This window comes from Sphingomonas canaveralia (assembly GCF_047238125.1).
GTDB lineage: Bacteria > Pseudomonadota > Alphaproteobacteria > Sphingomonadales > Sphingomonadaceae > JBDFMH01.
In genome coordinates, this window is record NZ_JBDFMH010000001.1 from 1,754,038 (window position 1) to 1,976,290 (window position 222,253).

At 66.9% G+C, this 222,253-nt stretch carries 231 protein-coding genes, 3 tRNA genes and 3 pseudogenes (2 of these 237 running past the window's edge); 88 read left to right on the top strand and 149 right to left on the bottom strand.

From position 1 onward, the window contains the following. From rsmI to ABC347_RS08640, 8 genes are all read left to right on the top strand, one after another. A protein-coding gene (gene rsmI, locus ABC347_RS08605; protein WP_413245324.1) for a 16S rRNA (cytidine(1402)-2'-O)-methyltransferase crosses the window boundary here: on the top strand, positions 1–597 show its 3' portion. It extends 255 nt beyond the left edge of the window; only the last 597 of its 852 coding nucleotides appear in the window; its start codon lies off the left edge, out of view; its stop codon occupies positions 595–597. Continuing rightward, positions 597–917, top strand: a complete 321-nt coding sequence (locus tag ABC347_RS08610; protein ID WP_413245325.1) for a hypothetical protein — start codon at positions 597–599, stop codon at positions 915–917. The genes rsmI and ABC347_RS08610 overlap by 1 nt, the downstream gene beginning before the upstream one ends. Continuing rightward, entirely contained in the window at positions 914–1,270 is a 357-nt protein-coding gene (locus tag ABC347_RS08615; protein WP_413247021.1) for a YraN family protein, read from the top strand. The genes ABC347_RS08610 and ABC347_RS08615 overlap by 4 nt, the downstream gene beginning before the upstream one ends. Before the next feature lie 130 nt (positions 1,271–1,400). Continuing rightward, complete coding sequence (gshB, locus tag ABC347_RS08620) at positions 1,401–2,351, top strand: glutathione synthase (RefSeq protein WP_413245326.1); 951 nt, start codon at positions 1,401–1,403, stop codon at positions 2,349–2,351. Beyond that, positions 2,348–2,953 carry a DedA family protein gene (locus ABC347_RS08625; RefSeq protein ID WP_413245327.1) on the top strand — a complete coding sequence of 202 codons (606 nt, stop codon included), beginning with the start codon at positions 2,348–2,350 and terminating at the stop codon, positions 2,951–2,953. The genes gshB and ABC347_RS08625 overlap by 4 nt, the downstream gene beginning before the upstream one ends. A 186-nt stretch (positions 2,954–3,139) precedes the next feature. Beyond that, positions 3,140–3,565 carry a hypothetical protein gene (locus tag ABC347_RS08630; protein WP_413245328.1) on the top strand — a complete coding sequence of 142 codons (426 nt, stop codon included), beginning with the start codon at positions 3,140–3,142 and terminating at the stop codon, positions 3,563–3,565. Then, positions 3,562–3,954 (top strand): hypothetical protein, encoded by a 393-nt coding sequence (locus ABC347_RS08635; RefSeq protein ID WP_413245329.1) that lies wholly within the window; start codon positions 3,562–3,564, stop codon positions 3,952–3,954. Before ABC347_RS08630 ends, ABC347_RS08635 begins: the two co-directional genes overlap by 4 nt. Then, a complete protein-coding gene (locus ABC347_RS08640) occupies positions 3,911–4,318 on the top strand; it encodes a hypothetical protein (RefSeq protein ID WP_413245330.1) in 408 nt (135 codons plus the stop codon). The genes ABC347_RS08635 and ABC347_RS08640 overlap by 44 nt, the downstream gene beginning before the upstream one ends. Before the next feature lie 6 nt (positions 4,319–4,324). Here the strand turns inward: ABC347_RS08640 and ABC347_RS08645 are convergent, their stop codons facing one another. The 4 genes from ABC347_RS08645 to fsa form a co-directional block, all read right to left on the bottom strand. After that, positions 4,325–5,239 carry a tyrosine recombinase XerC gene (locus ABC347_RS08645; RefSeq protein WP_413245331.1) on the bottom strand — a complete coding sequence of 305 codons (915 nt, stop codon included), beginning with the start codon at positions 5,237–5,239 and terminating at the stop codon, positions 4,325–4,327. Further along, entirely contained in the window at positions 5,236–5,796 is a 561-nt protein-coding gene (locus ABC347_RS08650; RefSeq protein ID WP_413245332.1) for a DUF484 family protein, read from the bottom strand. Before ABC347_RS08650 ends, ABC347_RS08645 begins: the two co-directional genes overlap by 4 nt. A gap of 66 nt (positions 5,797–5,862) precedes the next feature. Continuing rightward, positions 5,863–6,228, bottom strand: coding sequence for a hypothetical protein (locus ABC347_RS08655; RefSeq protein WP_413245333.1), 366 nt, complete (start codon positions 6,226–6,228; stop codon positions 5,863–5,865). Continuing rightward, a complete protein-coding gene (fsa, locus tag ABC347_RS08660) occupies positions 6,225–6,878 on the bottom strand; it encodes a fructose-6-phosphate aldolase (RefSeq protein ID WP_413245334.1) in 654 nt (217 codons plus the stop codon). Before fsa ends, ABC347_RS08655 begins: the two co-directional genes overlap by 4 nt. A gap of 248 nt (positions 6,879–7,126) precedes the next feature. On the opposite strand from fsa, the gene ABC347_RS08665 reads away from it, so the two are divergent. Both ABC347_RS08665 and ABC347_RS18260 read left to right on the top strand, forming a co-directional pair. Next, a complete protein-coding gene (locus ABC347_RS08665) occupies positions 7,127–7,561 on the top strand; it encodes a globin family protein (RefSeq protein WP_413245335.1) in 435 nt (144 codons plus the stop codon). 216 nt (positions 7,562–7,777) lie between these two features. After that, positions 7,778–8,061 (top strand): annotated as a pseudogene (locus ABC347_RS18260) (ATP-binding protein). A 43-nt stretch (positions 8,062–8,104) separates the two neighbouring features. On the opposite strand, the gene ABC347_RS08680 reads toward ABC347_RS18260, so the two are convergent. From ABC347_RS08680 to ABC347_RS08695, 4 genes are all read right to left on the bottom strand, one after another. Continuing rightward, positions 8,105–8,181 (bottom strand) — tRNA-Arg (locus ABC347_RS08680). Between the two features lie 130 nt (positions 8,182–8,311). Further along, positions 8,312–9,748, bottom strand: coding sequence for a S41 family peptidase (locus ABC347_RS08685; protein WP_413245336.1), 1,437 nt, complete (start codon positions 9,746–9,748; stop codon positions 8,312–8,314). Positions 9,749–9,856: 108 nt separating this feature from the next. Further along, on the bottom strand, positions 9,857–11,176 hold the full coding sequence (locus ABC347_RS08690; RefSeq protein ID WP_413245337.1) for a sensor histidine kinase: 1,320 nt from the start codon (positions 11,174–11,176) through the stop codon (positions 9,857–9,859). Then, entirely contained in the window at positions 11,166–12,548 is a 1,383-nt protein-coding gene (locus tag ABC347_RS08695) for a sigma-54-dependent transcriptional regulator (RefSeq protein ID WP_413245338.1), read from the bottom strand. Before ABC347_RS08695 ends, ABC347_RS08690 begins: the two co-directional genes overlap by 11 nt. 307 nt (positions 12,549–12,855) lie before the next feature. Between ABC347_RS08695 and ABC347_RS08700 the strand changes: the two genes are divergently transcribed. From ABC347_RS08700 to ABC347_RS08710, 3 genes are read left to right on the top strand one after another with little or no spacing between them, the layout of a single operon-like run. Beyond that, complete coding sequence (locus tag ABC347_RS08700) at positions 12,856–14,172, top strand: efflux RND transporter periplasmic adaptor subunit (protein WP_413245339.1); 1,317 nt, start codon at positions 12,856–12,858, stop codon at positions 14,170–14,172. Between the two features lie 2 nt (positions 14,173–14,174). Continuing rightward, positions 14,175–14,855 (top strand): ABC transporter ATP-binding protein, encoded by a 681-nt coding sequence (locus ABC347_RS08705; protein WP_413247022.1) that lies wholly within the window; start codon positions 14,175–14,177, stop codon positions 14,853–14,855. Between the two features lie 30 nt (positions 14,856–14,885). Beyond that, a complete protein-coding gene (locus tag ABC347_RS08710; protein ID WP_413245340.1) occupies positions 14,886–17,393 on the top strand; it encodes an FtsX-like permease family protein in 2,508 nt (835 codons plus the stop codon). A 90-nt stretch (positions 17,394–17,483) separates the two neighbouring features. Here ABC347_RS08710 and ABC347_RS08715 read toward each other — a convergent pair whose 3' ends face one another. The 5 genes from ABC347_RS08715 to ABC347_RS08735 form a co-directional block, all read right to left on the bottom strand. Further along, positions 17,484–18,200: an IS6 family transposase gene (locus tag ABC347_RS08715; RefSeq protein WP_413245341.1), complete on the bottom strand. Its 717-nt coding sequence runs from the start codon at positions 18,198–18,200 to the stop codon at positions 17,484–17,486. Between the two features lie 251 nt (positions 18,201–18,451). Then, positions 18,452–18,700, bottom strand: a complete 249-nt coding sequence (locus tag ABC347_RS08720) for an energy transducer TonB (RefSeq protein ID WP_413245342.1) — start codon at positions 18,698–18,700, stop codon at positions 18,452–18,454. Positions 18,701–18,766: 66 nt separating this feature from the next. Then, positions 18,767–21,160, bottom strand: coding sequence for a PAS domain S-box protein (locus tag ABC347_RS08725; RefSeq protein WP_413247023.1), 2,394 nt, complete (start codon positions 21,158–21,160; stop codon positions 18,767–18,769). A gap of 292 nt (positions 21,161–21,452) precedes the next feature. Beyond that, positions 21,453–21,842: a response regulator gene (locus ABC347_RS08730; RefSeq protein WP_413245343.1), complete on the bottom strand. Its 390-nt coding sequence runs from the start codon at positions 21,840–21,842 to the stop codon at positions 21,453–21,455. Positions 21,843–21,848: 6 nt separating this feature from the next. Next, positions 21,849–22,145 (bottom strand): hypothetical protein, encoded by a 297-nt coding sequence (locus ABC347_RS08735; RefSeq protein ID WP_413245344.1) that lies wholly within the window; start codon positions 22,143–22,145, stop codon positions 21,849–21,851. 232 nt (positions 22,146–22,377) lie between these two features. Here ABC347_RS08735 and ABC347_RS08740 point away from each other — a divergent pair, with 232 nt between their 5' ends. The 3 genes from ABC347_RS08740 to ABC347_RS08750 are packed head-to-tail and all read left to right on the top strand — an operon-like array spanning position 22,378 to position 25,238. Further along, positions 22,378–23,394: a zinc-dependent alcohol dehydrogenase family protein gene (locus ABC347_RS08740; RefSeq protein WP_413245345.1), complete on the top strand. Its 1,017-nt coding sequence runs from the start codon at positions 22,378–22,380 to the stop codon at positions 23,392–23,394. Between the two features lie 22 nt (positions 23,395–23,416). Further along, the gene (locus ABC347_RS08745; RefSeq protein ID WP_413245346.1) at positions 23,417–24,238 is read left to right on the top strand and encodes an SDR family oxidoreductase; all 822 of its coding nucleotides are present in this window, start codon (positions 23,417–23,419) and stop codon (positions 24,236–24,238) included. Positions 24,239–24,251: 13 nt separating this feature from the next. Further along, positions 24,252–25,238, top strand: a complete 987-nt coding sequence (locus ABC347_RS08750; protein WP_413245347.1) for an aldo/keto reductase — start codon at positions 24,252–24,254, stop codon at positions 25,236–25,238. An 86-nt stretch (positions 25,239–25,324) separates the two neighbouring features. Here the strand turns inward: ABC347_RS08750 and ABC347_RS08755 are convergent, their stop codons facing one another. After that, positions 25,325–26,242 (bottom strand): LysR family transcriptional regulator, encoded by a 918-nt coding sequence (locus ABC347_RS08755; protein ID WP_413245348.1) that lies wholly within the window; start codon positions 26,240–26,242, stop codon positions 25,325–25,327. A 126-nt stretch (positions 26,243–26,368) separates the two neighbouring features. Here ABC347_RS08755 and ABC347_RS08760 point away from each other — a divergent pair, with 126 nt between their 5' ends. The 5 genes and pseudogenes from ABC347_RS08760 to paoC form a co-directional block, all read left to right on the top strand. Continuing rightward, the gene (locus ABC347_RS08760) at positions 26,369–26,767 is read left to right on the top strand and encodes a (R)-mandelonitrile lyase (RefSeq protein WP_413245349.1); all 399 of its coding nucleotides are present in this window, start codon (positions 26,369–26,371) and stop codon (positions 26,765–26,767) included. 172 nt (positions 26,768–26,939) lie between these two features. Further along, positions 26,940–28,100, top strand: coding sequence for a (R)-mandelonitrile lyase (locus ABC347_RS08765; RefSeq protein ID WP_413245350.1), 1,161 nt, complete (start codon positions 26,940–26,942; stop codon positions 28,098–28,100). Between the two features lie 118 nt (positions 28,101–28,218). Then, on the top strand, positions 28,219–28,851 hold the full coding sequence (gene paoA / locus ABC347_RS08770) for an aldehyde dehydrogenase iron-sulfur subunit PaoA (RefSeq protein WP_413245351.1): 633 nt from the start codon (positions 28,219–28,221) through the stop codon (positions 28,849–28,851). Beyond that, positions 28,848–29,798 (top strand): FAD binding domain-containing protein, encoded by a 951-nt coding sequence (locus ABC347_RS08775; protein WP_413245352.1) that lies wholly within the window; start codon positions 28,848–28,850, stop codon positions 29,796–29,798. The genes paoA and ABC347_RS08775 overlap by 4 nt, the downstream gene beginning before the upstream one ends. 4 nt (positions 29,799–29,802) lie before the next feature. After that, positions 29,803–31,995 (top strand): annotated as a pseudogene (paoC, locus tag ABC347_RS08780) (aldehyde oxidoreductase molybdenum-binding subunit PaoC); the annotation flags it as partial. A 72-nt stretch (positions 31,996–32,067) separates the two neighbouring features. Here paoC and ABC347_RS08785 read toward each other — a convergent pair. Together ABC347_RS08785 and ABC347_RS08790 are read right to left on the bottom strand one after the other, a co-directional pair. Beyond that, a complete protein-coding gene (locus ABC347_RS08785) occupies positions 32,068–32,784 on the bottom strand; it encodes an IS6 family transposase (RefSeq protein ID WP_413247024.1) in 717 nt (238 codons plus the stop codon). Positions 32,785–32,794: 10 nt separating this feature from the next. Continuing rightward, positions 32,795–33,376, bottom strand: coding sequence for a flavin reductase family protein (locus tag ABC347_RS08790; protein ID WP_413245353.1), 582 nt, complete (start codon positions 33,374–33,376; stop codon positions 32,795–32,797). 1 nt (position 33,377) lies between these two features. On the opposite strand from ABC347_RS08790, the gene ABC347_RS08795 reads away from it, so the two are divergent. Continuing rightward, positions 33,378–34,376 carry an alpha/beta hydrolase gene (locus tag ABC347_RS08795; protein ID WP_413245354.1) on the top strand — a complete coding sequence of 333 codons (999 nt, stop codon included), beginning with the start codon at positions 33,378–33,380 and terminating at the stop codon, positions 34,374–34,376. A 3-nt stretch (positions 34,377–34,379) separates the two neighbouring features. On the opposite strand, the gene ABC347_RS08800 is transcribed toward ABC347_RS08795, so the two are convergent. Genes ABC347_RS08800 through ABC347_RS08845 form a run of 10 tightly spaced genes read right to left on the bottom strand, consistent with a single transcriptional unit; the run spans position 34,380 to position 45,482 of the window. Continuing rightward, a complete protein-coding gene (locus ABC347_RS08800) occupies positions 34,380–35,156 on the bottom strand; it encodes a cyclase family protein (protein ID WP_413245355.1) in 777 nt (258 codons plus the stop codon). 3 nt (positions 35,157–35,159) lie between these two features. Next, a complete protein-coding gene (gene kce, locus ABC347_RS08805) occupies positions 35,160–36,086 on the bottom strand; it encodes a 3,5-dioxohexanoate:acetyl-CoA acetone transferase (RefSeq protein ID WP_413245356.1) in 927 nt (308 codons plus the stop codon). Then, complete coding sequence (locus ABC347_RS08810) at positions 36,083–36,859, bottom strand: ester cyclase (protein WP_413245357.1); 777 nt, start codon at positions 36,857–36,859, stop codon at positions 36,083–36,085. Before ABC347_RS08810 ends, kce begins: the two co-directional genes overlap by 4 nt. After that, positions 36,856–38,373 carry an AMP-binding protein gene (locus ABC347_RS08815; RefSeq protein WP_413245358.1) on the bottom strand — a complete coding sequence of 506 codons (1,518 nt, stop codon included), beginning with the start codon at positions 38,371–38,373 and terminating at the stop codon, positions 36,856–36,858. Before ABC347_RS08815 ends, ABC347_RS08810 begins: the two co-directional genes overlap by 4 nt. Then, positions 38,373–39,545, bottom strand: a complete 1,173-nt coding sequence (locus ABC347_RS08820) for an acyl-CoA dehydrogenase family protein (protein ID WP_413245359.1) — start codon at positions 39,543–39,545, stop codon at positions 38,373–38,375. The genes ABC347_RS08815 and ABC347_RS08820 overlap by 1 nt, the downstream gene beginning before the upstream one ends. Positions 39,546–39,558: 13 nt before the next feature. After that, a complete protein-coding gene (locus tag ABC347_RS08825) occupies positions 39,559–40,401 on the bottom strand; it encodes a 3-hydroxyacyl-CoA dehydrogenase family protein (protein ID WP_413245360.1) in 843 nt (280 codons plus the stop codon). Further along, on the bottom strand, positions 40,398–41,171 hold the full coding sequence (locus ABC347_RS08830) for a crotonase/enoyl-CoA hydratase family protein (RefSeq protein WP_413245361.1): 774 nt from the start codon (positions 41,169–41,171) through the stop codon (positions 40,398–40,400). The genes ABC347_RS08825 and ABC347_RS08830 overlap by 4 nt, the downstream gene beginning before the upstream one ends. After that, positions 41,168–42,379 (bottom strand): LLM class flavin-dependent oxidoreductase, encoded by a 1,212-nt coding sequence (locus tag ABC347_RS08835; protein WP_413245362.1) that lies wholly within the window; start codon positions 42,377–42,379, stop codon positions 41,168–41,170. Before ABC347_RS08835 ends, ABC347_RS08830 begins: the two co-directional genes overlap by 4 nt. Positions 42,380–42,427: 48 nt before the next feature. Beyond that, positions 42,428–43,084 carry a glutathione S-transferase N-terminal domain-containing protein gene (locus ABC347_RS08840; protein ID WP_413245363.1) on the bottom strand — a complete coding sequence of 219 codons (657 nt, stop codon included), beginning with the start codon at positions 43,082–43,084 and terminating at the stop codon, positions 42,428–42,430. A 25-nt stretch (positions 43,085–43,109) separates the two neighbouring features. Further along, complete coding sequence (locus tag ABC347_RS08845; RefSeq protein ID WP_413245364.1) at positions 43,110–45,482, bottom strand: TonB-dependent receptor; 2,373 nt, start codon at positions 45,480–45,482, stop codon at positions 43,110–43,112. A 229-nt stretch (positions 45,483–45,711) separates the two neighbouring features. Between ABC347_RS08845 and ABC347_RS08850 the strand changes: the two genes are divergently transcribed. Next, positions 45,712–46,368, top strand: a complete 657-nt coding sequence (locus ABC347_RS08850) for a TetR/AcrR family transcriptional regulator (RefSeq protein WP_413245365.1) — start codon at positions 45,712–45,714, stop codon at positions 46,366–46,368. Position 46,369: 1 nt separating this feature from the next. On the opposite strand, the gene ABC347_RS08855 is transcribed toward ABC347_RS08850, so the two are convergent. From ABC347_RS08855 to ABC347_RS08870, 4 genes are read right to left on the bottom strand one after another with little or no spacing between them, the layout of a single operon-like run. Beyond that, complete coding sequence (locus tag ABC347_RS08855) at positions 46,370–47,116, bottom strand: glucose 1-dehydrogenase (protein ID WP_413245366.1); 747 nt, start codon at positions 47,114–47,116, stop codon at positions 46,370–46,372. Positions 47,117–47,142: 26 nt separating this feature from the next. Next, complete coding sequence (locus ABC347_RS08860; RefSeq protein ID WP_413245367.1) at positions 47,143–47,826, bottom strand: TetR/AcrR family transcriptional regulator; 684 nt, start codon at positions 47,824–47,826, stop codon at positions 47,143–47,145. Between the two features lie 37 nt (positions 47,827–47,863). Further along, positions 47,864–48,616: an SDR family oxidoreductase gene (locus tag ABC347_RS08865; RefSeq protein ID WP_413245368.1), complete on the bottom strand. Its 753-nt coding sequence runs from the start codon at positions 48,614–48,616 to the stop codon at positions 47,864–47,866. A gap of 11 nt (positions 48,617–48,627) precedes the next feature. Further along, a complete protein-coding gene (locus ABC347_RS08870; protein WP_413245369.1) occupies positions 48,628–50,313 on the bottom strand; it encodes an AMP-binding protein in 1,686 nt (561 codons plus the stop codon). Between the two features lie 287 nt (positions 50,314–50,600). Between ABC347_RS08870 and ABC347_RS08875 the strand changes: the two genes are divergently transcribed. Beyond that, complete coding sequence (locus ABC347_RS08875) at positions 50,601–52,139, top strand: flavin-containing monooxygenase (RefSeq protein WP_413247025.1); 1,539 nt, start codon at positions 50,601–50,603, stop codon at positions 52,137–52,139. A 27-nt stretch (positions 52,140–52,166) separates the two neighbouring features. Here ABC347_RS08875 and ABC347_RS08880 read toward each other — a convergent pair whose 3' ends face one another. The 8 genes from ABC347_RS08880 to ABC347_RS08915 form a co-directional block, all read right to left on the bottom strand. Then, positions 52,167–53,357, bottom strand: a complete 1,191-nt coding sequence (locus ABC347_RS08880; RefSeq protein WP_413245370.1) for a lipid-transfer protein — start codon at positions 53,355–53,357, stop codon at positions 52,167–52,169. Beyond that, positions 53,354–53,785, bottom strand: coding sequence for a Zn-ribbon domain-containing OB-fold protein (locus ABC347_RS08885; protein ID WP_413245371.1), 432 nt, complete (start codon positions 53,783–53,785; stop codon positions 53,354–53,356). Before ABC347_RS08885 ends, ABC347_RS08880 begins: the two co-directional genes overlap by 4 nt. Continuing rightward, on the bottom strand, positions 53,782–54,315 hold the full coding sequence (locus tag ABC347_RS08890; protein ID WP_413245372.1) for a MaoC family dehydratase: 534 nt from the start codon (positions 54,313–54,315) through the stop codon (positions 53,782–53,784). Before ABC347_RS08890 ends, ABC347_RS08885 begins: the two co-directional genes overlap by 4 nt. A 13-nt stretch (positions 54,316–54,328) precedes the next feature. Beyond that, a complete protein-coding gene (locus ABC347_RS08895; RefSeq protein ID WP_413245373.1) occupies positions 54,329–54,760 on the bottom strand; it encodes a MaoC family dehydratase in 432 nt (143 codons plus the stop codon). Beyond that, complete coding sequence (locus tag ABC347_RS08900) at positions 54,760–55,500, bottom strand: SDR family NAD(P)-dependent oxidoreductase (RefSeq protein WP_413245374.1); 741 nt, start codon at positions 55,498–55,500, stop codon at positions 54,760–54,762. The genes ABC347_RS08895 and ABC347_RS08900 overlap by 1 nt, the downstream gene beginning before the upstream one ends. Positions 55,501–55,515: 15 nt before the next feature. Then, positions 55,516–55,893, bottom strand: a complete 378-nt coding sequence (locus ABC347_RS08905; RefSeq protein WP_413245375.1) for a metal-sulfur cluster assembly factor — start codon at positions 55,891–55,893, stop codon at positions 55,516–55,518. After that, positions 55,886–57,016, bottom strand: coding sequence for an amidohydrolase family protein (locus ABC347_RS08910; RefSeq protein WP_413245376.1), 1,131 nt, complete (start codon positions 57,014–57,016; stop codon positions 55,886–55,888). Before ABC347_RS08910 ends, ABC347_RS08905 begins: the two co-directional genes overlap by 8 nt. Before the next feature lie 511 nt (positions 57,017–57,527). Further along, positions 57,528–57,617 (bottom strand) — tRNA-Ser (locus ABC347_RS08915). A 171-nt stretch (positions 57,618–57,788) separates the two neighbouring features. On the opposite strand from ABC347_RS08915, the gene ABC347_RS08920 reads away from it, so the two are divergent. Next, entirely contained in the window at positions 57,789–58,577 is a 789-nt protein-coding gene (locus tag ABC347_RS08920; RefSeq protein WP_413245377.1) for a DUF1134 domain-containing protein, read from the top strand. Positions 58,578–58,615: 38 nt separating this feature from the next. Further along, complete coding sequence (locus ABC347_RS08925) at positions 58,616–58,858, top strand: hypothetical protein (protein WP_413245378.1); 243 nt, start codon at positions 58,616–58,618, stop codon at positions 58,856–58,858. 42 nt (positions 58,859–58,900) lie between these two features. Here the strand turns inward: ABC347_RS08925 and ABC347_RS08930 are convergent, their stop codons facing one another. Next, complete coding sequence (locus ABC347_RS08930; RefSeq protein ID WP_413245379.1) at positions 58,901–60,220, bottom strand: dihydroorotase; 1,320 nt, start codon at positions 60,218–60,220, stop codon at positions 58,901–58,903. Between the two features lie 52 nt (positions 60,221–60,272). Between ABC347_RS08930 and ygfZ the strand changes: the two genes are divergently transcribed. Then, complete coding sequence (ygfZ, locus tag ABC347_RS08935; RefSeq protein ID WP_413245380.1) at positions 60,273–61,013, top strand: CAF17-like 4Fe-4S cluster assembly/insertion protein YgfZ; 741 nt, start codon at positions 60,273–60,275, stop codon at positions 61,011–61,013. A gap of 3 nt (positions 61,014–61,016) precedes the next feature. Here ygfZ and ABC347_RS08940 read toward each other — a convergent pair whose 3' ends face one another. Both ABC347_RS08940 and uvrB read right to left on the bottom strand, forming a co-directional pair. Further along, positions 61,017–61,541, bottom strand: coding sequence for a GNAT family N-acetyltransferase (locus ABC347_RS08940; protein ID WP_413245381.1), 525 nt, complete (start codon positions 61,539–61,541; stop codon positions 61,017–61,019). Positions 61,542–61,603: 62 nt separating this feature from the next. Next, positions 61,604–63,799 carry an excinuclease ABC subunit UvrB gene (gene uvrB, locus ABC347_RS08945; RefSeq protein WP_413245382.1) on the bottom strand — a complete coding sequence of 732 codons (2,196 nt, stop codon included), beginning with the start codon at positions 63,797–63,799 and terminating at the stop codon, positions 61,604–61,606. A gap of 141 nt (positions 63,800–63,940) precedes the next feature. Between uvrB and ABC347_RS08950 the strand changes: the two genes are divergently transcribed. The 3 genes from ABC347_RS08950 to ABC347_RS08960 all read left to right on the top strand — a co-directional run bounded on the left by ABC347_RS08950 (position 63,941) and on the right by ABC347_RS08960 (position 66,524). Continuing rightward, a complete protein-coding gene (locus ABC347_RS08950) occupies positions 63,941–64,492 on the top strand; it encodes a DUF3617 domain-containing protein (RefSeq protein ID WP_413245383.1) in 552 nt (183 codons plus the stop codon). 130 nt (positions 64,493–64,622) lie between these two features. Beyond that, entirely contained in the window at positions 64,623–65,084 is a 462-nt protein-coding gene (locus tag ABC347_RS08955; RefSeq protein ID WP_413245384.1) for a DUF3617 domain-containing protein, read from the top strand. A 102-nt stretch (positions 65,085–65,186) separates the two neighbouring features. Next, positions 65,187–66,524: an amidohydrolase gene (locus ABC347_RS08960; RefSeq protein WP_413245385.1), complete on the top strand. Its 1,338-nt coding sequence runs from the start codon at positions 65,187–65,189 to the stop codon at positions 66,522–66,524. On the opposite strand, the gene ABC347_RS08965 is transcribed toward ABC347_RS08960, so the two are convergent. Then, a complete protein-coding gene (locus tag ABC347_RS08965) occupies positions 66,493–66,975 on the bottom strand; it encodes a low molecular weight protein-tyrosine-phosphatase (protein WP_413245386.1) in 483 nt (160 codons plus the stop codon). The two genes, ABC347_RS08960 and ABC347_RS08965, sit on opposite strands and share 32 nt — an antisense overlap. A 70-nt stretch (positions 66,976–67,045) precedes the next feature. Here ABC347_RS08965 and ABC347_RS08970 point away from each other — a divergent pair, with 70 nt between their 5' ends. Further along, a complete protein-coding gene (locus tag ABC347_RS08970) occupies positions 67,046–68,620 on the top strand; it encodes an MFS transporter (RefSeq protein ID WP_413245387.1) in 1,575 nt (524 codons plus the stop codon). A 1-nt stretch (position 68,621) separates the two neighbouring features. Here the strand turns inward: ABC347_RS08970 and ABC347_RS08975 are convergent, their stop codons facing one another. The 24 genes from ABC347_RS08975 to ABC347_RS09090 form a co-directional block, all read right to left on the bottom strand. Next, the gene (locus ABC347_RS08975) at positions 68,622–69,158 is read right to left on the bottom strand and encodes a superoxide dismutase family protein (RefSeq protein WP_413245388.1); all 537 of its coding nucleotides are present in this window, start codon (positions 69,156–69,158) and stop codon (positions 68,622–68,624) included. Positions 69,159–69,214: 56 nt separating this feature from the next. Then, positions 69,215–70,519 (bottom strand): UDP-glucose dehydrogenase family protein, encoded by a 1,305-nt coding sequence (locus tag ABC347_RS08980; RefSeq protein WP_413245389.1) that lies wholly within the window; start codon positions 70,517–70,519, stop codon positions 69,215–69,217. A 171-nt stretch (positions 70,520–70,690) separates the two neighbouring features. Next, positions 70,691–71,788 carry an OmpA family protein gene (locus tag ABC347_RS08985; RefSeq protein WP_413247026.1) on the bottom strand — a complete coding sequence of 366 codons (1,098 nt, stop codon included), beginning with the start codon at positions 71,786–71,788 and terminating at the stop codon, positions 70,691–70,693. A 204-nt stretch (positions 71,789–71,992) separates the two neighbouring features. Then, positions 71,993–72,493, bottom strand: a complete 501-nt coding sequence (locus ABC347_RS08990; RefSeq protein WP_413245390.1) for a DUF2793 domain-containing protein — start codon at positions 72,491–72,493, stop codon at positions 71,993–71,995. A 1-nt stretch (position 72,494) separates the two neighbouring features. Further along, positions 72,495–74,675, bottom strand: a complete 2,181-nt coding sequence (locus tag ABC347_RS08995) for a GTA baseplate fiber-binding domain-containing protein (protein ID WP_413245391.1) — start codon at positions 74,673–74,675, stop codon at positions 72,495–72,497. Positions 74,676–74,678: 3 nt separating this feature from the next. Next, complete coding sequence (locus tag ABC347_RS09000; RefSeq protein ID WP_413245392.1) at positions 74,679–75,056, bottom strand: peptidoglycan endopeptidase; 378 nt, start codon at positions 75,054–75,056, stop codon at positions 74,679–74,681. Continuing rightward, positions 75,053–75,862, bottom strand: a complete 810-nt coding sequence (locus ABC347_RS09005; RefSeq protein WP_413245393.1) for a DUF2163 domain-containing protein — start codon at positions 75,860–75,862, stop codon at positions 75,053–75,055. The genes ABC347_RS09000 and ABC347_RS09005 overlap by 4 nt, the downstream gene beginning before the upstream one ends. Beyond that, complete coding sequence (locus ABC347_RS09010; protein WP_413245394.1) at positions 75,859–78,180, bottom strand: DUF2460 domain-containing protein; 2,322 nt, start codon at positions 78,178–78,180, stop codon at positions 75,859–75,861. Before ABC347_RS09010 ends, ABC347_RS09005 begins: the two co-directional genes overlap by 4 nt. 101 nt (positions 78,181–78,281) lie before the next feature. Next, entirely contained in the window at positions 78,282–78,848 is a 567-nt protein-coding gene (locus ABC347_RS09015; protein WP_413245395.1) for a tail tape measure protein, read from the bottom strand. Beyond that, complete coding sequence (locus tag ABC347_RS09020) at positions 78,841–78,984, bottom strand: phage tail assembly chaperone (protein WP_413245396.1); 144 nt, start codon at positions 78,982–78,984, stop codon at positions 78,841–78,843. Before ABC347_RS09020 ends, ABC347_RS09015 begins: the two co-directional genes overlap by 8 nt. Before the next feature lie 182 nt (positions 78,985–79,166). Continuing rightward, positions 79,167–79,481, bottom strand: coding sequence for a gene transfer agent family protein (locus tag ABC347_RS09025; protein ID WP_413245397.1), 315 nt, complete (start codon positions 79,479–79,481; stop codon positions 79,167–79,169). Further along, complete coding sequence (locus ABC347_RS09030; protein WP_413245398.1) at positions 79,474–79,881, bottom strand: phage tail tube protein; 408 nt, start codon at positions 79,879–79,881, stop codon at positions 79,474–79,476. Before ABC347_RS09030 ends, ABC347_RS09025 begins: the two co-directional genes overlap by 8 nt. 39 nt (positions 79,882–79,920) lie before the next feature. Beyond that, complete coding sequence (locus ABC347_RS09035) at positions 79,921–80,310, bottom strand: DUF3168 domain-containing protein (protein WP_413245399.1); 390 nt, start codon at positions 80,308–80,310, stop codon at positions 79,921–79,923. Beyond that, positions 80,307–80,501, bottom strand: a complete 195-nt coding sequence (locus ABC347_RS09040; protein WP_413245400.1) for a hypothetical protein — start codon at positions 80,499–80,501, stop codon at positions 80,307–80,309. Before ABC347_RS09040 ends, ABC347_RS09035 begins: the two co-directional genes overlap by 4 nt. Further along, on the bottom strand, positions 80,498–80,815 hold the full coding sequence (locus ABC347_RS09045; RefSeq protein ID WP_413245401.1) for a phage head completion protein: 318 nt from the start codon (positions 80,813–80,815) through the stop codon (positions 80,498–80,500). The genes ABC347_RS09040 and ABC347_RS09045 overlap by 4 nt, the downstream gene beginning before the upstream one ends. After that, entirely contained in the window at positions 80,812–81,366 is a 555-nt protein-coding gene (locus ABC347_RS09050) for a head-tail connector protein (RefSeq protein WP_413245402.1), read from the bottom strand. The genes ABC347_RS09045 and ABC347_RS09050 overlap by 4 nt, the downstream gene beginning before the upstream one ends. Further along, positions 81,363–81,485: a hypothetical protein gene (locus ABC347_RS09055; protein ID WP_413245403.1), complete on the bottom strand. Its 123-nt coding sequence runs from the start codon at positions 81,483–81,485 to the stop codon at positions 81,363–81,365. Before ABC347_RS09055 ends, ABC347_RS09050 begins: the two co-directional genes overlap by 4 nt. After that, positions 81,482–81,643, bottom strand: a complete 162-nt coding sequence (locus ABC347_RS09060) for a hypothetical protein (RefSeq protein ID WP_413245404.1) — start codon at positions 81,641–81,643, stop codon at positions 81,482–81,484. The genes ABC347_RS09055 and ABC347_RS09060 overlap by 4 nt, the downstream gene beginning before the upstream one ends. A gap of 200 nt (positions 81,644–81,843) precedes the next feature. Next, on the bottom strand, positions 81,844–82,974 hold the full coding sequence (locus ABC347_RS09065) for a phage major capsid protein (RefSeq protein ID WP_413245405.1): 1,131 nt from the start codon (positions 82,972–82,974) through the stop codon (positions 81,844–81,846). 29 nt (positions 82,975–83,003) lie between these two features. Continuing rightward, a complete protein-coding gene (locus ABC347_RS09070) occupies positions 83,004–83,474 on the bottom strand; it encodes an HK97 family phage prohead protease (RefSeq protein ID WP_413245406.1) in 471 nt (156 codons plus the stop codon). Beyond that, positions 83,393–83,710 carry a DUF6127 family protein gene (locus ABC347_RS09075; RefSeq protein ID WP_413245407.1) on the bottom strand — a complete coding sequence of 106 codons (318 nt, stop codon included), beginning with the start codon at positions 83,708–83,710 and terminating at the stop codon, positions 83,393–83,395. The genes ABC347_RS09070 and ABC347_RS09075 overlap by 82 nt, the downstream gene beginning before the upstream one ends. 15 nt (positions 83,711–83,725) lie before the next feature. Next, a complete protein-coding gene (locus ABC347_RS09080; protein WP_413245408.1) occupies positions 83,726–84,844 on the bottom strand; it encodes a phage portal protein in 1,119 nt (372 codons plus the stop codon). 50 nt (positions 84,845–84,894) lie between these two features. Continuing rightward, positions 84,895–86,238 carry a DNA-packaging protein gene (locus tag ABC347_RS09085; protein WP_413245409.1) on the bottom strand — a complete coding sequence of 448 codons (1,344 nt, stop codon included), beginning with the start codon at positions 86,236–86,238 and terminating at the stop codon, positions 84,895–84,897. Continuing rightward, the gene (locus tag ABC347_RS09090; RefSeq protein WP_413245410.1) at positions 86,210–86,749 is read right to left on the bottom strand and encodes a hypothetical protein; all 540 of its coding nucleotides are present in this window, start codon (positions 86,747–86,749) and stop codon (positions 86,210–86,212) included. Before ABC347_RS09090 ends, ABC347_RS09085 begins: the two co-directional genes overlap by 29 nt. Positions 86,750–87,009: 260 nt before the next feature. On the opposite strand from ABC347_RS09090, the gene ABC347_RS09095 reads away from it, so the two are divergent. Together ABC347_RS09095 and ABC347_RS09100 are read left to right on the top strand one after the other, a co-directional pair. Further along, positions 87,010–88,110: a DUF3089 domain-containing protein gene (locus tag ABC347_RS09095; protein ID WP_413245411.1), complete on the top strand. Its 1,101-nt coding sequence runs from the start codon at positions 87,010–87,012 to the stop codon at positions 88,108–88,110. Positions 88,111–88,127: 17 nt separating this feature from the next. Then, on the top strand, positions 88,128–89,333 hold the full coding sequence (locus ABC347_RS09100; protein WP_413245412.1) for a cytochrome P450: 1,206 nt from the start codon (positions 88,128–88,130) through the stop codon (positions 89,331–89,333). On the opposite strand, the gene ABC347_RS09105 is transcribed toward ABC347_RS09100, so the two are convergent. The 6 genes from ABC347_RS09105 to ABC347_RS09130 form a co-directional block, all read right to left on the bottom strand. Continuing rightward, a complete protein-coding gene (locus ABC347_RS09105; RefSeq protein WP_413245413.1) occupies positions 89,326–89,919 on the bottom strand; it encodes an SOUL family heme-binding protein in 594 nt (197 codons plus the stop codon). The two genes, ABC347_RS09100 and ABC347_RS09105, sit on opposite strands and share 8 nt — an antisense overlap. A 140-nt stretch (positions 89,920–90,059) precedes the next feature. Beyond that, the gene (locus ABC347_RS09110; protein ID WP_413245414.1) at positions 90,060–91,931 is read right to left on the bottom strand and encodes an ABC-F family ATP-binding cassette domain-containing protein; all 1,872 of its coding nucleotides are present in this window, start codon (positions 91,929–91,931) and stop codon (positions 90,060–90,062) included. A 42-nt stretch (positions 91,932–91,973) separates the two neighbouring features. After that, a complete protein-coding gene (locus ABC347_RS09115) occupies positions 91,974–92,651 on the bottom strand; it encodes a PEPxxWA-CTERM sorting domain-containing protein (RefSeq protein WP_413245415.1) in 678 nt (225 codons plus the stop codon). A gap of 125 nt (positions 92,652–92,776) precedes the next feature. After that, entirely contained in the window at positions 92,777–93,427 is a 651-nt protein-coding gene (locus ABC347_RS09120; RefSeq protein ID WP_413245416.1) for a glutathione S-transferase family protein, read from the bottom strand. A gap of 36 nt (positions 93,428–93,463) precedes the next feature. Continuing rightward, positions 93,464–94,306 carry a methyltransferase domain-containing protein gene (locus ABC347_RS09125; RefSeq protein WP_413245417.1) on the bottom strand — a complete coding sequence of 281 codons (843 nt, stop codon included), beginning with the start codon at positions 94,304–94,306 and terminating at the stop codon, positions 93,464–93,466. Between the two features lie 143 nt (positions 94,307–94,449). Further along, positions 94,450–95,232 (bottom strand): SDR family NAD(P)-dependent oxidoreductase, encoded by a 783-nt coding sequence (locus tag ABC347_RS09130; protein ID WP_413245418.1) that lies wholly within the window; start codon positions 95,230–95,232, stop codon positions 94,450–94,452. Positions 95,233–95,420: 188 nt separating this feature from the next. Between ABC347_RS09130 and ABC347_RS09135 the strand changes: the two genes are divergently transcribed. Then, the gene (locus ABC347_RS09135; protein ID WP_413245419.1) at positions 95,421–95,600 is read left to right on the top strand and encodes a DUF4169 family protein; all 180 of its coding nucleotides are present in this window, start codon (positions 95,421–95,423) and stop codon (positions 95,598–95,600) included. A gap of 10 nt (positions 95,601–95,610) precedes the next feature. Here ABC347_RS09135 and ABC347_RS09140 read toward each other — a convergent pair whose 3' ends face one another. Continuing rightward, entirely contained in the window at positions 95,611–96,075 is a 465-nt protein-coding gene (locus ABC347_RS09140; RefSeq protein WP_413245420.1) for a DUF6456 domain-containing protein, read from the bottom strand. A 100-nt stretch (positions 96,076–96,175) separates the two neighbouring features. On the opposite strand from ABC347_RS09140, the gene ABC347_RS09145 reads away from it, so the two are divergent. The 5 genes from ABC347_RS09145 to ABC347_RS09165 all read left to right on the top strand — a co-directional run bounded on the left by ABC347_RS09145 (position 96,176) and on the right by ABC347_RS09165 (position 99,402). Further along, entirely contained in the window at positions 96,176–96,739 is a 564-nt protein-coding gene (locus ABC347_RS09145) for a helix-turn-helix domain-containing protein (protein ID WP_413245421.1), read from the top strand. 19 nt (positions 96,740–96,758) lie between these two features. Then, positions 96,759–97,163 (top strand): hypothetical protein, encoded by a 405-nt coding sequence (locus tag ABC347_RS09150; RefSeq protein ID WP_413245422.1) that lies wholly within the window; start codon positions 96,759–96,761, stop codon positions 97,161–97,163. An 80-nt stretch (positions 97,164–97,243) separates the two neighbouring features. Continuing rightward, positions 97,244–98,149: a Tle-like phospholipase domain-containing protein gene (locus tag ABC347_RS09155; RefSeq protein ID WP_413245423.1), complete on the top strand. Its 906-nt coding sequence runs from the start codon at positions 97,244–97,246 to the stop codon at positions 98,147–98,149. A gap of 49 nt (positions 98,150–98,198) precedes the next feature. Then, positions 98,199–99,083 carry an ankyrin repeat domain-containing protein gene (locus ABC347_RS09160; RefSeq protein ID WP_413245424.1) on the top strand — a complete coding sequence of 295 codons (885 nt, stop codon included), beginning with the start codon at positions 98,199–98,201 and terminating at the stop codon, positions 99,081–99,083. Between the two features lie 124 nt (positions 99,084–99,207). Continuing rightward, positions 99,208–99,402: a hypothetical protein gene (locus ABC347_RS09165; protein ID WP_413245425.1), complete on the top strand. Its 195-nt coding sequence runs from the start codon at positions 99,208–99,210 to the stop codon at positions 99,400–99,402. Positions 99,403–99,966: 564 nt separating this feature from the next. Here ABC347_RS09165 and ABC347_RS09170 read toward each other — a convergent pair. From ABC347_RS09170 to ABC347_RS09225, 12 genes are read right to left on the bottom strand one after another with little or no spacing between them, the layout of a single operon-like run. Beyond that, complete coding sequence (locus ABC347_RS09170; RefSeq protein WP_413245426.1) at positions 99,967–100,605, bottom strand: hypothetical protein; 639 nt, start codon at positions 100,603–100,605, stop codon at positions 99,967–99,969. Continuing rightward, positions 100,602–101,051, bottom strand: a complete 450-nt coding sequence (locus tag ABC347_RS09175; protein WP_413245427.1) for a hypothetical protein — start codon at positions 101,049–101,051, stop codon at positions 100,602–100,604. The genes ABC347_RS09170 and ABC347_RS09175 overlap by 4 nt, the downstream gene beginning before the upstream one ends. Beyond that, on the bottom strand, positions 101,048–102,376 hold the full coding sequence (locus tag ABC347_RS09180; RefSeq protein ID WP_413245428.1) for a FliI/YscN family ATPase: 1,329 nt from the start codon (positions 102,374–102,376) through the stop codon (positions 101,048–101,050). The genes ABC347_RS09175 and ABC347_RS09180 overlap by 4 nt, the downstream gene beginning before the upstream one ends. Further along, the gene (locus tag ABC347_RS09185) at positions 102,373–102,996 is read right to left on the bottom strand and encodes a FliH/SctL family protein (protein WP_413245429.1); all 624 of its coding nucleotides are present in this window, start codon (positions 102,994–102,996) and stop codon (positions 102,373–102,375) included. The genes ABC347_RS09180 and ABC347_RS09185 overlap by 4 nt, the downstream gene beginning before the upstream one ends. Next, entirely contained in the window at positions 102,993–103,499 is a 507-nt protein-coding gene (locus ABC347_RS09190) for a hypothetical protein (RefSeq protein ID WP_413245430.1), read from the bottom strand. Before ABC347_RS09190 ends, ABC347_RS09185 begins: the two co-directional genes overlap by 4 nt. Beyond that, positions 103,496–104,257: a type III secretion system inner membrane ring lipoprotein SctJ gene (sctJ, locus tag ABC347_RS09195; RefSeq protein WP_413245431.1), complete on the bottom strand. Its 762-nt coding sequence runs from the start codon at positions 104,255–104,257 to the stop codon at positions 103,496–103,498. The genes ABC347_RS09190 and sctJ overlap by 4 nt, the downstream gene beginning before the upstream one ends. Before the next feature lie 27 nt (positions 104,258–104,284). Next, complete coding sequence (locus ABC347_RS09200; RefSeq protein WP_413245432.1) at positions 104,285–104,680, bottom strand: EscF/YscF/HrpA family type III secretion system needle major subunit; 396 nt, start codon at positions 104,678–104,680, stop codon at positions 104,285–104,287. Positions 104,681–104,694: 14 nt separating this feature from the next. Further along, entirely contained in the window at positions 104,695–105,012 is a 318-nt protein-coding gene (locus tag ABC347_RS09205) for a hypothetical protein (RefSeq protein ID WP_413245433.1), read from the bottom strand. Positions 105,013–105,052: 40 nt separating this feature from the next. Beyond that, the gene (locus tag ABC347_RS09210) at positions 105,053–106,186 is read right to left on the bottom strand and encodes a SctD/MshK family protein (RefSeq protein ID WP_413245434.1); all 1,134 of its coding nucleotides are present in this window, start codon (positions 106,184–106,186) and stop codon (positions 105,053–105,055) included. After that, complete coding sequence (gene sctC, locus ABC347_RS09215; protein WP_413245435.1) at positions 106,183–108,090, bottom strand: type III secretion system outer membrane ring subunit SctC; 1,908 nt, start codon at positions 108,088–108,090, stop codon at positions 106,183–106,185. The genes ABC347_RS09210 and sctC overlap by 4 nt, the downstream gene beginning before the upstream one ends. A gap of 26 nt (positions 108,091–108,116) precedes the next feature. Next, the gene (locus ABC347_RS09220; protein WP_413245436.1) at positions 108,117–110,102 is read right to left on the bottom strand and encodes an FHIPEP family type III secretion protein; all 1,986 of its coding nucleotides are present in this window, start codon (positions 110,100–110,102) and stop codon (positions 108,117–108,119) included. A gap of 11 nt (positions 110,103–110,113) precedes the next feature. Beyond that, complete coding sequence (locus ABC347_RS09225) at positions 110,114–110,851, bottom strand: lytic transglycosylase domain-containing protein (RefSeq protein ID WP_413245437.1); 738 nt, start codon at positions 110,849–110,851, stop codon at positions 110,114–110,116. 472 nt (positions 110,852–111,323) lie between these two features. Between ABC347_RS09225 and ABC347_RS09230 the strand changes: the two genes are divergently transcribed. From ABC347_RS09230 to ABC347_RS09300, 15 genes are all read left to right on the top strand, one after another. After that, the gene (locus ABC347_RS09230) at positions 111,324–112,466 is read left to right on the top strand and encodes an EscU/YscU/HrcU family type III secretion system export apparatus switch protein (RefSeq protein ID WP_413245438.1); all 1,143 of its coding nucleotides are present in this window, start codon (positions 111,324–111,326) and stop codon (positions 112,464–112,466) included. Next, complete coding sequence (locus ABC347_RS09235) at positions 112,467–112,796, top strand: FliO/MopB family protein (protein ID WP_413245439.1); 330 nt, start codon at positions 112,467–112,469, stop codon at positions 112,794–112,796. It begins immediately after the preceding gene. Beyond that, positions 112,793–113,803: a hypothetical protein gene (locus ABC347_RS09240; protein WP_413245440.1), complete on the top strand. Its 1,011-nt coding sequence runs from the start codon at positions 112,793–112,795 to the stop codon at positions 113,801–113,803. Before ABC347_RS09235 ends, ABC347_RS09240 begins: the two co-directional genes overlap by 4 nt. Before the next feature lie 6 nt (positions 113,804–113,809). Then, positions 113,810–114,466 carry a type III secretion system export apparatus subunit SctR gene (sctR, locus tag ABC347_RS09245; protein WP_413245441.1) on the top strand — a complete coding sequence of 219 codons (657 nt, stop codon included), beginning with the start codon at positions 113,810–113,812 and terminating at the stop codon, positions 114,464–114,466. A gap of 18 nt (positions 114,467–114,484) precedes the next feature. Next, a complete protein-coding gene (gene sctS, locus ABC347_RS09250) occupies positions 114,485–114,754 on the top strand; it encodes a type III secretion system export apparatus subunit SctS (protein ID WP_413245442.1) in 270 nt (89 codons plus the stop codon). After that, positions 114,751–115,524 (top strand): type III secretion system export apparatus subunit SctT, encoded by a 774-nt coding sequence (gene sctT, locus ABC347_RS09255; protein ID WP_413245443.1) that lies wholly within the window; start codon positions 114,751–114,753, stop codon positions 115,522–115,524. Before sctS ends, sctT begins: the two co-directional genes overlap by 4 nt. Next, a complete protein-coding gene (locus ABC347_RS09260) occupies positions 115,524–115,874 on the top strand; it encodes a LuxR C-terminal-related transcriptional regulator (protein WP_413245444.1) in 351 nt (116 codons plus the stop codon). Before sctT ends, ABC347_RS09260 begins: the two co-directional genes overlap by 1 nt. Positions 115,875–115,957: 83 nt before the next feature. Further along, complete coding sequence (locus ABC347_RS09265) at positions 115,958–116,752, top strand: hypothetical protein (RefSeq protein WP_413245445.1); 795 nt, start codon at positions 115,958–115,960, stop codon at positions 116,750–116,752. Beyond that, positions 116,752–117,279, top strand: a complete 528-nt coding sequence (locus ABC347_RS09270) for a GNAT family N-acetyltransferase (protein WP_413245446.1) — start codon at positions 116,752–116,754, stop codon at positions 117,277–117,279. Before ABC347_RS09265 ends, ABC347_RS09270 begins: the two co-directional genes overlap by 1 nt. A 109-nt stretch (positions 117,280–117,388) precedes the next feature. Further along, a complete protein-coding gene (locus tag ABC347_RS09275; RefSeq protein WP_413245447.1) occupies positions 117,389–118,039 on the top strand; it encodes an EscF/YscF/HrpA family type III secretion system needle major subunit in 651 nt (216 codons plus the stop codon). Positions 118,040–118,114: 75 nt separating this feature from the next. Next, complete coding sequence (locus ABC347_RS09280; RefSeq protein ID WP_413245448.1) at positions 118,115–118,363, top strand: hypothetical protein; 249 nt, start codon at positions 118,115–118,117, stop codon at positions 118,361–118,363. 95 nt (positions 118,364–118,458) lie between these two features. Then, a complete protein-coding gene (locus ABC347_RS09285; protein WP_413245449.1) occupies positions 118,459–118,932 on the top strand; it encodes a hypothetical protein in 474 nt (157 codons plus the stop codon). A 3-nt stretch (positions 118,933–118,935) separates the two neighbouring features. Continuing rightward, positions 118,936–119,814, top strand: a complete 879-nt coding sequence (locus ABC347_RS09290) for a hypothetical protein (protein WP_413245450.1) — start codon at positions 118,936–118,938, stop codon at positions 119,812–119,814. Between the two features lie 50 nt (positions 119,815–119,864). Next, positions 119,865–120,710 carry a hypothetical protein gene (locus ABC347_RS09295; RefSeq protein ID WP_413245451.1) on the top strand — a complete coding sequence of 282 codons (846 nt, stop codon included), beginning with the start codon at positions 119,865–119,867 and terminating at the stop codon, positions 120,708–120,710. A gap of 4 nt (positions 120,711–120,714) precedes the next feature. Further along, entirely contained in the window at positions 120,715–121,131 is a 417-nt protein-coding gene (locus ABC347_RS09300; RefSeq protein ID WP_413245452.1) for a hypothetical protein, read from the top strand. Positions 121,132–121,177: 46 nt separating this feature from the next. Here the strand turns inward: ABC347_RS09300 and ABC347_RS09305 are convergent, their stop codons facing one another. Both ABC347_RS09305 and ABC347_RS09310 read right to left on the bottom strand, forming a co-directional pair. Next, on the bottom strand, positions 121,178–121,498 hold the full coding sequence (locus ABC347_RS09305) for a hypothetical protein (protein WP_413245453.1): 321 nt from the start codon (positions 121,496–121,498) through the stop codon (positions 121,178–121,180). A gap of 75 nt (positions 121,499–121,573) precedes the next feature. Further along, positions 121,574–122,749, bottom strand: coding sequence for a phage tail tip lysozyme (locus tag ABC347_RS09310; protein WP_413245454.1), 1,176 nt, complete (start codon positions 122,747–122,749; stop codon positions 121,574–121,576). A 196-nt stretch (positions 122,750–122,945) separates the two neighbouring features. Between ABC347_RS09310 and ABC347_RS09315 the strand changes: the two genes are divergently transcribed. Both ABC347_RS09315 and ABC347_RS09320 read left to right on the top strand, forming a co-directional pair. Beyond that, on the top strand, positions 122,946–124,076 hold the full coding sequence (locus ABC347_RS09315) for a hypothetical protein (protein ID WP_413245455.1): 1,131 nt from the start codon (positions 122,946–122,948) through the stop codon (positions 124,074–124,076). Positions 124,077–124,090: 14 nt separating this feature from the next. Then, entirely contained in the window at positions 124,091–124,546 is a 456-nt protein-coding gene (locus ABC347_RS09320; RefSeq protein WP_413245456.1) for a YrhA family protein, read from the top strand. Between the two features lie 117 nt (positions 124,547–124,663). Here ABC347_RS09320 and clpP read toward each other — a convergent pair whose 3' ends face one another. The 3 genes from clpP to ABC347_RS09335 form a co-directional block, all read right to left on the bottom strand. Further along, positions 124,664–125,305 (bottom strand): ATP-dependent Clp endopeptidase proteolytic subunit ClpP, encoded by a 642-nt coding sequence (clpP, locus tag ABC347_RS09325; protein ID WP_413245457.1) that lies wholly within the window; start codon positions 125,303–125,305, stop codon positions 124,664–124,666. Positions 125,306–125,482: 177 nt separating this feature from the next. Then, the gene (gene tig / locus ABC347_RS09330; RefSeq protein ID WP_413245458.1) at positions 125,483–127,183 is read right to left on the bottom strand and encodes a trigger factor; all 1,701 of its coding nucleotides are present in this window, start codon (positions 127,181–127,183) and stop codon (positions 125,483–125,485) included. Between the two features lie 65 nt (positions 127,184–127,248). After that, positions 127,249–127,333 (bottom strand) — tRNA-Leu (locus ABC347_RS09335). Positions 127,334–127,458: 125 nt separating this feature from the next. Here ABC347_RS09335 and ABC347_RS09340 point away from each other — a divergent pair. Both ABC347_RS09340 and ABC347_RS09345 read left to right on the top strand, forming a co-directional pair. Next, positions 127,459–127,647: a hypothetical protein gene (locus ABC347_RS09340; RefSeq protein WP_413245459.1), complete on the top strand. Its 189-nt coding sequence runs from the start codon at positions 127,459–127,461 to the stop codon at positions 127,645–127,647. A gap of 25 nt (positions 127,648–127,672) precedes the next feature. Further along, the gene (locus ABC347_RS09345; RefSeq protein ID WP_413245460.1) at positions 127,673–128,578 is read left to right on the top strand and encodes an aldose 1-epimerase family protein; all 906 of its coding nucleotides are present in this window, start codon (positions 127,673–127,675) and stop codon (positions 128,576–128,578) included. Here the strand turns inward: ABC347_RS09345 and ABC347_RS09350 are convergent, their stop codons facing one another. Further along, positions 128,579–129,517, bottom strand: a complete 939-nt coding sequence (locus ABC347_RS09350) for a right-handed parallel beta-helix repeat-containing protein (RefSeq protein ID WP_413245461.1) — start codon at positions 129,515–129,517, stop codon at positions 128,579–128,581. 190 nt (positions 129,518–129,707) lie between these two features. Here ABC347_RS09350 and ABC347_RS09355 point away from each other — a divergent pair, with 190 nt between their 5' ends. Next, positions 129,708–130,463, top strand: coding sequence for a PEPxxWA-CTERM sorting domain-containing protein (locus ABC347_RS09355; RefSeq protein ID WP_413245462.1), 756 nt, complete (start codon positions 129,708–129,710; stop codon positions 130,461–130,463). Between the two features lie 55 nt (positions 130,464–130,518). On the opposite strand, the gene metH is transcribed toward ABC347_RS09355, so the two are convergent. The 4 genes from metH to ABC347_RS09375 all read right to left on the bottom strand — a co-directional run bounded on the left by metH (position 130,519) and on the right by ABC347_RS09375 (position 136,215). After that, the gene (gene metH / locus ABC347_RS09360) at positions 130,519–133,137 is read right to left on the bottom strand and encodes a methionine synthase (RefSeq protein ID WP_413245463.1); all 2,619 of its coding nucleotides are present in this window, start codon (positions 133,135–133,137) and stop codon (positions 130,519–130,521) included. A 128-nt stretch (positions 133,138–133,265) separates the two neighbouring features. Beyond that, positions 133,266–134,324, bottom strand: a complete 1,059-nt coding sequence (locus tag ABC347_RS09365; protein WP_413245464.1) for a homocysteine S-methyltransferase family protein — start codon at positions 134,322–134,324, stop codon at positions 133,266–133,268. Then, complete coding sequence (gene metF / locus ABC347_RS09370) at positions 134,324–135,271, bottom strand: methylenetetrahydrofolate reductase (RefSeq protein WP_413245465.1); 948 nt, start codon at positions 135,269–135,271, stop codon at positions 134,324–134,326. The genes ABC347_RS09365 and metF overlap by 1 nt, the downstream gene beginning before the upstream one ends. Further along, positions 135,268–136,215, bottom strand: a complete 948-nt coding sequence (locus tag ABC347_RS09375; protein WP_413245466.1) for an ArsR/SmtB family transcription factor — start codon at positions 136,213–136,215, stop codon at positions 135,268–135,270. The genes metF and ABC347_RS09375 overlap by 4 nt, the downstream gene beginning before the upstream one ends. 112 nt (positions 136,216–136,327) lie before the next feature. On the opposite strand from ABC347_RS09375, the gene ABC347_RS09380 reads away from it, so the two are divergent. From ABC347_RS09380 to ABC347_RS09390, 3 genes are all read left to right on the top strand, one after another. Further along, positions 136,328–137,305: an MlaA family lipoprotein gene (locus ABC347_RS09380; RefSeq protein ID WP_413245467.1), complete on the top strand. Its 978-nt coding sequence runs from the start codon at positions 136,328–136,330 to the stop codon at positions 137,303–137,305. 5 nt (positions 137,306–137,310) lie between these two features. After that, entirely contained in the window at positions 137,311–137,589 is a 279-nt protein-coding gene (locus ABC347_RS09385; RefSeq protein WP_413245468.1) for a hypothetical protein, read from the top strand. Between the two features lie 114 nt (positions 137,590–137,703). After that, complete coding sequence (locus tag ABC347_RS09390) at positions 137,704–137,886, top strand: hypothetical protein (protein WP_413245469.1); 183 nt, start codon at positions 137,704–137,706, stop codon at positions 137,884–137,886. Positions 137,887–138,192: 306 nt separating this feature from the next. Here the strand turns inward: ABC347_RS09390 and groL are convergent, their stop codons facing one another. Both groL and groES read right to left on the bottom strand, forming a co-directional pair. Further along, on the bottom strand, positions 138,193–139,848 hold the full coding sequence (gene groL, locus ABC347_RS09395; protein WP_413245470.1) for a chaperonin GroEL: 1,656 nt from the start codon (positions 139,846–139,848) through the stop codon (positions 138,193–138,195). Between the two features lie 67 nt (positions 139,849–139,915). Beyond that, positions 139,916–140,203 carry a co-chaperone GroES gene (gene groES / locus ABC347_RS09400; protein WP_413245471.1) on the bottom strand — a complete coding sequence of 96 codons (288 nt, stop codon included), beginning with the start codon at positions 140,201–140,203 and terminating at the stop codon, positions 139,916–139,918. 253 nt (positions 140,204–140,456) lie between these two features. Between groES and sppA the strand changes: the two genes are divergently transcribed. Then, on the top strand, positions 140,457–142,358 hold the full coding sequence (gene sppA / locus ABC347_RS09405; RefSeq protein ID WP_413247027.1) for a signal peptide peptidase SppA: 1,902 nt from the start codon (positions 140,457–140,459) through the stop codon (positions 142,356–142,358). A 91-nt stretch (positions 142,359–142,449) separates the two neighbouring features. After that, positions 142,450–143,514, top strand: a complete 1,065-nt coding sequence (locus ABC347_RS09410) for a Rieske 2Fe-2S domain-containing protein (RefSeq protein ID WP_413245472.1) — start codon at positions 142,450–142,452, stop codon at positions 143,512–143,514. Here ABC347_RS09410 and ABC347_RS09415 read toward each other — a convergent pair. From ABC347_RS09415 to ABC347_RS09480, 14 genes are all read right to left on the bottom strand, one after another. Further along, positions 143,499–144,140, bottom strand: a complete 642-nt coding sequence (locus ABC347_RS09415; RefSeq protein ID WP_413245473.1) for a trimeric intracellular cation channel family protein — start codon at positions 144,138–144,140, stop codon at positions 143,499–143,501. The two genes, ABC347_RS09410 and ABC347_RS09415, sit on opposite strands and share 16 nt — an antisense overlap. 14 nt (positions 144,141–144,154) lie before the next feature. Next, positions 144,155–144,793, bottom strand: coding sequence for a hypothetical protein (locus ABC347_RS09420; protein ID WP_413247028.1), 639 nt, complete (start codon positions 144,791–144,793; stop codon positions 144,155–144,157). Between the two features lie 28 nt (positions 144,794–144,821). After that, complete coding sequence (locus ABC347_RS09425; protein ID WP_413245474.1) at positions 144,822–145,532, bottom strand: hypothetical protein; 711 nt, start codon at positions 145,530–145,532, stop codon at positions 144,822–144,824. A 12-nt stretch (positions 145,533–145,544) separates the two neighbouring features. Beyond that, positions 145,545–146,939 carry a dihydrolipoyl dehydrogenase gene (lpdA, locus tag ABC347_RS09430; protein WP_413245475.1) on the bottom strand — a complete coding sequence of 465 codons (1,395 nt, stop codon included), beginning with the start codon at positions 146,937–146,939 and terminating at the stop codon, positions 145,545–145,547. Positions 146,940–147,047: 108 nt separating this feature from the next. Continuing rightward, complete coding sequence (gene odhB / locus ABC347_RS09435) at positions 147,048–148,316, bottom strand: 2-oxoglutarate dehydrogenase complex dihydrolipoyllysine-residue succinyltransferase (protein WP_413245476.1); 1,269 nt, start codon at positions 148,314–148,316, stop codon at positions 147,048–147,050. A 2-nt stretch (positions 148,317–148,318) separates the two neighbouring features. Beyond that, positions 148,319–151,228 carry a 2-oxoglutarate dehydrogenase E1 component gene (locus ABC347_RS09440; protein ID WP_413247029.1) on the bottom strand — a complete coding sequence of 970 codons (2,910 nt, stop codon included), beginning with the start codon at positions 151,226–151,228 and terminating at the stop codon, positions 148,319–148,321. Between the two features lie 87 nt (positions 151,229–151,315). Then, positions 151,316–152,206, bottom strand: a complete 891-nt coding sequence (sucD, locus tag ABC347_RS09445) for a succinate--CoA ligase subunit alpha (protein WP_413245477.1) — start codon at positions 152,204–152,206, stop codon at positions 151,316–151,318. Positions 152,207–152,233: 27 nt separating this feature from the next. After that, the gene (locus ABC347_RS09450; protein ID WP_413245478.1) at positions 152,234–152,803 is read right to left on the bottom strand and encodes a hypothetical protein; all 570 of its coding nucleotides are present in this window, start codon (positions 152,801–152,803) and stop codon (positions 152,234–152,236) included. Then, a complete protein-coding gene (mdh, locus tag ABC347_RS09455) occupies positions 152,800–153,762 on the bottom strand; it encodes a malate dehydrogenase (RefSeq protein ID WP_413245479.1) in 963 nt (320 codons plus the stop codon). The genes ABC347_RS09450 and mdh overlap by 4 nt, the downstream gene beginning before the upstream one ends. Before the next feature lie 236 nt (positions 153,763–153,998). Continuing rightward, a complete protein-coding gene (locus tag ABC347_RS09460) occupies positions 153,999–154,631 on the bottom strand; it encodes a PEPxxWA-CTERM sorting domain-containing protein (protein ID WP_413245480.1) in 633 nt (210 codons plus the stop codon). 188 nt (positions 154,632–154,819) lie between these two features. Further along, positions 154,820–155,557, bottom strand: a complete 738-nt coding sequence (locus tag ABC347_RS09465) for a PEPxxWA-CTERM sorting domain-containing protein (RefSeq protein WP_413245481.1) — start codon at positions 155,555–155,557, stop codon at positions 154,820–154,822. Between the two features lie 135 nt (positions 155,558–155,692). Then, entirely contained in the window at positions 155,693–156,805 is a 1,113-nt protein-coding gene (zapE, locus tag ABC347_RS09470) for a cell division protein ZapE (protein WP_413245482.1), read from the bottom strand. After that, entirely contained in the window at positions 156,802–157,254 is a 453-nt protein-coding gene (locus ABC347_RS09475) for a PaaI family thioesterase (RefSeq protein WP_413245483.1), read from the bottom strand. Before ABC347_RS09475 ends, zapE begins: the two co-directional genes overlap by 4 nt. Positions 157,255–157,263: 9 nt before the next feature. Beyond that, positions 157,264–158,049: a succinate dehydrogenase iron-sulfur subunit gene (locus ABC347_RS09480; protein WP_413245484.1), complete on the bottom strand. Its 786-nt coding sequence runs from the start codon at positions 158,047–158,049 to the stop codon at positions 157,264–157,266. Between the two features lie 159 nt (positions 158,050–158,208). Here ABC347_RS09480 and ABC347_RS09485 point away from each other — a divergent pair, with 159 nt between their 5' ends. Continuing rightward, positions 158,209–159,357, top strand: a complete 1,149-nt coding sequence (locus tag ABC347_RS09485) for an alpha-hydroxy acid oxidase (RefSeq protein WP_413245485.1) — start codon at positions 158,209–158,211, stop codon at positions 159,355–159,357. Here ABC347_RS09485 and ABC347_RS09490 read toward each other — a convergent pair. After that, positions 159,328–160,374, bottom strand: coding sequence for a D-alanine--D-alanine ligase family protein (locus tag ABC347_RS09490; protein ID WP_413245486.1), 1,047 nt, complete (start codon positions 160,372–160,374; stop codon positions 159,328–159,330). The two genes, ABC347_RS09485 and ABC347_RS09490, sit on opposite strands and share 30 nt — an antisense overlap. A 72-nt stretch (positions 160,375–160,446) precedes the next feature. Between ABC347_RS09490 and ABC347_RS09495 the strand changes: the two genes are divergently transcribed. Further along, positions 160,447–161,502, top strand: coding sequence for a hypothetical protein (locus tag ABC347_RS09495; protein ID WP_413245487.1), 1,056 nt, complete (start codon positions 160,447–160,449; stop codon positions 161,500–161,502). After that, entirely contained in the window at positions 161,499–161,894 is a 396-nt protein-coding gene (locus tag ABC347_RS09500; protein WP_413245488.1) for a hypothetical protein, read from the top strand. The genes ABC347_RS09495 and ABC347_RS09500 overlap by 4 nt, the downstream gene beginning before the upstream one ends. Here the strand turns inward: ABC347_RS09500 and ABC347_RS09505 are convergent. After that, positions 161,888–162,568: a carbonic anhydrase gene (locus ABC347_RS09505; RefSeq protein WP_413245489.1), complete on the bottom strand. Its 681-nt coding sequence runs from the start codon at positions 162,566–162,568 to the stop codon at positions 161,888–161,890. The genes ABC347_RS09500 and ABC347_RS09505 overlap by 7 nt on opposite strands. Further along, positions 162,565–164,139 (bottom strand): SulP family inorganic anion transporter, encoded by a 1,575-nt coding sequence (locus ABC347_RS09510; protein WP_413245490.1) that lies wholly within the window; start codon positions 164,137–164,139, stop codon positions 162,565–162,567. Before ABC347_RS09510 ends, ABC347_RS09505 begins: the two co-directional genes overlap by 4 nt. A 246-nt stretch (positions 164,140–164,385) precedes the next feature. Between ABC347_RS09510 and ABC347_RS09515 the strand changes: the two genes are divergently transcribed. Both ABC347_RS09515 and ABC347_RS09520 read left to right on the top strand, forming a co-directional pair. After that, positions 164,386–165,633, top strand: a complete 1,248-nt coding sequence (locus ABC347_RS09515; protein ID WP_413245491.1) for a putative DNA modification/repair radical SAM protein — start codon at positions 164,386–164,388, stop codon at positions 165,631–165,633. 43 nt (positions 165,634–165,676) lie between these two features. After that, positions 165,677–167,068, top strand: coding sequence for a UdgX family uracil-DNA binding protein (locus ABC347_RS09520; RefSeq protein WP_413245492.1), 1,392 nt, complete (start codon positions 165,677–165,679; stop codon positions 167,066–167,068). A gap of 3 nt (positions 167,069–167,071) precedes the next feature. Here the strand turns inward: ABC347_RS09520 and ABC347_RS09525 are convergent, their stop codons facing one another. From ABC347_RS09525 to ABC347_RS09540, 4 genes are read right to left on the bottom strand one after another with little or no spacing between them, the layout of a single operon-like run. Beyond that, complete coding sequence (locus ABC347_RS09525; RefSeq protein WP_413245493.1) at positions 167,072–170,479, bottom strand: chromosome segregation SMC family protein; 3,408 nt, start codon at positions 170,477–170,479, stop codon at positions 167,072–167,074. A gap of 28 nt (positions 170,480–170,507) precedes the next feature. Next, positions 170,508–171,242 carry a DsbA family protein gene (locus ABC347_RS09530; RefSeq protein WP_413245494.1) on the bottom strand — a complete coding sequence of 245 codons (735 nt, stop codon included), beginning with the start codon at positions 171,240–171,242 and terminating at the stop codon, positions 170,508–170,510. Between the two features lie 33 nt (positions 171,243–171,275). Then, on the bottom strand, positions 171,276–171,977 hold the full coding sequence (locus ABC347_RS09535) for a DsbA family protein (RefSeq protein WP_413245495.1): 702 nt from the start codon (positions 171,975–171,977) through the stop codon (positions 171,276–171,278). Next, positions 171,974–172,525 carry a DUF721 domain-containing protein gene (locus ABC347_RS09540; protein ID WP_413245496.1) on the bottom strand — a complete coding sequence of 184 codons (552 nt, stop codon included), beginning with the start codon at positions 172,523–172,525 and terminating at the stop codon, positions 171,974–171,976. The genes ABC347_RS09535 and ABC347_RS09540 overlap by 4 nt, the downstream gene beginning before the upstream one ends. Before the next feature lie 27 nt (positions 172,526–172,552). Here ABC347_RS09540 and mutY point away from each other — a divergent pair, with 27 nt between their 5' ends. Together mutY and nudC are read left to right on the top strand one after the other, a co-directional pair. Next, entirely contained in the window at positions 172,553–173,641 is a 1,089-nt protein-coding gene (mutY, locus tag ABC347_RS09545) for an A/G-specific adenine glycosylase (RefSeq protein WP_413245497.1), read from the top strand. Next, positions 173,616–174,509 (top strand): NAD(+) diphosphatase, encoded by an 894-nt coding sequence (gene nudC, locus ABC347_RS09550; protein WP_413245498.1) that lies wholly within the window; start codon positions 173,616–173,618, stop codon positions 174,507–174,509. Before mutY ends, nudC begins: the two co-directional genes overlap by 26 nt. Here the strand turns inward: nudC and ABC347_RS09555 are convergent. Beyond that, positions 174,501–175,400 carry a prephenate dehydratase gene (locus tag ABC347_RS09555; RefSeq protein WP_413245499.1) on the bottom strand — a complete coding sequence of 300 codons (900 nt, stop codon included), beginning with the start codon at positions 175,398–175,400 and terminating at the stop codon, positions 174,501–174,503. The two genes, nudC and ABC347_RS09555, sit on opposite strands and share 9 nt — an antisense overlap. 126 nt (positions 175,401–175,526) lie before the next feature. Between ABC347_RS09555 and ABC347_RS09560 the strand changes: the two genes are divergently transcribed. After that, complete coding sequence (locus ABC347_RS09560) at positions 175,527–176,240, top strand: c-type cytochrome (RefSeq protein ID WP_413245500.1); 714 nt, start codon at positions 175,527–175,529, stop codon at positions 176,238–176,240. 40 nt (positions 176,241–176,280) lie between these two features. Here the strand turns inward: ABC347_RS09560 and ABC347_RS09565 are convergent, their stop codons facing one another. Further along, complete coding sequence (locus ABC347_RS09565; protein ID WP_413245501.1) at positions 176,281–177,180, bottom strand: LOG family protein; 900 nt, start codon at positions 177,178–177,180, stop codon at positions 176,281–176,283. A 61-nt stretch (positions 177,181–177,241) separates the two neighbouring features. Further along, the gene (locus ABC347_RS09570; protein ID WP_413245502.1) at positions 177,242–177,886 is read right to left on the bottom strand and encodes an extensin family protein; all 645 of its coding nucleotides are present in this window, start codon (positions 177,884–177,886) and stop codon (positions 177,242–177,244) included. A gap of 122 nt (positions 177,887–178,008) precedes the next feature. Between ABC347_RS09570 and ABC347_RS09575 the strand changes: the two genes are divergently transcribed. The 8 genes and pseudogenes from ABC347_RS09575 (at position 178,009) to ABC347_RS09610 (ending at position 187,214) form a co-directional block, all read left to right on the top strand. Continuing rightward, positions 178,009–179,148 carry a phosphoserine transaminase gene (locus ABC347_RS09575; protein ID WP_413245503.1) on the top strand — a complete coding sequence of 380 codons (1,140 nt, stop codon included), beginning with the start codon at positions 178,009–178,011 and terminating at the stop codon, positions 179,146–179,148. A gap of 128 nt (positions 179,149–179,276) precedes the next feature. Then, positions 179,277–180,854 carry a phosphoglycerate dehydrogenase gene (serA, locus tag ABC347_RS09580; protein ID WP_413245504.1) on the top strand — a complete coding sequence of 526 codons (1,578 nt, stop codon included), beginning with the start codon at positions 179,277–179,279 and terminating at the stop codon, positions 180,852–180,854. A 69-nt stretch (positions 180,855–180,923) separates the two neighbouring features. After that, positions 180,924–181,310: pseudogene (locus ABC347_RS09585) on the top strand (endonuclease domain-containing protein). Then, positions 181,307–182,419 carry an ATP phosphoribosyltransferase regulatory subunit gene (locus tag ABC347_RS09590; protein WP_413245505.1) on the top strand — a complete coding sequence of 371 codons (1,113 nt, stop codon included), beginning with the start codon at positions 181,307–181,309 and terminating at the stop codon, positions 182,417–182,419. The pseudogene ABC347_RS09585 and the gene ABC347_RS09590 overlap by 4 nt, the downstream one beginning before the upstream one ends. A gap of 54 nt (positions 182,420–182,473) precedes the next feature. Further along, a complete protein-coding gene (locus tag ABC347_RS09595) occupies positions 182,474–184,462 on the top strand; it encodes an amidohydrolase family protein (protein ID WP_413245506.1) in 1,989 nt (662 codons plus the stop codon). Between the two features lie 70 nt (positions 184,463–184,532). After that, positions 184,533–185,822 carry an adenylosuccinate synthase gene (locus ABC347_RS09600; RefSeq protein ID WP_413245507.1) on the top strand — a complete coding sequence of 430 codons (1,290 nt, stop codon included), beginning with the start codon at positions 184,533–184,535 and terminating at the stop codon, positions 185,820–185,822. Positions 185,823–185,847: 25 nt separating this feature from the next. Then, on the top strand, positions 185,848–186,432 hold the full coding sequence (locus ABC347_RS09605; protein WP_413245508.1) for a hypothetical protein: 585 nt from the start codon (positions 185,848–185,850) through the stop codon (positions 186,430–186,432). Between the two features lie 44 nt (positions 186,433–186,476). Continuing rightward, a complete protein-coding gene (locus ABC347_RS09610) occupies positions 186,477–187,214 on the top strand; it encodes a class I SAM-dependent methyltransferase (RefSeq protein ID WP_413245509.1) in 738 nt (245 codons plus the stop codon). Positions 187,215–187,258: 44 nt separating this feature from the next. On the opposite strand, the gene ABC347_RS09615 is transcribed toward ABC347_RS09610, so the two are convergent. From ABC347_RS09615 to ABC347_RS09640, 6 genes are all read right to left on the bottom strand, one after another. Continuing rightward, positions 187,259–187,516, bottom strand: a complete 258-nt coding sequence (locus ABC347_RS09615) for a hypothetical protein (RefSeq protein ID WP_413245510.1) — start codon at positions 187,514–187,516, stop codon at positions 187,259–187,261. 92 nt (positions 187,517–187,608) lie between these two features. Further along, positions 187,609–188,682: a chorismate synthase gene (aroC, locus tag ABC347_RS09620; RefSeq protein WP_413245511.1), complete on the bottom strand. Its 1,074-nt coding sequence runs from the start codon at positions 188,680–188,682 to the stop codon at positions 187,609–187,611. Between the two features lies 1 nt (position 188,683). Further along, positions 188,684–189,193 (bottom strand): GNAT family N-acetyltransferase, encoded by a 510-nt coding sequence (locus ABC347_RS09625; RefSeq protein ID WP_413245512.1) that lies wholly within the window; start codon positions 189,191–189,193, stop codon positions 188,684–188,686. A 3-nt stretch (positions 189,194–189,196) separates the two neighbouring features. After that, the gene (gene fabI, locus ABC347_RS09630; RefSeq protein ID WP_413245513.1) at positions 189,197–190,000 is read right to left on the bottom strand and encodes an enoyl-ACP reductase FabI; all 804 of its coding nucleotides are present in this window, start codon (positions 189,998–190,000) and stop codon (positions 189,197–189,199) included. Between the two features lie 8 nt (positions 190,001–190,008). Continuing rightward, entirely contained in the window at positions 190,009–190,998 is a 990-nt protein-coding gene (locus ABC347_RS09635; protein ID WP_413245514.1) for a YihY/virulence factor BrkB family protein, read from the bottom strand. Between the two features lie 5 nt (positions 190,999–191,003). Beyond that, positions 191,004–191,945 carry a DnaJ C-terminal domain-containing protein gene (locus tag ABC347_RS09640; protein WP_413245515.1) on the bottom strand — a complete coding sequence of 314 codons (942 nt, stop codon included), beginning with the start codon at positions 191,943–191,945 and terminating at the stop codon, positions 191,004–191,006. Positions 191,946–192,109: 164 nt separating this feature from the next. On the opposite strand from ABC347_RS09640, the gene ABC347_RS09645 reads away from it, so the two are divergent. Together ABC347_RS09645 and ABC347_RS09650 are read left to right on the top strand one after the other, a co-directional pair. After that, positions 192,110–193,177, top strand: a complete 1,068-nt coding sequence (locus ABC347_RS09645) for a zinc-binding metallopeptidase family protein (protein WP_413245516.1) — start codon at positions 192,110–192,112, stop codon at positions 193,175–193,177. Positions 193,178–193,239: 62 nt separating this feature from the next. Beyond that, positions 193,240–193,911 carry a glutathione S-transferase family protein gene (locus ABC347_RS09650; RefSeq protein WP_413245517.1) on the top strand — a complete coding sequence of 224 codons (672 nt, stop codon included), beginning with the start codon at positions 193,240–193,242 and terminating at the stop codon, positions 193,909–193,911. 63 nt (positions 193,912–193,974) lie between these two features. Here the strand turns inward: ABC347_RS09650 and ABC347_RS09655 are convergent, their stop codons facing one another. From ABC347_RS09655 to ubiG, 3 genes are all read right to left on the bottom strand, one after another. Then, the gene (locus ABC347_RS09655; protein WP_413245518.1) at positions 193,975–194,595 is read right to left on the bottom strand and encodes a PEPxxWA-CTERM sorting domain-containing protein; all 621 of its coding nucleotides are present in this window, start codon (positions 194,593–194,595) and stop codon (positions 193,975–193,977) included. A gap of 179 nt (positions 194,596–194,774) precedes the next feature. Continuing rightward, positions 194,775–195,104, bottom strand: a complete 330-nt coding sequence (locus tag ABC347_RS09660) for a hypothetical protein (RefSeq protein ID WP_413245519.1) — start codon at positions 195,102–195,104, stop codon at positions 194,775–194,777. Next, a complete protein-coding gene (gene ubiG, locus ABC347_RS09665; RefSeq protein WP_413245520.1) occupies positions 195,101–195,847 on the bottom strand; it encodes a bifunctional 2-polyprenyl-6-hydroxyphenol methylase/3-demethylubiquinol 3-O-methyltransferase UbiG in 747 nt (248 codons plus the stop codon). Before ubiG ends, ABC347_RS09660 begins: the two co-directional genes overlap by 4 nt. A 90-nt stretch (positions 195,848–195,937) precedes the next feature. Between ubiG and ABC347_RS09670 the strand changes: the two genes are divergently transcribed. Continuing rightward, positions 195,938–197,206, top strand: a complete 1,269-nt coding sequence (locus ABC347_RS09670) for an aspartate kinase (protein ID WP_413245521.1) — start codon at positions 195,938–195,940, stop codon at positions 197,204–197,206. Between the two features lie 15 nt (positions 197,207–197,221). Here the strand turns inward: ABC347_RS09670 and ABC347_RS09675 are convergent, their stop codons facing one another. Both ABC347_RS09675 and ABC347_RS09680 read right to left on the bottom strand, forming a co-directional pair. After that, the gene (locus ABC347_RS09675) at positions 197,222–199,312 is read right to left on the bottom strand and encodes a RelA/SpoT family protein (RefSeq protein WP_413245522.1); all 2,091 of its coding nucleotides are present in this window, start codon (positions 199,310–199,312) and stop codon (positions 197,222–197,224) included. 72 nt (positions 199,313–199,384) lie between these two features. Beyond that, complete coding sequence (locus ABC347_RS09680; protein ID WP_413245523.1) at positions 199,385–199,675, bottom strand: CC_3452 family protein; 291 nt, start codon at positions 199,673–199,675, stop codon at positions 199,385–199,387. 117 nt (positions 199,676–199,792) lie between these two features. On the opposite strand from ABC347_RS09680, the gene ABC347_RS09685 reads away from it, so the two are divergent. After that, positions 199,793–200,302, top strand: a complete 510-nt coding sequence (locus ABC347_RS09685) for a winged helix-turn-helix transcriptional regulator (RefSeq protein ID WP_413245524.1) — start codon at positions 199,793–199,795, stop codon at positions 200,300–200,302. Here the strand turns inward: ABC347_RS09685 and ABC347_RS09690 are convergent. Further along, positions 200,299–201,624 carry a hemolysin family protein gene (locus ABC347_RS09690; protein ID WP_413245525.1) on the bottom strand — a complete coding sequence of 442 codons (1,326 nt, stop codon included), beginning with the start codon at positions 201,622–201,624 and terminating at the stop codon, positions 200,299–200,301. The two genes, ABC347_RS09685 and ABC347_RS09690, sit on opposite strands and share 4 nt — an antisense overlap. 141 nt (positions 201,625–201,765) lie before the next feature. On the opposite strand from ABC347_RS09690, the gene ABC347_RS09695 reads away from it, so the two are divergent. After that, entirely contained in the window at positions 201,766–202,431 is a 666-nt protein-coding gene (locus tag ABC347_RS09695) for a YiaD family glycine zipper/OmpA-like lipoprotein (RefSeq protein ID WP_413245526.1), read from the top strand. A gap of 100 nt (positions 202,432–202,531) precedes the next feature. Here the strand turns inward: ABC347_RS09695 and ABC347_RS09700 are convergent, their stop codons facing one another. Both ABC347_RS09700 and ubiA read right to left on the bottom strand, forming a co-directional pair. Beyond that, positions 202,532–202,987, bottom strand: a complete 456-nt coding sequence (locus ABC347_RS09700) for a nucleoside deaminase (RefSeq protein ID WP_413245527.1) — start codon at positions 202,985–202,987, stop codon at positions 202,532–202,534. After that, positions 202,987–203,931 (bottom strand): 4-hydroxybenzoate octaprenyltransferase, encoded by a 945-nt coding sequence (gene ubiA, locus ABC347_RS09705; protein ID WP_413245528.1) that lies wholly within the window; start codon positions 203,929–203,931, stop codon positions 202,987–202,989. Before ubiA ends, ABC347_RS09700 begins: the two co-directional genes overlap by 1 nt. A 105-nt stretch (positions 203,932–204,036) precedes the next feature. Here ubiA and ABC347_RS09710 point away from each other — a divergent pair, with 105 nt between their 5' ends. Genes ABC347_RS09710 through ABC347_RS09720 form a run of 3 tightly spaced genes read left to right on the top strand, consistent with a single transcriptional unit; the run spans position 204,037 to position 206,554 of the window. Then, on the top strand, positions 204,037–204,342 hold the full coding sequence (locus ABC347_RS09710; protein ID WP_413245529.1) for a hypothetical protein: 306 nt from the start codon (positions 204,037–204,039) through the stop codon (positions 204,340–204,342). 40 nt (positions 204,343–204,382) lie between these two features. Continuing rightward, complete coding sequence (locus ABC347_RS09715; RefSeq protein ID WP_413245530.1) at positions 204,383–205,123, top strand: 16S rRNA (uracil(1498)-N(3))-methyltransferase; 741 nt, start codon at positions 204,383–204,385, stop codon at positions 205,121–205,123. Positions 205,124–205,180: 57 nt separating this feature from the next. Next, entirely contained in the window at positions 205,181–206,554 is a 1,374-nt protein-coding gene (locus ABC347_RS09720; RefSeq protein WP_413245531.1) for a glutamate--cysteine ligase, read from the top strand. A gap of 3 nt (positions 206,555–206,557) precedes the next feature. On the opposite strand, the gene ABC347_RS09725 is transcribed toward ABC347_RS09720, so the two are convergent. The 14 genes from ABC347_RS09725 to ABC347_RS09790 all read right to left on the bottom strand — a co-directional run. After that, positions 206,558–207,721, bottom strand: coding sequence for a deoxyguanosinetriphosphate triphosphohydrolase (locus tag ABC347_RS09725; protein ID WP_413245532.1), 1,164 nt, complete (start codon positions 207,719–207,721; stop codon positions 206,558–206,560). 31 nt (positions 207,722–207,752) lie between these two features. Further along, positions 207,753–209,939 carry an SPOR domain-containing protein gene (locus tag ABC347_RS09730; protein WP_413245533.1) on the bottom strand — a complete coding sequence of 729 codons (2,187 nt, stop codon included), beginning with the start codon at positions 209,937–209,939 and terminating at the stop codon, positions 207,753–207,755. A gap of 90 nt (positions 209,940–210,029) precedes the next feature. Next, positions 210,030–211,547 carry a cell division protein FtsZ gene (gene ftsZ, locus ABC347_RS09735; RefSeq protein ID WP_413245534.1) on the bottom strand — a complete coding sequence of 506 codons (1,518 nt, stop codon included), beginning with the start codon at positions 211,545–211,547 and terminating at the stop codon, positions 210,030–210,032. 106 nt (positions 211,548–211,653) lie between these two features. Beyond that, a complete protein-coding gene (gene ftsA / locus ABC347_RS09740; RefSeq protein ID WP_413245535.1) occupies positions 211,654–212,922 on the bottom strand; it encodes a cell division protein FtsA in 1,269 nt (422 codons plus the stop codon). A gap of 26 nt (positions 212,923–212,948) precedes the next feature. Then, complete coding sequence (locus tag ABC347_RS09745) at positions 212,949–213,911, bottom strand: cell division protein FtsQ/DivIB (RefSeq protein ID WP_413245536.1); 963 nt, start codon at positions 213,909–213,911, stop codon at positions 212,949–212,951. Further along, positions 213,908–214,855, bottom strand: a complete 948-nt coding sequence (locus ABC347_RS09750) for a D-alanine--D-alanine ligase (protein WP_413245537.1) — start codon at positions 214,853–214,855, stop codon at positions 213,908–213,910. The genes ABC347_RS09745 and ABC347_RS09750 overlap by 4 nt, the downstream gene beginning before the upstream one ends. Beyond that, positions 214,852–215,757, bottom strand: coding sequence for a UDP-N-acetylmuramate dehydrogenase (murB, locus tag ABC347_RS09755; protein ID WP_413245538.1), 906 nt, complete (start codon positions 215,755–215,757; stop codon positions 214,852–214,854). The genes ABC347_RS09750 and murB overlap by 4 nt, the downstream gene beginning before the upstream one ends. After that, positions 215,754–215,954, bottom strand: a complete 201-nt coding sequence (locus ABC347_RS09760) for a hypothetical protein (protein WP_413245539.1) — start codon at positions 215,952–215,954, stop codon at positions 215,754–215,756. The genes murB and ABC347_RS09760 overlap by 4 nt, the downstream gene beginning before the upstream one ends. Further along, positions 215,951–217,369, bottom strand: a complete 1,419-nt coding sequence (murC, locus tag ABC347_RS09765) for a UDP-N-acetylmuramate--L-alanine ligase (protein ID WP_413245540.1) — start codon at positions 217,367–217,369, stop codon at positions 215,951–215,953. Before murC ends, ABC347_RS09760 begins: the two co-directional genes overlap by 4 nt. A gap of 30 nt (positions 217,370–217,399) precedes the next feature. Continuing rightward, the gene (gene murG, locus ABC347_RS09770) at positions 217,400–218,548 is read right to left on the bottom strand and encodes an undecaprenyldiphospho-muramoylpentapeptide beta-N-acetylglucosaminyltransferase (RefSeq protein ID WP_413245541.1); all 1,149 of its coding nucleotides are present in this window, start codon (positions 218,546–218,548) and stop codon (positions 217,400–217,402) included. After that, positions 218,545–219,741 (bottom strand): FtsW/RodA/SpoVE family cell cycle protein, encoded by a 1,197-nt coding sequence (locus tag ABC347_RS09775; protein ID WP_413245542.1) that lies wholly within the window; start codon positions 219,739–219,741, stop codon positions 218,545–218,547. Before ABC347_RS09775 ends, murG begins: the two co-directional genes overlap by 4 nt. Positions 219,742–219,761: 20 nt before the next feature. Continuing rightward, positions 219,762–221,042, bottom strand: coding sequence for a UDP-N-acetylmuramoyl-L-alanine--D-glutamate ligase (murD, locus tag ABC347_RS09780; RefSeq protein WP_413245543.1), 1,281 nt, complete (start codon positions 221,040–221,042; stop codon positions 219,762–219,764). Then, complete coding sequence (gene mraY, locus ABC347_RS09785) at positions 221,039–222,109, bottom strand: phospho-N-acetylmuramoyl-pentapeptide-transferase (protein WP_413245544.1); 1,071 nt, start codon at positions 222,107–222,109, stop codon at positions 221,039–221,041. Before mraY ends, murD begins: the two co-directional genes overlap by 4 nt. Next, positions 222,109–222,253, bottom strand: partial view of a UDP-N-acetylmuramoyl-tripeptide--D-alanyl-D-alanine ligase gene (locus tag ABC347_RS09790; RefSeq protein ID WP_413245545.1) — the 3' portion only. The gene runs 1,229 nt beyond the window's last position; the window shows 145 of its 1,374 coding nt (coding positions 1,230–1,374); its start codon lies beyond the right edge, outside the window — the gene reads right to left on this strand; the stop codon is at positions 222,109–222,111. The genes mraY and ABC347_RS09790 overlap by 1 nt, the downstream gene beginning before the upstream one ends.

Here is a 222,253-nt window from a genome sequence, read left to right on the forward strand (position 1 = left end):
GCTTTGGTTTCGGACGCCGGCACGCCGCTGATCTCCGATCCGGGCTACAAGCTGGTCCGCGACGCGCGCGCGGCCGGCGTGCCGATCGTGACCATCCCCGGCCCCTGCGCCACCATCGCCGCGCTCACCCTGTCGGGCCTGCCGACCGACCGCTTCCTGTTCATGGGCTTCCTGCCGCCCAAGGAAAAGGCGCGCGCCGATGCGATCGCCGAAGCGGCCGGCATCCGGGCCACGCTGGTCTTCTACGTGTCCGGCCCGCAGCTCGCGCGCACGCTGGCCGCCCTGCGGGAAGGTCTGGGGGATCGCGAGGCCGCCGTCTGCCGCGAGATCAGCAAGCGGTTCGAGGAAACGGTCACGGGATCGCTGGGCGAACTGGCCGTGCGCTATGCCGATCAGCCGCCGAAGGGCGAAATCGTGCTGGTCGTCGCCCCGCCCGGTGAAGCGCCGCCGCCGGCCGCTGACGATGTCGACGGGTTGCTGCGCACAGCACTCGCCGATCTGCCGATCGCGAAAGCCGCTGCCCGAGTGCAGCAGATCACCGGCCTGCCCCGCCGCACGCTCTATGCCCGTGCGATGGAATTGAGGGAGGACATGTGATGATCGCGCTCGGCCTGCTGCTCGCTGCATCCCAGCCATTGCCCACGCCGGCCTGGCTGGCCGGGGTCTGGGCACCCATCACCGACGAATTGATCGAGGATGCCCGCGCCTGCGAGGCCGCCGATTCGCGCTATTATGGCCGCGACGGATCGTTCGAGCGCGACGACATGGGCGGGGATTGGCGGCTGGCCGGCAATCGGCTGACCGAGATCGCCGGTGAGGACGGCGCGATCGCCAGCCGCGTGGTGCGCCTGTCGCCCAATCGGATGCGCGTGATCGACGCCGATGGCGAACAGCTGGTGTTCACCCGCTGCCGCTGAGCCGGAATCGCGCCGCCGCCGAGCGCCGCGGCCGGATCGGCGAGACGATCGCGGCCTGGTGGCTGCGACTGCATGGCTGGCGGATCGTGGCGGCGCGCGTGCGCACCCCGGTCGGCGAGATCGATCTGATCGCTCGGCGCGGCGGTGTGCTTGCCTGTATCGAAGTGAAGACCAGAGCCACTGCCGCCGAACTCGACCTGGCGATCGATCGCCGCCGGCTGGAACGCGTGGCGGCGGCGGCTGGCTACGCCGCGGCCAAGCGGCTGCGTCCGGGCGAATCGGTCCGCATCGACGTCGTGCTGCTCCGCCCTAACGCACTGCCACGGCACATCGCCAATGCCTGGAGCGGGTGACGCGGTGCACAACGCTTGCACCGTCGCCCCCGCAAAGGCAGGGGTCCATGGCTCTATCCACGCACGGCGACGTTCGGTGCGATAGGCAATGGCTCCTGCCTTCGCAGGGGCGAAGGGTTTGAGGCGTGGCATGTCCCTGAAGGTCGCGGTCCAGATGGATCCGCTCGAAACGATCAACATCGCAGGCGATTCGACGTTCGCGATCATGCTTTCCGCCCAGGCGCGTGGGCACGAACTGTGGCATTATGCCGCGGGCGATCTCAGCTATTGCGATGGCCGAGTGACGGCGCCTGCCCGCAGGGTCACGGTGCAGCGCGTGCCCGGCGCGCATTTCGATGCGCACGACGCCCGCACCCTCGATCTGGGTGACGATATCGATGTCGTGCTGATGCGGCAGGATCCGCCGTTCGATCTCGCCTACATCACCGCCACGCATCTGCTGGAGCGGATCCGCGATCGCACGCTGGTGGTGAACGATCCCGAATCTGTGCGCAACGCGCCCGAAAAGCTGTTCGTGCTCGACTATGCGGAATTCATGCCGCCCACCCTGATCACGCGCCGGCTGGAGGATGCCCGCGCCTTCCACGCCGAACATGGCGAGGTCGTGATCAAGCCGCTCTACGGCAATGCCGGCTCGGCCGTGTTCCATGTCGGCCGCGCCGATGCCAATCTTGCCGCGCTGACCGAATTGTTCGGCCAGGTGTGGCGTGAGCCATTCATGGTTCAGGCTTTCCTCCCGGACGTGGCGCTCGGTGACAAGCGGATCGTACTTGTCGATGGCAAGCCGACCGGCGCGATCAACCGGCTACCCAAGGCGGGCGAGATCCGATCCAACCTGGCTGCGGGCGGCAAGGCCGACGCGACCGACCTCACCGCGCGCGAAGAGGAGATCTGCGCGAAGCTGGGGCCGGAACTGGCGCGCCGCGGGCTGCTGTTCGTCGGCATCGATGTGATTGCCGGGCACCTGACCGAAATCAACGTGACCTCGCCCACCGGCATCGTCGCCATCGACAGGTTCAACGGCACGGATACGCCCGCGCTGATCTGGGATGCGATCGAGGCGAAGGTGACGGCACGATGACCGATTGGGTTCGCCAGCTGATCGAGCAATCGGGCTATCTCGGCGTCGCCTTCCTGATGTTCGCGGAAACCGTGTTCCCGCCTATCCCATCCGAAGTGATCATGTCGCTGGCGGGGCTGGAAGCGGCCAAGGGCAGCATGACCTTGTGGGGCGTGATCCTGGCCGGCACCGCTGGTGCGATGCTTGGCAACACCTTCTGGTATCTGCTCGCCCGCGCACTGGGCATCGATCGTTTCAAGCCGCTGATCGACCGGTTCGGCCGCTGGATCACCATGGACTGGCACGAGGTGCAGCGCGCCGAACGCTGGTTCATCGGCCACGGTGCCGCCTTCGTGTTCTTCGGCCGACTGCTGCCCACCGTCCGCTCGCTGGTGTCGATCCCCGCCGGCCTGCTCGACATGCGCCTCAAGACCTTCCTGATCTGGTCGACGCTCGGCACTGCGGGCTGGACAGCGTTGCTCGCGGTCGCCGGCTATCAGCTCGGCCTGCGCTATGCCGAAGTCGAAACTTACATCGGGCCGGTGTCGACCGGGATCGTGGTTCTACTAGTGGCCTGGTACATCTTTCGCGTCATCACATGGCGCCCCCGGAACAAGAATTAACCATTCCACGGCGCGATCTTAAGATATTCCCGCTAGGCGTCGATTGCTGTTGCGCAAAAATTCAATCAATCGCTGAAACCTAGACTTAGCCGGCCATTAACCAATTCCAGTTAGTACATGGCTTCCTCCGAAGAAGGGAAGCCCATGTCTGGTCGTTATCATCTTTTGCCGTGCCTCATAGCCTGCATGGCGCTTCCCGCCACGCCCGCTCCGGCAACCACCGTCAGCTTCAGCGGCGTCGTCGCGAACCTGTGCGTGCTCACCCTGACCACGCCGGGCCTGATGGGCGTCTCGAACGATGGCACCCTGCTGTCGTCGCGGGAAAGCGGCGGCCTGAAGGCGGTCCTGGCGGTCGTCGCAACCGGCACCAACCCGCAGCTGTCCTTTTCGGCGCCGCAGCTGACCGGCCCCAGCGCGTCCACATCCAGCGCGACGACATTGCTCGGCTACACGTCGCTGGGCGGCGGCAACCGCGCGCTCAGCGGGGGTGCGTCCAGCTTCACCGCCAACCGCCTGCTCGATACCGTCACCATAGACGGCGCGGCGCTGAACAGCACCGGCTTCGTGACCGGTACCTACACGCTCAGCTCTACAGTGACCTGTCAGCAATGACCCGTCGGCTCCTGACCGGGCTGATCGCCGCCTTGCTCGCTGCTCCAGTCGGGGCGGTGGGCTTGGGGCCGCTCAGCAAGACCGGTGTAATCGACGGTCCCTCGCAGGCTTTCTACCTCACCCTGCTGAACCCCTACGAGACCGCGACCGAGTTCCGGCTCTATCCCGTCGGGCAGGAAGATGAGGAAAGCCAGGCGCGGGTCGACGTGTTTCCCTATGCGCCGGTGCTGGCGAGCCGGGCGACACGCCAGATCCTCGTGATCGCCAACGGCCTGGCCGTCGGCGAGACCTATCAATTCCGCGTCTGCGCCGAGCGCGCGACGCCGCCACAGGGGATCGCGATCAATGCGCGCGTCTGTTCGAAACTGTCTGCTCGCCGCATCGCTTAGTCTGGCGCACGGCGCCGCACTTGCCGGCACCAGCGGGCTCTATCTGCCCGCCCCGCCCACCGGCCCCGGCGGCGAGGACTCGATCGAGACGAGCTCCGGCACACGCTGCCGCCAGAGCATCAACTCGAACGGCTCCTATCTCGATGTGGGTGTGACCGGCAGCGCCGGCACACCGGTCGATCGCACGCTGGGCGGCCTCGGCTTCTTTGGCAACGATACACGTGATCAGGAAGCGACTGCCTATGCGCGTGTCACGATCCCGCTCGGCGCCAAGCCGAAGCGGATCGACTGCTCGCACATCTACGAGCTGGAGCTGACCAAGTTGCGCCGCGAGGTCGAACTGTTGCGGCTCGGCGCGCGCTGAGCCGGGTCAGGCGCGCGGATGGGCGTTGCGATAAACGTCCATCAGATGTGCCGCATCGACGGCGGTGTAGATTTGCGTCGATGACAGGCTGGCATGGCCCAGCAGTTCCTGCAGCGCGCGCAGATCTGCGCCGCGGCCCAGTAGATGGGTCGCGAAGCTGTGGCGTAGCGCGTGGGGTGTCGTACGTTCGGGCAGCGACAGCCGCTTGCGGGCCGCCCGCACCGCCCGTCGTACCAGATCGGCGGACAGCGGCCCGCCCTTCGCCCCCCGGAACAGCGGCTGATCGCGCGCCATGCCCCAGGGCTGCAACGCAAGATACTCTTCGACCGCCGAGCGTACCGGCGGGATCAGCGGCACGATCCGCGTCTTGGCGCGCTTGCCGGTGACGGCGACGGTTTCGCCCAGCGGCAGCACAGCGCCGGTCAGCGATACCGCCTCGCCCACGCGCAGCCCCGCGCCATACAGCAGCAGCAGCACGGCCCGGTCGCGCGCGGCGATCCATGGCTGGGCGGCGTCATCGGAGACGTCATCGGTCAGTGCGGTCACCTCGTGCGGCGCAATCGGCCGCGGCACGCCTGGCTTCACCCGCGGGCCGCGCAGGCGCGGCACCGCCCCCCCCTCGCCCGCTACATAGTTCAGGAACCCGCGCACCGCCGAAAGATCGCGCGCGGCCGACGCATTGGCCAGTCCCGCGCCGCGCCGTTGCGCCAGGAAAGCGCGCAGGTCGGCGGCCTCCAGGCCGGCGAGCATCGCCTGATCCACATGCGTGCCCCGATACTCGCCGAGAAAGCTGATCAGCCGGTGCGCCGTCGCGACATAGGCTCGCACGGTATGCGCCGATCGCCGCCGATCGCGTGCCAGATGCACGCCCCATTCTGCCGCCAGCTGCGCGGCCGGGTGATCGCCCGAAAGCCCGTTCACCCCTGCAGCCAGCGCGCGACGGCGCGCGCCAGGATGTCGCCGAGGAACATCAGCAGTTCGGAGCCATGCCGCGTTTCGAACCCCTGCGCGCGGCGCTGACCGAGAGCGAGCACGCCTGCCGGCAACGGCGGTGTACCGCTCAGCTGCACCAGCGCTTCGGCGCGGATCAGATCGGAAGCTGGCCCGAACAGGGGATGGCCACGGCCGACATCGCGCAACAGCACCCCATCGACCCCCGCCAGGGAATGTTCGAGGATCCGGGCATCGACCAGTTGCAGGCCGCCCATATCGGCGCGCATCCCGCGATCCCCGGCCCACAGCGCCAGCGCGACCGCATCGACGCCCAGCAGGTCGGGCCATTGGTGGGTTACCACATGGATCAGGTGGTCCAGCCCTTCGGCATCGACGGCGGCCAGCACCGCGCGGTGGATCGCGGCGACCGCGCCGGAATGGCCGCGCGCAAACGCAATGAGGTCCTGGTTGGCCTCCTCCACCTCGGCGACGCGGCGTCGTAGCGACGCCACCGCACCATTTTCGAATTCGATCACCTTGCCCATCGACCGCGATGGTAACCGAGCCCGGTTAAAAGAAAACGCTCGATTTCCCGCTTCTGCGACGGATCGTCACTGCCCGGCGCGCTGCTGTTGCTGCCGCCGCCATTGGCGCACGGTGCACCCCGTCATCCCGCCCGGCCCCGACGTCGAACAGGATCCGATGCCCGATGCACCCTCGTCCAGCAGGGCGTTGCGCTCGCGGCTGACGCTGTCGACATCGCCGGCCGGATCGAAACCGCGGCTCTCGGGCAGGCGATAGGCGCCCTGATCGCCCGGGCGACCGCATACAACGATCTCGTCGCCCCGCGCACCGGCGCACTCATCGTCCAATATGTCGATCCGGCCCGGCATCGCGGGGATCGGATCGATCGGGATCGGTACGCGCACGCCTGTCGGCTCGGCCATGGCCAGCAGCAGGGCGAGCGCGGCGATCACCCGATGCTCTGCCCGGTCTTGGCCCAATCGGCCAAGAAGCCCTCGATACCCTTGTCGGTCAGCACATGATTGAACAGTGCGCGGATCACCGCCGGCGGCGCCGTCATCACGTCAGCGCCGATCTTGGCGGATTCCAGCACATGGATCGGATGGCGCACGCTGGCGACCAGGATCTCCGTGCCGAAATCATAATTGTCATAGATGGTGCGGATATCGGAGATCAGCTGCATCCCGTCGAACCCGTTGTCGTCATGCCGGCCGACGAACGGCGAGACGAAGCTGGCCCCCGCCTTGGCCGCCAGCAGCGCCTGGTTGGCCGAGAAGCAGAGCGTGACGTTCACCATCGTGCCGTCGTCAGTGAGCTTCTTGCACGTCTTGAGCCCGTCGATCGTCAGCGGCACCTTCACCGCGACATTGTCAGCGATCCGGCGCACGATCTCCGCCTCGCGCATCATGCCTTCATGGTCGAGCGCCACCACCTCGGCGGAAACCGGTCCGGGCACGATCTTGCAGATCTCGGCCACGACCTCGAGGAAATCGCGACCGGCCTTGTGGATCAGCGAGGGGTTGGTGGTCACCCCGTCGAGCAGGCCGGTCTCGGCCAGGTCCGCAATCTCGCGCGTGTCGGCGGTGTCGACGAAGAATTTCATTGAAGCGGCCTTTCGGGCTTTGCGATTCGAACCGCGCTATAGCCGGGCCGGAGGGCGAACCGAACCACCCACCGCCGATAAGCCGGGCCTTCGATTGCTTGCGCCGGCCAAACTACCGCGATGCCGCGATTATTCAGCCTCGACGCCGCACCCCTCAACGACCCGTTAACCATTAGCGGCTAACCTGGGATCGACGGGTCGGCGCTTGGAACGACGACCGCCAAGTCCATGCCGGAGTTCGACCGCCCATGTCCCCCGCCCAGATCGATCTCGTCCATAACAGCTTCAAGGCAGCCGCCGCGAAGGGAGACGAGATTGCGCGGCGCTTCTACGATCAGCTGTTTACGATCGCCCCCGACACTCGGCCGCTGTTCGGCGAAGACATGACCGAGCAGCGCTGGAAGCTACTGCTCACCCTGGGCAATATCGTGTTCAGCCTCGACGACCTGGAACTGCTGGTGCCCAGCGCACGGGCGCTGGCGGTACGCCACGTCCGCTACGGCGTGACGACCGAGCATTATGACGCAGTGGGCGCCGCGCTGATTGCAGCGCTGGGCGAGACGCTCGGCACGCTCTTCACGCCCCCGGTGCGCGCCGCGTGGGAAGCTGCCTATGGCTTGCTTGCGACGACGATGATCGAGGCTGCCGAACAGCGCCTGCGCGAAGTGCCGCGCGCCGCCTGAGCGGACAGCATCGGGCAATCGGTTTCAATTCGTCAGCCCAATGTCGCGTATCCGCGCTGCGCTGCCGCCCTTTCAATCTGCATCAGCTGACCGCACACAAAGAGCTGGTCTATCGATGCGCATTCTTCGAGATGCGCTGTCGCTCGCCATTCCTGCCCATCGCCTCGGCCAAGTCGATAGAGTCTCGTCAATCTGATCCGGAACGCGGTGGAGGCCATGGAAGATCGGCCTGCCAGGCGACTGGACATCTGGTCGGAGACGGTTGGCGGCGATCGTCGGATCTACGTGCGCGACACGGGATCGGGCATCGCACCCAATATCGCCGAGCGGCTCTTCACCCCTTCACCACCAGCAAGACCGATGGCCTGGGCGTGGGGCTGATGATCAGCTGCACGATCCTGGAAGCCCATGGCGGCACGATCGGCGTCCTCGAGACGGGAACCCAGGGAACGACGATGTACGTCCAACTGCCGGGCCCGACATCGTTAAGCCCCAGCTAGCAGAGCTTCGTCGGGATAGGGCTGCTGCCCTCGTCGGTTGCGGTGGTGACCCCGGAGAGACTCGAACTCCCGACCTTGAAATTAGGAATTTCCTGCTCTGTCCTGCTGAGCTACGGGGCCATTCGCATCCCCTACCCCGGCCCTCATCGGTGGGCAAGAATGACGGTCTGTCGTCCCTATCAAGATCCAAATTAGCAGCGGTTGTCGATTGAGTTGCCTGACACGGTCGGCATCGTCAGCGCTGTCGGATTCAGCGCACGCCCCGCCGCAGCGCTTCGGCCTTTGCGACTGCTTCGGGGAAATGCCCGGCGGTCAGTCGCCCAGCATAGCTTGGGCCATCGTTCCAGCGAACGCCCGTTGATATGTCCGGAATGATGCCGCTCACTTCGTTGCTGCCATCTTTGCGAAGACGCGCGCAATTCGGCATCTCAAGTTTTGCGCCGCTGTGCGTGAGCGTGACGGGATCATTGCCATAGAGATGGCCACACCCTGCCCCTCCGGTTCGCGTCCCCATCACGATGGCCGCCCCGTTATCCTGCAGAAGCGCGGTGAACTGCTCGGCGGCGGACCAGGTCTCGCTATCGACCAGGACGATGACAGGCCCTGCCCAGACATGATCGCGATACGGAAATTGCGACGCGCTGAAGACATCGACGCCCCAAGGCCGACCATCAAGCCGGCCCGCTGGCAGTTCGCGCAACAGCCCACTGGCATAGCCGGCCTGGGCCGTACGAGCGCAAGGGCTCCGGGTGCACGGCTTCAGCCCGTCGGCTACCGCATCCGCCTGGCGGGCGAGGTCGAGCAGCATCGATCGATCGGTCGCCGGCGCTGTGCCTGCTTCGCGGCGCAGTTTGGCCGAGAGCGCGCGCCACCGCGCCACCCAGGCATCTCCGCGGATCACGTGGACCGGCGCCGACCGAAGTGCCACGGGCGCGATGATCCGTGCCGCCGCCTCAGACCACTCGGTACCACCGCCGTTCCGGGTCAGATCGACCAGAAGCACTTCCGCCCCCGCCGCCCGCAACCGTTCGACCGTGTTGATCAATGCGCGCGTCAGCAGGGCGAAGGCTTCGGTCAGGACCCGGTCCTCGCAGGCCTCGTCACAAGGTCTGTCGATGGCAGTCCGGGTGAGCGCTACGGCCTGTTCGCAGAGCACGGGATAACCTTGCGGGGAGAACACCGCCAGGCGGACCACGCCGACCGCCTTCTCATCGACATCTACCCGTCCTGCCGGGAACGGACCTCCGGTCTCGACCGCGCGATAACCGGGGATCGATACGGCCGTCCCAGGCGTCACCTGCCCGGCATCATATCCCCGGGCGGCACAGAAGGTCGCGATGGTAGCGGGCACGGAAGCGGTGGGCGTCGCACGTCCTCTTGAAAGCGGGCGCGGCCAGCGCAGGGCCAGGTGGCCGTCGTTGAAGCGCTCGACCAGCCTATCCATGGCACGTCGCGCGCCCGCATCGTCGCCGCTCTCGCGGATTTCGTCCGCCGCGCGAGAGAACCACCGGTCGAGCGACACCTCGCGTTCGGATACGAGCCATTCGAGGTTCGGATAGTCGCGCTCGATGGCGGATCGAAACTGTCCGAGATCGTCCAGCCAGGGCGCCGGGTCCCACGCGGGGGCGGCGGCGATCAAGAAGAAGGCCGCCAAGCACAAATTGCCCAAGCCGAGTTTGCGCTTCATGGCTCCCCTTTCGACAGGCAGGATGCATAAACGGCGTTAGCGGCCGACGAAAGGTGCTCGGCGCTCGCTTAGCGCTCCAGACCGCCGGGGGGATTCATGATCGAATGGTCAGAACGCCATCTTGACGCTGGCTCCCCCCAATCTCGACCGATCGGCTGCGATCGAGCCGCCATGAGCGAGCGCCACCTGACGGGCAAAGCTAAGGCCGACGCCGGACCCGTCCTTACGCGTCGTGTAGAACGGCAGGAACACGTCTTCACGGTGTTTTTCAGGGATGCCGGGGCCGTCGTCAGAGACTTCTAGGACGCTATGTCCGTGCCGTAGCGCATGCACGCCGACCTCACACCGTTTTGCCCCGGCGAGAGCGGCGTTTCGGATGAGGTTGAGCATCACCTGCGCGAGCAGGTCCGGGTCGCCATCGATCTTGGTCCAGTCAGGCTCGACGACGGCTTCGATCGCCATCGCGCCGATCCGCGGATCGGCCCGAGCCAACTGCAGCACCTCGTCGACCCAGCCCCGAGCAAGGAAAGCGCGGCGGCGGACGTCCGGCGACGCCGCAAAGTCCCTGTAGCTCGCCACGAAGCGCAGGATGCTCCCGGCGCGCGCCGCCACTGCATCGGCCGCCGCACTTGCATCCGTCAGCGCGCCCGGATCGCCGTCCCGTGCGGCGTGGACGAGATCGGCGCTCGATTGGGCCAGCGACGTCACCGGGGTCAGCGAGTTCATGATCTCATGGGTGAGAACGCGGACCAGATCCGCTTGCGCCGTCAGTTCCAGCTGCCCAAGCTCGGTCTGTACCTTCAGGACGGAGACGACGGTCGTGTCGCGACCCAGCCGCTCCAACCGAGCGGTGCCGACCAGCACATGCTGCGGCATGCCATCCAGCACGATCCGGGTCAGCCGGCGCCCGCCCGGCGGCAACGCCAAGGTGGCAGCGAGTTCGGCACCATAGACTGCCAGATCCTCGACATGGGTGACGACCGGATGATCGAACAATCGCCGCGCCGCCTTTCCGAGCAGGGTCACCCGGCCATCGGCATCGATCGCGAGCAGCGCGACCGGCGCATCGTCCAGCGCCGCCGCCAGGAAACTGATTTCGTCGGCCAGCCCGACCTGCCGGTCGCGCATCGCCTTCAGCGCCGTATCGAGCGAGTCCCCGATCACGTCGAAACCGGCGCCGGACAGGCCGCCGAAGCGCTGGGCATGATCGCCGAAACGCAATGCTTCCACGAAGCGGGCGAGCTCGCGATTGGTATGACCGATGTAGCGCCACAACTCCCACAGAAGCGCGAGTGCGCCGACGCTGGCGACGATCCGCACTGCCCCGAGATCCGGGACGGAGAACGCAGCGACCATCGCGGCGATCGCGGCCGCCAGCGCAGCCGTTCGCCAGGCCAGACCGATCTCGAACCGCCGCCTAAAGGCCATGCTTCTCCATGCGCCGATACAGCGCGCCGCGGCTGAGACCGAGTTCGGTTGCCGCCAGTGAGATGTTGAAGTTATGCCGCTTGAGTGCCGCTTCCACAGCCTGCCGTTCCTGGCGATCGAGGTTCAGATCGGGCGCCGTCGACCGTGCGACCTGCACGCGAGCGACGGTGTTGGGCATCGGAAAATCCTCGGCCTCCAGAACATCGCCCTCAGCGAGGATGATCGCGCGTTCGGCGGCATGGCGCAGCGCGCGCACGTTCCCCGGCCAATCATGTTCGGTCAGCCGATCGAGCGCCGCATCCCGAACCGGGCGCGATGGCTTGCCGTACTTGCGGGCGTAAAGATCGAGATAATGGGTGAGGAGCAGCGGGATGTCCTCGCGCCGCTCGCGCAACGGCGGCAGCTCGATCTCCACCGTGTTCAGGCGAAACAGCAGATCCTGACGGAACCGCGCTTCGTCGGCCAGCACATCGCGATTGCAGTTGGTGGCCGCCACGATCCTGACATCGATCGGCATCGCGCGATTGGAGCCGACTGGCGTGACCTGGCGCTGTTCGAGCGCGGTGAGCAGCTTGGGTTGTAGGTGCAGCGGCAAGTTGCCGATCTCGTCGAGGAACAGCGTGCTGCCATCGGCAGCCTTCATCCGACCGATCCGATCACTGCGCGCATCCGTGAAGGCGCCCTTCACATGGCCGAACAGCTCGGAATCGAATAGAGTTTCGCTGACGACGCCGAGGTCGACGGTGACGAGCGGCTTTTCGGCGCGCCTGGAATAGGCATGCAGCGCCCGGGCGACCAGTTCCTTGCCGGTTCCATTCTCGCCGAGGATCAGGACGTTCGCATCGGTGGGTCCAGCGCGTGCGATCAGCGAATGGACGCGCGCCATTGCCGGCGAGTTGCCCAGTAACGGCGAGGCCAAGGTCGATGGCGATATTTCCCGGTTGCGGCCATGTTCCAGCCGGGCCTCCCGCCGGCTACGCGTCAGGGCGGCGGCGCTGCGCACGGTGGCTGCCAGCCGGTCGTTGGCCCACGGCTTCATGATGAAATCGGTGGCGCCGCGCTTGATCGCTTCGACCGCGATCGAAACGCCGCCATGCGCGGTGATGATCACGACTGCGAGGTCGGGATCGGTCGAGACTACCCGATCGAGCCATTCGAAACCCTCGCGCCCATCGGTTGCGCCCCGCGCGAAGTTGAGGTCGAGCAGCAGGACGTCGGGCGCACGCTCGGCGATCAGCGCCGGCAACCGGTCCGGTCGGTCGAGCGCCAGCACCTCGTCGAACAGATCGCGGAGCGCCAGGCGGGCCGCCAAGCCGATGTCGTCATCGTCATCGACGACGACGGCGAGAGCGAAACGAGTGGATTGGGTCATGCTGTTCGCATCCGGTCACGAAATGTCCGGATCCGCACAGCAAGCATCGCGCCAACTCTATCCCGCAGATGCCCCGTCGAGTGCGGAGCCCGATTGGCACGGTCGATGCACAGTGTTCCAGCAACAGCAACCGAAGTCGAAAGGACCTGAGACATGAGCAAGGATCTGTTCCGCGGCGCTCTCTTCATCTGGGGATCGATACTCTGCAGCGTGGTCCTGGTCGAGGCATCGGCCGGCCAGCAGTTCACGGCCCTGGCCGCGATCGCCTGATGTCCGGAAACGGACAGTCACTGTCCGGGGGCGGACAATGAGCGTTCACGCGATGGACCGGGCCGATACCGCCACGACCGCGGTTGCCGGCGGTGCGATGGATCGGGTGATCGAGACCAAGCGGATGGACCGACGCATCATCTATGTCGGTGCAGCGGCCGCGGTGATCGCGATCATGATCCTCGTCTGGCTGTTTGCGCCACGGGCTGGCGATCAATCTGTGCCAGCGGAACGGCTGACGATCAGCGCCGTGCAAAAGGGCGTGTTCGACGATTTCCTTCCGCTGCGTGCACGCTCGACCCCGTTGGTCACCGTGTTCCTGGACGCGGTCGAAGGCGGCCGGGTCGAGCAGGTATTGGTAGAGGACGGCGCAACCGTCACGAAGGGTCAGTTGCTCGCCGTCTTGTCCAATTCGGATCTGCAACTGAACCTGCTTGCCCGACAGGCGGATGTCAGCCGCGAAATCAATTCGATGCGCAGCCAGGAATTGGCGCTCACGCAGGCCGCGCTTTCCAACGAGCGCGCCGTGCTCGAGGCGGACCTTGCGACGCGCAAGGCGCAGCGGCAATATGAGATGCAACGCCCCCTGGCCGAGCGCGGCTTCGTCGCCGGTCGAACCTTCCGTGATTCTCAGGATGACTATCTCTCGAACCGCGATCGCCTGGGCGTCTTGCAGCGCACCCGCCGTGCCGATGATCGCCTGCGTTCGAGCCAGCTTGCCCAGCTGAAGGCATCAGCCAATTCTCTGAACGCAAGCCTTGGGATCGCCCGCGCCACGCTGGACGCGCTCAACCTCCGCGCGCCGGTCACCGGCTCGCTCAGCGGCTTTTCGATCCAGCTTGGCCAGTCGCTGGAACGCGGCGAACGGCTCGGCCAGATCGACAGCCCGGGCCGCAACAAGCTGGTTGCCGGCATCGACGAATTCTACCTTGGTCGCGTTCAGGTCGGGCAGCGCGCGAGCGTCGATTGGAACGGCAAGACCTATCGCGCGAAGGTCACCAAGATCTATCCGCAGGTCCAGAACGGCCAGTTCAACGCCGACCTGCAATTTATGGACGCCGAGCCCGCCGACCTGCAACGCGGCCAGACGCTGCAAGCGCGCCTCACGCTGGGCGATCCCGCCCCTGCGCTGCTGGTCGCCAACGGCGCCTTCTACAACGATAGCGGCGGAACCTATGTCTTCGTGGTGGACCCGGATGGGGGGACCGCGATCAAGCGCAGCGTTCGGCTGGGCCGCCGCAACATCAACTCCATCGAAGTGCTGGACGGGCTCTCCCCCGGCGACCGCGTGATTACCTCCTCCTACTCCGGTTTCGCCGACAAGGATCGGCTGACCATCACCGAAGGAAAATGATGATGCTCACCATGCGCCAGCTCTCGCGGGTCTACCGCACGGAAACCGTCGAGACCGCAGCGCTGGACGGGATTGATCTCGATATCGCCGATGGCGAGTTCGTCGCGATCATGGGCCCTTCAGGCTGCGGAAAGTCGACCTTGCTCAACCTCATCGGCATGCTCGACAGTCCGACGAGCGGCTCTTACGTCTTCGCCGGCCAGGAGGTGGCGACGCTGTCCGAGGCGCAGCTGGCCGAGGTCCGCAAGCAGAGCATCGGCTTCATCTTCCAGAGCTTCAACCTGATCGACGAACTGACGGTTCGCGAGAATGTCGAGCTCGCCTTGCTATATCATCAGGTTCCCGCGGCCGAGCGTCGCGCCCGGGCCGAGCGCGTGATGGATCGGGTGGGCATTGCCCACCGCGCCAAGCATCGCCCGAGCCAGCTTTCGGGGGGCCAGCAGCAGCGCGTTGCGGTCGCACGGGCCCTGGTCGCCGAACCGAAGCTGATCCTGGCCGACGAGCCTACCGGCAACCTCGATACCGCGCATGGCGAGGATGTAATGCGCATGCTCCAGTCGCTGAACGCCGCCGGCTCGACCATCGTGATGGTGACGCATTCGCCGGCCCATGCCGATTATGCGAGCCGCGTCGTCAACATGCTGGACGGTCACATCCTCCAGGAACGCCGGCGCGCCGCCTGAACCCATAATCTCTCGTCCGGAGCCTACGCTATGTGGCGCAACTATCTTTCCGTCGCCTTCCGCGCTCTCGCCAAGAGCCGTGCCTATGCGGCGATCAACATCGTCGGACTGGCGATCGGCATGGCCGCGTGCCTGATGATCCTGCTCTTCGTGCGCTACGAGACGAGCTTCAACGCATCGGTGCCGGGCGCGGAGAACGCCTATCAGATGCAGACCTATTTCACCGATCGCGAGACCGGTGAGACCGACCAGCTGCAGATGGCGGCCTACGTCACCAAGGGCGCGCTGCAGAAGGATTTTCCGCAGATCGAGGATGCGGTCTATTCGCTTGCGACCGGGCCGATCGCGTTGAAGGACGGGCAGGCCTACGAAGTCGACGACGCCCAGTTCGTCGACGGCAATCTGTTCGACATCATCCGCTTTCCGTTCGCGGCCGGCGATGCTGCGACAGCCCTGTCACGCCCGGGCCAGGCCGTGCTGGGTGAAGCGGAAGCGATCCGGTTCTTCGGCGGCACTCAGGCAGCGATGGGCAAGACGCTGACTCTGGTCTCGCGCGGTAAATCCATGGATTTCACGATCACCGGCGTCGTGGCCGGGCCGAGCCGGCAATCGCACATGAAGGTGACCGTCGTCGCCCGGATCGACATCGCGGCCTACAGTGCCGAACAGCCGCAGTTCCTGACCAACTGGGGCTGGCAGTCCGGCTGGGTCTATGTCCGGCTGAAGCCGGGCACCGACGTCGCTACCATCAACGGGCAGATGGCGGCCTTCAAGAAGCGCAACATTCCCGACGACGTCTCCGGCACCCAGCGCACCAATCAGGGTGACGGCACCGATTTCGCGCTGGTCAACATCCGCGACATTCACCTCGGCAAAGCGCAGTCGGGCGCGATGACCCCTGGCAACGACAAGGGATCGATCACGACATTCGCGGTCGTCGCGATCCTGATCCTGGGCATGGCTTGCGTGAACTTCACCAATCTCGCGACTGCTCGGGCGAGCCAACGGGCACGGGAAGTTGCAATGCGCAAGGTGCTCGGTGCGACCCGGCGCCAGCTGGTTATCCAATTCCTGAGTGAATCGGTGGTGGTCGCCGCGGTGGCGATGATCCTGGCGCTGGCCGCCGTCGAGCTCGCGCTGCCCTTCATAGCCAATTTTCTCCAGGCCGACCTCACGCTGCGTTATTTCGGCGCGGGCGGCGTGCTGCTGCCGGTGCTGGCGCTGGTCCTGACCGTCGGGATCGCCGCCGGCGCCTATCCCGCCTTCGTCCTCTCCGGCTTCCAGCCCGCGCGCGTGCTCAAGGCGAATAAATCATCGGCCGAAGCGCAGGGCTCCGGCCGGCTGCGCAACATCCTGGTCGTCGGCCAGTTCGCGGTGTCGATCGGCCTGATCATCTGCACGGCGGTCGTCTACGCCCAGACCGTGTACGCGCGCACCACCGACCCGGGGTACCAGCGCGACGGCCTTATCCAGATCGAATCCGTTGCCCGCCGCCAGACCTGGGCGGGGATCGACGCCTTCATCAACGAGGTGAACCGGATAGACGGCGTCGTCTCCATCGGCCGCAGCACGATCGGCATCAACACCCGCAACAACACCAACAACGGCATCCAGGTACCCGGCCGTACGGAGCCTGTCTCGATCGGCTCCTATTCGGTCGATACCGGGTTCCTCCCGACGATGGGCGTCAAGCTGCTGGCCGGTCGGCTGTTCGACGAGGCGCGCCCGAAGGACGATGCCTCGACCCCGTTCCCGCCCGACGAGGCAGCCGACAGGGCGCTGGCGGTGCGCGGAATCAACGTCGTCGCCAACGCGCTCGCCGTGAAGCGGCTCGGCTTCAAGAGCCCGCAGGATGCCGTGGGCCAGACCGTCCTGACCAGCATCGACCAGGATCTCGGCGGTGTCATGCCGACCACCATCATCGGCGTCGTTTCCGACGCGCGGCTCCGGTCGATCCGCGACCCGCTCGATCCGATCCTGTTCCGCTTCGAACGGAGCGGCCATGGCGCGTTGCTGATCCGCTATAAGAGCGCGGACCCGGCCGCCGTGAACGCGCGCATCGAGGGCATCTGGCGTCGCCACTTCCCGGAAGTCCCCTATGACGGCAGCTTCAGCGAGGAGATCGTCGGCAAGCTCTATGCCGCCGATGCGGCGCGAGCGCAGATGTTCGCCGGGTTCGCGGTCCTTGCCGTGATCATCGGCTGCCTCGGTCTGTTCGGCCTCGCCGCCTTCACCGCGGAGCGCCGCACCAAGGAAATCGGTATCCGCAAGGTGCTCGGCGCCCGCACGCGCGACATCATCCGTCTCCTGGTCTGGCAGTTCAGCCAGCCGGTGCTGATCGCGAACCTGGTCGCGTGGCCGGTCGCCTGGTGGGTGATGCGCGGCTGGCTGAACGGATTCGACGTCCGGATCTCGCTCAACCCACTGCTGTTTCTCGCAGCGGGCGCGCTGGCGCTGTTGATCGCCGTGCTGACCGTCGCCGGCCATTCCTACCGCATCGGGCGGGCCAAGCCGATCCATGCGCTGCGCTATGAATGAGGCGACGGTGCCGATAGCTCGCCGGACGCTGCTGTCAGTCTAACGCGAACTTGTCTCGGTGGGACACACGTCGCTCTTGAAGGTGGCAGCCTAGCTCGCAAGGCCTTGCCACTCCGCCAAGGCGGCGGAGCGTCGTTCCCGGTAGGCTTTGCGATCGATGAGATGGCGCTCGAGGTTGAAGTGATTGTGGACGTTGGCGTGGACCGAGGCGAACTTCTGCAAGCTCTTCATCTGGCAGAACCGCAGCATCGCCCGCTCCCTTCGTCGGAACGGAAGATGGCTGTTCTCGACCCGGCTGTTCGCCCAGCGACCGACCTCCTGACGATCGCGGCAGCCTAGCTCGTCCATCGCCGCCCCGTAGCTGCGCAAGCCGTCGGTGGTGATCGCTTTGGGTGAGCCGTGGCGCCTGAGTGCCTTCTTCATGAAGGATAGCGCCGCCGTCTTGTCGCGGCTCTTCGTCACGTAGCTCTCGAGCACTTCCCCTTCATGGTCGACGGCCCGCCACAGGTAGACCATCTCGCCGTTCAGCTTCACGTACATCTCGTCCAGGTGCCACCGCCAGTGTCGGAAGCCACGCATCCGGCTCACCCGCGCCCGGCGGCTGTCACCGGCAAACAGCGGACCGAACCTGTTCCACCAGAGCCGCACCGTCTCATGGCAGATGTCGATCCCGCGCTCGAACAGCCGGTCCTCGACGTTGCGCAGCGACAGCGGGAAGCGGACATACATCAGCACCACCAGGCGGATCACCTCGGGCGACGAGTTGAAGTAGCGGAACGGCGATGCGGGTTTGCAGGCACGGGGCATGGTTCTGCCCTTACCCTGCTCGCACAGCAGGCGCATTTGGTTTGACAGAGCCGCTTGAGACCCACATCCGGACATTCAGCTGACCAATAGCGGTGCCTAGAAGCAGACATCCGTTCATCTCGACCGCGGCTGGTTTCAGACAGCATGTAGCCAAGCAGGAGCATCGGAGCAGTGGCGGCGCGCGGCTTTAATCAGTCGTCCGGCCCGGGATAACCCACGAACGGCATCGAAAAGTCACCGTGAAAAGGCACTTACCACCGGACATTCTGGACCATCCCGCGGCAGGGCGCAGCTGTGTTGTTCCGCTGCGCCGGTAGCAACGAGACGCTGGCCAGCTTGGCCGCCGCGACGGCATCGAACAAGCCGGAAGGCTGGGAAGCGATGATGCGCGTTCCCTTAATCTTTCCAGTCGCAGACACCGTCAGTTCGATCGAGGTCAGGCCGCTGACGTCACGGCGGAGGAGATCCTTCGGGTAATCGTCAGAGGTGAGTGTGTCCACAGACGGCGGGATGGAAGGAGGCTTCAGCTGCGTCAGTGACCAGATAGAATTGTTGCACAGGATTTTTTAACTCTGCGGCAGGAGTTCCGCGATGCTGGCCGCTAAATCCGCGTTCCTGAACGGCTTGGTCAAGCGCGGCAGGTCGGGGTCGATCCCGTCGACCTCCGCATAGCCGGAGACGATCAGCACTGCCAATCCAGGATCCATTGCGCGTGCTTCATGCGCCAGATCCGCACCCGTCATGCCGGGCATGAGGTGATCGGTGATCAGAAGATCGGGCATCTCGCCGTTCTGAAGAAGACGCAGCGCTTCCTGAGCGTTACTTACCTCCACGACCTCGAACCCGAGATCATGCAGCATTTCCGCGGTGCTCATGCGCACCAGTTCCTCATCATCGACCAGGAGGGCGGTCCCGCGGCCGAACGACTTGCTGGCGCGGTCTGCTGGACCGCTTTCAACCATGATCGGCTCTGCGCTCACTGGAAGCCAGAGCGCCACCGTCGTGCCTTCGCCTAACTGGCTTTCTATAGTCACTCCGCCACCAAGCTGCGCCGCGAGGCCATGCACCATTGACAGGCCGAGGCCCGTGCCCTTCCCGATGCCCTTGGTCGAGAAGAACGGCTCAACGGCGCGAATAAGCGTCGCCTCATCCATACCTACGCCGGTGTCCCGCACGCTGAGCCGAATATAATGGCCGAGCTTCAACCCGCCCGCCTGAGGCGCCCTGACGCTCTCCCGGCACGCAGTGATGGTAAGCTGCCCACCGTGCGGCATCGCATCGCGCGCGTTCACGGCAAGGTTCAAAAGCGCCATCTCGAGCTGATTAGCGTCTGCTTGGGCCGGAGCCAGATCGGCCGCGAGATCGACCTGAACGTCGATAGCCGGTCCGACGGTGGAGCCGATCAGACCTGCCATCTCATTCACGAGAACAGGGATGTCCACGGCGGTCGAGCGGAGCGGCTGGCGCCGCGCGAAGGCGAGGAGCCGCTGCACCAGCGTCTTCGCTCGCTCGGCAGATTGCAGGGCACCGTTGATCAGCCTTCGTTCGCGCTCGTCGCCCAATTCCTTGCGCACAAGCATGTCCAAGGAGCCGATGATAGGAGTTAGAAGGTTGTTGAAGTCGTGTGCCACCCCGCCTGTCAGGCTGCCCATCGCTTCCATCTTCTGGCTTTGACGCAGCGCGTCCCGTGCCAGCTCGAGTTCGGCTTCTCGCGCCTTTGTCTCACTAAGGTCGCGGCCGACAGCCACGAAGTTGAGGCCGTCTGGCTCCGGAGCGACCGTCCATTCGATGTGCTTCCAAGACCCGTCTTTTGTCGCGATGCGGTTTTCGAAGCGGGTAGGCAGTCCCGTCTCTCCCATCTTCTCGATCGCAGCCAAGGTCGGCGGCATGTCCTCCGGATGCATGAAGGTCGCATAGCCGCGGGTCAGCAGCTCGGTTTCGTTCCAGCCCAAGATCGTCTGCCAGGCGGGGCTTACCGCCGACATCATCCCGGTAAAATCGGCCCGAGCAAACATGTCCTGCGAAAGTGTCCACAGCCGGTCGCGTTCAGCGCGTGCCCGCTCGACGGCAACCTTCACACGTTCAGCGGCTTCCTCGATCAGGCTTTGCTCGGAGGCAGTCCAGTCGCGCGGCGTCGCGCTCTGCACAGCGAGCAGTCCTACCTGACGTTCATCCCGGAACAGCACCACATCAATGAACGCCCCGACCTCGCGCGTGCGAAGGCCAGCGCGCGCCTCTTCGTTCAGTCGCTCATCGCCTGGCACATCTCGCATCACGATCGGAGTGCCCTCACGATAGGCGTTCAAGAGATCGGGACCGAACGCCTCGAGAGAATGCTCCCCGACTATCGACGACACGCCATCAACGAAGTCGCGCGATACGGTCATCGTCCCATCGGCTATCTCCGCGTAGAACACTCGATTTGCGCTGAGGTGCACGCCGAGACGGTCGGCCGCTACGCTGGTGATCTCCGCGGCGGTGCTCAGCGGGCGAAGAGAGTCGGCGAGCGACAGCAGGAAGTCGGACCGGCGCTCCGCAGCCACGCGCTCCGTGGTTTCAGCGAGAAAGCATATGACGCCTGCGGGATCACCGAACGCATCGATCACCGGTGAATAGTCCAGGTCCATCCAAACCTGTTCCGGCCGTCCATTTCGGTGCAGCGTGAGTTCCTGATCGCGGTAGCGCAGGGTTCCGCCGGCCAGCCCCACTTTCATGACGTTGTCGTTAAAGTCGGCAACTTCTGGCCAGCCCTCGCGCACGTTGGAGCCGAGCAGCTGAGGATGACGCCCGCCTGCGAACCCGGAATAGGCGTCGTTGTAGAGCATGACGCCCTCCGAGCCCCACAGCATGACGATGGGTACGGGTGATCGAAGCAGTATTGCCGTTGCTGTCCTGAGACACTCGGCCCACTGCCCAATCGGTCCAAGTGGCGTTTGGGACCAGTCCCTCGTCGCGATCAACTCGGCGCAATTGCCTCCGCCTTGCAGGAAGGCCAGCTTGGCAGCGGATGAGCGGGTGCAAGCTGTGGCTTCAGCCGTGGTAGGAAAGGATGCCAAGTAACATCACCAATCGAGCGGGCAGGACGGGGCACGCTAGCATACCTTCATGCACCGTCGATAACGCCCGGCACAATCGAGGCCACAGCTCAGATCCCGTCAGCCAACTCCTCCTGCACTCGCGCAAGGCCGACGCTGAGAGCGGAAATGCGCACAAGCTCTGAAAGCATCCAAGCGCGCTTTGACCCAATATCGGTCATTCGGGTGCCTCCGCGGGCAAACCGAAACCGGTCATCCGTTCATCGTGTCGAAGCTTGCCAACCGACATTGTCCGATGACCTGAGGCGCAGAAGCGGACAATCTCCGTTTCTAGATCAGCACCCGATATTCCGCCGACGCGATTGATCGGTTGAGTTGACGTCAATGCCGCCAGCGTTGCTGCCGATTCGTCGCGTCGGAATGGTTCGGTCAGCCGAGGAAGCGTCGGATCGATTTCTTCGGCCTTGGCATAGCCTGAAACGATCAAGGCCTTCAGCGACGGCCGGTACATCCGCACCGCCTCTACCAATTGAACGCCGGTCATGCCCGGCATGAGGTGATCAAATACCAGAAGGTGCAGATCGAGGCCGGGGGCAACCATCGACAATGCGCCCTACCCCGACGACGCCTCTAACTCATCGAAGCCCGGGCCGGAGAGCATGTTCGACAAACTCATCCGGACGCGATCCTCGTTTTTGACGAGCAGCGCAGTACCGTGTGGCTCGCCGAAGATCGCGCTCGCGCGCCGGCGATGCTCCACCGCCGGCAGATCATGGCTAACCGGCAACCACAGCGACGCGGTCGTACCCCAATCGCTGCAAGCAAGGGCCCTTCGTCGTCGGGATGCATGAAGCTGGCATAACCGCGCAACAGCAATTCCCCGGTCGACCAGCCGAGCACTCAGCGCCATGCCGGGCTGACCGCCGACATCATGTCGCCGAAGTCGGCGCGCGCAAGCATGTCCCGCGACAGGTTCCGCAGTCGCGCTGACGGGCGCCACTACTGCATGGCAGGTGGCATCCTCGGCATTCATGAACCAGCCTCATGAAGGCTAGCGTTCAAGTCATTCTTATCGGCTTGCGCCAACCGACCTAGATCGCCTCCATCGGCCGACGCGTCGCAGCCGGCTCAGGAGAACCCAGATGCTCGGAACGATGATGTACGGCCCCGGCGATGTCCGCTTCGAGGAACGTCCCGAACCCGAGATATTGAAGCCCACCGACGCCATTATCCGGCTCGCCGCTAGCTGCGTTTGCGGCTCTGACCTATGGCCTTATCGAGGCTTCGGCGACCAGGACGGCCCGAAGGCCATGGGCCACGAATATTGCGGGACCGTCGAGGCGGTGGGCGCCGCGGTGACCTCGGTAAAGCCCGGCGACTTCGTGGTCGGGTCGTTCTGCCTGTCGGACAACACCTGTCCTCACTGCCGTTTCGGCTTCCAGTCGTCGTGCGAGCAGATCGAGTTCATGACCGGCGCCCAGTCGCCGCTCGCGCGGGTACCGCTTGCCGACGGCACGCTGGTGGCGCTGGATGGCCCGCCCGATGAGGACCTCATCCCGCACTTGCTGGCGGTCTCCGATGTGCTCGGCACCGGCTGGTATGCGGCCGACGCGGCGCGCGTGCAGCCGGGCTCGACCGTGGCGGTGGTCGGCGATGGCGCCGTCGGCCTGATGAGCGTGCTCGCCGCCAAGCAGATGGGCGCGCACCGTATCATCAGCATGAGCCGCCATAAGCAGCGGCAGGATCTCGCGCTGGCGTTCGGCGCCACCGACATCATTGCCGAGCGCGGCGAAGCGGGCGTGGCCCAGGTCAAGGCGCTGACCGCCAACGTCGGTGCGGACGCCGTGCTGGAATGCGTCGGCATGGAAGAGTCGATGTGGCAAGCAATCAATTGCGCGCGCCCCGGCGCCACGATCGGCTATGTCGGCGTGCCGCACGGCGTCGAACTCGACGGCTTGAAGCTGTTCTTCGCGCAGCGCGGGCTCATGGGTGGCCCGGCGCCGGTGCGCCGCTTCCTGCCCGACCTGATCGGGCGCGTGATGCGGCGTGAGATTGAGCCCGGCAAGGTCTTCGACCTGCAGCTTCCGCTGGCCGATGTCGCCGAGGGCTATCGCGCCATGGACGAGCGCCGCGCGATCAAGACGCTGCTTCGCGTGTGAACAGCCACCAAGGAGAACTGCGATGAAGGATGTCATCGTCGTCGTCGGCGCCGGCCCGCTGGGCCAGGCGATCGCCCGCCGGGTCGGGTCAGGCAAGCGCGTGCTGCTGGCGGACGTCAGGGAGGAGACCGCAAAAGCCGCCGCCGAGGCCTTCCTCGACGCGGGCTTCGACGCGAGTGCCACCGTGGTCGACATCGCATCCCGCGAGTCGATCGAGGCCCTTGTCCGGTCAGCCACGGGCCTCGGTCCGGTGACCGGCCTGATCCACGCCGCCGGCGTCTCGCCATCGATGGCCAGCGCAGACGTGATCCTGAAGGTTGATCTGCACGGCACCGCCATGCTGCTGGAACTGTTCGGCGACGTCATCGCCGAGGGCGGCTCTGCGGTCGTCATCAGTTCGCAGTCCGGCCACCGGCTCGGCGCGCTCACCGCCGAAGAGGATGCGCTGCTCGCGACGACGCCGTCCGACGATCTGCTCGCGTTGCCGATACTACAGGACATCACGGACACGCTGCACGCCTATCAGATCTCGAAACGCGCCAACGTGCTGAGGGTCGCGGCCGAGGCGGTACGGTGGGGAAAGCGCGGCGCGCGCGTGAACGCGATCAGCCCGGGCATCGTCATCACGCCGCTGGCGCGCACGGAACTGACCGGGCCGCGAGCGGCATATTACACCCGCATGATCGAGGGGTCTCCCGTCGGCCGCGCCGGAACGCCCGACGAGGTGGGTGCCGTCGGCGCGCTGCTGATGGGGCCCGACGGAGCCTTCATCACCGGCAGCGACTTCCTGATGGACGGCGGCGTCACCGCATCCTGGTTCTTCGGCGACCTGAAGCCCGAATAAGGAGCAACACGACATGGAAAACCGTATCCTAGGCAAGGGCCTGACTGTCTCGGCACTCGGCTTCGGCTGCATGGGCATCAGCTTCGGCTATGCCGGGACACTGGATCACGAAGCCGGCGTGCGGCTCATCCGCGACGCGGTGAATCGCGGCGTCACCTTCTTCGACACCGCCGAGATCTACGGCCCATATGTCAACGAGGAACTCGTCGGCGAGGCGCTGGCGCCCGTCCGGGCTCAGGTGAAGATCGCAACGAAATTCGGCTTCAACATCGTCGACGGCAAGCAGTCGGGTATGAACAGCCGTCCCGAACAGATCCGCCGCGTCGCCGAGGAGTCGCTGAAGCGGCTCCGGACGGACGTCATCGATCTGTTCTACCAGCACCGCGTCGACACCGACGTGCCGATCGAGGACGTGGCCGGCACGGTCCGCGACCTGATCGCCGAGGGCAAGGTAAAGCATTTCGGCCTTTCCGAGCCCGGCTCCGAGACCGTCCGCCGCGCCCATGCTGTGCAGCCGGTGACCGCGCTCCAGAACGAGTATTCGCTCTGGTCACGCCAGGTCGAGACGAACGGCATCCTCGACGTCTGCGACGAACTCGGCATCGGACTCGTCCCCTACAGTCCGCTGGGCAAGGGCTTCCTGACGGGCGCGATGGGCAAGGACCACCCGATCGGCGAGTGCGACTTCCGCCGCCTGTTGCCACGTTTCACGCCCGAGGCGATGGAGAAGAACCAGGCACTCATCGACCTGATCCGCCGCGTCGCGGACGGCAAGGGTGCGACGCCCGCGCAGATCGCGCTCGCATGGCTATTGGCACAGCGTCCCTTTGTCGTGCCGATTCCAGGGACGACAAAGCTGCACCGCCTTGAAGAGAATCTCGGCGCGGTGGACGTCACCCTCGATGATGCCGATCTCGCCGGCTTCCGCAAGGCGCTTGCAGCAATCGACGTCGAGGGCGAGCGCTACCCGCCGCAATTGATGGCGACGACGGGCAACTGACGCGAAGCTGTACCGGAGCGACGCGTGTCTCCTGAGATTGGCGCTGATGTCGGCGCATGCGCAGCGCGCGAGCACGCGTTTCCGCTTCAATCCGCCGCTCGTTCCCAACCGCGGAGCTGCTCGCGAAGCGCCTCGACGAACAGCGAGAAGGTCGCCGACGGCTGACGCCGGCTCGGATAGTAGAGGTGATAGCCGGCAAAGGGTGGGCACCAGTCCTCCAGCACCCGCACCAACCTGCCGTCCGCCACCTCGGCCACCACCTCGTCCTCCATCACGAAGGCCAGGCCCAGTCCGGCCAGCGCCGCACGATGGTTCATGTCAGAGGTGTTCGCGGCGAACGGGCCTTCAACTCGCACCCGAACCTCGCGACCGTCCTTCTCCAGCTCCCAGGCGTAGAGACCACCCGATCCCAGCATGCGCCGGTTGATGCACCGGTGCTGCGAGAGGTCCTGCGGCGTTCGAGGAATGCCCGCCCGAGCGAGATAACCCGGAGTCCCGACGACCACCATGCGCAGCTCCGTACCGATGCGGACCGCGATCATGTCCTTCGCGAGCGCCTCGCCGAGCCGCACGCCTGCGTCGAAGCGGTCGGCGACGATGTCGGCGAAGGCGGAATCGATGCTGAGCTCGATATGGACGTCCGGGTACTCGGCGAGCAGCCGCTCGACCACCGGCCAGAGCACCGTGCGTGCCGCGTGATCGCCGGTCGTGATCCTGATCGTTCCAGAGGGACGGTCCCGCAGGTCGCCGAGCAGGGCCAGCTGTTCGCCGATGCTGTCGAGCGCGGGTCGTAGCGTCGCCAGTAGGCGCTCGCCCGCCTCGGTCAGCGCGACGCTTCGGGTCGTGCGCGTGAGAAGACGAACGCCGAGCCGGCTTTCCAGGCGCCGAACCGTGTGGCTGAGCGACGACTGCGACGTGCCCAGCTTCGCCGCCGCACGCGTGAAGCTCTGCTCCTCGGCAACGGCCGTGAAGGCGTTCAGGTCGACCAGTTCCTCTCGGCGCATGTCACCGAATACCGCAGCAAGCTTCCTGCGTCGATGCGATCCATGAAATCGGCGCATAGGTGCATGCCGTCCTGCAACTGGAGCGGCGGGATCGCGCCGACGTTCCACCCACGAAGGAGACTTGTCGTGAAGATCACCAGGAGCGGTTCGCAGCCGTCCGGCAAAGGGCCGGCCGAGTATTTCACCGGCAAGGTGCGGACTGACGCGCCGTTCAAAGGCAGTGGCAACCTGTCTGGTGCGACCGTGACGTTCGAACCCGGTGCCCGGACGGCATGGCACACGCATCCGCTGGGCCAGACCCTGCTGGTCGTCTCGGGTCTGGGCCGTGTCCAGCGCGAAGGCGGCGGCATCGAAGAGATCCGGCCCGGCGACATCGTCTGGTTCGAGCCGAACGAGAAGCACTGGCACGGTGCCGCCCCCGACTGCGCGATGAGCCACATCGCCGTGGCAGAGATGAAGGACGGATCGGCCGTCACCTGGATGGAGAAGGTTGCCGACGAAGACTATCTGGGGCGCGCGGCGTGATGGCCGGGTCGACACAGCGGAAGGAAAGCTACGGCGACGCGGGCCCCGCGCATGCGGACTACGCGGATCGCCTCCTGTTCGAGTTGGCATTCTCGCGGCACGACCATAGCGTTATCACTGCCAGCGCCGATGGAGGCTACCGCTTTTCGCCATCTGGCGACGGAGCCGAACGATGAGATACGCCGCATCGGCGATGGCGCTAGGGCTCGCGCCGGCCCTCGCGGTGGCACAGACCTCGGTCGCGCCACCCGCGATGCAGCGCTGGGCGCCTTCGCTGGCGAACGACACCGATCGTATATTGTTTGGCGACATATGGCGGCGCCCCGAACTGAAGCCGCGAGACCGCAGCCTGGTTACCGTCGCCGTCCTTGTCACGATGGGCAGGACCGCCCAGCTTGAAGGCCATCTTGGCCGCGCGCTCGATAACGGAGTCAGGCCTGCCGAACTGTCCGGGCTGGTGACTCATCTGGCTTGGTACAGCGGCTGGCCCAACGCCGTGTCCGCGCTGGAAGTGGTCGACCGCGTGATGCGAGTGCGCGTCATCGCCCCCGATGCAGCGATAAAGGCGGGAGCGCCGTTGCCGCTGCCAACTTCGGACGCCGATCGCGCGAAACGGGTCGAGCGACAGATCGGGAAGATCGCGCCCAAGCTCGCCGCGTTGACCAACGAGACGCTCTTCGCGGACCTCTGGCGTCGCCCTGACTTGACCCCGCGCGACCGCAGCCTCGTCACGATTGCATCCCTGGCGGCAGGCGGGGACGCGGATCAGCTGGCCTTTCACGTCACGAGGGGGATCGAGAATGGTCTGACCCGTGAACAGATCGCCGAGGCCCTCACTCATCTGGCATTCTACGCGGGCTGGCCGAAGGCGATGGCCGGGGTGGCCGTGCTCGGGAGCACCGGGGGCAGCGCCGCCGCCGGCGGCGAGCCTCTGATCATCACGCCGGCCGGCCGCGCGCCCGAACCCGGCCCGGCGTCACGCTTCACGGGAACCGTCACCGTCGCCTCGCCCTTCAAGGGAAGCGGCGATGCGCGTCTGGGCGGCGCGACCGTCTCTTTCCAACCCGGTGCGCGAAGCAACTGGCACAGCCACCCACTCGGCCAGCTACTGATCGTCACGGAGGGCGAGGGACGGGTCCAGGTCGAAGGCGGCGACGTGCGCGCCATCCGCGCAGGCGACTCGGTCTGGACCGCGCCCGGCGTCCGGCATTGGCACGGTGCGGCTCCCACGAAGGCCATGACCCACGTCGCCGTGGCGGAGAGCGTCGAGGGCCGGGACGTCGAGTGGATGGAGCCGGTTACGGAGCGGGCGTACAGGGCGGCTCCGGGCTGAAGGCAGGTCATCCCGCGCACTGATGAACGGCGCGCATAACGCCTAGTCGCCAACGCCATGTAATCACGGGCGACGCGACGCGTTATCCTTCAGGATTGGAATAAGCGAGGTCATCGACATGAGCGCCACGAACGGGCTGGAGATATCACGACGCGGCGTCCTCGCCGGCAGCGCCGCGACCGCGGCGCTCGCCGCGGCCCCGCAGGCGGAAGCGCAGCCCGTGCCGGCGAACGCGCCGGCAACGATGCCCGTATCGCTGACGGTGAACGGCAAGCGACGCGACCTGACGCTCGACACCCGCACCACGCTGCTCGACGCGCTGCGCGAGCATCTCCACCTCACCGGCACAAAGAAGGGCTGCGATCACGGACAGTGCGGTGCCTGCACCGTCATCGTCAACGGCGAGCGAATCAATTCCTGCCTCAGCCTCGCCGTCCAGCATCAGGGCGACAAGGTCGTGACGGTGGAAGGTCTAGGCACGCCAGAGGAGCTTCACCCGATGCAGGCGGCGTTCGTGAAGCATGACGGCTATCAATGCGGCTACTGCACCCCCGGCCAGATCTGCTCGGCATTGTCGGTGCTCGACGAGATCAAGCGGGGCGTTCCCAGCCACGTCCAGGCCGACCTCACCAGCCGGCCCGCGTTCACCAATGTGGAGATGCGGGAGCGGATGAGCGGCAACATCTGCCGCTGCGGCGCCTATTCGAACATCCTCGATGCGATGACCGAAGTCGCCGGAGAGCGCGCATGAAGTCCTTCACTTACGAGCGCGCGAAGTCGCCAGGCGAGGCCGCTGCGGCCGTCGCGCGCCAGCCGGGCGCCAAGTTCCTGGCGGGCGGCACGAATCTGCTCGACCTGATGAAGCTGGAGATCGAGACGCCGACCCACCTCGTCGACGTCCAGGACCTCGGCCTCGACAAGATCGAGAAGACTGGCGACGGCGGAATCCGTATCGGCGCGCTGGTCAGCAACACGCATCTTGCGGCCGACGAGCGCGTGCGGCGCGACTATGGCATACTGACCCGCGCGATCGTTGCCGGGGCGTCGGGTCAGCTCAGGAACAAGGCCACCACCGCCGGGAACCTCCTCCAGCGCACCCGCTGCCCCTATTTCTACGATCCCAACATGTCGTGCAACAAGCGCAAGCCCGGTTCGGGCTGCGCGGCGATCGGCGGCTATTCGCGCCAGCTCGCGGTCGTGGGCACGTCGGACCAGTGCATCGCCACCTATCCCGGCGACATGGCGCAGGCGCTGCGCGTCCTCGACGCCAACGTCGAGACGGTGAAGGCTGACGGATCGACCCGCGCGATCCCGATGGCCGACTTTCACCGTCTGCCCGGGGATCGTCCCGATCTCGACAACGTCCTGGAGCGCGGCGAGCTGATCACCGCGGTGACGTTGCCGAAGCCCATCGGCGGCACGCACATCTACCAGAAGGTTCGCGATCGTGCGTCCTATGCATTCGCGCTCCTGTCGGTGGCGGCGGTCCTTCAGAAGGACGGCAGCGGACGGGTCTCATTCGGCGGCGTCGCGCACAAGCCGTGGCGTGTCGAAGCCGCGGAAGCGGCGATGCCGCGCGGCGCGCGCGCGGTCGCCGCTCAGGTCTTCGCGAACGCAAGGCCCACCGAGGACAACCGCTTCAAGATCAGTCTCGCCGAGCGCACCCTCGCCTCGGTCATGGCGCAGGCGAAGGGATAAGGTCATGGAGTTCAACGCACCGGCCGGCCGGAACCTGTTCGACGACGCGAAGATCGTCGGCAAGTCCACGCCCCGCATCGATGGCCCGCTGAAGACCACGGGCACGGCCCCCTACGCCTATGAACGCCACGACGTGGCACCGGGCGCGGCATACGGCTACATCGTCGGCAGTGCGATCGCAAAGGGACGGATCAACGACATCGACACCCGCGAGGCGCTTGCCGCGCCCGGCGTCGTTGCCGTCCTCACCGCGCTCGATCATGCCGAGCCCCTCCCGCTGGGCATGTCCAACAACACGCCGCTGTTCGGCGGTCGCGCGGTGAATCACTACCATCAGGCAGTCGCGTGCGTCGTCGCGGAAACCTTCGAGCAGGCCCGCGCCGCCGCCGGGCTGGTGCGCGTGGATTACGCCCGGTCGAAGGGCGTCTTCGACTTCCCGGCTGTCGCGCCGGGCGCACCGCTTGCGAAGGGGCGCGACGACAAGCCGGACCGCAGCACGCTCGGTGATTTCGAAAAGGCATTCGCCGCGTCCGCGGTGAAGCTGGATCAGCGCTACACCACGCCGGACGAAACCCATGCGATGATGGAGCCCTTCGCGACCATCGCGGCATGGCAGGGCGACAAGCTGACCATCTGGACCTCGAACCAGATGATCAACTGGGCGAAGCAGAGCATGGGGACCATCCTCGGCATTCCGCAGGAGAATGTCCGGGTCGACTCGCCCTATATCGGCGGCGGATTTGGCGGGAAGCTGTTCATCCGCGCCGACGCGGTCCTGGCGGCGCTCGCGGCCCGAAAGATTTCACGCCCCGTGAAGATCGCCATGCAGCGGCCCCTGATGGTCAACAACGCCACGCACCGTCACGCCACGATCCAGCGCATTCGCATCGGCGCGAATCGCGACGGGCGCATCACGGCGCTGGCACACGAGAACTGGTCGGGCAACATCACCGGCGACGACCCCGAACGCGGTTCCGCCCAGACCAAGTCGATGTACGCCGGCGCCAACCGGCTGACCGCGGAGTATGTCGCCAAGCTCGACCTGCCCGAAGGAAACGCGATGCGCGCGCCGGGCGAGGCGCCCGGGCATCTGGCGCTCGAAGTAGCGATCGACGAGCTCGCGGAGCGGCTCGGGATGGACCCCGTCGAGCTGCGTATCCTGAACGAACCGAAGAGCGCGCCGGGCACTCCGGAGAAGAAGTTCTCCGACCGCAACTTGGTGCGATGCCTGCGCGAGGGTGCGGCGCGCTTCGGCTGGGACAAGCGCAATCCGACGCCAGCACAGGTGCGCGACGGCAAGTGGCTTATCGGCTTGGGCGTGGCGGCGGGCTATCGCGGTGGCCCCACCGCCAAGTCGGCCGCTCGCATTCGTCTGGAACGTGGCCGGGTGATCGTCGAAACCGACATGACCGACATCGGCACAGGAACCTATACGATCGTCGCGCAGGTCGCGGCCGAGACGATGGGCGTTCCGCTCGACAGGGTTGCGGTCAAGCTGGGCGACTCGGTCAATCCGGTGTCGGCGGGTTCGGGTGGACAGTGGGGCGCAGCCAGTTCGACCGCAGGCGTCTACGCCGCCTGTCTCGAACTACGTCGGGCGATCGGTCAGAAGCTCGGCTTCGACGCGGATGGCGCCACGTTCGGCGACGGGCGGATTGTTGCCGGCAACCGCAGCTGGCGGCTTTCCGACGCCGGTGACCTCTCGGCGACGGGAGAGATGACCTACGGCAAGTTCAAGAGCGACTACGATGTCGGCACCTATGCCGGGCATTTCTGCGAGGTCGGTGTCGACATCTATACCGGAGAGACGCGGATTCGCCGGATGCTCGCGGTCTGCGATGCCGGGCGCATCCTGAATCCGCTGTCGGCGCGCAGCCAGGTCATCGGTGCGATGGTGATGTCTGCCGGCGCCGCGCTGATGGAGGAGCTCGCCGTCGACAAGCGCTTCGGTTTCTTCGTCAATCACGACCTCGCCAGCTACGAGGTGCCCGTCCACGCCGACATCCCGCATCAAGAATGCATTTTTCTCGATACGCTCGACCCGGTCGCGTCACCGCTGAAGGCGAAGGGTGTCGGGGAACTGGGGATCTGCGGGCCCGGGGCGGCGGTTGCCAATGCGGTCTACAACGCAACCGGCGTGCGCGTGCGCGACTATCCGATCACGCTCGACAAGCATTTGGACAGGCTACCTCAGATCGTTTTACGAGGTGCTGTCAGTCTAACGCGAACTTGTCTCGGTGGGACACACGTCGCTCTTGAAGGTGGCAGCCTAGCTCGCAAGGCCTTGCCACTCCGCCAAGGCGGCGGAGCGTCGTTCCCGGTAGGCTTTGCGATCGATGAGATGGCGCTCGAGGTTGAAGTGATTGTGGACGTTGGCGTGGACCGAGGCGAACTTCTGCAAGCTCTTCATCTGGCAGAACCGCAGCATCGCCCGCTCCCTTCGTCGGAACGGAAGATGGCTGTTCTCGACCCGGCTGTTCGCCCAGCGACCGACCTCCTGACGATCGCGGCAGCCTAGCTCGTCCATCGCCGCCCCGTAGCTGCGCAAGCCGTCGGTGGTGATCGCTTTGGGTGAGCCGTGGCGCCTGAGTGCCTTCTTCATGAAGGATAGCGCCGCCGTCTTGTCGCGGCTCTTCGTCACGTAGCTCTCGAGCACTTCCCCTTCATGGTCGACGGCCCGCCACAGGTAGACCATCTCGCCGTTCAGCTTCACGTACATCTCGTCCAGGTGCCACCGCCAGTGTCGGAAGCCACGCATCCGGCTCACCCGCGCCCGGCGGCTGTCACCGGCAAACAGCGGACCGAACCTGTTCCACCAGAGCCGCACCGTCTCGTGGCAGATGTCGATCCCGCGCTCGAACAGCCGGTCCTCGACATTGCGCAGCGACAGCGGGAAGCGGACATACATCAGCACCACCAGGCGGATCACCTCGGGCAACGAGTTGAAGTAGCGGAACGGCGATGCGGGTTTGCAGGCACGGGGCATAGCTCTGCCCTTACCCTGCTCGCACAGCAGGTGCATTTGCTTTGACGAAGCCCACTGCGGCGTATCCGCCATCGACATAGACCAATGGATCGACTTCCCCGTGTTGATAGACCTCGGCAACGACCCCAATAAAAATGGCATGGGTACCATAATCGATCTGGCGATCGTTGCGACAAGCGAAAGCCGCCTGGGCATCGGCTAGGTGGGGAATCCCGAGTTGCGCGCTCACCGACCAATTGCCCTGCTCGAAACGCGCCTCGCCCTTCAGCTTGCCGCTGCACACCGCCGAGATCGTCTCTTGCGAGCTGTGAAGGATGTTGACGCAGAAATCGGCTCCGGCTGACAGTGGCGCAAATAGCGAAGCCGTGCGGTTGACGCAGATCAGAAGCGATGGCGGCTCCATGCTGAGTTCGCTGACGGCGGTAGCGGCCATCGCGAAACGCTGCCCCTGATGACGGCAGGTGATGACGACGACGGCCTTGGCCAGGCGTCGCAGCGCCAGCCGCATCTGGGTGGGAATATCAGCGCCATCATCCATCACTTTTTCTTCCTTCTGTGGGCGCCGAAAGGTCCACGCGAACGCCAGCTTCACGTTGCACCCCATACGGAGGCTGGGGCATCGTGTTGCGGACGCCATGGTTCTGGGAGCTTTTCGCATGACGCTGCATCCCTGGTTGCAGAAGCAGGTCGATCGCCTCGCTCTCGCACCAAAGATGGAAGATGTCGGCCACGTATATGTCCGCGCCAACGAGCTTGCCTTTTATGCGCGTATCCAGCCTCGCGAGGTGGCGGCTGTAGAAGAGCGCGTGATACCGGGCCCCCGTCGCCCGATACGGCTGCGCATCTACCGGGCCGACACGGCTCCCCATCAGCCCATGATCGTCTTCTTTCACGGCAGCGGATTCGTAATCTGCAGTCTGGATACGCATGACGGGCTGTGTCGCGCGCTCTGTCTCGCTGGGCGCGCGACCGTGATTTCCGTCGACTACGCGCTGGCCCCGGAGCAACCGTTTCCGGCTGCTCCCGACGAATGCGAAGCTGCGACCCGCTGGGTCTTCGACAATGCGGCGGAGCTTGGCGGACAGCCGGACCGCATCGCCCTTTGTGGTGACAGTGCCGGCGGCGCGCTCGCTGTGGTGACGGCACGGCGCCTGCGCGATACAGGGGGCCCGCAGCCCGTTGCGCTGCTGCTGTTCTATCCCGTCGCAGCCTACCCGGATGCGATGTTCGCATCGTGGATCGAGCGCGGCGAGGGTTATGGGCTCGACGCTTCGACGATGCGCTGGTTCTGGGGCCATTATCTTACCGATCCCGAGAAGCAGGCCACATCTCCGGATGCCGCGCCGCTGCGCACAGCGAGTTTCGCTGGCTTCCCGCCTGCCTATGTTACGACCGCGGAATTCGATATTCTGCGTGATGAGGGCGAGGCGCTGGCCGCGCGGCTCGAGGCCGAGGGCGGCGGCGCGGTGCTGGTGCGCTATCCTGACATGAATCACGGCTTTCAGGCGTGGGTGGGTCTGCTTGATCGCGCCGACGAGGCGATGGCCGCTGCGGGCAGCTGGCTGAAGGCGCGCATGGCGGATGCGGGCTGACACCTAATCGTCGAAGATCGCCACCGCCCGCGTCCACCCGGCCGAAGCTGCGCGAATCTTGACGGGGAAGCAGGCGATCGTGAAGCCGGTCGGCGGCAAGGCTTCCAGGTTGTGCAGCTTTTCGAGATGGCAGTAGCCGATATGGCGGCCAGCCTTGTGCCCCTCCCAGATCAACCCGGCATCACCTGTTACGGCATATTGGGCACGCGTGTGGCTGAACGGCGCATCCCAGCTCCAGCCATCGGTGCCCGTCAGCCGCACGCCGCGCTCGAGCAGATACATGGTCGCGTCGAACCCCATACCGCAGCCTGATTCGACGTAATCGTCGTGCCCGTAACGGCGGCCGGCGGCGGTGTTGACGACGACGATCTCAAGCGGGCTCAACACATGCCCGATACGAGCGAGCTCGGCCTCAACGTCGCTCGCCGTCACGACATAGCCGGCCGCGAAATGCGAGAAGTCGAGCTTCACGCCCGGCTGGAAGCACCAATCGAGCGGCACTTCGTCGATCGTGATGGCACGCTCGCCACGATCCATCGTCGATGCGAAATGGTAAGGCGCATCGAGGTGGGTGCCGTTGTGTGTGATCAGTTCAACCCGTTCGATCGCCCAGGCCTCGCCATCGGGCAGATCGCTTTCAGCCAGCCCCGGGAAGAAGCCCGTGATTTCAGGCACCGACATCTTGTGATCGATATAGTCGATGCGCGGGCGATAGGCGGGCGGATCGGAGATCACGTCATTTTCGAGATAGATCGACAGATCGACGATGCGCCGCGCCATTGGTCAGAACTCCACCCTGTCACCGCCCTTTAGGTCCAGCATCGCACGGGCTTCCTCCGGCGAAGCAGGCTCATGACCCATTTCCGCGAGTATCCGGACGATCTTTGCGACCTGCTCTGCATTCGACGCGGCCATCACCCCACGCTCGATGAACAAGCTGTCTTCCAATCCGACCCGGACATGGCCGCCAAGCAATGCCGCCTGGGTCAGGAACGGCATCTGGTGCCGGCCCGCCGCCAGCACGGACCATCGGAAGGCATCGCTGCCGAAGAGCCGGTCGGCGGTCGTCTTCATGAACACCAGATTTTCCAGATCGGGTCCGATTCCGCCCAGCACGCCGAAGATCATCTGTATGAAGAAGGGAGGACGAACCAGACCGCGATCGACGAAGTGCGCCAGATTGTAGAGGTGGCCGACGTCATAGCATTCATGCTCGAACCGCGTGCCCGCCCCGCTGAGCGATTCCAGAATAAAGGCAATGTCGCGGAACGTATTGCGGAAGATATAGTCGTCCGAATTGACGATATAGTCGCGTTCCCAATCATGCTTCCAATCGGTGATCCGCCGCGCCGCATCGAAGAAGGCAAAATTCATCGATCCCATGTTGAGCGAACACATTTCGGGCTTGAAAGCGAGTGCCGCCCGCAGGCGTTCGGCCACCGGCATTGTGGCCGATCCGCCGGTCGTGAGGTTCATCACCGCGCCGGTCCGCTGCTTCAGCACCGGCAGGAACTGCTCGAACACGTCCGGATCGCCGGTGGGGCGGCCATCTTCGGGCACACGCGCGTGCAGGTGGAGGATGGACGCGCCGGCCTCGACGGCGGCAACCCCCTGATCGATGATCTCCGAGGGCGTGATCGGGAGCGCCGCGGACATGGTCGGCGTATGCGCGCCGCCGGTCAGCGCACAGGTGATGATGACCTTGCTCATCGGGTGCCGAGCAAGCGCTGAAGGCCAAGACGATCGGCGCAGATCTGAATGCGTTCGACACGGCCATGCGCCACATCGGCAATAGCCGCGATGCTGAGGGCGATCGGAGCGCCGCTCGCAGCGCCATCGTCGAGCCCGCCGCGATAGTCGCCCGTTACCACGGCGTGAAAGGCGGCGCGGGGGCCGGCCGAGAACAAGGTGGACAGCGTCACTGCCCGCGGCACGATGAGGTCGACGATCCTCGGCCCCTCGGCCGCGACATCCTCGACGCAGCCAAAATCGAGTGCCTCCAGCCAGCTGTGTACGGCCTGCTCGGTTGCCTCGTCGGCATCCCGCACCGGCTCGTCCCAAGGAGCCGGATGCGGGGGCGCGACCGGATCGACTTGGCCCGATTTCTGCTGGCGCTTTCGGGCGAGATAATCTTCTTCGGCCCAACCATGCACAATCCGGCCATTGCCGATGCGGAAGAGGGTGATGCCGCCCCATGCGGCGGCACGGCCATCGCGTGCCGAAACGCCATGCTCGGTAAAGCGCAGCGCCATCGCGTCCGAAGAGAAGACCGTATCGTGGGCGGTCACCACAAGACCCGGGAACAAATCGAGCTGCGCGGCGGTCGCAGGCAGATAGACGTCGTCGCGGCCGGCCAGCCGGTGGCCGCTGATCGAGAGGCAATAGGCCGGATCCATGATCCGCTCGACGACATGGTTGTCGTGCCCCGTCAGAAAATCATTGGCGAACCCGCGGAGTAGGCGCGCCGGCAGCGGCACTGTCATGTGAGGCCATCCCTCAATTCGCGTTTCAGGATCTTGCCGGACGCGCTGCGCGGGAGCGCGGACACGAAACGGATCGAGGTCGGGCATTTGTAGCGCGCCAGCCGCTCGCGCAGCCATTCGATCAGTGCCGCTTCGGTCGGCACGCGACCCGCGCGGGCGACAACATAGGCGCGCGGCGTTTCACCCCAGGCCGGGTGGGGCACGCCAACGACCGCCACTTCCGCAACGTCGGGATGATGCGCCAGGATATTGTCGATCTCAGACGGGTAGATATTCTCACCGCCGGAGACGATCATGTCCTTGTAGCGATCCTGGATGAACACATAGCCGTCAGCGTCGCGAAATGCGGCATCGCCTGTGCACAGCCAGCCGTCGCTGGTGATCGCCGCTGCGGTCTCGGCGGGTTTGCGCCAATAATCGCGCATGATCGCTGGAGATCGCAGCCGGATCTCGCCGATCTGACCAGCTGGCTGGCGTTGGCCCGTCGCTGGATCGACAATTTCGAGCTCGACCCAGGGCATCGGCCGGCCGCAGGATCGCAGGCGCCGCGCGCCTGCGCCGTCCGGATCATGATCCTGCGGATCGAGCGTAACGACGGTACCCGCGGTTTCCGTCATGCCGTAGACGTGATGAAAGCCCGCCGCGAACATGGTGATTGCGCGGCGCAGCAGCGCTTCGCCGATCGGCGCCGCCCCGTAGAGAAGATGGGGCACGTGCGGCGGAACGATGCCCTGCGCCTCGGCATGGTCAACCAGCCGCTGGATGACGGTGGGAACGAAGAAGGCGTGCGTCACATGATGGCGGGCGAGCAACGCTAGCAGGGCGCCGGGATCGGTCGCACGAGTCAGCACCGTCTCGCCACCCTGGGAAAGCGCGAGCAGCCCGTACCCGATCCCGCCGATATGGAAGAGCGGCATGGCGACGAGGTTCACGCTATCAGGCGTGAACGACCACAATTCGCCCGCCATTCGCCCGAGATAGGAAAGGTTGCGGTGGCTGAGTGTCGCGCCCTTGGCCCGGCCTGTCGTGCCGGATGTGTAGAGCAGCAGGACGGGAGCATCGGGCGCGGCAGGGTCAACCGGTCCGGCTGCGGCGGTGTCGCGCCATGCAGGATAGTCGGCCTCGACATCATAGCTGCGCCAGCCGCGGGGAGGCGGGAGCGCGGTGGCCAGATCGTTGGAGACAAACAGCAAGTGCGGCTCGGCATCGGCCAGGATCTCGTCGATCTCGCGCGGCGACAGGCGGATGTTGATCGGCACGAGGATCGCGCCGGCCTTCGCGCATCCGAACAGCAGCTCGAAGAAGGCCGGCGACGCGGGGGCCAGAATGCTGACACGATCCCCGGCCACGATGCCGGCCGCCTTTAACGCCGCGGCCACCCGATCGCTGGCGTCATCAAGATCGGCGAAGCTTGCCGTCCTGTCTTCGAACGACAGACAGGCGGCTTCGGGCCGCGCCGCCGCCTGCCGCGTCAGCATGGACACCAGATCCTCGGGCGGGGCCGGCTGCGCCATCAATAGCTCTTCGGCAGGCTCAGGCTGTGTTGGGCGACATGATTGAGGATCATCTCGCGGCTCACCGGCGCGGTCTTGTGCAGCCGCGCGACGAACCAAAGGTCCGCCAAACCATATTCGTACGAAAGGCCATTGCCGCCATGCGTCTGGATTGCTTGGTCGAGCGCCTTCAGCGAGGTTTCCGCCGCCAGGAATTTCGCCATGTTGGCAGCTTCGGCAGCATCCTCGCCGGCGTCGAACAGCTGAGCGGCGCGCGCCGCCATCAATCGCGCGGATTGCACGCCGACATAGCTCTCGGCCAGGGGATGGGCGACACCCTGGTGGGCGCCGATCGGCGTCTTCCAGACTTGGCGATCACGCGCATAGCTGGCTGCCTGATCGAGAGCGAACCGCGCGATCCCGTTGTTGATCGCCGCGGCCGCCACGCGCTCGGGATTGAGGCCCACGAACACCTGTTTCAAACCTGCCCCGGCTGTGCCGATCAAAGCTGAAGCCGGCAGCTTCACATCGTCGTAGAACACGGTGAATTGCTGTTCGGGCACGCGCAGCGCCGAATCGATCCGGTGCCAGCTTATGCCTGGCGCATCAGTGGGCGCGATGAACAGCGAAAGCGCGGATCGCTCGGGCGTCGAACGCGCCTCGTCGCGTGCAACGATGAGCACGGCGTCGGATTCGTCGATGGCGGACGTCCAGTATTTCGATCCGCTGATCGTCCACCCGTCCGCCGTCTCGCGCGCGACGGTCGACACGTTGTGCGTGTTGGAACCGGCATTGGGCTCAGTGATGCTGAACGCCATCCGCTTGGTGCCGGCGGCCAGGCCAGGCAGCCAGGTCCGCTTCAGCTCGTCCGATCCATGCGCGGCGATGATCGGCGCGCAAATCGAGTTGATCACCATCGCCAGCAGCGGACAGCCGTGCGCAGCGACTTCCTCGATCACGACATAATAGTCGGCGAGACCGCCGCCACCGCCACCATGTTCTTCAGGGATGTGAACGCCGAGAAAGCCTGAGTCGCCAAGCGCTTGCCACAGCGCATCCGGGGTTTCCCCGCGGGCATACACATCCTGGAAATATTTGCGCCCGAACCCAGCCATCAGCTTGGCGACGCTGGCGCGCAGAGCGGCATGATGTTCGGATAGGTCGACGAGCGGCGTCTGGAACAACATCGTCATCAATAAGCTCCGGTCATCGCGGCCACGCGAAGAAGCCCCGGCCCGACTTTTCGCCGAGCCGCCCTTCCGCAACCATGTCTTCTAGGATCTTGGGCGGCGCGAACCGCGAACCGTGCGCCGCCTCAAGCGTGCGTGCGATATCCAGCCGCACATCGAGGCCGACGATGTCGCTTAGCCGCAGCGGGCCGACCGGGTGGCGATAGGCAAGCACGGCGGCCCGATCGATATCCTCCGCACTGGCGACCCCGCTTTCTAGCATCCGCATCGCTTCGAGCGACGCGATCAGATCGAGGCGGCTGGTCGCGAAACCTGGCACGTCGCGCACGACGAGCGCTTCCTTGCTCAGCCAGCTAACGAAGGCACGCGCCTCTTGCACTGCAGCGCCCGAGGTATCCGCCCCGCGCACCAGTTCAACGAGCTTCAGCGACCAGACGGGATTGAAGAAATGCATCCCTAGGAAGTTTGCAGGCTGTGCAACCGCGGCGGCCAACCGGTCGATCGACAATGCGCTCGTATTGCTGGCAAGCAGGGCGGGCGTGCGCGCCGAGGCCTCTGCGAGCACCGACAGTTTCAGTTCCAACCGCTCGGGCACCGACTCCACGATCAGGTCGAGCCCGTCCGGGAGGCCGCTCGTCCTGTCGATGACGACAATTCGTGCGATCAGGCCTGCGGCCTCTTTGTCGGTCAGCTTGCCGCGCTTCACCGCCCCACTGGCGGCATCGGCTATGGTCACGCGCAGTGCGTCGACCCGCGCCGCATCCGGCTCGACGACAAGAACATCGCCGCCCGCCTGCGCCGCGACATAGGCGATGCCCACGCCCATGGTGCCGCCGCCGATGACCGCGACCCGCCTCATCGCCCCTGCCAGTCCGGCAGCCGTTTCTCGGCAAAGGCGCGCGCGCCTTCCTGCGCGTCCTGTGAGCCAATGACCGCTTCGGCAAGCGGACGTTGCAGGTGCCACTGCTCGTTTTCGGCCCAGTCACGCGCCTCGCGCATGATCCGCTTGCTCATCATCACCGAAAGCGGCGCATTGCCGGCAATCTCCTCGGCGAGCGCCAAGGCGGCGGCAAGCGCGCCGCCCGTGGGTACCACGCGGTTGACCAGCCCCCAGCGGTGCGCGGTTGCGGCGTCCATACGCGCGCCGGTCAGCGCATATTCGAGAGCGATCGCCTGCGGTATGCGCTGGCCAAGCCGGATCAGGCCGCCGGACCCTGCGACCAGCCCGCGCGCTACCTCGGGCAAGCCAAATATGGCCCCTTCGCCCGCCACGATCAGGTCGCACGCCAGCGCCAGTTCGCAGCCGCCGGCCAGTGCGAAGCCTTCGACCGCAGCAATCAGCGGCTTGCGTGGCGGTGCCTCGCATACGCCGGCGAAGCCACGGCCGGGCAATTCCGGCCGCTCCCCGCCGACGAAGGCCTTGAGATCCATTCCCGAGCAAAAATTCCCGCCAGCTCCGGTCACGATCCCGACACGAAGATCATCGCGTGAATCCAGATCGTCGAGCGCAGCTGCGATCGCCGCCGAGACCGCCTGATCGACGGCATTTCGGCGCTCGGGGCGATCGAGCGTTATCGAGAGGACACGTCCGTAGACCGCGACCCGCACCGGATCCCGCACAATGCTCATTCGGCCGGGGCCCCTGCCTTGTGCGACGGCAGTTCGGCGATCAGCTCGGGGGCGATATTGCGTTCGCCCTTCTCGTCGATGTGGCGCTGGATGCGATCCTGGATCGCCGCTCCGATCTTGCCGGCAAGCTCGGGCCGCGATGCGCGGCATTCCGCTTCGGAGATGACGCGGTTGTCCGGCATCGCGTCGACCCGCGGCATCACGTAGCGCGCGAACATTTCGTAAGACTTCTTGGTCCGGTCCCAGTCCGCCCAGTTGGTGCCGAACAACACAAGCGTGCCGAACCCTCCCGACTGCTTCTTCAGTCGTTCGATCTGCGCGACCGCCTCGTCGGGTGTGCCGATCACCGCCATGTGCGAATCGAGCATGGCATCGACCACATCTCCCCCGCCCGGCACGATCGGCAGCGCCGCGACGTTGCGCAGATAATCCGCCCAGCCCTCGATGCCGAACTGCACGTCCTTGCGGGCCTGCTCGGCCGTCTCGGCGATATGCATCGGCGCGACGAGTCGCCAGTTTCTGCGATCGACCACCTTGCCGTTGTCGCGCGCGATCTCCTCGCAGATCGCCCAGTTCGAGGCGAGTGCGTCGAACGCCGCGCTGGCGGTCGCGCCGAACGACAGCATCCCGATCCCGTTCCGCCCCGCCGCACGCGATCCCGTTGGAGAGATCGTGCTGGCCGCAATCATGTCGATCGACGGACGCGTGTAGGGCGTCATGTGAATGCGGGCATTCTTGAGCGTAAACCAATCGGTCTGGTGCGTCACCGTCTCACCGCGCATCAGGCGGGCGATCACGTCGATCGCCTCATCCATCATGTCGCGCTGCTTGGCGACCGAGATCCCCATCATCTCGGCATCCGACGCCAGCGACCCTGGCCCCATGCCCAGCATCACGCGCCCGCGCGTCATGTGGTCGAGCTGGCTGTAGCGTTCGGCCAGCATTAGCGGATGATGATAGGGGACCGAACTGACCGCAGATCCTAGCATGATCCGCGAGGTGCGCTCGGCCGCGGCCGCGATCATTACCTCCGGACTCGCGATCGTCTCCCAGCCGGCAGAATGATGCTCACCGTACCAGATCTCGTCGAAACCCAGATATTCGAGATGCTGGGCAAGTTCGAGGTCGCGCTGAAGGCACAGTGTCGGATTCTCGTTCAGTGGATGATGCGGTCCGCAAAACACGCCATACCGAAGCTTATTGGTCATTTCGGTTCTCCCGTATCGCTGCAATCTGTTGAGCTGCGCCTGACGGGGTCAGGCCACGGCAGCCTGCAGATCGACATCCATTTCCGCCGGAGCGGTTGCCGCGAAAGAAGGCCGCCGCTCGATGATCTCGCCGAACCGCGTCAGTGCCGGGTAGCGACGGCGCCAGCGGATAGCGTCGATATCCGGACTGAGGCCGGCAGGCACCACGAATTCTAGGATCAGCAGTGTTGTCCCGACTGCGATATCGCCGAGATCGATGATATCGGGTGCGCCCCGACTTTCGTAGAGCCGATCAAGCTCGGCCAGCGCGCCGAACACCTTGCGGGTCTGTCGATCGACCCATGGCTCACTCGGATCGGGACGGTGCAGCTCGAAAATCAGGCTTTGCGCGAACTCCATCAGACGCTCGCCCAGCATCTGCCGCTTGCGAGCCGCAAGGCGGGCGTCGGGATCGCCCGGCAGCAACGGCGGCTCGGGATAGCGCGTCTCCAGCCATTCGAGGATGAAGGGGGAGTCGTAGATGCGCTCGCCATCGTCTGCGACCAGGATCGGCAGCTGCTCCACAGGACTATAGTCCGGTGTGCAGGTATTCCCTCCCCACGGCACGTCGTAGCGGACGACATAGTCCAGACCCTTTTCGAGCAGCGCGATCGCAACCTTCCGACCGAAGGGGCTGGGTCGGGCGTTGATCAGGGTGAATGGCATCCAGAATCTCCTGCCACCGCGCCCGTCAGAACCGGAACCGCGCTTCGACGAGGAAGGTGCGCGGGTCACCGGGGACGGCGGTATTGACTGCAAAAAGGCTGCTGAAACCCACGCCGCCGACAAAATAGGTTTCCTTGAAGGCGTTCTTCATGATTGCCGCCAGCGACCAACCCGCCTCGACATCGTCCACACCGATCCGGAAGTTCGCGACCGTGTATTTCGGCAGCTGCGTGCCGGGATTGAGGGTGGTGCCTGTCGAGCTGAAGAAGGTCGAAGATTGCGAGTAGACGTCACCCCGCAAATTGAGCCGCAAGCGATCGTTCAGCGGGATATTGGCATCCGCGTAAGCAACACCGGACCATTTCGGCGTATCCGGATAGGTTTCGAATGCCACTGCCGGGTTGCCGAGGACCGAGACGATGTTATCAGTGAAGCGGGCATCGGTGTAGTTTAGGTTGCCACCGACTGTTAGCCAAGGCGTGGGATTGATTGATCCGTCAAGCTCGAAGCCCGTGATTTCTGCCTTTGGCACGTTCACGGTAATGCCGGCAAGGCTTCCGAAAATCTGGACATAGTTCGAACGCTGGATGTTTTTCACCCACATGTTGTACACAGCCAGGTTGACGCGGATCGGTACACCGATATTGCCGCGATATTTGATACCACCTTCGATGTCGGTCGCGATCTCCGGTCGATATTCGCCGCCGGCCTCATTGCCGAAGCCAGGCACCGGTGGGGCGAAATAGTTGAAGCCGCCCGACCGATTGCTGCGCCGCGTGACGGCGTACAGCAGCAGGTTCGAATTCAGCTGTTCCTGAACACCAAGCTGCCAGCTCGCCTTTTTGAAAGTATCTTTCTGCGGGTTCACGAAGGCAGGGTTCGGGTTTGTGATGAAGAAGTCGTCAGACTTGCGCGCGAACTTGACCTTCTCGAACGAGTAACGGACGCCAGCTGTCACTCCTAGCCCCTCAACACCCGTCATTTCGCTCAGATCGAGTGTGCCTTGGCCGTATCCGGCAATTGTCTTGTTCGTCGTCACGCCATTGTTGATCTGGATCGACGCGGGAATGAATGGCTCGAACTCAAAAATTCGGCTCAGGGAGCGGGTATTGTCGCGCTCATTGGAATAATAGACGCCGATCACATAATCGAGCTTGCGATCAAAGGCTTTACCGATCAGCTGCAGCTCTTCCGAGAATTGCCGCAGGGTACCACCGCGACCGACCTCGCCATTGTCGTCCGCCGTGAATACCGTGCCGTCGAATTCACCGGCATCCTGCTGCCGACGATGGACATAACCAATGATATTCTTGATTTGCGTGTCTTCCGCAATATCGAGCGTACTCACATTCGACACGATCAGAATGTTGGATCGGTGAAAGTTCGGCGCGTTGAGATTGACGCGGAACGGCCCGCGCTGCTGCTGAGCGGCAATCTCAGCGTCGAAGCCGGCCGGATTGACGCCTGGATGGCGGGCTAGATAGGCGTCCCAGGTGCCCGGCCCCAAGACGGAGTCGACGGCAGGCGAATAGAATAGATTGGTCGGCACAAACGCGGGACCGGCGCTTGCAGGCCGACCCGAATAAGCAACGCCAGAGATGCTGTTTCCGCGCGCCCGCGCATAATCGACGACCAGAGTATTGTTGAATGACTCGGAAGGTTTCAGGGTCAGGCTGCCACGCGCATTCCAGCGGCGTACATTGCCCAGCCGGCTGTCGTTGAAGATGTTATACTGGAATCCATCGCGGCGCTGCCAGAACCCTGCAACGCGAAGCAGGACGCGATCATCGACGATCGGCAGGTTGAGCGCGCCTTCGGCCTGATAATGATCGTAATTGCCGACCCGCGCCGCTGCGTAGCCTTCGAACTCATTGGTCGGGCGTGCGCTCGTGAAGAGCACGGCGCCCCCCGTCGAGTTGCGACCGAAGAGCGTGCCTTGCGGCCCCTTGAGGATCTGGATCGACTGCAGATCATAGAATGCTGTCGAGCCGGACCCACCCACCTGGACTTCATTGAAATAGGGCAGCACGCTCGGCCGCGAGCTGCTGAATGCGTCTACCGTCTGCCCGCGCAGAGAATAGTTGAGCTGATTCGACGTTTGCCCCGCTTTGACTGTGAGGCCGGGAACTGCCGTCTGGAGATCGCTTTCGGAGATGATCGCCTGCTTCTGCAGACTTTCTCCGCTTACGGCGGCGATCGCCACGGGGGTGCGCTCCAGCGCTTCCGATCGGCGCTGCGCTGTAACGATGATATCGGCGTCGTTCGATATCGCTGCCGGCGCAACCGATGGTGCTGCTGGCGGCTGTGGTCCGCCGATGGCGTCCTGCGCCTCCGCCGCCCCCGCTAAAGCGGTGACCAGCGCGAAAACCGAGACACAGCTGACATGCTTGAAGATCATTCGACATCCCCTCGCTCGACCGTCTTACGCGATCACCGGCTATCAATTACAACACAGGTGTTGAACCGTCAACGCTATCGTTGCATATTCTGGGAAGGGAGTTCGATCCAGCCGTCGCTCCGCCCATCCCGGGGCGGTGGCCCATCTCGCGTCACGGCGTCGTCAACTATTCCGTGGAATTAGGGGTGTAGCGATTGCTCGACGGACAAGATCATGCTTTGGAGGGGCTATGGGCCGGACCGTAGCAAGTGGAAGGCGCCAGGCCGCTGCAGAGGCGGATCGCAAGACATACGAAGCCAAACGCAAAGAAATCGCAGAAGCCGCCGTGCGGGTGTTCGATCGCCTCGGATATGACCGTGCAAGCATGGGCGCTGTCGCGGAGAGTCTCGGAGTGGATCGCTCCTCCCTTTATTACTATTTCGCGTCTAAGGCCGACTTGTTCGACGAAGTCGTGCGCTCGGTCGTTGAAAAAAACCTAGAGACCGTGCGGGCCATCTCAGCGACCGCCGCCCCTCCGCCGAAGATTCTACGGCAAATGATCATCGCATTGATGACATCTTACGGCGACCATTATCCGCTCGTCTACATATACATCCGCGAAAATCTAAGCCAGGTCAGCAACGACCGCAGCGAATGGTCGCGTGACATGCGCGAAAAGAACCGCCTGACGGCGCAGACGATGATCGCAGTCATCGAAAGAGGTTTTGCAGATGGCAGCTTGCGACGCGTTGGTCCGGCAGAAGTCGTCGCTAACGGCCTGTTCGGAGTCATCGGCTGGACGCATCGCTGGTTCAGGCCCGATCGCAGCGATCTTTCTGCTGAGCAGATTGGCGCCATATATGCCGATCTCATGATGGCCGGGCTCGAAACAGTCTCCGACGCCTGACTTATTGCTGCATCATGCCCGCATCGATGACATGCTCGGCACCCGTGATATAGGATGCCTCATCCGAAGCGAGGAACAGGACCAACGCCGTCACCTCGTGGGCTTCGCCGATCCGTCGCATCGGGATCAGAGACGTGGCATCCCCGCCCCCCTCGTCGGTGCCTTCCACCATCATCGGCGTGTAAATGAAGCCGGGGTGGACCGAATTTACGCGGATACCATCTGCGGCATATTCGATCGCGGTCGCCTTTGTCATGCCCCGCACGGCAAATTTGCTCGAAACATAGGCCGCATTAGGGAATCCGTAATTCGCACCCAGGCCCGAAACAGAAGAGATGTTGACGATCGAGCCGGCGCCAGCCCGCAGCATGGATGGGATGACCGCCTTCATCCCTAAAAAGACGGCGGTTTGGTTGACCGCGCAAACCCGCGCATACGCATCCTCATCCAAGTCGGCCGTGCGCACGCCGGGGCCGAGTATGCCTGCATTGTTCACCAGCACCGTAACAGGGCCGAACGCCGCCTCCGCTTCCGCAACGACCGCCCCCCAGCGTCCGCCGTCAGCAACGTCGTGCACCATGAAGCGGGCGCTATCGCCCAACTCTTGGGCCAAGGCTGTGCCCTGATCGATCCGCATGTCGGTTAGCATCACCTTGGCTCCTTCGGCAACGAAACCGCGTGCGTGGGCCTCTCCCATGCCGCGGGCTGCACCGGTGATGATTGCGACCTTGCCCTCCAGCCTCCCCATAATGTTCTCCTAACCCAACAATGCACTCAATATGGCGATTCAAGACCCGAGAGGATCATCTCGGCGAAGACTTTTCCGATTTCCTCAGGGCTTTCGGACCGGTCCGGTCGAAACCATCGATGGGTCCAGTTCAGCATTCCAAGGATACCGTAGGCGACCGTCCGGGCCGATCCGACCCGGCGGAAACTGCCATCTGCAAAGCCCTGCTCGATGATGCCGATTACCGACTGTTCAATGCTTCTGTTCAGCCGGCGCATCTCGCGCGACCATTCGGACCGCTTGTCACTCACATGCGCCAGATCCTCGCGGATGTAGATGAACAGCAGCGGATAATTGGCCGCGTAAGATGTCATGAGCGCCGTCACCAGTTCGCGCAGCTTGCGATTGGGGTTCATCTGGCTCTCGGTAATGCGGCGTGCCAGCGCATCATTCTCCTCGATGACGCTTCGCGTGATTTCGTCGAACAGTTGGTCCTTGGAGGAAAAATAATAATAGAGTGTGGCACGGTCCACGCCCATATCTGCCGCGACGGCCGACAGGCTGGCACCCTTGTAACCCCGGCTGTTGAAAACACGTACCGCCGCCTCGGCGATCTCTTTGCGACGCTGCTGATAGGCCGCGCTTGAATCGCTGTTGGCGGCAGCACGGCGCTGTCCGATCAGGGATGGCTTGGTCACGCTCATGCTCTCCATGTCGGCCGGTTCAGTCATCGATGGCCCCTGCATGAAGCGTGCATGGATAGGTCGGTCAACCCCGCGGTGCCCCTGCCACATAAAGCACCTGGCCGGTCACGAAGCCGGCCCGCGCATCGGCAAAAAAGGATACCGCGTTCGCAATGTCATCCGGCGTGCCGCATCGGCCGACCTGGATAGACCGAAGCGCCTGATCGACCATCGCCTCGATCGTGATGCCGTTCAGTCGAGCCACCTCACGGGTCATGTCGGTCACCACGAAGCCTGGTGCGACGGCATTGGCGGTGATCCCGTGCGGACCCAGCTCGATCGCAAGGGTTCTGGTCAAACCCTGGATACCCGCCTTGGCAGCAGCGTAGTTTGCCTCGCCGAGCGCGCCAAGCGCAGCGATGCTCGAAAGGTTCACGATCCTGCCCCATCCTGCAGCGCGCATGTACGGCTGCACTTCGCGACACATGAGGAAGGCCGATCGCAGGTTTACCGCGATCACCGTTTCCCACTCGTCCAGCGTCATCTTCGCCAGCGTGCGATCGCGCAATATGCCTGCATTGTTGATGAGAATCGTCGGCTGGCCGAGGAGGGACACGACCGTGCCGACGGCCCGGCGCACGGCAGCCTCGTCCGATACATCGCAGGCGACGGCGAGGCATCGCTGCCCACATTCTTTGACAGCAGCCGCTGTGCCTGCACATGCGGCCTCTTCGAGATCGAGGACGGCGATATGACAGCCGTCTTCGGCAAGCCGCCGAGCGATCGCGGCGCCGATCCCCCGCGCGCCGCCCGTCACGATTGCGATACGCGTCTGCATGCCCGGTTCCGTCATGCTGGCGCCAGCATTTCTGCGGCGCGCTGGCTCAGCAAGAACTTGCGCGCCCGGCCCGAAGCGGTGGTCGGTATCGCCGACGCATCGACAATCAGCACATGGCGCGGCACCTTGAATCGCGCCAGTCGCTCCGCGACCAATGATACGAGTTCGTCCGGCGCGACCTGAGCCGCGTCACGCAAGACCACGAATGCGACGCCGACTTCGCCCATTCGGTCATCGGGCAATGGCACGACATGCGCCGCGATGACCGCGGGGTGCGTCGTCAGCAGATCCTCGACCTCGGTCGGCAACACCAGTTCGCCACCGCAGCGGTAAGATTCCTTCGATCGGCCGACCAGCGAGATATAGTCGTCCGCATCGATCCGGCCGAGATCACCGGTCCGCAGCCAGCCATCGGCGTCGAAGGCAGCGGCGGTCGCTTCGGCGTTGCGGAAATAGCCCGATGTCACGCCCGGCCCGCGCGCGCGCAGTTCGCCGACTTGGCCGCACGCCAGCGTGCGATCGGTCTCCGGATCGACGACACGATACTGCACGAGCCGTCCCTTCAGCGCATCGTCGCCCGCGGGGCCGACGTCACGCAGCCTGCCGTTGGTCGTGAGCAGGCGCTCTTCGGGATCATGGGGTCGTGTGACCGTAGTCGAGGCGGTGGTTTCCGTCATCCCGTAGCCGGTGGTGATCTCGGCGACGCCCAGAATGTCGCGCAGGCCTGCCCACACCCGCTCCGGTGCGCGTGCACCGGAAGACAGCGCACTGCTCAGCGTCGTCAAATCGTACGCCCCGGCTTTCGCGCCCTCAATCAGGGCCAGCGTCATCATGGGAATCAGAAGAGCGTCGGTCACACGATGGCGCGCGATCGCTTTGAGCATCGAGTCCGCGTCGAACTTCAGCTGCGGTACGATCGCGCCGCCAACCCACAGGACCGCGAGCATCCCCTCACAATAGCCGAACACGTGATACATCGGCAGTGCGAAGACGATGCGGCGGCCGTCCTCGAAGGCACGGGCATAAGCCGATCCGAAGCTCGTCCTGGTAAGCATGTCATGCGTCAGCATGACCCCCTTGGGCGGGCCGGTCGTGCCGGACGTATAGATGATGTCACAGAGATCGTCCGGTGCAACTTGAACCGCGGGACACGCCATATCGCCGGCCAGATCGGCGAACTGCATCGTGCCGGGGCGCGGCGGCGCTTCCCCCATTGGCAATACGACGACCTGTCGCAAACCGCTCGTTCGATCATCCGAGCCGCTACCCCAGTCGGGATTGATTTCGTCGAGCATCGCCAGATAATCGAGGTCGCGAAAGCGATCCATGGTCACCAGCATTACGGCGTCCGACTGTTCGAGCACGTAGCGTAACTCGTCCCGTCGATTAAGGATGTTAACCGGCACCGCCACTGCGCCCGTGCGCGAGATCGCGAACTTCAGCGCCACGAATTCGACCGAATTGCCGAGGACGATCGCGACCCTGTCCCCTGGCTGGACCCTGTTTGCAGCAAGGCCGGCGGCAAGGCGTGACGACCACTCGGCTATCTCGGAATAGGTCCAAACCCGTCTATCGTCGAGGACAAAGGGCCGATGCGGAAAGCGTGCGGCGGCCAGGTCCAGCGCGCCATGCAGCGTGAGGGGTCGCCACGGAGCGAATTGCGCTGCCAGCGCGCCCTGGCGCGCCGAGATCCTCATCATACGTCCTCTCTCGCCGATCGATTCTTCGCCGTTTCGAGCGTTTCGATTGCAATCAGACCTAGCCCAGTGTGAAGCCTAGTCAATGGCCACGTTGACGGTTAGAGATTTCGCCCGCACCTTTGCCTTCCATCAACCGCCGAAACGAATCAACGATACCGTTGACGATCCGGATACCAAGTGGCATACCGAGCGGTGTGGAGAGGATGCGTATGGTGGAGACAGTCGATCTGGTGATCGTTGGCGCGGGGTTCGCCGGGCTGCGCGCGTTGCACACGTTTCGCAGCATGGGCCTCTCGTGCATCGTGCTGGAAGCTGCGGATGCGATTGGCGGTGTCTGGCAGTATAACGGCTATCCTGGCGCACGCTGCGATGTCGAAAGCTATGACTATAGCTATCGTTTTTCGCCGGAACTGGAACAGGAATGGCGTTGGAGCGAGCGTTACGCCACTCAGCCCGAGATCCTGCGATACATCAATCACGTGGCCGACCGCTTCGACCTGCGTCGCGACATCGCGCTGAAGACGCGCGTGGTGCGCGCTGCTTATGATGCCGGTTCGATGCGCTGGAAAATCGCGGCCGAAGATGGCCGACACTGGACGACGACCTATTTCCTTCTCGCAGTGGGCCAGCTGTCGACACCTAAGGACACCGTGTATCCAGGACAGGACAGTTTCACGGGGCAGATCATCTACAGCGCGCGCTGGCCGAAGGAGCCGGTTGACTTTAGCGGCAAGCGCGTCGGGATCATCGGCACCGGTTCGTCCGGCGTACAGATGACGCCAGTAATTGCGCGCCAAGCCGATCATCTTACCGTTTTTCAACGAACGCCAAATTTCTCGATCCCCGCCGCCAACTCTCCGGTTACCGAGGAAGAGGATCGAGCCGTAAAGGCGGATTATCGCGCCCGGCGGGAAGCCGCGCGCAATTCGCCAAGCGGACTTGGTTTCGTGCCCGACAGCCGCGCTGCGACCGACGTCCCGGCTGAGGAACGCGAGGCGGCTTTCGAAGCGGCCTGGGATCGACTGGGCTTCGGCTTCGCACTCACCTTCCGCGACATCATCACCGACGAGGCTTCGAATGCAATTGCTTCGGATTTCATCCGCAGCAAGATCGCCGAGCAGGTCGATGATCCTGAAGTGCGGGACAAGCTGACGCCGCGGGGCTTTCCCTTCGCCACGCGCCGGCCTTCAGTCGACAGCGGCTATTTCGCGACCTTCAACCGACCGAACGTCGCGTTGGTTGATATCGCTGCACAACCGATCTCGGAGATCACGGAGAAGGGCATCCGCACGACCGATGCCGATTATCCGCTGGATATGATCATCTATGCAACCGGCTTCGACGCCTTCACCGGTTCGCTGCTGAAGCCGGAGATCGTGGGCAAGGGTGGTGTGACATTACGCGAGGCATGGGCGGCAGGCCCGCAGAGCTTCCTCGGCCTGTGCGTTCATGACTTCCCGAACATGTTTATCATCGTCGGTCCCGGCAGCCCTTCCTTGCTGAGCAACGTCCTGCTTTCCTCGGAGGAGCAGATCGACTGGCTGGCACTGCTGATCCAGCATTGCCGCGACCGCGGGATTGCGGAAGTCGAGGCAACCAAGGATGCGCAGGATGCCTGGGCGTCGACGCTCAACGATCAGGCGCGAAAGACACTCTACCCGCTGGCGGCTTCCTTCTACATGGGCGCCGAAATGCCGGGCAAGCCGCGCGTATTCATGCCCTATGCAGGTGGCGTGCAGCGGTATCGCAGCATCCTCGAATCCGTCTCGGAAAATGGCTATGCCGGGCTGATGCTGCGCGAGAAAGACGTGGTGGACGCCTGAACGCAGGTCGCGCCTTCGGCGCCGGGCTCACGCGCTGAGCACGACCGATCCGCCGTTGCCACCCAGGCCAAGTACCGCAGTCTGCCCGATGGTGGCGCCGACCACCTGATGACCTTCCGCCTCGCCGCGGAGCTGCCACGTCAGTTCACAAATCTGCAGCAGCGCCTGCGCTGTGGTCGCTTCGCCGAAAGAGAGAAAGCCGCCGCTCGGATTTAGCGCCAGTTCGCCAGCACGCGAGAATGCTCCTTCGGCAAGCAGGCGATCGGCATCGCCCGGCGCGCAAAAGCCAAGCATTTCGGGCCAGGCAAGCAAGTGCCAGGCGGTATTGTCGGCAATTTCCAGAACATCGATCTGTGCGGGGGTGATCCCCGCCATGGCCCTTGCGCGCTCGACAGCGGTCACCACTTCTGCCGTATGCGGGACCCCGGGTCGCACCGTAGATGCGATGTTGGGAATGCGCCGGGCGGGGTCGCCGAATGCACCCGTTGCGATGGCGCAGCCCGCCACCCGGATCGGAGCGGACGCTCGCCGTGCGACAGCCTCGCTTGCCAGCACGACAGCGGCGCCTCCATCGCTGACCGCACAGATTTCGAGCAGCCGCAAAGGATCGGCGACCATCGGCGACGCCGCGATTTCGTCGATCGTGATAGGCTTGCGAAAGCGCGCCCGCATATTGCCGGCTGCATTTTCCCGCATCAGCAATGCGGCGCGGGCAAAGCTATCCTCAGTCGTTGCGTGGTCGTGCATGCGCCGACGCGCCTCCAGCGACCAGTAGGCGGGATTCGTTGCACCCATCGCCGCCCAGCGCAGATAATCCTGATCGCTGAGATCGTCGGCTCCGCCTGGCGGGCGGGTGATGAAACCCTTCGGCATGCGCTCCGCCCCAACGGCGACCACGATGTCCTGCGCACCAGATGCCACCATCGACCACGCGGTCTGAAACGCGATCGCACCGGCGGCGCATGCGCCGCCGACGTTGACGCAGGGTATGGGCCGCTCGCCGACCGCTTGCAGCAGTTCATTTGCATGAAGGCCCCAGCCAAGCCCACCACCGAAGCGGGAGCTTGCCGCGACCAGCCCCTCCGCATCGCCCCATTCGAGACCGGCATCCGTCAGCGCCGCAGTGACAGCAGAAATACCAAGCGTCAGCCCGGTCTCGTCCGGCCACTTGCCCCAGGCGTGCGCACCCGCGCCGACGACAAAGACTTGCCGCGTCATATCGTCTCGATCGGAGCAAACATGTAGGTCGTTACCTCATCTCCTGCATCCGCGTAGAGCGCGGCCTCGATCACGCGTACCGGCATGCCGATCGCCAGGTTTTCGAAATTGCCTTCGCGCATCATGCCCATGACCTGCAGCCCCTCGCCCAGATCGACCAGAAGGATCGCATAGGGTGCCCAGTCATCGATGCGGAACGCCGGCGGCGGCGGATATCGCTGGATGGTGAAGCTATGGACGATGCCCGTCGCTGGCAGCAGCACGGGCTCGATGCTCTTGTCGACGCAATCCGGATTGCGGCAACTAATCGCCTGCGGAAAATAGAGCGTGTCGCACGCCGTGCAGCGCGTGCCGACGAGCCGCGTCTGTGCGACGTCGTCGGTCTGGAACAACCCTTTGACGACCGGGCGGCGGGTGGCACCCGTCATAGCGAGAGGATATCCCGCGTTTCGCGGAAGTAGAGCGTACCATCGGACACATCCGTCACGGTCACGTCATGGCGAACATAGCGCCGACCACGCTTCTCGAACTTATCAGCACAGCGCGTGGCGATCCGCACTGTCGCTCCCACCGGGATTGGGGCGATCAGCTCGCTGTCATGGTAGGTGTGGATCGAGCCGATCGAGAATGGCTTGCGATGATCGAACTGTACCGAAAGTACGAAGTGAGAAACCAGCAACGGTGGCACCACTGCCTGGCCGAACGGGGAAGTCCCAGGCTCGGTCCAGCGGTTCATCGTCCAACCTTCGTACCATGGATTGAAGTCTTCGACCGCGTCGGCATACAGAATCACCAGCTCGGGGGTTATATGGAGATCACGGGATTTCTCCTCGCCGATCCTTGTTGCGTCCCAATAGGTTTCTGATCCCTGTTGAAGTCCCGCAATGAAGGCACGCGTCTGCGCTGTCTGCACGGGCGATCGTGGATTCGGATCGTGCAAAGGATTGCCGGACGACATCATACTGCTCCCGTCAGACACCGACATCAACTTCCACCCAACCGACCGTTTTCTTTTCCCCTGCTTCATTGTCGCACCAGATGTCGACGATGAAGCGGAAGCCGTCGCCCTTGGAAACCTTGTCGCGGACGATGCCGTGGGTGGTGATGATTTCGCCGGCAAGGACCGACGCGATATATTTGCAGACCACCCGCGCACCGGTGAACATCGCCGCCCCGAAATGATTGACGCACATTTCCATCAGGTAGGCGGATGACATCTCGCCGGTCTGGATCGGCGCGCGCAGCCCCGTTTCGGCGGCATAGACCGGATCCCAGTGATTGGGATTGAACCGTCCCCACAGCCGCGATCCCATTAACTGAATTACAGCCTGCTTGCGGATGGGCGCGAGCTCATAGCCGACCGGCGTATCGCGCGTAATCGCGAGTTGATCGAGAATGCCCATCAGACCAGCGTGTATCCGCCATCGACGGGCACCAATGTTCCGGTGATGAACGTCGACTCGTCGCTGGCGAAGAACAGCGCTAGATTGGCGATCTCGCGCGGCGTTCCGATCCGACCGATCAGCGTGCCCGCGACTGCACCGCCGATATAGTCCGCAGGCATCGCCTGCGTCATGCCGGTATCGATCGCGCCGGGCAGGATCGCATTCACGCGGATCCCGTCGGCCGCATATTCTGCAGCGACCTGCTTGGTCAGCATGGATACGCCGCCCTTCGACGCGGCATAACCGGGCAGCATCGTGAACGCGACGAGAGCCGCCATCGACGAAGTATTGACGATCGAACCACCACCGGACCGCAGCATTGCAGGGATGGCATATTTCGTACCCAGGAAGACGCCCTTCAGATTGACATCTAGAACGCGGTCCCAGTCGGCTTCCTCATAATCGGCGGTCTTTGCCATTGGGCCTTGAATGCCGGCGTTGTTGCACAGGATATCGAGCCGTCCGAAACGTTCGACCGCGAAATCGATCATCGCCCGCACGTCCGCCGAGTTGGCGACATCGACATGGAATGGCAGGCAGGCATTGCCGAGCCCAGCCGCGGTTTGCTCCTCGTGCCCGCTATTGTCGGCCGCTATCACCTTGGCGCCCTGTTCAACGAACAGTTCGACCATCGCGCGGCCCATGCCGGAGCCTGCGCCGGTCACGATAGCGACCTTATCCTTCAGCCTGCCTGTCATCGACGGTCCTTCCGTTCAGGCTGCCGCGGCCGATCGTGCCGCCATCATCCGAGCCAGATGCGCCGCGCGCTTGGCCTGGGCGGCCTCACTCATCCGCTCGGGCGCCCAGTCTAGCCCGTTGTCTGCAATGAGCGCGACTGCGGTAACCCCGGGCAGCGCCATCACGCGCTGGGTGGCCTCTGTCTTGAAATAGCCGATCATGTGGCAGAACGGCGCAGTCAGCCGGAGGCGGATCTCGATCGCACCGTCATCGGAGATGTCAATGCGATCGATCAGCCCCATCTCGTCTAAGCCCAGCGGCACCCCGCCAGCGAGGCTGCATGGGTCGTGTATCTCGTCCAGCACACGCCGGATTGCTGCCGCAGATGGGGCCCGCAGGGTCGGCTCAGGCATAGATCGTGTCCCCCTGCATCGGGCCGGCCGCACGGTTCTGCATGTGCGACAGCGTCGAATAGGGGGTCGGCAGCCCGGACTGCTTTGCGGTTTCGAACTCGTCGCCCGCAATGCCTTGCCGAAGCGTGTCTAGGTTTAGACCGTGCAACCGCGCGAAGGTGCCGGCGAGCATGTCTGCCTTGTTCTGCCGCGTGATCTGCTGAAGCGGTTTGAAAAGTCCGCCGGCATTGAGCATGTCTTCAGGGAACTCGAAGGCCGCAAATGCTTCCAGCCCGGGCTGAGGATGGTGCAGCGTGCCGCCCGAGCCCCAGAAAAGGCGGTTGAGCATTTCGTTGCCGCCGATCCTGCAGAGCCCGAGCAGAATATCAGCAAATGCGCGTGGCCTGCGCTCGACGATGATGTTTTGAATTTCCATGTTTACAAAGATGTTCGAGAAGCGAGCGAGCAGCCAGGCAGTCTCCTCCATGAAGGCCAGTCCGCCATGGACGATCTCGAAATTGAGATGCGGGAAATCGGTCGCCGCCGTCTCGATATCGTTCGGGTTATAGGCATTGCCGACTGCAAAGGGACCGATCGGCACGGCCTTGTGGACGGCCACATGGCGCAGGCCAAGTTCCGATGCCTTCTCGTAGAGTGGATAGATCAGCTTCGGATCATCCATGCGCCAGGAGACCGGGGCTGTGCCGTCCCAGCTTGTTGGGTATAACTTGAGCCCCAACGGTTTGAGCATATCGACCTGCGCTTCCATGGAAGTGAGCGCATCGGCACCCTTGAGCGGGTCGACACAGGCATAAGCACCAACGAACCTGTTCGGATAGCGCTCCAGTGCTTCGGCCGCCTTGGCGAGCGAGGAATAGCCATCCTTGAAGGACGCGATTGCCAGCGGGTGGAACACCGCCACATCGGTCTGGCTTTCGCGAAACAGCAAATTGGCCAGGTCAGGAATCTGCCAGTCGATCAGATATTCCTCGCGGGACATTGCATATTGGCGGTCCGGCGGACTCTCGGCCAAGTTGTAGGCCAGCTCGACCATCGCATGGCCAAGAGACGGGTCTTCCCAGTTCTCCGGCAAGTGATTGTACGCGTGGGTAACTGCGTCGAGCACGAACAACCCGTCGATCATCGACTCTCTCCTGATCTGCCCGCTTTTGCCGGGTTAGACCATCATCGTAAGACGCTCCATCTAATCAGTCAACGCATCCATTGACGGATTAGCTCGAAAATGTGAGTTTTCGGGTTATCATTTTCGACATAAGCCACACACCTCAACGGTGCCGTGGAATGTTTTGACCCACAGCCCACTCCATGGCCCACACGCGCCATCCACCGGGGGAAATAAGAACTGGTGCCGCTAGAGCGCTGTAAATGTGCGAGAATTGCTTCTCGATCAGTGCTGGATAGCCTTTGGCAGGCCTGTTTTCGATCAGAACTTCAAGTTTTTCCCTGTTTCGCCCGTCGAACAGGGAAACTCATCCCCGCATCAGGATGGCGGAGACCGCACGCCTGAAAGCTGACGAGCTCGTGCCAATTTGCGAGGTTTGAAGGCCGCTCAGTTCGGGATTGCCCTGAAATAAGACCGCTGTTCGGGCATTTGCAAGCGAGCGCCCTGAGCCGAGACCATTCTCATGGGTGGCTGGCGGAGACGGAGGGATTCGAACCCTCGGTACAGTTTCCCGTACGACGCTTTAGCAAAGCGTTGGTTTCAGCCACTCACCCACGTCTCCGGTGCGGCAGGGGCCGGGCTATAGCGTCGCGCGCGGCGGGTTTCAACGGGCCAAATCGGCGTGCCGCCTGACTCGGCCTGGCGCGTGATCGACTCGGGTCGTCGTCCGTTCATTGCGGGGCAAGCCGGCGCGGCGTTAACCTCGCGCTTCCGCGACCGGGGGGATTTTGTGATGTCGTGCCTGAACCTGCGCTATTGCGTGATCGCATTCGCTGCGGCGGTCGGGCTGGCGAGCGTGCCCGCGGCCGCCCAGATGCAGACGGTCGATCCCAACGCCGCGATCGGCGGCAACGGCTATGCCACTACCGTGCCTGCCGCCCCGCCGGGCACCGCGGCCGCGCCCGCGCCGGCTTCCGCACCGCGCGGCTCGATCGCCTATCCGGCCGAGGCGCCGGTCGCGCCCGCTGCTGCCGATGCAGACGCTCCCGCGACCACCACTGCCGTCCCCGCCACGCCTGCCGGCGTCGCGCCGATCGCCAGCACCTATCAGCAGGATGACGTGCTGGCCGCTGCGGAAGGCGTGTTCGGCCGCGGTGCCGAAGGCCTAGCCAAGATCGTCGAGAATATCCTGAAGGATCAGGGCGAGCCCAACGCCTATATCGGCGGGCGGGAGGCCGGTGGCGCGTTCGCGATCGGCGTCCGCTATGGTTCGGGCACGATGACCCACAAGGTCGAAGGCACCCGGCCCGTTTTCTGGACGGGGCCGTCAGTCGGCTTCGATGTCGGCGCGAACGGCTCCAAGACGTTCGTGCTGGTCTATAATCTCTACGACAGTCAAGAGCTTTTCCGCCGCTTTCCCGCGGCCGAGGGGGCGGCCTATTTCGTCGGCGGCTTCACCGCGTCCTATCTGCGGCGCGGCGATGTCGTGCTGATCCCGATCCGGCTCGGCGTCGGCTGGCGGCTCGGCGCGAATGTCGGCTACATGCGGTTCAGCGAGAAATCGAAGATCCTGCCTTTCTAGGGCCGTCGTGCGTTGCATCTTCCAGCGAGGAGATTGCAATGACCGATACCCACAAGATGCAGGCCGATGGTGGCGGCACGGACAAGGCCAGGGATCGCAAGCCGGCGAGCGGGCATGATGCCGCCGGCGAGTCCGGCGGCGGCGCCTATCCGAACCCGCACGATGAAGGCAGATCATTCGAGGAGCATGGCCAGGCGGGCGGCGGCTATCACGGCCCCGGCCAGCTTGGCGGAGAGAAGGCCGATGCGGACGAGGAAGGACGCGTCGGCCAGGGCGGCTGATCCAAGGGGCGGGCGTCGAGCCGGGCGGCCGACGCCCCCTGATCAGTTCGTGGACTCGAACCTGAGCGGCCGGCCACTCGCGCTTTCGGCAAGCGTGCCGTCCCACATCACCCGGCGCCCGCGCAGGATCGTGCCGATCGGCCGCCCGGTCAACGTCATGCCTTCGAACGGGCTCCAGCCGCAGCGCGACGCCAGCCATTCCGGCTCCACGGTCCAGCGGGCCTTCAAGTCGACGACGGTGAAATCGGCGTCATATCCGGCGGCGATCCGCCCCTTGCCGATCAGCCCGAAGATGCGTTGCGGGCCCGATGCCATGAGGTCGACGAGGCGTGCTAGCGTCAGCCGGCCTTCGGCGACATGGTTCAGCATCAGCGGCACGATCGTCTGCACACCCGGCATGCCGGACGGCGACGCCGGATAGGCCTGAGCCTTTTCCGCCAGCGTGTGCGGCGCATGGTCGGAACCGATCACATCCGGCACACCCTGCGCCAGCCAGTGCCACAACCCGTCGCGATGGGCGGCCGATCGGATGGGCGGGTTCATCTGGGCATGAGTGCCGAGCCGCGGGTAGGCGTCCTCCCCGGCCAGCGTCAGATGCTGCGGGGTCACCTCGCACGTCGCGATATCCTTGTGCTGGGCGATCAGTTCCAGCTCGGCCGGCGTGGTGATGTGCAGGATATGGATCCTGCGACGGGCAGCGCGCGCCAGCTTCAGGATGCGGCGTGTCGCCAGGATCGCACTCTCGTCGTCTCGCCAGATGGGGTGCGAGGCCGGATCGCCTGGCACGCGCTCGCCCAGCCGGTCCTGCATGCGCGCTTCATCCTCGGCATGGATCGCGACCCGTCGCCTGCCGGATGCCAGCACCCGCGCCAGTTCCGCATCTTCGGAGACCAGCAGGTCGCCGGTCGAGGCGCCCATGAAGATCTTGACCCCGGCGGTACCCGGGATCCGTTCCAGCTCACCCAGCCGATCGGCATTGGCTGCGGTGGCACCGACATAGAAGGCGTGATCGCACCACATCCGATCACGCGCACGTGCCAGCTTGTCGGCCACCGCCTCGGCGCTGTCGGTGTTGGGCTTGGTATTCGGCATCTCGAACACCGCGGTCACCCCGCCCAGCACCGCTGCGCGACTGCCGCTTTCCAGATCCTCCTTGGCCTCCAGCCCGGGTTCGCGGAAATGGACCTGGCTGTCGATCAGCCCCGGCAGCACCATCAGACCGGTGCAGTCGATCGTCTCGCCGGCATCGCCCGTGACGCCGAGCCCCGCGATCCGGCCGTCGCGCACGCCGACATCGGTGTCGACCGGCCCGCCCGGGGTCCAGATCGTGCCGCCCTTCAGGACAAGATCATAGCTTGGCATGCGATGCTCCCGGCGGCTTTGCTTTCGTCGCGCCAGTCCCTACCTCAGCAGCATGTCCGCCACCACCCTGCGCGATCGCGCGCTGATCCGGCTTGCCGGCGCCGATGTCCGCCCGTTCCTCGACGGTCTCGTCACCAATGCGCTGCCGGAGTCGCATGCCCCCGCCCCGGTGTGGGCAGGCCTGCTGACGCCGCAGGGCAAGGCGCTGTTCGATTTCATGATCTGGTCGGTCGACGACGATCTCCTGATCGATTGCGAGGCCGCGCAGGCCGAGGCGCTCGCCCGTCGGCTGGCAATGTACCGCCTGCGCCGCGTCATCGAGATCGCGCCCGAACCGGGGCTTGCGGTGCACTGGGCGCCGCTTGGTGACGCGCTCCACGATCCTCGCGGCGCGATGCTCGGCACGCGCTGGCTGGCGCCGGTGGCCGATGGCGATGCGTCATCGGCCTGGCGCGCGCACCGGCTCGGCTATGGCGTGGCGGAGGGTGTGTCAGAGCTGGGAAGTGACAAGACGCTGTGGCTGGAGGCCAATGCCCGTGAACTGAACGGCGTCAGCTTCACCAAGGGCTGCTATGTCGGCCAGGAGAATACGGCACGGATGCATCACCGCGCCAAGGTCAATCGCCGGCTGGTGGTGGCCCGTACCGATGTCGACCCCGGCGACGCCGCGCGCATCTGGTATCCCGATCTGGCGCTGGGCGTAGGGCTGGTGCGGGTGGAGGCGCTGCCTGCCATCGGCTGGGGCGATGTGCTGATGCCGGGCTGGCTGGAAGAAGCGACCGCCGCCGGCTGACGGTCAATTGCGGTCCAGCATGACCACGCGGCCGTCGCGATAGACCGTCTCACCGAAGGGCGCATAGCCCAGTTTCGCCGCGGTGCGCAGCGAGGCTTGGTTTTCCGGATTGATGATGCATACGGTGCGCCCGCGCGCCGCCCCTGCGTCGTGCCAGCGATGGGCAGCGGCGGCGGCTTCGGTGGCATAGCCGCGGCCATGCGCTGAAACCGCAAACATCCAGGCGGCCTCGGGAAAGGGATCGAAGCGGTCACCCAAGCCGCGGTGGAAATCGGCGAACCCGGTCTCGCCAATCAGCGCGCCGCTCGCCTTCTCGATCACGGCGAACAGACCATAGCCCAGCAGCTGCCAGTGGCCGGCATAGCGCAGCAGCCGGTGCCAGGCTTCCTCCCGGGTCGGCGGCGCGACGCCGATATAGCGCAGCACATCCGGATCGGCGGTCAGCGCAAAGCTCTGCTCGAAATCGGCCAGCCCGTGCGGGCGCAGGATCAGGCGCTCGGTCTCGATCTGCATTACGCCATGTTCCATGCCCCGGCACCATCGGGCAAGCGCTACGGCCACCGGCGCGAACCTGCCGGCACGGTAGGCGCTCAGCGGCGCCCGCCGCCCATCCGCTTCGCCTTGATCTTGCCGAACCGGGTGGTGCGCGTCCCCGCCTTGCCGGCCACTGCGTTCGGCTTCACCGGCGCGCGATGCTGATCGACCGGCAGACCGAGCTCTTCCTGCTCCAGCGCGCGGATCTCGTCGCGCAGCCGGCCCGCGGTCTCGAACTCCAGGTCCGCCGCGGCCTTGCGCATCTGCTTCTCCAGATCCTCGATATAGGCGCGCAGATTGTGGCCCACCATGTGCGACCGGTCCTCGATCCCGGTCTCCACTGTCACCTGATCGCGACTGGCGAGATGGCCGACGATGTCGGTGATGTCGCGCTTGATCGTGGCGGGCGTGATGCCGTGCTCGGCATTATAGGCCGCCTGCTTCTCACGCCGGCGCGCGGTCTCGGCCATCGCGCGCTCCATCGATCCGGTAATGTGGTCGGCATAAAGGATCACCCTGCCCTCCACGTTGCGTGCGGCGCGGCCGATGGTCTGGATCAGCGATGTCTCGGATCGCAGGAAGCCTTCCTTGTCCGCATCCAGGATCGCGACCAGCCCGCATTCGGGAATGTCGAGCCCCTCGCGCAGAAGGTTGATACCCACCAGCACATCATACACGCCCAGCCGCAGGTCGCGGATCAGCTCGATCCGCTCCAGCGTCTCCACATCCGAATGCATGTAGCGGACCTTGAGTCCCGCTTCGTGCAGATACTCGGTCAGGTCCTCCGCCATCCGCTTGGTCAGCGTGGTGACGAGCGCGCGATAGCCCTTGCCCGCCACCGCGCGGCATTCGCCGACCAGATCGTCGACCTGGCTTTCGACCGGTCGCACCTCGACCGGCGGATCAATCAGCCCGGTCGGCCGGATCACCTGCTCGGCGAATACGCCGCCGGTCTGCTCCAGCTCCCACGGGCCCGGCGTCGCCGACACGCACACTGTCTGCGGGCGCATCGCGTCCCACTCATTGAAGCGAAGCGGGCGGTTGTCGATCGCAGACGGCAGCCGGAAGCCGTATTCGGCCAGCGTGATCTTGCGCCGATGGTCGCCGCGCGACATGCCGTTGATCTGGCCGATCGTCTGGTGGCTCTCGTCGACGAACAGCAGCGCATTCTCAGGCAGATATTCGAACAGCGTGGGCGGCGGCTCGCCGGGCAGCCGACCGGTCAGGAAGCGAGAATAATTCTCGATCCCCGCACAGCTGCCCGTCGCCGCGATCATCTCCAGGTCGAAATTGGTACGCTGTTCCAGCCGCTGCGCCTCCAGCAGCTTGCCCTCGATCACCAATTCCTTCAGCCGTTCGGCCAACTCGTGGCGGATCGCCTCGCCCGCCTGCTTCAGCGTCGGGCCCGGCGTCACATAATGCGAATTCGCATAGATACGCACACTGTCCAGATTGGCGCTGGTCTTGCCGGTCAGCGGATCGAATTCGGCGATCGCCTCGATCTCGTCGCCGAAGAAGGTCACGCGCCAGGCGCTGTCCTCATAATGCGACGGGAAGATTTCCAGCGTGTCGCCACGCACGCGGAAATTGCCGCGCTGGAAACTCTGGTCGTTACGCTTGTATTGCAGTGCCACCAGCTTGCGCACGATCTCGCGCTGGTCGACGGTCTGGCCCTTCTTCAGGTCGAAGATCATCGCCGAATAGGTCTCGACCGATCCGATGCCGTACAGGCACGAAACCGATGCTACGATCAGTACATCGTCACGCTCGAGGAGCGACCTGGTGGCCGAATGGCGCATCCGGTCGATCGCCTCGTTGATCGAGCTTTCCTTCTCGATATAGGTATCGGTCCGCGGCACATAGGCCTCGGGCTGGTAGTAATCATAATAGCTCACGAAGAATTCGACGGCATTGTCGGGAAAGAATTGCTTGAATTCCCCGTAGAGCTGCGCCGCCAGGATCTTGTTCGGCGCCAGCACAAGTGCCGGCCGCTGCAGCCTTTCCACGACCTTGGCCATGGTGAACGTCTTGCCGGAACCGGTCACGCCCAGCAGCACCTGGTCGCGCTCGCCGGCCTCGGCCTGGCCGACGAGCTCCGCGATCGCGGTCGGCTGGTCGCCCGAAGGTTCATAGTCGCTGACGATGCGGAACGGCTTGCCGCCCTCTGCCTTCTCGGGCCGCGCCGGACGGTGGGGCACGAAGCTCTGGCCGGTTTCCGGCTCGGCAAGGTCGGTACGGATCTGGATCGCCATCACGCCAATATGGGGGCCGCGGCACTGCTCTGCCAGCCGGCATCGGGCGAATGTTGCAGCCGATTTCGGGGGGCGCTATCCGTGCGCCACCGCGCCGCAAGATGCGTGGACGGGCGCCCATGACAAGCCGGAGATCCCATGATGCGTGCGCCCCTTGCCTGCCTGCTGCTCCTCGCTCCGCTATCCGCGTGCGGCAGTGGCGATGCCGAAGGCAACCAGGCCGCCGCCAAGGATGCCCCGCCGCTGGAGGCGATCGCCACCACCGATGGCAGGATGCGGATCGCACCGGGCTTGTGGCGCAGCGAAACGCGCATCACGAAGATGGAGATGCCCGGCATGCCGGCCGGCGCCCGGGATCAGGCCATGGCCGCGATGCAGGGTCGATCGAACAGCTTCCAGCATTGCGTGACGCCAGCCGAAGCCGCGCGACCCGCCGCCGACCTGTTCACCGGCCGGCAGGACAGTGGCTGCGCCTATGAGAATTTCGCGATGACCGGCGGACGGATCGACGCCACGCTGGTGTGCCGCGGACAGGACGGTGGCGAGATGCGGATGAAGCTGGCCGGCAGCTTCACCGCAGATGGCTATGCGATCGATTACGACATGGCGATGCCGGGCGGCCCCGGGCTGACGATGGCGGGCCATACCGAAGGTCGGCGCATCGGCGCCTGCACGGCGAATACTGCGAAATGACGTTCCCGAGGTGAAATAACCGCGCGAAAGTGACTTGCGGTTAACCTTGTTTGTGCGAGGATTCGATTTGCCGCAAATGTCCGGGGGGATGTGCGCGGCGCGAAGCGACTGTCTTTCGGGGGCTCATTCTATGCGCGCCATCATTCTGTTGCCGATCATCGCCATGGCCACGCCGCTCGCCGCAGCGGACGAAGCCGGGCTCAGGCCGGGTCTTTGGGTGGAAAGCACCGCGATCACCGGCGCCACGCTGGCCGGCGCGCCTGCCACGACACCGCTCCCCGCCCCGGTCACGCGCCAGGTCTGCATCGCTCCGGTGCTGGCGGCCGATCCCGGCCGCTGGTTCGCCGAAGGCAACGGCAACGATGCCTGCACCGTCTCACGCACGCGGGTCGGCTCCGGTCGCGTCGAACTCAGCGGCAGCTGCGGCGCGCAGGGCATTGCCGATGCCGCCCGCATGCAAAGCGTCGGCCGCTACGACGGTGATGACTATGCGCTCGACGTCGCGACCACGATGGGCGATCCCGACCATGCGGTGATCGTCCGCAGCCGCGTCGTCGCCTCCCGCATCGGGGAGTGCGCAACCGCTGGCTGATCGAGGCCCGAAGGTCTCGAACACCGCAAAACTGCGCGATTCCGCTTGACGCTGCGCCGCGTCATCGCGCCAGATGCACCCTCGTCATCCGGGGGTAATGCCATGTTCGTGAAGCCGTCGCTGTTCCTGCTGCTTGCCGGCATCGCCGCCCCCGCCATCGCCGCGCCCGATTATGCGCCGGCGATCAAGGCCGATTATGATCGCGATCTCGGCAAGCTGTTCGACTGGTTCCACCGCAATCCCGAACTCAGCTTCAAGGAAACCGCGACCGCCGCGCGCATGGCGAAGGAATTGCGCGCCGCCGGCGCCACCGTCACCGAAAAGGTCGGTGGTACCGGAGTGGTCGCGATCATGAAGAACGGTGCGGGGCCGACGGTGCTGGTCCGCGCCGACATGGATGGCCTGCCGGTCAAGGAAGCCTCGGGCCTGCCCAACATGTCGGTCGCCCGCCAGGTCGGCATCGACGGTGTCGAGAATCCGGTGATGCATGCGTGCGGCCACGATACCCACATCACCGCCCTGGTCGCCACCGCGCGCCGCCTAAATGCGCTCAAGGATCGCTGGCGCGGCACCGTGGTGATGATCGTCCAGCCGGCCGAGGAACGGACCGGCGGCGCGATCGCGATGCTGAAGGACGGGCTCTACACCCGCTTTCCAAAGCCTGACTATGCACTCGCCTTCCACGTCAATTCGATGCAGCCGACCGGCACCGTCTCCGCTTCCGAAGGCATCCAGTACTCGTCCGCGGATTCGGTCGACATCACCGTGCCCGGCATCGGCGCGCATGGCGCCGCGCCGCAGAACGGCAAGGATCCGGTCTATATCGCCAGCCAGATCGTGATCGCGCTGCAGGGTATTATCAGCCGCGAGAAATCACCGCTCAAGCCGGGCGTCATCACGGTCGGCGCCTTCCATGCCGGATCGAAGCACAACATCATCTCCGATCATGCGGATCTTCAGGTCACTGTCCGAGCCAATGATGAGGAAACGCGCGCGATGCTGCTCGCCACCATCAAGCGGGTGGCGGAAAATGTCGGCCGCGTGAACGGCATGCCGGAAGACAAGCTGCCGATCGTCAAGGTGTCGGAAGGCACGCCGACCACGATCAACGATGCCGCTCTCGCGCGCCGCCTTAACGCGGTGATGGTCAAGGAGCTTGGAGCCGATGCCGTCCTGCCGTTCGAGCAGCAGAGCATGGGGGCGGAGGATTTTGCCTATCTCGTACAGCCCGATCTGGGTGTGCCGGGCTATTATTTCGCGGTCGGCGGCACGCCCAAGGCCGCGCTCGATGCGGCCGACAAGGGCGGACCCGCGGTCCCTTCGCATCATTCGCCACTGTTCAAGATCGATCCCGAGCCCTCGGTCCGGATCGGAGCCGAAGCAATGACGGCCGCGGTGCTCGATCTTCTCAAGCCGGGTTCGTCCGCTCCCGCGCAGTAAGCGCATCGATCAACCCGGCCGCGCCCGCGCTGACATCGGCCCAGCTCGTCTCGAAGCCGGCGTCGTCTCCGTAATAGGGGTCGGCCACGGCTTCGCCCGCGCGGCCCGGCACATGATCGAGCAGCAGGCTCAGCTGCGCCCGCGCATCGGACGGGCGCAGCGCCTGCAGGTCGGTCAGGTTCTGCGGGTCGAGCGCGACGATCCGGTCGAACCGCCGGAAATCGTCCGTGGTGATCTGCCGCGCGCGATAATGCGCGATATCGGCACCGTGCCGTTTCGCTACCGTCTGCGCGCGCGGATCCGGTGCATGGCCGATATGCCAATCCCCGGTGCCCGCGCTGTCCACCTCCAGCGCGATGCCCCGCCGCGCGGCTTCGTCGCGCAACGCCGCTTCGGCCAGCGGCGATCGGCAGATATTGCCAAGGCACACGAACAGGACCGATATCGTCATCGCAATCGCCTTTTGGCTTGCCGCACGGGTCTGCTAGCTCTGGTGCAACGACAGAACAAGCGAGGGAGGGATGCCGGTGCGCATCGACGATGATGGCGCACCCGCGTCCGCTGCCGGATCGAGCCCGGCCTATGCCAATTATGTGCTCGGCGTCCTCGTGCTCGTCTATGTGTTGAATTTCGTCGATCGCCAGATCCTCTCGATCCTGGCCGAGGATGTGAAGCGCGACCTCGGGCTCAGCGACGCCGATCTCGGCTTTCTGTACGGTACCGCGTTCGGCGTGTTCTACGCGCTGTTCGGCATCCCCCTCGGCCGGCTTGCCGACAGCTGGCGCCGTGTTACGCTGATGAGCGGGGGGCTCGCGCTCTGGTCGGCGATGACCGCGCTGTCGGGCTTCGCGCGCGGCGGTGCGGAGCTTGCCGCCGCCCGCATCGGCGTCGGCATCGGCGAGGCGACCGCCAGCCCCTGCGCCTATTCGCTGCTGTCGGATTATTTCCCGCGTGAGAAGCGCGCGACCGCGCTCGCCATCTATTCCTCCGGCCTGTATCTCGGCGGCGGCCTTTCGCTGTTCGTGGGCGGTGCCGTCGTCGAGCGCTGGAACGCTGCCTACCCGGGGGGCGGCCCGCTCGGCCTCGCAGGCTGGCAAGCGGCATTCCTGGCGGTCGGTATTCCCGGCCTGCTGCTGGCGCTGCTCGTCGCCACCTTGCGCGAACCGCTGCGCGGTCAGTCCGATGGCCTGCTTTCGCCACCGGTCGCACGTCCCTTTGCCAGCTTCCTGCAGGAACTTGTCACGGTGCTGCCGCCGCTGACCCTGATCGGCGCGGCGCGCCGCGGCGCCGGTGCCCTGGCGATCAACATCGCCCTCGCGCTGATGACCGCCACGCTTGCGGTCGCGATGATCCGCCTGACCGGTGACGTGCCGCAATGGAGCGCGATCGGCATCGGCGTCTACGCAGTGTTCAGCTGGGCCAGCGCATTGCGTCGTCGCGACCCGCCGACCTTCGCGCTGATCTGGGGCACCCCGACCTTTCTCTGCGTGGCGATCGGCTATGGGCTGATCGCCTTCGTGGCCTATTCGGTCAGCTTCTGGTCTGCGCCGTTCGCGCTGCGTGAACTTGGCGGGTCGCCCGCCACCGCGGGCCTGCTGATCGGGGGAGCCGGCGCGGCCGGCGGGTTCATCGGGGTGGTTCTAGGTGGGCGCTTCGCCGATCGGCTGCGGCGGACGGACCCTGCGGGCCGCATCAAGGTCGCGCTGTTCGGCGCGGTCGCGCCGGTCGTACCGATGCTGGTCGCCTTCAACGCCACCGACATCGGCTTGTTCTACGCGCTGCAGCTGCCAATGGTGGCGCTGTCAAGCTCGGCGCTCGGTGCGTCGGCCGCGACCACGCAAGACCTTGTCCTGCCCCGGATGCGCGGCACCGCGACCGCGACCTTCTTCCTGGCGACGACCCTCGTCGGGCTCGCGCTTGGCCCCTATCTCGCCGGACGCGTTTCGGCCTGGTCCGGAGATCTGGGCACTGGCGTACTATCGCTTCTGGCCGTCATCCCCATCTCAATCGGGTGCCTGCTGTACGCCCACCGCACGCTGCCGGCCGCCGAAGCCAGCGTCGCCGACCGCGCCCGCGCGGCCGGCGAGCCAGTCTAGCTCAACTCGCGGTCACGACCCCGCAGGCGATCCGGCCGCCGCTATTGCCGCTCGGATCGGTGCGATAGTCGTCGGCTGCGGCATGGATCACCAACGCTGCGCCATCGGCATCCAGCAGCGCGTTCTCGCCCCCGGTCAGCGTGGCGTTCGGGATCGTGAAGCTCAGCTTGCCGCTCCCACCGCTGCCGATCTCCAGGTTCGGCAGGTCGCCGGAATGCGGCCCTTGCGGCGCATCCTTGCCGTGCTTCATCGCGGTGGGGTTCCAGTGTGCGCCTGCCGTGGTGAAGTCCGGCGCGTCGCAGCGGCCTACCTGATGCAGGTGCAGCCCGTGCGGCCCCGCCGGCATCCCGCTCGCATCGATCGTCACACGCAACGCGCTGCCTTCCTGCACGATCGTGGCGCTGCCCTTGGCGGCGCCGGTCGCATCGGCCAGCGCTGCCGTGGCGCGCGGCGCGGTGGCGGAACTGACGCTGCCCCCTTCCCCGGTCGCGCAGGCGGCAAGCGGCAGTGTTGCGATCAGGATCAGGGTCGCGCGCATGTCAGTCTCCTCGAAGGTACCGGGCCTGAACGCCCCGCCGCGCGCGCGGTTGCCTGTCAGCCCCGGCCGATCCCGGTATAGCGCAGCCCCGCCCGCTCCGCCTCATGCGGGCGATAGATGTTGCGCAGGTCGACCAGCACCGGCTCGTTCAGCAGCCCGGCGATCCGCCGCAGGTCGAGCGCGCGGAACGCATCCCACTCGGTAACGATCACCAGCGCGTCGGCGCCATCGGCCACCGCATAGGGATCCCCCAGGAAATCGACGTCCGACAAGAGCGGCCGGGCCTGCTCGATCCCTTCGGGGTCGAACGCGCGCACGGTCGCGCCCGCATCCTGCAACGTCTGGATCAGCGCGATCGACGGCGCGTCGCGCATGTCGTCTGTGTTGGGCTTGAACGTCAGGCCGAGCACGCCGATCGTCTTGCCGCGCGCCTCGCCGCCCATCGCCTTGATGACCTTGCGGCCCATCGCGCGCTTGCGGCTGTCGTTGACCTGCACCACCGCTTCCACGATCCGCAGCGGCGCGTCATTGTCGTCGGCAGTCTTCATCAGCGCCAGAGTGTCCTTGGGGAAGCAGGATCCGCCATAGCCCGGCCCTGCGTTCAGGAATTTTCGCCCGATCCTGTTGTCGAGCCCGATCCCGCGCGACACGTCCTGCACATTGGCGCCGACCACTTCGCAAAGGTCGGCAATCTCGTTGATGAAGGTGATCTTGGTCGCCAGGAATGCATTGGCCGCATATTTGATGAGCTCGGCGGTGCGGCGGCCGGTGAACAGCAGCGGCGCCTGGTTCAGCGACAGCGGCCGATAGACTTCGCGCATCAGCTCGCGCGCGGCTTCGTCGTCGGTGCCGATCACGATCCGGTCGGGTCGCTTGAAATCCTCGATCGCGGCGCCTTCACGCAGGAACTCCGGGTTCGACACGACCCACGCCTCGGCGTCTGGCGCGACTTCGCGGATGATCCGCTCGACCTCGTCCCCGGTGCCGACCGGCACGGTCGATTTGGTGACCACCACCGCCGGCTTGCGCAGCGCCGCCGCGATCTCCCGGGTCGCGGCGAACACATGGCTCAGGTCGGCATGGCCGTCGCCACGGCGCGATGGCGTGCCGACCGCGATGAACACTGCATCGGCGTCGGCCACGCCGGCTGCCAGGTCGGTCGTGAACGACAGGCGACCGGAGCGTACATTACCGGCCACGAGCGCATCCAATCCGGGTTCGTAGATCGGCATCCGCCCCGCTTCGAGCGCGGCGATCTTGTCTGCATCCTTGTCGACGCAGGTAACGCGGTGTCCGAAATCGGAGAAGCAGGCCCCGGAGACGAGACCCACATAGCCCGTCCCGATCATCGTTATCCGCATGGGTTCATCCGCAATTGCTGGTCGCGCGCAGCCCTAGCTTGCCGCACGCGCGAACGCCAGCCGTCCCCGTCCCCTGTCGCCGGCTCAAGGAAAAGGGGCCGACCTTGCGGTCGACCCCCATCCATTTCCAGTCGCTTGGAATGCCACTGCCCGAAGGCAGCGGCAAGCGCCTTACATGCCCGAACCCGGACCGAAGGTGATCTCCACGCGGCGGTTCTGCGGCTCGCGCACACCGTCGGCAGTCTCGACCAGCGGGCGGCTTTCGCCGAACGCTTCGGTCGTGACGGACGTGTCAGGCACGCCCTTGCCGGCCAGGTAGCTCTTCACCGCGTCGGCACGACGCTGCGAGAGACCGACATTGTACTGGTCCGAACCCGACTTGTCGGCGTGGCCAGCCAGCATCACGGTCGCCTGACCGGTCGTCTGGTAAGCCTGCGCAGCGTTGTCGAGAATGGTCGCAGCCTCAGGCGTGATGTCCGACTTATCCCAGTCGAAGAACACGATGAACGGCCCCGGGACAGCAGCCGGCGGCGGCGGCGGCGGCGGCGGGGGAGGCGGCGGCGGCGGCGGCGGCGGCGGCGGCGGCGGCGGAGCAGCCGGCTCACCGAAGTTGAAGATCAGGCTACCCAGCAGCGAGTGCGAGCGGAACCGGCTGTCGGTCGCCGCGCCGTTCGCCGCGACCATCTTCAGATTGTCCGCGTTGAAGAAGCGATACTTCAGGCCGACGTCGATATTCTCGGTCAGCGGAGCGCGGATGCCGGCGATCGCCTGCCACGCGAAGCGCGTGTCGCTGTCGTTCAGCAGGATCGTGTTGCCGGCGTTAACCGAATAGCCGTCCGCCTTGATGCGGGCGATACCGGCACCGCCGCCGACGAAGCCCGACAGGCCTTCATCGTCACCGAAGTCGAGCAGGCCGTTCAGCATGAAGCTGAGCGCGGTCGTCTTGCCGGAAGAGCTGTCGGAATAGGTGCCAGCCGGGAAACCTGCCAGCGCGAGAGCAATCTGATGCTCATCGACGAAGGCCTGCTTGTAGCCGACCTCGGCCTCGGCGCGGAACCCGCCGAAGTCGTAGCCGATGATGCCGTCGACATCGAGGCCGTACTTGGAGTCGACCGACAGCTGGTTCGGATTGCCGCCGATGTCGTAGTCGATGTCCTCGACGATCATCGCGCCACCTTCGACGCCGACGTACCAGGCGCCGTCGCGCGCGAACGCCGGACCAGCCAGAGCGGTCGTGGCGAGCGCAGCCATAATGGCCAGCTTACGCATATTAATCCCCTTTCGTTCAGGTTCCGAGTAGGAACCGTGAGAATACCTAACCAAAGCGGAGTATCCGCGCAAGCGCACATATACTGCCACTGTTGCCGAAATGCCTCACCGAAATGGTGAAGATGATGCAGATGGGGCCCCTCGACAGACAGCCGCTAAACCCGCCTTGGGCCTTCCGGTTGCGCAGTGCCGCAAAAAAATTTCTTACCTCTCGATAAGCCCATGATTTCGCAAGGTTTCCAAGATAGCGGTGAGGCTGGCGCGCGCCTCGGCATCGACCATCACCCCACCAGCGGGAGCCAGGATCCCCGGTTGGCGCTCTCTTACGACCGATTGGCCCGCCACCTGGATCGACCGCGCGGCCACGATCCCGATTTCCCAGGCATAGCCGTCGAAGCGGGCCCAGCATCCTTCCGCTTCGACCCAGAGCGCCATGCCTGAAACCGGCGTGACGAACCGCCATCCGCCTGCCGTCCGGCAAGCGATCGCGCCAGCCTGTCCGGTCCATGCGCCGATGGGGGCGGCCCCCACGATCCAGCTGCGGCCCACTGCCGCGTCTGCGGGTGGTGCCGCGTCCCCGATCGTCTCGGCTACCGGCAGGGTCAGATGTTCGAGGATCGCCAGCGCCTCATTGTGCACGATCTCCTTCTGTGCCTGCCCGGCTGCGATCAGCGGCAAGTCCAGCCGCGGTGTCGTCTCGGTCATGTCAGTCTCCCGTCAGATCGAAGTGCCGTATCGCGGGCTCGGCGGAAGCGCCGAACGCCCCCAGCATCGCCACGGAGATCGTCAGCCGGCGCGCATCGCCGCCATCTTCGCTCCGCAGCGCCGCCGGATAGCGCCAGCTGGCCGTATCGGTCGTCACCGTCCGGCTCGCGCCGCCTGCCGGCGTCACCGTCAGGCGATAGCGCTCGGCCTCCTCGCCAACCGGTGCATCAGTCCCGTCGACCCAAGACCATCCGCTGCGCGATCGCCGCGTCCAGCCGATCAGGACGTCGCCGCCGTCCGCCTGGGCTTCGAGATGGACGGGCGCGGGCGGCAGCAGCGCTCGTCCAGCCGCCCGAATGGTCGTCGTCACGCCGTCGGCGAGGTCGCCGGCCCCGATCGCCAGCACCGTCGCCATCGTCCCCAGCGCCTCACGCGGCACGATGATCGGCGTCAGCGTCTCGGGCTCGATCAACACGAACCTCTCCCCCGGGCCGTGCCCCACGATTGCGGCCTCGGTGCCGCGCCGCCCGCGCAACAGCCGCGAAAGCCGGAACCGTCCGCCGCCCAGCGGCTGGGCGCGGCCGAACTGGATGAGCTCTCCGCCGAGCATCGCAGCGTTCGCGCCCGCGATCAGCGCGTCGTCGTCGCAACCCTCGAGCCAAAGCCCGTCATGAAGCAGGGCGATATCGACACTGGCAATATCGTCGATCATCAGCGCCGTCCCGGTACCCAGCATGGTTTCGGCAATGCCAATCCGCGCCGGCGCCGCGGTCCGTCCGGCCGGCGCGAAGCCTGTGCCGCCGTCCAGCGACAGCATCAGCGTGGCCCGCCGCCAGCCCGGTCCGCCGCCCGCCGCCGCCCACATCATGGGCTGCGCCGGGTCGACGCCATCGATAGGCGGCAGGTCCAGAAGCACGAGTGTCGTCGGCCCGTGCGGCAGATCCGCTTCTGCGGTCACCCGACCCGGGCTGGTCGCGGCGCCCGCCTGCGCGCCCGCGATGCCGCTCAGTCCTAGCTCGATCGCACCGCGCTCGATGCTCATGCTGCGCACCGCCATCTCACCCAATAGCGGATCGTGGATGCGGTCACCGGGTCGCACCGCCAGCCGCCGCCAGGGTAGGCGGATCGTCGCGCGCCGCCGCTCGGCCCAACGCGCCGCCAGCGCCTGTTCGGCCAGCACCTTGGCATCCGCCGCCGCGATCGCGGCCGGCAATTCGATCAGCTCGGCCTGCCCGCCAACCGATCCGCGCCGCGCGCGCTGCTGACCGGCCAGATGATCACGGGCCGGGTCATGATGCACGATCGCCAGCTCGTCGGGCAGCGCGCCTTGCGCGCTTCGCTCGATGATGCGCCGGCCGGCAGCAGCATCGCTCCGCGCGCCAAGTTCGGCCGGGTCGATCGTCAGCGGCACGCTGTCCGCCACGATCCGCAGCACGGCGCCATCGTCGCGGATCCGGATCGGGGCGGCCCGGTCGATCGCCTCCAGCGCGCCGCGCACGCTGTCCCCACTCGCGGCATAACCATCCAGCAGCGCGCCGCCCCCGCCTGTCACCGCGCCCGCGCTCAGCGCCTCGGCAATCAGCCCCGCCCGCACCGGTCCCGGGTCGGCGATGACCTCGAAGCTCAGCTGGGGGATGCGGTTGCCATAGTCGGCCAGCGGCAACGCCTCGAACACCGCCAGCGCCGTCCCGCGATAGGCCGGCGTCTCAACGCCCTCCGCCGCCGCGATCAGCGGATCGACTGCCTGGTCCTCGCCGCCCGGATGCAGCCGGAACGTCACCGGCGTCTTCCAGTCCCCGGCGCTCCCGCGCAGCAGCTTGCCGTCCGCCCACACCCGCCCGATCGCCAGGATCGGACGGGCGGACAGCGCGACCGCGAACGAGGCCGCATAGCTGTAGCTCGTCGTCGCCGGCCGCCCCTTCCCGCCGCCCTGCCGGCTGCGCGTCTCGATCAGGTCGCTCGCCCACACGATCGTACCGGCCACGCGCATCGTGCCGAACAGCTTGGGGATCGCGCTGCCATAGGACGAGCTCTGCACCTTCAGGTCGCCCAGCCGCGGCCCCTGCCGGCCTTTCGGGGCCAGCAGCCGTGCATCGATCCCGCTGCCGAGCAGCGCCCCCAGCGCCCCGCCGATCGGCCCGCCCACCAGCGTGCCGACGGTCTGCAACACCAGCGTCGCCATCGCTCACTCTCCCTTGCGCCATGCGCCCGCGATCGGCCACGGCACCGGCCCGGGCACCGCCGTCACCCGCCCCAGCAGCGCATCGGCATGGATGAAGCCGCTCTCGGTGCGCACGATCAGATGCCAGTGCCGCGCTCCCGCCCGCACCAGCAGCACATCGCCCGCGCCCGCCGCCGCCAGATCGATCGCGCGCAGCCCGGCCGCCGCCATCGCAGCCGCGATCGGCTCGATCGGCCCGCTCCGCCCCCAGGCCCGCACCATCTCTACGCCGCAAGCCGCCGCCGCCAGCCCCACGCAGTCCAGCCCATGCGCGGGGTCGCGCCCGCCGGGGCGGAATCTGGTCCCCACCAGCATGCCCGCCCGTTCGGCCACTCCAATCATGATGGATACCGCGTCAGCAGATCATTGCCCGGCAGATGCGGCTCACCGCGAAAGTTCGCCGCATTGCCGAACCGTGCCGCGCAGGTGCCGATCAGCTTGTCGCACCCCTCGCTGATCTCGATCCGCGCGCCCACCGCATCCGCCGGCGGCAGCGTACGCAGCAAGATGCGGTCGCCGTCCGATGCCGCGATCGGCTCGGCGATCCCGCTCGCCCGCCCGTCGATCCAGCGCAGCCGTCCGCAGGCATAGACTCCCGCCACCGGCTCGCTGCGATCGATCACCAGCGTCTCGCTTTCTAAGGCGATCACCCGCGCGATCCGCACGCGCCCGGCCATGTCGACCCGGCAGCGCCTATCGCCCAGCTCCGCCCGGCAATCGGGCGATGTCGTCTCCACCACCGCGCGCTCCAGCTGCGCGGTCGGCCCGCGCAGCTCGGCGGTAAAGCCGAGATCGGTCTGGCTCACCGCCCCCAGCCGTCCGCGCGCCAGCGCCAGCCGTTCGCCTGCGGGATCGGTCCAGTCGATCGCGAACAGCCGCACGTCGGCGCCGTCCCAGCGCCCCGCCATCAGGTCGTCCGCGGTGATCGCGTCCGCGGTCAGCGCGCCGGCCACGTCCAGCGTATCCACCTCGAACCCGTCCGAAAGCGCGATGGCCGACGGCGCGATTCCCGGCGTCGCGCGATAGTCCAGCCCGTCGATCGTCAGGTCGCGATCATGAGTGGTGAAGCCCAGCGCCACGCCGTCGCCGCGCGCGATCCGCCAGCACAGCGCGATCGTCGTCAGCGCCGGATCCAGGAACGCGGTCACGCGCCTGCCTCCCGGATCTCGATCAGCGGCACGGAAACCGCCTCGCCCGCCGCCCAGCTCGTGCGTGCGATCTCCAGCCGGTCCTCGGCGAAACGCACCGGCACGTCGAACCGGTAGCCTGCCGTCACCGCCGCGCCCGCAGCCGGCGGACTTTCGAATTCGATCGCCCCGCCCGGCTCGACCGTCCAGCCGGTCAGCCGCTCGATCCCGCCGACCGCGATCCGCACGCTCAACGCCACCGGTCGCGTGATCGCGCGCGCCGGCACGTCCCCCGCGCCGTAGCGCTTCGCCAGCGCGAACCGGGTCCGCGCCCCGTCGCCCATGCCCAGATGCTGGTCGAACGGCCCCGGCGCGCCTGTCATCCCGCTCGAACTGTCGTCGAACGGATCGCGGAAGCGGAACCCCCGCGCCGCGCCCATCCGCGCCCGGAAGAAGCCGATCAGCGTGCCGATATCGGCCTCCGATCGCACCCCCGGCCCGGCATCGAAGCGCAGCCGCGCGCTGGCCCAGTCGGCATTGCGCTGCTCGTGCCCGCCCGCGCTCGTCACCACCGCGGTCGAGAAACCCGGCTCCACGGTCGCCCGCGCGCCGATCGCGATCGGGAAGCTCACATCGTCGAATGCCTGCACCGCCGTCTCCCCGGTCTCGAAATGGGTGAAACCGTCGCGCGCCACCTGCGGCAGCGCCCACACGAAGGTCTCCGCGCTGCCCCGCGCGCGGCCCGCCGCCGCCACGTCCTCGATCCGCGTCCACAAGGGTGCCGCCTCGCGATTGAGGATGAAGCCCGCGAAATAATGCTGCTCGGCCACCGGATAGCCCAGTCGCACGGTCGCCGCGGCGATCCCGCGCGCGGTCGCCCCCGCCCGCCCCTCAGTCACCCAGTCATAATCCTCGAGCTGCAGGATGTCGTAGGCCGGGCTCGCCCAGCCGGTCGGCACGTTGGCGCGGCGCAGCTCTGGCGCGGCCGCATCCAACACGGTCGGCAGATAGACGAGCAGCGCCACGGTGCAGCCCGGCGCCTCCGCCCAGGCAGCATCGCGCAGGGCTGCGGTCGATGTCGCCAGCAACGCGCCCGCCTGGTCCAGCAGCGCGATCTCGGCGGTTGAAAGCGGCCCGCGCACGCTCGCGATCTCGGGCGGATCGCCGCCGAACGCCGCCCGCGCGGCCGCGTCGTACAGGCATGGCCGCCCGTCGGGCATCAGCCACCACCATGGCTCGCCAATCTGGAAGATGGGCTCCAGTCCCGCCGCCACCGCGATGGCCACGAACGCCCGCGCAACCGCCTGCAGATAGGCCATCGCCGCCGGGCTCGCCGGGGAAAGCAGCGTCGACGGCGGTACCCACCCGGTCAATGCCGGCGCGCCATCCGCCGCGCGCTGTTTCCAGCCTTCGGGCGCATGCGCGTCGAACAGTTCGTAGCTCAGCGACAGGATCAGCCGATAGTCGAGCTCATGGCAGAGCGCCGCGAAGCCTTCGTGCCAGGCCGCCGCCGGCCGATTGAGCGCGCCGCCATCCAGCCCCGCCTGCCAGGCATCGCCCACCCGCTCGAGGCGGAAATAATGGCTCATCCCGACATAATGGTTGATGATGCCGCGATAGCCGAGCGCCAGGATCATCCGCATCACCCGCGCCGGCGTCAGATGATAGCAGTCGTCATAACCGGTCGCGATGCGCAGCCCGTGCGCCGGCACCATCGCATCGCCGATCGCCAGCACCGATCGCGGTCCGTCGCAAGCGATCGCGCTCAGCTCCACCCAGCCTTCGGCCGGCGCGGCCAGCGGCATCGCCACCCCGGTATAGCCCGGCGCAATCAGCGAGACGAACATCCGGTCGATATCGCCCGCCCACACCCGGTCGGCCTCGCCCGGCAGCAGGAAGCCGCCGTCCAGCGCGTCGAAATCGAGCGTGATGACGGCATCGTCCGGGTCGCCCGCGGCATAGTTCCACAACCGCACATACCAGGCGCGCGGGTTGCCGGTGGCATCGCGCCCCTCGATCGTCAGCGTCGGCCCGTTGATCGCGTCGAGGGCGCGGATACCGTCCGATCGCCAGCGGAAGGACAGCCGGCAGCCGCGGAAATCGCGATCGGTGTCATAAGCCAGCAGCGGATGGTCGTGCCGGTCCTCGGCCTCCCAGATCAGCCCGGCCAGATCGTCCGCCTGGTAGAACACCGCGTCCACCCGCAGCGCATCGGGCGCGGTCGTCACCACCGCCGCCATCATCGGCCGCGCGAAATCCACCGTCCAGAACCGCGCGTCGAACCGCTTGACGTGCGTCGTCACCAGGCGGTCCCCCGCCTCGGCCAGTCGATAAGCCATGAGATGATCCCCTATCGTCATCCCGGCGAAAGCCGGAATCCAGAGCCCCAGGCGGCACCGTTCGTGACCCTGGTTCCCGGCTTGGGCCGGGATGACGAAGCTCAGTCCGCCCCCTCGATCGCGGTGCGCACCGCGCGCGCCACCTGCCGTGATGATCGCGCCAGCGCCGCCGGCGCATCGCCGCCACGCGCATCGATCGCGATCGACACGCGTACCTCGCGCGCGCCGCCACTACCCGTCTCGATCCGTCCGCTCGCGGTTGGCACGAACAGCTCCGGCCCGCGCTCGCCCACTAGATAGGCGCGGCCCGGCGCCACCGGCCCGCCGGTCGCCCGCCCCGGCAGCCCCAGCGCGCCGATCAGCCCACTCGCGATCGCGCCCAGCCCCCCGCCGCCGCCGCTCCGGCCGAACAGCGATCCGATACCCGCCGTCACCGCCGCCTGCGCGATCTCCGCCAGCGTGGACAGCGCCACGCGTCGCAGATCGTCGAACCCGAACTTGCCCGATCGGATCGCGCGCCCCAGCCCGCGCTCGATCGCATCGCCCGCGGCATCCGCCGCCCGCCCCAGCGATCCGCCCAAAGTCTCGCGCATCGCGCCTACGTCGCGCGCGAAGCCGGTGGTGTCGGCGCGCACGCTCACCACTAGCCGCTCGATCTCGTCATCCATCGGGATACATCTCCATCAGGCGCCGCAGCTCGTCCGCCCCGGCTACCGCCGGCGCCTCCCCTGCAAGCGCGCCGAGCACGCCGGCCAGCTCCGCCGGCGTCGCCGCCCAGAACACATCCGGCGACCACCCCAGCAACACCCCCGCCTGCCCGGCGAGGCGAGCGGCGGAGCCCGAGAAAGATCCTTCCCCGGAGGGAAAGAGGGACTGTCCGAAGGACGGTGGAGGGGTACTCCCGGCAAGCGCCTCGCTCGCGGCCACCCCTCCACCCCGCTGCGCGCGGTCCCCCTCCCCTTGCAGGGGAGGATTACCCCCGCCCATCACCGTCCCTGCAAGATCTGGCTCAGCAACCCGCGCAGCGCCGGCGTCGCCCGCGCCAGTCCGCCCGCCACAATCGCCTCGCCGAACGCGTTCCGCGTCAGCCCGTCAGGCCGGTCGCGCAGGCAGTGCCAGAACAGCCCCGCCAGTTCCGCCAGCCGCAGCTCGCCCGCCGCAGCCCGCTCGACCAGCGCGAACAGCGGCCCCAGTTCCTGCTCCGCCGCCACCAGCGCGGCGAAGCTCGGCCGCAGCACCAGCGTCTCGCCCGCGATCGCCAGCGCGGCCTCGCCCCGCGCGGGGTTCGCGCCCTCAGACACTGGCCACCGCGCCCGAGCTTTCCAGCGCCAGCGTGTAGCCCCGCTCACCGTCATGATCGCCGGCATAGTCCAGCCGCGTCACCAGGAAGCGCCCGCGCATCCGCTCGCCGCTCTCGAAGCTCAGCTCATATTCGTCGATCAGCCCGGCCAGCGCGTTGGCGCGCAACCGGCTCTCCGCCGCCGATCCGGTGAAGATCCCCGCCGCCGCCACCGATACCGATCGCACCCCCGCGCCGGACAGCAGCTCGCGCCACCCGCCCGATCCCTTGTGCGTGATCGCCACCGCCTGCCCGTTGATCGACATCTGCGTCGTCCGCATTCCCGCCACCGTGGCGAACACCGGCGGCGCCGCCCCGTCGCCGATCTTCAGCAGGAACGCCGATCCCTTCTCTACTGCCATATGTCCCTCCGTCTTCGCGACTGTGCAGAGCCGACGGCCTCATTCGGTCGCCACCACCCGCACCCGATATTCCACCAGCCCGGCCCACGGCCCGTCAGCGTCGCGCACCACCCGGCTGCGCAGGAAGGCCAGGCTCGCGATCCGCCAGCCCGCCCCCTCGCGCGCGATCGCCTCGATGCCGCGCTCGGCCGCCGCCATCAGCGCGTGCAGCCGCGCCGGCCCGGCATCGTCCCACGCCGTCACTGCCAGCCGCAGCTCGCGCCCGGGCAGCCCCTTGGCACCCCACCCCGCCGCCGCCGTCTCGGCGATCGCCAGATAGGGATAGCGCGCGCCCGGCGGCGGCCCGTCGAACACGCCCGCCCGCAGGCTCACGATTTCCGGTTCCGCCTTGAGCGCTGCCACCAGCGCTGCCTGAACCCCCGCGATCACCGCCGCAGTCCGATCGCGCGCAGCCGCGCATCGTCCAGCATCCGCCGCGCCAGCCGCTTTCCGGTCAGCACCAGCCGCCCGGGCTCGGTGCTCACCGCGATATCGCCGGGCAGCTCGTCGCGCGCCGCCGCCGCCAGCCCGGCGATCGCGCGCGCAACCGCCTTGCCCGCCGCCCTCTCGATCCGCGTCATGCCAGTTCCTCCGCCTGCAGCACGATCCGGTCCGGCGTCGCGGGATCGCGCACCACCGCGGTCACGCGCAGCAGCGTTTCGCCGCGCAGGATCCGGTCGCCCACCAGGATGTCGCGCGGCCGCAGCGTCACCGCCCAGCGCGCGCCGCCCGCCGCCCGGTCCGCCACGATCGCAGCGCTCCGCCCGGCCGGCGCGAACCCCGCCCAGGCCGCGCCGATCGTTTCCCATCCGCCCGCCCCGCCCAGCGCGTCGCGCGCGGGCTCGATCCGGCTCAACGTCACCCGTTCGCGCAGCCGCCCCGCCACTTCGCTCATGGCCTTACCCCCATGCCCAGCCGCAACCGCCGCCACGGCCGCCACAGCGCCGCCACCGCCGCGGGCGGGCCGGGATCGTCGGCATCGTCGCGATGCGCGTAAAGATGCGCCGCCAGCCGGATCACACCCTGCCGGATCGGCGCCGGCAGCCCGGCCCACGCGTCGGCAAGGCCCGCCGTCAGCGTCACGATCGCGCGCCCGGCACTGCCCGGCCGCGTCACCCGCACCCAGCCCTGCCCCTCGGCATCGATGTCGATCGCATAGGCATCGGCGTCGAGCGCGAACGCCGCGCCCTCGGCCGGCAGCCCAGATACGCCCGTGATCGCGCGCACCGGCAGCGGCGTCAGCCGCCGCCAGTCACGCCGCGCCGGAATCGTCTCCTGCAGCTCGCGCGCGATCGCCACCTGCCCCGTGAAGCGTTCGCACAAGGCCAGCGCAGACAGCATCAGCGCGTCCAGCGCCGCATCGTCCTGCCCGGGCTCGATCCGCAGATGATCGCGCAGTGCCGCAATCGCAGCCTCCGGCAGCGCCGCCGGCTCGCCCGCGATCATGCCGCCGCTCCCACCGTCACGCCGATCGCGCGCGCCACGATCGCGCCGTCGCTCATCCGCGCCCGCGCCTCGATCCGGTAGTTCGCCCCCGGCCGCCCGCCGCCGATCAGCGCGCTCACGGCCGATCCTTCGATTCCCTGGCGGGCACATCCAGCCCACCGGGCTCGTCGGGCGCCACCCGCCACTGGCAGTCGATCACGCGCCGCCCCCGGCCGCGCGCACCCCAGTCGATCGCCCAGCCGATCACGGCGCGGGCGTCCTTCTCCAAGCCGGCCATCGCCCGCTCCATCGCTGTTCGGTGAAAAGTCAGGCGCCCGGGCGGGCAAAGGGGAAGCCCGCCCGAACGCCTCCCGGCGCGGCCTCGGCCCGCCGGAACTTGGCGGCCGCACCGGCCCGCGCGCCCGGCCGATCTCCACAGTAAACTTTGGGAGGTCGGCGGGGGTGCGGGCCGGTGCGGCTTCCCGGTGTGAGCCGGGATTAAACGCTGAACTTCATCAGCTTGATTGCCTCGGAATTGGCCACCGCACCGCCGATCCGCTTGGTGCTGTAGAAATGCACGAACGGCTTGTTCGAATAGGGATCGCGCAGCACCTGCGTGGCGTGGCGCTCGGTGATCAGATAACCGGTGCGGAAGTTGCCGAACGCGATCGCCAATGCGTCGGCGGCGATGTCGGGCATGTCCTCGGCTTCCACCACCGGATAGCCCAGCAGCGTATCGGGCTGCCCGCTCACCAGCCCCGGCTGCCACAGGAACGCGCCGTCCGCGGTCTTGAACTTGCGGATCGTCGCCAGCGTCGCCGAATTCATCACGAAGCACGCCCCCTGGCGATAGGGCGAGCGCAGCAGCTGCACGAGATCGATCAGCCGGTTCTCAGGGTTGCTGCCGAATGCGCCCGCCGCCCCGCTCGCCAGATGCTGCAGCGTGCCGAACGGCCGCGTGGCATCGCCGGCGGTGCCGGTCGGATAGGTCAGGAAGCCCTTGGGCCGGTTGATGCCCGATCCGGTCACGAACGCCTGCCCCTCGGCGCGGGCGAATTCGGCCGCCACTTCCTCGGCCAGCCAGCCTTCCAGGTCGAACTGCGCGTCGTCCAGCATCGCCTGGGTGGCGGCCGGATTGGCGAACAGGTCGCCCATCGGCGGCGATACCTCGCCGAAGGTCGGGGTCGATGTCTCGGGCCGCGCCGCGCCCTCGGCCGCCCAGCCCGATGCCACCCCGCCCGTCGTCACCAGCCGGCGATAGGCGGCGCTGCCCACCTGCACCACGTTGGCGATCCGGCGGATCGGCGATGCCGCCTTCAGCGTGCGGTCGATGCGCGCATCAATCTCCTCGGGCAGCGCGAAGCCGCCGGCCGCATCGGTGGTGCCCGCCACCGCCTTCACCTCGATCCCGCTGTCCTGCCCGGCGCGCAGATAACGGTCGACGAAGGCGCGCGTCTGCGGGCGATCGTCCGCCTTCGCGCCGCTCAGCGCGGGCCGCCCGGCGATGATCGCCGCCTGGTCGATCCGGGCCCGAAGTGCCGCCACTTCGGCGCGCACCCCTTCGATCTGCTCCGCCTGCGCGACGGCATCGAAGCTCGCCTCCAGCGCATCCGCTTTCGTCTCGTACATGCTCACCCTCCGGTCGTTGATTGGAAAAGTCAGTCCAGCGCGTGCACTCGCGCGCGCGGCTGCATCGGCAGCGTCACCAGCGAGACCTCGACCAAGTCGAGATCCGTCAGTTCACGATTTGTTCTTTGCTTGGCCGCGCGCACCCGGTAACCGAACGACAGCCCATCCACGGCACCCTCGCGCAGCATCGCCGCCGCCTCGCGCGCGGTCCGGCTCGCCCCCGTGATCCGCCCGATCACGCGCAGGCCGCGCCCATCCTCGGCGATCCGCTCGATCGTGCCGATCGGCCGTGCCGGATCATGCTGCCACAGCAGCGGCACCGCCCGCCCCTCCGCGATCGCGCGGGCGAACGCGCCCGGCCGCACGATATCGCCGCCCCGGTCGATCCGGTCGAACAGCGCGGCATAGCCGGCGAACCTCAGCCCAGCAGCCGCTCCGCCAGCCCCGATCGCAACGCAAGCCCCGCCACCAGCAGCGCGAGGCTGATCCGCACCATCCATGAAAGCATCTCCCTGAATACCGATGACTTCGCGTCGCGCCACGCCCCCAGCAGCTCGCGCAGTTCGGCCATGTCGGCGCGCGCGCGGGCATCGTTCAGCCCCAGCCGGTCCAGCGCGCGCGCAGCACCCGCATCGCTGGCTTCCTCCACCAGCGCGCGCAGCGTCACCAGCCCGGCCCCCTCGGCCTCCGCCTGCGCGATCAGCCGCGCCAGCATCAGCGCATCCGCCTGATCCATCGCTTCCTCCGTCCGTCACCCCTCGGCCGCCAATCCCACCATCGCCCGCTTCTCGTCGCGGGTCAGGAAATCGGCGGCCGCCACCTGGCCCCACAGCATCGCCCGCTCGGCCGCCAGCGCGGGCACCGCGTCCAGGTCCACCGCGATCCGCGCCTCCGGCCACCAGCCCGCCAGCCCCTCGCCGATCGCGCCCGTGATCCGCTGCGTCAGCGGCAGGATCGTCGATCGCCACAGCGCGCGATTCGCCTCGGCATAGTTCGCGTGGGTATTGTCGCCCGGCAGCCCCAGCAGCAGCGGCGGCACGCCGAACGCCAGCGCGATCTCGCGCGCGGCCGATGCCTTGGCGCCCACGAAGTCCAGCTCGGCCGGGGTCAGGCTGATCGGCTGCCAGCGCAGGCCCCCTTCCAGCAGCATCGGTCGCCCGGCATTGCCGGCACCAGCAAAGCTCGCCTCCATCTCGGCGCGCAGGCGGTCGAACTGGTCCGGGCTCAGCGCCGCACCCGGCTCGCCCGGATCATAGACCAGCGCGCCCGATGGCCGCGCCGCATTGTCCAGCAGCGCCTTGTTCCAGGCCTGCGCGGCGTTGTGGATCGCGATCGCGCCTGCCGCCGCCCCCAGGCAGCCCAGCCCGTAATGATCGTCCAGCGGATGCGCGCTGCGGATATGCACCAGCCCGGCCCGGCCCGCGCCGTCCTGCCCCGCGATCCGCGTCACCGCCTCGCCGGCGCGATAGCGATAGGCCACCGGCCAGCCGCGCGCATCGGGCTCCACCTCCACCCGCTCGGGGCGCAGCGCATAGAGCTCGGCAGGCAGGCCGTCGGCATCACAACCGATCTGCACATAGGCGTTGCCGTGCAGCAGCAGCTGCATCGCCACCGTCTCGATCAGCGCCTGGCCGCCGCTGGTGGCGGCGATCAGCGCGCGCACCTGCTCGTCGCCGGTCAGCGCCACGCCCGCGCAGCCCTCGGCCACGATCCGCACCGCGCGCTGGGCGATGGCATTGCCCAGATAGGCCGCCCGCACCTGCTGCTCATAGGATGCCGGCGGGCTTGCCACGCCGACATAACCGAACGCGGATCGCATCAACGCGGGACGCGCCTCGCCCCGCCCGGATTTCCACCCGAACCATTTCATGTCGATCTCCAATCTTGAAATCCTTCCCGTGCCGGGGAGAATCACCCGCGCTACAACCCCCGCACCCCCGGCTCGCCGGCGCCCGCCAGCATCAGCTCGCTCACCGCCCACACCAGCGCGTCGGCGCGGTCGGGCGATCGCCCCGGGCCTTCATAGCAGCCGTCGGCCGTCAGCCCGCACAGCTCGTCCTCCAGCGCGGGGAAGCCGCCGGCGTGCCACACCCGCCCCTGCGCGTAGAGCATCGCCACCGGCTCGGCCCGCACCGCCTTGCCGTGGGCGGCGTGCACCAGCCGCACCGGCAGCGGCGTGCCGCCCAGCCGCAGCACGGTGCGCACCATCGCCCCGCCCTGGTTCGCCTCGGCGATCACGAGATCGGCCGCGGTCCGCCCCGCCACCGCCGCTACCGCAGCCGCCCAGCCCTCGGGCGAAAGCCCGGCCACGCTCGCATCCTCCAGCACATAGGCCAGCCCGTCGCGGCCCAGCCCCACGCTCACGATCCCGCACGCATCCGATCGCGGCCCGCTGCCCGCCGGCGGGTCGACTGCAACCACTACCCGGCGCAGCACCGGCGCGCTCGCCACCCGCTGCCGTTCCAGGATCGCCCGCGTCCACAGCGCGCCTTCGGGCTCGGCGATCAGCTCGCCGTTCAGTTCCTGCCGGCCCAGCATCGTGCCGCCATAAGCCTCGCGCATCGCCGCGATGAAATCGGGCGAAAGCCCCGCGCGGTTGGCCTCGGTCGATCCTTTCGTGATCGCGATCCGCTCGCCGCCAGCCGCCAGCCGCCTAACCAGCGGCACCGGGCGCGGCGTCGTCGTCGCCACGATCCGGGGGGCGGCACCCAGCCGCATCCCCATCGCCAGATTGTCCCACGCCGCCTCGCCCGCCGGCCATTTGGCGATCTCGTCCGCCCAGGCCAGGTGATGCTGCGGCCCGCGCAGACTGTCCGGCTCGGCCGCCGAATAGACGAACGCCTGCGCGCCGCCCGGCCAGCGCAGCCGGCGCAGCGAAGGCTCCCATTCGGGCCGCATCGCATCCGGCGCGATCGCCAGCAGCCCGCTTTCCCCTTCCACCATCACGCTGCGTGCCTCGGCGAAGGTCGCCCCCACCAGCGCGATCCGCAGCTGGCCGCTGCGCTCGGCGCGCTCGCGCACCCATTCCGCGCCGGCGCGGGTCTTCCCGAACCCGCGCCCCGCCATCACCAGCCACGTCCGCCACGCGCCGCCCGGCGCGCGTTGTTCCGGTCGCGCCCAGAAATCCCAGCTGTGCATCAGATGCGTCAGCGTCTTCGGGTCGATCCCGGCGAGCATCGCGCGGATCGACCCGCGACCCTGCGCGGCCAGCAGCTCGGCCTGCGATCGCGCCCGCTCAGGCCCCGGCATCGGCACCGTCCGCATCGCCGTCGTCCTGCCCGCCGCCGTCCGCCGTCGCTGCCAGCCGCGCCGCCATCTCGTCCAGCCGCGCGGCCAATTCGGCGCGCATCGCCGCCGCCTCTTCGTCGCTCACCGGCTGGCTGGCCGCGCGCACCGTCGGCGCATGCTGGCGCATCAGCTGCAGCGCCACCGCGTTCGGATATTCGGTCACCTCGCCCACCTGCTTGCCGCCGTGGAAGACCGGCTTCACGGTGCCGTTCAGCATCCGCTCCAGCATCATCATTTCCAGCCGGGCATAGCCTTCGCACAACGCCGCTTCCCAGCCGGCGCGGAATTCCGGCGAACGCTGGCGCAGCCGATACACGCTCTGGTCGCTCATCTTCACCGCGCGGCACGATGCCGCCACGTTGCAGGTCGCCGCCAGCTCGGCCAGGAAGCGCTCCTGCTTGCGCTTGTTCCACTGCTCGCGCGTTTGCTTGCGCAGCTGCGGGCGCTTGCCCCCGGCCGTCCGCACCTGCGTCACCGCTCTGGCCATCGCCCCCTCCCCGGAAAAGATAAGGGCCGGAAAGCGTCACCCGCCCCGGCCCCGGTCGCAATTCTTAAGCGTTCCTGTTATGTGCCAGAACAGCGTGCCGCTGTCAAGCACTTTGTGCCAGATGGGTTCTACAATTCTTCCTCCGGAGGGGGGGACCATGCGCAGCATGGTGGAGGGATGGCTCGTCGCACACTCCACTTCGATGGCAGCATGTCCCTTCCCCCGCTTCACATCCCCCGCAACCCGCCTAAGATCGCGCGATGATCCGTCGTCTCGCGTTCCTCGCCCTGCTCGCTGCCCCCGCGCTCGCCCAGAGCCCCGATCCGCTCACGATCCTGCGCAACAACCAGCCGCCGCCGCAGCCCTTCGATGCCCGCCGCGCACCGAAAGCCCCCGATTACACCAGGGCGATCGCCTGGGCCGCCCGCCCCGGCGCGCGCGATGCCGCCGATGTCGCGCCTGCCGGCTTCCCGCTGCAGGATTACCGGCTGGCCGGCGCGGACGTGTTCTTCATCCATCCCACGACCTTCCTGGGCCAGCCGCGCTGGAATGCCCCGATCGACGATTCGGTGCTGAACCGCGCCACCGATGTCGGGCCGATCCGCAACCAGGCCAGCGTGTTCAACGGCTGCTGCCGCGTCTATGCGCCGCGCTACCGGCAGATGGTGCTGGGCGGCTTCATCCGCTGGTCGCCCGAAAGCGCCAAGGCGATGGATCTCGCCTACCAGGATGTCCGCCGCGCCTTCCGCCAGTATCTGGCGCAGGACAATCATGGCCGCCCCTTCTTCATCGCCGGCCATAGCCAGGGCGCGCGCCTCGCCCGCCGGCTGATCGCCGAGGAGATCGACGGCAAGCCGGTCGCCGGCAAGTTCGTCGCCGGCTATCTGCTCGGCCACTGGATCCCGCAGAAATGGTTCGCCGGGCTGAAACAGGTCCGCGCCTGCGCCAGCGCACGCGACGTGCGCTGCGTCGTCACATGGAGCACCTATGCCGAAGGGCGCGACGTCTCGCTCCAGCGCAACAACATTGCCCGGCTGACCAACGCGGCAGAGGAATTCGGCCCCGGCCCCTATGCCTGCATCAACCCGCTGGGGTGGACGACCGGCCCCGCCCGCCAGCCCGCCACGCTCAATCTCGGCGGCTGGGTCTATGGCGCGGGCCCGCGGGCCCGCCCCGTCGATCCCGGCCTGGTCTCGGCTCGCTGCGCCAATGGCGCGCTGCTGATCTCGCCGGTCCGCGATGCCGCCTATCGCAAGACGCTGCTGCCGTTCGGCAACTGGCACAACAATGATTTCCAGATGGCCTGGATGAACATCCACCAGAACAGCAGCGCCCGCCTGGCCGCCTGGCTCCGGCGCTAGACCGCAAAGGATCGTCGATGCCGGCCGAAGCCACCCGCACCGTTCCCGATCATGTCCCGCAGGCGCTCGTCACCGATCTCGATATCTATGATCTGCCCGGCGCCGCCGATGATCCGCAGGCCGCCTGGCTGGCCTTTCGTGATGCGGGGCCGCTGGTCTGGTCGTCGCGCAACGGCGGCCACTGGGTGCCGACGGAAGGGGCCGATGTCGCCGCCATGTTCCGCGATGCGATGCTCTTCTCCAGCGCCAGCGTCACCATTCCCAGCGTGCCGGGCGAACCGATGCTCCCGCTCGAAGCCGATCCCCCGGTGCATGGCGAATATCGCCGCGCAGTCCTCTCCTTCCTCACCCCCGCCCGCGTCCGCGCACTGGAACCGGAGATCCGTCAGCTTACGGTCGAGCTGATCGAAGCGGTGCGCCCGGCCGGTGCCTGCGATTTCATCGAGGCCTTCGCGCACCGCCTGCCGCTGATCATCGTGCTGAAGCTGATGGATCTGCCGCTGGCCGATCGCGCCTGGCTCCACGGCCTGACCGAGATCTTCGCTCGCCACCCCGATCTCGATGCCAAGGTCCGCGCCTATCTCGATCTGCGTGCCTATCTCGCCGATCGCATCGCCGAACGCCGCGATGCACCGGGCGACGATCTGATCAGCCATTTGATCGCCGCCACAGTCGATGGCCGCGCACTTACCCCGGCGGAGCTTCTGTCGACCTGCACGATGGTCGCACTTGCCGGGCTCGATACGGTCGCCGCCATGTTCGGCTTCGTCGCGCTGTTCCTGGCGCGCGACCCCGCAGCCCGCGCCCAGATCCGCACCCGCCCCGATCGGCTGCCCGCGGTCGTGGCCGAACTGCTGCGCCGCTACAGCACCAGCAACATGGGCCGCGTGCTCACCCGTGACATCGATCATCGCGGCGTGGCCATGAAGGCGGGCGATCATGTCATGCTGTCGCCCAGCCTGCACAATCTCGATCCCGCGCTGTTCCCCGATCCGCTGGCTGTCGATTTCGATCGCCCGCCGCGTCACATCAGCTTCGGCACCGGCAACCACACCTGCGCCGGCGCCCAGCTCGCGCGGATGGAAATCCAGATCTTCCTCGAGGAATGGCTCGCCCGCATCCCCGATTTCGCGGTCGAGCCCGGCGACCCCGTCCCCGCCCGCGCCGGCCCGGTCAACACGATCGATCGGCTGCCGTTGGTCTGGCCGGCTCCCGTCAGCTGACGGGCATCCACACCTCGTTCTGGCGCAGCGGGCCGGGAATGAACGGCGAATTGTAAAAGGCGTAGCGCACCGGCCCCGCCGCGCTCAGCCCCTGGGCGGCGATCCATTCGCGGAGCGCCGCCGTCTTCTCCGCCAGCAGCGCATCGTCCACCCGCCCGCCGAACTTGCACACTGCGATCTTGGCACTCTCCAGCTCGTCGATCGCCACGCCAGGCGTCGGCTCGGGCAGCGTCGCGCGCGTGTGGCTCTTGGGCATCACGAACCGCACCCGCCAGGCGCCATCGGCCTCCTGCTCGGAAATCACCGGCGCGGTCATCGCGATCTCGTCGCCCTCGCGGCTTTCGGCGAAGATGTAATCGGCCAGCACGCCGAACCCGTTGCCTAGCGCGCGGTCGCGGCTACCGCGCTGCACCGTCTCGGCGGTCAGGATCGACTGATACCGCCGCACCTCGAATGCGCCGTCCGATGTCAGCAGTTGATATTGGGGCTTCTCGATCGTCTTCTCGCGCAGCCAGTAGACGCCGGCGCCAGCCACCGCCACGCCCAACCCCGCCGCCGCCCAGCGCCCGATCCTGCGATAATTCATCGACGAAACCTCCAGATTGAAATCCGTCGCTCCTGCGCAGGCAGGAGCCCATGTCTCTCTCGCATGGCACGCCCGTCAGCGAATGGACCCCTGCCTGCGCAGGGGCGACGATGCTTACAACCCCCGCCGCAGCGGACGGTTCACGCCGCCTCCAGCGCCTCGCTCGCCTGCACCCAGCGCGCCTCGGCCGCTGCCAGCCCGGCCTCGATCTCGGCGCGGCGCGTCATCAGCTCTGTCATCGTCAGCTTCGCCAGTTCCTTGGCGGCAGAAGACGGATCGAACATCGCCCGGTCGATCGCTGATTTCTGCTCGGTCAGCTTCGCCATCTCGGCCTCCGCGCTGGTCACCGCCTTGCGCAATCCCTGGTTGCGCTCGCGTGCCTCGGCCGCGGCCTTGCGCCCGTCCTTCTTGGAAAGCTTGGGCGCATCGCCGCCGGCGCCTGTCGCGCCCGAACCGCCCTTCAGCACCATCGTCGTATAATCGTCGAGCGAACCTGAAAACTCGGCCGCGGTCCCGCCATCGACCAGCACCAGCCGGTCCGCGGTCAGCTCCAGCATGTGGCGGTCGTGGCTCACCAGCACCACCGCGCCCGAATAGCTGTTCAGCGCCTGCACCAGCGCCTCGCGCGAATCCACGTCGAGATGGTTGGTCGGCTCGTCCAGGATCAGCATGTGCGGGGCCTCGCGCGTGATCAGCGCCAGCGCCAGCCGCGCCCGCTCCCCGCCCGATAGCTTGCCGACCTTCGTCAGCGCCTTGTCACCCGAAAAGCCGAACCGCCCCAGTTGCGCGCGCACCGCCGCCGGGGTCGCCCCCTTCATGATCCGGGTCATATGCTCCAGCGGCGTATCCGATGTATCCAGCTCCTCCACCTGATACTGGGTGAAATAGCCGACCTTCATCTTGCCGGTCGCGGTCATCTGCCCGTCCATCGCGGGCAGCTGCGCCGCCAGCAGCCGGGCCAGCGTCGTCTTGCCGTTGCCGTTGCGGCCGAGCAGCGCCACCCGGTCGTCCGGGTCCAGCCGGAAGTTCAGCCGCTGCAGGATCGGCGTCTCCGAATAGCCGACCGCCGCCATGTCCAGCGTCACCAGCGGGGGTTTCAGCTCGGATGGGTTCGGAAAGTCGAACGACAGCGTCGGATCTTCGGCCACCGCCGCGATCGGCTGCATCTTGGCCAGCGCCTTAGCGCGGCTCTGCGCCTGCTTGGCGGTCGAGGCGCGGGCGGAATTGCGTGCGATATAGTCCTGCAGCTTGGCGCGCTGCGTCGCCTGCGCCGCGCGCGCCGATTCCAGTTGCGCCAGCCGCTCGGCCCGCTGTCGCTCGAACGCGTCGTAGCCGCCGGCGTAGAGCGTGGTCTGCCCGCCTTCCAGGTGCAGGATATGATCGACGACATTGTTCAGCAGATCGCGCTCATGGCTGATCACGATCATCGTCGCGCGGTAGCTGCGCAGGAAATTCTCGAGCCACATCGTGGCTTCCAGGTCGAGATGGTTCGAAGGCTCGTCCAGCAGCAGCAGGTCCGGTTCGGAGAACAGCAGCGCCGCCAGCGCCACGCGCATCTTCCAGCCGCCGGAATAGCTGTCGAGCGGGCGGCCCTGCATCTCCTCGTCGAAGCCGAGGCCGACCAGGATGCGCGCCGCCCGCGCCGGCGCGGCATGCGCATCGATCGCGATCAGCCGCTCGTGGATGTCGCCCAGCCGGTGCGGGTCGTCGCAGGATTCGCTCTCGGCCAGCAGCGCCGCGCGCTCGGTATCGGCGGCCAGCACCGTCTCGAACGGGGTTGCGCTGCCCGACGGCGCTTCCTGTGCGATATAGCCCAGCTGTGCGCCGCGCGGCATCTCGACGCCGCCCTCGTCGGCTTCCAGCATCCCGGCGATGACTTTCATCAGCGTCGACTTGCCGGCGCCGTTGCGGCCGATCAGCCCTACGCGCGACCGCGCCGGCAGCGACGCCGTCGCCTTGTCGAGGATGGTCCGCCCGCCGAGGCGGACGGTGATGCCGGATAGCGTGAGCATGGCCGCCAGATAGCGAGCGACCATGCTTGCTGCAACGCGGGATCAGGCCGGGCGCGCGATCGCCCGCCGCTGCCGCATCGTCCCGCCGACCAGTCCGAAGCCGCCGATCATCAGCGCCCACGCGGCCGGCTCGGGCACCGCCGGTGCGGAGACCAGATCGAACGTCAGCTGATCAAGCCCATAATAGCCGCCATCGGTGGTCGTCAGGTCCAGCCGCGCGATCCCGTCGCTGGTCAGCGCGCGCACCGCCCAGCCATTGCCGGCATTGGTGGTGAAGGTCTCGAGCAGATTGCCGCCGGCATCATAAGCGCTGAACGTGGTTCGCCCCACCAGCGAGAAATTGTTGAAGCTCAGCGAAAGATTGTCCGCCACGCCATCGAAGCTGATCGACAGCAGGTCGTAGCGCGGGGTCAGGATCACGCCGCCGCCGGGCGGGAAGGTGATCGGGTTACCGGTCGAGGAATTGGCCAGATAATTGCCCGAATAGAGCGGCCCGGTCGGCCCGCCGGCATAGTTGGTCGCCACCGGCAAAACGGGATCGCCCTCGAACGATGCCGAGAAGGTCACGCCCAATGCCGCATATTGCGTGCTGATCGGCGTCTCATCGGCCACGGTGCCGCCGCCGGGCAGCGAATCGAAATCGATCACGGTCGCAGACAGCGCCGGGCTCGCACCGACCAGCATCGCGGCGGCAGCAAGAGCGATAGTCGGAATGCGCATGAACATCATCGGCCCCTTTTCCAACGCTGCCCGTCGGCAGCAATCAGTCAAGGTTAACCAACTATGGCGCTTGTTCAAACGCTGTTATAACCGAGGCTTAAGGTGTCCGTCCCGCATCGGGACGGTCACGCCGCCTTCGCCCGATCCAGCAACCGTGCTTCCTTCGCCACCATCTCGGCGAAGCTCGGTCGCGCCAGGATCCTGTCGACATAGGCGGCCACCCGCGGATAGCGCGCGATCGTCGGCTCGAGGTCGAGATGGCGCAGGTTCGCGAACGGGCTCGCCACCGCGATATCGGCCAGCGTTATGGCATCGCCCAGCAGATAGCCTTCGTCCGGCACGACGCCGTCCAGATACGCCAGCAGCTTCGGCAGCTGCTCGGTTTCCGCCTTCAGCGCCGCTGCCTCGTCGCCCGCCACCTTCAGGAACAGCGGTCCGATCAGCCGGTTGAAGAACATCTGCCGGCCACAACCGAACAGCTCGGTATCGGCGAACTCGTCCCACCAATAGGCCCGCGCCCGCAACCGTGGCTCGTCGGGAATCAGCCTGGGGCCCGGCGCGACCGCATCCAGATAGGTCACGATCGCGGTCGAATCGGGGATCGAGAAATCGCCGTCGATCAGCGCCGGCATCTTGCCCAGCGGGCTCGCCGCACGAAATTCGGGGTCCGGACTGCCCAGCGGGATGCCGCGGACCTCCAGCTCGATGCCCTTTTCTGCAGCGAATGCGATGACCTTGCGCACGAACGGCGACAGCGAGCTGCCATAGAGGATCATATCGATTCTCCCGCTTATCTAGTTGTGTTTTGAAACCTACGCCGATCGCTCGAACAGGAACAGCCCATATCGCATCGCGCCACTGCGATAGGCCAGCATCAGCCGCGGCAGGCTCAGCGCGAAATCGCGGTTGGCAGCGCGACGCACGATGGCGCGCGTCGCACGGTCGGTTGCCAGCGCGCGCGCGAAGCGTCCGGCGCAGATCGTCCAGGTCCGCGCCACCTGCGCCGATATGTCCTCGTCGCAAAGGTGCCGCAGCCCCGCCACCTGCGCCCAGCCAAGATAGTCGGCGCGCGATCCCATCGATGGCAGCCGCCCCTCCCGACAGATCGGCTCCAGCAGATGGCGCTTCTGCCAGGCGGTCGCGCGCGGCCCTTCCAGCCAGGCGCATATCGCCAGCCGCCCGCCCGGCTTCAGCACCCGCGCCGCTTCGGCGAAGAAGCGCGGCTTGTCCTCCATATGCTCGCTGCTCTCGATCGCGTAGGCACCGTCGCGCGATGCATCGACCAGGTCATTGTCCAGCCAGTCGCGCACCCGGATCTCGACACCGTCGGCCGCCGGCGCTGCCCCGGCCTGCGCCGCAGACAGCGTGAACCCCGTCACCGCCCAGCCGAACCGCGCGGCGAACAGTCGTGCGGTCTCGCCATAACCGCAGCCGATATCCACCACCGATGCGGGGCCCGACAAGGCCAGCCGCTCGGCCACCAGCAGGCTCAGCGCCGCGGTCGCCTCGGCCACGCTCTCGCGCCCCGTCCGCCAGAAGCCATGATGCACATGCGCGCCCCACAACGCCCGGTATACGGGGTCCAGCTCGTCATAGTGAAGCGCGACATCATCGTGCCGCTGCGGCCGATCGGGCAGGATCATGGGCCCGATCATGCCCGAGGCGATGGCGAAGGCAAGCCGTGATGGCGGACGAGCCAAGGGGGCCGCGAGCGGATATCTGGCCAGGCCGCTGCTGGCCCTGAACTCGTGCCACGATATCCGACCGGAAGCTTCCGGGCGGCCTCTTCGATGCAACCTCAGGCTATGGTCGGTACGATGCCGCCCTCGGCCCGGATCGCGGCCCCATTGGTGGCCGCGGCAAGCGGGCTGGCGAGAAACGCCACGGTCGCGCCGATCTCGTCGGCTTCGATGAAGCGGCGGATCAGCGAAAGCGGCCGCATCTTTTCGAAGAACAGCTCTTCCGCTTCCTCCTCCGATCCGGCGTCCGGCAATACGCTCTTGACGAAATCGACGATGCCTTCGGATCGGGTCGGTCCCGGCATCACCGAATTGACGGTGACGCCCGTACCCTTGGTCTGGGCTGCCAGCCCCCTTGCGATCGCAAGCTGGGCGGTCTTCGTCATGCCGTAATGGATCATCTCCTCGGGGATGACGAGACTGCTCTCCGACGAAATGAAGATGATCCGCCCCCAATTCCGCTGCAGCATCCTCGGGAAATAATGCCTGGCCAGGCGGGCGCCGGATACCACGTTGACCTCGAACAGATGATGCCAATCCGCGTCGGTGATTTCGGCGAACGGCTTGGCCTCGTAGATGCCCAGATTATTCACGAGGATATCGGTATCCGGCACGGCGGCGAGCAGCTGTTCGGCCCCTGCGGCGGTGGCCGGATCCGCCAGGACCGCCCGGACCGCGCCCTTCTCGCCGATCCGTTTGACGGCTGCGTCCAGCTTGTCCTGCGATCGGCCGGCTATCGTGACGTCGACGCCCTCCTCGGCCAGGCGTTCCGCGATCGCCAGGCCGATGCCCGCGGTTGATCCGGTAACCAGTGCGGTCTTGCCGCTCAGCCTGAGATCCATGGACGTCACTCCTTCATGAGACGCGTAAGGTGGGTGCGTCGCGATCGGATGCAATCCGCTGCGGCGTACCGGCGCCGTCATTCCTTTGCAGACGGTCCGGCGTTCCGGCGCGCGCCGCCTTCCGCGAGGGCTCGGAAGCGTCGAGCGCCACCCTTCCCAATCTTGCGACCGTTTCCTAGAAACCAGCCATGGCCGAGATCATCAACCTGCGCCGCGCCCGCAAGGCCAGGGCCCGCGACGTTGCGGCAGCCGATGCCGCCGCCGCCCGCGCCCGCCACGGTCGCACCCGGGCGGAGCGCGAGGCAGAGGCCGCTATGGCGGAACGCCTCGCCCGCACGCTGGACGGATCGAAACGCGATCCCGATTGAACGCACCCGCTCAGCCCAGCCCATAATGATCCGCCAGCCGGTCGAGCGCCATCGTCAGTACCAGCTTGCCTGATCGCCGTGGCCAGCCGAGCGCCTTTTCCGCCGGCTCCAGCCCCTCGCCCGCGCACACCACGCGCCACGCCACGTCGGCCAGCCCGCCGCCCAGCGCCGCGATCGCCGCATCGAACCGGCGCTTGGCCGCGATCCCCGCCAGCGTCGGATCGAGCGGCGCATCCGGCCCGCGCCGCCCGCGCGCGGCCGGCGCCGCGTCCCAGCGCATCGTCACGCGCGGGCCCAGCCCCGCCATCTCCCAGTCGCCGCGCAGCCGCTCGCCCGCCTCATGCTGGCGGCGGTCCACCATGCCTCGTGCCAGCAGCCAGCCGAGCGGTGATTCGGCGAGATTCACCGTCACCGATCGCCGCGCACGTCCCGCCTCCGGCTCGCCCAAGCTCCGCTCCGCCAGCATCCGTCCCATCGCTGCCTCCGATTTCCGAGTCGCTCGCTTATGCCATCGCGGCACGCTTGTAGGACAGCGAATAACCGTATAGGTTCCGATTTCTTCTGGAGGCCGAACCATGATCACCTGTATCCGCGAAGTCCGCCGCGCCAAGGGCATGACGTTGCAGGATGTCGCCGATGCCTGCGTGCCGCCCACCACCGCGCAGACGATCGGCCGGTTGGAAACCGGCACCCGCACCGTCTCGGTCGGCTGGCTCAACCGGATCGCGGGCGCGCTCGGCGTCACCGCGGCCGATCTCGTCCGCCTGCCCGAGCGTGCCGATCTGCCGGTCATCGCGCTGCTCTCCGCCGATGGCGCCCGCGCGCCGCGCCACGAACAGGTCTCCACCCCGCCCGCCCCCGGCCCCGCCGAAGTCGCGCTGCTGGTCGAGGCGACGGTCGGCGACTACCGCGCCGGCGATACGCTGTGGTGCGAACGGGTCGAGCCCGAACGGCTCGGTAGCGCGCTCAACCGCGATGTGCTGCTGCCTCGGCCGGGCGGCCGTTTCGTGTTCGGCCGACTGCTTGCGCGCGACGGCGGCAAGCTGCATCTGCTGCCCCCCGGCCCGTCCGCGCGCCAGCAGGTGATCGTCGATCCGCCCTGGGCCGCGATCCCGCGCCTGCTCGTCCGCGCGCTTTGACGGATCGGGAGCTCATCGCATGCCCGCCTGCCTCTTCATCGGAGACAGCATCGCCTATGGCGCCGGCCAGGCCGTCAATGCCAGCGGCCTCGCGCGCTGCGCCGTCGTCGCCCGGGTCGGCGCGGCCGCGCCCGCCATCGCCCGCCAAGCGCAGGGCGTCGGCCCGGTCACGATGGCGGTGATCTCCGCCGGATCGAACGGGCCGACCGATCCGGCGCTGCTGCGCGGCCTCGCCACTGTCCGCCGCTCGCTCCGCGCCCGCTACGTGCTCTGGGTGCTGCCCTACAATCGCAAGGCGGCCTATGAAGTCACCCGCGTCGCCTTCAGCTTCGGAGACGATATCGTCGATCTGGCGAACACGCCCACGGCAGACGGCGTCCACCCCCGCAGCTACCAAGCCGTCGCGCGCTGGCTGCTGCGCTGATCGGCGCCCCGTTCTAGTCGAACCGATTATTGGCCTTCTTGACCCGCCCGGCCACCATCGCGCCATTCGGGAGACGCGCGATGATCCAGTCGATTTCCGCCAGCGGTTGGGCCTCGCCCCCCACGCCCAGCCCCAGTGCGCTGCCCAGCCCCAGCGACCAGCCTTACAGCGCCGACTGGGCCGCGCCGGTCCCCTCGCCCAGCCCCGGCCCGGCCCCCGCGCCCGTCCAGTCGCCGCCGACGCCGTCCACCGCCGATCCCGATCGCGCGCGCGAATCCGCCCTGCTGGCCGATGATGTCTATAACGACGTCGCCAGCCCGCCCCCCGGCTTCCGCGTCGCCAGCGAATCCGATCTCGATCGGCTGAACCTCACCCCGGCGATGCTCGAGCAGCCCGGCTCCAGCTTCCGCGCGCGCGTCTATGCCACCGGCAGCGGCGATGACACGCGCTACGTCGTCGCCTTCCGCGGCAGTTCGGCCGGAGAGGATTGGAAGAACAACGCGCAGCAGGCGCTCGGCCTCAACTCCGAAAGCTATGCCAAGGCGCTGCGCGTCGGCAAGGAACTGGCGCGCAGCGATGCCGAAGTCACGATCACCGGCCACTCGCTGGGCGGCGGGCTGGCGTCGGCCGCCTCGATCGCCAGCGGGCGCGAGGCGGATACCTTCAACGCCGCCGGGCTGCACGGTGACACTATCGCGTCGGCCCGCGCCATCGCCGCCGCCAACGATCGCGGCAGCGCCGACGTCCAGGCCTATCATGTCCCCGGCGAGATCCTCACATCGCTGCAGAACGGCGGCGATCGCGTGCTTGGCGGCATCCTGCTCGGCATCCCCGGCGCGATCCTCGCCGATGCGCCGCCCGCCTATGGCACGTCGCACGCACTGCCGTCCGAACGGCCCGAAGGCGTCAACTGGTTCGAAGGGCTCAACCCGATCGGCCGGCACGGCATGGATTGGGTCCTGTCCGGCGTGGCGGCGTTGCGCTGATCGCGCGGCACACCGCCTGCTGGCTTGACTTGATGCAGGCGCGAGGGGGATGACCGGCCATGTGTCCCGTTCCCCGCTCTTCCTGCTGTCGGCCGCGCTGATGCTCGGTGCGTGCAGCCCCGCCAGCGGCAGCCCCTGCTTCGTTTCGGGCACGCGCCTGCCCGATCGCCAGGCAGTGCTGTCCGCGCCCGATCTCGGCGCCAGCGCTCGCTCGCTGATGGAAGCCTTGTTTGATCGCGATGCCGATGCCGTGCGCCGTCTGCTCCGCAGCGATCCGGCGCTGGCCAATGTCAGCGCGCGCAAGTCGGTCGATCCGCTCACCGTCGCGGTGGCGATGTGCGACAAGGGGCTGGTCGATACGCTGCTCGATTCCGGTGCCGCGCCCGATGGCCCGAACAAGGAAGCCCCGCTCAGCCTGGCGATCCGCGCGACCGAACCCTGGTTCGCCGCGCGCCTGCTCGAAGCCGGGGCCAGCGCCGATCCGGTCCGCGCCGATTTCATGCCGCTCGATGCCGCGATCGCGCTGAACTCCGCAGGCGCGGTCCGCCTGCTGCTCGATCATGGCGCCAACGTGAACTTCGCCGGCCGGCTCGGCGATCGCCCGCTCCACGCCGCGATCGACATGGAACGCTATCGCCTGGCCGAACTGCTGCTCGATCGCGGTGCCGATCCGTGGGCGATCGATGCCGGTGGCGCCTCGCTCGGCCACGCCGTCGCCCAGCCGCTGACCCGGCCCGACGCCGCCGAGGACCAGGCCCGCCAGCGCCTCCAGGCCAAAGTCCGCGCGCTCGGCTGGCCCGACCCCGCCCCCACCCCCCGCGAAATCCGCGCACTGGCCCTGCAAGGCGCCTGGCCGCCCGAAGCCGCGCGCAAGGCCGGCGCGCCGGCGCTCCGCCCGGAGCTTCTCGAGAAGATCAGGGCCGCCACCCGCTAATATGCTGCTGCTGCCAACGGATGTTCAGGGGGTCGCTCCAGCCCTTCGTTGCTGAATCGGGGTTGGGCTCCCGGTCGCTGCGATAGCATATCTTCGCATATTTGCGGAGAATCAGGAAACGGTCGTGTTCACATTGATGCTCATGGCGGCGACGCCGGCCTACATCGTACCGCCGGGCCTGGCAGGGGTGGCCGGCTTGCAAGGTTGCTGGCGGGTAAGCGGACAGGTTCAAGGCAAAGACTCGCCGTCGATCGCGCGAGGCGAATGGCATTTGGGCCGGCGCTTTTTCACCCCTGCACCTGCGCGCGATCGGATCTGACCCGTATGAAGCGGCAATCACCTATGGCGCTGGCGCGAAGCCCCAGGCTATCGGATCGGTATTCTCCGATACCTTCGGCGGGCTGTACGAACCCTCGCTTGGTCTTGGCGAGCTAGAACAGAACGGGTTTGTGCAACGCTACCGCTTCCCGGATGCAGCATATGTCAATCGATTTATCCGCTCCGGTACTGGCTGGCGTTGGACCATAACCGAAGAAACCAGGGAAAAGCCGCCTTCAGTCTTTGCGGACTATCATCTGCGCCCGGCGCCGTGCCGCGGAATGAAGTTTGATTACTGATCCAACCTGCATAATCGCCTTGGTTACAAAGCATCACGCTTGTCAGTTGGGCGATCGCTGCACGTGTTCGCCCGAAGAGCTTTCCTTTACTGTTCTCAGCGCTCTTTTCCGCAACAGCTTATCAATGGTGAAGAATGAGAAGGTCACGTCTTAAGAACGCCCTTGATAAGTAGCACGGGTCACCATTCACCCGTCTCGGCATGGGGTAAGCGGACGTCGAACTTCTTGAAATAGAGAACGCAGACTAGTGCTCCGCTCTCACGATTTCAGCCGTCTTTCTCCACTGCCAGCGCGCCCACCGCCACGCCGCGTTCGGCCAGTCGCTCGCGCAGGTCGGGCAGTGTGGTCTCCACCTGGCCGCCGGCGGTGCCGCCGACCAGCAGCGCCACGTCCAGCGATCCGTCCGCCGCGCGCACCAGCCGGGCGCCGGTCGCGGGCCAGGCGCGTTCGCCGAACCGGACCGAGACTTCGCGTGTGCCCTTCGCCTGTTCGCGCGCCCACAGCTGTCCGATCAGCGCGGCGAAGGCGGTGGGGTCGGTCTGCGGCGATGGCGCATGCGGCACCACCATAGGCGCCTGCGGCTGGCCCTGCCCGCCCGCGCCGGCCAGGCCGAGCGCGCCTTCCTCGGGCATCTGCGCGTCACGCTCCTGCTTCATCAGCTTGAAGCGCTCGGCATCGTCCTTGCCGAACAGCGCCTTCGCCTCGCCGCGGCCGACGCCTTCGCGCAGCATCGCGGCACCGCGCTCGCCCAGCGGCTGGCGCTGGCGTTCGCGCGCCGCAGTCAGCGCATCCTTCATCGCGCGCACGTCCTCGGCAGGCGGCTGCGCGTTCGCACGCGGCAGTGGGCTCGGATCGGCGCTGCGGCTCGGAGTTGCCGTGCGCACCGGGGTCGAACTCAGGCTCATCGCCGCGCCTCCTCTGCCTCGATCGCCGCGCGCTCCTCGTCGCGCGCATTGAGCGTGCGGCGCACTTCCGCCGCGCGCGTCGCCAGCGCGGTCACGCGCGCGTCCGCCGACAGCACCACCGCGCGGCTCTTGCCTTCCTCCACCAACCGGCTCGTCAGGCACAGCATCGCATCCTGCTCGCGCTCGGCTGCGGCCGCCTGATCGACGGTCGCGATCTCGAGCAGCGCCAGCCGCCGCTCGGCCTCGCCCGGATCGGCGAACAGCGCATCGCGCTTCGCCAGCCGCGCCCGCTCCGCGGCACGGGCCTCCTCGGCTGCCTCGTCCTGCGCGCGCGCGGCCTCGGCACTGCGCGCCCGCGCCGTCGCCAGCGCCGCTTGCGCACTGCGCAGCCGCACGTCGCGCAGGCGCTGCAGCAGGCCGATCTGCGTCATGGTCGCAGCGCTCATCCGCCCACCCCGCGCAGCAGCATGATCGATGTGTCGAACGGCTCCTTCAGCGTCTCGGGCTGGCGCAGCAGCGCATCGATCTCGGGTTTGGCGGCCAGCGCGCGATCCGACACTGCATCCGCCCCGGCGCGATATTCGCCCACCTGCACCAGGAAGGCGATCTCGTCATGCTTGGCCATCAGCGCGCGCACGCTGGTCGCCGCCGCCCGGTGCTCGGGCCGGGCCAGCCGCGGGAACAGCCGGCTCAGGCTCTGCAGCACGTCGATCGCCGGATAATGGCCGGCCGCGCCCAGCTTGCGCGACAGGATGATGTGGCCATCCAGGATCGAGCGCACTTCCTCGCCCACCGGATCGGCGCTGTCCTCATCTTCCACCAGCACGGTATAGATGCCGGTGATCGCGCCATGCGCATCGGTGCCCGCGCGTTCGAACAGCCGCGGCAGCTCGGCGAACACCGATGGCGGAAAACCGCGCCGCACCGCCGGCTCGCCCGCCGCCAGCCCGATCTCGCGCAGCGCGCGGGCGAAGCGCGTCGCCGAATCCATCAGCAGCAGCACGTTTCGGCCTTCGGACCGGAATCCTTCGGCGATCGCGGTGGCATGGTGCGCCGCGCGTACCCGCTCCATCGCCGGCCGGTCCGATGTAGCGCACACGATCACCGATCGCGCCCGCCCCTCGTCACCAAGATTGTCTTCGAGGAACTCCCGCACCTCGCGGCCGCGCTCGCCGATCAGCGCCACCACGATCACGTCCGCCTCGGCGAAACGGGCCAGCATCCCCAGCAGCGTGCTCTTGCCGCCGCCTGCCGCCGCGAACACGCCCATCCGCTGGCCGGTGCCGATTGTCAGCAGCGTGTCGATCGCGCGCACCCCGGTCACGATCGGCGTCTCGATCAGCCGACGGGTCAACGGCTGCGGCGCGGCACCATGCAGCGGCATCCGCGCCAGCCCGGGCGGCAGCGCGCCGCGCCCGTCGATCGGCTCGCCCAGTCCGTCCAGCACCCGGCCCAACAGCGCATCACCATAAGGCACGCTGTCCGCATCGGGGCGCACGATCACTTCCGCGCCCGCCGCCAGCCCGCGCACATCGGCCAGCGGGGTCAGGATCACGGCATCGCCCGCGATGCCGATCACTTCGGCCGGCACCGCGCGGCCCGTCGCCGCCTCGATCACCTCGCACGCCTGGCCGATCCGCGCGTCGATGCCCGTCACCTTCAGCGTGGTGCCGATCGCCTCGACCAGCCGGCCGCGCCGCTCGACCGTCACCGATCCGCGCAGGCCTTCGATCAGCCGGCCGACATCGGGCAGGGTCGCAGCCTCGGTCATGCCGCGGCCTCGGGCTGCGCCGCCGCATCGTCCCAGGCGCGTGCGATCGCGGCCAGCTGAGTCTCCAGCCCCGCCCGCGTCGTGCCGAGCGCAGTCTCGACGATGCAATCGGTCGCGGCCAGCGCCGCGTCGCCTTCCACGCGCAGGCCCGGCCGGCTCGCCAGCCGCTGCTCGGTCGCAGCCACCGCCGCGGGCGAGACCCGCACCGTCGCAACCGAATCGGGTAGCAGGTCGGCGGTCGCGCGGTCTGCGATTGCGGCCACCGTCATCTCGGGGCCCAGCTCCTGGGCGATCCGGCGTACGACCTCGATCGCCAGCGCGGTCACGTCCGCATGCTGCTGGCGGCGCTCGGCCGCGGCTTTCACCGTCAGCTGGAACAGCGCGGCCTCGCTCTCCTTGCGCGCCTCGGCGCGGCCGGCGGCCAGCCCCTCGGCATGGCCTTCTGCGCGTGCCTCGGCGATCGCCGCTGCCTGTTCCGCCGCGATCCCGTCGCGCACCGCGCCCGCACCGCGCAGCAGATCGATCGCGCCGGCAAAGCGCTCGATCTCGGCCGCGGGCACGATCGGGTCGTCGGCCAGCACGCTGCCCGCGCGATCGGCGTGGATCAGAACGAAACTCATTGATGCGTCTCCAGCGCCACCGCGCGATCGATGCAGGCGCGCGCAAATCCTGCGTCGCCTACCGCACCACCCGCGGCGATCAGCCCTTCCATTCCTGCCGGCAGCGCGGCCCGCATCAGGCCGAAGCCCAGCTTGGCCAGGCCGCCGGCCTGCACGGGGGCCAGCCCCTCGCCTGCGATCGGCGCGGCCAGCACCGCGTCCAGCACCGGCTCGCCCACGCGCTCGGCAATCTCGCCCAGCAGCCGGCCGTCGATCGATCGCGCGAGCTGCGGACCCGTCGCCACCAACGCGATCCGCTCCGCCAGCCGGGATTGCGCCGCATGCGGCAGCCGCAGCCAGGCCGGCACCCGATCCAGCGCGTCGAGCTGAACGGGTGCAGCGGCATCGCCCGCCAGACGGCGCATCAACGCCGCCGCGCGCCGCTCGCCCGGCCCGCCCGCCGATGCGATCAGGTCGATGCCCACGGCGGATAGCCGCGACCGTTCGGCGGCGGCCGCGGTCACCGCGACCGATCCTCCATCGGTCCGCGCACCGCCGGCAGGCTGCGGCGCAGCTGCCAGCGACGGAAGCCGGGCCACATCAGGCTCGCCAGCAGGCCCAGCCCGCCGATCACGGCCACCCAGGTCAGGTTGGCGACCACTTCGCGCGATCCACCGGCAGTCCGTGCCACCGGCAACGGCTGGGCTGGAAACGTGACCACGGTCACATTGTCATAGCTCAGTCCCTCGACCGAGTTGACGACCAGCGCCTTCACCTTGCCCACCTGCGCATCCATCGCGAAGCCGGGGCGATATTTGATGAACACCGATGCCGATGCCGGCTTCACCTTTTCGGCCATCGGCTCGGCCTCGGGCAGCGCCAGGTGCACACGCGCCTGCACCACGCCGTCGATCTCGCTCACCGTGTGGGAAAGCTCCTGGCTCATGCCGTACAGCAGCCGCGCGCGTTCCTCGACCGGCGAGGACACGAAGCCTTCCTTCTTGAACACGGTGCCGAGCGTCGCGAATTCCTCGCGCGGATAGCCTTGCGCGTGGAGCACCTCGATCGACCGTGCGAAGTCGGCCGGGTCGGCGGTGATGCTCCAGCCTTTCTCCCCGGCTTCCAGCTTCGCGGCGCTCACCCCCGCACTTTGCAGCACGGCCACCATCTCGTTGGCCTGCGCTTCGGTCAGCTTGGAATAGAGCGTTTCCTGCCCGCAGGCGGACAGGGCCAGCGCCCCGCCCAGCAACAGCGGCATCCACAGGCGCGATCGTCTCGTCATCGGCTCTCTCCTCGGCAGCCGCCCCGCTCAGCTCTGCTGGCGGAACAGCTGCTGCAGGCCATCGGACGTCCGGTTGGCGATGTTGGACGTGAGCTGGCAGTGGAACATGAACTCGTGGCACTTCATCGTCAGCTGGACGACTTCGCCCGGGGTCATGTCGGCCCCGTTGGCGCTGGCGTTGGCGGCATATTCAGATACCGACTTCGCCTCGCCGTTCACCTTTTCGAGCTGGGTGAACATCGCCTTGATCGCGGGCGACAGCGCGTCCGGCGCGCCGGATGCGTTGACGCCTCCGGCGGCCGAGAGCGATCCCTGGAACGCCGTGACGTCGCCGATGGAAGCGCCCGGTCCGGCGCTGACGGTCTCGACCGGGGGCAGCGGTGCCGCCCCCGCCGAGGCCGCGGCAATGGCTTCGATGGACATGGCCTCGCCTCCGATCAGCCCTTGCGCGCCATGGTCTCGAGCGCCTTGCCGACGCTGTCGATCGACGAAGACGAGCTGTTCGCGAGGAAGCTCATCCGCAGCGATTCCGCGGTCAGCTTGGTGATGCCGGATGGATTGTCCTGGCCGCCATTGCCGATGCCTTCCGACATCGTCTCGATCCGCGCCGCCTGCTTGTCGAGGCTCTGGCCCCAGGCTGCGGAAAGCGCTTCGAACCAGGTGCCCGGCTCGCTGCCGCGGCCGCGCCCGGCGTTGCCGGCAAGCGGTGATCCGGCCAGTGCTGAAAGGCCGCTGTTGATCGGTCCTACGGTCATGATCTCACTCCTTGTCTGTGCGTGGCGAAAGTGCCTGTCGTCAGAAGCTGATCCGGGTCTGCCGCCCGTTCTTTTCCACGAGGACATCCGCCCCCTGGATCGAAACGAGGCGATGGCCGCTCGGCATCATCGCCCCGAGGAAATAGGTCGTCCCGTCAACGGCTTGGATGTAAGCCGGGTCGCCAGCCACCACTGTAGCGACCTTCTTGGTGACATCGGCCACGGTCCGCACCGGCGTATCGTCTTCCGGGGGCAGGTCGTCGCGAATCACCAGCCGGCCCAGCCCGCTGACGTCGGCGCGAACCGCCTGCTCGAGCTTGGTGCGCAGCTCGGGCGAAAGCGGTCCCGTGCGCAGTTCGACCGAGGTGCGTGTCACCGCACGGCCGCTGGCGGGAATACCGTGGATGCGCGCAACGTCGGCCGCGGCGGACGCCAGCTGGCCGCTGGTCTGGACATCGACGATGCCCGCCATGCCCTCATTTTCCATCACCTGTTGCGCCCGCAGCCGATCCGATTCGCGGGCCACCACGCCGGTCACGACCAGCCCGGCTTCCGATCCGGCATCTCCGCTTACCGCCAGCGGCGCCAGCCCGGCGTCGTTCAGCGCACGGCTCAGCCGCTGGGTCCCATCGCCGCCGAAGCGCAGTCGCTCCACCGCGGGTCCGGCCGCGGGCATCGCCGCCACCAGCAGCACGCCCGCCGCCAGCGCGGCGACCCGCTTGCGGCTGGCCCAGCCGCGCACCGCTTCCGCACCCTTGCCGATCAGGTCGAGCGGCACGTCGATCAGCCGCTCGGGCTGTTCCGTCAGAGCGGCGGGCGGCACACGGGTGGCAAGCCCGCTCGCCTCCGCCCAGCGGCTGCTCGCCGGATCGCCCCAGGCGATTGCAATCCCGCCGATCTGCAGCGGCACGAACGGCGGCAGCACCGCCGATTGGCCCTGCGACAGCGTCGATCCGAGCAGCCCGATCTGGCCCGACAGCAAGGCGATCGTCGTCGCCCCGGCCGGATCGCGGGTGAGTTCGATCGCAATGCCGCGCGTCGATGGCTCGCGGAGCACCACGTCGCTCCAATATTCGTGTCCGATCGAAATCCGCCCGCTCGCCGGCAGCGGCTTCTCGGTACCGGCCAGCCGGCCGTTCAGCACGCGGATGACGGATGTACCGGTCTCGCTCATCGCCCTGGTCCCTTTGGCGTTTGGGGAATGGTGGTGGCCGCCGTGGAGCCTGCGGCCACGGTCGCCGGCGCGCCCGGTGCGGCGACATCGGCGCTTTGCGTGCCCAGCGTGGTGGCTGCGGCCAGCCGCGGCGTGAGCGTCGCCACCCGCGGCGTGATCAGGAACAGCCGCTCGATCCGGCCGCGCGACCGGGATCGGCTCTTGAATAGTTCGCCCAGCACCGGGATGTCGCCCAGCAGCGGGATCTTGTCGATATAGTCCTGGTCGCTGTCGACGGTCATGCCGCCCAGCAACAGGCTCTCCCCATCGACGATCATCGCCTGGGTCGACACGCTCGACCGCTCGACGATCGGGATATCATCGACCTCACCTGCGGTGATGCTGCCGTCCTCGATGCCGATCAGCACGCGGATCCGTGTCTGATCATGATCGCGGAAGACATGCGGGTTCACCCGCAGCACGGTGCCGGCGACGACGTTGAACAGGTCGACTTCCTGCCGCCCGCCGACACGGACGTAGAAGGTACGCGTCCGATCGAACACGGCTTCCACGTTCGACATCGTCATGATCTGCGGGCGCGACACGATCTTGGCGGCGCCCTTGGCCTCGAGCGCCGTCACCCGCGCGATGAATTCGCGGTTGCTGCCGATAATCGTGGAAAGCACGCCGCCGCGCGCCGATGGGGTGATATTGGTCACGTTGTCGCGCCGCGATGACCCGGGGATCCGGTTCAGTCGCCCGTCCGCATCGGCATCGCCGCTGCCGAACAGGCCGCCGATGCCGCCCGATCCGAACCGCCAGTTGATGCCGAGATCACGGACCTTGTTGATGTTGATGTCGATGATCGTGGCTTCCACCTCGACCAGCTGTGGCTCTACGTCCAGCGCGCGGATCAGCGATTCATAGGCACCGATCCGTTCAGGGATGTCGCGCACGATCAGCGCATTCAGATAGGGGTTCGCCTGGATGCGAACCTGATCCGCGCTGGCGCCGGCGCCGCTGAACCCTTCCTCGGCTGAAACTGCGCCTTCCAAGCCGGGCAGGCCCAGAACCGGCGTTGCCAGATAGTTGCGCTGCTCCTGCAGGAGAGAGGTCTGCGCCGGATCGCCGGGAACCGCATCCAGCCCCAATCCCCGCAGTCGCGGCTGGCTCTGCCGGATCGGCCGGCTGCCATAGGCCACCGGCGTCGCGCCAAACTGTGGTGGGCGATCGAGCACCAGATTCTGCACGATCGTGGCCAGCCCCGGCACGCGCACCTCGCGGCCGCCGGCATTGATCGTCGTATCCTCGGCGCGCGCGTAGCGCAGATAGAAGACACGAAATTCCAGCGGCGCGGGCGCGCCATAGCCATAACCGCCGCCGGTGCCGCCGCCGCCCAGGCCGCCACCACCGCCGCCCAGGCCCGCCGATTGCTGGCCGCGCGCGATCTCGCTCACCTGTTCCACGAACCGCGGCGTACCGCTGACGACCAGCGTACCGTCCGGCGATGCACGCAGCAGGTTGCGCGCATCGGTCAGCCGCAGGTTCGCCACCTGCCCCACCACGCGCTGCGCGGTCTGCGGCGTGCCCGGCAGCGACTGCACCGTCACTTCGCCCGATCCGTAGACGTAGACCGCCGCGCCGTCATAATAGCCGACAAGGTTGAACGCCTTGGCGATATCGGCGAACACCTTGTCCACCGTGCCGTCGAAATTGCCGTTGACCGCGCCCTTCAGCTGCGCGCTCGGCACCACCGGCCGCCCGATCCGCCCGAACAGATCGCGCAGGAATGCCTGCAGCGGCTGGTCGCGCGCCACGATCTGCACGCGCTCGCCCGATTGCGGCAGCGGCGCGGCCGTCGCCGGGGCGGTGGCGGCGAATCCCATCGCGAGCGCCAAGGCCAGGGTCGTCGACGAACGCTTCAAGCTCTTGATCCTCAAGTCTATCCCTTTCACTCGGCCGCGATCGCGGCTTGCGCCTGTTCGTCCACGGGGGCCGGCGGCAGGCTGATCTTGCCAACCACGTCCAGCCGCACCCGCGCCGAAAGCTCGTTGAACGCCAGCACTGGCAGCTCGAACAGGTCGCGCTCGATCAGCTTGCGCAGTGCCCGGCGGATATCGATCGAGGCGATCAGCACGCGGGCACCCGATTGCTCCACGGAGCCGCGGATCGTGGCCACCAGCGCGTCGGCAACCTCGGGCTCCAACGCCAGCCGCTCGCCGCCGTCGCGGATCGCGCCGCGCAACAGATCTTCGAGATCTGGCCCCATCACCAACGCGCGCAGCTGCTCGTCTTCGGCATAGGCCGCCAGCAGGTAGCGCTTCAGCGCCACCCGGCTCAGGTCCGCGATCTTCGCCGGCTCCCGCTCCTGCGTGCCGGCCTCGGTCAGCGCTTCCAGCACGTCACGCATGTTGCGCAGTGGCACTTCTTCTTCGGCAAGGCGGCGCAGCACATCGGTGATGCGCGCCGTCGGCACCGCCCGCACCGCTTCCTTCACGACCTCGGGATAGTCTGCGCCCACCTTGTTCAGCAGCGCGGTCACTTCCTGCACGCCCAGGAACATCGCGACATGGCGGCGCAGCGCGCCTTCGATCAGCGCGATCAGGTCGTCCTGATCGGCCGGCACATCGCCCGCGCCGATCGCGCTTTCGAACGCCAGCAGCCGCCACCGCGGCGCGCCTTCGCCGCGATCGAAATGGATCGCCAGCTTCGGGAACGGCAGGCCGGTGCGATACTGGAGATCGTCCAGCATCCGCGTCAGCCCTTCCGAAAGCGCGCGCGAGGTCGCCGCACCATGCGCGTCGCTGCGCAGTTCCAGCAGCAGCGGCACCACCGGGCGTGGCTCGGCCGGCGCGGCGATCAGCGTCGCCGGCGCCTCCGGCTCGCGACCTCGCCGGCTCAGTTGGCCGACCGGGCCGAGTGCCCGGGCGACATGGCGGCTGAAGCGCGGATGCATGCTGGCCCCGGCCGCGATCGCCGCCAGCCCGAGCATGATGAAGATCAGCGTCGGGAAGCCCGGCACGAACGCCATCAGCAGCGCGATGCCGCCCACGAACAGCAGCACGCGCGGATTGGCCGAAAGCTGGCGATGGATCGCCTCGCCCAGGTTGGCGCTGTCCTCTTCGTCGGTGGCGCGGGTCACGATCAGGCCGGCGGCCATCGCGCCCAGCAGCGCCGGGATCTGCGCGACCAGACCTTCGCCGATCGTCAGGATCGAATAGGTGTGGGTAGCATCGCCCAGCGACATGTCGCGCTGCATCACGCCGATCGCCAGGCCGCCGAGCAGATTGATCACCACGATCACGATCGAGGCGATCGCATCGCCCTTCACGAACTTCATCGCGCCGTCCAGGCTGCCGTGCAGCTTGCTTTCCTGCTCCAGCACGCGGCGGCGGCGGCGCGCCTCGTCCTTGTCGATCAGGCCCGACCGCAGGTCGCTGTCGATCGACAGCTGCTTGCCCGGCATCGAATCCAGGCTGAACCGGGCCGCCACTTCGGCCACGCGCTCGGCACCCTTGGCGATCACGATGAACTGCACGATCGTGATGATCAGGAACACGACCAGGCCGACCACCAGATTGCCGCCCGCCACCATCTGGCCGAACGTCTGGATGATATGGCCGCCATGCGCCTCGATCAGGATCATGCGCGTGGTGGCGATCGACAGTGCCAGTCTGAACAATGTCGAGACCAGCAGCACCGATGGGAAGGACGAGAAATCCAGCGCGGTCCGGATGTAGAGTGTGGTCAGCAGCAGCATCACGCCGAACGTGATGTTCACTGCCACCAGCAGGTCGATCAGGAAGGTCGGCAGCGGCAGGATCATCAGCGCGACGATCGCGACGACGCCCGCCACCAGCGCGAGATCGGCGAAGCGCGCGGACAGTCGGATCCGGTTCGGCGCCTCGGCCGAGGCGATGTAGCGCTGGATGGTCATCGTGCCTCTCCTCAGCGCGCGCGCGATTGCTGGTAACGACCCATCACGCTGGTCACATAGCCTTGCGTCTCGCGATATTTCGGCACCTTCATGCCGGCCTTCATCACGGCGCCGGGGCCGGCGTTATAGGCGGCGACCACGTTGACGACGTTGTTGCCCAGCTGGCGCTGGAGCTGTTTCAAATAGCGCGCGCCGGTGCGCAGCGAGAGTTCATCGTCCACCAGCAGCCGGCTGGGGTCCGTCACCCCCATCGCCCGTGCGGTACCGGGCATCACCTGCATCAGGCCGAGCGCGCCCTTGTGGCTTACCGCATTGCTGCGGCCGGCCGACTCGGTGTGGACGATCGATGCCAGCAGGGCCGGATCGATCCGATAGGAGGCCGCGACGCGCTGGACGAGCGCGGCCCGTGCCGGCGCGGTCGCGCCGCGGCCGTGGCGTTGCGCCGTGGCGACCGCGCGGCGCGCGCCTGCCATGCGGATCGCGACCGGCGCGCGCTGCTCGATCAGCACGGGTGCAGGAACGAATGTCTTCGGTACCGCGGCAGCACGGCTGGCGCCGCTGCTGCAGACGGCAGCCGCTTCGCTGAACTTGCCGGCAAGCGCGTCGTGATCGACCGATCCGCAGCCGGCCGATGCCGGCTCGGCGAATGCAGTGGCGAGTACGACGAATGCCAAAGCCTTTAGACCATGATGATGGTCTGATCCGCCGCGCGATGCCTGGGCATCCTTGCGCAAGGTATTGCTACCCATCCGCCCGTTCTCCTCGTCGTCTCTGCGCATTTCGGCGCATGCTCAACGTCTTATCGCGGGTCCTGCGATCCGGGGCGGCGTCTGCCTCGGACCACTTTGCTAGCCCCGAACTGATGACAGAAGATAGCCTTCAAAGCTCAACTCATCGTGGAACAAGGCCAGACTGTCCTGCCAAAAGCTCAAATCGGCGCAGCCAGCAATATTCTGAAGCAACATTTAGCGATCGTTGCGCAAACGGAATGGAAAATGCTTTGGCAAATGGTTCCGTGTGATTCGAATTATCATGTGGTGTCCACGAAGTCTTGACAGATCAATCTGCAATCGGGATCATGGCGCCTGGAAACGTGGTGGGTCCTGCGTTCCTGTCGCCTTAGTCACTGCATAGAGCAGGCAGGCGAATTTGAGTGGCGATCGATGCCTCGGTGCGGCGTCGCGATCGATAGATCGCGGGCGTGCAGCGAGGGAGATTTGGTTGGCCGACAAGAATCAAGGTGGCGACAAGACTGAAAAGCCGACTCCCAAGCGGCTTCAGGACGCGCGCAAGAAGGGCGATGTTGCCAAATCCAAGGATTTGAGCGCGACCGTCGGCCTGATCGTATGGCTCGTCGTCCTGCTGTTCGGTGCCGGGTTCGCCGGGCAGCGCATCGCGGCCTTGTTCACCGGCAGCTTCGAACTGATCGCCAGCAACGCCCCGTTCGCGTCCGCCGCCGGTACGCTCGGCCAGGCCGCCTTCCACAGTTTCGTACTGATCACTGCGTTGGCGATGATTCCGGCCGCCGCCGCCGGCGTGATGGCCGAATTCTTCCAGACCGGGGGCGTCTTCACCGGCGAGAAGCTCAAGCCCACGCTCGACAAGATGAATCCGGCCGAGGGCATCAAGCGGATGTTCTCGATGGATAATCTGGTCGAGCTGGCGAAGACGCTGGCGAAGGCCGCGTTGATCCTGTTCATCACCTGGCTGATTCTGCGCGCATCCTTGGCGGAGATCATCGGCAAATCCGGCGTGGCCGTGCTGCCGACCGAAGCCGGATCGGGCCGGGCGGAAGCCGCGCAGGTGCTGGGGCTGACCGGCGAACTGACCCGCACCTTCCTGCTATGGACGCTGTTCGTGTTCGTGGTGATCGCCGCGCTCGACATGGGCTGGCAGCGCAAAAGCTACATCAAGAAATTGATGATGAGCCACCGCGACCTGCGTGACGAGGCCAAGGAAAGCGAGGGCGATCCCCAGCTGAAGGCCAATCGCCGCCAGCTTCATCAGGAATGGGCGAACCAGAATTCGATTGGCGCGGCGCGCGACGCCAGCGTGCTGGTGGTGAACCCCACGCACATCGCGATCGCGCTGGATTATGATCCGGACGAATGCCCCGTGCCCATCCTCGCCGCCAAGGGCGAGGGGCCGCTGGCCAAGGCGATGCGCGAGGCCGCGCAGGCCGCTGGCGTGCCGATCATCCGCAACATCGAGGTCGCCCGCGGCCTGTTCGACAAGGGCGCGGTGGACGAGGTCGTGCCGCGCGACATGTTCGATGCCATCGCCGAGATCATCATCTGGGCCGATCGCGAACGCCACGGTCGTGCCGTGCCGGCCGGCGACGATGCCATGAAGGGAAGTGCATAGATGGATTCGACGATCGGGACGGCGCTGTCCGGGCTGTTCGGCACGCTGATCGCGCTGGCGGTCGTGCTGGGGCTCGCCTGGGTCATCCTGCGCGCGCTGAAACGCTGGCAGGATCGCGGCGGCTTCGCCCCCGGCAACGAACAGACCCGCGAGCTGCGCTTCCTGCGCGCGCTGCCGGTAGGGCAGCGCGAACGTGTGATCCTGATCGAGGCGGAAGGCGAACTGATGCTGATCGGCGTCGCGCAGAACGGCGTCAGCCTATTGCGCAACTGGGGCGTGCGCGATGACGCGCCGGATATCGAGGCGGCGGGGCTGGAGGCCAGGCCATGAGTGTGAGGACGGAGCCGCTGCGCGCACGGCTGCGCGCGATCGAGCCGGATGTCGCGCGTGCACAGACTGCGGCGATCGCGGCGCTGAACGGCCGCGAGGTCGTCGGCCTTCGAACGGTCGCGCGGCTGGCGGGCATGCGCGAGCGCCGCGCCGCGGCCGGCTGGATCCTGTTCGATACCCGGGCCGGCCAGATCGCGATCGCGCCGCTGCTGGCCGATGGCGCGCTGGCGCGGATCGCCGGCGATGGCACCCGGCCGGATGGTGCAGCAGCAGCGGCGGTGCTGGCCGCGATCGAACCGCTGGTCGCCACGATCGAAACGCTGCTCGGGCTCGAGCTTCGGCCCGCTGGACTGCGCGGCGAGCTTGACGAGGATCGCCTGCTGCTGCGCCTCGACGGGCATGATGCGGGCGGGCCGATCCGGCACCGGCTGTTGCTGGCGCTGCCGCTCGATCTCGACGTCGATCCCGATCCGCCGGTGGAAGCGCTCAGCCGCACGCTGGCGACCCTGGCGCTGCGGTGGCGCGGCACCATCGCCGGACCGCGCCTGCCGCTGTCACGGCTCGGGCGGGTCGGCAGCGGCGATCTCATCCTTCTGGGCCAGAGCGCGGTCACTGCCGAGATCTGCCTGCCCGGGCTATCCAATTGCGTGCTGGCGACGATCGATCCGATCGCGCGCCGGGCCACGCTCATCACCGATCCGAATAATGGAGGCGCCAGCGTGTCGAACAGGGACGGGGCTCAGGAAGAGACGCATCAAGCGGCGGAGGATGGCGGCCTGCCCGATCCGCAAGTGCCGATCCGGATCGAATTCGACGGCGGATCGGTGGCAGCCAGCGCGCTCGCCACGATGGCTGCGGGCAGCGTGCTGCCACTACCCAGCGGCGGCGGCACCCTGCCGGTGCGCGTGATGGCGGGCGAAACCTTCATGGCCGAGGGCGAACTTGTCGCGGTCGGCGAAGGCTATGGCGTGCTCGTCGGCCGGCTTGCCGGCGAACGGCAAGGCTGATCACGCATGGATCTCTCCGCCTTCACGCCGGGCTCCGCGCTTGTCACCGTCGTCGCGCTGGCGATCGCGCCCTTCTTCGCAGTGATGGTGACGAGCTTCACCAAGATCGTGGTCACGCTCAGCCTACTGCGCAATGCGCTTGGGTTGCAGCAGGTGCCGCCCAACATCGTGCTGAACGGCTTGGCCCTGATCCTCACGCTCTATGTGATGTATCCGGTCGGCCAGCAGATGCAGGATGCGGTGCAGGCGCCGATGGCCACGGTCACTTCATCCACCACCAGCATGATGGACACGGTCGATCGCGCAAAGGAGCCGCTGCGCGAATTCCTAATCAAGCATAGTGATCCGCGCGAGCGCAATTTCTTCTTGAAGACCGCGCAGCGCGTCGGCGATCCAGTGCGCGCGGCCGGCATGAGCGACCGCGACTTCATCGTCGTCACGCCTGCCTTCGTGGTGCGCGAACTCAGCCTCGCCTTCCAGATTGGCTTCCTGATCTACCTGCCGTTCCTGGTGATCGATCTCGTCATATCGAACATCCTGCTCGCGATGGGCATGATGATGCTGTCTCCCACCACGATATCGCTGCCGTTCAAGCTGCTGCTGTTCGTGCTGGTCGATGGCTGGGTGAAGCTCGCCCACGGCCTGGTGCTGTCCTATGCTTAGCGGCCGGGGGACAGGCGCATGAACAGCGATATCGTCAGCCTGACGATCGATGCGCTGTGGCTGGTGCTGATCCTGTCGGCACCGCCGATCATCGTCGCGTCGGTCGCAGGCCTGCTGGTTGCTGTGATCCAGGCCGCCACCCAGATCCAGGAACAGACGCTGCAATACACGATCAAGTTCTTCGCGATCGTGGTCACCCTGTTCATCACGGCTTCGCTGCTCGCCAGTTCGCTCTATCGCTTCAGCGACCGGGTGTTCAGCGAATTCCCTATGATGGTCCGGCGGTGAACGGATGGGCGGATCAGGTTCTACTGATCGGCGTGGCGACCGCGCGGATCGCGGCCGCCTTCCTGCTGATGCCGCTGTTTTCGACCGAGACGATCCCCGCGCTCGTGCGCAATTCGATCTTCGTCGCGTTCGGCCTGGTCAGCCTGCTGCTGCAGCCCAACATGCCGCTGTCGATGGCCCCGCTCGATTGGGCGACGATGATGCTCAAGGAGGCCTTCATCGGGCTCACGATCGGCTTCTTCTTCGGATCGGTGCTCTGGGCGATGGAGGCGGCCGGCCAGATCATCGATACCAAGATCGGCGCCACCATGGCCCAGGTGGTCGATCCGCTGTCGGGCCATCAGACGTCGCTCAACGGCGCGTTTCTCGGCCGGCTGGCGAATGTGGTGTTCGTCTTCTCGGGCGGCCTGATGCTGCTGGTGGGCATCCTGATGGAAAGCTATGCGGTGTGGCCGATCAGCGCATCGCTGCCGCACCTCGATCTGCGCGGGCTGGCGCTGTTCGAACAGGAATTCGGCCGGCTGATGATGCTGGCTACCTTGTTCGCCGCCCCGGTGCTGACGGTACTGTTCATGATCGATGCCGGGCTGGGGCTGATCAACCGCTTCGCGCAGCAGCTGAACGTGTTCGCGCTGTCGATGTCGATCAAGTCGTTCGCGGCCACCTTCCTGATCTTGCTGCTGCTCGGCGGCTTCGTGGAAGCGCTGGTGCGCGATATCATGAGCCGCCCGGCGATCCTGCAGGGTCTGCTGCGCGCGATGCCGGTGTGATGGCCGCCCCGGCGCCCGAGGATGATCGGCTGGCTGCCATCGCCGAATTGCTGCGCGCGGCCGATGCGCTGCCCGCGGGCGATCCGCCGGTGGCGCTGGGCGAACATATCGTGGCGGCCGCGCGCGTGCCGCGCCGTCACCGCGATGCGCTGCTGCGGCTGACGCCGACCGAGCTGACCGTGATCCGCTTTCTCGGCTGGGGCCGGTCGAACGCCGATATCGGCACGCTGCTGCTGATCTCGGAGAATACGGTGCGCGTCCACCTGACCAATGTCAGCCGCAAGCTGGAACTGGACGGGATGCGCGAGCTCGCCGCGCTCGCCGGCATGCTCTTTTATCCCGACGATTGAACGGCTCGCGGCATCGGCGGTTCAGATTCGGCCGCGTAGCCACACATCGGATTGGAACGATCGATCAACCAAGGAGACTCGCGATGAAAGCCAGCAGGATGCAACGCCTCGTCTGCGGCGTGATGCTGATCGGTGCCGTCGCCGCCCCCGTCGGCGCGCAGGATTTCACGATGAGCATCCACGACAGCTTCTCGAACACCCGCAACGCGCTTGCCACCTCGCATATCGGCCGGCTGAGTTCGCCATCCTATCGTCGCGCGCCGTCGCGTCGGCCGGTGGCGGCGGCGCCGGGCAGCGTCGGGCTGTTCGGCAGCGCCTTTGCGGGTGGAACGGCAGTCCGCGCCGCGCCCGCGGCTGCGGCCGGAGCCAATCTCGGTTTCGCCAGCAGCGCGGCGACCAGCCGCCAGGCCGTCAACGAATTCGTGCAGCGTGTCCAGCGCAAGAACCCGCAAGCCGCGCGTGAACTGGCCGACCAGCTCGGTCGCCACAATGTCAGCGGCATCTACAGTGGCATCGTCCGCCCCTTCGGATTGACCGCCACCAACCTCGCCGATGTCACGACCGCCTATGTGATCCTCGGCTGGATGGTCGCGAACCAGGCGGGCAACCCCTCGCCGCGTTCGGTTCGCGCCGTCCGCAACCAGGTATCCGCGCTACTGGCGCAGGATCCGCAATTCCGCTCCGCCGCGACCCGCACTGCCGTGGGCGAGGAGGTGAAGGTGTTGTTCGTGGTGCTGCACGCCGGCATGCAGGCCGCCACGCGCGAACGATCGATGGCGCAGTTCAGTGATGGCACGCGCCAGATGTTCCGCCAGATCGCAGGCGAGGACTTCCGCAGTTTCACGCTCACACCGGACGGGTTCGTCCGGCGCGGCTGATGCCGCCTGCGGCCGCGATCCGCACCGCGCGGCTGTCGCTTGATCCACTGCGATTGGGTGACGCCGCTGCGATCGCGCGGCTTCATGCCGATCCGCGCGTCAGCCGCTATCTGCTCGATGGCGTGCCGCGCACCCTGCGCGACGCGACCATCTATATCGGCTGGGCGCTCTCGCTCGCCCCGCCCGCCTGCGTCTATGCGGCCCGCCGCCCGGGCGAGGCCGATCTGATCGGCCTGTTCTCGCTGGTGCCGTTCGGCGAAGGCGGCCCGCTTGAGCTGGGCGGCAAACTCGCGCCCGCCGGCTGGCGCGGCAACCTCGCCTTCGAGGCGGGAACGGCACTGATCGATCATGTCTTCGCCGATCTCGGCCATGACGAGCTGGTCAGCGCGCATCATCCGGACAACCGATCGGTGCCCGCGATCCTCGCCCGGCTGGGCTTTGCCGAAGCCGGCGAGACCAGCGTGTTCGGCTCCCCCGCCCGCCTGATGCGGATGACCCGCGCCGACTGGGTTAGTCGAAACGACTAGCGCGTCTAATCGGATCGCGCATCGCGGCCGGCGGGGCGGCGTGGGACAAGGGCCATGTTGAATTTGCCGGGGCGGAACCCCGGGTGCAGTCCAGAGAAAGGATCGACACATGTCCGGTGGCTTCAATCCCGTGAACCTCGTCACCCAGACCGCGCTTGCCGGGCTGACCGGGGGCACCAGCCTGATCGTCAGCCAGATGCTGCGCCAGGTCGTCTCCTCGCTTATCCAGAACGTCATCCAGACGATCGGCACCGAACTGGGCGTGCCGCAGTCGGTGATCGATATGGCGCAGGGCGCCGCCGCCGGTTCGGTCGGCGACTTCCAGGGCGCCGCGCAGAATTACGGCGAGGCCGCGCAGGGCTTCACCGAACTGGCCGGCAGCTTCGCGCAGCAGCTGGGCGCGTCCCCGCGCGAACAGGGCGAATTCGAGAATCTGGTCCAGAACCAGCGCGACAGCTTCCTCGACTCGCTGCGCAAGAACAATCCGTTCGTGGACGAGGAAGGCAATTCCGGCGCGTTCAAGGCGCAGTCCGGTGGCAAGGGCAGCTGGCTGATGGCGCTGGCCGCAGCGCTCGGCCGCAAGCTGGACGAAGCCCAGGCCCAGTTCGAGAGCAAGATGGACTCGACCGATTGGGAGGACTCGAAGGCCTCGATGGAGATGCAGGCCTCCGCGCAGGAATTCAGCCTGTTCATGAGCACCGCCACCAACGTCATCAAGACGGTCGGCGAAGCGCTCTCGCAGATGGCCCGCAAGCAGTAAGCCTTGCGGATCGCTTGAAGGGGGGCGGGTCCGGCAACGGGCCCGCCCCTTCGTCGTCAGTCACAGGAGCAGACCATGGTCGCCATTTCGATCCCGAGCAGCGTCAACACGGGCGCCGCATCTCTCGCTCTCGACGCCAAGATCGGCACGCCTGGCCACGAACGGACCGATTCGTCCGATCAGGCAGTGGAAAGCGGTTCGACCCAGCAGATGAACGACGGCAGCCCCACCACCGATCGCAAGCCATCGGGCCGCGCACTGGATGGCGAAACCGGGTTCGACGGGCTGTTCCTGGCCCCCAGCCCGCTCGATCGGTTCCGCTGAGCTACCGGGTTCCATCGGCAGGCCTAGTCGCTCCGCTTATGGTGTCGCCCGCCGCTCGCGCCTAACTTGATCATCAGCACTAAGAGAGACTTGCCATGACCAGCATCGATCGCCTGTCGGGGACGACCCCCCTCTCCGCCGCCGCCGGCACCGCGGGCGATGCGCGCGGCCTTGCCGATCGTGCGATGGGCGAGATCGGCGATCGCCTGCTCGCTTGGTCGGGTGCGATCTCGGGCGGCGCGTCCCCCGCGGGCTTCCGTCCCGACACGGCCGAGCTGGCCCGTGGCGGCGATATCTACGGCCTGCGCCAGCTCGGCTCCGAGCTCGGCGATCGGCTCGGCGCAACGCCGACCGAGCAGGGCACGCTGCTGCGCGCGGTGGAGGATTTCACGCGCGCCGCCGCCGTCCAGATCCATGGCCTCGCCGGCGCAGGCAGCGAACGCCAGACCGCCGGCATCACCGAGGCGCGTGAAACGGCTCTGGCCGAGCCCGCGCCCGAAGGAGTTGACGGGCTGATCGAACGGCTGGGCATCGCCACCGATGCGCTCGTCCGGCAGAATGGCGGCTGATCCATGGCCGGCGCCAGCCGCAGCGATGCGATCGGCGATGCCCGCGAGGGCCGCAACCGGCTGACCGATCTCGTCCGCGAACGGATGGACGATACCGGCAACGGCCTCACCCGCAGCCAGATCGATCACAACGCGGCCCGCCTGTCGCCGCTGGAAAAGCTGGTCGCCGATGCCGGCCCGCTCGGCAAGTTCATGGTCGATCGCGATGATGCGCTGCCAGCCGGGACCTCTGCCTTCACGGTGCGATCGGCCGATACCGCGATCCGCGTCGCATCGCGCACCGGCATCGTCACCGAACCGGTGCTTGCCGGCAACCCGCTGATCGCGCCGCCCGCCCCCGAACGCGCCAACGCCGCCTCCACGCCTGATCCGCACGCCGTTCACGCCGCTGCTGCGATCGTCGCCGCGCAGGCTGCCGATCCGGTCGCCAGGCTTGCGGTCACCGCGCTGCCGCTCGGTCTGGATGCCGGCAACCGCATTGGCCAGCCGTCGCGCGATCCCGTCGCAAGTGAGCCCGCGCCGCCGGTCACCGCTCGGCCATCGGCCGAACCTCAGCGCCCCGCCCCGGAACAGCCGTCCCCCCAGCCAACCACAGCCCGCGCCAATCCGGCTGCCGTGTTGGCCGGCCAGGGGCTTGTCGATCTGCTCGCCGCCGGCGTGCCGATCGCATCGCCGCATGATGCGCCGCCGGGCGCGGTGCTGGTCTATCAGGCGCTCAGCGGCGGTCCCGGCGCGCTCGAACTGCGCGTACCGAACGGGTTCGCGCGCGAAGGCGTCTCGGCCGATCCTCTCACCGGCGCGGCGCTGGAAGGCAACGGCTATCGGCTGAGCGCGGTCTATGCCGGCGAGGCGACGCAACCTCGCGGCGCGGCCACGCGTTGATTATCGAACCGTTCGGCCTCAGCCGGCAGCCACTTGCGGGGAGACCATCGATGACCTTGCCGTTCCGCCTGATTGCAATTGCCGGAGCCGGACTGATTGCCGCCAGCGGTGCCATCGCTGCACCCGATGCGCTGAAGGGCAAGTTCGGCACGCTCGAGGTCGTTCAGGCAGGCTCGGAGGACGCGCTCAGTTTCGACGATCAGGTGATCGGCCGCCCGTTCGGCGGCGAGCTTGTCGATACGCTCGAGATCGTCGGCCGCCATCGGGTTGCAGGCGACGATGTGTATATCGTTCGCGGCGGCCGTGGTGGCGATTGCCCATCGCGCTACGTTGCCGTCACCGCGCGCCGCGGCGGGCCGCCGACCGTGTCGCAGCCGTTCGGCACCTGCGCCCCCATCCAATCCTCGCAAAGCCGCAACGGCCTCAGCGTAACGATGCCCGATGCCGGCGGCGGACCCATGACCTACGCTTATGCAGGCGGCGAGATGCGCCCGATCGCACCGTCAGTCGCTGCCACGGTCGCCACCGCCGCACCGCAAACGTGCCGGCTCTATGGCCAGGCCGGCACCTCGCCGCAGGAAGGCGCGGCGCTGATCGCCTCGTTCGAGCGCGGCTATCCCCGCGCGCTGCGCCGCGGCGGCCGCGTCGACAAGGCCGGGCTCACGCGCGAACAGCTGCAGGAAATGGTGATCGGCATGGCGTGCCTCGCCACCTGGCCCGGCGCGGATCCGCTGGTGCCGGAAACCGCACGACCGCTATTCCGCAACCGCCGTTATGGCGGCGATGCGTTCGCGATGCTCGATGCGGTTGCACGCGCGCCGGACACGGCGGAGCCGCTGCGGGCCGCGGTCCGCGCCTTTGCCGCCAAGATGTATTACCAGGCGTCGATCGGCTGATCCGATGCGCCGCCGCTCCCTCCTCCTTCTGGAGACGATCGCCATGTCGCTCAGCATCACTACCGGCGTCGCCGCCGCGCCGGCCGACGACCGCCGCCTGTTGCTCGATGCCGCGCGCAAGCCGGCCGAAACGGTGCTGGCGCGCAAGGTCTGGCTGAAGGAAAAATCGGTCCGCACCAGCGGTGACTGGGCATTCGTGCTGGCCGAGCTGCAGGGCGCGGACGGCCGCCCGATCGATTATCACGGCACACCCAAGGCCCAGCAGGCCGAGGCCGGCTTCCTTTCCAAGGACTATGTCGCGCTGCTGCGCCGGCAGGACGGCAAGTGGCGCGTGGTCAAGGATGCAATCGGCCCGACCGATGTCGTGTGGGAAGGCTGGTCGCAGGAGTTCGGTGCACCAGCCGATCTGTTCAAGCTCTGACGGCTCGGCTCCCTACAACGAAGCCGAAAGCGCGAGCGCGCCCCGCCTAATAGCTTCCATGCTCGCTGCCGCGGGACCACCAGCTGAAGGTGCGCGTCAGGTCGCCTGTCGAGAACATCGTAAACCCACGATTGCGCTCATAGCCCATCGCCGGCCGGCCATCGAGCCGACCTGACCACCAGGGGCCTTGCCGCCGCCCGTCGAACTGGATGCGGCGCGCGCCGATCGTGAAGGTCATGCGATGCCGACCACCGGGCATCGCGCGATCGGTCAGCGTGCAGGGCGTCGGCCGCGCCTCGCCGATCTGGCAGGTCAGCCCGCCCGTCGTGATCGGCGGTGCGGCTGCGAGAAGAAGGGCGGCGATCATCGTCATGGATCAATAACGCCACAAGCGGGACGGCGTTGCCACCGTCCCGCATCGCGACGAAACAGCCGAAACTCGTCAGCGATTGGCGATCTCGTTGGCGCGCACCCGGCGCTCGGCCGAGTCGCCATTGACGTCGGCGGGCCGTTCGTAGCGGCGGGTGACGATCTCCGCGGCGTCGGCCGGGTTGGTCGCCCCGCGCAGTGCGTTGGCTGCGCCGCGCTCGGTGGTGCTGAGCTCGTGCTGCACGAAGCGCAGCTGCTGTTCGAAGCTCGATCCCTGGATCGGCCGGCCGGCCCATGCCTGGAAATCGGCCTGGCGCGGGCCTTCCCATTGCGCCAGCCCATAGCCGGGGCCGCCGCCGATCTGGCGGATGCCCGGATCCATCCGGCTCTCCATATCGAGATTGGCGACGATGCCGATCGCCTGGTCGCGCGTCCAGCCTTGGTTCTGGAAGAAGGTGATCGCTTGGTCGATGCGCTGGTCGCGCGTGCCCTCGCCGGTCGGGGCCGGGCCGTTCACGCCGCCCGTGCCTTCTGTGCGGGTGCCACCATTGCCGCCCCCGGTCACCCCGGCCGGCGCGCGCAGGATCACCGCGCCATTGTCGAGCGCCCAGCTCAGGTTGTTCTCGGAGATGCGCTGGCTGCCGTCGGAATTGACGTTGTTCGATCCGATCATGCGGCCATTGCCCGCATAGATCTCGGTGTGCGACACGCCGCCGCCCTGGATGATGACGACATCGCCGGGCCGCGCTTCGGACGGGCTTACCTGCGTCCAGCCATTGCCGCGCAGCGTGCTGTTCAGCTGCGCCACCGAATTGGTATGCTGGCCCGCGGGCAGTTGCCCCGCCTCGGTCAGCACGCCGGACACGAAGTTCGCGCAGCAGACATTGTTCGGAACATTGGCGTCCATCGGCAGGTCGTCGTTGCGGTTGACCTTCAGCGACGAGGCATTCTGCCCGAGATACTGGCGCGCCACCTCATAGGCGTTGCTGCCGTTGCCAGCAGGCGTGCCGCCGACCCCGCCGACGCTGCCGCTCGATCCCGTGCCGCCGACGCCGGCAAAGCTGATGCGCTGGCCGGGGAAGATCAGATCCGGGTTCTTCAGATTGTTGGCCCGCGCCAGATCGTGCCAGTCCACGCCGTGCCGCGCCGCGATCTCCGACAGCGTATCGCCGGGCTTCACCACATAATCACTGCTGGGGCTGCGTGCGCTGACGCTGGCATTGGCTTGGACTGAAGATACGCCTGTCATGATCGCCACTCCGGCTGTTCCGATGGTGCCCAAGCTAATGGTCGCAACGGCACGGCGTCTGTAATCGAAATGCGTAGCGCCCCCGGCCCAGCGGCTAATCGATCCGACTAGACCGGCTAATCGGATCGCGGAGCGCGCCCGCGGACCGGCCATGGTCTTATGAACTCGAACCTGTCGCGGATTTCGAGGACCCATCATGGCGCTTTCACCGCAACCCATCGGGCAGACCCCGCCCCCGCCGCCCACGCCCCGCGGCGACGCAGCCGAAGCGGCGCGGCTGGTCGACAGCAGCCGTCGCGGCGGCAGCCTCGACAGCGATGCGCTGGCCGCCGGCCTGCTTCAGTCCAGCGCAGGACGCAGCGATGGCGGCGTTTCGCTGCGGGCTGCAGTCGATGCGCAGCTAACCCCGGTCCAGCGCGGTCAGCTCCAGTCCGCGATCGATACCCAGTTACGTGCCCAAGCGGCGCCGACCGGCGGGCCCGATCGCGGCTCGGTCGCGATGGATCTCACCCAGATCGCGCTCGACATCACGGGCATCTTCGATCCCACCCCGATCTCGGATGGGTCGAACGCGCTGATCTCGCTCGGCCGCGGCGATTTCCTGGGGGCGGGCATCTCCGCGCTCGGCATCATCCCGGTGCTGGGCGATGCCGCCAAGCTCGGCAAGCTCGGCAAGTGGGCCGAAAGCGTGGCCAATGCGGCGGAGCTGGCGGTCCGCGATCCGGGCTTCCGCAACCTTGTCGCCCCGACGCTGGAAAAGATCCGCGACGTCATCCGCGCCGCGCCGCTCGACAGCTTGCCGGCCTCCGCGCGCCAGCAGCTGGAAGGCATGGCCCGCAAGATCGACGAAGCGCTGGTCCCGCCCGGATCGGTGGTGCGCATCGGCCCATACGAGGCGACGGTCCGCGGCCAGCGCGTGACGCTCGACAATATCGAGCTGCGGTCGGTCGACTATCTGAAGCGCGATCGGGCGAGCTATGCATCGCTGCGCACCGAGTTCGATCGCGGCGTCCGCGCCGATTTCGCGCGCAACCTGGCCACCGATCCCGCCAACGTCACCGCGCTGCGCCAGGCCGGGCTGAACGATGCTCAGATCGCGCGCCTGGCCGAAGGCAAGATCCCGCAGGGCTATCAGGTCCACCACAAGCTGCCGCTGGATGATGGCGGCACCAATGATTTCTCCAACCTCGTGCTGATCCGCAACGATCCGATGCACATCGGGTTGACCAATGCGCAGCGCTCGCTGGTCGGCGATCTTGCCGTCGGTGAATCGCGCCGTGTCGACTTCCCGGTGCCGCCCGGCGTCGTCTATCCTGCGGTGCCGTGATGCCGGAGATGTCGATGATGCCGATCGAACCCGTTCTCGTCGAGATCCGCCAGGAGCAGCAGGCGGCAGGAGAGGTCGTGCGCCCCGGTGCCACCCCCGCCGAGATCGCCGCGGCGGAGGCGCAGGTCCGCGCCCAGCTCGGCGCGACGCTGCCGCTCGACTATGCCGCCTTCCTCGCGATCCGGAACGGCGTCGATTATAACGGGCTGGTGCTGTACGGCGCGCTCGATACGCCTGCCCATCCCGGCCCCGGCGGTTTCTGGCAGGGACTGGTCGCCGCCAACAAGGCGTGGCGCAGCGAAAGCGGCAACGAACAGCTGCTGATCCTGGGCGATAGCGACATGGATCTCTATGCCGTGCCCGTCGCGGGCGGCGCACCAGGCAAGTTCGATCGCGTCACCGGCGAGCGGGTCGAGAGCTATTCCGATGTCGAAACGATGATCGAGACCGCGCTGCGCGATCGTCTGTGATGGTGGAAGACTGACTCAGGCGTTCCGGCAGGATCGCTGGCCGGAGGCATCATATGAAGGTCGAAGCGGCGGCATCGTCGGCCCGAGGGCCCGAGACGATGCCGCCGCTTCACCGCATCAGGCGGCGGCCTTTTCCTCGGCCGGGCTCGGGCGCTTCTCGAACACCTCGTCGATGATGCCGAATGCCTTGGCTTCGTCGGCTTCGAGGAACTTGTCGCGGTCCATCGCCTTCTCGATCTCCTCGATCGCCTGGCCGGTATATTTCGCATAGAGCGAATTCAGCCGGTGGCGCATGCGCAGAATCTCGCGCGCCTGGATCTCGATGTCGGCCGCCATACCCTGCGCCCCGCCCGAAGGCTGGTGGACCATGATTCGCGCGTTGGTCAGCGCGACGCGCATGCCGGGCTCACCCGCGGCCAGCAGGAAGCTGCCCATCGAGGCTGCCTGGCCGATGCAGACGGTGCCGATCCGTGGCCGGATATACTGCATGGTGTCGTGGATCGCGAGCCCAGCGGTGACGACGCCACCCGGGCTGTTGATATACATGTAGATGTCCTTCTTCGGGTTCTCGGACTCGAGGAAGAGCAGCTGGGCGGTGATCAGCGAGGCCATGTGATCCTCGACCTGACCAGTCACGAAGACGATGCGCTCGCGCAGCAGGCGGGAATAGATGTCGAAGCTGCGCTCGCCGCGGTTCGACTGCTCGATGACGATCGGAACGAGGCCGGCGCTGATGTCGGCATGATCGGGATAAGCCATGGGGGAATGCGGTCCTTCTGCCCTGTAGGCGACCAACATCGGCGCTCGGCAGAATCAGTTCAAGGGGGTTGCGGCGCGAACTCTACGCAGGCGCGACGGACGGCATCCGCGCGGCCGGCCGGGCCCTCGGGCCGGGCAATGAAAAAGCCCCGGCGCTCAGGCCGGGGCTTGGATCGATCAGGCCTCGGCCTTCTTCTTGGGTGCCGCCTTCTTCTTGGCGGCGGGCGCGGTTTCTTCGACCGCGACCGGAGCATCCGCCGGCTTCTTCTTGGCGGCCGGCTTCTTGGCGGGGGCAGCCTCGTCCGGGGCGGCACCAGTCGCCTCGGCGGCCTCTACCGGAGCAGATTCGGCTGCCTTCGCCTTCTTGGCCGCCGGCTTCTTCACCGCAGCGCTTTCGGCTTCGGCGGGCTCAGCCGGTTCGGTCGCAGGCTCGGCAGACTTCTTCGCAGCCGTCTTCTTCGCCTTCGGCTTGGCCGGGGCATGGTCATGGTCATGGTCGTGATGATCATGGCCGCAGCCCGGGCCATGGACATGGCCGCCCGATGCGCCGCCATCCTCAGCCTCGATCGCCGCTTCCAGATCCGCGCGGGTGACTGCGCGATCGCTGATCTCGGCCTTGGCGAACAGCCAATCAACCACCTTGTCCTCATAGAGCGGCGCGCGCAGCTGGGCGGCCGCCATCGGATCCTGCTGGACATATTCGATGAACCGGCGCTGGTCCTCGCCGCGATACTGCTGCGCCGCCTGTGCGATCAGGCGGTTCATCTCTTGCTGGCTCACCTCGACGCCGTTCTGCTGGCCGATCTCCGACAGCAGCAGCCCCAGGCGCACGCGGCGCTCCGCGATCTTGCGATATTCCTCGCGATCCGATTCCATCTCGTCGCGGGCAGCCTGAGGGTCCTCCTCGTGGCTCGCCTCATGCTCCAGCTGCTGCCAGATCTGCGCGAACTCCGCTTCCACCATCGACGGCGGCACGTCGAAATCATGGGAAGCCGCCAGCTGGTCGAGCAGCTTGCGCTTCATGTGGGTGCGGGTGAGCCCGTTCAGCTCCTGCTCGATCTGGCCCTTCAGCAGCTCGCGCAGCTTCTCCAGGCTTTCGAGGCCGAGCGACTTGGCGAACTCGTCGTCGGGCGTGGTCACGGCCGGAACCTGGACCTTCTTCGCGGTCACGTCGAAGGTGGCTGCCTTGCCGGCCAGCGACTTCTCCGGATAGTCGTCGGGAAAGGTCACGTTCAGCTGGCGCGACTCGCCGAGCTTGATCCCTTCCAGCTGATCCTCGAAGCCCGGGATCAGGCGACCCGCGCCGAGCTCGACCGCCATGTCCTCGCCGGTGCCACCGGGGAACGCGACTTCGCCGACCTTGCCGACGAAATCGAGCACGACATTGTCGCCCTCGACCGCGGGGTGGCCGTCCTGCGCATCCTCGAACCGCTTGGATTGGCGCGCGATCCGGTCGACGGCAGTCGCGATCTCGTCCTCGCCCGGCTCCACGGTCAGCCGCTCCAGCTTCAGACCGTCGATCTGCGGCGCCGGCACCTGTGGCAGTACCTCGAGGGCAACCTTGACCTCGGCATCCTTGCCGCTGTCATAGTCGGCCAGCTCGACCGAAGGCTGCATCGCGGGGCGCAGGCCCTTTTCGCTCAGCAACGACTGCACGCCCTGCTGCACCGCCTTGTTCAGCGCGTCCTGCTCGAGAGCGGGGCCGTGCATCTTGCGGATCAGGTTGGCGGGCACCTTGCCGGGGCGGAAGCCGGGCATCTTGATCTGCGGCGCGACCTGCTTGATCTCCGCGTCGATCCGCTGGGCGATATCGGTGGCGGGGATGGTGATGGTGTAGGCGCGCTTCAGCCCCTCGTTCAACGTCTCGACGGTCTGCATGACGGGATTGGACCTTCTCTGAACAGAATTTCGTGTGGCAATCCGCCCGCTGGGCTGGGCGAAGCTGGTGCGGGCGAAGGGACTCGAACCCCCACATCTTGCGATACTGGAACCTAAATCCAGCGCGTCTACCAGTTCCGCCACGCCCGCTCGCCGGACCGCCGGTCGGCGGGGTCTATAGCAGGCGGCGGCCCGAGGGCAAGGGACGGCGCCGAGGTTGTGACGGAGCGCATGGCCGACTGCCGCGTTGGTGGGGCATTCGACAGGAGATGACCATGGCCAGCGCCCCGCCCGATCCAAATCCGGATAGCCCGCCCAGCACCGATCCGGCCGTGACGCCCGGCCGCGAGAATATCGAAGATCCGACGCCCGGCAGCCAGCCCGAGCCTGCCCCGTCGGAAGATGCCGGCCTTCCCGGCGGCACGGGTGGCACCGGCGGCACCAACCATCCGCAGGACGACTGACGCTCGATCTGCTAGCCGCCAACCCATGACCGACCCGATCCTCCTCAGCGGTGATCGACTGGATGTCGCGATCAGCCCACTGGGCGCTGAACTCCAGTCGATCGTGGATGCCGATGGCAATGACTGGCTGTGGGATGGCGATCCCGCCGTCTGGTCCGGCCGTGCGCCGCTGTTGTTCCCGATCGTGGGTCGGCTGACGAACGACCTGCTGCACGTCGATGGCCGATCCTTTCCGATGGCGAAACATGGCTTCGCGCGCCGATCCCGTTTCGAGATGATAGGCGTGGAGAGCGATCATGCCCTGTTCCGGCTGGAGGACAGTGCGGAAACCCGAACGAGCTATCCCTACCCGTTCCGGCTGGACGTCAGTTACCGTATCGCCGGCAACGCGCTTGATATCACCGCTTCGCTGCTAAATCCCGGCACCGCGCCACTGCCTGCCAGCTTCGGTTTCCATCCCGCGCTGCGATGGCCATTGCCGGGCGGCGTGGAGCGATCGCACCACCGGATATTGTTCGACGCGCCTGAGCCGGCCCCCATCCGCCGCATCGCGGATGATGGATTGCTGACCCCCGTGCCGCGGCCGAGCCCGGTCGAAGGCAGTATCCTGGCCCTGACCGACGATCTGTTCGTCGAGGATGCCGTGATCTTCGACCGGCTTGCCAGCCGATCACTGACCTATGAGGCGATCGGCGGCAGCACGGTGCAGGTTGATTTTCATGGCCTGCCGCATCTCGGCATCTGGACGAAGCCGGGCGCGCCCTACCTCTGCATCGAGCCTTGGCAGGGCTTTTCCGATCCCGCCGGGTTCGAAGGCGATATCACCAACAAGCCCGGCATTGTGCTGGTCCCACCCGGCGACACGCGCGAATTCGCGATGCGGATGCGCTTCAATGCGCGCGACGAAGCAGAAGCGCCCGCGCTCGGCTGATCAGTTGCGAAGCTCGAACGGCTTGATGCCGGTGCCGAGCCGGTTGGTACCGAGCTTGAGCGGTTCGTGGCTCCAGTCCGCCAGAAACACCGTCTCGCGGCTGACGCCGGGTGCGATCGCGGCCTGGTTGTCCGCCACGATCAGCCCGGCCGACCGGTTATCCCGGCTTTCGGGTGCGACAGTGATGAAAGCGGAATAATTTTCCTTGTCGCGGCCCTGCACGAACTGATTGCCGCGAATCGCGCCGATCGCGCCGGCGGAAAGATCGATCATGTAGTTCGTCTTGCGGCCGTTGCTGTCATCGAAGCTGCTGTTGCTGATGTCGATCCGGGCAGCGCGGCTCTTCACATAATGGCCGCCCTGTCCTCGCTCGAACCGGGATTGGCTGATGCTGAGCGCGCCATAACCGCCGACATAGACGGAGTGGGCGCACCCCCCATCGCCTTCGCAGGTGCCAAGCCCGGAAAAGGTCGATCGTTCGATACGGATCGTGCCCGCTGCATCGTTGGCGGTCAGGATACCCTGCTGGCTGTCGCGGAACTGGCTGTCCACCACTTCGAGCGCGCCTTGCTCCAGCCGGATGCCCGCGCCGTTATAGTCGGCGACGCGGATGTTGCGGAAGGTAAGCCCGTCCACCTTGGCGGCGCTGCCGCGTAGGACGAGCGTGGCCTTACCCTCGCACGCGCCGCCGTCGAAGATCGCCTTGCCCGGATCGGTGGCGATGAAGGCGACCCGCCCGGCTTCCTGCACAGCGCAATCACGATAGGTGCCGGCCCTGATCGCGATCGTGCCATCGCCCTGCCCGATTGCAGCCACTGCATCCTGCAGCCGCCAGAACGCTCGGCCGCTTTCCACGATGGTGAAGGGTGGCGCGGGTTCCTGCGCGAAGGCGGCGAAAGCACCGGTGGCGATGGCGATCGGCAGCAGATAGCGAAGCATGAAGGCGGCTCTCCGGCGTTGCGACCTATCGCCTATCGCGTGCCCGGTTGCATCGCACTGATGATGCTTGGTTAAGCCTGTCTCGCGGCGGGACAGACGACAGCAATTGTCAGTTTTCCATGCGCGGCCATCCGTTACCCAGATCGCGCAGAGGATGCCCATCCGGGGCACCTGTTTGGGGAAACAGACCATGAAGACCTTGATGTTCGCGGGGGCCGCAGTCGCTGCGCTTCTCGCCACCGCGCCGGCCTCGGCGGCAAGCCAGCTGGTGTTGAGCAACGACTATGATGGGAACGCGTTCGTGGCGGGCGGCGTCACCATCAGCGGCACCGACAATGGCAGCGTCGTGGCGATCGACACCGTCGCCGGGGAAACTGCCGCGGGCCCGCGCTGGAGCGGTAACTTCTTCCAGAACACCAACACTGGCAATCCCGCCGCCGGTACCACGCTGACGCTGTCGAACCTGGGCGCGCACACCGGCATCACGATCGATTTCGTGCTCGGCTTCCTCAACAGCTGGGATGGCCCGACCGGCGGCTCGGCACCCGACTATTTCGATCTCTATGCCGATAACGCGCTGCTCGGTCGCTTCAGCTTCAGCAACGCCGCGGCAGAAGCCCCGCTGCTGAACGGTGCCACCATCGTTTCGCAAAACGGCCAGCATGGCGGCGGTATCTTCTTCAGCGACTCCATCGTCGACATGTCGACCGCGGCAGGGCTGACCTTCGCGCACACCGCTTCGTCGGTCACCTTCTTGGCGCAGGCGAGCGGCGAAGGCTGGCAGGGCGGCAGCGACGAGAGCTGGGGGATCGACGATCTGAGCGTCACACTAAACGGCGTCGCCAGCGCGGTGCCGGAGCCGGCATCGTGGGCGCTGATGATCGGCGGGTTTGGCCTGGTGGGCGGCGCGATGCGTCGCCGCGCCGCGCGCGTCACCTTCGCCTGATCGCACAACGATCGCAGGAGGGGCGTCCCGGGAAGCCGGGCGCCCCTTTCGCGAGTCAATCCAGATTGGGCCGCAGCCAGCGTTCGGCCGTGTCGAGATCGACGCCGCGCCGCGCCGCATAATCTTCCAGCTGATCGCGCCCGATCCGCGCCACGCCGAAATACTGGCTGTCCGGGTGCCCGAAATAGAAGCCGGAGACCGCCGCGGTCGGCAACATCGCGAAGCTCTCGGTCAGCGTCAGGCCCGTCCGCTCGGCCCCCAGCAGATCGAACAGCACCGGCTTCAGGCTATGTTCCGGGCAAGCCGGATAGCCGGGCGCGGGGCGGATGCCGCGATATTGCTCGCGGATCAGCGCCTCGTTGGTCAGCTGCTCGCCTTCCGCATAGCCCCACAGCGTGGTGCGGACATGCTGGTGCAGACGCTCGGCAAAGGCTTCGGCCAGCCTGTCTGCCAGCGCCTTCAGCAGGATATCCTGATAATCGTCGTGCGCGGCCTTGAAGGCGGCGATGTGCGGCTCGATGCCGTGGATGCCGACCGCAAAGCCGCCGATCCAGTCCCCCGCCGGGTCAATGAAATCGGCCAGGCACATGTTCGCCCGCCCCTCGCGCTTGGCGATCTGCTGGCGCAGCATCGGCAGCCGCTGGCCTTCGACGATGATGTCATCGCCCTCGCGCGCGCACGGCCACAAGCCGGCCACGCCCTTCGCAGTCAGCCAGTTCTCAGCAATGATCCGGTCGAGCATCGCCTGCGCGTCGGCAAACAGGCCGCGCGCGCTTTCGCCCACGATCGCGTCGTCCAGGATGGCAGGGTAATTGCCGGCCAGTTCCCATGCGCGGAAGAACGGCGTCCAGTCGATCGTCTCGCGCAGGTCGGCCAGCGGCCAATCCTCGAACAGATGCACGCCCGGCTGGCTCGGCGCGGCCGGCTTTTGGGCGAAATCCGCGACAAACGCGTTGCCCCGCGCCACCGCCAGCGGCGAAAGATCATTCTGCCCCTTGTTCGCGCGCGCTACCCGCACCGCCTCATAATCGGCCGCCGTCCGCTCGACGAAGCCGTCGCGCTGCGTGTCGGACATCAGTGTCGAAGCCACGCCCACCGCGCGGCTGGCATCCAGCACATGCACCACCGGCCCGTCATAGGCGGGCGCGATCCGGAGCGCGGTATGCACCTTCGACGTGGTCGCACCGCCGATCAGCAACGGCATCGTCATCTTCGATCGCGCCATTTCCTGCGCCACGGTCACCATCTCGTCGAGCGAGGGGGTGATCAGGCCGGAAAGGCCGATCATGTCGGCATCATTCTCGTTGGCGGCTTCCAGGATCTTCATCCACGGCACCATCACGCCGAGATCGATCACCTCATAGCCGTTGCACTGCAGGACCACGCCGACGATATTCTTGCCTATATCGTGCACGTCGCCCTTCACGGTCGCCATCACGATCCGGCCCTTGGCGCGGGTGCCTTCCACCTTCTCCGCTTCGATATAGGGCAGCAGGTGCGCGACCGCCTTCTTCATCACGCGCGCGGACTTCACGACCTGGGGCAAGAACATCTTGCCCGATCCGAACAGATCGCCGACGACGTTCATGCCGTCCATCAGCGGCCCTTCGATCACTTCGATCGGCCGTGCGTGCAGCAGCCGCGCCTCCTCGGTATCCTCGACGACATAGGCGTCGATTCCCTTCACCAGCGCATGTTCCAGCCGCTTGGTCACCGGCCAGCCGCGCCATTCCTCCGCCGCCTTGTCCGCCACCGCATCGGTGCCACGATATTTCTCTGCCAGCGTGATCAGCCGATCAGTCGCGTCCTCGCGGCGATCCCAGATGACATCCTCGCACGCCTCGCGCAGCACGGCGTCGATCGCATCATACACGTCGAGCTGGCCGGCATTGACGATGCCCATGTCCATCCCCGCCTGGATGGCATGGTAGAGGAACACCGAGTGCATCGCGCGGCGCACCGGCTCGTTGCCGCGGAAGCTGAACGACAGGTTGGAGACACCGCCCGAGATGTGGACGCCCGGGCACGCCGCCTTGATGTCGCGGCACGCTTCGATGAAGTCGATCGCGTAGCGTTTATGCTCATCGATCCCGGTGGCGACCGCGAAGATGTTGGGATCGAAGATGATGTCGGCCGGGTCGAACCCGATCCCGGTCAGCAGCGCATAGGCGCGGCTGCAAATCTCGACTTTCCGCGCCCGCGTATCCGCCTGACCGACTTCGTCGAACGCCATCACGACGACCGCGGCGCCATAGGCCATGACCTTCCGGGCGTAGCTCAGGAACTCAGCCTCGCCTTCCTTCATGCTGATCGAATTGACGATCGGCTTACCGGAAACGCACTTCAGCCCCGCCTCGATCACGCTCCACTTGGAACTGTCGATCATCACCGGCACGCGCGCGATATCGGGCTCGGCGGCGATCAGCTTCAGGAAGGTGGTCATCGCCACCTCCGCATCGAGCAGGCCTTCGTCCATGTTGACGTCGATCACCTGCGCGCCGTTTTCGACCTGCTGGCGCGCGACCTCGACCGCCCTGGCATAGTCGCCGGCCATGATCAGCTTCTTGAATGCCGCAGATCCGGTCACGTTGGTGCGCTCGCCGATATTGACGAACTGGGCGCTCTGCGGCGCGGTCTGCTCGGCTGGGTCTTCGATCACGGGTGCGGTGGCCATTTGCTTCGATCCATCAAAAATCATCGTCGCCCCTGCGCAGGCAGGGGTCCATGTCTCTCACCATGACAGGGACCGTTCGCGGCCACAGCCATGGGCCCCTGCCTTTGCAGGGGTGACCAAAAAAGGCTTCAGGCCGCCATCACGAACGGATCGAGCCCGCTCAGCTTGGTACGCCCGCAATCGGCCGGCAGCGCGCGCGGCGGCTTGGACGAGACCGCGCGCGCCATCGCGGCGATATGCGCCGGGGTTGATCCGCAGCAGCCGCCCACGATGTTGATCAGCCCGCTGGTCGCCCAATCGCCAATCATGCCGCCTGTGGTGGCCGGCTGCTCGTCATATTCGCCCAGATCGTTGGGCAGGCCCGCATTCGGATAGGCCATTAGCAGCGTATCGGCGATGCCCGATAGCGCCTGCACGTGCGGCCGCAGCAGATCCGCCCCGAACGAGCAGTTGAGCCCGATCGTCAGCGGCCGGGCATGGCGCACCGCATACCAGAATGCCTCGATCGAATGGCCGGAAAGGTTGCGGCCGGACATGTCGGTGATCGTCATCGAGATCATCAGCGGCACCTCGTGGGCGCGCTTCTTGCCCACTTCCAGCGCAGCCATGATCGCAGCCTTGGCGTTCAGCGTGTCGAAGATCGTCTCGATCAGGATGAAATCCGCGCCGCCATCAAGCAGCGCTTCGGTCTGCTCGGCATAGACCGACTTCAGCGTGTCGAAATCGATCGCACGGTAACCGGGGTCGTTCACGTCCGGAGACAGAGACAGCGTCTTGTTGGTCGGCCCGATCGCGCCGGCCACGAAACGCGGGCGGCCGTCCTGCGCCTCGAAATCGTCCGCTGCCTTGCGCGCGATGCGGGCCGCGGCGAGGTTCATCTCGTGCACCAGATGCTCGGCCCCGTAATCGGCCTGGCTGATGGTGTTGGCGTTGAACGTGTTGGTCGACACGATGTCCGATCCCGCCTCCAGATAGGCGCGGGTGATCTCGTCGATCACCTGCGGCTGGGTCAGCACCAGCAGGTCGTTATTGCCCTTCTGGTCGTGGCCGGTGTCGATGTCGCCGCGATAGCCGGCCTCGTCGAGCTTGTACGCCTGGATCATCGTGCCGAACGCGCCATCGGTCAGCAAAATGCGGTCGGCAGCCTGTTCGCGCAGGCGCCGCGCGGCGGCAGAGGGGATCAGCATCAGGCGGCTTCCTCGAGCGACGTGATCGGCGTGACCGGCCGCTTCCCCAGCAGGTGACAGATCGCGTAGGCGAGCTCGGCCCGGTTGAGCGTGTAGAAGTGAAGCTGGCGCACGCCGCCTGCATAGAGCTTGCGGCACATCTCCGCCGCCACCGTGGCGGCCACCAGCTGGCGCGTGGCGGGATGATCGTCGAGCCCTTCGAACAACCGGTCCATCCAAGCCGGGATCGCCGCGCCGCACATGCCGGCGAACTTGCGGGTCTGGGCCACGTTGGACACGGGCAGGATGCCGGGCACGATCTCCGCATCGATGCCGGCCGCCGCTACCCGGTCCTGGAAGCGGAAATAGGCATCGGGCGAAAAGAAGAACTGGCTGATCGCGCGAGTGGCACCGGCATCCAGCTTGCGCTTCAGATTGTCGACGTCGCTGTCGGCCGAATGCGCTTCGGGATGGCATTCGGGATAGGCGGCAACCGAAATCTCGAACGGGTGCAACGCGCGCAGCCCCGCCACCAGCTCGGCCGCGCTCTGATAGCCTTCGGGGTGGGGCACGAAGCGCTCGCCCTCACGCGGCGGATCGCCGCGCAGCGCGACGATGTGGCGCACACCTGCATGCCAATAGGCGTCCGCGACCTCCGCGATCTCGGCCTTCGACGCATCGACGCAGGTCAGGTGAGCCGCGGCAGGCACGTTCGTCTCGCGCACAATCCGCGCGACGGTGGCATGGGTGCGTTCGCGCGTCGATCCGCCGGCGCCATAGGTGACCGATACGAACCGCGGGGCCAGTGGCGCCAGCGTCTCGACCGCATGCCACAGCGTCTCTTCCATCTTCGCCGTCTTGGGCGGGAAGAATTCGAAGCTCACTTCGGCATCGCCCGCCAGATCGGCATAAAGCGGCGCGTCGAGCGCGCGGCGCGCTTCCTCGAGCTGGGTCAGGGTGAAGGTCATGCCGCAATCCTCTCGTCGCGCGCGGGCCGCCGCCCGAGCCATAGTTTCACCGTCAAAGCGCCGCCCTCGAGCCGCTCGACCGCCTCCAGCGCAAGGCCGGCGGCGGCAAACCAGCCGGCCAGCTGATCGTCGGCAAAGCCCAGCCGGGCATGCGCGTCCTGTGCGCGCAGTTCCTCCCGGTCGTGGCTGTCGAAATCCACAATCAGCAGCCGTCCGCCGCCGCTCAACAATCGCGCCGCTTCTGCGATCGCCGCCGCCGGCTGCTGCGCATAATGCAACACCTGGTGCAGGATCACCGTATCGGCACTCTCGCCCGCCAGCGGCAGCGCGTACATGTCGCCCTGGCGCAGCTCGGCGCGATCGAGCCCGATCTCCGCAAGCTTCGATCGGGCCATGCGCAGCATCTCCGGGCTGCGATCGACCCCCAGCGCGTGGTGCGCCGCGCCGCCCAACAGCGCGATCATCCGCCCGGTACCAGTGCCGACATCGACCAATCGGCCGATCGATTCCCGCCCCAGCACCTGCTTGATCGCGGCTTCGACCGCGCTCTCGGCGACATGGAGCGAGCGGATCGCATCCCAATTGCCGGCCTGGACCGCGAAATAACGTTCGGCGGCAGCGGCCCGGTCGGCCCGCACCGCCGCCAGCCGGGCGAGATCCGTCGCCGCCCAGTCGAAGCCGCCGTCCCACCCATCCAGCGCCGCGAGCAGCGGGGCGATGCGTGCAGCGTCGCCGAGGGCCAGGAACACCCAGCTACCCTCCTTGCGACGATCGGCAAGGCCGGCATCGACCAGAATCTTCACATGGCGTGATACGCGCGGCTGGCTCTGCCCGAGCACCTGTGCCAGTTCGCCCACCGACAGTTCCATCGCACGCAGCAATGCCACGATCCGCAGGCGCGTAGGATCGGCAAGGGCGCGGAAGATATCAAGGGCTTGGCGCATCGACATAAGGATATAAAGATATCTTTATATGCGCGCAAGCCGCTTGTGCACGCCCAAGCCCTATGGCAGGCGATCCGCAGGCGGGCTGACCGACCATTGTGCAGGATCAATGATGCATTTGCTTGTCGGTGCCGCTGCGTTAGCGTTCGTCGCAGGTCCTGCGATCGCTCAGCCATCGGCTGCGCCCGCGCCGACTGAAGCGCCGGTCGATGCGACTACCGAGGCTGATGCCGATGCCCCCCTGCCGCCTGCCGGACCGACCGAGGGTGATCCGTACGAGTCACTCAACCGCGGGATCTGGGGCTTCAATCAGGGCGTGGACAAGGTACTGCTGAAGCCGGCCTCGTCGGTCTATCGCTTCGTCACGCCGCGCCCCGCCCGCCGCGGCATTCATGCGATTTTCGCCAACCTCTCCGAACCCTGGTCGTTCATCAATAACCTGCTGCAGGGCAAGCCGGGGCCTGCGTTCAACAATCTCGGCCGCTTCCTGATCAACACCACGCTGGGCGTCGGTGGGCTCGCCGATCACGCGACCGATTTGGGGCTGAAGCCGAAGCCGGAGGATTTCGGCCAGACGCTCGCACGCTGGGGCGTGAAGTCGAGCGCCTATGTCGTCCTGCCCGTGCTTGGCCCGTCCACCGTGCGCGACGGCGTCGGCACCGGCGTGGCTTTCTTCGCCGATCCCTATCGCATCTGCCTGAACCAGTGCGTGAACCTCGACTTCGCCGAACAGGCCGGGATCACCGCGCTGTCGGTTCTCGATACGCGCGCCACGCTCACCGAAAGCGGCGCGGACGCTTTCCTCGAATCCAGCCTCGATCCCTATGCCTCGGCACGCTCGGCTTATCTGCAGCGGCGCGAGGCGGAGATTGCCGATACCGAGCGGAGCGAGGACGTCGATCCGGCGCCCGCGAGTGTCGATCCGACAACGCCCGAACCGGCCGAGCCGGCGCCGGTAGCGGATCCGTCCGCACCTGCCACGACCGCTGATCCCGTGCCCTCGGCTCAGACCCCCGACGCGCCGGCGGAGCCCGACGCAACCACGGATCAGCCCAAGCTTTCGTATCTGTTCAACGACCTGAAAGGATGACTGACATGAAGACTGCGCTGCCGATCCTCGCCCTTGCCGCCCTGGGCCTCGCTGCCTGCAGCCAGAACGCTCAGAACGAGACCGGTCAGGCCGCCGATGCGATCGCCGCTGACGTGAACGCGACTGCGTCCGAAGCGGTGCAGGAAACCGGCGAAGCGCTCGACGCGACCGGCGCTGCGATCGAGAACGGCGCGGCCGACGTCGCCGCGGGCGCGGAAGCCACCGGCTCGGCCATCGAGAATGGCGCGGAGCGGACCGCATCGGACCTCGACAACGCGATGTGATTGCCCGGCCCTCTCGGGGCCGGATCGTGAGGGCCGCGACCGCAGCGTGCGGCGCGGCCCTTTTCTTTGTCCGCCGCATCTGCTGTCTTGCGGAGCCAAGCTTAGGAGACAGGCATGCGGATCGGATTGATCGGATTGGCGCTGGCGGCGGTGATGCTGCCTGGGTGCGAGCGCGTTCCACCCGAGACCGCCGAGGAGGCGGAAGCGCTGAACGACGCCGCGAACATGCTCGATACCTCGCCCGACGACGCCGCGCTTCCCGCGCGCGACATCCCCGAGGAAACCAACGCGATCTAGTCGCGCGTGAAGATTTCTGCGTGATGGTTGGCAACGTCGAGCGACGGCCGCGTCGCATGCAATGACAGTATCCAAGAGATCCTACGCGGAACAGCGAGCCGCTCGCCATCGTCCTGATGACCATCGGGCAGCTCGAACTTCTCGTCGGTGCCGAAATCGATCGTGGGAAGTTCGTCGGCGATAAGCTGACGATAGACCGGATCATGTCACAGTGCGCGATCCTGCGCGGTGCCATCCGAACGCAGAAGGGCCGGAGGTTTCCCCCGGCCCTTCCCGTGTTCGACGCTATGGCCGAGCGGTGCGGACTTAGAAGTCCATCCCGCCCATGCCACCCATGCCGCCCATGCCGCCACCCGGCATGCCGCCGGCGGCGGCCTTGTCTTCCGGAGCGTCCGAGACGGCCGCTTCGGTGGTGATCAGCAGACCGGCGACCGAGGCCGCATCCTGCAGCGCGGTGCGGACGACCTTGGTCGGGTCGATCACGCCGGCCGTGACGAGGTTCTCGTAGGTGTCGGTCTGGGCGTTGAAGCCCTGCGTCGGATCATTGCCCTCGAGCAGCTTGCCCGAGATCACCGCACCATCATGACCGGCATTCTGCGCGATCTGGCGGACCGGCGCGTAGAGCGCCTTGCGGACGATATCGATACCGCGGGTCTGGTCGTCGTTCGCGCCCTTGAAGCCTTCCAGCGCCTTGGTGGCATAGAGCAGCGCAGTGCCGCCGCCCGGAACGATGCCTTCCTCGACCGCGGCGCGGGTCGCGTGCAGCGCGTCGTCGACGCGGTCCTTGCGCTCCTTCACCTCGACCTCGGTCGAGCCGCCGACCTTGATCACGGCAACGCCGCCGGCGAGCTTGGCAAGACGCTCCTGGAGCTTCTCCTTGTCATAGTCGCTGGTGGTGTTCTCGATCTGGCGACGGATCGCTTCCACGCGGCCCTTGATCGCATCGGACTCACCCGCGCCATCGACGATGGTGGTGTTGTCCTTGTCGATCGTGACGCGCTTGGCGGTGCCCAGCATGCCGACGGTGACGTTCTCGAGCTTGATGCCGAGGTCCTCGGAGATCATCTCGCCCTTGGTCAGGATCGCGATGTCCTCGAGCATCGCCTTGCGGCGATCGCCGAAGCCAGGCGCCTTGACGGCGGCGACCTTCAGGCCACCACGCAGCTTGTTGACGACCAGGGTCGCCAGCGCCTCACCCTCGATGTCCTCGGCGATGATCAGCAGCGGACGGCCGGACTGGACGACGGCTTCCAGGATCGGGAGCATCGCCTGCAGGTTTGACAGCTTCTTCTCGTGGATCAGGATGTAGGGGTCCTGAAGCTCGACCGACATCTTCTCGGGATTGGTGATGAAGTAGGGCGAGAGATAGCCGCGGTCGAACTGCATGCCTTCGACGACATCCAGCTCGAACTCGAGACCCTTGGCCTCCTCGACGGTGATCACGCCTTCCTTGCCGACCTTTTCCATCGCCTCGGCGATCTTCTCGCCGACGACGGTGTCGCCATTGGCCGAGATGATGCCGACCTGAGCGACTTCCTTCGAACCCGAAACCGGCTTCGAACGGCCCTTCAGATCCTCGACGACCTTGGTCACGGCCAGATCGATGCCGCGCTTCAGATCCATCGGGTTCATGCCGGCGGCAACCGACTTCATGCCCTCGCGCACGATCGCCTGGGCCAGCACGGTGGCGGTGGTGGTGCCGTCACCGGCGACGTCGTTGGTCTTCGAGGCCACTTCGCGCAGCATCTGCGCGCCCATGTTCTCGAACTTGTCCTTGAGCTCGATCTCCTTGGCGACGGTGACGCCGTCCTTGGTAATGCGCGGCGCGCCGAAGCTCTTGTCGATCACGACGTTGCGGCCCTTCGGCCCCAGTGTCACCTTCACCGCATCGGCGAGGATATCGACGCCGCGCAGGATGCGCTCGCGCGCGTCACGGCTGAATTTCACGTCCTTGGCTGCCATCTTGGCTACCCTTTCAGTCTAGAGAATTCACGAAGTTCGAACCGTCCGTGGTGGACGGCGGGGCTGGTCAGCCGACGATCCCCAGGATGTCGCTTTCCTTCATGATCAGCAGGTCTTCGCCGTTGATCTTCACCTCGGTGCCGGACCACTTGCCGAACAGGATCTTGTCGCCGGCCTTCACGTCCAGCGGGGTCACCTTGCCGGTATCGTCCTTGGCGCCGGTGCCGGCGGCGACGACTTCGCCTTCCTGCGGCTTTTCCTTCGCCGTGTCGGGAATGATGATCCCGCCTGCGGTCTTTTCCTCGGCCTCGACGCGGCGCACCAGCACGCGATCGTGCAGCGGACGGAAGTTCATGGAGTAGGCTCCTCGTTGTTCAGGGACGCCGGAATCACACCCGCCACCCCTTTGTGATTCGCTTGTTAGCACTCTGCGTGCGCGAGTGCCAACGCCGCCCATATGGGCGGCTCGAGCGCGTCGTCAAGCAGCCTGTCCCGAAAAGGACGAGGCTTTTCGACGAGACGCCCTTCGCGCCCGAACAATGGCGGCCTATATGCTGCGCATGACAGATTATACCGCGCGGCCCGATGCCTTTTCTCCCGCTCCGCCGATGCGGGGCCGTGGCGGTGCCTGGCGATTGATCCGCGCCTTCTGGAAGCTGCTGGTCGCGATCAAGGACGCGCTCGTCCTGCTGCTGCTACTGATCTTCTTCGGCACGCTGTTCGCATTGCTGTCCTATGCGCCGCAGCCCATCGCCGCGAGCAGCGGCGCGCTGGTCGTGCGGCTGGATGGCACGCTGGTCGAGCAGCCCGCCGAAGCCGATCCGTTCGCGTCGCTGGCCGGCGCCGGCCCGGTTGTGCGCGAGCATCGCCTGCGCGATCTGACGCGATCGCTCAATGCTGCGGCCAGGAGCGGTTCGGTGAAAGCGGTCGTGCTCGATCTCGACAGCTTCCTCGGGGGCGGCCAGGCCACAATCGCGGCCGCGGGCGAGGCCGTGGATCGGGTGCGGCGCGCCGGCAAGCCGGTCTTCGCTTATGCCACCGGCTATTCTGACGATGGCTATCAGCTCGCCGCGCATGCCAGCGAGATCTGGCTCGATCCGCTTGGTGCCGTGCTGGTGCAGGGTCCGGGCGGCGCGCAGCTCTATTACAAGGGGCTGCTCGACAAGCTGGGCGTCAGCCCGAAGATCTACAAGGTTGGCGCATTCAAGTCGGCGGTGGAACCCTTCATCCGCCAGGATCAGTCGCCGGAGGCGCGCGAGGCCAACCAGGCGCTGGCCGATGCGCTGTGGCAGAGCTGGCAGGACGAGGTCCGCGCCGCCCGCCCCCGCGCCGCGATCGCACCCTATGTCGCCGCGCCGCAGCTCGCACTCGCCCGGGCCGGCGGTAAAGGCGCGCAGGCCGCGCTCCAGGCTGGGCTCGTCGACAAGCTCGGCGATCGCACCGCGTTCGGCAAGCGCGTGGCGCAGGTCGCAGGTGCGGCGACCGACAAGCAGCCTGATGGCTATTCCGCGATTCCGCTCGACCGCTGGGCATCCGCAAACCCGGAAAAGGCGACCGGCGACCAGATCGGCGTGCTGACCATCGCCGGCACCATCGTCGATGGCCAGGCCGGGCCCGGCACCGCCGCCGGCGACACAATCTCTCGCCTGCTGCTGAAGGCGCTTGCCGAAAAGCCGCTCAAGGCACTCGTCGTCCGGGTCGATTCCCCGGGCGGATCGGTCGCGGCGTCCGAACGCATCCGCTCCGCCATATTGGAAGCCAAGCGGCGCGGCCTGCCGGTCGTCGTGTCGATGGGATCGCTTGCCGCGTCAGGCGGCTACTGGGTGTCGACCCCGGCCGACCGCATCTTTGCCGAGCCTTCGACGGTCACCGGCTCGATCGGCGTGTTCGGCATCATCCCCACCTTTGCCGGCACGCTCGACAAGCTGGGCCTGGCCGCGGATGGCGTGGGCACGACGCCACTGTCGGGCGAGCCCGATGTGCTGCGCGGCACCTCGCCCGTGTTCGACGCGCTGGTGCAAGGCAGCATCGAGGATATCTATCGCCGCTTCACAGGCCTGGTCGCACGATCGCGCAACCTGCCGATCACCCGCGTCGACGAGATCGGTCAAGGCCGCGTGTGGGCGGGCGGGACTGCGCGGCAGATCGGGCTCGTCGATCAGTTCGGCGGGCTCGACGATGCGATTGCGGATGCCGCGCGTCGTGCGAAGCTCGATCCGGCAAAGGTCCGTCCGGTCTTCATCGAACGCGAGCCGAGCCAGTTCCGCGAAATGGTGCGCGACCTGATCGAACCGCGCCGCGACGCCGGCGAGGACGTGGCGCTCGATCCTTTCACCCGCGCCGCGCGCCGGCCCGAAGCGATGCTGGCGATGGCGCTTGGCGATGTCCGCTCGCTGCTGGCCGGCCCGGCGATCCAGGTCCGTTGCCTCGAATGCCCGTCACCCGCCGCCGCCCCCACCCCGCGCGATCGTGCATTGCTGTCGACGTTGATCGGCCGGCTGGGCTTCTGATCCAGGGGGCGCCGCTTTCACTCGCCAAATCGGCAGCTTGCGCCGCCTTGAACCGCGGCCGAGCCTGCCGACCTGCAGGTGGAGGCCAGCAATGTATCCGTTCAAGCCCGGTCACGTCTTCGTCCGCGACTGCTGGTACGTCGCGGCCCTGTCAGCGGAATTGGACGCGGGATTCGTCGATCGCCGCATCCTGGACGAACCGCTGCTCCTGTATCGCACCGAAGCGGGCGATCCGGTGGCGATGGCAGGCCTCTGTCCGCATCGTCGCCTGCCGCTCGCGATGGGACGGCGCGTGGGCGATGCCGTGCAGTGCGCTTATCATGGCATAACCTTCGCGGCCGACGGCAGCTGCCTACGGGTGCCCACCCAAGCGAGCCCCGGCAACCAGATGCGCGTCCGCACCTATCCGGCGATTGAGCGGTGGCAGTGGATCTGGGTCTGGATGGGCGATCCCGCCGCGGCGGATCCGGCGCACATTCCCGACCATGCGGAGATGGGCTTGACCGAGGGGTGGAATGCGACCCCGGCCGAACATTATCCCGTCCCTGCCCGCTATCCGCTGCTGATCGAAAATCTCCAGGATCTCAGCCACATCAGCTTCCTCCACGGCGCCTATGTCGAAGATGCCGCCTGGACCGAGACCCCGGTCGATGTGGTTGTGAGCGAAGCGGAGCTTCGCTCGGCACGGATATCCACCGATACCGAGCTATCGGCCTTCAACGCTTGGTGCTTTCCCGATGCGGGCCCGCGGGTCGATCAGCAACTTGCATCGGTCTTCAAATCGCCGGCGCTCACCTATAGCGGCCCGGTGGTTCGGGAGACGGCAGGGGCGGACGGCGAAGGCCGCTATCTCGGTACGATGTTGGCGGTCCATGCGATCACGCCGGAAACGCCACGCTCGACCCATTATTTCTCGACCACGACCCGCGATTTCCGGCTGGGCGATGCGGAGTTCGACGCCAGGCTGCATGCGATGGACATCGAGGTGCGGATGCAGGACGTGATCGCTCTGGGCGCGATCGAACGCCAGCTTGACGACGAAAGCCGGCTCGCCCCCGAGATCTCGGTGCTTGCCGACAAGCCCGCGCTGCACGCACGCCGCATCGTCGAACGGCTGATCGCGCGCGAGCAGGCAGCCGGTCAGCGGTCGCGATAGGCCGGCAGCTTCAGCCCTCGCGCGATCGCGGCGGCGCGCAGGGCGAAGCCGGCAATCACGCCGATCGCGGCGGCCAGCGGCACCGGCAGGCCGATCAGGCTCAGCCCCACGAACGCAGCCGATGCCAGCGCCGCCGCCGTCACATAGAGTTCGGGCCGCAGCAGGATCGATGGCTCTTCAGCCAGCACATCGCGGATGATGCCGCCCATGCAGGCGGTCACCACACCCATCATCGCCGCGGGCAGCGGCGGGATGCCAAACGCGAGCGCCTTTGCGGCACCATAGACCGCATACGCCGCCAGCCCCAGCGCATCGAACCAGTCGAGCGCCTTCGGGCTCCACAGCCTGGCGGGCGTGAAATAGACGAGCGCCGCCATCGTCAGGCAGATGCCCAGCACCGCCGGCTCGTGCATCCAGAAGACCGGCGCATCGATCAACAGATCGCGCACCGTGCCGCCGCCAGTGCCGGTGACCGCGGCGAAGAACGCAAAGGTGACCAGCGTCTGACCGCGCCGCGCCGCCGCCAACGCACCGGACGCGGCGAACACGGCGATGCCCGCCATGTCGAGCAGCCGAAAGGCGAGACCGATTTCCGCCACCGCCGCGATGCCGCCCCCCGCAGCCATCTCAGCGCGTCCGATCAGGCATATTTGTCCAGGCAGGCCTGCATCACCCTGGCGGGCGGCCCTAGCTTGGCGGCCTCGCCCAAAGCATCCTTGCGCGCGGCCTGCGCTTCATCGCCCTGCGCCACGCCCTGGCGGCGGAAGCCCGATCCGATCCGCGTATCCAGCTTGCGGTTCATGGCGCCATACTCGGTCAGCTTGTCAGTGTAGAGATTGGCCTGGGCGGCCAGCGCCTTAGCCATGAACTGCCCCAGCACATAACAGCCGGTCTGCGCCTCGAGCGGATCGGCGGGCAGCGTCACATCCGCCACCTTCGTCTGCGGGAAGGCGGCGGCGCACTGCGCGACCAGCGGCTGCCATTTGCCGCCAGTGATGTCGCCTTCCAGCACCGGCATCCGCTCGACCACCTTGGTCACCCGATCCTGGGAGAATGTCTCGCCATCCTCGCCTGCCAGCAAAGCATAGTGCAGGATCTGGCCCTGCTGATCGAGGGTCAGTTCCGCCTTCAGATCCTTGGTACCAGCCCGGGCATTGGCCGCGGCGACGACCCCGCAGGTCGCCGCCTTGTCGATCGGGTCGGCGGGCAGCGCGATCTCCTTCGGACCGCAGCCCGCGAGCATGATTCCGGCCACTGCCAGCGCCGGGAAAAGCTTCATCACCTGGTTTCTCCGTCGATCGTTTCGTCTACCGAACGGCCGATCCGCCATGCCTGTTCCGCCGGCGCCGGATGGTGAAGGGCAACAGCACGAGCCCGGCCATGATGCTGGCCAACGACAGCGCCGCGGCGCCGATCAGCAACGGATGATTGAAATCCTCACGGCCGCGCCAATCCATGATGTGCAGTCCCCACATCAGGTCATAGGCGCGCCACAGCCCGGTCCGGCGCATCATGACCGCGCCGGTGCCGGCATCGACATACAGGTTGGTGCCGTCGTCCAGCCGCACCTGCCAGGCCGGCTCGTCACGCCGATAGTCGCCCGGCGGCCGCGACGGATCGACGCGTGACACACCCGCCACGCGTGCCGCGCCCGCATAATCCGCCAGCGCCAGCGCCAGCGCCGCGCGCGCGCCGATCGGCGGCAGCAGCCGCCCGGAAGCCGGACTCGCCAGCGCACCGCCGCCATCCGCGAACCGGATCACCCAGAAGGGTCGGCCCAGACGCATCTCGATGCCCAGCGACTTGATCGGGCGCGCGGCCGGCACCAGCGCCAGTCGCGGCGCAAAGCCGGCCGGGATCGCGATCGGCGCGGGCGGGCGGCGCAGATGCTCGCCGCGCACCCGTTCTATCGACGGAATCGTCATGAACAGCCCGCTGGCCACCCACAGCAGGATCTGCACGCCGACGATCCAGCCGATCCAGACATGGATCCGCGTCAGCAGCTTGCGGGGGCGCATGGCGCGGCCGGATCAGACGTGGATCGGCTTGCCCTGCACGCCCATCGCCGCTTCCTTGATCGCCTCCGAATGGGTGGGGTGCGCGTGGCAGGTATAGGCGATATCCTCGGACGTCGCGCCGAACTCCATCGCCTGTGCCACCTGCGCGATCATCGTGCCCGCCAGCGAGGTGATGATCCAGGCACCCAGCACGCGATCGGTCTTCGCATCGGCGATTACCTTCACGAAGCCCGTGGTGTCGGCGATCGTCTTGGCGCGGCTGTTGCCCGCCATCGGGAACTTGCCGACCTTGATCTCGCCCGTCTCGCGCGCCTGCTCCTCGGTCAGGCCGACACCGGCGATTTCCGGATAAGTATAGACCACGCTCGGGATCACGTCGTGGTTCACAATGCCGGTGTGACCGGCGATATTCTCGGCCACGGCCACGCCTTCGTCTTCGGCCTTGTGGGCCAGCATCGGGCCGGGCGCGACATCGCCGATCGCCCAGATGCCGGGCACCTTGGTGCGGAAGTCATGATCGATCTCGACTTGGCCGCGCTGGTTGACGGCAAGGCCAACCTTGTCCAGCCCCAGCCCTTCGGTGTTCGGCCGCCGCCCGATCGCCACCAGCACGATATCGGCCGCGATCGTCTCCGCAGCACCCCCCTGCGCGGGCTCAACCGTCAGCGACACGCCGGCGCCGTCGCGCACCGCGCCCGTCACCTTGGTCGAAAGCTTCAGATCCATGCCCTGCTTCCTGAAGATCTTGGCGGCTTCCTTGCGGATCTCGCCGTCCATCCCCGGCAGCAGCTGATCGAGATATTCGACCACCGTCACCTTCGCACCCAGCCGGCGCCAGACCGATCCCAGCTCCAGCCCGATCACGCCGCCACCGATCACCACCATGTGGCCCGGCACCTGCGACAGTTCCAGCGCGCTCGTGGAATCGACGATCGCTTCGTGATCCACCGTCACGCCCGGCAGCGGCGTCACCGTCGATCCGGTGGCGATCACGATATCCTTGGCGCGCACGGTCCGCTCGCCGACCGTCACCGTATCGGCGGAGACGAAGGTGGCGCGGCCCTTCAGCCATTCCACCTTGTTCTTCTTGAACAGAAATTCGATGCCGCCGGTCAGCCCCTTGACCGCGTCGCGCCGCTGGCCGTGCATCGCTTCCAGGTCAAGCTCGACGCCTGCAGTCTTCACGCCGAACTTCGCCAGCGTGCCGTCATGCGCTTCCTCGTACAGGTGGCTGGCGTGCAGCAGCGCCTTCGAAGGGATGCAGCCGACGTTCAGGCAGGTCCCGCCCAGCGTCTCGCGCGCCTCGGCGCACGCCACCCGCAGCCCCAGCTGCGCCGCGCGGATCGCCGCGACATAGCCGCCGGGTCCGGCACCGATCACCAGAACGTCGAAATCATAATCAGCCATCTTGCTTCCTTCCGCGTCATACCAGCGCGGGCTGGCATCTCTTGCGGCAGGAGAGTCTCCCGTCGCGGGAGACCCCGGCTCGCGCCGGGGTGACTTCATTGTTGAACCTTACAGATCGATCAGCAGCCGTGTCGGATCCTCGATCGCGTTCTTCAGCGCCACCAGGAAAGTGACTGCCTCGCGGCCGTCGATCAGGCGGTGGTCGTAGCTCAGCGCCAGATACATCATCGGCCGCGCCACGATCTGGCCGTCGATCACCACCGGCCGTTCCTCGATCCGGTGCAGACCCAGCACGGCCGACTGCGGCGGATTGATGATCGGGGTCGACATCAGCGATCCGAACACGCCGCCGTTGGAAATAGTGAAGGTGCCGCCCTTCATCTCGTCCATCTTCAGCGTGCCGTCCTTGGCGCGCTTGCCGAAATCGCCGATCGTCTTCTCGATGCTGGCCACCGACAGCGTCTGCGCATCACGGATCACCGGCACGACCAGCCCCTGCGGCGCGGAGACCGCGACCGAGATGTCGGCATAGTCGCGATAGACGATCTCGTCGCCCTCGATCGACGCATTGACCGCGGGGATGTCGCGCAGCGCCTGGCACGCGGCCTTCACGAAGAAGCCCATGAAGCCCAGCCGCACGCCATGCTTCTTCTCGAAAAGATCCTTGTACTTGGCGCGCGCGGCCATCACCTCGGTCATGTCGACGTCGTTGAACGTCGTCAGCATGGCGGCGGTGTTCTGCGCTTCCTTAAGCCGCTTGGCGACGGTCTGGCGCAGGCGCGTCATGCGGACACGTTCCTCGCGGCGCTCGCCGGTCGCCGGGGCGGCCGTCGCGGTCGGTTGGGCAGCAGCTGGCGCTGGCGCGGCGGTCGGGGCCTTCGCCTCGGCCTGCTGGTTCTGGGCGGCAGCCAGCACGTCATCCTTGGTGATGCGCCCATCGCGGCCGGTGCCGCGGATCTTGGACGGATCGAGATGATGCTCCAGCACGGCGCGCCGCACCGCCGGCGAAAGCGTCTTCGGGTTCGAATCGTCGCCCCCGTCATCGGGCGCAGCGGCAGGCTCGGCCGGCGCGGCCGCCTCCGCCTGGCCGACGGGCGTGCGGTTCTCGACGGCTGGGGTAGCCGCGCTCGCGGCGCTGGCGCCGGCATCCACGGTCGCGATCACCGCACCCACCTGCACGGTATCGCCTTCCGCCACCGCCTGCGCGCCCATCACGCCCGCCACCGGCGACGGCACTTCCACCGCGACCTTGTCCGTTTCGAGGCTGGCGATCGGCTCATCGGCCTTCACCGCCTCGCCGGGCTGCTTCAGCCATTGGCCCAGCGTCGCCTCGGTGATCGATTCACCCAGGCTCGGCACCTTCACGTCGGTCGCCATCGTCACTTGTCCTTCACGTCATGGCCGAGCGCCTCGGCGACGAGCGCCGCCTGCTGCTCGTTATGCTTGCGGGCCAGGCCCGTCGCGGTCGCGGCCGATGCCTTGCGGCCCGCATAGACGGGACGCTGCGGCTTGCCGCCCACGGTGCGCAGCACGTCCTCGATCAGCGGCTCGACGAACGTCCAGGCGCCATTGTTCTTCGGTTCCTCCTGCGCCCAGACGACCGTTTCCAGCTGCGGCATCCGCGCCAGCCGCTTCGCCAGCGCTTCGGACGGGAACGGATAGATCTGCTCGATCCGGATGATGCTGGTCGCCGTATCGCCAGCCGCATCGCGCGCATCGGCCAGATCGTAGAACAGCTTGCCGGAAACCAGCACCACCCGATTCACATCCGTATCGGCCGGCGCCTTCGGGTCGGAAAGGATCCGCATGAAGTGGCTGTCGCCGGTGAACTGGTCGATCGACGATACCGCCGCCTTGTGCCGCAGCAGCGACTTGGGCGTCATGATGATGAGCGGCTTGCGGAAATTGCGCATCAGCTGCCGGCGCAGCACGTGGAAATAATTGGCCGGCGTGGTGATGTTGCAGACCTGCAGATTATCCTCGGCGCACAGCTGCAGATAGCGCTCCAGCCGGGCCGAGCTGTGTTCCGGCCCCTGGCCTTCATAACCATGGGGCAGCAGCATCACGAGCCCGTTCACGCGCAGCCACTTGGCCTCGCCCGCGGCGATGAACTGATCGATAATCACCTGTGCGCCGTTGGCGAAATCGCCGAACTGCGCTTCCCACAGCACCAGCGTATTGGGCGCGGCGGACGCATAGCCATATTCGAAGCCCAGCACGCCGAACTCGCTCAGCGGACTGTCTAGCACCTGGAAGCGGCGATTGAGCGAGGATAGCGGAATATATTTGTGGCCGTCCTTCTGGTCGACCCACACCGCATGGCGCTGACTGAACGTGCCCCGGCCCGAATCCTGGCCGGACAGGCGGATGCCATGCCCCTGTTGCAGAAGGGTCCCGAACGCCAGCGCTTCCGCGGTCGCCCAGTCGATGCCCTCGCCGCTTTCCAGCATCTGGCGCTTGGCCTCCAGGATGCGGCCCAGCGTCTTGTGGATCGTCAGGTCGGCGGGCGGCGTCGTCAGCACCTTTGCCAGCTCGGCGATCCGCTGCGGCTCGACGCCCGTGGCCGCGGCGCGGCGCTCGGTGATCGCCTCGCGCGGCGCGGCGAAGCCCGTCCAGTCGCCCTCGAACCAGTCCGCCTTGTTGACGCGGTAGCCCTTGGCGCTTTCGAACTCGGTTTCCAGCATGCCGACGAATTCGGCAGTCTGCTGTTCGACCCAGGCATCGTCGATCAGGCCTTCGCCCTTCAGCCGCTCGGCATAGACGCGGGAGACCGGCTGGTGGCGGCGGATCTCGTCATACATCAGCGGCTGGGTGAAGCCCGGCTCATCGCCCTCGTTGTGGCCGAACCGGCGATAGCACCACATGTCGATCACGACATCGCGCTTGAAGGTCTGGCGGAACTCGGTCGCCACCTTGCACGCAAACGTCACCGCCTCGGGATCGTCGCCGTTCACGTGCAGGATCGGTGCTTGCACCATCTTCGCGATATCGCTGGGGTAGGGCGAGGAACGCGCGAATTGCGGGCTGGTGGTGAAGCCGACCTGGTTGTTGATCACGAAATGGACGGTGCCGCCGGTATTGTAGCCGGCGAGCCCGGAAAAGCCGAAGCATTCCATCACCACGCCCTGCCCCGCGAACGCGGCGTCGCCGTGCAGCAGGATCGGCATCACCTTCTCGCGCTTCAGGTCGTCGAGCTTGGTCTGCTTGGCGCGCGACTTGCCCAGCACGACCGGATCGACCGCCTCGAGATGCGAGGGGTTGGGCGCCAGGCTGAGATGCACCTTGTTGCCGTCGAACTCGCGATCGGTGGAGGTGCCGAGGTGATATTTGACATCGCCCGAACCGCCGACATCCTCCGGGTTGGCGGAGCCGCCCGCAAATTCGGAGAAGATCGCGCGATAGGGCTTGGCCATCACGTTCGACAGCACGTTCAGCCGGCCGCGGTGCGCCATGCCGATCACGACTTCGACGACGCCGCCGGCGCCGCCATATTTGATCACCGCCTCAAGCGCCGGGATCGCAGCCTCGCCGCCATCCAGGCCGAACCGCTTGGTGCCGACATATTTGCGGCCCAGGAACTTCTCCCATTCCTCGGCGTGGATCACCTTGGATAGAATCGCCTTCTTGCCCTCGGGCGTGAAGCTGATCGCCTTGTCGCGGCCCTCGATCCGCTCCTGCAGGAAGCGCCGCTCCTCGACGTCGCCGATATGCATATATTCGATGCCGACATGGCTGCAGTAATTCGCGCGCAGGATCTCGACCAGCTCGCGCACTGTCGCGGTTTCCAGCCCCAGGGTTCCGCCCAGATAGATTGGCCGATCGAGATCGCTGGCGAAGAAGCCATGGAATTCCGGGGCGAGGTCGGCCGGCAGGTCCGGCCTGGCCAAGCCCAGCGGATCGAGATCGGCGGCCAGATGCCCGCGCACGCGATAGGTGCGGATCAGCATCATCGCGCGGATCGAATCGGCCAGCGCCTGCTGCATGTCTGCAGTCGACGGCTGGGCGGCGGCCGGAGATGCTGAGACGGCGGCGGGCTTTGCAGGCGCAGCCTTGGCCGGCACCACCGACTGGGTGGGGTCCAGCGCGGCAGTCAGCGCGTCGGTCTCGACCGGCGGCCAGCCCTTGCGCTGCCAGCTCGGCCCGCTCACTGCCTGCTCCAGCCCGGCGAAGTAACGCCGCCAGCCCGGCTCCACGCTATCGGGCGACGCCCGGAACTGCGCGTGCAGCGCCTCCGCGAAGGAGGGGCTCACCCCCTCCAGCTCATCGAACGCCTGGCCTTCGTAACCCATGATCTCGTCCTCGCGCACCCGGCGCCTGATATGGGACGCCGGGCGGCCGGCGTCACCCTGTTTCGCCCGCCCGCGCGGGCGATCACCTCACCCCTTGAGCAGCGCGGACAGCGTGGTGCCCAGTTCCGACGGGCTGGGGCTGACGCGAATGCCGGCCGCTTCCATCGCGGCGATCTTGTCCTCGGCACCACCCTGGCCGCCGGAAACGATCGCGCCGGCATGGCCCATGCGCCGGCCGGGGGGCGCGGTGCGGCCAGCGATGAAGCCGACCATCGGCTTCTTGCGGCCGCGACGCGCCTCGTCCTGCAGGAATTGCGCGGCTTCTTCCTCGGCCGATCCGCCGATTTCGCCGATCATGATGATCGACTTGGTCGCCTCGTCGGCCAGGAACAGCTCGAGCACGTCGATGAAGTTGGTGCCGTTCACCGGATCGCCGCCGATGCCGACCGCGGTCGTCTGGCCCAGCCCCTCGTTGGTTGTCTGGAACACCGCCTCGTAGGTTAGCGTGCCCGAACGCGAGACGACGCCGACCGAACCCTTCGAGAAGATGGAACCCGGCATGATGCCGATCTTGCATTCGCCCGGCGTCAGCACGCCCGGGCAGTTCGGGCCGATCAGCCGGCTCTTCGAGCCCTGCAGCGCGCGCTTCACGCGCACCATGTCCAGCACCGGCACGCCCTCGGTGATCGCCACGATCAGCGGCACCTCGGCATCGATCGCCTCGAGGATCGAGTCCGCGGCGAAGGGCGGCGGCACATAGATCACCGATGCGTTGGCGCCGGTCGCCGCGACGGCCTCCGCCACCGTGTCGAAGTTCGGCAGCCCCAGCTCCTCATGCGTGGTGCCGCCCTTGCCCGGCGTCACCCCGCCGACCATCTGCGTGCCATAATCCAGCGCGGCCTTCGTGTGGAAAGTGCCGGTCTTGCCGGTCATCCCCTGGGTGATGACCTTGGTGTTCTTGTCGACGAGAATTGCCATATGGCGTCCTTCGGTCCTGTGCTTACGCTAGTATGCGACGTAAATGTGCATGCTGTTCTTCGCGCCGCTAGCGAGAGAACGCGTGAATACTTCACCCCGAACCGGATGCCTTTCCGGCGCGATCTTACCCGCAAATTCGAAATAATGGACAAGATCGACACTTTTGCCGCCGATGCCGAACGTCTTGAAAGCGACCTTCAACGAGTCAGCGTACGGCATCGCGTTCGCAACATCATCGACCACCAGCGCACAAAGGTGCGCATACCGGCGCTTCACCGGAAAGCTGGCAAGGACGACACGAGCCGGACGGTTGTCGACCGTCGCAGACCACTGCTCCGCAGCTTCGGGCTTTGAGAAGTCATAGTTCTTGTTGATGGACCTGGAGATGCCAAGCTTATCGACACTCACCGATAATGACGCATCCTTCGTCCAACCCGCCGAAGCCAGAGCGACCGGCCGAGCGGCCGCATCTACGCCTCCGCTTAAGCAGACGCGCTCGAAAGTCGCGACGGCGCTTGGCAATTCTGCCACCGGTTCCGCCTGGGCCGATGAGGCAACCATACCGGCGAGAGCCATGAAAACGGCAAGCCGCATCACGCGAGGCTCTCGTCGATCCCCTTGCACGCCTCCAGCAGCTCCTTCACCGCGTCGACCGAAACCTGCAGGTTGCCCTTGGCTTCCTCGTCCAGATCGATCTCGACGATCTTCTCCACGCCGCCCGCGCCGATCATCACCGGCACGCCGACATAGAGGCCGTCGAGCCCGTACTGGCCCTCGACATAGGCCGCGCACGGCAGGATCCGCTTCTGGTCGTTCAGATAGGCTTCCGCCATCGCGATGCCGCTGGTGGCCGGCGCGTAATAGGCGGAACCGGTCTTCAGCAGCGCGACGATCTCGCCGCCGCCGCCGCGGGTGCGCTTGACGATCGCGTCGATCCGCTCCTGCGTCGAAAGGCCCAGCTTCACGAGATCGGGCACGGGGATGCCGTTGACGGTGGAATATTGCACCACCGGCACCATCGTGTCGCCATGGCCGCCCAGCACGAAGGTATTGACGTCCTTCACCGACACCTGGAATTCGTCCGCTAGGAAATGGCTGAAGCGCGCGCTGTCCAGCACGCCCGCCATGCCGACGACCTTGTTGTGCGGCAGGCCCGAAAATTCGCGCAGCGCCCAGACCATCGCGTCGAGCGGGTTGGTGATGCAGATCACGAACGCATCCGGCGCGTTGGCCTTGATGCCCTCGCCTACCGCCTTCATCACCTTGAGGTTGATGCCGAGCAGGTCGTCACGGCTCATGCCCGGCTTGCGGGCGACGCCGGCGGTGACGATGATGACGTCCGCGCCTGCGATATCGGCATAGTCGTTCGAACCGGTGACCTTGGCGTCCCAGCCCTCGATCGGGCCGCACTGGCTCAGGTCGAGCGCCTTGCCCTGCGGTACGCCCTCGACAACGTCGAACAGCACGACGTCGCCCAGTTCCTTTTTGGCCGCAAGATGCGCGAGCGTGCCGCCGATATTGCCTGCGCCGATCAGCGCGATCTTCTTTCTGGCCATGGGGCTCCCCTGAACGAGTTTTGGCAAGCGATCGCAGCGCGCGCGCACGCGCCCACGGTCCGTGCCGGGTCGCTTAGCCCCGCGATGCCGGGGGGGCAACCGGCGAAATCGCAGGGTTGCGAAGAGATTCGGCGGTAAGGGGAAGCTCCGCTTGACACAGCGATCCGGTGTATCGCCCATGCGAAAAGGCCCGCCACCCGGTGGCGAGGCCCTTCCGATCCGCAGTTTGCGAAAGATCAGGCGGTAGCGAGGCGCACGCTGCGGCGGCGCATCGCGCCACCGACGAGGCCGAAGCCGCCGATCATCAGCGCCCAAGCCGCAGGCTCGGGGACCGCGGTCACCGACACGGCATCGAGGAAGATGCCCTGGTTGCCCGCGCCACTGGTGTCGGCGAAGCTCAGCGTGGTGGCGCCGGTCGCCAGGAAATCGACCGAGATCGTCTGCCAGTTCGGGTTGGCGCTAGTGCCGCCGCTGGCCGTCACGCTGCCGGTGACGCCCCCGATGCTGTAGGTCGCCGAAAACGGACCGCTGCTGTCCGTGTTGTTGGTATAGGCAAACGTCAGCCGATAGAGGCCAGTGCCCGTCGCGATCTGCTGCGAGATCGAACCGGTCGAGACACCGGTGCCGACCAGATCGAGCGCCTGGGTGCCATCGAACGCCACATAGGGCGGCTGCAGGACGACATCGACATTGCCGGTATCGACCGACCAGCCCGGCAGCTGATTGCCCGAAAGGGTCGTGAAGTTGCCGGTGCTGATCGGATCTTCGAAGCTGCCATTCGTTACGAGGTTGACGGCGGCGCTCGCTGAAGAGGTGCCCAGCGCGATCGCGATCACGGCTGCCAGCGGAAGAAGCCCGGTGGTGCGCATAACAATCTCCCCACATCTATCGTTGAGGAAATCTATACTTCAAACGCCAAATGTTCTCAACGCACTCTTCCGGATCGGAGTCTCGAATCGAAACAGGACTACGGCAGTTCTTCAAACCTGCAAGACATGCAAAGAAAAGGGCCCCGCCGGTCTTCCGGCGAGGCCCTTTTTACTTGAGAGACAACCAGTTAGGCGATCGCCATACCAGCGGTGCGCCGGCGGCGCATCGTGCCGCCGACCGCGCCGAAGCCGCCGATCATCAGCGCCCAGGTCGCGGGCTCCGGCACCGCGGTCAGGCTGAAGTTCACTGCGGTCGAGTCGTTGTAATAGGAGAACTGCTTGTCGATGTAGAAGCCGACCACATCGCCCGCCGTCAGTGACAGCTGACCTGACGCCGAATAGGAGGTGCCGAACGGACCCGTCAGCGACACGCTCGAGGTCTGGCCGGACGGCAGCAGGAAGCCGGTGATGCCGACGCCAGTCGGCGTGTCGTCGATCAGGGTAGCGCTGGCGCTCAGACTGTAGAGGCCGCTGGTCTGCACGAGATAGGCCACGAACACCGACTCGAGGTTGGTGCCGCTGTTGAACGCTTCCGGACCCGGGTGGAACACCAGCGCATCACCCGGAACGTTGACCGTGCCGAACTCATTGGCGCCGATCGTCGATTTGTAGACGCCGGGCAGAAAATCGCCCTGCGAGCTCGGCAGCGCCACCTGCAGACAGATGCTGTTGGCGATCACGCAGTTGGTGTTGCTGGTGAACAGCGAGGATCCGGCAATCGTGCCATCCGTGGTGCCATAATAGAAGCCACCGGCGCCCTGTGTGCCATCGAAGCTGGTGAAGGCGTCGAAGGTCGCGGCCTGAGCGGCAACGCTCGCACCCATCGCGAAGGCAGCAGCCGCTGCCAGTTTGAAAAATTTCGCCATCTGGTCCTGTCCCTGTCCTCGATGGGCCCCACACCACATCGATCAAGGTCTGAATAATCGATGAATTGAAAGGGTCCACGCCTTTTCTGCGCGACTTGCCAGTTATTTGCCCCATTTCGGGATCGACCTATCCGGTCAGTCGGCGCCATGCCCTTCGGCAAGGTAATCGGCCGACTGCATCTCCATCAGCCGGCTTACCGTTCGCTCGAATTCGAATGCGCCGTCACCAGCGGGGTAGAGCGCGGCCGGGGCGGCGTCGGCCGCGGCAATCAGCTTGACCTTATATTCGTAGAACGCATCGATCAGCACCTTGAAGCGCGCCGCCTCGTTGCGATTGTCGGGGCCGAGCACGGGAATGCCGACGATCAGCACCGTGTGATAGGCACGCGCGATCGCCAGATAGTCCGCCGCGCCGCGGGCTTCGCCGCACAGCCGCTTGAAAGAGAAGACCGCGACGCCCTTCAGGCTCTTGGGCACATGGATCGTCCGCCCGCCCGCGATCGGCAGGTCTATCGCCGGCACGTGACGCGCATCCTCCGGCGGGTAATCGGTCATCCGGAAGAAGGCGGCGCGCATCGCTTCAGTCGCCTGCGGGCCGTTGGGCACATACCAGGTCGGCATGCCCGCCATGCGCTGCATCCGGTAATCGGTCGGCCCATCGAGCGCGATCACGTCCAGTCGTTGCTCGACCAACGCGATGAACGGCAGGAAATGCTCGCGATTCAGCCCATCCTTGTAGAGATCCGATGGTGCCCGATTGGACGTCGCCACCACCACCACTCCCGCCGCGATCAGCCCCGTGAACAGGCGGCTGAGGATCATCGCATCGGCTGAATTATTGACGACCATCTCGTCGAACGCCAGCAGCCGGGCCTCGGTCGCCAGCGCCTCCACCACCGGCGTGATCGGATCGCCCTTCTCCTTGGCGCGCTCGACCCGCAGCCGATCATGCACCTCGATCATGAACTCGTGGAAATGCACGCGACGCTTGGCCGGGATCGTCACGCAATCGAAGAACAGATCCATCAGCATGGATTTGCCGCGACCGACCCCGCCCCACAGATAGATACCCCGAGGCGGCTCCGGCGCACGCTTCAGCATCCGCCACAGCACAGACCCGCGGGTCGGCGCCTGATTCAGCGCGATCGCGAGCGCATCGAGCCGATCGACGGTGGCGCGCTGATCGGGGTCGGGGCGCAATTCGCCCTTGGCGACCAGAGTATCATAAAGTGCGAGGACGCTGGTCATCGCACCGGCGAAGGCTTGCGGATCGTGCCCGAAAAAGCCGCCACGCGGGTCTCATCCTGCTGGACGATGCCGCGCATGAAGACCATGCGGCCGGTTTCGCGCAGGATCTCGGTAACCGCATCGAGCGGGCGGTCGAGCCGACCGGGGCTCAGGAACTGGGTGTTCAGATCGATCGTGGCACCCCCGCCGATCGCCGCGATGCCGCAGGCCCGCGCACCGCCGAACAGCGCGATATCGATCAGCGACAGGATCACGCCGCCATGCACGCCATTCGCCAGATTGCCGTGGCCGCGCGTGGGGATCATCCGTAGCCGCGCCACGGCATCGCCTTCGCGCCGTACTTTCAGCGCGCCCAGCACAGCGTTGAAACGGGTCTCGTCCTTCATGTCCCAGCGCGACCAGCCGGGCTCGCCCGGAATCGGGTCGTCGTGGAAATGGAGATCGGCCATCCGCGTCGATCAGATCTGGCGTTCGACCACCATCTTCTTGACCTCGGCGATGGCGCGCGCCGGGCTCAGCCCCTTGGGGCACACGTTCGAGCAGTTCATGATCGTATGGCAGCGATAGAGCCGGAACGGATCCTCGAGCTCGTCGAGCCGCTCACCGGTATATTCATCGCGGCTGTCTGCCAGCCAACGATAGGCCTGCAGCAGGATCGCGGGACCCAGGAACTTGTCGCTGTTCCACCAGTAGCTCGGGCAGCTCGTCGAGCAGCAGGCGCACAGGATGCACTCGTACAGGCCGTCCAGCTTGGCGCGGTCGTCCGGGCTCTGCAGCCGTTCCTTGCCGGAAGGCGCGGGCGTCACCGTCTTCAGCCAAGGCTGGATTGAGGCATATTGCGCGTAGAAATGGGTGAAGTCGGGCACCAGGTCCTTGATCACGTCCATGTGCGGCAGCGGCGTGATCCGCACCTCGCCCTTCACGTCGTCGATCGCCTTGGTGCAGGCCAGCGTGTTGGTGCCATCGATATTCATCGAGCAGGATCCGCAAATGCCCTCGCGGCAGGAGCGGCGGAAGGTGAGCGAGGGATCCTGCTCGCTCTTCATCTTGATCAGCGCGTCGAGCACCATCGGCCCGCACGTGTCGAGATCGACCTCGAACTGGTCGTAGCGCGGATTCTCGCCCGAATCGGGATCGTAGCGATAGACCTTGAAGTTCTTGACCCGTTTCGCGTCCGCCGCGGCCTTGTGGACCTTGCCCTTCGGCTTGATCTTGCTGTTCTTCGGCAGTGCGAACTCGGCCATGACATGTCCTCGATCTTTCGACCGAGCCGATAGCGGCTGTCCGCGCCGAGCGGAAGCCCGCTACCGCCTTTTTTGGCCGCGGTGCAGCGCGATCCTTTGGATAGTTGCCTCGCCGGCGGGTAGCCGACTAGGTCGCCACAGCGGACGGGGGAGCGGGCGATGCGGCTTGGGGACTGCCAGAATGTCGAAGATTTCAGGCGACTGGCAAAGGCCCGCCTGCCCGGTCCGATCTTCCACTATATCGATGGCGCCGCCGACGACGAACTGACCCGGCGCCGCAACACCGCTGCTTATGACGACTGCGATCTGGTCCCGAACGTGCTGGCCGGGGTCGACAGCGTCGACACGCGCGTGACGGTGATGGGCCGCGAGATCGCGATGCCGCTGTTCCTCTCGCCGACGGCATTGCAGCGGCTGTTCCATTGGCAGGGCGAGCGCGGAGTGGCGCGCGCGGCGGAGAAGTTCGGCACCTTCTTCGGTATTTCCAGCCTCGCCACCGTCAGCATCGAGGAGATCGGCGAGAGCATCGCCAGCCCCAAGCTGTTCCAGCTCTACGTCCACAAGGACCAGGGGCTCAATCGCGCGATGGTGGATCGCTGCAAGGCCGCCAGCTTCGATGCGATCGCGCTGACCGTCGATACGATCGTCGGCGGCAACCGCGAGCGCTGCCTGCGCACCGGCTTCACCTCGCCGCCCCGGCTCACCCCCTCGTCCGCCATCAGCTTCGCAACGCACCCGCGCTGGACGCTGGATTATCTGCTGCGCGAGAAGTTCGAGCTGTCCAACCTGAAGGATCATGTCTCCGAAGGGACCGACGTCGCGCTGTCGGTCGCCGACTATTTCAACACCATGCTGGATCAGCGGCTGGACTGGGCGATGGCTGAGAAGATCCGTGTCGATTGGGGCGGACAATTCTGCCTGAAAGGCGTGATGTCGGTGGCCGATGCACGCCGCGCAGTCGATATCGGCGCGACCGCGATCATGGTCTCCAACCATGGCGGCCGCCAGCTCGACGGCAGCCGCGCACCCTTCGATCAGCTTGCCGAGATCGTCGATGCCGTCGGCGATCGGATCGACGTCATCTGCGACGGCGGCATCACCCGCGGCAGCCATGTGCTGAAGGCGCTATCGGTGGGTGCCAAGGCCTGCTCGGGCGGCCGGCTGTATCTTTATGCGTTGGCCGCGGCCGGCCAAGCCGGAGTCGAGCGCATCCTGACCCGGCTCCAGGCCGAGATCGAGCGCGATATGAAGCTGATGGGCGTGCGTCGCGTGGGCGACCTAAGCCGCGAGAATCTGCGCTGGCGCTGAGGTCTGACGGTCGAGCAGACAGTGACGATCTAGGCTTTCTGCCAGGATCGTCTCGATCAGCTGTGCTTGCGTCCATCCCGCCAGCTGCGCGGACCGGCCATAGACTTTCCGCGACCACAGATTGCAGTTGAGGTTCACCTCCAGCATCACCACTTCGCCGCGGTCCAGATCGAGCCGGAATTCGTAGCGGCCATAATCGAACGGCCGGAACGCACCGACCATCCTGCGGGTGAGCGCATCGATCTTCGGCTGCCATTCGGCGTCGTCGAACGCGACCAGCCGATACTTCTGCGCGCGATCGACCAGGTCGCGCTTCTCGTAATAGGTGCGCAGGTGCGCGGGATCGGCCTGCTCGAACAGCATCATTGGCATCACGACTGGCTCGCCGCCGATGGTGATCACGGGCACCTCGACGTCCGATCCGTTGACGAACGGTTCCACCAACGCATCGTGGCCCATGTCGTGGATCGCGGCGACGGCATGGCGCACGCCGGCCCAGTCGCCCGCATCGCCGACGCCCCAGGATGCGGACGAGGCATTCGGCTTGATCACATAGCGCGCCGCCTTCGGGCAGCGATCAGGCGTCACCGGCGCACCGCGGCGATAGATTGCCCAGGGCGCGGTCGACACGCCGCGCGCCACTGCCTCCAGCTTGGTCGCATGCTTGTCGTCAGAAATGCCGCGCAAGATCGGCGATGCGCCAAGGAACGGTATGCCGAGCCGCGTGCAGAGCAGCGGCAGCATCATTTCAGAATTCAGGAAGCCGCCGCGATTGAGCAGCGGGAACACGAAATCGACCTGCGGATCGTCGAACAGCGCCTCGTAGCGATCCTCCAGCACCAGGTTCAGCCTCAGCCCCTCCAGGATCGTTCGAACCTCGTGGTGATACAGCGCGTGATTGCCGTCCTCTGGGTGCAGCCCCCCGCCCCACTTGGCGTGCTTGGCGATGAACATGATCCGCAGGCGATCCTTCGCCTCCTGCGGAATGATGCGCGGCTGGTGAGCAGTGTGCGGCATGTCGCGATGTCATAAATGGGCAGCGTTGCACATCCAAGACAGGCCGGGTCGACGGTAGACGAAGGGCTTTGGGTGCAGCATCGCAATATCCTGTCCGGCGATCCGCTGGACCCGCGCTGCGAGCGTGTGGTTCGAACTATGGCGACCGGCGGCGACGCGCGGATCACCCTCGATCCCGAAAGCGGGCTGAACCGCTATCTTTGCGCGCCGCGGCCCAGCCCGGCACTGGCCTATGCCTCGTCCACTGCAAACGACCTCTCGATCGACGCTTTCGATCATGTCTTGTCGAACATCGACGTTGCGATGTCGTACGGCGCTGCGCTCGATGTGATCCGCGATCGGATCCGGGCTGCCTATGACCTTCGCAGCGATACCAGTATCGTGATCGCGCCGTCGGGCACCGATCTCGAATATGTCGGCCTCGCCGTTGCCCGCGATCGAGCACCGGGTGGGATCCTGAACATCCTGCTCGGCGCCGACGAGGTGGGATCGGGATGCGTGAACAGCGCGCATGGCCGGTTCTTTGCCGAGCAGACCGCGCTCGGCATCTCGACCGTGCCGGGTACGCCGGTTGCCGGCATCGGTTTGGTCGAGCTCACGGACATTGCGGTGCGCGATCAGCAGGGCCGGGCCCGCCGCTCCGGGGAGATCGCGGACCACATCGATGCGGCCGCGACCACCGCCGCAGCACGCGGCCTCCATACGGTCGTCCATGTCGTGCATGGCTCGAAGACCGGGCTCGTTCTGCCCGAACCGGAGGATCTGGACGGATTGATCGCGCGCCATGGCGACACCATCACAATCGTGGTCGATGCCTGCCAGGCGCGGATCACCCCGGGCGCAATCGCCTTCTATCTTGCGCGCGGCGCGATCGTCTTGCTGACCGGATCGAAATTCATGGGCGGACCACCGTTCAGCGGCTTCGCCCTCGTGCCGGCGGGAACGCCGATGCCCACGCTCCCGCCGGCTTCGCACACATATTTGCACGGGCCGAATGGCCTGTGGTTTGGCCGGGACGCGACCTGTTGCCGGACCGGCCCAATCCCGGCCTCAGGCTCAGGCTGTCGGCCGCGATCCACGAACTGGAACGGTTTCGCCAACTACCGATGCAGGCCGTCCGACCCGTGACGCGCGCGTTCCATGAAGTGGTTCGCTCCGCTTTCGTCGATCGGCTGGGCGCGCGGCTCGTGGACTCGGGCGCAACCGCGACGACCCGTCACGCCGCCTGCCCGATCGAGACGCAGACCCTCGCTACCATCGACTTGTCGACGCTTCCGCGCCAGCCGGACTTCGATGCCGCGCAGACGCTCCACAAGCGACTCGCGGGCGAAGGGCTGCGGGTCGGTCAGCCGGTCAGGTGCGTCCCGGCCGGCGACGGGTGGGGCGGCACGTTCCGCATCGCGCTGTCGATGCCGCAGATCTGCGATCTTGCTATCCTCGGCGACGCCGCCTGCGCCGATCGCCTGGCAGCCGACCTGAACCGCATCGCTGATCGTGTGGCGCGCCTGACCGATCAGTAATCGGCGATTGCCGGATTGGCCTCGATCTCCTCGGTCGTCAGCAGCACGCGATCCGGACGCGGCACCTGATCCAGCGGCGTATCGCGGTCGATCTCCATCATCGGTTTGATGTGGCCGTCGCGAATGTCGTAGACCCAGCCGTGCAGCCAGAGATCCTGGCCCGCGCCGAACGCGGCCTGCACGGTGTCCGTCCGCGCGAGGCTAACGAGCTGATCGCGGACATTGACCTCGACCAGCCGGTTGACCCGAGCTTCCTCGCCGGGCTGCGCCTCGATCTCGTCGGCGTGATCGCGGGCCACCTGACGCGCGGTTTCGAGCCAGTTATGCACCGCGCCGGTCGTGCCGCCATCCAGCGTCGCCTTGATGCCGCCGCAGCCATAGTGGCCGCAGACGATGATGTGGCGCACCTGAAGCACGGTCACCGCAAATTGCAGCACCGACATCAGGTTTTCGTCTTCATGACTGACCAGATTGGCGATGTTCCGGTGCAGGAACATGCCGCCCGGCGGCGTCATAGTCATCTGTTCCGGGCTGACGCGGCTGTCGGAACAGCCGATCCACAGGAATTCCGGCTTCTGGCCATGGGTCTGCCGCTTGAAGAAATCGGGATGCTCGTCGGTCATCTCGATCGCCCAAGCGCGATTGGCCAGCAGCAGCTGCTTATATTCCCTCATGCGAAGCGCACTCCGATCAGCGGCGCGTTGATCAGTTGCGAACTGCGCTCGGCGATGTCGCCGCGCACGATCACGTTGATCCCGCGGAATTTGGCGCCCTTTATGAACGCGTTGATGACATCGACATTGTCGAGATCGACATAATTGGTCGATGACAGGTCGATCAGCAGCTGGGCATTGTCCGGCACGCGGTTCAGCTCGCGCTGCAGTTCATATTTATGAATGAAGTACAGGTTGCGGCGCGCGCGGACGATACAGTCGAGATCGTCGCAGGCAAAGGTGATCGCGGGGCGGAAATTGCGCGCGATCACAAACACGAAGCCCACCGCCAGGCCGATGCCGATGCCGATCAGCAGATCGGTGAACAGGATCGCGGTGATCGTGACGACGAACGGCACGAATTGGCTCCATCCCTGCTTGTAGCGGTCGGTGAACAGGCGTGGCTTGGTCAGCTTATAGCCAGTCGCGATCAGCACCGCGGCCAGCGCCGCCAGCGGGATCAGGTTCAGTGCGAACGGGATCAGCGCCACGCTCAGCAGCAACCAGAAGCCATGCATGATGGTAGACGCCTGGCTCTGCGCACCCGAATCGACATTGGCGGACGAGCGAACGATCACGGAGGTGACCGGCAGGCCGCCGATCATGCCCGACACGATGTTGCCGCCGCCCTGCGCCATCAGCTCCCAATTCTTCGGGGTCGTGCGACGCTGCGGATCGAGTTCGTCCACCGCCTTCACGCTGAGCAGCGATTCGAGGCTGGCGACGATCGCCAGCGTCAGGGCCGTCGTCCAGACGACGGGAGTACCGATCTGCGAGAAATCGGGTGTCGCGAAGAAGGAGGCGAACTGTTCGAAACTGTTGGCGACCGGCACGCTCACCAGATGATCCGCCCCGAGCTGCCAGGCCGGCATGATCACCCCCAGCAGTGCATTGCCGCCGACGCCGATCAGCACGACGACCAGCGGGCCGGGCACGAACCGCAGGAAGCCGTCCTTCGGCCGGGCCTTGTCCCACCAGAACAGGAAGATCAGCGAAACGCCCGCGATCAGCACTGCCCCGGGTGTCAGGCTCTGCGTCAGGGCATCCCAGATCGCCGAGAAGGTGTTGCGCCCATCCGACTGAAAGAATTCGAAGCTGCCTTCGTAGGTGCCGTCATAGCCGACGGCGTGCGGCACCTGCTTCAGGATCAGGATCAGGCCGATCGCAGCCAGCATGCCTGTGATCACCGAGGACGGCACAAATTCCGCCAGCACGCCCGAGCGGCTGGCGGCGAATCCCACCTGCAGCACGCCGGCCAGCACGACCGCCAGCAGGAACGCGCCATAGCTTGGTGCCGCTTCAATCGCGGCGAGTACGATCACAGTCAGGCCCGCCGCCGGGCCGCTTACCGACAGCTTCGACTTCGAAAGCGAGCCGACGACGATACCGCCGACGATACCTGCGATCAGGCCGGAGAAAAGCGGCGCACCCGATGCCAGCGCCACGCCCAGACACAACGGAAGCGCGACCAGGAACACGACGATCGAGGCCGGCAGGTCCGCCCGCAGCGATTTGGTGAAGGATAGGGCCAAGGGAAACCTCGAAAATTGACCCGTGTCAGGGCCGGATTAGGCTGCGCATAGCCAATGATGGGGATCCTGTTCCACTTTCGCAGCCGCAGCAATCAAATGTCACGGACAGGTAACCAGCGATCAACCTGCCCACGAGGTGCCTCGCGCTCATTCCTTGATCCTGTGTTCCCGCAACCCTTTCAGATCGCTTCCTTTGCGAGACCGAGAAAGATGGACTTCCGTTTTGAGAGAACATAAGATGAACCCATGGGTCAGCTCGATACACGTGCCAAACTCGCGATCCTGGCGGATGCGGCGAAATATGACGCTTCCTGCGCATCGTCTGGGACGGCCAAACGATCATCGGCCGGCAAGGCGAGCGGGATTGGATCGACCGAGGGCATGGGCATCTGCCACGCCTATGCGCCAGATGGCCGCTGTATTTCGCTGTTGAAGATCCTGCTCACCAACAGCTGCATCTTCGACTGCCATTATTGCATCAACCGCAAAAGCTCGAACGTCCGCCGCGCGCGCTTCACGGTCGAGGAGGTGGTTCAGCTGACCCTCGCCTTCTATCGGCGCAATTATATTGAGGGACTGTTCCTCTCGTCGGGCATCATCCGTTCGTCCAACTATACGATGGAACAGATTGTCGAAGTCGCTCGGTCGCTGCGGGAAGATCACGGTTTTCGTGGATATATCCACCTCAAGACGATTCCCGATGCGGATCCCGAACTGGTCCACCGCGCGGGCCTCTTCGCGGATCGGGTGTCGATCAACGTCGAACTGCCAACCGAGCCGGGTCTGAAGCGTCTCGCCCCCGAAAAGAGCGCCGTCCGGATCGCCACGGCAATGCAGGAAACCAAGGCGGCGATCGTCGACGGGCGCGATGCTCGCAAGAAATACAAATCCGCGCCACGCTTCGCTCCGGCTGGACAATCGACGCAGATGATCGTCGGCGCCGACGCGGCGACCGATGGCGATATCGTGCTCAAGGCTTCCACGCTTTACGATCGGTTCAATCTGCGTCGCGTCTACTATTCCGCATTCAGCCCGATCCCGGATGCCAGCGCGATCCTCCCGCTCAAGCGGCCTCCGCTGATGCGCGAACACCGCCTCTACCAGTCCGACTGGCTGATGCGCTTTTATGGGTTCGCGCCAAAGGAAGTCGTCGCGGCCGCCGATCCGTCGGGCATGCTGCCGCTCGATATCGACCCCAAGCTTGCCTGGGCGCTCAAACATCGCGAGTCCTTTCCGGTGGATGTCAATCGCGCGTCGCGCGAACAGCTGCTGCGCGTACCTGGCCTGGGCGTGAAAGCGGTCGGCGCGATTCTCACCAGCCGTCGCTGGCGCGCGCTCCGGCTGGAGGATGTGGGGCGGCTCACCGTATCGATCGCCAAGCTTCGGCCTTTCATCAGCGCGCTCGACTGGACGCCGGGCCAATTGACTGACAGCGCCAATCTGAAGGCGCGGATCGTTGCCCCTGCCCGGCAGATGGAACTCTTCGCGGCCTGATGCGCCTGCACCCCGTCGGGTTTGCGATGAAGGACGGTCGCGCATGAGAGTGGCGGCGTTGGAAGCCGATGATGATTTCGACGGCTGGCGCGATCAGGCCCGGCAGCTCGCGATGGCGGGCGTACCGGCTGACGAGGTCGTGTGGCAGGTCGGCGATCTGCCGGCCGACCTCTTCGGAGACGAGAGCCAGCCGGAGGTCGGCATGCGCGCCGCTTTCTCGGTGCCGCGCCCATTCATCGATCTGGCGCGGGCGGTGATCTGCCACAGCGATCCCGAGCGATTCGCGCTGCTCTATACCGCGCTGCTGCGGTTGCGCGCGCACCCCAAGCTGCTCGAGGATCGTGCCGATCCGCTTATCCGGCGGCTGGAGGAGATGGCGAAGGCGGTCCGGCGTGACATCCACAAGATGCGCGCCTTCCTGCGGTTCCGCGAAGTGGCCGATCCGGACGGTCCCCGCTACGTCGCGTGGTTCGAGCCCGAACATCATATCGTGCGCACCAATGCCGGCTTCTTCATCCGCCGGTTCGCCACGATGCGCTGGTCGATCCTGACGCCCGACCTTTCGGTGCATTGGGATGGTGAGACGCTGAGCGAAGGGCCCGGCGCACAGCGCGGCGACGCGCCCGATGGCGATCCGGTCGAGGATGCTTGGAAGACCTATTACGCGTCGATCTTCAACCCCGCCCGCGTCAAGATCGGCGCGATGCTGAAGGAGATGCCGCGCAAATATTGGAAGAACATGCCCGAAACAGCGCTGGTGCCGGCGCTGATCGCAGGCGCACAGGCACGGGAGGCCGGGATGGTGGCGAAGTCTCGCGACGAGATCGGCGGCAACGCGGCCGTGTCCTGGGAAGCGCTGCGCGAGGAGGCGGCCGCCTGCCAGCGCTGCCCGCTGTGGAAGCCGGCAACGCAGACCGTGTTCGGCGAGGGGCCGATCGATGCGAAGCTGATGTTCGTGGGCGAGCAGCCGGGCGATCAGGAGGATCTGGCCGGCCACCCCTTCGTCGGCCCCGCCGGCCAGATGTTCGACAAGGCGCTGGCCGAAGCCGGCGTGGATCGCGCCCGCGCCTATGTCACCAACGCAGTCAAGCATTTCAAATATGAGCCGCGCGGCATGCGCCGCATCCACAGCAAGCCGGACGGATCCGAGATCGAAGCCTGCCGCTGGTGGCTTGATCAGGAACGCGAGCTGATCCGCCCCCCCGTCACGGTCGCGTTGGGGGCAACCGCCGCGCGATCGTTGTTCGGCAAGGTCGTGACGATCACCGCGATGCGCGGCCGCGCGCATGAACTCACCGGCGGTGGCGAAGCCTGGGTGACGGTGCACCCCAGCTTCCTGCTGCGGATCGACGATTCCACCCGCGCCGCCGACGAATATTCGCGGTTCGTGGCCGATCTGAAGCGGATCGGCGAGCGGGTCGCCGCCCTCGCCTGATCCTCATTCAGCCGCGAGCAGCCCTTCCGCCCCACCGAGATCGACCGAGACGAGCCGGCTGACGCCCCGCTCGATCATCGTCACGCCGAACAGTCGGTGCATACGGCTCATCGTCACCGCGTTGTGGGTGACGATCAGGTAGCGCGTGTCGGTCTCGCGCGTCATCCGGTCGAGCAGGTCGCAGAAGCGTTCGATATTGGCGTCATCGAGCGGCGCATCGACCTCGTCCAGCACGCACAGCGGCGCCGGATTGGTCAGAAACAGCGCGAAGATCAGGGCGACCGCGGTCAGCGCCTGTTCGCCGCCCGACAGCAAGGTCAGCGCGGACAGCCTTTTGCCCGGCGGCTGTGCCATGATCTCCAGCCCAGCCTCGAGCGGATCGTCCGAATCGACCAGCGCCAGATGCGCCTCGCCGCCGGCGAACAGGGTGGCGAACAGTCTCCGGAAATGACCATCGACCGCTTCGAAGGCGGCCAATAGCCGCGACCGCCCTTCGCGGTTCAGGCTGCCGATCGAGCCGCGCAGGCGGTTCACCGCCTCGCCCAGTTCGGCGCGCTCGGCCGAACTTGCTGCCCCCTGTGCTTCCAGCTCGATCAGCTCGGTTTCGGCGACCAGGTTGACCGGGCCGAGCCGTTCGCGGTCCGCGGTAGCGCGTTCCAGCGCGCGTGATTCCTCGGTGACCGGGCCGACGCCGGCGCTCTCGAATCCGATCTTCGTTGGCAGCACCGGGGCCGGGCATTCGAAGCGTTCGCCCGAGATGCGACCCATCTCGACCCGGCGCAGTTCCTGCGATTCGGCGCGCGCCGCGGCCCCCGCCCGCGCCTCGCGTGCGATTGCCAGCGCCTCGCCGGCATCGGCTGCCGTCGCCTCCGCAGTCCGCAGCGCCGCTTCGGCCGCGGCTTCGGCTGCACGCGCGGCATCGGCGGCGGCGGCGGCATCGCGGGCGTCGTTCTCGATCCCCGCAATTTCCTCCGCCAGCCGGTCGGGGCGTCCGGCCAGAAGCGCGGCTTCCGCATCGATCGCAGCCGCCCGCCGCGCCATCTCCTCAATCCGGCGAGCGGCATCGCCGGCACGCGTGCGCCAGCTTCTCGCCTCCCCGCGCGCTGCCTCGCTGCGCTGGCGGTCCGTGGCGGTCCGCTGGGCGATGGCAGCGGCGGACGCACGCAATTCGGCCAGGATCGCACGCGCCGCCGCGCTGTCGGCGCGCAGCCGTTCGGCCTGTTGCGCGGCGGCCACGCCATCCTGCAGGCCGGCCAACGCATCGACCGCGGCCTGCACGGCAAGCTCGGCCTCTTCGCGCTCGCTGCCGGCGCGCATGCGACGCTCTGCGATCGCCGTCTGGCGGGCGGCCAGCGCCTCGATCGCGACTGCCGCCTGATCCTCGTCGCGCCGCGCCTGGCGCAACGCGGCCTCCGCATTCGCGGCATCCCGGCGGCTTGCCTCGATCGCGGCGCGCGATGCTGCCGCCGCTGCCGCCGCTGCGTCATGGCGTGCCGATTCACTGTCCACCCCGGCCTGCGCCGCGGGCAAGGCCGCCTGCAGTTCCGCCAGGCGATTGGCGCGGATCAGCCGCTCGGCCGCCGCCGCCCCGGGGTCGCGCGCGACGAACCCATCCCAACGCCGCATCGATCCGGCGCGCGTCACCAGCCGCTGGCCGACAGCGAGCGGGATCCGGCCATCGTCGGCATCGACCACCCCGATCTGCGCAAGCCGCCGTGCCAGTTCGGCAGGCGCACGGACATGATCGGCCAGGCGCGAGACTCCTGCGGGCAGTGCCGGATCGGCCGGGCCTGACTGCGCGCCGGTCCAGCCGCGCGCACCCTCGCCGCCGATCGGCGCATCCAGATCATCGCTCAGCGCGGCTGCCAGCGCGCGCTCATAGCCGGGATCGGGCCGCACCCGCGCCAGCACGCGATCGCCCCCGCCCTGATCGAGCGCGCGGACCAGCGCCCGCGCCTCACCGTCCAGCGCGGCCAGCGTGGCGCGTGCGCGCGCCAGTGCCTCGCCCGCCGCCGCGCGATCGGCGGCTGCAAGCTCGCTCACGCGTTCCGCCTCGCGCCGCACATCGTTCGCCCGATCCAGCGCCGCCAGCGCCGCATCGCGCGCGGCGATCGCGGCATCGCGACGATCTGCGATCGGCGCGACGTCGCCCAATGAGGCGGCTTCGGCCGCGATCCGCGCCATATCGGCCTCGGCCCGGGCCAGACGCTGGCGTGCGCCGGCAAGTGCTGCCTCCGCCACGCGGCGCTCGGCCTGTTCTGCCGCAACCTGCGCCATCGCCTGGCTCAGTGCCAGTTCGGCATCGCGACTGGCGAGTTCGGCTGCGGCCAGCGCCTTGCCCTGCCCGTCCCGCTCGATTTCCAGTGCGGAGAGCCCCTTCGCAAGCGCCTTGTCCTCGTCACTCAGTCGCGCGATGGCTGCGGCGGCATCAATTGCGAGCACATCCTCTCGCCCGCGATCGACCGCGATCGTCTCGCGTGTCCGGTCGAGCTCGCCGATCCGGCGCACGGCCTGGACATGATCCGCCTGCAATGTGCCCAGCCGCTGCGCCAACGATGCGGCCTGCTCGCGCCGCGCCTGCGCCACCGAGCGCGCATCGGCCCGCGCGCGCGTCGCCGCGCCCTGATGCGCCGCCGCCGCCCGCTGCGCCTCGGCCGCCGCCGCTACCGCCGCCTCGGCCACAGCCGCCTCCGCCCGCGCGGCATCGGCGGCGGCGGCAGCATCGCGCCAGCGCGCCCAGATCAGCCGCGCCTCGGCCAGTCGGATCGCGTCGCTCAGCGCGCGATAGCGTTCCGCCGCGCGCGCCTGTCGCCGCAGTTGCCCGGCCCGCGCGGACATCTCAGCGATCGTCTCGTCGAGCCGGACGAGGTTGGTCTCGGTCGCACGCAGCTTCTGCTCGGCATCCTTGCGGCGAACATGCAGCCCGGCGATGCCGGCCGCTTCCTCCAGCATCTCGCGGCGCTGGGCGGGCCGGGCGGCGATGATCGCACCGATCCGCCCCTGGCTGACCAGCGCAGGGCTGTGCGCGCCGGTCGCGGCATCGGCGAACAGCAGCGCGACATCCTTCTGGCGCACGTCGCGGCCATTGATTCGATAGGCCGATCCCGCGCCGCGCTCGATCCGGCGGACGACCTCGATCTCCTCGCCCAGCGCCGCATCGGTACGGATCAGCACTTCGGCGACGTCGCGCGCCGGCCGGGTGGCGGTGCCCGCGAAGATCACGTCCTCCATGCCGCCGCCGCGCAGCGACTTGGGGCTCGATTCGCCCATCACCCAGCGGATCGCTTCCAGCAGGTTCGATTTGCCACAGCCGTTGGGGCCGACGATCCCCGTCAGCCCAGGCTCGATCGCAAGTTCCGCCGGTTCGACGAAGCTCTTGAATCCCGACAATCTCAGCCGGCGGATGCGCATGTGCGGCGGCCCGCCCCGGCGCGTGCGATCAGCCGATCGCGGCGCGCAGTTTCGGCTCCAGCGTCTTCCAGTCTGCCGTGTCGGGCACGGTGTTGCCGTTGATCAGGAAGGTCGGCGTGCCGGTCAGACCGTGTTGCTCGGTGGCGACGTTGCGCATCTGGTTCAGCTTTTCGGCGGCGGCGGTATCGGCCAGGCAGGCCTGCGCCTTGGCGGCGGGCAGCCCGCGCACGCGCATGAACTGGTCCAGCCCGGCCAGCCGAGCGATCTCGGCGCCCGCCTGCGCAGGGCTCATCGCCTGCAGCGCCTGCTGTTCGGCCTGCGTCGCCTGCTGCAGCTTCGCCATCCAGTTCGGTTGATCGGCAAAGATCTGGTCGGCCAGCTTGAAATAAGGCGCCGGCCCCTGGCACTGCGCCAGCAGCGCGATCGGCACGTCGATCGCGCTCAGCAGGAAGGGGCGGAATTCCCAGCTGACCAACCCCTTGGAGACATAGTCGGACTTGAGCTTGGGCACGCCGACTTCGGAGAATTCGGCGCAGTGCGAACAGCTGAACGCGCCATATTCCACCAGCTTCACCGGTGCGTTCGGATTGCCCATGAGGAAGCCGCCGTCGGGCGTCGCGACCACGGTCTCGGTCCAGTCGCCACCGGCCGGCGCGGCGATCGGCGTCGCGGTGACGGGAGCGGAGACATTGCCGGCTTCGTCCTTCGATCCGCAGGCGGTCAGCGCCAGCGTCGCGGCGGTCAGGGCAAGCAATGAACGCATCTTCATGATGATACCTCTGTCAACGAAATGGGGTCAGCGCAGCGCAGCCTTCAGCTGCGGCTCCAGCGCGGTCCAGTCGAACGCGCCCTCGGCAGTCTTGCCGTTGATCAGGAAGGCTGGCGTGCCCTGCAGCTTGCGAACCTTCCAGGCATCGTCGGTCATTGCCGAAAGCCGGTCGATCTCGGCCTTGTTGGTCAGGCAGGCCTGCACGCGGGCCGCCGGCATGCCGCGCGCACGCATCAGCGCATCGAGCCCGGCCGCGCTGGCGAATGCGGTCGTGAAGTTGCCGATCGTCTCAGGTGTGGGGCGGCCCGACGGCGGGGCGGCTTCAGATGCGCGCTTCAGCCAGTCGCCCTGCCGGGCGAAGATCGCGTCTGCGGTCGGGAAGTAGCGCGGGCCCCCGTCGCACCGCGCCAGCAGCGATGCAGACAGGTCGTATCCGTCACGGACCGCATGGCGCACCTCCAGGCTCACCATCCCCTTGGCGATATAGTCGCGCTTCAGCGCGGGCAGCCCGGTTTCCGCGAAATGCGCGCAGTGCGAGCACGTGAGCGACAAATATTCGACAAGCTTCACCCGCGCCTGCGGATTGCCCATTACGAACGCGCCGGCTGGGGTGCGCGTCACCGTGCGCGTCCAGTCGCGCGGCGCTTGCGCGACCACGGCGGGCGGGGCGATTGCGAGCGGCACTGCCGCCAGCGCTGCCGCCCATAGGATGAGACGCCGGGCTTTCATCGACGTTGGTCCGCCTTTCCGATCAGGGGGATACTGGCCATCGCGGGGCTTGCCGCGGTCAGCGCGCTCGCCAGCCCTTCCAGGCAGGCGCGCAGTTCGGGATCACCGACCGTGCGCAACGAATCGCCGAGCTCGGCCGGGATCGGACGCAGCGACGGTGGCGCGCGGCGCGCGCGCGGCGGGGCCGATGCCGCCGCCTGGCGGAGCACGACCCGCGCGACCGCCTGGTATCCAAAAAAGCGGTTCACCCGCTCCACGATCGTCGGCGCGACATGCTGGATCATCACTGCATGCGCGCCTTCCACAGTCAGCGTCAGCACGCCTTCCTCGCGGCGGCCATGCGGGAACCGGATCGATTCGGGGGTGGATGCCGTCGCGAACTTCTCACCCACGATCTCGGGCCATCGGCTCACGACGGAAGACTGGACGAAACCGAACCGCCTGAAGGCCGCGCCGCCGATCGCGGGCAGCATCTCGGCCACCGCGCGCGCACGGTTGCTGCGCTCGGGCGGTCGATCAGCGGCGGGGGCGGAGTTGCGCTTCGTCATTGCCGGCCCTCATGGCATAGCCGCCCCATGTTCGTCGATGCCGCTCGCGCGCTTCTCGATTGGTATGACGCGCATGCCCGCCGGCTGCCGTGGCGCGCGCCACCCGGCAGCGCCGCGCCCCATCCCTACCGTGTATGGCTTTCGGAAGTGATGCTGCAGCAGACGACCGTCGCGGCGGTCGCGCCCTATTTCCATGCCTTCACGACCCGCTGGCCGACGGTGCAGGCGCTTGCGGCCGCGCCCGATGCCGATGTCATGGCCGCCTGGGCGGGGCTTGGCTATTACGCCCGCGCCCGCAACCTGCTGGCCTGCGCCCGCACCGTCACTGCGGACCATGGCGGCCTGTTTCCGCCTGACGAGGCGGCCCTGCGCACATTGCCGGGCATCGGCGCCTATACCGGGGCGGCGATCGCCGCGATCGCGTTCGACCGCCCGGCGACGGTGGTGGATGGTAATGTCGAGCGTGTCATCGCCCGGCTGTTCGCGGTGGCAGAGCCGTTGCCCGCCGCCAAGCGCCGCCTCCACGCGCTGACAGCCACGTTGGTGCCGACCGATCGGCCCGGCGATTTCGCGCAGGCGATGATGGATCTCGGCGCCACGATCTGCACGCCGCGCAACCCGGCCTGCGCGATCTGCCCGCTCCGCGACCGCTGCGCCGCCTTTGCCGCGGGGCAGCCCGATGCCTATCCGGTCAAGCTGCCCAAGGCGGCGCGGCCCGAGCGATGCGGCACCGCGTTCTGGCTCCAGCGGGACGGCCAAGTCCTGCTCGTCACCCGCCCCGCGAACGGGCTGCTCGGCGGCATGCGGGGCTTGCCGACCGGGCCGTGGGCGCCGGCCGATCCACTGATCGAAGGCGCGCCAGCGGCGGCGGCCTGGCGCATTGCACCGGACCGGGTCGTCCATGTCTTCACCCATTTCCGGCTCACGCTGGCCGTGGCGATCGGCGATGCCCAGCCGGGCGAACGACTGCCGCCCCAGGGCCTGTGGTGGCCACGTGACAAAATCGCGGACGCCGGGCTGCCGACGCTGTTCGCCAAGGCGGCCGCCGTCGCGCTATCCGCTGTGGGCGAATCGCAGCGAAAGGGGATGCATGACGATCTACTCGCCGGGAGCTGAGCCCGGCTTCACCGGATCGCCGCTCGACCGCGCCGATCACCTGCGCGGCGATCCGGCTGCGATCGCCCGGCTCCGGTCCGATCCCGCGGCACGGCTGATCCGGCTCGAAGCGCTGGATCCGGTGCTGGACGGCAAGGGTCGGCTGGTGTGGGACGGCATCGACCAGGCCGCCGCCGATGCCGAACTGGCGCTGCTGGGCCTGATCGATGGTGCGCCGATGTTCGCGGCGCTGGTCGAGGCGCCGAACGGTGCCCGCCGGTCGCCCGCGATCATGGGTCTGATGGCAGCGATGGCCCCGGCCGAGGCATCGACCTATGCCGCCGCGCGCAGCCTGGTCGACTGGCACGCGCGCCATCGTTTCTGCGCGGTTTGCGGTCACGAAACGACGCCGGCCCGCGCCGGCTGGGCGCGCAATTGCGGCCATTGCGGCGCCGAGCATTATCCCCGCACCGATCCGGTCGTCATCATGCTGGCCGAACAGGGCGGCCGGGCGCTGGTCGGCCGCGGCCATCATTTCCCGCCCCGCTTCTATTCGGCGTTGGCCGGCTTCGTCGAAGTCGGCGAATCGATGGAGGAGGCGGTCGCGCGCGAGCTTTTCGAGGAAGGCGGCGTCCGCGCTACGCGGGTCCGCTATCTCAGCAGCCAGCCCTGGCCTTTCGCCTCCTCGCTGATGATGGCCTGCACCGCCGATGTCGCCGACGATGCCCTGTTGCTCGACGCCAACGAACTGGCCGATGCCATGTGGGTCACGCGTGCCGAGGTGCAGGCCGCGCTGGCGGGCGACCCGGCCGCTCGCTTCCTGGCTCCGCCGCCTTATGCGATCGCGCACACGCTGCTGCGCTGGTGGGCGGAACGAACGTCAGAGTAATTCGCGCGCCCGCGCCTGCGGGTAGACGCCCAGCACGCGCACCCATTTCGTATGGAAGGCCAGTTCCTCGAGCGCGCGGCCGACCGTGACGTCGTCTGGATGCCCCTCGATATCGGCGAAGAACTCGGTCGCCGCAAAGCTGCCGCCGCGCTGATAGCTTTCGAGCTTGGTCATGTTGACGCCGTTCGTGGCGAAGCCGCCGAGCGCCTTGTACAGCGCGGCGGGCACATTCTTCACCTCGAAGATGAAGGTCGTCATCATCGTGCGGTTGGCGGGTTGGATGTCCGGCGCGGCCTGCGCCAGCACCACGAACCGGGTCATGTTGTGCTCGGCATCCTCCAGCCCGGTTTCCAGCACCTGCAGCCCATAGAGATCGGCCGCGATCCGCGGCGCGATCGCGGCATAGCCAGGCACGCCCAGTTCGGAGATCCGCGCGGCCGCACCTGCGGTATCGGGATAGGCCACCGGCTTGATGCCCTTGGCGCGCAGCCAGTTGCGGCACTGGCCGAGCGCCTGGGGATGGCTCATCGCCTCGCTGATCCGGGCATGCACGTCCAGCCCCATCAGGCAGTAGCGGATCGGCATGAAATGCTCGCCTGTGATGACGAGGCCGCTTTCGGGCAGCAGGAAATGGATGTCCGCCACCCGGCCATGCAGTGAATTCTCGATCGGGATCAGCGCGCAATCGGCGCGGCCGTCGCGCACCGCATCGATCGCGTCCTCGAACGAGAAGCAGGGCAGCGGCAGCGCGTCTGGAAAGGCTTCCGATACCGCGATCTGCGAATTCGCACCCGGCGCACCCTGGAATGCCACCGCGCGTTCAGGTTCGGCGGCGGCGGCCTCGGTCATCGCGGCGACCAGCGCACGGGCGGGGGCGGGGTAGCTTTCCATGGCGCGCGGGTGCTTAGGGTGCGCGAGGGGCGGCGGCAACCCGGCTTGCGATCGGGTCGCTTCGCCCATAAAGGGGGCCCGTCCGCGCCGGCCGCGGTCAAATTCACGCTGGAGCAGACGACAGGCATGGACGATCGCGCGAACATGATTGCCGGGTGGGCACTGGCCGGTGGCATTGCCGCTCTCGGCCTTTCGATCCTGACCGGCGAATATTTCCATGCCGAACGGCCCGAGAAGATGGGCTATGTCGTCGAAGGCGTCGAGGCAGAGGCCGGCGAAGGCGGCGCGGCCGCCGAACAGCCGATCGAGACCTATCTGGCCAGCGCCACCCCGGCGCAGGGCGAGGCCGTTTTCAAGAAGTGCGCCGCCTGCCACAACGCCAATTCGGGCGGCGCCAACGGCGTCGGGCCCAACCTGTACCATGTGTTCGGAGAGCCGGTGGGCAAGGGCAAAGGCTTTGCATTCTCCGAGGCGCTGGCCGGCAAGGGCGGCACCTGGAACTGGCAGAATATGAGCGAGTGGTTGAAGAGCCCCAAGGCATTCGCCCCCGGCACGAAGATGACGTTCGCGGGCCTGTCCAAGCCTGAGGATCGCGCCGCCGTGATGCTCTATCTGAACCAGCAGAGCCCTGCGCCGCTGCCGATCCCGGCCGCGCCCGCCGCCGCCGCCCCGGCCGCGGACGGCGCAACGCCCGCCGCCGATGCCGCTGCCGGCAGCACGCCCGAAGGCGGCAACAGCACGGTGCAGACCGAAGCGCAGGCCGCAAAATCGCCGGAAGGCAATATCGCCGGCGAAGGCGCCCCGGCGACCTCCGGCACCGCTGCACAAGAAAAGAACTGACCGCGCCGCTCCCGATCGGGAGCGGCCGTCAGCCGAGCGATCAGCGCCCGATCGGCCTTCCCAGGCGGATCGGGCGATGTTCGTTGCGCCTGTAGAAATCCTGCACGATCTCCCAGCCCTCGGCCGAACTCTCGACGAAGTGGAAAAGCTCGAGATCGTTGGGCCCGATCACGCCTTCCTCGACCAGCGCATCGAAATCGATCACGCGGGTCCAGAATTCCCGGCCGTAGAACAGGATCGGCAGCGCGGCCATCTTACCCGTCTGGATCAGCGTCAACAGCTCGAACGTCTCGTCGAAGGTGCCGAACCCGCCCGGGAATACCGCGACGGCGCGTGCACGCAGCAGAAAGTGCATCTTCCGAAGCGCGAAATAGTGGAATTGGAACGAGAGCGAGGGCGTCACATAAGGGTTCGGCGCCTGCTCGAACGGCAGCACGATATTCAACCCGATCGATTCGGCCCCGGCATCCGCCGCGCCGCGATTGGCCGCCTCCATGATCGATGGCCCACCGCCCGAACACACCACGAAATGGCGCTGCCCCTCGTCATCGCGCGGTGCCTCGCTCGCCAGCCGTGCCAGTGCGCGCGCCTCGTCATAATATCTCGCCTTGGCCGCCAGACGCTCGGCAATCGCGCGCTGGGTATCGGTCTTGGCCGCCGCAACGATCGCGTCGGCCTTGGCAGGTTCGGGGATGCGCGCGGAGCCGTAGAAGACGAAAGTCGATCCGATCTTCGCTTCGTCCAGTAGCAGTTCGGGCTTCAGCAGTTCGAGCTGGAAGCGGATCGGGCGAAGATCCTCGCGCAGCAGGAAATCATTGTCCTGGAAAGCCAGCTTGTAGGCCGGATCAGCGGTCTGCGGGGTCGATACGCTCTGACGGGCGACCTCGGCATCATCCTTCGCCTTGGCAAAAACGCGCTTCGGGATATCCTCGTTCTTCATTTGCTGGCTGCTGCCTCCATCAAGTTCGCCGCCATTCGGCATTCGCGAAAAAGGAGTCAGATTAGCGACAATAGGGCCCCCTGCCCATGTCGAAATGCAGATGATCGGCATGATAGGCGTTGGCATCGGGGCCGATCGCGACGTTGAAGCGGCGACATCCCTCGCGGTGCAGGCGACGCAGGAACTCGCGGGTCGCGCCATCCTCTCCGCGCCAACCGTCCTTCACGGTCACGCGCCGGCCGTCGGCCAGCTGGAAAGCGGAAATGTCGACTGCGTTGGCCAGGCCATGTTCGGACAATTTATTGCCGGCGATCCCGTTGACCGGGCGGCAGGCATAGCTGCCGAAGCTCTCGATCCTGCTGACATAGGTGCCGAACGCATTTTGCGCAGCGGGCTGCACGGCATCGCGCACCCAGCGGCCGAGCGCGCGCGCCGTCGGGCATTTGACTGCGCCGAGATTGGTGACCGGGATGCCGATCGCGACCAGCTTGACCGATCCCGTCGCAGAACAGCCGCCGGCGAACTGGCGATCGGGCAATGCTTCGAACCGCACGCCCTCCCGCGTCAGATCGGCCAGGCACTGGCGCACCGCGGCCGGATCCTCGGTCGGTCGCTGGGCGATAGGCCGGCTCTGCCGGGGCGGCTCCCTGCCTGCCGGGATGCAGGCGGTGGCGATCAGGCATACGCCGATAAGCAACTTGCGCATGGCCGTTACGATGCTGGGATCGACAGCCACGATCAAGTTGACTTCGCCCGACCGCCCTCTAAAGCCGCCGGCGGGCCACGCCGTCCCAACGCGGCGCGTGCTCTCTGCAAGGAGAGACTGACATGACTGCACCCCGCCCCGGCACGTTGCCGGAACGTCCTTTTTTCTCGTCCGGCCCCTGCGCGAAGCCGCCCGGCTGGTCCCCCGACAAGCTCGCCACCGAATCGCTCGGTCGCTCGCATCGCTCGAAGATCGGCAAGGCGCGGCTCGCCTATGCGATCGATCTGACGCGCAAGGTGCTGGGTGTGCCCGATACGCACCGCATCGGCATCGTGCCCGGATCGGATACCGGCGCGGTCGAGATGGCGATGTGGACGATGCTCGGCTGCAAGCCCGTGACGATGCTCGCGTGGGAAAGCTTCGGCGAAGGCTGGGTCACCGATGCCGTCAAGCAGCTGAAGCTGGACGCGACCGTCTCCACCGCCCCCTATGGCGCGTTGCCTGACCTTGGCAGCGTCGATTTTGCGGGCGATGTGGTGTTCACCTGGAATGGCACCACATCCGGCGTGCGCGTGCCGGACGGGGACTGGATTCCGGCCGATCGCGACGGCATCACCATTGCCGATGCCACTTCGGCCTGCTTCGCGCAGGACATCGCCTGGGACAAGTGCGACGTCGTGACCTTTTCCTGGCAGAAGGTGCTGGGCGGCGAAGGCGCGCACGGCATTTTAGTGCTTGGCCCGCGCGCGGTCGAGCGGCTCGAAAGCTACACGCCCGATCGCCCGCTGCCCAAGGTCTTCCGCCTGGTTTCCAAGGGCAAGTTGGCCGAAGGCGTGTTCAAGGGCGAGACGATCAACACGCCTTCGATGCTAGCGGTCGAGGATTATATCCACAGCCTGGAATGGGCCGACGGTCTGGGCGGGCTGCCGGCCTTGATCGCGCGTGCCGATGCGAACGCCGCTGCACTCGACGCCTGGGTGAAACGCACCGACTGGATCGACCATCTCGCGGCTGATCCCGCCACCCGGTCAAACACCAGCGTCTGCCTCAAGTTCGCGGGGCTCGAAGGCGATGCGGCCGCGGCCGTCGAGAAGAAGATGGTCGCGCTGCTCGAAGCGGAAGGTGCAGCCTACGATATCGGATCGTATCGCGACGCCCCGGCGGGCCTGCGAATCTGGTGCGGCGGCACGGTCGAAACCGCCGATATCGAAGCGCTCGGCCCGTGGCTTGACTGGGCGTGGGCGCAGGCGGCTGCCGCCTAGAGCCCTCTCCCCTTTGGGGAGAGGGTTGGGAGAGGGGCGGCGGCTGGACGCTCCCCTCGAACGGCCCAGCTCCCCTACCCCTCTCACCGGCCTTCTCCCCAAAGGGGAGAGGGAGATTAGGAGCAGACATGCCCAAGGTGCTGATTTCCGACAAGATGGACCCGAAAGCCGCCGAGATCTTCCGCAGCCGCGGAGTCGAGGTCGACGAAATCACCGGCAAGACCAAGGACGAGCTGATCGCGATGATCGGCGCGTATGACGGTCTGGCGATCCGGTCCTCGACCAAGGTGACGAAGGACGTGCTGGCCGCGGCCACCAACCTGAAGGTGGTCGGCCGCGCCGGCATCGGCGTCGACAATGTCGATATCCCGGCCGCTTCCGAGCGCGGCGTCGTCGTGATGAACACGCCGTTCGGCAACTCGATCACCACCGCCGAGCACGCCATCGCACTGATGTTCGCGCTCGCCCGCCAGCTGCCGGAGGCGGACGCCTCCACCCAGGCCGGCAAGTGGGAGAAGAACCGCTTCATGGGCGTGGAGCTCACGTCCAAGACGCTGGGCCTGATCGGTGCCGGCAATATCGGCTCGATCGTCGCCGATCGCGCGCTTGGCCTGAAGATGAAGGTGATCGCCTATGATCCCTTCCTGACTCCCGAGCGCGCAATCGAGATGGGGGTAGAGAAGGTCGCGCTGGACGATCTGCTGGCACGCGCCGATTTCATCACGCTGCATACGCCGTTGACCGATGCCACCCGCAACATCCTGTCCGCCGAGAATTTGGCCAAGGCCAAGCCCGGCGTGCGGATCATCAATTGCGCGCGCGGCGGGCTGATCGATGAGGCGGCGCTCAAGGACGCGCTCGATTCGGGCCATGTCGCTGGGGCCGCACTCGACGTATTCGTCGAGGAGCCGGCGAAGGCATCGCCGCTGTTCGGCACGCCCAACTTCATCTCGACCCCGCATCTTGGCGCATCCACCAACGAGGCGCAGGTCAACGTTGCGATCCAGGTGGCCGAGCAGATGGCCGATTACCTCGTATCGGGCGGCGTCACCAACGCACTCAACATGCCGTCGCTCTCGGCGGAGGAAGCGCCGCGGCTGAAGCCCTATATGGCGCTGGCCGAAAAGCTCGGCAGCCTCGTCGGCCAGCTCGCGCATGGCAGCATCAGCGGCATCTCGATCGAGGCAGAGGGTGCCGCCGCCCATGTCAACCTGAAGCCGATCATCGGCGCCGTCCTGGCCGGCTTCATGCGGGTCCACTCAGACACGGTGAACATGGTCAACGCGCCGTTCCTCGCCAAGGAACGCGGGCTGGACGTGCGCGAAGTGCGGCACGACCGCGAGGGTGATTATCACACGCTGATCCGCGTCTCGGCGCAGACTCGCGACGGTGATCGTTCGGTCGCGGGCACGCTGTTCGGCAATGCGGCACCGCGACTGGTGGAGCTGTTCGGCATCAAGGTCGAAGCCGATCTGGCCGGGCACATGCTCTACATCGTCAACGACGACGCGCCCGGCTTCATCGGCCGGCTGGGCACCACGCTGGGCGAGGCAGGCGTCAACATCGGCACCTTCCATCTCGGCCGCCGCGAGGCAGGCGGCGAGGCGGTGCTGCTGCTGTCGGTCGACAGCCGCGTCGAGCCAGACCTGCTGGCCCGCATCCGCCAGCTGCCCGGCGTCCGCATGGCCCAGGCGCTGGCATTCTAATGACCACCCTCTCCCCGCCTGCGGGGAGAGGGACAGCCGCCACAGGCGGCAGGGAGAGGGGCCGGCGCAATGCGTGATCCCGAGACTGTCGCGAGGGCCAGGGCGCTGAGAAGCAACCAGACGCCGGTCGAGGCGCGGCTGTGGCACGCGCTACGCGGCCATCGCTTCGGCGGCATCAAAGTCTCGCGCCAGATCCCGATCGGCCCGTTCATCGTCGATTTCGGAGCGCGCAGTCGGAAGCTGCTGATCGAGATCGACGGGGATAGCCATGCCGGCCGACAGGATTAAGACGCAGCGCGGACAGCGTTTCTCGAATCGAAGGGGTATCGGGTGGTCCGGTTCACCAATGCCGACGTGATCAGTAACCTCGATGGCGTGCTCGCCGCCATCGGCGATGCGCTTGTCGCATCCCCTCTCCCCGGCCCTCTCCCCGCCAGCGTGGAGAGGGAGCCTTGAGCTCCGGCCTTCTCCCGATCGGGCTGCGCGACCGGCTGCCGCCGCAGGCGGAGGCGGCGTCGCGGCTGCTGCACCGGATCATCGGCGCGATCCAGCGCCACGGCTATGAGCGCGTGTCGCCGCCGCTGGCCGAGTTCGAGGCGGAGCTGGTCGGCCGGCTGAAATCGGCGCGAGCGCAGGATCTGCTGCGCTTTGTTGATCCGGTGTCGCAGCGGACGCTGGCACTGCGCCCGGACATGACCGGCCAGGTCGGCCGGATCGCGGCGACGCGGATGGCGCATCTGCCGCGCCCGCTGCGACTGGCCTATGGCGGATCGGTGCTGAAGCTGCGCGCGACCCAGTTGCGGCCCGAACGCGAGCTGACGCAGGTCGGCGCGGAACTGATCGGCACCGATGCCGCCGCGGCAGTGACCGAATTGCTGCAGGTCGCGATCGAAGCGTTGGAGACGGCGGGGGTGACCGGCATCACCGTGGACCTGACTTTGCCCGATCTGGTGGAAACATTGGCCGCAGGCGCGCTGCCGTTGCCGAAGGAGCGGATCAATGCCGTTCGCGCCGCGCTCGATGCGAAGGATGCCGGCGCGCTCGCCGGACTGGGGGCGGAAGCCTATCTGCCGTTCATCGCCGCCGCCGGCCCGCTCGATCGCGCTTTGGCTCGGCTCGCCGATGTCGGCGGCGCGGAGGCGCTCTCCAGCCGGCTGAATGGCATCCGCAAGATCGGCGCGGCGCTTGCCGGTCGGGTCGCAATCACTTTCGATCCGACCGAGCGGCACGGCTTCGAATATCAGAGCTGGATCGGCTTCTCGCTGTTCGGCGCCGGGTTGAGCGGCGAAGTCGGACGCGGAGGCAGCTATTCGATCGTCCATCCCGATGGGCGGGAGGAAGCCGCAACCGGTTTTTCGCTCTATGTCGATCCGCTGGTCGATGCCGGCCTGGGCCAGGAACCGCGGCGGCGACTGTTCCTCCCGCTCGGCCACGACGTGCAGGCAGCCGCCCGGCTGCGTGGCGAGGGATGGACGACGATCGCCGCTTTATCCGCGCAGGATGGTCCGGCCGGCTGCAGCCACCAACTGATCGATTCGGTGATCCAGGCGATCGATCGCGCTTGATCGCCTCCTGGCTGAAGCTAGGCTCGGGCCCTGCTTCGAAAGGGGATTCCGGCAATGCGGCGGACGATCACGGCCTGGTTCTTGACCGCGGCGATGGCATTGCCCGCAACCGCGATCGCAGCCGACTATAGCGTGCTGATCACCGGCCGGATCGCGGGCGCGATGACGGTCGATGTATCGGGTGACAGCCGGACGGTTGCCTACAGCTATAATGATCGCGGCCGCGGGCCGGACCTGAAGCAGACACTGCGTTATGATCCGCGTGGCATGCTTGCCTCCGCCCAGATCACCGGCGTGGATTATCTGAAGGCCCCGGTCGAAGAACGCTTCACGCGCGACCAGGCGAAGGCCAGCTGGTCGAGCCAGGCCGATTCGGGTGACGTGGCCAAGCCGGGCTTCTACCTAACCTATCAAGGCACGCCGGAAGACTGGGCCGGTCTGCACCGCGCGCTGCTGAAGGCGCCGGGCAATGCGCTCGATCTGCTCCCGGCTGGCCGCGCTCAGCTCACACGCCTTGCCGAACAGTCCGTAGCCGGCCCCAACAGTGCGTCCGAAACGGTGACGCTCTACATCGTCGAGGGCGTTGGCCTCACCCCGATCCCGACCTGGCTCGACGCCAAGGGCGAACTCTTCTTCTCCGGGCAGACCTGGTCAGGCACCGTGCGCAAGGGCTGGGAGGCGGCCGCGCCGGCACTGGTGGAGGCGCAGGAACGCGTACTGCGCGAACGCTCGGTCACCACCGCGCGTACGCTGGGCCGTCGGCCGGCCGGCGCGCTGGCGATCCTCAACGCCAACCTGTTCGATGCGGCCGCGCGGCGCATGCGCCCGGGTACGACCGTCGTGATCCGTGGCGACCGCATCGCAGCGGTCGGCGCGGACGGCACGGTCGCAATCCCCGCCGATGCGGAGACGATCGATGCCGGTGGCAAGGCGCTGCTGCCAGGGCTGTGGGACATGCACGTCCATATCGCCAGCGACGATGAAGGCATCCTGCAGCTGGCGGCGGGCGTCACCAGCGTGCGCGACATGGGCAACGACGCCGATGAGCTGATCGCGCGCCGGGACCGGTTCGCGAAGGGCGAGCTGATCGGCCCGCGCATCTTCATGGCGGGGTTCATCGATGGACCCGGCCCGCTGGCCGCGCCGACCAAGGTGCTGGTGGCGACGCCGGAGGAGATGACCGCGGCGGTCAACCGCTACGCCGATCGCGGGTTCGAACAGATCAAGCTCTACAGTTCGCTCAAGCCCGAGCTTGTGCCCGTCGCGATCAAGGTCGCGCATGATCGCGGCTTGCGCGTTTCGGGTCATATCCCGGCCGGGATGACGGCCGACAAGGCCGTGGACGAGGGCTTCGACGAGCTCCAGCATGTCAACTTCACGCTGCTGAACTTTTACCCGGACGTCGCGGGGGAGACGGCAAGCATGAAGCGCTTCACCACGATTGGCCAACGGGCGGGGTCGCTCAACCTCAATTCGGCCCCGGTCAAGGCGTTCATCGCCAAGCTGGCGGCCAAGAAGATCGTCGTCGATCCCACCGTCGCCACCTTCGAAGGCATGTTCACCGCGGCCCCGCGCGCGGTCGATCCGAGCTTGGCGGCAGTCAAGGATCGACTGCCGCCGCAGGTATCGCGCGGCCTCTATGGCGGCGGCATGGCGAAGGACGATGCGCAGCGCGCGCAGTATCGCGCCGCCTATGCCAAGATGGTCGAGATGGTCGGCGCGCTGCACCGCGCTGGGGTGCCGCTGGTGCCGGGCACCGACGGGTTCGCCGGTTTCCTGCTCGATCGCGAATTCGAGCTGTGGGCGAAGGCCGGGATCGCCAATCCGGACATCCTCTATGCCGCCACGCTCGGCTCGGCGCGCGTCAACCGGCATGACAAGGATCTGGGCTCGATCGAAGCAGGCAAGCTGGCCGATCTCGTGCTGTTCGACGGCGATCCGTCCAGCGACATCGCCGCGCTGCGCAAGCCGGTGACAGTCATCAAGGGCGGCACGCTGTACAATTCGACCAAGCTCTACGCGGCGGTGGGCGTGCGCCCCTGATCCGCATGGACCGCAGGCGCGCCGCGCTCTATGCGGCACCCGGTCTCGAACGGCATCGACAGGAAGCGCATTGGCCAACGTCACAGTGATCGGCGCCCAGTGGGGTGATGAGGGCAAGGGCAAGATCGTCGACTGGCTGTCAGCCCGCGCCGATGTGGTGGTGCGCTTCCAGGGCGGGCACAATGCCGGCCACACGCTGGTGGTTGGTGAACAGGTCTACAAGCTCAGCCTGCTGCCGTCGGGCATCGTGCGCGGCACGCTGTCGGTTATCGGCAACGGCGTGGTCCTGGATCCGTGGCACCTGCGCGCCGAGCTCGAGAAGCTCCGCGCGCAGGGCGTGGCGATAACGCCCGATACGCTTCACATCGCCGAGACCTGCCCGCTGATCCTGCCGTTCCACCGCGATCTCGATGGCCTGCGCGAGGATGCCAGCGGTGCAGGCAAGATCGGCACCACCCGTCGCGGCATCGGCCCGGCCTATGAGGACAAGGTCGGCCGCCGCGCGATCCGGGTCTGCGATCTGGCGCATCTGGATGAGCTCGGCCCCCAGATCGATCGGCTGCTGGCGCACCATGATGCCCTTCGCGCGGGCTTCGGCGAACCGCCGATCGATCGTGACGCGCTGATGGCGGACCTTGCCGAGATCGCCGGGATCGTCCTCCCCTTCGCCAGGCCGGTCTGGCTGACGCTGGGCGAGGCGCGCAACGCCGGCAAGCGCATCCTGTTCGAAGGTGCGCAGGGCGTGCTGCTCGATGTCGATCACGGCACCTATCCGTTCGTGACGTCGTCGAACACGATCGCTGGCACCGCCGCCGGCGGATCCGGGCTCGGCCCATCGGCGGCCGGCTTCGTGCTGGGCATCGTCAAAGCCTATACCACGCGCGTGGGCAGCGGCCCCTTCCCCACCGAGCTCGAGGATGAGACCGGCCACCGGCTCGGCACCCGCGGCCATGAATTCGGCACGGTCACTGGCCGCAAGCGGCGTTGCGGCTGGTTCGATGCGGTGCTGGTGCGGCAATCGGTCGCGGTCTCGGGCGTGACCGGGATCGCCTTCACGAAGCTCGACGTGCTCGACGGGTTCGAAGAACTGAAGATCTGCATCGGCTATGACGTCGGCGGCACGCGTTACGATTATCTCCCGCCTCACCCGACCGATCAGGCGCGTGCGGTGCCGGTCTACGAGACCATCCCGGGCTGGAGCGAGTCGACCGCCGGCGCGCGTAGCTGGGCCGATCTGCCGGCTGCCGCGATCAAATATATCCGCCGGGTGGAAGAACTGATCCGCTGCCCGGTCGCGCTGGTCTCCACCAGTCCGGAGCGGGAGGACACGATCTTGGTGCGCGATCCCTTCCAGGATTGAGCCGGCGGACGCAGGAAACCGCTGCGTGACGATCCTGCTCCTGATCGCCGCGATCGCGGCGGCATGGTTCGGCCGCGAATGGAAGGCGGCGGCGCTGCCGCTGGGCCTGCTCGCGCTGGCGGTGGCGGCGTTCGCCGGGATCGACCTGCCCGATCTCGATCAGCATCTGCCGCTGCTCGATCATCGCGATGCGCTGACGCACAGCATCTTGCCCGCCCTGCCCGCGCTCGCGCGGCGCTGGCTGCGCCCGGTGGCGGGCGGACTGGCGCTCGGCCTAGGGTTGCATCTGTCGGCGGACGTGTTTCCCGAAGCGATGATCGGCTATGCCACGGTCAAGCTGCCGTTCGCGGGCTCGATCGGCGATTGGTCCTATGGCTGGCTGCTCGGCAATGCGATGATCGGGATCGCGCTGTTCGCCTGGCTCCTCGATCGTTCGCTCGCAGCGCCCTTGCGGATGGCCATCGTCGGCGGCGCGGCGTGTCTTGGGCTCTGGTATCTGGGCGGGGTCGATGGCGGCTGGTGGGCGATCGCCGCCTATCTGGCGTTCGGCGCTGCGGTATGGGCGATCCGGCGCGCCGTCCGCCGGGCACGGCTCGGCTTGCGCCGCTGAAGGGCGCTTGCCGCGAACGGAAATAGCGCCCATCGGCGCGAACGATGACATCGCGCGAATCCACCCCCTTCCTGCCTCGCGCACTCGATGACGGGCGCTTCCGTCGCGATGCGGCCAATTGGGCGCAGGTGCTGGCATTCGGGGCGATCCAGTGGCCGTGGCTGCTGAAGAGCTTGTGGGGCGGCCGCGCGGCCGATCGTGTGGCCCTGCTCGACCGGCTCGGGCTAGCGCAGGATGCGCTGCCCAATCTCGGCAGCTGGAAAGCGGATGTCGGCTTCCTCACGCGGCTGGTCGACCATGTCCTCGCAGAACGGCCGGAACAGATCGTCGAGCTGGGCGCCGGTGCCTCATCGCTTGTCTTGGCGCGCGCCGTCCAGATGGCTGGCCGCGGACGGCTGACCAGCTATGACCAGCATGGCGATTTCGTCGCAGCGACGGGACGCTGGATCGCCAGCCACGGCCTCGTCGCGGATATCCGCCACGCGCCGCTGACCGATGCGCCGGCAGGCTGGCCCGCGCTCTGGTACGATCTTGCCCACCTGCCAGAGCAGATCGACCTGCTGGTGATCGACGGGCCGCCATGGACCTATCATCCGCTCGTCCGGGGGGCGGCCGAAACCCTGTTCGATCGAGTCGCGCCGGGCGGGACCGTGATGCTGGACGATGCCGCACGCCCCGGCGAGCGGCTGGTCGCCCTGCGCTGGCGAAAGCGCTGGCCGCAGTTCGCCTGGCAATTCCTGCCTGGCATCAAGGGAACACTCGTCGGAACCCGCCTGACATAAAAAAAGCGGCCCCCTTTCGGGGGCCGCCCTGATGGCAGATTTGATCAAACCTTCGGCGGCGGTGTCGTTTCGTTTGCCGTGTCATCACCGGTCGGCGCCGTGGGATCAGAAGTCGGTGTCGTCGGCGTAGTCGGCTCAGCCGTCGGCGTCGTCGGCTCAGCCGTTGGCGTGGTCGGCGTAGTCGGATCGGCCGTCGGTGACGTCGGCGTCGTGCCCTGACTGCCCGGGGTAGTCTGCGCCAGTGCGACGGTCATCGGAGCGCCGGCAATCAGCGCGGCGAGGATGATCTTGCGATTCAACATTCAATCTTCTCCTGACATTTCAGGAACAACAACGCGCTCGACGCGTGTCGGATGCTCGGCTCATCCGATCTTATGGTTCGGCTCGACAGGATTCACCGTCCAGTCTGCCCGCGGTGCAATAGTTTCTGGTCCGCCAGCACCAGCGCCATCATCGCCTCGACGACGGGAGCTGCACGGATGCCTACGCATGGATCATGCCGGCCCTTGGTACGGATCGCCGCCGCCGCGCCCGATCGATCGACGGTTTCGACCGGGATCAGGATCGACGAGGTCGGCTTCAGGGCCACCCGCAGCACCAACGGCTGACCAGTCGAGATCCCGCCAGCGACGCCGCCGGCATGATTGGCCAGGAATTCGGGACCGCCCTCCCCGCCCGGGCGCATCGGATCAGCGTTCGTCTCACCGCGCAGGCGCGCAGCGGCGAAGCCATCACCGATCTCGACGCCCTTTACCGCGTTGATGCTCATCATCGCCGCGGCCATTTCACTGTCGAGCTTGGCATAGAGTGGCGCGCCCCAGCCCGCCGGCACGCCGGCGGCAACGCATTCCACGATCGCGCCGACCGACGATCCCGCCTTGCGCGCATCATCGACGATCGTCTCCCAGCGCGTCGCGGCGGCCGGATCGGGGCAGAAGAACGGGTTGCGATCGATCTCGCCATCGTCGAACGCCGCCCGATCGATCGCGTCACCGCCGAGTTCGACGAGATAGGCGCGGATCGCGATCTCGGGGATCGCGGCACGGGCGACCGCGCCGGCCGCCACGCGTGCGGCGGTCTCGCGCGCCGACGATCGTCCACCGCCGCGATAGTCCCGAAAGCCATATTTTGCGTCATAGGCGAAATCGGCATGCCCCGGTCGATAGGCGTTGGCGACCTCGGAATAGTCCTTCGATCGCTGGTCGACATTCTCGATCATCAGGCTGATCGGCGTGCCCGTCGTCCGCCCCTCGAACACGCCGGACAGGATCCGCACCTGGTCCGGCTCCTGCCGCTGCGTCGTGAAGCGCGAGGTGCCGGGGCGCCGCTTGTCGAGCCAGGGCTGAATGTCCGCCTCGCTCAATGCGAGGCCCGGCGGGCACCCGTCCACCACCGCGCCCAGCGCCGGCCCGTGCGATTCGCCCCAGGTCGTGAAGCGGAACATGCGGCCGAAACTGTTGACGCTCATCTCAGCCGTCCAGCGTGGAAAAGGCCGGCGCGTGATGGGCCTCGCCGCGGCGGATCCGGGGGGTGTCGCCCAGGGCCAGTGCCAGCCAGTGCTCGCTCGAGTATGGCGACGCGAACCGCGCTGCCAGCTCCGCTTCGAAGCCGAAGCGGGTATAGAACGCCTCGTCGCCGAGCACGAAGACGATCCGGATCCCGCGATCCTCGATCTCGGCCAAACCCTGTTCGATCAGCGTGCTGGCGATGCCGTGCCCGCGATAGGGTTCGGCGACCGCGATCGGCGCGAGCGCCGCGGCTGCGATCGGCTTGCCATCCGCCAGCGCGTCCATGGTGCTGAAGCCGACATGGCCGATCAACGCGCCGCCATTTTCCGCGACCAGCGACAGCAGCATATGTTCGTCGGCATCGAGCGCGGCGACAAGCCGCGCTTCGTCGGGGCCTTCGAAAGCCTCGATCAGCAGCGTGTGGATCGCCGCTGCGTCCTCGTCGGCGGCTTCGCGGATGATCGTCGCCATCGATCAGGCCAGCGCGATGTCAGGCGCGTCCTCGGCCTTCATGCCGATCACGTTGTAGCCGGCATCGACATGGTGGATCTCACCGGTCACGCCGCTCGCCAGATCGCTAAGCAGGTAGAGGCCGGCCCCGCCGACATCCTCGATGGTGACGTTGCGCTTCAGCGGCGAATTAAACTCGTTCCATTTCAGGATCAGGCGGAAATCGCCGATTCCGGACGCCGCCAGCGTCTTGATCGGCCCCGCCGAGATCGCATTGACGCGGATATTCTCGCGACCGAGATCGACCGCCAGATACTGCACGCTCGTCTCCAGCGCCGCCTTTGCCACGCCCATCACATTGTAATGGGGAATCACTTTCTCGGCGCCGTAGTAACTCAGCGTCAGCAGGCTCCCGCCAGCCGGCATCATTGCTGCGGCTCGCTTGCAGACCGCGACGAAGGAATAGACGCTGATGTTCATCGTCATCAGGAAATTGTCGAGGCTGGTATCGACATAGCCGCCGCGCAGCTCGTTCTTGTCCGAAAAGCCAATCGCGTGGACCACGAAGTCGATCGTCGGCCAGCGTTCGCTAAGCGTCGCGAAAGTCCGGTCAAGCGCCGCCATGTCGGAAACGTCGCAGTCGATCAGGAAATCCGAGCCCAATTCCTGCGCCAAGGGCCGCACCCGACGCTCGAGCGACTCCCCCTGATAGGAAAAAGCGAGCTCGGCCCCATGCGTGGCCAGCGCCTTGGCAATCCCGAAGGCAAGCGAGCGATCATTGGCGAGCCCCATGATGAGCCCGCGCTTGCCCTCCATCAGACCTGCCATAAATTCCCTCAGCCCTCTTCAACCGTTACCGCGGGCTCCTTTAAGCTGTTGCCGGGCGTTTCCGCCAGTGCCGCGTTCAGATGGGCGCCGATCACGAGGCCGAAACCCACCAGCCAGAAGAAGAAAAGCGCGACGATCACACCGGCCAGGCCGCCATAGGTAAGGTCATAGCCGCCGAGTTGCGCTAGCAGCAGCGGTAGCAGCGCGGTCATGCCGATCCACCAGAATGCGGTGAATACGGCACCCGGCCATTTCGGCGCGTCCGGGCTGAACCGGTATTTCGAAGGCGTGAGATTATAGAAGATGAAGTAGAGCGCCACGATTAGGATCACCAGCGGCGCCAGCCGGGAAAGCCCGATCCATCCGGCGACATCGTCCGCGAACGGCAGCAGGCGATAGATGAACTGTTCGGCCGCGGTCAGTACCACTTGCGCGGTGAACGACAGCATCACCAGGAACACGGCCGCGATGATCATCGCCACCGATCCAAGCCGGTAGGTCAGAAAACCCTTCGAAAAGGTCGTTCCATAAGCCCGGCGCAGGATGTCACGGATCGTCTCGATGAACGAGCCCACTGTCCATAGGCCGACCAGCGCGCCGAGCCACAGCAGCCCGCCGGTGCGCGCGGCGAGCACGTCATTGATTGGCTTCGACAGCAAGGTCGAGACATCGGGCGGCAGCGTGCGCAGGAAATTGGCGACGACCACCGCCGTATCGGGGCTGCGTCCGAAGAAGGATGCCAGCGCCGCGACCACGATGAAGAAGGGGAACAGGGTGAACAGCGACAGATAGGCCAGGTTGCCGGCATGGATGAAACCGTCGGTATAGACGCCGACCGCCACCCGCTTGACGACCTCGAATGGGTAGGTGCCCGGCCGCACCCTGTCGATCTGTTTGCCCAGGCCGTGCCGCTTGGCACGCTGCTCGGGGGATTGCGGCGATGCGTCCGCGGCAGGCGCGGCCACCGGGGCGGGGTTGGTCTCTATATCGGGCTGCACCCGACCTAAATGCCCAGACCGCCCCGTGGGTTGCGCGCCGGACGATCCTTTCGCGCCTCGACGAAGGCGGCGAGGTCGGCGTCGTCCGGGGCGATATCCACCATCAGCCGCACGAACTGGTCGCCGCGGCCACCGCCCTTGCGATGGAAGCCGCGCTCCTTCAGCCGCAGCGTCTTGCCCGAGCTCGCGCCCTTGGGAACGTTCAGCATGACCGGGCCGTCGACCGTCGGCACCTTGACGGGTCCTCCGAGGACGGCTTCGTCCAGCGTGACGGGCAGGTCCAGCCGGATATCGTCGCCGTCGCGCGTGTAGAAGCGGTGCGGACGCACCTCGATCGTCACGATCGCATCCCCGCGCCCGGCGGACCCGTCCTCGCCGCGCCCGGCGAGACGCATCTGCGTGCCGGTATCGACACCGGGGGGCAGCTTCAGATCGATCGTCTTGCCGTCTGCGAGCGTGATGCGCTGCGGACGCGCCGCCGCTGCATCCTCAAACGGCACTGCCAGCTTGTAGCTGACATCGGCACCCTTTTGCGGCGCCCGCCGGCCGAATGGGGAACTGCCGGTGCCGCGGCCGCGGCCGCCGAACAGGCCTTCGAAGATATCGCCGATGTCCGGGCTGCCGGCGTCGCCAACCCCCGCCGATCCGAAATCGAACTGAGTGCCGCCTGCGCCGGGCCCGCGGCCATAGCCGCCGCCCCCGCCCGGGAAGCCCGCAAACTTGGGCTGGCCGTTCTCGTCGATCTCGCCGCGATCATATTGCGCGCGCTTGTCCTTGTCGGACAACAGATCATAGGCCTGGGTCACCGACGAGAAACGGTCGGCCGCCTTCGGATTGTCGCGGTTGCGATCGGGATGCAGTTCCTTGGCGAGCTTGCGATACGCCTTCTTGATCTCGGCTTCGCTGGCGCCGCGCGCCACGCCCAATCGTGAATAGAGATCCGCCATGTCCACCCGTCTCGCGCAAATCTGCGCCGATAACCATCTGTTGCCGATCGGCAACAGGCAGATGTGGTCGCACGGCGCGGCGCGCAAGTCGAAAATGCTGCGGCACATTCGCAGCAGGCCGGCGTTAGCCGCCCGACCCTTCCAACATGGAAAGATGTTTTGCCATGGCGCCCCATGCCTGCCCCAATTGTAGCCGCCTGATTCACTTCGAGGCGCGCGTCTGCCCGTCCTGCAGCTTCACGCTTGGTTTCGATCCTGCGGCAGACGCATTCTACTTCCTCGGCGACGGTGCGACGATCTGGCGGGATGCGGCCGGAACAGCCCATGATGTCGTCGTCTGCGGCAACAACAATAGTTATGAAGTCTGCAACTGGCTGGTGTCGACGACCGACGACACGCCCTTCTGCCGGGCCTGCCGCCACAACCGCACGATCCCCGATCTCAGCGTACCGACCGTGCCCGAGCGCTGGGGCAAGATCGAAGCCGCCAAGCGGCGCCTGTTCCACACGCTGATCAAGCTCGGCCTGTCGCTCGAAACGCAGGCGGAGGCGGCGGCGGCCGGGACCGGCCAGGGACTGGCGTTCGACTTCCTCTATGATCCCGCGGCCGAGGAATCGCATAATCCGCAGGTGATGACCGGCCATGATGGCGGGCTCGTCACGCTGAACCTGATCGAAGCCGACGATGTGCAGCGCGAGCGGATCCGCCGCGACTTGGGCGAACCCTATCGCACGCTGGTCGGCCATTTTCGCCATGAGGTCGGCCATCATTACTGGTCGCGCCTGGTCGAGAACCGCGCGCCGCTGGACGAATTCCGTCGCATATTCGGCGACGAGACCATCGATTACGCGTCGGCGATGCAGAACCATTACGGCAATGGCGGCACGGTTTGGACCACCGACTATGTGAGCGCCTATGCGACGATGCACCCATGGGAGGATTTCGCCGAGACCTTCGCCCATTATCTTCACATCGTCGATGCATTGGCCACGATCGGCGGCTTCGGCATGCGCATGCATGCCTGGCCGGGCGAGGAAGCGCAGCCTGCAGTCGATTTCGATCCCTATACGGCCGAGACCGCTCAGCTGGTTGCCGAATGGCGGCCCTTCTCCTTCGCGCAGAACGCCGTCAACCGCAGCATGGGACAGCCGGATTTCTACCCGTTCCACATTTCCAAGGCGATCGAGGCCAAGCTCGATTATGTGAACCGGCTGCTGCGGAACGCCGCTTAGCTGTGGATAGGTCGGCGCGCCCCCTTCCGCCGGGGGCGCGTGCGGCCTAACGTCGCAGCACTATGTGGCAGCTCTACCAATTCCCGCTTTGTCCCTTTTCGCGCAAGGTACGCCTGCTGCTGGGTGAAAAGGGGATCGGCTACGAGCTGATCCGCGAATCGCCGTGGGTGCCACGTGACGAGTTCGTCGACATGAACCCGGCGGGACAGACCCCGGTGATGGTCGATCAGTCAGGTACGGTGCTGATCGACAGCCAGGCGATCTGCGAATATTTCGAGGAGACTGTCGAACAGTCGCCGTTGATCACCGGTACCGCCGCCAACCGCGCCGAGATCCGCCGGCTCGTCGCCTGGTTCGATGGCCGCGTGAACCAGGAGGTCGTGGCGCCGCTGATGCACGAGCGGCTGCTCAAGCGCATCGCGTGGCGGGCATCGCCCGATGCCAAGATGCTGCGCGAAGCGATGAAGGCGGCCGATGCGCATCTCGATTATGTCGATTGGCTGCTCGATCACCGCAACTGGATCGGCGGCGCGGTGTTAAGCCTGGCCGATCTCGCAGCGGCGGCGCAGATCTCGGTCGCGGATTATCTGGGCGGGATCGATTGGCGCGGGCATGAGCGCACCAAGAACTGGTATCGCGGCATGAAGTCGCGGCCCAGCCTGCGGCCGCTGCTGGCGGAGCGGATGGAGATCGTCTCTCCGCATGCGGATTACGAGACGCCGGACTTCGATTGATCGGAAGCGGACGAAAAAAATCGCCGCCGTCCCGGGGGACGGCGGCGATCCATTCACCTGAAATCAGGCGAACTTGACAGTCGTCGCAGCGCGGCGGCGACGCAGGCTGGCGCCGGCAACGCCGAAGCCGCCGATCATCAGCGCCCAGCTCGCCGGCTCCGGCACGGCGGCCGTCGTCACGTCGAAGCGGAAGTTGCCCGCATAGTCATTGCCGTTGCCGCCCGGCACCGCGACGTTCGGGCTAACCGAATCGCCCAGCGTGCGCGTGAACGAGAACTCGATCAGCGAATAGGTGGTGTTGCCCACGGTCGTGCTGCTGCCGCCCACGAAGCTGTTGGTCAGCGGCGTGTAGTCACCGGTGATCGTCGCGCCGTCGTCGAAGTTCAGCGTCAGCGTGTAGATCGCGTCCGAGTTGATCGTCTCACCCGGACGGAAGCCCTCGCCGGCGAGCAGCACGCGGTTGATGCCCTCGGCCGGGGTGTAATTGATCGCCTCGTCGTTCGGGTTGAGGAAATCGCCCAGGCCCGGCGTCTGCAGGAACAGCGTGTAGTTGCCGGTGTCCCGCGTCGTCCAGATGGTGCCCGACGGGCCCGTCACGTCCGCGCTGATAAGGTTTGCGGCGTTCGCACCGGTGGCGGTGGCAAGCGCCATCGCGGCGGTGGCGAACAAATGCGTCATCTTCATAGATACGTCTCCCTGATCTAACGGCCCTGCGCTAGGTCACTCTGCAAACAAAGAAAATCGAAGAGAGGTCCAACCACGAAAAAAACTGTTCCAACTTGGGCCAGTTTCGAACGCGAGAAATTCCCTAGTATCGGGAACCACTTGGGCGCTGCCCCCTCACCCCTCGTAAGACTGACGTCTCAGCAGGCGGGCAGCTTCAATGTTCGCATGTCGGCGCAGGGGCGCACCTGCACCGAACCGTCCGGGCCGATGAAGATACCGTAAGCCCCGCCCGGATTGCAGGTGGCGGTCCACATGACGAGGTTCTTGTATCGCCCCTTCAATGCGCCGGCATCGACCCGCTTGCAGCGCTGCCCGCTATCCAGCACCGCGCGCCGCAGGACCGCGCGACGCTGGAGATCGGGCAGCTGCTGCAGCCGCTGGCTGAACGCGTTGCCGGCCTGCGCCGCGGCAGGCAATGGCAGTGCCATCGCCGTTGCGATCGCCAGTACCAGCCTAAAGCGGTTCATGCGCCTTCCTTTCCGGTCACGGTCATCAGATAATCCATTGCGAGATTGCCGGACAAGGCGAAGCCGCGCGTGGGATCCAGCATGATCCCGGTCACGTCCCGCACGCACAGCCCCGCCGCCTCGACCAACGCCGACAGTTCGTCCGGGGTCAGAAAGCGTCCCCAGTCGTGCGTACCCTTTGGGATCCCGCCCAGCGTCTCACCAACCGTGATCAGCGCCAGGCGGGACAGCGGCGTGCGGTTCGGCGTGGAAAGGATCATCAGCCCGCCCGGGGCAAGCAACGCCGCCAGCGCACGCACGAAGGCCGCCGGATCGGCGACATGCTCGATCACTTCCAGGCAGGCGACCAGATCATAGCGCTCGCCGATCAGATCGGCGGCCTCGCCGTGTCGGTAATCGATCGTCAGGCCCTGTTCGGCGGCATGGGTGCGCGCCACTGCGATCGTTTCCGCGGCAGCATCAACGCCGGTGACGTCCGCCCCCAGGCGTGCGAGCGGTTCGGCCAGCAGGCCCGCGCCACAGCCGACATCGATCGCGCGCCGGCCTGCCAGCGGCGCAAAGTCCTTCGCATCCGTGCTCCAGTGCCGGTCGATCGCTGCGCGAATATAGCGCAGCCGCACCGGATTGAGGCGGTGAAGCATGGCCGACGATCCCTTCGGATCCCACCATTCAGCCGCCATGGCACCGAACCGGCGGGCTTCTTGGGGATCGATCGTTGCGTGTGCGGGGCTGCTTGCGTTCATATCGTGCCGCTCCTATCAGGGCGCCGCCTCTCCCCCAACGGCTTTCATCGCCGGCGGGACAACCCTTGCATGGAAGAACGGCTCCCCGCGATGGCCCGTATCGTCATGAAGTTCGGCGGCACCTCGATGGCCGGGATCGAGCGGATCCGCAGCGTGGCCGAGCGCGTGAAACGGGAAGTGGAGGACGGCAACCAGGTGGCCGTCGTGGTCTCGGCGATGGCGGGCGAGACGGATCGCCTCGTCCAGTTCTGCCGCGAGGCGAGTTCACTCTACGACCCCCGCGAATATGATGTCGTCGTCGCGTCCGGCGAACAGGTGACGAGCGGGCTGCTGGCGATCGTACTGCAATCGATGGGGGTCAAGGCGCGCAGCTGGATGGGCTGGCAGCTGCCGATCCGCACGTCCGATGCGCACGCCTCGGCCCGGATCGCGGATATCGACACGACAGCGCTGAATGCCGCGCTTTCGACCGGCGAAGTAGCCGTGATTCCGGGTTTCCAGGGCCTGGCGGTGGGAGAACGGGTAACGACGCTGGGCCGCGGCGGATCGGATACGTCGGCGGTCGCGATGGCGGCAGCGATGAAGGCGGATCGCTGCGACATCTACACCGATGTCGACGGCGTCTACACCACCGATCCGCGGATCGTGCCGCGCGCGCGCAAGCTCAGCAAGATCACCTATGAAGAGATGCTGGAACTCGCCTCCGTCGGCGCGAAAGTGCTGCAGACCCGGTCGGTGGGGCTAGCGATGAAGGAGAAGGTGCGCGTGCGCGTGCTTTCCTCGTTCGACGATGCGCGCAATGACGATGGCCACCGCGGCACGCTGATCGTGGGGGACGACGAGATCGAAGAGGGACTGATGGAACGCCAGCTGATCACCGGGATCGCGCATGACAAGAATGAGGCGAAGGTCACGCTGATCGCGGTGCCCGATCGCCCCGGCGCGGTCGCCAACATCTTCACGCCGCTGGCGGAGGCCAGCATCAATGTCGACATGATCGTGCAGAATGTCGCCCATTCCAGCGGCTCGACCGACGTGACCTTCACCGTGCCGAAGGCGGAGCTTGCCCGCGCGCTGGACGTGCTGGAAAAGGCGCGCAGCGTGATCGGGCACGAAAATGTCGTTCACGACACTGCCGTCACCAAGATTTCCGTGGTCGGCGTCGGCATGCGCAGCCATGCCGGTGTCGCAGCGCAGATGTTCAAGAGCCTCGCTGACCGCGGCATCAACATCCTCGCGATCACCACGTCGGAGATCAAGGTCAGCGTCCTGATCCACGAGGATTATACCGAGCTTGCGGTGCGCGTGCTGCATACCGCCTACGGACTGGACGCCGACGAGGAAAGCACCGCCGGCTGAAGTCGGGCGGCGCGGCTACATCCGCTCCGCATTGGCGATCGCGTCGGCGGCGCGCAGCGCAGCCAGAATCCGCTCGATATGCGCGCGATCGCGCACCTCGATCATCACGTGATTTGTGTGGAAGCTGGCATCGCGGTGATAGAGCGCGAGGTTGACGATATTGGCCTGCTGCTGGCCCAGGATCGTCGCCATCACGCCCAGTGATCCGGGCTCGTTGCGCACGATCACGGACAGCCGCGCGACGCCGCCATCGGCCTTGTCGCCCCAGCCCAGATCCACCCAATCCGCATCGACGCCGTCGGCCAGCTCGGGGCATTCGATCGAATGCACCTCCACCGCCTCGTCCGGTCGGCGCAGGCCGACGATACGATCGCCGGGCACCGGGCTGCAGCAGGTGGCGAGCTTGAACGCGACCCCGGGCGTCAATCCCTTGATCGAGATCGCCTCGCGCTGCGGCGGCACCGGCAGCGCGACATCGGCGCCGCCGGCCCCGGGCATCAGCGCTTCCATCACCTGCTCGTCGGTCAGCTGGCGCTTGGCGATCGCCTGCATCAGCGTATCGGCATCGGGAAGGTTGAGCCGCTTCAGCGCGTTGCCCAGCGCTTCCTGGCCAAGCTGGGCCGGCAGCCGGCGCACGATCTCGTCATAGAATTTGCGGCCCAGCGCGATCGTCTCGTCGCGTTCCTTGTGGCGCACGAAGCGGCGGATCGCAGCGCGCGCCTTGCCGGTCGTCACGAAGTTCAGCCAGCCCGGTTCCGGCTCCTGGTTCTTAGATCGCAGGATCTGAACCTGATCGCCATTCTCGATCGCGCTGCGCAGCGGCACCACCCGGCCGTTCACTTTCGCGCCCACCGTCTGGTCGCCGAGATCGGTGTGGACCGCATAGGCGAAATCGACTGCGGTCGCGCCCTTGGGCAGCTGGATCAGCTCGCCGGTCGGGGTGAAGGCGAAAATGCGATCCTGATACATCGCCATGCGCGTGTGCTCGAGAATCTCCTCCGGACTGTCCGCATGATCAAGGATCTCGACCAGATCGCGGATCCAGCTGACCTGCGTGTCGGGACGGGGCTGGCTCTGCTTGTACGCCCAGTGCGCGGCCAGCCCGAATTCTGCCTGGGCATGCATCTCGCGGCTGCGGATCTGGATTTCGATCCGCGCGGTCTCGTTGTGAATCACCGAGGTATGCAGCGATCGATAGCCATTGCGCTTCGGCGTCGAGATATAATCCTTGAAGCGGTTGGGCACCATCGGCCAGCGCTCGTGGATGATGCCCAGCGCCCGGTAGCACTGTTCGGTATCGGGCACGATCACGCGGAACGCCATGATGTCGGATAGCTGCTCGAAGCTGATGTGGCGCTCGGCCATCTTGCGCCAGATCGAATAGGGATGCTTCTCGCGGCCCAGTACCTCGGCCTCGACCCCGCGCCGGGCCAGCAGCGCGCGGACCCCGGCGGAGATGCGCGCGATATGATCGCCTTCGCCGGCATGGAGCTGCTCCAGTCGGCGCGAGATCGACTCGAAGGCCTCGGGCTCGAGCTCGCGGAACGCCAGGCTCTGCATCTCCTTCATGAACTCGTACATGCCGATCCGCTCGGCCAACGGGGCGTAGATATCCATCGTCTCGCGCGCGATGCGGCGGCGCTTCTCTTCGGACTTGATGTGGTGGAGCGTGCGCATGTTGTGCAGCCGATCCGCCAGCTTGACCAGCAGCACGCGGATATCGTCCGACATCGCCAGCAGAAACTTGCGCAGGTTCTCGGCGGCGCGCTCATTCTCGGTCTGCGCTTCGATCTTCGATAGCTTGGTGACCCCGTCGACCAGGCGCGCAACGCTGCTGCCGAACATCCGCTCGATCTGCTCGGGCGTAGCGACGGTATCCTCGATCGTGTCGTGCAGGATTGCGGTCGCGATCGTCTCGTCGTCCAGCCGCAGATCGGTCAGGATGCCGGCGACTTCGATCGGGTGGCTGAAATAGGGATCACCAGACGCCCGCTTCTGGCTGCCATGTGCCTGCATCGAGAAGACGTAGGCGCGATTGATCAGCGCCTCGTCGGCGGTCGGATCGTAGCTCAGCACCCGATCGACAAGTTCATATTGTCTCAGCACGCGCCGATGATGTGGCGAGCCGGGGCCGCGATGCAAGGAAAAGCAACCGACGGCCCTGCCCGCAGGCCGCCATCACTGCGCGGCGGTGTTGCACTTTTCGAGTTCGTCCGCGCCGAAGCTGCGCGCATCGGCGCTGAACGCGGTCACCCGCCCCAGCTTGCGCGCCACCGCCCGACAGACATTAGCATCGGAGGTGGTGCCGTTGAGCGGGGCCACGCAGGCTTCGCCCGAACATGACCAAATCAGATCGCGCACGACCTGACGGTTTACCGTCGGCGCCGCCAGCGCGACCCGGTACATCGGAGCTGCGACGGCGGGTGTCGCGACCGCAGCGGCCAGGACCGGAAGGATGAAACGGACCATGACGATCAACTCCCAAAGATTGGTTGCGATCGAAAACTTATCTCACTAAGTTGCGTTCTGCAACTTTTATCGACCTGCGCTTTTGCATCGTTGCATCGAAAGGAATAGCATCCCCCCGTGATCCCGGTTTCCGATCCCCTGAAGCGCGCCGCGCTGAATTGCAGCCTGCCGGAAGCGGTGGAGGCGATCGGCGAGCGCTGGTCGTTCCTGATCCTGCGCGGCGCGTTCAACGGGCTCAGCCATTTCGAGCAGTTCCAGTCCACGCTCGGTATCGCTCGCAACATCCTAGCAAGCCGGCTCCACAAGCTGACCGAGAACGGCATCATGGAAAGGGTGCCCTGTACCGACGACCGCCGCCGCGTCGTCTATCGCCTGACCGACAAGGGCGAGGCGCTGCTGCCGACGCTGATCGCCTTGCGCCAATGGGGTGAGCGCTGGGGCAGCAGCGGTCCTGCCAATCCAGTGCTTGTCGATGCGCGCGACATGCAGCCGGTCGCCGAAATCCGCGTGCGCGCCGCCGATGGCCGCCCGCTCGATCTCCACGATCTGCGCTGGCGCGACCGGGCCCGGCTCGATGGGCACGAAGACAAGGAGCCAGGGGAACGCAAGGTTCCTGCCGAAGGCTAGTCCCAATTCCGCGCCATCGGATCGCACCAAGCCAGCAGCTTGTCGATCTTCCGGCCGTCCATGTCGACCACCTCGAACCGCCAATTCTCGTAGCGGAACCGCTCACCGGTGGTTGGCAGCTTCTTCAAGACCGAGAGCGCCAGGCCTGCCACGGTTGCGAAATCGCGGTCTTCCGGCAGGTCGATCCCGAGCCGATCCGCCAGTGTGTCGGCGGCCAGCCAGCCGGAGACCAGGAAGCTGCCATCCTCGCGCTCCACCAGTGGCGGATCATGCTCGTCGCCGACGTCCGACGCGAATTCGCCGGCGATCGCCGCCAGCAGATCGGCCGGGGCGACCAGCCCTTCGAAATGACCATATTCGTCATGGACCAGCGCCAGCGGCACATCCGCTGCCCTGAGCGCGCCCAGCGCGTCCATCGCATCCATCTGATCGGGCAGCACGGGAGCGGTCCGCATCAGCGCCGCCAGGTCGAGCGGCCGCCCATCGATCAATGCGGTCACCACATCGCGCGCCTGGATCACGCCGATGATGTCGTCGACCGATCCGTTGGCCACCGGCATCCGACTGTGCGGCATCGCCGCCATTCGCGCGCGCAGCGTGGCGGGATCGGCGGACGCGTCGATCCATTCCACTTCGGTCCGCGGGGTCATCACTTCGCGTACCGGCCGATCCGCCAACCGCACCACGCCGGAGATGATCGCCCGTTCGCTTTCCTCGATCACACCTGCGCTCGACGCCTCAGCGACGATCAGGTGCAGTTCCTCCGCAGTGACATGCGTTTCCGATTCGCGATCGAGGCCCATGACGCGGAAGATGCCGGCGCTGGTGCGGTCGAGCACCCAGATCACCGGCGCTGCGATCCGCGACAGCCACAGCATCGGCAACGCCACGATCGACGCGATCGGTTCCGGATCGCGCAGCGCGAACTGCTTGGGTACCAGCTCGCCGGCGATCACCTGCACATAGGTGGTAAGCAGGATGACGAGGCCGAACCCGACTTCTTCCGCACTTGAGGCGGGAAGACCCAGCATCACCAGCCGATCGCCGACCGGCCCGCCCAGGCTGGCGCCCGAATAGGCGCCCGCGAGGATGCCGATCAGCGTGATGCCCACCTGCACCGTGGACAGAAACTTGCCGGGATCGTTGGCAAGCGCGATCGCCGCGCGCGCGCCGCTCTTGCCGGCACGTGCCATCGCTTCCAGCCGCGGCTTGCGCGCGGAGACGATCGCCAGTTCGGACATCGCGAACACGCCATTTAGCGCGATCAGCGCCAAGATGATCAGGCAGTCGATCCACGGGAAGGGGGAGAGCGTCGCGGGCATGGCGCGATCCGTCTTTGTACGGTTTCACCACGATCCACAACCGTCGCCGTCATTCGCCAGTCAACACGGATACGGAACAGTTCGACCGAAGGGCGGTTCACCGGGTCCATAGTCAGGGTCGATCAGAAGGGAAGTTCCAGCATGAAAAAGATGCTCAAGATCGGCGGCGCGGCCGCGCTGCTCGCCTCGGTCGCGGCTTGCACCACCGATCCGGTGACGGGCGAGCGCACCATTTCCAAGGCGGCGATCGGCGCCGGCGTCGGCGCGCTCGGCGGCTATCTGGCGGGCGACATCGTCGGCGGACGCCGGGATCGTACCGAAAAGATCGTGGGCGCAGGCATCGGCGCGATCGCCGGCGGCGCGATCGGCGGCTATATGGATCGGCAGGAGCGCGAACTGCGCGAGCGGACCGCCGGCACCGACGTCGAGGTCATCCGCCAGGGTGACGACATCCTGCTCAACATCCCGTCGGGCGTGACGTTCGACACCAACAGCTATGCGATCCAGCCGCAGTTCCGTGCCACGCTCGACAAGGTCGCGCAGACGCTGAACGAATATGACCAGACCTTCGTCGACGTCTATGGTCACACCGATTCGACCGGAAACGACCAGATCAACATCCCGCTATCGCAGAACCGTGCGCGCTCGGTCGGCGATTATCTTGCGATGCGCGGTGTGAAATCGGCGCGCATCGGTACGCAGGGCTTTGGCTCGAGCCAGCCGGTCGCCAGCAACGATACGCCCGACGGCCGACAGGAGAACCGCCGGGTCGAGATCAAGCTGGTGCCGATCCGCGACGAAGGCTGATCGGCGACGTCCCGTCACCCCGGCGAACGCCGGGGTCCAGAGCCACCGGCGACGCCGCTTGTGGCTCTGGGTTCCACTTTCGTCGGATGACGACGATGGATCAGCGGCGGGCTTGGAAGAAGTCGCGGAGCAGCGTGGCGGCTTCCGCCTCGCCGATGCCGCTGAAAACGTCCGGACGGTGGTGGCAGGTCGGCTGGCCGAACAGCCGCGGCCCATGCGCCACCGCCCCGCCCTTCGGGTCTTCGGCTGCGAAATAAAGCGTCGCGATCCGGGCCTGCGCGATCGCCCCCGCGCACATCGCGCACGGCTCTAGCGTGACCCAGAGCGCACAATCGTCGAGCCGCGATGACGACAGCGCCAGCGCGGCTGCGCGGATCGCCACGATCTCGGCATGCGCGGTCGGGTCGTTCTCCGTCCGCATCGCATTGGCGGATGTCGCGATCAACGCTCCATCCGGTCCGGTCACCACCGCGCCGACCGGCACCTCGCCCGCTGCCGCGGCATCGCGCGCCAGATTTAGCGCGAGGCGCATCGGCGCCGGCAGCGGAAACGCCATCAGCCGCCCAGCGCAGTCGTGGTGCCGACGGTGAAGCAGGCCAGCGCCATCAGCAGTCCGGCGAAGCGGTTGGCGCGGAAGCGGGCGAGCGCATCGGCCGGATCGCCGGTTTTCAGCATGGTCACCTGCCAGCCGAAGTGGATCGCCACAGGCAGCAGCGCCACCAGCGCCAGGAGCTGCGGACGCACCTGCCAGAACGCCGCCGCCCACAGCACGAGTGCTAGCAGATAGAAGACTGCGACGCCGGCCCGCGCATGCCGGCCCAGCCGGAGCGCGGACGACTTCACCCCCGCCAGTGCATCATCCTCGATATCCTGCAGCGCATAGATCGTGTCGTAACCGATCACCCAGGCGACCGACCCCGTGTAGAGCAGCAACCCCGCCGCCCACCCGCCCGGCGCACCCGCCGCCGCCCAGCCGACCGGCGCGGCCCAGGAGAAGACTAGGCCCAGCCAAGCCTGCGGCCACCAGGTGATCCGCTTCATGAACGGATAGGCGGCAACGAGCGCAAGGCTGGCCAGCGCGACGAGTTGCGCGGTAAGGTCGCCGAGCGCGATCAGCACGACGAACCCGATCAGGCACAGCACGATCAGCCAGATCCAGGCCGCCTTCAAGGAGACCGCGCCCGATGCCAGCGGCCGATCCCTCGTGCGCGCTACCCGCGCATCCAGATCGCGATCAACGATGTCGTTGTACACGCATCCCGCCGACCGCATCGCGATCGCACCGAGCGCGAACCAGAGGATCAGATCCCAGCGCGCGATCGCCTGGCCCGCCAATGCGATCGCCCAGGCCCCCGGCCAGAACAGCAGCCACGCACCGATCGGCCGGTCGAACCGGGCGAGCGCCCAATAGGGGCGGACGGCGGCCGGCAATCGCGCCAGCAGTCCACGCCGTTCGCTGTCGGGAACGCCGATCGGGGGGCTCGGGCGGCTATCGGGCATCAGCCGGCTTTCGCAGAAACGCCACCGGGAGGAAAGCGGCAGCCCGCCTGCTTAACGGGCTGTTTACCACGCCGCTTCATAGTCGGCACCGAAGGGTGAGACGCCATGCCGAATGCCGCGAGAACCAACAAGGATGCCCGCCGGGAGGAGCGCCTGGCGATCAACGCCAAGGGCAGCGCCCGGCTGGCGCTGGGCATCGATCTGATCGACGCTTCGTCGATCGGTGTACGCGCGCGGATGGCAGTGGATCTGCCGATCGGCACGCTGCTGAAGATCGGTCTGCCGGGCGGCCCATCGCGCCATGCCCGCGTCGCCTGGTCGCGCGAGGGGCTGACGGGCTGCGAATTCCTGGCCCCGCTCGATGCGCAGGAACTGGCTACGCTGTTCGCGGGGCCAACGACCGCGGCCTGATCGGGATTTGCCGACACCCGGCCGCATGCTAGGCGCGGTCATGCCTGCCACCCCCGCCTGGCCACCGAACACCCTGCCCCGCCTGTTCGTCGATCAGCCGCTGGTCGAGGGGCCGCTGACACTCGACGGTGCGGCTGCGAATTATCTGTCAGCAGTGCTGCGGCTGAAGCCGGGCGATCAGGTGAAGCTGTTCGACGATGCCAGCGGGGAATGGCTGGCCGAGATCGTCGATCCCGGGCGCAAGCGCGTGACGCTGGCCGTTAGCCGTCACCTGGCGCCGCGCGAATCGGTGCCGGACCTCTGGCTGCTGGCAGCGCCGATCAAGAAGGGGCGGATCGACTGGCTGGTTGAAAAGGCCTGCGAACTGGGCGTCGCGCGGATCCGGCCGGTCATCACCCGCCGTACGATCGTGGACCGGTTGAACCTCGAGAGGCTGCGCGCTCACATAATCGAGGCGGCCGAGCAATGCGGCCGTACCGCGCTGCCGATGCTGGACGAGCCGAGCAAGCTGGATGCCGTGCTGCGGGACTGGCCGGCCGACCGCGCCTTGATCTTCGCCGACGAAGCGGGTGGCGCGCCGCTTGCCAGCGTCGCCCGCCCCGGCGCCGCCGCGATCCTGATCGGCCCCGAAGGCGGCTTCACGGACGAAGAGCGCGCCGCCATCCGCGCGCTGCCCGCGGCGGTGCCGGTTTCGCTCGGCCCGCGGATCCTGCGCGCGGATACCGCGATGGCGGCAGCCGTCAGCCTGTGGATGGCGGCGGCCGGAGACTGGAGAGGCTAGCCACCTCAAGTTTTTCTGCGCTTTCCCCCGTCCGGCGCCATCGCTAGAGGCGCGTGGATGAGCACCCGTACCGCCGGCGAAGGGGACGATCCCCGCATCGAGACACGCGAGGATCTGCTGCAGGTCTTCGCCAAGGGCGAGAAGCCCAAGGACCGCTGGCGCATTGGCACCGAGCACGAAAAGTTCGTCTACTTCAAGGATGGCCACCGCGCGCCATCCTACGAGGAACGCGGCGGCATCCATGCGCTGCTGATTGGCCTGACCAAATATGGCTGGGAGCCGGTCTATGAGGGTGATAACATCATCGCGCTCTCCGGGCCTGACGGCAATGTCAGCCTCGAACCGGCCGGCCAGCTCGAACTGTCGGGCGCGCCGCTCGACAATCTCCACCAGACATGTGCCGAAACCGGCCGTCATCTCGAACAGGTCAAGGCGGTTGGCGATCGCCTCGGCCTGGGCTTCCTCGGCCTCGGCATGTGGCCGGACAAGACCCGCGAAGAGCTGCCGATCATGCCCAAGGGCCGCTACGCCATCATGCTGCGCCACATGCCGCGCGTGGGCACGATGGGGCTCGACATGATGCTGCGCACCTGCACCATCCAGACCAATCTCGACTATTCGAGCGAGGCGGACATGGTGAAGAAATTCCGGGTCAGCCTGGCGCTGCAGCCGCTGGCCACCGCGCTGTTCGCCAACTCACCGTTCCTGCAGGGCAAGCCCAACGGCTATCTCTCGTACCGCTCGCACATCTGGACCGATACCGACCCGCACCGCACCGGCATGCTGCCGTTCGTGTTCGAGGATGGCTTCGGCTACGAGCGCTATGCCGATTACATGCTCGACGTGCCGATGTATTTCGCCTTCCGCAATGGCGGCTATATCGACGCGGCCGGCCTCAGCTTCCGCGATTTTCTGAAGGGCGAGCTCTCGGTGCTGCCGGGCGAGAAGCCCACCCAGGCCGACTGGACCGATCATCTCTCCACCGCCTTTCCGGAAGTGCGGCTGAAGAGCTTCCTCGAGATGCGCGGCGCCGATGGCGGCCCCTGGAACCGGATCTGCGCGCTGCCCGCCTTCTGGGTCGGCCTGCTCTATGATCAGGGCGCGCTCGATGCCGCATGGGACGAGGTGAAGCACTGGACGATCGCCGATCACCAGCGCATCCGCGACGAAGTACCGCAGATCGGGCTGGCAGCGCGCGGACCCCGCGGGCGCACCTTCCAGCAGCTCGGCCGCGAGATCCTCGAGATCGCCGATGCCGGGCTGAAGGCGCGTGCGCGCTTCAATGGCGCCGGCGACAGCGAACAGGGCTTCCTCGATCCGCTGCGCGAGATCGTCGCCAGCGGCAAGACGCCGGCCGAACGGCTGCTCGATCGCTATCATGGCGACTGGCAGGGCGATGTCAGCCGCGTCTATGGCGAGATGAGCTACTGAGGGTCAGAACCCGTCAGGCAGCGCGACCGGGCCGATGATCTCGCGGTGGCGGGCGATCGCGTAGCGATCCGTCATCCCGGCGATGAAATCGGCAATGTGCCGCGTCCGCGCCGGTTCATCCTCCGGCAGCCGGGCGAACCAATCGTCCGGCATCAGCGTGGGCTCGGCGCGATAGGCCGCCGCCAGCGCCGCCACGATGCTGCGCGCCTGATCCGCCACCAGCTTCTGGTGCGGGTGATGGTAAAGCCGTGCATACATGAAGCGCTTGAAGGCGCGTTCGCCGGTGGCCATCGCCGGTGAGAAGCCGACCAGCGGGTCGGTCTGCGCGCGCACGTCTGCGATCGTCTCCACCCCCGAACCCGCGATCCGCGCGCGTGTCTCGACCAGCAGGTCGTTCACCATCCGGCCGATCTGATCGCGCACCAGCTCGCGCGCCAGATCGGCGGCGGGATGATGCGGGAAGCGGGCACGCACCCGATCCCACCCGATCGCGACATGCGGTTCGGCGATCATTTCGTCCAGCGTGATCAGCCCGGCGCGCAGACCGTCATCGATGTCGTGATTGTCATAGGCGATATCGTCCGCCAGCGCCGCCACCTGCGCCTCGAGCCCGGCATGGCTTGCCAGATCCAGCGGATAGCGCGAATCGATCTCGGCCAGCGCCCAGCCCGGCGCCGCCACCGGCCCGTTATGCTTGGCCAGCCCCTCCAGCATTTCCCAGGTCAGGTTCAGGCCAGGCCAGCCGGGATAGGGACATTCCAGCGCGACCAGCGTGCGCAGCACATGTTCGTTATGGTCGAACCCGCCGGCATCGGCCGTCGCCGCGCGCAACGCTTCCTCGCCGGCATGGCCGAACGGCGGGTGGCCGATATCGTGCGCCAGGCAAAGCGCCTCGGTCAGATCCTCGTTCAGGCCCAGCGCACGCGCGATCGTGCGGCCGATCTGCGCCACTTCCAAGCTGTGCGTCAGCCGGACGCGGAAATGATCGCCGTCGGGCGCCACGAACACCTGGGTCTTGTGGCGCAGCCGCCGGAACGCGATCGAATGGATGATGCGATCGCGGTCGCGCTGATAATCGTCGCGCGGGCCGCGTGTCTCGCCACTGGCTTCGTCATGGGCGCGCCCGCGACTGTGCGCAGGGTCGGCGGCATAGGGGGCTAGCGGCATCGCCGCGGGATGGCGGCTCGCGTTGCTCCTGTCAAAGCGCGAGCTTCTCCACATCCTGGCCGGCCGGGCTGGTGAAGGTGAAGGTCGTCCAACCCGACTTCGCCGTACTGTTGACGAACGCCTGGGCCTCGCCGGCTGACTTGAACGGGCCAACCAACAGACGGTTGGTGAAGCGCAGCGGCGTCGTCCAGGGCGATTTGCCTGCCAGTTCCTTCGGATATTTGGCCTTCAGGCCGGCCCAGGCCTTCGGCAGCGTCGATTTGTTGGCGCCGCCTGCCACCTGCACCCAATGCCGTTCGGGCGCCTTGCGCGAAGCAGTCGCCGTTGCTGCCTTGGCGTCCTTGCCCTTGGCATCCTTACCCGCGGCATCCTTGCCCTTGACGTCCTTGGTCTTCGATTCCTTTGCACTGGCTTCCTTGGTCGCGACCCCCTTGGCCGTGGCGTCCTTCTTGGCGATACCCTTCTTCCCGGCGTCCTTCGCGGTCTCGCCGGTTGCCGAAGCGTCCTTCTTCATGCGCGCCGAGGCGCCATCCTTCGCCTTGGCATCAGCCTTGGGCTTGACCGGTTGGGTGGCATCCACCTTGCCATCCCCGGCCTTGACAAGCGCCAGCTTGACGGGTGTCGAGGCAGCCTTGGTATCCTTCGGCTGGTCTGCCCCACGCGGGCGCGAAGCGCTGATCGCTGCAGGCGTGGTGCGATCCTTGGCCACACTGCCAGCGGCATCGGTTGCAAGTGCCAGTCTTTCGCCCGCGACCGGTTTGGGCGCCGTTACCGCTGGGGTCGTCACGGCGGGGCTACCCACAGCCTGCGCCGTGGGCGCGACGGCAGGCGGCACCGAGGCTGCGGGAGTCGAGTCGATCGGAACATCGGTACGCGCGGGGCTACCGAGCACTGCCAGGTCGAAGCCGGGCGCGGTCGAGCCGACGAATGCCTGTGCCGGCGCTGTCGCCGGGGTGGCAGGCTCGCCGGCGGGCGGCGCGGCGGTTGCGGCGCGCAGCGGCTGACCGTCCGCGGAAGAGGCTGGCACAGGCGTGGCGGCAGCGATCTGCACCGGCGGCGTGGGTGTCGGCGCGGCGGTCGGCGCAGGCGTCGGGGCCAGCGCCCTGGCGAGGGCGGCGACCTCCGCGCTCGGCGGGGCCGGGGTCGGGCTGCGGACGGCCGTCCGCTCCGCCTGCGACTGCGACGGCGACTGCACCGTCGATGCGGCCGGACTGGTCTGCGGCGACGAGCGACCAGCCCGCGCAGCGTCGGTCCTCAGCACCAGCGTCTCGCGACCCGGCCGTCTGCGCGAGGCTTTTGCCGCCGGATCGGCGCTGCCGGTGGCGAAGCGATCGGAAAACCCGGATGCGGTGGCGACTGCTCCCAGTGGCGCGCCGCTCGGTATCAGTGGTGTGTCGGCGGTGCCCGCCACATTGCTGGAAGATGCGTCGGCAAGCTGGGTGTCGTCACGCGTCGGCCGGCCATCGGAGGGAAAGCGGCCGAAATGCACGGCCAGTGCCTTGTCGCGCGACTTCAGCATGGTCAGCCGGGTCAGGAACGGCGCCATCGCTTCCGCCTGCGGGCGCGGCAGCAGTTGGGCGATCCCCTCGCGCGCGCCGGGGCCGTCACCGGTCAGCGCCAGCACGAAGGTGCGCGCGCGCCACGCCGGCTTGTCCTGCTTGCGCAGCAGCGGATCCAGCGCTGCCAGCGCACCGGCCTTGTCACCCAGGATCGCCATGCACAGCGCCATCCGCCGCACGGTTTCGTCGTCGGGCCGGCCGCGCAGCGCCAACTGGTAATCCGCCAGCGCCCTGCGGTTCTCGCCACGCAGGTCGTGCGCCAGCCCGCGGTCTGCCGCGATATCCGCCTCAGGCACGCCAAGATCGACTGCCTGGTCGAACAGCTTCAGGGCCTCGCGCGGCTGCTCCATCTGCACGAGCGCCGCCCCCAGCCCCGCCTTCACCCGGCCGTTTCGCGGGGCCACTTCCTGTGCACGCGCGTAAAAGCCGACCGCGGCATTGGCATCCCCCACCTGCAGCGCCGCCTGGCCCGCGCCGGTCAGCGCCTCCAGGCTGCGCGGGTTGGACGACAGCAACCGCAGATAGCGGCTGAGCGCTTCGACCGGATCGTCCGGATTGGCAGGCTGGAAAGTGAGCGGTGCGTCACTCTGCGCCAGCGCGGGCATGGGCGCGGTCGACAGCAGCACCAGCATCAGCGGAGCGAACAGGCGGGTTTTCATGATGGCCGAGATATCGGGCCGACCCTCACGGAGTCGCAAGCAGGCCGACCGCGCACGTCGCCAGGGCGTGCGCGATCGACGATCAGCCGCTTACTGATTGTTCTGGCGATTGAGGAAGCGCGGGATATCGAGCGGGTCGCGCGCGCGGCCGGGCGCAGGCGCATCATCGACCTGCGCCTTGGCGGCGCCGCGCGCGATGTTCGACATCCGCTCGAACAATGTGCCGCCGGCACGCGACAACGCGGGATCGGCAGTGGCGGGGGCGGCAGCCGGTTCCTCGGCCGCCCAGCGGCGATTGCCCGACGGATCGGCGTCCGCCACCGGCGGCACCGGATTGCCGGGCACCGGCGTCGTCAGGATCGTCTCCGCACCGAGCAGCAGCTCGTCCCCTTCAGCCTCGACGGTCGGCGGGGTCAGGCTGAGTTCGGCCGCCGGCTTGGCAGCGGGGGCGGTGGACTGGGCGATATCCAGTTCTGCGGTCGCCGGGGTGGCAGCCGCGATCGGCACTTCCGACGCGGCGGGGGCCGGCGCCGGGGCCGTCACCATCGCGGTCGGCTGCGGCGCGGGAGCGGGCGCTTCCATCCGCGGCGCGCGTGCGCCGGGGAAGGTGAAGAGCTTGGCAGGCTCGGCCATCTGGCCGGCGTCGGCCTCGATACCCGTCGCCACCACCGATACCCGGATCTTGCCTTCCAGATCGTTGTTGAACGCCGATCCCCAGATGATGTTGGCGTCGGGATCGACCAGCTCCTTGATGTGATTGGCCGCCTCGTCGACTTCCATCAGGCGCATATCCTCGCCGCCGGTGATCGAGACGATCACACCCTTGGCGCCCTTCATGCTCACGCCATCGAGCAGCGGGTTGGCGATCGCCTTCTCGGCCGCCTCGATCGCGCGATTGTCGCCCGATGCCTCGCCAGTGCCCATCATCGCCTTGCCCATCTCGCTCATCACCGAGCGCACGTCGGCGAAGTCGAGATTGATCAGGCCGGGCATCACCATCAGGTCGGTGATCCCGCGCACGCCCTGCTGCAGCACCTCGTCGGCCATCTGGAAGGCCTCCTTGAAGGTGGTGTTCGGGTTGGCGATCAGGAACAGGTTCTGGTTGGGGATGACGATCAGCGTATCGACATGCTTCTGCAGCTCCTCGATGCCCGCCTCGGCGGACTTCATCCGGCGGTTGCCCTCGAAGCTGAACGGCTTGGTGACGACGCCTACGGTCAGGATGCCGCGGTCACGCGCCGCCTTGGCGATCACGGGGGCCGCGCCGGTGCCGGTGCCGCCGCCCATGCCGGCCGCGATGAAGCACATATGCGCGCCGTCGAGCGCCTTTTCGACCTGGTCGAGCGTCTCTTCGGCAGCGGCGCGACCGATTTCCGGACGGGAACCTGCACCCAGGCCCTGGGTGATCTTCAGGCCCAGCTGGATCCGCCGTTCCGCCGCGGACGCGTTCAGCGCCTGCGCGTCGGTGTTGCAGACCACGAAATCCACCCCCTGGACCTCGGATCGAATCATGTTGCCGATGGCATTGCCACCAGCACCGCCGACGCCGATCACGCTGATCCGGGGTTTCAGCTCGTCGACTTCCGGCCGCATGAATTCGATCGTCATGAAACTCGCTCCCTAGTGTCCCGCCCGCCGCGGATGCCCCATTCGTTGAATCTGCCAGAGGGGATTCGGCTACGCACGCGAAAAGTTAATCTTAACCACAAATATTTCAGTAACTGCCCTTCATTGCGGCGATCAGCCTCTGGATCATGTTGGATGCCGTCGGGCGGTGCACGAACGTCGTGGTCGGCGATGGCAACTGCCGCAGATCGATCGGGTTCGACGATGCATATTGGACCAGCCCGGCGAGGGTCGCGAAGGCCGGTCCCGAATGGGCGTCGGGCAGGCCGGATAGCCCGCGCGGCCGGCCAACGCGAACCGATCGGCCGAGCAGCCCCTGCGCATAGTCAGCGATACCCTTCAGCTCCGCACCGCCGCCGGTCAGCACGACCTGGCGACCGACGGGGCCGGTGAAGCCCAGTTCCTTCAGCGCCTGCGCCACCGCCCCCATCCAATGTTCCAGCCTGAGGCGGATCACCGAGATCAGCTGCGCGCGCGTTACGCGCTGCGGATCGCCCGATCCTTCCGCGCCCGACATCGGCGCCACCTCGATCATGTCGTGATTGTCGCGGGGGGACGGCGTTGCCGAACCGTGGAAGCATTTCATCCGCTCGGCCTGCGCGCGGCGCGTGCCGAAGGCGGAGGCGATGTCGTCGGTGATGTCGGCCGCCCCCATCGGGATCGATGCGAGCCCGACCAGCAGACCGCCTGCGAACAACGAGACGTTGGTCACGCCAGCGCCCAGCTCGACAAGCGCCACGCCCAATTCGCGCTCTTCCTCGCTCAGGCAGGCCATGCCGGTCGCGATCGGGGCTGCGACGATGCCCTTCACGCCAAGATGCGCGGATCGCACGCAAAGATCGAGATTGCGCACCGGCGAAGGCTCGGCCGCGACGACATGGATGTCGACGCCCAGCCGGTCGGCGTGCAGTCCCAGTGGCGATTTCACGCCCTGCAGCCCGTCCAGCGTGTACAGCGTCGGCTGCGCATGCAGCACCATCCGGCCCTCGGGATCGATCGAGTTGCGGCCCGCAGCCAGCAGCTCGTCGATATCGGCCTGCTCGATGCGGTGCCCGCCCAGGTCGACCTCGACCGATGCGATGTCGGACACCAGCCCGCCAGCCGAGAAGCTGACCCAGGCATCCTCGATATTGATGCCCGCAATCCGTTCCGCCTGCTCGACTGCCTCGCGGATCGCGGCCTCGGTCGCCTCCATGTCCGCGATATAGCCGCGCCGCACGCCCTTGCTCTCGCGCTGGCCGGTGCCGAGCACCGCGATCTCGCCGCCTTCGGGGACCTGCGCGATCAGCGCGCAGACCTTGGATGAACCGATGTCGACCGCGGTAAACAGCCGGTCGTTGTTGCGCACCTGTGCCATGATCTAGCCCCCCAGCCCCCTGTCCATCAAATGCTCTCGGCCGAAACCTTGGCGGCGGCCTCCGCCTCGGCCTTGCGCTTCTCCGCTGCGGCGGCGACGCTGTGGCCCGGCTCCTTTGACACGCGCACCACCATCTGGCGCGGGTCACGCAGATCGAAGCGCACGAAACCGCGGCCCAGCAGCCGAACTTTCTGATCCTGCGCCGCGAAATAGGCCAGCGCGTCGATCGCCGCCTTCTCGCCCTCGGGCAGCGCCAGCGTCTCGCCGGAGAGGAAGCGGATATCCCAGCGGCGGGCACCCACCCATGTCGCGCCCGCCAGCACCGGTTTCAGTGCGGGGGCATTCTCCATCAGCCCGGCCAGCGCGGTCGCCTGCCGGTTCGCACCGGGGCCGATCACCAGCGGCAGGTTCGGCAGATCCTCCGGCCGGACCGGCGCGATCACCCGGCCGCTCTGATCGATCAGCGCCAGCCGGCCGCGATCCTGCCAGACGGCCGATGGCTTGCGCTCGACGATGTCGATGACCAGCGTATCGGGCAACCGGCGAGAGACACGGGCATCGGCAATCCAGCCGAACCGCATCAGCTTGGCGCGGGTCTCTTCCAGATTGACCAGCGGCATCGCCCGGCTCTGCTGATCGGCCGCCACCATGAAGACCGCGCTGCGATCCATCCGGTCGATGCCCTTCACCTCGATGGTGCGCACCGCAAAGCCCATCCGGCCGATCGCCTCGCCGATCTCGATCCCGATCAATTGCGGCAGCTGCATCGCCAGCACGCCGGCGACGACGCCAGCGCCGAGCAGGCCGACAAGCGCCCAGTTACCGATCCGCCGCATCTTCGCCAGCGGCAGCGGCAGCGCCGCCAGCGCCTGGGATGCGGTCGAAGGTCCGCGCTTGGCGCGTGGCTTGGGCGGTTGCGCGCGGCGGCGCGGCGGGTTGGCGGGTCCGCGCCTGATCTTGGCGCGCTGGTCGCGATCCTGCCCGCTCATCGCCGGTCCTCCCCCGCATCGTCGGCCATCGCCTCGTCCACGATCCGCTGGACGAGATCGGCATAGCTCATTCCCGCCAGCCGCGCCTGCTCCGGCACCAGGCTGAGCGGAGTCATCCCCGGCTGGGTATTGATTTCCAACAGATAGAGGCCGGCCTCGCCAAGCTCGTCATCCCAGCGGAAATCGGATCGCGACGTACCCTTGCAGCCCAGCAGGAGATGCGCCTTCACGGCCATAGAACAGGCCGCGCGCGCGATATCGGCCGGAATGTCCGCCGGGCACACATGCTCGGTCAGGCCATCGGTATATTTGGAATCATAGTCATAGAAGCCGGATTTGGGGATCAGCTCGGTCACGCCCAGCGCCTGCTCGCCCAACACCGATACCGTCAGTTCGCGACCACGGATGAACGGCTCGGCGAGCAGTTCCGGGAAGATGTTCCAGGGACCCAGGCTGTCGCGCGCGATCGGATCGCCGTAATTGCTCTCCGCGGTGACGATGGCGACCCCGACGGACGATCCCTCATTGACTGGCTTCAACACGAACGGCCGCGGCATCGGATCGCCGGCGTACAGGCTTTCGGATGCCACGATCGCGCCCGTCGGCATCCGCAGACCGTGCGGCACCAGCACCTGCTTGGTCAGCACCTTGTCGATCGCGATCACCGATGTCGCCAGGCCGCTATGCGTGTAGCGCAGCCCCATCAGGTCGAGCATGCCCTGCACCGTCCCGTCCTCGCCCGGCACGCCGTGCAGCGCGTTGAACACCAGGTCGGGAGCGGCCTCCGCCAGCCGTGCAGCGACATCGCGGTCCATGTCGATCCGGGTGACGCGGTGGCCCAGACTCTCCAGCGCATCGGCTACACCCCGGCCCGACGTCAGCGACACCTCTCGCTCCGAGGACCAGCCGCCCATCAGAACGGCGACGTGCAGCGGCGCGTTCACTTCGCCACCCCGACGCGCTGGATTTCCCATTCCAGGGTCACGCCGCTCGTCGCCTTGACGCGTTCGCGCACCGTCTCGCCCAGCGCCTCGATCTCGGCGGAGGAAGCACCGCCCAGGTTGAGCAGGAAATTGGTGTGCTTCTCGCTCACCTGCGCATCGCCGTTGCGCAGGCCGCGGCAGCCGGCGGCATCGATTAGCGCCCAGGCCTTGCCACCGTCCGGATTCTTGAAGGTCGATCCGCCGGTCCGGCTGCGCAGTGGCTGGCTGGCCTCGCGCTCGGCTGCGATGCGGTCCATCTCCTCGCCGATCGCGGCAGGATCGCCGGGGCTCCCTCGGAACAACGCCTCGACGACCACCGCGCCCGCCGGCACGCTCGAGTGGCGATAGCTGTAACCCAGGCGCGCGGCATCCCAGGTCTCGACCGTGCCGTCGCGCAACACCAGCTTCGCTTCGATCAGGATGTTGCTCACATCGCGGCCATAGGCTCCGGCATTCATCCGCACTGCGCCGCCGACCGTGCCGGGAATACCGCGCAGGAATTCAATGCCCGCGATCCCTGCATCGCGCGCCGCGGACGCCACCGAGATGCCCATGGCGGCCCCGCCCGCGCGCACCAGACCGCCTGGTTCGATCGAGACTTTCGCGAAGCTCTTCGGCAGTCGCACGACCACGCCCGGTACGCCGCCATCGCGCACGATCAGGTTCGAACCCACGCCGATCGGCAGCACCGGCACAGCCGGATCGAGCGTGCGCAGGAAATCCGACAGGTCGGCGACATCGGCAGGGCGCACCAGCAGTTCGGCCGGCCCGCCGGTGCGGAACCAGATGAAGTCCGCAAGGCTCGCGCCTGCTTCCGCGGTGCCGCGCAGCCCCCCGTCCGATGCTGGCGCAACCGCGCTCATTTCTTCGGGGCCCACAGCGATACCCAGGCCGTCCACGCCTTGGCGCCGGCCATGGCGGCTTCATGCGCCTTGCGCTGGAATTCGGCGGCATCCTCGCCCGCATCGATCGCGCGCTGCATCAGATCCAGGTTGCGCTGCTGGAAGCTCAGCACCTCGCGCTGGAATGCCACGAAGGCCAGGAATGGATCGCCGGTCATGCCGCCGCGGTCTCCCGCGCGCGGCCGATGCCATCGGCAAGGCCCGCGGCCCATTTGGTGATGTCGCCCGCGCCCAGGCAGATCACCATGTCGCCCGGCTGCACCGTGCCAGCCAGCGTGCGGGCAAGCTCGTCGGCACTGCCGATCTCCTGCGCCGAACGGTGGCCGCGATGCTTCAGGCCAGTGACCAGCGCGGCCGCATCGACCCCTTCGACCGGGCTCTCGCCTGCTGCATAGACCGGCGTCACATAGACGATATCCGCATCGTTGAACGCCTGCTGGAAATCATCCATCAGATTGCCTAGCCGAGAATAACGGTGCGGCTGTACCACCGCGATCACACGGTGCTCCGCCCCCTCGCGCGCCGCAGCCAGTACCGCGCGGATCTCGACCGGGTGGTGGCCATAATCGTCGATCACGGTCACGCCGCCCACTTCGCCGACCTTCGTGAAGCGGCGCTTGACCCCGCCGAACTTGGCGAAGCCGGTCGGGATCACATCGTCGGCGATCCCCAGTTCAAGCGCCACGCCGATCGCGGCCAGCGCATTCTGGACATTGTGGCGCCCGTTCATCGGTAGATCGATGCCCTCGATCGAACGACTGGTGCCGTCGCGATTGCGGATGATCGCCTCGAACCGGTTGCCGCCATTGTAAGGCTGCACGTTGACCCCGCGGACATCGGCCTGCGCCGAAAAACCGTAGGTGACGACACGGCGGTCGCGAACGCGCGGGATCAGCGCCTGCACTTCCGGATGATCAAGGCACAGCAGCGCCGCACCGTAGAAGGGCACATTCTCGATGAACTCGACGAAGCTGTCCTTCACCTTGTCGAACGAGCCATAATGGTCGAGATGCTCGGGATCGATGTTGGTGACGACCGCGACCGTGCCGTCCAGCCGCAGGAAGCTGCCGTCGCTTTCGTCGGCTTCGACGACCATCCACTCGCCTTCGCCCAGCCGCGCGTTCGATCCATAGCTGTTGATGATGCCGCCGTTGATCACGGTCGGATCGATGCCGCCCGCATCCAGCAGCGCCGCGACCATCGACGTCGTCGTCGTCTTGCCGTGCGTGCCGGCGATCGCGACGGTGGATTTCAGTCGCATCAGTTCGGCCAGCATTTCTGCCCGGCGAACCACGGGAATACGGTTCTCGTAGGCCGCTTCCACTTCCGGATTACCGCGCTTGATCGCGGTCGATGTCACCACGACCGCGGCTTCACCCAGATTGCTCGCGCGGTGGCCGATCTCGACCTTGATGCCGCGCTTGCGCAGCCCCTCGATCACATAGCCCTCGGCCACGTCCGAGCCCTGCACCTTGTAGCCGAGATTATGCATCACCTCTGCGATGCCGGACATGCCGATACCGCCGATGCCGATGAAATGGATCGTGCCGATATCGGTGGCGACACCCTTCATGAACGCAACTCCAACGCTTGATACGAACGCTTACGCATAGGCCGCCACCGCTTCCTCCGCCGCGGCATGATCGACGCCACCCAGCCGCTCGACCAGATCGGCCAGCGCCTGCGCGGCATCGGGCCGGCCACAGCCGCGCGCGCGCTTGGCGGCGTTCAGCAGCGCGCCAGGCTCCAGCGCCAGCTTCTGCATCTGCTTGGCGAGTTCGACGGCGGTGAACCGGCTCTGTGGAATGGATCGCCCGCCCCCGCTGTCATGCAGTTCGCGCGCATTGGCGGTCTGGTGATCGTCGGTGGCACTCGGCAGCGGCACCAAAATGGCGGGGCGGCCCGCGCACGTCAGCTCCGCAATGGTCGACGCACCGGCCCGCGCGATCACCAGGTGCGACCAGCCCAGCCGATCCGGCAGGTCGGGCATGTAGGTCGCGAGATCGGCGGGGATGCCAAGCTCGGCATATTTGGCGCGCACGGCTTCGATGTCCTCGGGCCGGCACTGCTGCGTCACCTGCATCCGGCGGCGGAAATTGAGCGGCATCAGCGCGAGGCCATCGGGCACCACGCTCGACAGGATCGATGCGCCCTGGCTGCCACCCGTCACTAGCACGCGGAACACTCCATCCGGCGTCAGCGCCGGGAACGGCTGTTCGCGCAGCGCCTTGACCACGTCGCGCACGGGATTGCCGACGAGATGGGTCTTGCCCTGCCACGTCGGCTTCAGCCGCTGCACGGTGGGATAGGCGGTGGCGATCGCATCCACCTTGCGCGCCAACAGCCGGTTGGTGCGGCCCAGCACCGCGTTCTGCTCGTGGATCGCGCTCGGCACGCCGGCCTTCAGAGCCGCGAGCAGCGTCGGCAGCGCGGGGTAGCCGCCGAACCCGATCACGGCAGAGGGATCGAACGTCTTGAACAGCTCCAGCGCCATCTCGCGCCCGGTCATCACGTTGCGGCCCGCGCGCAGCCAGCCCATCGGCCCGCCCGCGAAGCGCCCGGCCGGCAGCACATGCACCTGCACGCCTTCGAACAGGCCCGGGATCTGCGCCCCGCGCCCATCGGTGACAAGCGCGACGCGGTGGCCCCGGCGGATCAGTTCGGCGGCCAGCGCGTGCGCCGGCACCATATGGCCGCCGGTGCCGCCGGCGGCGAGGACGAAGTGACGGGTTCCGGCCGGGTCAGCGCTCATCGCCCGCTCCATTTCACTACATAGGGTGAACGCGTCAGATACGGGTTCGCGCGCGTGAAGGCCAGCAGCAGCCCGAACCCCAGCGACAGCGCGATCATCGACGAGCCGCCATAGCTGATGAACGGCAGCGTCATTCCCTTCGACGGCACGATGTGGACGTTCACCGCCATGTTGATCAGCGCCTGCAGCCCGAACTGGATGGTCAGCCCGGCCGAGGCAAGCAGCAGGAAATCATCCTCCTGATGCAGCAGCTTCACGAACACCCTGCAGACGATCGCCAGGAAGATCGCCGCGATCGCAAGGCAGGCGAGCAGACCGAATTCCTCGCCGATCACGGAGAAGATGTAGTCTGTGTGCGGTTCCGGCAGGCGGAACTTCATCGTGCCCCCGCCCGGCCCGGTGCCGATCAGCCCGCCATTCACGATCGTGTCGTGGGCCATGTCGACCTGATAGGTATCGCCGGTGCCCATCACGAACCGGTCGATGCGGTCGCGCGCCACCGAATAGAACAGGTAGGCGGACACGATCCCCGCCAGCCCCAGCGCGCCGAGCCAGACGAGCAGCTTCATCGGCTGGCCCGAGATCAGCAGCAGCGACACCCAGATCGACAGGAAGATCACCGTCTGGCCGAAATCGGGCTGCTTCATCAGCAGCACCGCGATCAGCCCCGTCATTCCGGCGGTGATCCAGAATACCGGCAATCCCTTGTCGCGCGATTGTAGCGACAGCACCCAGGCGATCGCCACCACGAACATCGGCTTCAGGAATTCGGACGGCTGGAATTGCGACACGCCGACGCCCAGCCAGCGCACCGCGCCGTTCACCTCCACGCCCACGAACGGCACGAGCGCCAGGCAGAAGGTGAAGAAGCCCGCCCCCAGCAGCGCCAGCCGCCGCGCGACATCCTTCGGCAGCATCGAGACCGCCAGCATCACCGGCAGGCCCACCGTCAGCCACATCAGCTGGCGATAGAGATAATAGAGCGGCGGAAACTGCACGCTGCCGCCCGAATAGCGCACTGCCGCGGCGGGCGATGCCGCCGCCACCGCGATCAGGCCGATCGCGACGAGCAGCGCGACCAGCATCAGCAGCACCCGATCGATCTCCCAGAACCAGGTGCCCAGCGGCGTGCGATCGCCCCGCCCGAACCGGGGCGTGCCCGGCTTGCGCCGCTTCACTGTCTTCGTCCGCATGCCCGCCGCCGTCGCCACCATCACAGTGCCCCCACTGCCGCGCGGAACGCCTCGCCGCGCGCTTCATAATCGCGAAACTGATCGAACGAGGCGCAGGCGGGTGACAACATCACCACCTCGCCCGGCCGTGCCGCGTCCGCTGCGATCCGCACCGCGGTCTCCAGCGTGCCCGCCTCCACTACCGCCATGTGCGGGCGCAGCAGCTCCGCGAACATCGGCCCGGCATCGCCGATCGTGTAGGCCGCGCGGACATTGCCATAATAAGGCACGCAGGCATCGAGCTCGTTGGTCTTGGCGAGGCCGCCCAGGATCCAGTGGATGCCCTGATAGGCGCCGAGCGCGGGCGCGGTCGCGGTCGAATTGGTGGCCTTGCTGTCGTTGACGTACAGCACGGCATTGCGGGTGGCGACGCGCTCCATACGGTGTGGAAGGCCGGGATAGGTTTCGAGACCGCGCGCGATAGCCGCCTCGTCGATCCCCAACGCGCGGGCGGCCGCGATCGCGGCGGCGGCGTTCTGCGCGTTATGTGGACCTTGTAGCGAAGGCCAGGCGGATTGATCCGAGATGTCGGTCGAGCGGACCTCGACGAGTTGGTCCTTCAGACGGCCAGCAAAGGCGCGGGTCGAATCGTCTTCCGTCGCAATGATCGCCGTGCCGGTCGACATCGCGAAGAGCCGCGCCTTCGACGCCGCGTAGTCCTCGAACCCGTCATAGCGATCGAGATGGTCGGGCGTTATGTTGAGCAGCACTGCCACCTCGCAATCGAGGCTTTGCGTGAGATCGATCTGGTAGCTCGAAAGTTCGAGCACGTAGATGCCGCCTGCGGGCAGCGGATCGCGGCCGAGGATCGGCAGGCCGATATTGCCACCCATCAGCGTCGGCACGCCCGCCGCCTCGACGATATGCTTGATCAGCGCGGTCGTGGTCGATTTGCCGTTGGTGCCGGTGATGCCGACCACCTTGTGCGGCGGCAGCGATGCCCGGGCCTGCGCGAACAGCTCGATATCGCCGATCAGCGGCACGCCAGCCGCGCGCGCCTTCTGCGCGATCGGGTGGCGATTGATCGGCACGCCGGGCGATACGACGACGCCGTCGAACCCGGTCAGATCGATTTCCAGCGGATCGCCAAAACTCAGCCGATCGGATGCGCCGCGCCCGATCGCCGCGCGTTTTGCCTCGTCCGAGTCCCAAGCAACGACTTCAGCACCCGAAGCCAGCAACGCGTCGACCGTCGCTACGCCCGAACGCGCGAGGCCGAGCACCGCATAGCGTTTCCCGCGAAAGGCGTCGGAGGTGATCATCGCAGCTTCAGCGTCGCCAGGCCGGCCAGCGCCAGCACGAACGAGATGATCCAGAAGCGGATCACCACCGTCGGCTCGCTCCAGCCCAGCTGTTCGAAATGATGATGGATCGGCGCCATCCGGAACACGCGCTTGCCGGTCCGCTTGTAAAAGAAGACCTGCACGATCACCGACACGGCTTCCATCACGAACAGCCCGCCGACAATCGCCAGCACGATTTCATGATGCGTCGCCACCGCGATCGTGCCGAGCGCGCCTCCGAGCGCCAGGCTGCCGGTATCGCCCATGAAGACTGCCGCCGGCGGCGCGTTGTACCACAGGAAGGCGAGCCCGCCGCCGATGATCGCCGCCAGCAGGATGGTGAGATCACCCGCGCCCAGCACATGGGGGATACCCAGATAGGCGGCGAACTTCGCGTTGCCGACCAGATAGGCGATCGCCATGAATGCCAGGCTGGCGATCACCACCGGCATCGTCGCCAGCCCGTCCAGCCCGTCGGTCAGGTTCACGGCATTGCCGAACGCCACGATCACGAAGGCCGCGAAGGCGATGTAGAACCAGCCGATGTCGAATGCCGGACCGTTGTAGAAGGGCAGATAGACTTCGGTGCCGTTGGCGCTGACGATCATCCAGCTGGCGATGCCGGCGATGATGAATTCGAACAGCAGCCGCACCTTGCCTGATACGCCCTTGTGGCTGCGCTTCGTCACCTTGTCGTAATCGTCCATGAAGCCGATCAGGCCGAAGCCCAGCGTCACGAACAGGCAGGCCCAGGTGTATCGGTTGCTGAGATCCATCCACAGCAGCAGCGAGATCGCGACCGAGGTCAGGATCATCAACCCGCCCATGGTGGGCGTGCCGACCTTGGCGAGATGGGTCTGCGGCCCGTCCGAGCGGATCGGCTGGCCCTTGCCCTGGCGCACGCGCAACCAGCCGATGAACTTCGGCCCGATCAGCAGCCCGATCAGCAATGCCGTCGCCACCGCCCCTCCGGCGCGGAAGGTGATGTAGCGGATCAGGTTCAGGATGCCGGGAAACCCGAGCTGTTCGGCGAGATAATAAAGCATCAGTCGATCCCGGCGCGAAGCGCATCGACGATGCGCCCGAGCCCGATGGCGTTCGATCCCTTGACGAGAACCGCGTCTCCCGCCGCCAGCATCGACCGGAGTCGATCCAGCGCGGTCGCGGCGTCGGCCACATGCTCGAAATCG

Excerpts from the sequence above, each read along its gene's own strand:
- ABC347_RS08610 (WP_413245325.1), top strand. The coding sequence starts at position 597 with ATGATCGCGCTCGGCCTGCTGCTCGCTGCATCCCAGCCATTGCCCACG.
- gshB (WP_413245326.1), top strand. The coding sequence starts at position 1,401 with ATGTCCCTGAAGGTCGCGGTCCAGATGGATCCGCTCGAAACGATCAAC.
- ABC347_RS08625 (WP_413245327.1), top strand. The coding sequence starts at position 2,348 with ATGACCGATTGGGTTCGCCAGCTGATCGAGCAATCGGGCTATCTCGGC.
- ABC347_RS08630 (WP_413245328.1), top strand. The coding sequence starts at position 3,140 with ATGGCGCTTCCCGCCACGCCCGCTCCGGCAACCACCGTCAGCTTCAGC.
- ABC347_RS08635 (WP_413245329.1), top strand. The coding sequence starts at position 3,562 with ATGACCCGTCGGCTCCTGACCGGGCTGATCGCCGCCTTGCTCGCTGCT.
- ABC347_RS08640 (WP_413245330.1), top strand. The coding sequence starts at position 3,911 with ATGCGCGCGTCTGTTCGAAACTGTCTGCTCGCCGCATCGCTTAGTCTG.
- ABC347_RS08650 (WP_413245332.1), bottom strand. The coding sequence starts at position 5,796 with ATGGGCAAGGTGATCGAATTCGAAAATGGTGCGGTGGCGTCGCTACGA.
- fsa (WP_413245334.1), bottom strand. The coding sequence starts at position 6,878 with ATGAAATTCTTCGTCGACACCGCCGACACGCGCGAGATTGCGGACCTG.
- ABC347_RS08665 (WP_413245335.1), top strand. The coding sequence starts at position 7,127 with ATGTCCCCCGCCCAGATCGATCTCGTCCATAACAGCTTCAAGGCAGCC.
- ABC347_RS08685 (WP_413245336.1), bottom strand. The coding sequence starts at position 9,748 with ATGAAGCGCAAACTCGGCTTGGGCAATTTGTGCTTGGCGGCCTTCTTC.
- ABC347_RS08690 (WP_413245337.1), bottom strand. The coding sequence starts at position 11,176 with ATGGCCTTTAGGCGGCGGTTCGAGATCGGTCTGGCCTGGCGAACGGCT.
- ABC347_RS08695 (WP_413245338.1), bottom strand. The coding sequence starts at position 12,548 with ATGACCCAATCCACTCGTTTCGCTCTCGCCGTCGTCGTCGATGACGAT.
- ABC347_RS08700 (WP_413245339.1), top strand. The coding sequence starts at position 12,856 with ATGAGCGTTCACGCGATGGACCGGGCCGATACCGCCACGACCGCGGTT.
- ABC347_RS08705 (WP_413247022.1), top strand. The coding sequence starts at position 14,175 with ATGCTCACCATGCGCCAGCTCTCGCGGGTCTACCGCACGGAAACCGTC.
- ABC347_RS08710 (WP_413245340.1), top strand. The coding sequence starts at position 14,886 with ATGTGGCGCAACTATCTTTCCGTCGCCTTCCGCGCTCTCGCCAAGAGC.
- ABC347_RS08715 (WP_413245341.1), bottom strand. The coding sequence starts at position 18,200 with ATGCCCCGTGCCTGCAAACCCGCATCGCCGTTCCGCTACTTCAACTCG.
- ABC347_RS08735 (WP_413245344.1), bottom strand. The coding sequence starts at position 22,145 with ATGGCGCTGAGTGCTCGGCTGGTCGACCGGGGAATTGCTGTTGCGCGG.
- ABC347_RS08740 (WP_413245345.1), top strand. The coding sequence starts at position 22,378 with ATGCTCGGAACGATGATGTACGGCCCCGGCGATGTCCGCTTCGAGGAA.
- ABC347_RS08745 (WP_413245346.1), top strand. The coding sequence starts at position 23,417 with ATGAAGGATGTCATCGTCGTCGTCGGCGCCGGCCCGCTGGGCCAGGCG.
- ABC347_RS08750 (WP_413245347.1), top strand. The coding sequence starts at position 24,252 with ATGGAAAACCGTATCCTAGGCAAGGGCCTGACTGTCTCGGCACTCGGC.
- ABC347_RS08755 (WP_413245348.1), bottom strand. The coding sequence starts at position 26,242 with ATGCGCCGAGAGGAACTGGTCGACCTGAACGCCTTCACGGCCGTTGCC.
- ABC347_RS08765 (WP_413245350.1), top strand. The coding sequence starts at position 26,940 with ATGAGATACGCCGCATCGGCGATGGCGCTAGGGCTCGCGCCGGCCCTC.
- paoA (WP_413245351.1), top strand. The coding sequence starts at position 28,219 with ATGAGCGCCACGAACGGGCTGGAGATATCACGACGCGGCGTCCTCGCC.
- ABC347_RS08775 (WP_413245352.1), top strand. The coding sequence starts at position 28,848 with ATGAAGTCCTTCACTTACGAGCGCGCGAAGTCGCCAGGCGAGGCCGCT.
- ABC347_RS08785 (WP_413247024.1), bottom strand. The coding sequence starts at position 32,784 with ATGCCCCGTGCCTGCAAACCCGCATCGCCGTTCCGCTACTTCAACTCG.
- ABC347_RS08800 (WP_413245355.1), bottom strand. The coding sequence starts at position 35,156 with ATGGCGCGGCGCATCGTCGATCTGTCGATCTATCTCGAAAATGACGTG.
- kce (WP_413245356.1), bottom strand. The coding sequence starts at position 36,086 with ATGAGCAAGGTCATCATCACCTGTGCGCTGACCGGCGGCGCGCATACG.
- ABC347_RS08810 (WP_413245357.1), bottom strand. The coding sequence starts at position 36,859 with ATGACAGTGCCGCTGCCGGCGCGCCTACTCCGCGGGTTCGCCAATGAT.
- ABC347_RS08815 (WP_413245358.1), bottom strand. The coding sequence starts at position 38,373 with ATGGCGCAGCCGGCCCCGCCCGAGGATCTGGTGTCCATGCTGACGCGG.
- ABC347_RS08820 (WP_413245359.1), bottom strand. The coding sequence starts at position 39,545 with ATGACGATGTTGTTCCAGACGCCGCTCGTCGACCTATCCGAACATCAT.
- ABC347_RS08825 (WP_413245360.1), bottom strand. The coding sequence starts at position 40,401 with ATGAGGCGGGTCGCGGTCATCGGCGGCGGCACCATGGGCGTGGGCATC.
- ABC347_RS08830 (WP_413245361.1), bottom strand. The coding sequence starts at position 41,171 with ATGAGCATTGTGCGGGATCCGGTGCGGGTCGCGGTCTACGGACGTGTC.
- ABC347_RS08835 (WP_413245362.1), bottom strand. The coding sequence starts at position 42,379 with ATGACCAATAAGCTTCGGTATGGCGTGTTTTGCGGACCGCATCATCCA.
- ABC347_RS08840 (WP_413245363.1), bottom strand. The coding sequence starts at position 43,084 with ATGCCATTCACCCTGATCAACGCCCGACCCAGCCCCTTCGGTCGGAAG.
- ABC347_RS08845 (WP_413245364.1), bottom strand. The coding sequence starts at position 45,482 with ATGATCTTCAAGCATGTCAGCTGTGTCTCGGTTTTCGCGCTGGTCACC.
- ABC347_RS08850 (WP_413245365.1), top strand. The coding sequence starts at position 45,712 with ATGGGCCGGACCGTAGCAAGTGGAAGGCGCCAGGCCGCTGCAGAGGCG.
- ABC347_RS08855 (WP_413245366.1), bottom strand. The coding sequence starts at position 47,116 with ATGGGGAGGCTGGAGGGCAAGGTCGCAATCATCACCGGTGCAGCCCGC.
- ABC347_RS08860 (WP_413245367.1), bottom strand. The coding sequence starts at position 47,826 with ATGACTGAACCGGCCGACATGGAGAGCATGAGCGTGACCAAGCCATCC.
- ABC347_RS08865 (WP_413245368.1), bottom strand. The coding sequence starts at position 48,616 with ATGCAGACGCGTATCGCAATCGTGACGGGCGGCGCGCGGGGGATCGGC.
- ABC347_RS08870 (WP_413245369.1), bottom strand. The coding sequence starts at position 50,313 with ATGAGGATCTCGGCGCGCCAGGGCGCGCTGGCAGCGCAATTCGCTCCG.
- ABC347_RS08875 (WP_413247025.1), top strand. The coding sequence starts at position 50,601 with ATGGGCCTCTCGTGCATCGTGCTGGAAGCTGCGGATGCGATTGGCGGT.
- ABC347_RS08880 (WP_413245370.1), bottom strand. The coding sequence starts at position 53,357 with ATGACGCGGCAAGTCTTTGTCGTCGGCGCGGGTGCGCACGCCTGGGGC.
- ABC347_RS08885 (WP_413245371.1), bottom strand. The coding sequence starts at position 53,785 with ATGACGGGTGCCACCCGCCGCCCGGTCGTCAAAGGGTTGTTCCAGACC.
- ABC347_RS08890 (WP_413245372.1), bottom strand. The coding sequence starts at position 54,315 with ATGTCGTCCGGCAATCCTTTGCACGATCCGAATCCACGATCGCCCGTG.
- ABC347_RS08895 (WP_413245373.1), bottom strand. The coding sequence starts at position 54,760 with ATGGGCATTCTCGATCAACTCGCGATTACGCGCGATACGCCGGTCGGC.
- ABC347_RS08900 (WP_413245374.1), bottom strand. The coding sequence starts at position 55,500 with ATGACAGGCAGGCTGAAGGATAAGGTCGCTATCGTGACCGGCGCAGGC.
- ABC347_RS08905 (WP_413245375.1), bottom strand. The coding sequence starts at position 55,893 with ATGCCTGAGCCGACCCTGCGGGCCCCATCTGCGGCAGCAATCCGGCGT.
- ABC347_RS08910 (WP_413245376.1), bottom strand. The coding sequence starts at position 57,016 with ATGATCGACGGGTTGTTCGTGCTCGACGCAGTTACCCACGCGTACAAT.
- ABC347_RS08920 (WP_413245377.1), top strand. The coding sequence starts at position 57,789 with ATGTCGTGCCTGAACCTGCGCTATTGCGTGATCGCATTCGCTGCGGCG.
- ABC347_RS08925 (WP_413245378.1), top strand. The coding sequence starts at position 58,616 with ATGACCGATACCCACAAGATGCAGGCCGATGGTGGCGGCACGGACAAG.
- ABC347_RS08930 (WP_413245379.1), bottom strand. The coding sequence starts at position 60,220 with ATGCCAAGCTATGATCTTGTCCTGAAGGGCGGCACGATCTGGACCCCG.
- ygfZ (WP_413245380.1), top strand. The coding sequence starts at position 60,273 with ATGTCCGCCACCACCCTGCGCGATCGCGCGCTGATCCGGCTTGCCGGC.
- ABC347_RS08940 (WP_413245381.1), bottom strand. The coding sequence starts at position 61,541 with ATGGAACATGGCGTAATGCAGATCGAGACCGAGCGCCTGATCCTGCGC.
- uvrB (WP_413245382.1), bottom strand. The coding sequence starts at position 63,799 with ATGGCGATCCAGATCCGTACCGACCTTGCCGAGCCGGAAACCGGCCAG.
- ABC347_RS08950 (WP_413245383.1), top strand. The coding sequence starts at position 63,941 with ATGCGTGCGCCCCTTGCCTGCCTGCTGCTCCTCGCTCCGCTATCCGCG.
- ABC347_RS08955 (WP_413245384.1), top strand. The coding sequence starts at position 64,623 with ATGCGCGCCATCATTCTGTTGCCGATCATCGCCATGGCCACGCCGCTC.
- ABC347_RS08960 (WP_413245385.1), top strand. The coding sequence starts at position 65,187 with ATGTTCGTGAAGCCGTCGCTGTTCCTGCTGCTTGCCGGCATCGCCGCC.
- ABC347_RS08965 (WP_413245386.1), bottom strand. The coding sequence starts at position 66,975 with ATGACGATATCGGTCCTGTTCGTGTGCCTTGGCAATATCTGCCGATCG.
- ABC347_RS08970 (WP_413245387.1), top strand. The coding sequence starts at position 67,046 with ATGCCGGTGCGCATCGACGATGATGGCGCACCCGCGTCCGCTGCCGGA.
- ABC347_RS08975 (WP_413245388.1), bottom strand. The coding sequence starts at position 69,158 with ATGCGCGCGACCCTGATCCTGATCGCAACACTGCCGCTTGCCGCCTGC.
- ABC347_RS08980 (WP_413245389.1), bottom strand. The coding sequence starts at position 70,519 with ATGCGGATAACGATGATCGGGACGGGCTATGTGGGTCTCGTCTCCGGG.
- ABC347_RS08985 (WP_413247026.1), bottom strand. The coding sequence starts at position 71,788 with ATGCGTAAGCTGGCCATTATGGCTGCGCTCGCCACGACCGCTCTGGCT.
- ABC347_RS08990 (WP_413245390.1), bottom strand. The coding sequence starts at position 72,493 with ATGACCGAGACGACACCGCGGCTGGACTTGCCGCTGATCGCAGCCGGG.
- ABC347_RS08995 (WP_413245391.1), bottom strand. The coding sequence starts at position 74,675 with ATGGCGACGCTGGTGTTGCAGACCGTCGGCACGCTGGTGGGCGGGCCG.
- ABC347_RS09000 (WP_413245392.1), bottom strand. The coding sequence starts at position 75,056 with ATGATTGGAGTGGCCGAACGGGCGGGCATGCTGGTGGGGACCAGATTC.
- ABC347_RS09010 (WP_413245394.1), bottom strand. The coding sequence starts at position 78,180 with ATGGCTTATCGACTGGCCGAGGCGGGGGACCGCCTGGTGACGACGCAC.
- ABC347_RS09015 (WP_413245395.1), bottom strand. The coding sequence starts at position 78,848 with ATGGATGACGAGATCGAGCGGCTAGTGGTGAGCGTGCGCGCCGACACC.
- ABC347_RS09030 (WP_413245398.1), bottom strand. The coding sequence starts at position 79,881 with ATGGCAGTAGAGAAGGGATCGGCGTTCCTGCTGAAGATCGGCGACGGG.
- ABC347_RS09040 (WP_413245400.1), bottom strand. The coding sequence starts at position 80,501 with ATGACGCGGATCGAGAGGGCGGCGGGCAAGGCGGTTGCGCGCGCGATC.
- ABC347_RS09045 (WP_413245401.1), bottom strand. The coding sequence starts at position 80,815 with ATGAGCGAAGTGGCGGGGCGGCTGCGCGAACGGGTGACGTTGAGCCGG.
- ABC347_RS09050 (WP_413245402.1), bottom strand. The coding sequence starts at position 81,366 with ATGATCGCGGGCGAGCCGGCGGCGCTGCCGGAGGCTGCGATTGCGGCA.
- ABC347_RS09060 (WP_413245404.1), bottom strand. The coding sequence starts at position 81,643 with ATGGCCGGCTTGGAGAAGGACGCCCGCGCCGTGATCGGCTGGGCGATC.
- ABC347_RS09065 (WP_413245405.1), bottom strand. The coding sequence starts at position 82,974 with ATGTACGAGACGAAAGCGGATGCGCTGGAGGCGAGCTTCGATGCCGTC.
- ABC347_RS09070 (WP_413245406.1), bottom strand. The coding sequence starts at position 83,474 with ATGGATGGTGCGGATCAGCCTCGCGCTGCTGGTGGCGGGGCTTGCGTT.
- ABC347_RS09075 (WP_413245407.1), bottom strand. The coding sequence starts at position 83,710 with ATGGATCAGGCGGATGCGCTGATGCTGGCGCGGCTGATCGCGCAGGCG.
- ABC347_RS09080 (WP_413245408.1), bottom strand. The coding sequence starts at position 84,844 with ATGAAATGGTTCGGGTGGAAATCCGGGCGGGGCGAGGCGCGTCCCGCG.
- ABC347_RS09085 (WP_413245409.1), bottom strand. The coding sequence starts at position 86,238 with ATGCGGACGGTGCCGATGCCGGGGCCTGAGCGGGCGCGATCGCAGGCC.
- ABC347_RS09090 (WP_413245410.1), bottom strand. The coding sequence starts at position 86,749 with ATGGCCAGAGCGGTGACGCAGGTGCGGACGGCCGGGGGCAAGCGCCCG.
- ABC347_RS09095 (WP_413245411.1), top strand. The coding sequence starts at position 87,010 with ATGATCCGTCGTCTCGCGTTCCTCGCCCTGCTCGCTGCCCCCGCGCTC.
- ABC347_RS09100 (WP_413245412.1), top strand. The coding sequence starts at position 88,128 with ATGCCGGCCGAAGCCACCCGCACCGTTCCCGATCATGTCCCGCAGGCG.
- ABC347_RS09105 (WP_413245413.1), bottom strand. The coding sequence starts at position 89,919 with ATGAATTATCGCAGGATCGGGCGCTGGGCGGCGGCGGGGTTGGGCGTG.
- ABC347_RS09110 (WP_413245414.1), bottom strand. The coding sequence starts at position 91,931 with ATGCTCACGCTATCCGGCATCACCGTCCGCCTCGGCGGGCGGACCATC.
- ABC347_RS09115 (WP_413245415.1), bottom strand. The coding sequence starts at position 92,651 with ATGCGCATTCCGACTATCGCTCTTGCTGCCGCCGCGATGCTGGTCGGT.
- ABC347_RS09120 (WP_413245416.1), bottom strand. The coding sequence starts at position 93,427 with ATGATCCTCTATGGCAGCTCGCTGTCGCCGTTCGTGCGCAAGGTCATC.
- ABC347_RS09125 (WP_413245417.1), bottom strand. The coding sequence starts at position 94,306 with ATGATCGGGCCCATGATCCTGCCCGATCGGCCGCAGCGGCACGATGAT.
- ABC347_RS09130 (WP_413245418.1), bottom strand. The coding sequence starts at position 95,232 with ATGGATCTCAGGCTGAGCGGCAAGACCGCACTGGTTACCGGATCAACC.
- ABC347_RS09135 (WP_413245419.1), top strand. The coding sequence starts at position 95,421 with ATGGCCGAGATCATCAACCTGCGCCGCGCCCGCAAGGCCAGGGCCCGC.
- ABC347_RS09140 (WP_413245420.1), bottom strand. The coding sequence starts at position 96,075 with ATGGGACGGATGCTGGCGGAGCGGAGCTTGGGCGAGCCGGAGGCGGGA.
- ABC347_RS09145 (WP_413245421.1), top strand. The coding sequence starts at position 96,176 with ATGATCACCTGTATCCGCGAAGTCCGCCGCGCCAAGGGCATGACGTTG.
- ABC347_RS09150 (WP_413245422.1), top strand. The coding sequence starts at position 96,759 with ATGCCCGCCTGCCTCTTCATCGGAGACAGCATCGCCTATGGCGCCGGC.
- ABC347_RS09155 (WP_413245423.1), top strand. The coding sequence starts at position 97,244 with ATGATCCAGTCGATTTCCGCCAGCGGTTGGGCCTCGCCCCCCACGCCC.
- ABC347_RS09160 (WP_413245424.1), top strand. The coding sequence starts at position 98,199 with ATGACCGGCCATGTGTCCCGTTCCCCGCTCTTCCTGCTGTCGGCCGCG.
- ABC347_RS09170 (WP_413245426.1), bottom strand. The coding sequence starts at position 100,605 with ATGAGCCTGAGTTCGACCCCGGTGCGCACGGCAACTCCGAGCCGCAGC.
- ABC347_RS09175 (WP_413245427.1), bottom strand. The coding sequence starts at position 101,051 with ATGAGCGCTGCGACCATGACGCAGATCGGCCTGCTGCAGCGCCTGCGC.
- ABC347_RS09180 (WP_413245428.1), bottom strand. The coding sequence starts at position 102,376 with ATGACCGAGGCTGCGACCCTGCCCGATGTCGGCCGGCTGATCGAAGGC.
- ABC347_RS09185 (WP_413245429.1), bottom strand. The coding sequence starts at position 102,996 with ATGAGTTTCGTTCTGATCCACGCCGATCGCGCGGGCAGCGTGCTGGCC.
- sctJ (WP_413245431.1), bottom strand. The coding sequence starts at position 104,257 with ATGACGAGACGATCGCGCCTGTGGATGCCGCTGTTGCTGGGCGGGGCG.
- ABC347_RS09200 (WP_413245432.1), bottom strand. The coding sequence starts at position 104,680 with ATGTCCATCGAAGCCATTGCCGCGGCCTCGGCGGGGGCGGCACCGCTG.
- ABC347_RS09205 (WP_413245433.1), bottom strand. The coding sequence starts at position 105,012 with ATGACCGTAGGACCGATCAACAGCGGCCTTTCAGCACTGGCCGGATCA.
- ABC347_RS09210 (WP_413245434.1), bottom strand. The coding sequence starts at position 106,186 with ATGAGCGAGACCGGTACATCCGTCATCCGCGTGCTGAACGGCCGGCTG.
- ABC347_RS09220 (WP_413245436.1), bottom strand. The coding sequence starts at position 110,102 with ATGACCATCCAGCGCTACATCGCCTCGGCCGAGGCGCCGAACCGGATC.
- ABC347_RS09225 (WP_413245437.1), bottom strand. The coding sequence starts at position 110,851 with ATGGGTAGCAATACCTTGCGCAAGGATGCCCAGGCATCGCGCGGCGGA.
- ABC347_RS09235 (WP_413245439.1), top strand. The coding sequence starts at position 112,467 with ATGGATTCGACGATCGGGACGGCGCTGTCCGGGCTGTTCGGCACGCTG.
- ABC347_RS09240 (WP_413245440.1), top strand. The coding sequence starts at position 112,793 with ATGAGTGTGAGGACGGAGCCGCTGCGCGCACGGCTGCGCGCGATCGAG.
- sctR (WP_413245441.1), top strand. The coding sequence starts at position 113,810 with ATGGATCTCTCCGCCTTCACGCCGGGCTCCGCGCTTGTCACCGTCGTC.
- sctS (WP_413245442.1), top strand. The coding sequence starts at position 114,485 with ATGAACAGCGATATCGTCAGCCTGACGATCGATGCGCTGTGGCTGGTG.
- ABC347_RS09260 (WP_413245444.1), top strand. The coding sequence starts at position 115,524 with ATGGCCGCCCCGGCGCCCGAGGATGATCGGCTGGCTGCCATCGCCGAA.
- ABC347_RS09265 (WP_413245445.1), top strand. The coding sequence starts at position 115,958 with ATGAAAGCCAGCAGGATGCAACGCCTCGTCTGCGGCGTGATGCTGATC.
- ABC347_RS09270 (WP_413245446.1), top strand. The coding sequence starts at position 116,752 with ATGCCGCCTGCGGCCGCGATCCGCACCGCGCGGCTGTCGCTTGATCCA.
- ABC347_RS09275 (WP_413245447.1), top strand. The coding sequence starts at position 117,389 with ATGTCCGGTGGCTTCAATCCCGTGAACCTCGTCACCCAGACCGCGCTT.
- ABC347_RS09280 (WP_413245448.1), top strand. The coding sequence starts at position 118,115 with ATGGTCGCCATTTCGATCCCGAGCAGCGTCAACACGGGCGCCGCATCT.
- ABC347_RS09285 (WP_413245449.1), top strand. The coding sequence starts at position 118,459 with ATGACCAGCATCGATCGCCTGTCGGGGACGACCCCCCTCTCCGCCGCC.
- ABC347_RS09290 (WP_413245450.1), top strand. The coding sequence starts at position 118,936 with ATGGCCGGCGCCAGCCGCAGCGATGCGATCGGCGATGCCCGCGAGGGC.
- ABC347_RS09295 (WP_413245451.1), top strand. The coding sequence starts at position 119,865 with ATGACCTTGCCGTTCCGCCTGATTGCAATTGCCGGAGCCGGACTGATT.
- ABC347_RS09300 (WP_413245452.1), top strand. The coding sequence starts at position 120,715 with ATGCGCCGCCGCTCCCTCCTCCTTCTGGAGACGATCGCCATGTCGCTC.
- ABC347_RS09305 (WP_413245453.1), bottom strand. The coding sequence starts at position 121,498 with ATGATCGCCGCCCTTCTTCTCGCAGCCGCACCGCCGATCACGACGGGC.
- ABC347_RS09310 (WP_413245454.1), bottom strand. The coding sequence starts at position 122,749 with ATGACAGGCGTATCTTCAGTCCAAGCCAATGCCAGCGTCAGCGCACGC.
- ABC347_RS09315 (WP_413245455.1), top strand. The coding sequence starts at position 122,946 with ATGGCGCTTTCACCGCAACCCATCGGGCAGACCCCGCCCCCGCCGCCC.
- ABC347_RS09320 (WP_413245456.1), top strand. The coding sequence starts at position 124,091 with ATGATGCCGATCGAACCCGTTCTCGTCGAGATCCGCCAGGAGCAGCAG.
- clpP (WP_413245457.1), bottom strand. The coding sequence starts at position 125,305 with ATGGCTTATCCCGATCATGCCGACATCAGCGCCGGCCTCGTTCCGATC.
- tig (WP_413245458.1), bottom strand. The coding sequence starts at position 127,183 with ATGCAGACCGTCGAGACGTTGAACGAGGGGCTGAAGCGCGCCTACACC.
- ABC347_RS09340 (WP_413245459.1), top strand. The coding sequence starts at position 127,459 with ATGGCCAGCGCCCCGCCCGATCCAAATCCGGATAGCCCGCCCAGCACC.
- ABC347_RS09345 (WP_413245460.1), top strand. The coding sequence starts at position 127,673 with ATGACCGACCCGATCCTCCTCAGCGGTGATCGACTGGATGTCGCGATC.
- ABC347_RS09350 (WP_413245461.1), bottom strand. The coding sequence starts at position 129,517 with ATGCTTCGCTATCTGCTGCCGATCGCCATCGCCACCGGTGCTTTCGCC.
- ABC347_RS09355 (WP_413245462.1), top strand. The coding sequence starts at position 129,708 with ATGAAGACCTTGATGTTCGCGGGGGCCGCAGTCGCTGCGCTTCTCGCC.
- metH (WP_413245463.1), bottom strand. The coding sequence starts at position 133,137 with ATGGCCACCGCACCCGTGATCGAAGACCCAGCCGAGCAGACCGCGCCG.
- ABC347_RS09365 (WP_413245464.1), bottom strand. The coding sequence starts at position 134,324 with ATGCTGATCCCCTCTGCCGCCGCGCGGCGCCTGCGCGAACAGGCTGCC.
- metF (WP_413245465.1), bottom strand. The coding sequence starts at position 135,271 with ATGACCTTCACCCTGACCCAGCTCGAGGAAGCGCGCCGCGCGCTCGAC.
- ABC347_RS09375 (WP_413245466.1), bottom strand. The coding sequence starts at position 136,215 with ATGCGCCAAGCCCTTGATATCTTCCGCGCCCTTGCCGATCCTACGCGC.
- ABC347_RS09380 (WP_413245467.1), top strand. The coding sequence starts at position 136,328 with ATGCATTTGCTTGTCGGTGCCGCTGCGTTAGCGTTCGTCGCAGGTCCT.
- ABC347_RS09385 (WP_413245468.1), top strand. The coding sequence starts at position 137,311 with ATGAAGACTGCGCTGCCGATCCTCGCCCTTGCCGCCCTGGGCCTCGCT.
- ABC347_RS09390 (WP_413245469.1), top strand. The coding sequence starts at position 137,704 with ATGCGGATCGGATTGATCGGATTGGCGCTGGCGGCGGTGATGCTGCCT.
- groL (WP_413245470.1), bottom strand. The coding sequence starts at position 139,848 with ATGGCAGCCAAGGACGTGAAATTCAGCCGTGACGCGCGCGAGCGCATC.
- groES (WP_413245471.1), bottom strand. The coding sequence starts at position 140,203 with ATGAACTTCCGTCCGCTGCACGATCGCGTGCTGGTGCGCCGCGTCGAG.
- sppA (WP_413247027.1), top strand. The coding sequence starts at position 140,457 with ATGCGGGGCCGTGGCGGTGCCTGGCGATTGATCCGCGCCTTCTGGAAG.
- ABC347_RS09410 (WP_413245472.1), top strand. The coding sequence starts at position 142,450 with ATGTATCCGTTCAAGCCCGGTCACGTCTTCGTCCGCGACTGCTGGTAC.
- ABC347_RS09415 (WP_413245473.1), bottom strand. The coding sequence starts at position 144,140 with ATGGCTGCGGGGGGCGGCATCGCGGCGGTGGCGGAAATCGGTCTCGCC.
- ABC347_RS09420 (WP_413247028.1), bottom strand. The coding sequence starts at position 144,793 with ATGAAGCTTTTCCCGGCGCTGGCAGTGGCCGGAATCATGCTCGCGGGC.
- ABC347_RS09425 (WP_413245474.1), bottom strand. The coding sequence starts at position 145,532 with ATGCGCCCCCGCAAGCTGCTGACGCGGATCCATGTCTGGATCGGCTGG.
- lpdA (WP_413245475.1), bottom strand. The coding sequence starts at position 146,939 with ATGGCTGATTATGATTTCGACGTTCTGGTGATCGGTGCCGGACCCGGC.
- odhB (WP_413245476.1), bottom strand. The coding sequence starts at position 148,316 with ATGGCGACCGACGTGAAGGTGCCGAGCCTGGGTGAATCGATCACCGAG.
- ABC347_RS09440 (WP_413247029.1), bottom strand. The coding sequence starts at position 151,228 with ATGGGTTACGAAGGCCAGGCGTTCGATGAGCTGGAGGGGGTGAGCCCC.
- sucD (WP_413245477.1), bottom strand. The coding sequence starts at position 152,206 with ATGGCAATTCTCGTCGACAAGAACACCAAGGTCATCACCCAGGGGATG.
- mdh (WP_413245479.1), bottom strand. The coding sequence starts at position 153,762 with ATGGCCAGAAAGAAGATCGCGCTGATCGGCGCAGGCAATATCGGCGGC.
- ABC347_RS09460 (WP_413245480.1), bottom strand. The coding sequence starts at position 154,631 with ATGCGCACCACCGGGCTTCTTCCGCTGGCAGCCGTGATCGCGATCGCG.
- ABC347_RS09465 (WP_413245481.1), bottom strand. The coding sequence starts at position 155,557 with ATGGCGAAATTTTTCAAACTGGCAGCGGCTGCTGCCTTCGCGATGGGT.
- zapE (WP_413245482.1), bottom strand. The coding sequence starts at position 156,805 with ATGACCAGCGTCCTCGCACTTTATGATACTCTGGTCGCCAAGGGCGAA.
- ABC347_RS09475 (WP_413245483.1), bottom strand. The coding sequence starts at position 157,254 with ATGGCCGATCTCCATTTCCACGACGACCCGATTCCGGGCGAGCCCGGC.
- ABC347_RS09480 (WP_413245484.1), bottom strand. The coding sequence starts at position 158,049 with ATGGCCGAGTTCGCACTGCCGAAGAACAGCAAGATCAAGCCGAAGGGC.
- ABC347_RS09485 (WP_413245485.1), top strand. The coding sequence starts at position 158,209 with ATGCGGCTTGGGGACTGCCAGAATGTCGAAGATTTCAGGCGACTGGCA.
- ABC347_RS09490 (WP_413245486.1), bottom strand. The coding sequence starts at position 160,374 with ATGCCGCACACTGCTCACCAGCCGCGCATCATTCCGCAGGAGGCGAAG.
- ABC347_RS09505 (WP_413245489.1), bottom strand. The coding sequence starts at position 162,568 with ATGAGGGAATATAAGCAGCTGCTGCTGGCCAATCGCGCTTGGGCGATC.
- ABC347_RS09515 (WP_413245491.1), top strand. The coding sequence starts at position 164,386 with ATGGGTCAGCTCGATACACGTGCCAAACTCGCGATCCTGGCGGATGCG.
- ABC347_RS09520 (WP_413245492.1), top strand. The coding sequence starts at position 165,677 with ATGAGAGTGGCGGCGTTGGAAGCCGATGATGATTTCGACGGCTGGCGC.
- ABC347_RS09525 (WP_413245493.1), bottom strand. The coding sequence starts at position 170,479 with ATGCGCATCCGCCGGCTGAGATTGTCGGGATTCAAGAGCTTCGTCGAA.
- ABC347_RS09530 (WP_413245494.1), bottom strand. The coding sequence starts at position 171,242 with ATGCGTTCATTGCTTGCCCTGACCGCCGCGACGCTGGCGCTGACCGCC.
- ABC347_RS09535 (WP_413245495.1), bottom strand. The coding sequence starts at position 171,977 with ATGAAAGCCCGGCGTCTCATCCTATGGGCGGCAGCGCTGGCGGCAGTG.
- ABC347_RS09540 (WP_413245496.1), bottom strand. The coding sequence starts at position 172,525 with ATGACGAAGCGCAACTCCGCCCCCGCCGCTGATCGACCGCCCGAGCGC.
- mutY (WP_413245497.1), top strand. The coding sequence starts at position 172,553 with ATGTTCGTCGATGCCGCTCGCGCGCTTCTCGATTGGTATGACGCGCAT.
- nudC (WP_413245498.1), top strand. The coding sequence starts at position 173,616 with ATGACGATCTACTCGCCGGGAGCTGAGCCCGGCTTCACCGGATCGCCG.
- ABC347_RS09555 (WP_413245499.1), bottom strand. The coding sequence starts at position 175,400 with ATGGAAAGCTACCCCGCCCCCGCCCGTGCGCTGGTCGCCGCGATGACC.
- ABC347_RS09560 (WP_413245500.1), top strand. The coding sequence starts at position 175,527 with ATGGACGATCGCGCGAACATGATTGCCGGGTGGGCACTGGCCGGTGGC.
- ABC347_RS09565 (WP_413245501.1), bottom strand. The coding sequence starts at position 177,180 with ATGAAGAACGAGGATATCCCGAAGCGCGTTTTTGCCAAGGCGAAGGAT.
- ABC347_RS09570 (WP_413245502.1), bottom strand. The coding sequence starts at position 177,886 with ATGCGCAAGTTGCTTATCGGCGTATGCCTGATCGCCACCGCCTGCATC.
- ABC347_RS09575 (WP_413245503.1), top strand. The coding sequence starts at position 178,009 with ATGACTGCACCCCGCCCCGGCACGTTGCCGGAACGTCCTTTTTTCTCG.
- serA (WP_413245504.1), top strand. The coding sequence starts at position 179,277 with ATGCCCAAGGTGCTGATTTCCGACAAGATGGACCCGAAAGCCGCCGAG.
- ABC347_RS09595 (WP_413245506.1), top strand. The coding sequence starts at position 182,474 with ATGCGGCGGACGATCACGGCCTGGTTCTTGACCGCGGCGATGGCATTG.
- ABC347_RS09610 (WP_413245509.1), top strand. The coding sequence starts at position 186,477 with ATGACATCGCGCGAATCCACCCCCTTCCTGCCTCGCGCACTCGATGAC.
- ABC347_RS09615 (WP_413245510.1), bottom strand. The coding sequence starts at position 187,516 with ATGTTGAATCGCAAGATCATCCTCGCCGCGCTGATTGCCGGCGCTCCG.
- aroC (WP_413245511.1), bottom strand. The coding sequence starts at position 188,682 with ATGAGCGTCAACAGTTTCGGCCGCATGTTCCGCTTCACGACCTGGGGC.
- ABC347_RS09625 (WP_413245512.1), bottom strand. The coding sequence starts at position 189,193 with ATGGCGACGATCATCCGCGAAGCCGCCGACGAGGACGCAGCGGCGATC.
- fabI (WP_413245513.1), bottom strand. The coding sequence starts at position 190,000 with ATGGCAGGTCTGATGGAGGGCAAGCGCGGGCTCATCATGGGGCTCGCC.
- ABC347_RS09640 (WP_413245515.1), bottom strand. The coding sequence starts at position 191,945 with ATGGCGGATCTCTATTCACGATTGGGCGTGGCGCGCGGCGCCAGCGAA.
- ABC347_RS09645 (WP_413245516.1), top strand. The coding sequence starts at position 192,110 with ATGGCGCCCCATGCCTGCCCCAATTGTAGCCGCCTGATTCACTTCGAG.
- ABC347_RS09650 (WP_413245517.1), top strand. The coding sequence starts at position 193,240 with ATGTGGCAGCTCTACCAATTCCCGCTTTGTCCCTTTTCGCGCAAGGTA.
- ABC347_RS09655 (WP_413245518.1), bottom strand. The coding sequence starts at position 194,595 with ATGAAGATGACGCATTTGTTCGCCACCGCCGCGATGGCGCTTGCCACC.
- ABC347_RS09660 (WP_413245519.1), bottom strand. The coding sequence starts at position 195,104 with ATGAACCGCTTTAGGCTGGTACTGGCGATCGCAACGGCGATGGCACTG.
- ubiG (WP_413245520.1), bottom strand. The coding sequence starts at position 195,847 with ATGAACGCAAGCAGCCCCGCACACGCAACGATCGATCCCCAAGAAGCC.
- ABC347_RS09670 (WP_413245521.1), top strand. The coding sequence starts at position 195,938 with ATGGCCCGTATCGTCATGAAGTTCGGCGGCACCTCGATGGCCGGGATC.
- ABC347_RS09680 (WP_413245523.1), bottom strand. The coding sequence starts at position 199,675 with ATGGTCCGTTTCATCCTTCCGGTCCTGGCCGCTGCGGTCGCGACACCC.
- ABC347_RS09690 (WP_413245525.1), bottom strand. The coding sequence starts at position 201,624 with ATGCCCGCGACGCTCTCCCCCTTCCCGTGGATCGACTGCCTGATCATC.
- ABC347_RS09695 (WP_413245526.1), top strand. The coding sequence starts at position 201,766 with ATGAAAAAGATGCTCAAGATCGGCGGCGCGGCCGCGCTGCTCGCCTCG.
- ABC347_RS09700 (WP_413245527.1), bottom strand. The coding sequence starts at position 202,987 with ATGGCGTTTCCGCTGCCGGCGCCGATGCGCCTCGCGCTAAATCTGGCG.
- ubiA (WP_413245528.1), bottom strand. The coding sequence starts at position 203,931 with ATGCCCGATAGCCGCCCGAGCCCCCCGATCGGCGTTCCCGACAGCGAA.
- ABC347_RS09710 (WP_413245529.1), top strand. The coding sequence starts at position 204,037 with ATGCCGAATGCCGCGAGAACCAACAAGGATGCCCGCCGGGAGGAGCGC.
- ABC347_RS09715 (WP_413245530.1), top strand. The coding sequence starts at position 204,383 with ATGCCTGCCACCCCCGCCTGGCCACCGAACACCCTGCCCCGCCTGTTC.
- ABC347_RS09720 (WP_413245531.1), top strand. The coding sequence starts at position 205,181 with ATGAGCACCCGTACCGCCGGCGAAGGGGACGATCCCCGCATCGAGACA.
- ABC347_RS09725 (WP_413245532.1), bottom strand. The coding sequence starts at position 207,721 with ATGCCGCTAGCCCCCTATGCCGCCGACCCTGCGCACAGTCGCGGGCGC.
- ABC347_RS09730 (WP_413245533.1), bottom strand. The coding sequence starts at position 209,939 with ATGAAAACCCGCCTGTTCGCTCCGCTGATGCTGGTGCTGCTGTCGACC.
- ftsZ (WP_413245534.1), bottom strand. The coding sequence starts at position 211,547 with ATGACGATCGAATTCATGCGGCCGGAAGTCGACGAGCTGAAACCCCGG.
- ftsA (WP_413245535.1), bottom strand. The coding sequence starts at position 212,922 with ATGGCACAGGTGCGCAACAACGACCGGCTGTTTACCGCGGTCGACATC.
- ABC347_RS09745 (WP_413245536.1), bottom strand. The coding sequence starts at position 213,911 with ATGAGCGGGCAGGATCGCGACCAGCGCGCCAAGATCAGGCGCGGACCC.
- murB (WP_413245538.1), bottom strand. The coding sequence starts at position 215,757 with ATGAGCGCGGTTGCGCCAGCATCGGACGGGGGGCTGCGCGGCACCGCG.
- ABC347_RS09760 (WP_413245539.1), bottom strand. The coding sequence starts at position 215,954 with ATGACCGGCGATCCATTCCTGGCCTTCGTGGCATTCCAGCGCGAGGTG.
- murC (WP_413245540.1), bottom strand. The coding sequence starts at position 217,369 with ATGAAGGGTGTCGCCACCGATATCGGCACGATCCATTTCATCGGCATC.
- murG (WP_413245541.1), bottom strand. The coding sequence starts at position 218,548 with ATGAGCGCTGACCCGGCCGGAACCCGTCACTTCGTCCTCGCCGCCGGC.
- ABC347_RS09775 (WP_413245542.1), bottom strand. The coding sequence starts at position 219,741 with ATGCGGACGAAGACAGTGAAGCGGCGCAAGCCGGGCACGCCCCGGTTC.
- murD (WP_413245543.1), bottom strand. The coding sequence starts at position 221,042 with ATGATCACCTCCGACGCCTTTCGCGGGAAACGCTATGCGGTGCTCGGC.
- mraY (WP_413245544.1), bottom strand. The coding sequence starts at position 222,109 with ATGCTTTATTATCTCGCCGAACAGCTCGGGTTTCCCGGCATCCTGAAC.